Raw genomic sequence first — 230,686 nt, forward strand, 5'->3', positions numbered from 1 at the left:
AGACTCGCCAATCACAGGCGTTTTACCAAAAAGGCAAAAGCTTAAAACCTGATGTTGAGCGGTTGTAGCACGGGTGCTACAAACATAACATTAAAATCCTACCATGAAACAGGAAAGGCTGTCAATATATTTATAACAATTCCCGCTCTTCACTCGAAAGCCCGCCCGATTTCCTGAATGCTTCCGAATCGCTTGATGGAATAGGCATTCGTCAAACCTGGGATAAAAGACAGGAATATCTTTTTAGCGATCAATTCCTCCAATGCCGGCCGATATGATTCCTTTTCACCAAGCAGCACGTCCGCCACCGCTTTACTGACCTCCACCCATACCGCTTCATCATCCGTCTTCCTGTGTTCCAGCAGTTCACGTTCCAACCGGAAGGCCACCGTTTCCGGGCTCTCGATTTTACCGCTTCCGCTGCACACAGGGCAAGGCACCGTCGTCATTTCACTTAAAGACGGGGAGGTTCGCTTTCTCGTCATTTGTAAAATGCCCAGTTCCGTAAAACCGATGACCTGGATTCGCTTTTCATCCCTCACCGCTTCCTTTTTGACGATTTCGATGATTTCCTGCTTATGCCGGGACTGGTCCATATTAATGAAATCTATCAGGATGATTCCGCTGATATTCCTCAATCTCAGTTGACGTGCGACCTCTTTCGCCGCAGCCTGATTGACCGCAAACAATGTTGCTTCCTTCTCCACCTTGCCGGTGAACTTACCTGAATTGACATCGATTACGGTGAAAGCTTCCGTTTCTTCAAAAATTAAATATCCGCCATTATCAAGCCAAACGATTTTCTTGGCCATTTTCTCAACTTGCGCTTCCACATTCCATTCGGAAAAAATATTCCTGGTACCCGCTACATGGGATATTTCCCACTCCTTACGGTTTTCCTGTATCCATTTTTTCAACTCGCGATAGGCCTCGAAGTCATCGATGGCAAGTTCCCCGTTCGCCGTTCCCGACATTTCGGAAATGATCATATCAAGGTATGCGTCCCTTTCATAGAGAAGGGACGGGGCTTTCAGCGACGCAGCCTTGACTTCAAGCCCTTTATGGAGCTCCCGCAATCCAGTTAACCTGTCAAGGAAGACCGATTCACTTTCGTTCTCCATCGAGGTGCGGACAATCAGTCCCTCATCAGGATTTTTATGCTGCATGGCCGTTTCCCGCCATTGCTTCTGAAGATCGTCGTTTTTGAATTTCTTTGAAACACCAACATAATCTATTCCATGTATGTAAACGAGGGACTCCGTTGAAAACTCGATCAGCCCCGTCAATTTAGCTCCTTTTGTTCCCGTTTCATCCCGGGTCACCTGAACTAGCAGCTTTTCTCCCTGACGGACAAATTGACCGATGGGTGCTTTCCCATCACTTTTTTTTGTAAGCTGGAAGGAGGGAATCTCGTCACGGTGTAAAAAACCATTCTTCTCTGCACCATAATCAATGAAGGCGGCATCCATTCCCGGCAGCACCTTCGTCACCTTCCCAAGATAAATATTACCGACCGTACTGCGCTTTTGAGGCGGCATGATTTCAAGTTTACGTAAAACACCATTCTCAAGGACGGCCACTCTTTTTTCGCGTGAAGCTAGGTTCGCGATCATTTTTTTCATCAAAAAAAATCCTCTCCTCAATTTGAAGAAAGGATAACATATTTAATAAGAATATAATAGGTCGCCGATTTTCCCGTTCGTCATTTTCTCCGAAAAATAGGCATGAAGGATTTCCGTTTCATCCAACGAGCCGCTCTCTTTCCCGTTTTTCATGATGATGACGGGGTGTTTACAGCCGCGTTGAAACAGTTCCAGCACTTTATAAATCGGTTCTTGTGAATCCACCGATATCGGCTTCAGTTTCGCCAAATCATTCGTATGCCCGTAATGGCGCTGCAAAAGAAAGCGGATGAACGCGTAATACCTCTGCCGCCATTCCATGACGAGTGAGAGACTTATGAAAAAGATGATGAGCCAGATGTTCAAATTGAGCGGATCCAGTATGATCCAGGTCAAAAAAGCCAGGACAGCGAATACTGCAGAAAAGTGTAGGGTATGCTTTTGCGCTTCCAAAAAGGTGCAGTATAGGGAAATACCGATGAATAGCAAGCGTCCCCCGTCCAAGGGCCAAATTGGCAGTAGATTAAAAATCAGCAGCATGAGGTTCATATACAAAAAGGGCTGGTACAGCTCATATGGGATAATAGTGAAGAAATAGAGCAAAAAAGCTGCGCCAATGAGCCAAACATGTTGAAGCGGACCGGCAAGCACCACCGCCAAATCCTCCTTCAAACTCTTATTTCCATACTCCTCAGTCTCGACTGCCCCGCCAAAAGGAAGCAGCTGGATTGACTTTATCCGCCATTTGAAGTGCTGGGCACAGACAGCATGCCCCATTTCATGAATGAAGACGATGAGCAGCAGCATCATCATTTCAACGAAATGGGCTGTGAGGATGGCGATGCCAATGACAAACCACAGTGTCGGGTGCACCCTGATTTTAAACAGTAACTTCGCATATTCACTCAAAGGAAATCACCTTTTTAGGATCGACGAAAGCATCATTTTCTTTTATCGCTAAATAAAATCTGCCCTTAGATCCATCCTCACTTAGTGTAACCTGTCCGACTTCATTTCCCTTTTTAACGAACTCATACAATTTCACATCAATTTCTTTCAGCTGCCCATACCAAGATTCAGTTTTATTGGCATGCTGAATGACTACCGTCTTTCCGATCCCCTCCTTTTCACCGGCAAAAATGACGACCCCTTCATTAACGGCCTCGACCTTTGAGCCTTTGCTCGTTTCCAATATGATTCCCTCACCGTTCGTCTCGAAGTTTTGGGTAATCTTCGCAGAAGCTGGCATTGCATATTCCTCATTCGAATCAACAGTTTCCGTATTGGCTTCATTCGGTAAAAAAGCGATTGGTTTACCAAACGCACTTTCGTACCAATTGGAGATTGAAGCGAACTGAAATTCCTTGTTCATGTTCTCCGTGACAAAACTTCTGGCAGGGTCCAGCCGCACAGAAGGGTGTTTGAACATCACCGCAACTATCAGGAACAGGCATACACTGGCAAGGATTTTAAAGAAAAAATATTCTTTCTTGAAGAGCGGATGATCTTTCTCGGAATACCCGTTATATGAATCAATCCCATATGGTTCCTCATTGTTGATTTCCGTCCAACTGCTGCTTCCTGCCGGCTTATCATTAAACTTGCGTCTCTTGGCAATACGATTTCGTATATCTTTCCTGCGATCATCCATTCCAGATTCCCCTCCCTGCTCATGTCAAAGCGCTATATTACAACGTATGAGCAACTTGTCCAGACTATGACGGAGAAAAGATATTCTTTCTGCACATCCTGAAAAATTTTTTCCAATGAAAAATCATCAAGAAACCAATGAATTTCCAAGGTGATTTCTGTATCGATTCAGAAAATCTAATAATTGAGATTGATATTGTTCCCTGAAATTTGTTATAATAAAGTGGTTTTAACATTATTGAGGGGGAACAATTTTTTATGTCAATCGAAATAGGCAGCAAAGTACAAGGTAAAGTAACAGGTATCACTAATTTTGGAGCATTCGTAGAATTACCAGGAGGCTCAACAGGTCTTGTGCATATCAGTGAGGTAGCAGATAGCTATGTAAAAGACGTAAATGACCATCTTAAAGTAGGCGACCAAATTGAAGTAAAAGTGATTAGTGAGAAAGACGGAAAAACTGCCTTGTCCATCAAAAAGGCTATAGATAGACCCGAAGGGCAAACCTCTTCTTATACCAAACGCCCACCACGCCAAGGGGATAGCCGTTCTAAAGATTTTCGTTCAAAAGGTAATTTCCAACCAAAGGAAAATTTCGAAGATAAAATGGTGCGCTTTTTAAAGACTAGCGAAGAAAATTTATCGACTCTTAAACGCAGCACTGAATCAAAACGCGGCGGCAGAGGCGGAAGACGCGGATAACCCGCTGCATTTTAGCATATAGAACAGGCAAGCCGGGATACGGCTTGCCTTTTTTATTTTCCTGAAGTTCCGTCCAAAAAAAAAAGCGAGGGCATCAAATGCTCCCCGCTTCTTGACAAAGGAATATAGATTTACCGCACGCTAAAGAATTTTTTCAACTTGGACATGAAGCCCTTTGGTTCGCTGCCAATTGGAGTCAAGGGCACAGATTCACCAAGGATCCTTCTGGCAATGTTCCGATAGGCAAGCGAGACTCGATTGTCCGGATTGTATGCAATGGGTTCCTTTTTATTCGCTGCCACAATGACCTGGTCATCATCAGGAATGACGCCGATCAAATCAATCTTAAGAAAATCGGCAACTCCATCGATATCCATTTCTTCATCCTCATGAAGCAAATGGCCGCGAATCCGGTTGATGATCAATTGAGGCGGTTCAATATGCTCTTCTTTTTCAAGCAGGCCAATAATACGGTCAGCATCCCTTACAGCCGGTCTCTCTGCCGTCGTAACGATAATCGCCTTGTCTGCCCCAGCTATGGCATTCCTGAACCCCTGTTCGATGCCTGCAGGGCAATCAATGATGACATAATCATAGTCAGGCTTCATATCGCTTATGAGTTTCCTCATCTGCTCTTCATTCACCACTGTTTTATCACTATTTTGCGGAGCTGGAAGCAAATAAAGCAAATCCTCGAAATGTTTATCCTTAATGAGCGCCTGGTGAATCTTGCAGCGCCCTTCGACCACATCGACCAAATCATAGATGATGCGATTCTCCAATCCCATGATCACATCCAGATTCCGAAGACCAATATCCGTATCAATCAAGCAAACCTTCTTGCCTAGAAGAGCTAAAGATGTTCCTAAATTGGCGGAGGTGGTCGTTTTCCCGACACCACCCTTACCGGATGTTATAACTATTGCCTCTCCCACGATTAGAGACCCCCTTCTAATCTATTTAAATTAGGTCTATATTTCTTTAAAACTTGCAGTTTTTCTATAATGATATTTTCTTCTTCATCCATGAAGGCACATTCCAAGTCATGTCCCCATTTTGAATATTGATCGGGAGATAAGTTCACTTGTCCGGCAATGCGCAGCTGGGCAGGCTTCATGACAGAGGCAGCTATGATGGCCTCATTATTCCCTTTATATCCGGCATGGGCTATTCCCTTTAGCTGTCCCATGATATATATGTTGCCACCCGCACGAACCGTTCCGTCGGGATTGACATCCCCAATTAACAGTAAGTCACCGGGAACTTCAAAAACCTGTCCCGACCTTATCACCTTTGTCACTGTCGTCACTTGGTTTTCTTCTTTCCATCGTTTCGCTTCATCCTTCGTCAGGACATTCGAAATCATCTCAACCACGAAAAGCTTCTTCTTTTTATGGATGACCTCTTTAATCTTTTCTTCTTGTTGTTCATCAAGATAGCGGTTCCCTGTATGTACTTTTACGGAAATGGACGGGTCATTTTCTTGAAACTGATAGTTTGCCGAAAGCTTCACTTCTAACTCTTTCAATAATTCGGAAAATGAGCAAGAATCATCGAGATGAAGCATAAACCCGTCTTTTGTTCCCTTAATCATGACATTTTGCTGAATTCTTTTATTCATGACGTTTGTTTCACCTCAATGAAATATAATTCGACATAGGAAAACAAATTTCCTTTTTCTACGTACACGGAAAAGAGAAAATACATTTCCCACCTGCTTCTTAAAGACACAGGAACGTTATTCCGTTTCTCCTTGCAAATCAAGCATTTCAATCATTCTTTTTAAAGGATAGCAACTGATGATAATGAATGCGAGATTCAATAATAATGTCGGAATCAATCTCCGTTCCGCAAATTCACCAAATCCCATATCTGCAAATGATAGGATGATATTCATCTGAAAGATGACAACCTCTAAAACTGCCGTGAATAAAAGCGCAGTAAGGCAGGCAACCAAAATATTATTTTGCAGGATTTTCATGCTTTTCGATATCAGATAGGCAAGAAAAGGCAGCAGGAACATGTAAATTCCAAGGATTTCCGTATATACGACATCATAAGTCAACCCAAGAATCGCCCCATAAAGCATACCCATTTTCCTGGACCCGTACATGGTCAGGAAAAAAACGAATATCATCATGAAATGGGGCACGACGATTTTATCGGCCCCGAATGCATCTCCAGCGAACATCTGGGCGAAGATGCTTTCAAAAACAAAAAAAACCAAGGCTATGAAAGAAAGGATGAAATATCTCACTCAGCTTCATCCTCCCCTTCACTTTCTTTCGTTACACCGTCCACTTCACGCTGAACGACCATGACATTATTAATATCATAAAAATCCGTCGAAGGTTCGATATATGCAGTCTGGTTCAATCCATATTGATCCACTTTGACATCGACAACTTTCCCGATCAGCAGACCTTTCGGAAAGATTCCTCCATAACCGGATGTGATGACCAATGAATTTTTCTTGATCTTTTTATCGTAAGGAATCCGTTTCATCAGCAAAAGGTTCTTCTTATCATCGAACCCTTCAATCAAGCCATATGCTTTATCATCACCCTGAACGATGGCTGAGACACGGTTGGCTTTATCGATTGAACTTAAAAGTTGAACCGAGGCCGTGAAATCCGTCGCCGATTTCACCTTACCGACTAACCCATTGGAAGTGATGACAGCCATGTTTTTTTCTACCCCATTACGCTTCCCTTTATTGATCGTCAGCATTTCATGCCAGCGGTCGGGATTACGGCCGATGACCGTCGCCTGAGTGGGCGAATACTTCCGCAGGTCATCTTCTTTTTTGAGGTTGTCACGAAGTTCTTCATTTTCTTCCTTTAAATCTTGGACTTGGGTTTTCAATAATACATATTCATCCAAGCGGGCTTTCAATTTTTTGTTTTCATCGTATGTATGTTGAAGGTCTTTTAAGCCCCCTACAAAACCTGTTATACCCGATACTGGCTTATTAAACACATTTCCGACCCAGCCTGTCGTATCTTTCAGGAATTGCTCCGGCCAGGTCAACTCTTCTCTCTCCCTTAATGAAAAACCGATCAATGCCACGAGAACGATAATACTAACGAGCAAGAGAAGGAGCTTTTTATTAAAAAACTGTGGCATGGTGATTACACCTCTATCTAAAATTTACTCTATGGTTTTTTTAAATTACACTATGGATTTAATGAAACAGCAAAACATAAGAAAACCGGCTCAAAATTGCACCTTTTGTTGAGCCGGCCCTATTTGAGAAGTAATGCTTATCGCGAATCTCTTGATTTAGTCTTGAATAAATGAATGTGGTCCAGCGCTTTTCCCGTTCCGATCGCAACACAATCCAGAGGATTTTCAGCGATGATCACCGGCATTTGCGTTTCTTCACTGATGACTTTATCCAAATTGCGCAGCAAAGCACCCCCGCCTGTCAGTACAATGCCTCTGTCCATGATGTCAGCGGCTAATTCAGGTGGTGTTTTCTCTAAAGTGTTTTTCACGGAATCCACAATTGCAGAAACAGTGTCGCTTAATGCTTTGGATATTTCCTCAGCTGTAATTTCGATCGTTTTTGGTAATCCGGTCAATAGGTCACGGCCGCGAATTTCCATGTTTTCGACGCCTTCCGTGTCTCCAGCAGAACCAATTTCCATTTTGATCGCTTCAGCAGTACGCTCACCGATCATCAAGTTGTAGTTCTTACGGATGTAGACGATTATGGCATCATCCATTTCGTCACCGGCAATACGGATCGATTGGCTTGTAACGATTCCGCCAAGGGAAATGATGGCCACTTCCGTCGTCCCTCCGCCGATATCGACGACCATGCTGCCTGTAGGCTCCCAAACGGGAAGGTCCGCACCGATCGCTGCTGCAAACGGTTCTTCGATAGGATATGCGTCACGGGCTCCAGCTTGTCTTGCTGCATCGATGACTGCACGCTGCTCAACTGCCGTAATTCCAGAAGGCACACAAATCATGACATATGGCTTGTTGCCGAATACGCCCTTCTTTTGAGCTTCCTTCATATAGTACTTCATCATGGTAGCCGTCGTTTCATAATCGGCAATTACTCCATCCTTCATCGGGCGCAGGGCAACCACGTTACCAGGTGTACGGCCGATCATGTTTTTCGCATCGTTTCCGACTGCAACGATTTGCTTTGTATCTGTTTGCACCGCTACAACCGATGGTTCACGTACTGCGATGCCTTTTCCCTTCACATAGACAAGCGTATTCGCCGTTCCTAAATCAATCCCTATATCTCTTGCTCCAATTCCAAACATTCTGGTATCTCCCTTTCGTAAACAAAAATGCCTTTTTATAAGTTCAAATAATAATTTGTCGTTTTTTGACAATAAGAGTTTTGAAAAAGTTTCCTCTTTTAAAAATCATAAACAATATTATATCGTATCGTCAAAAAATTTGATAGTGTCATAAATAACCTTTTTCCTTCAAGCTAACATATTTATGTTCCCCGATAATGATATGGTCCAATACTTCAATGCCGATTATTTTACCACATTCGACTAACCTTTTCGTCACTTCAATATCTTCTCTGCTGGGAGAGGGGTCTCCGGAGGGGTGGTTATGAAGACAAATGATAGAGGCAGCTGACCTTTTGAAAGCCTCTTTAAATACCTCGCGCGGATGCACGATCGAGGCATTGAGGCTCCCGATGAATATCGTAGTTTTTTGTAGCACTTGATTTTTCGTATTTAAATAGAGACAGACGAAATGTTCCTGTGATAAAAACCGCATTTCCTCCATGCAATAATTAGCTCCATCTTCAGGAGATCGAATCACATAACGGTCTTGGTCATTCAAATTGTTAATTCTCCTGCCAAGTTCGACAGAGGCCAGGATTTGTATCGCTTTTGCTTCACCAATCCCTTTAATCACGGTCAGTTCTTCCACTGAGGCTTCTTTTAGCAGGCGCAGGCCCTTGAAGGAATTGATGAGCCTGCCGGATAGTTGCAGAACTGATTCTTCCCTTGATCCCGTCCTCAATAGCAAAGCAAGCAATTCCTGATTGGAAAGACTTTGCGGCCCATCCTGGAGAAACCTTTCGCGCGGCCTCTCTTCTTTCGGGTAATCCCGTATTAACATTTTTTCGCTCAAAAGATCAACCCTTCCTTAGAAAAGGGAAGATGCCAGGGGAAATCTGATTATCCTAACTCTTCCTGCATCGCTTTAAGTTCCCGGGCCAGTCTTGAGACCGGAAGCCCGACGACTGAGAAATAGTCCCCTTTGATTTGTTTGACAAGAAGAGATCCGTATCCTTGAATCCCATAGCCGCCAGCTTTGTCAAAAGGTTCCCCGCTATCCAGATATCGTTCGATTTCAGCTTCTGGCAGCTCCCAAAATGTCACTTCCGTTTTTTCTGCGAATACTCTGCGATGCTTTCCGAACAGGATGGCGACACCTGTGTATACTTCATGTGTCCGTCCTGATAACATTTCCAGCATTCTTTTTCCATCCGCCCTGCTTACCGGCTTACCCAAAATCTTACCATCAAGGACAACAACGGTATCCGAGCCGATTACCCAGCTTTCCTGAAATTTTGCTGCGATGGCTTCCGCTTTACGGGATGCCAGTTCTTTCACCGCTGCATCAGGACACATGTTTTCATCAATACTTTCATCAACATTGGAATTCATGCTTTCAAAGGGGATTTGAAGAAATTGAAGAAGTTCTTTACGACGTGGTGATGAGGAAGCTAAAATCAATGGCTGCATAATATAAAAGTCACCTTTCTTTACATAGGGAGATACATATCTATCCTATCAAATAATGGTGCAATCCACAATTATTGTTTACTAGGAATCGACAAATCCCTGTAAGTATTTCCCGGAAAATAAAAAAGGGTGTCACAGATGGTTTCATATTGGGAGGCTTGTCCCATTAGGCAGCCCCCCCTTTTTTCTTTACTTTTGGTAATTCAATAAAAAATTCAGAAGACTTTCTTGAGCCTGGAATAGCTTTTCTTCATTTTTGGAAGTCTCATATTCATCAATCGACTTTGCCGCAGCAGTCAGGTCATCGTTCATCTTTGAAAACGCCGGCGATAATTTCCCCGCCTTCAGTTCATCCATGTTTTTTTTCAGGGTTTCCCCGTTTACCGTCCCTGCCTTTCCGCGAAGCTTTGTTGCGGATGTTTCTGCCAACGAAGCATATACTGCCTTCATCTTGTCGAGGGTTTTTTCATCTTCTTGGCTTGTCCCGGCCGCTTCAAAATTGATTTCCTTCCAATATACATCCACATCATATGACTTTAAGAACAAGGCCAATTCTTTACTTGCAGCTAGACTCTCTGCCGATCCCAGAAATAGATAATAGCTTTCTTCCAATTTGAAGATTTCAGCAGGAACCTGCTTTTCAATGATTTTCTTTTGAATTTGCCTTGCCGCATCCTCGCTGCTGAATACTCCTCCCTGTACAAGGAATGTCTTCAGCTGGTTTCCCGGTTCGGTCACTGCCGCTTTTTTATCTTCAACTGTGGCTTCGGTTGGAATCGGGGTCTCGACCGAAGATACTTCGGCTTTTTCCTTTGTTATCGTTTTAACGGCGATCAAGCCAAGAATCGACCCAAAAAACACAGCACAAATGACTGCAATCATGAATGTCTTGATCGGTCTTTTATCCGAGCTTTTCAGTGACCCGGTACCAAAGCCGATGAGCTTCGGCATTTTCTTCTTTGGCGGTGTGGGTACCAATACGATCTTGCCTTCATTTGAATCCTCAGGGAGTATCCATTCGAAACTCTCATCAGTTTGTTCCTGCTCCTGCTCCTTACTCGCCGCCTCTTGACTTTCAATTTTTTTATCGCCAAATACTTTTTCTTCGCCATTTATTTTAATCGTTACACCCTTGCTTTGTTCCGGCTTGCCCAATTTTTTTCCTCCCCTCCAGATCATTTTTTTCATCCTATCATAGAGGGAAAAAAAAATAACAAGACTTTTGTCGTCTTGTCATTAATAGGTTTCGTCAAATTTCCCTATTCATATATGGGTAACAAAAAAGGAATTCCGTGTACTGGTACTATTGCTTCATGAACCATTCCATATCACCTCTCACGAATTACATACATCCCTCCATCATTTCATAATCTCTTGCCGTCAAATGGGGATGGTTCCCTACTGGGCTATTGTTCAGGTGATTTTTGACAAATTCCTCTTGATCAGGATGGTCCTTTAAGCTCATCTTAAAAATGTTACATACCAATGTAATAGCGAATCGCCCCAAAAATAAGCAGTCAATGTCCCCAAAACGATATACGGTCCGAAAGGAATAAGGGTTTTCTTTTTTAAGATTCCGGTCAGCAACCCGATGATGCCAAGCAATGCCCCATAAAAGCACGCAAAAAGCAACGATAACAGCACCATCTTCATTCCCAATACGAAGCCAATCACTGCAAACAGCTTGATATCACCGCCACCCATGCCACCCTTACTCACAACCGCGATTGATAACAGCAGGCTAAAGCCAACCGCTGCCCCGACAATTGAATCCCACCAGGGCGTCAGTGGAAATGAGACTCTTAAAACAATAAAAATCACTATAAAGAAAAGCAGTATTTTATCGGGTATGAGCATATAGGCGACATCAGTCACGAAGATGATCATAAATAATGAAATCAATATCCAGCCAACCAAAAGTTCGCCCGACCAGCCAAGGAATATCGGAGCAGAGGCAAACAAAACACCGGTCAGCATTTCCACGGCCGGATAAAGGGGGGATATCCTTGCTTTACAGCCCCGGCATTTACCGACTTGCAACATATAAGAAATAACCGGTATCAACTCGAAGAATGTCAATGTACGCCCGCAAGAAGGGCAGGCGGAACGACGATTCGCGAATGAATGACCAGCTGGAACACTTAAACCGACAACGTTAAAGAATGAGCCTAAAATCAAGCCCAATACGAAGAGATAGATATGGATAGCCATCATTTATACAACGTGCATGAGGATTCGATTGCCTTTCTTTGAAACCCTGATATAAAAGTCCCTTCCGCTATGTAATGAACCATTGGGTTCTTCATGCTCATCCCTCCCGTCATTTTATTAAGCAGATCCTACTATTCAACATTCATATGGAATGCAATATATAATCATATTTTAACAAATAAACTGGGTGATTTGTTATCAATCACTCTATTGGAGTTTTTTCTTTTCAAGAGGCTCTTTAACAAGAGAAAAGGACCTTTGAAAAGATCCTTTTCTCAGACTGTAGACAAACTCGATGAAAATTGAGTTTGGTTTTTTAGGGGTTTGTGCAATTTGAACGTTAATTTCCACTCCAGGCACTCGCTTTCCGCGGGCGGTCCGGGAGCCTCCTCGGCGCCTTTGCGCCTGCGGGGTCTCCCCTGCCACGCTTTCCCCGCAGGAGTCTCGTACCTTACGTGCCAATCAACTATGTTTTATATTTAGATAGAACCCTTTTGTTTACAAACTAGATAATATTTGTTTGCCGTCAGTCTTTTTTTTGGTTTGTAAAATGGGAACGTTGATTGGAACGTAGGCACTCGCTTTCCGCGGGCGGTCCGCCCTCGGCGCACTTGCGACTGTGGAGTCACCCTTGGACTCGCTATTCCCGCAGGAGTCTCGCACACCCGCTCCAATCAACTATGTTTAAAATTTCAGATGGAACTCCTTTTGCCTATAGTCTATTTTGTTTTAAAATAAACTATTAAAACCTGAGGTGATGAGGATGCTTTCGAAACATTATTCTATTCAGCGAGACCAACTTGAAATGATTACTTTAGATCAACTGGTGCTGGCGAATCATTTGGTTCGTAAAATTGAGGCTGCCATTGACTTCACTTTCATTTATGATTTGGTGAAAGATATATATTCAGAGATAGGAAGCCCAAGTATTGATCCAGTTATATTAGCCAAACTGACTTTCATTCGATTTACCCTCGGTATTCGTTCAATGCATAATGCAATTGAAGAAGTTGAAACAAATATGGCTTACCGTTGGTTCTTAGGCTTTGGTTTCCATTATAAAGTGCCTCATTGCGGTAATGCACATCCTTTAGGCATCTTCTCTGATGAGGAACTCCCTCACAAGTGAAAGGAAATGAAGGGACCCTGTAATGACAAGAATCTCTTTATCCCCCGTTTTCCTTCTGCCTTCCGTTATCGCCGCCTGCCAATCCTTATTTATACTTTTATTTGGATGAATGCATTTTTCATAAAGCGTTTTCGCATCCGCCGCCCGTTCATGGTCGAATTCGGTAATGATGATTTCCATTGCCCCCGTTTCCAGTCCATGAAGCATCTCGGAATAGTTTTTATCTTTAAATGAGCTGAATACGAATCGGTACTTATAGTCGGGGTAATGCACTTTTAGCGTTTCCTTCAGTACGTCGATGCCGGCAGGATTATGTGCACCATCAATGATCACCAACGGCTCATCCGATATTTTTTCAAAGCGTCCATCCCATTTCGCTGCCCCTATTCCTTTAAGGATGCTTTTTTCATCGATATTTTCCATCCCTACTGTGACAGCAGCAATGGCCAGTGCCGCATTCTCCATTTGATGACGGCCCAGCATCCGCATTTCCACATTTTCGATCGACCTATCGGCAAGCGCAAATGAGAAACTTTGCCCACGTTCACTTCGCTTCATATTGCAAACACGAAAGTCTTTGCCCAATTGGTAATAAGGTACGCCTAAAGCTGACGCTTTTTCTTCAATTACTTTTGCTGGTTCCCCGGCTGTGACTCCGCTGATGACCGGCGCTCCGCTTTTTATGATGCCTGCCTTCTCAAAAGCAATTTCCCCAAGTGTGTTACCCAGGATGTTCGTATGTTCCAAAGAGATCGAGGTAATGATCGAAAGAAACGGCTGGATGACATTCGTTGTATCAAGCCTGCCTCCCAAACCGGTTTCCATCAAAACTAAATCGACTTCCTTTTTGCTAAAATAAGAGAATGCCATTGCAGTCAAAATTTCGAACTGGGTGGGACCATTCCCCTTGCTGTCCATCTCATGGATGATCGGCCAAAGCTTCCGGAAGACATCGATGAATTCCTGATCACTGATTTCATCCTCATTCACCTTCAGCTGTTCATTCATCCGGATTAAATAAGGAGAAGTGAAGGAAGCGACCCGAATCCCTTGGGCAAGCAGAATTTCTTTAATATATTGCAGTGTCGATCCTTTCCCGTTGGACCCCGCAATGTGAATATACTTTAGCTCCTTGTGCGGGTCGCCTAATTCAGTTAACAATGTTTCCATCCGTGACAGGCCAAAATTCATGCCCAATCGAACTTGGCGCCGTTCAAAAAATTGATTGATTTCTTTCATGGTTGTAACCATTATCGTGGAGCCTCCTCTTTCTTTATACCGCTCTTATGCGTTAAGATTATTTTATCAATATATGTACGATTAACCTAGATGAAAGGTAGTGTTTTACCATGAAAACTTCAGATTCCCACTGCTGGATTGTCGTCAACGGCTATTTACAGCATGATAAGTTTTCCAGTTTAGCTTTGTTCATTAAAGAGGCGGCTGAAAGGAAAGATATCACGGCAACCCTTATCCGCAATTCAGATCTCATGCCCATAATCGAAAAAGGAGTGCCGCTGCTTAAAGGAAACTTTGATAAGCTGCCGGATTTTGTTCTGTTCATGGATAAAGACATTCATTTGGCGCGCCATTTGGAATTGCTCGGCATCCCCGTATATAACAGCAGTGCAGCAATCGATATATGCGACAGCAAAGCAAAAACACATCAAGCCTTAACAGGGCATGACATACCGATGCCGAAGACCATATTTCCCCCTTTTACGTACGAAGGGATTGAAAGGGTCAATATGGATGCTTTTATCCAAATCGGCAATGAACTCGGTTATCCTCTTATCGTTAAGGAAGCATACGGTTCTTTTGGGGAACAAGTATATTTAATCCAATCAGAGGATGAGTTACTGAAGACGGTTCGTGATCTTGGCCACAAACCATTTATCATCCAGGAATTCATCGAGCACAGTAAAGGTCGGGATATTCGCGTGAATGTCGTGGGCAATCAAGTCATAGCAGCGATGCAACGTCATTCCGAGCAGGACTTCCGAGCTAATATGACTGCCGGGGGGCAGGCTGCACCATATATCCCCACCAGTGAAGAAGCACAACTTGCCATTCGATGTGCGCAAATTCTGGGTGCCGACTTCGCTGGCGTCGATTTGCTGTTTGGTGAAGAAGGTCCGCTTTTGTGCGAAGTGAATTCGAATTCGCATTTACTGAATATTTTTGAATGTACAGGCATCAACATCGCCGATAGCATGTTCGATTATATCTTGAAAGAATTAGGAAAAGGAAGTGCATCTGATGAAAAAACAAGCAGGCTGGTTGATTTATAACCGTGAGGATGCCTTGAAAAATAAAGGATACATAGATTGGATGCTTGACGAATCCAGTAAGCTTGATCTTGATTTACACTTTCACTTTCGGGAAGACCTTAGGATCGGACATCGTTTCAACAAGTTGTATGTGGAACATGAGATGCAGCCAATTTCATTGCCGGACTTTGCCATCGTCCGGACCATCGATCCTTTTTTCACTAAGCAACTTGAGCAATTGGGGATTGCTTGCTTTAACTCCTCCTTCGTATCGGAAATCGCGAATGACAAAGCAAAGACGCATCAATATTTGTCCTCGCTGGGGATTCCAATGGCCGATACCGTATATTGTAACGGAAGGCCGAGTGCCGATGACATGGAGCTCCCTTTCATTGCTAAAGAAACAAGCGGCCGCGGCGGGAAACAAGTATTTCTAATCGAGCATGCCGATGATCTTGCCCAGCTGAATGATGGGAATTGGATAGTTCAAAAACCTGGCTTATTCGGTAGGGATATCCGCGTTTTTGTGGTTGGTAATAAATTGAAGGGTGCTGTACTCAGGGAATCCGCTTCCAGTTTCAAGGCAAATTATACGCTGGGCGGATCGGCTTCGCTATATGAGCTGACTGCATCTGAATTAGCCCTTGTTGAAAGAGTAATGGGTTCATTTGATTTCGGCCTGGTCGGTATCGATTTCATATTTGCCGAAGATGGCAGCCTCATGCTGAACGAGATTGAGGATGTCGTCGGGAGCCGGACATTAAGTGCACTAAGTGATATGAATATCGTATGGGAGTACCTTACATTCATAAAAGAAAGCATATCCTCTTCTTAAATAGCATGTAAACAGAAAAAGGATGAACCGGCTTCAAGCTGGTTCATCCTTTTGTTTTACAGTTGTTTCAGTTCGCTGATCCTGTGGATTACGGAGTCGCGTTTTTCGCTATAGTCTTTTTCCTTGGCACGTTCTTCTTCGATGACGCTTGCCGGCGCCTTTTTAACGAAGCCCTCGTTGCCTAATTTTTTCTGTACACGCTCAACTTCTTTATTAAGTTTGTCGAGTTCTTTTTCAAGACGTTTCACTTCTTCGTCAATATTGATCAGTCCTGTAAGCGGAAGGATTAGTTCTACGCCAGTTACGACAGCTGTCATGGCTTGAGCAGGCTCTTCGACTTCGATTCCGATCGTCAATTGTTCAGGATTACAGAAACGCTCGATATAGCTGCTGTTTTTCTGTAATGTCGCTAAGATGGCCTCATCTTTCGCTTTTAAAATCAAATTGATTTTTTTGCTTAACGGTGTGTTCACCTCAGCACGGATATTACGGACGGAGCGGATGATTTCAACAAGCAGCTTCATTTCCTCGGCTGCAGCTGTATCTGTCAACTCTTCATTCACTTCCGGCCAAGCGGCAACAGTGATGGACTCACCTTGATGCGGTAGGTTCTGCCAGATTTCTTCGGTAATGAATGGCATGAACGGGTGTAACAATCTCATTGTGTTATCCAGTACATACGCCAAGATCGAGCGCGTCGTTTTCTTAGCCGCTTCGTCTTCTCCATATAGCGGAAGTTTCGCCATTTCAATATACCAGTCACAGAAGTCATCCCAAATGAAGTTGTATAGCACACGGCCCACTTCACCAAACTCATAACGGTCCGCAAGTCTGGTTACGTTGGAAATCGTTTCATTCAAACGCGTCAAGATCCATTTATCGGCTACAGACTTCTCACCGCTTAAATCGATTTCTTCATACGTCATGCCATTCATGTTCATCAAAGCAAAACGGGATGCGTTCCAAATCTTATTGGAGAAATTCCAAACTGCTTCGACTTTTTCCGTACTATAACGAAGGTCCTGGCCTGGCGAGCTGCCCGTAGATAAGAAGTAACGCAGGGAATCGGCACCGTATTGATCAATGACATCCATCGGATCGACACCATTGCCTAGCGATTTACTCATCTTGCGCCCCTGTTCGTCACGAACCAGACCGTGGATCAGCACATCTTCAAATGGTCGTTCACCTGTGAACTCAAGAGCTTGGAAAATCATCCGCGATACCCAGAAGAAAATGATATCATAGCCTGTTACAAGTGCCCCGGTTGGATAGTAACGTTGGAAATCGACACTGTCCTTGTCAGGCCAGCCCATAGTCGAGAATGGCCATAATGCCGAGCTGAACCATGTATCAAGGACATCTGTATCTTGTTCCCAGTTTTCAGCGTCCGCCGGCTCTTCATGACCTACATACACTTCACCTGTTTCTTTATGGTACCAGGCGGGAATGCGGTGACCCCACCAAAGCTGACGGGAAATGCACCAGTCGCGGATATTTTCCATCCAATGCAGGTACGTTTTCTCGAAACGGTCCGGTACGAAATGAACTTTTTCCTCATCGCTTCCTTTTTGAAGCTCAACGGATGCATCAGCCAGCGGCTGCATCTTAACGAACCATTGCGTCGAAAGATATGGTTCAACAACAGCACCGCTTCTCTCTGAATGGCCTACTGAGTGAAGGTGATCTTCGATTTTGAAGAGTACTCCTTCTTCCTGAAGGTCCTTGACGATTTGCTTACGGCATTCAAAACGGTCCATGCCTTCATATTTACCGGCCTTTTCATTCATCGAGCCATCTTCATGCATGACAAGGATGCGCTCCAAGTCGTGACGGTTCCCGATTTCGAAGTCATTCGGATCATGAGCAGGAGTAATTTTGACCGCGCCTGAACCGAATTCCATATCGACATAATCATCACCGACAATCGGGATTTCCCTGCCTGTAATTGGCAAGCGGACCTTTTTGCCGATCAAGTGTTTATAACGGTCATCTTCAGGGTGTACAGCAACAGCAGTATCGCCAAGCATCGTTTCTGGACGGGTGGTGGCAATTTCAATTTCACCCGATCCGTCAACCAATGGATATTTCATATGGTAAAATGCGCCCTGCACATCTTTGTAAATGACCTCGATATCGGATAACGCCGTTTTCGTTGATGGATCCCAGTTGATGATGTATTCGCCGCGATAAATCAAGCCCTTGTTATAAAGCGAAACGAACACTTCGCGCACTGCTTTTGAAAGACCTTCATCCAGGGTGAAGCGTTCCCGGTTATAATCAAGTCCAAGACCTAGCTTTGACCATTGTTCACGGATATGGCTCGCATATTCCTCTTTCCATTTCCATGTCTCTTCCACGAATTTTTCACGCCCAAGGTCATAACGGCTCACGCCATCCGCACGAAGTTTCTGTTCTACTTTCGCTTGAGTGGCAATACCGGCATGGTCCATTCCTGGTAACCATAAAACATCATAGCCTTGCATCCTTTTCATGCGTGTCAATATATCTTGAAGTGTCGTATCCCAAGCGTGGCCAAGATGCAGCTTACCTGTAACGTTAGGCGGCGGGATGACAATCGTGTATGGTTCTTTTTTATCGTCACCCGTCGTTTCGAAAAACTTTCCATCAAGCCACCATTTGTAGCGGCCTTTCTCTATCGTCTGCGGATCATATTTAGTCGGCATTGAAATTTGGTTCTCTTCCATATCATTTCCTCCTTTTGGGCATAAAAAAAACTTCCATCATCTCAAAAGGACGAAGGAAGTTGTTCGCGGTGCCACCTTTTTTCCGAAAAAGAAAAAAATCCCTTTCGGCTCTCAAATCGGATAACGGCTCTTCACCGGCCTTCGCTACTAAGAAGTTCACGAAGACTGCTCGCGGACGACTTCGGATGCTGCTGCCTGGAAACCTCGCACCAATTTGGTTTCCTCTCTGAAAAGTGCATTTCATCTTACTATTTCCGGTCTTTGCATTGATTTATATTCATATGTAAAAACATTGAATGCATATAGTATATAGTACAAAAAACATGGGGCTCCAGTCAATCATCTTTTCGCTTACTTACTCAGGAATCATCCCATTTGATGCATTCATGTTCATTTTTCTTTATTTTATCCTCCAGAAACAGTGAATGTGACGGCTGTTTCACCTTTTTCACTGCCCACCCATAGAATATAAGAAGTCCTAAAAAGGAAGGTAATAATATGAAGCGAAGATATACTCCCTATACTTTACCGCCTTGGGTGAAAAAATTCCGCGGTGTCTGCCAGCAGTTCATCGTCCCCTTTATCGTATTCCAAGGATTACGTACGCTGATTTTCCCGACTTTTTTCGATATGCTCCTGCTTATCGCGTTTATTTTCCTGGCCATGTCTTTGTATTTCGAATGGATTTAATTATTCCCTTACAGCAAAAAAATATACATGACTGGAGATGATCCAATCATGTATATTTAGCTTGGGGGTGATTGTTCTTCTTTGGCAGCCTCGGCAGCCGCCTTTTTCTTCTGTTCGATTTCTTCGATTCTCATCACCATATATTCAATATTTTTCAATAGCCAAAATTGCCGCTGAAGTTGCGTGACATTATCAAGCTCTGAACGATGGCCCCTGCCATCGGAATAACCCTTCACTAATTCCAAAGCTGATCCAGGGAATGCCAGATAACTTTGCATGAGCAATAACTCTTCTTCTTTTAACGGAAAATAACGAAAATAGTTATATAGCCAGTCAACACAGTCATCGCATTGGACAGGATAGGTCCTGGCCGATTTAACGAGAAATGGCAGTAAATCGAAATGCGGCGGAGCCGTATTCGAATTCTCAAAATTGATGAAGTAGCCATATCCCCGCTCATCATAAACGAAATGCTTCAAAGAAACCTTTCCGTGCGTTACCACGGTTCGAACCTTTTCACTATCCTTCGTTTTTTCATACCAGGTTTCAAACTTCTTGATCGAGTACTTCAGCGCCTGTGAAATATCAGTGTAGAAAGAACAAACCGTCAGTTCGAATGGAGACATATACCACTTCTTTTCACAGCTGACAATATACTCTTCTATAAATTCCTTTTCGTTATTCCAGGCATCAAGCGTCCGCTCATAATGTGCTTCCCGTTCCTCAATATCCACTTGTATTTCCTTAACGGAAAGTGTATGCATCCGAGCAAGCTCCCTGAACAATTGCTTATGCTTTTCATCGCGCTCCCCGTCCCTTTCATCATTGAGCCAGGGCATCAGGTAATACAAACGTCCATTATGAAGAACGGCGTAACGCTGATCCATCGTTTGATAAATGGGAACGATTCGATTATAGCCGCGATGGTACAGTTTTTGAACATTTTTGATAAAATCAATGCCGTTATGCGGTGACATGGATTTCAAGGCAAATGTACCGCGATCACTGTATACTTTTTTTACACGCCCGAAGTCCTCAATATATTGTACATACATGGCATATTCCTTCAATACGGTCTCCGTGTCCCGATCCCGATTGGCAGGCTGCTGATTCTCGTTTTCCCTCACGAGACTCACTCACTTTCTCTAAAAAAACTAAACAATCCGCTTCCTCTAGCATTTAAAAAACAGGAGCAGAGCATATGCCCTGCTCTCTGTCCCGGTCAATTCTTATACGCAACCGCCTTCGGTATATAAATGACTTGCCCTTCATGGACGTTCTGATTCGACTCCAATTCATTGCTGAAAAGGATCGATTGAACCGTAACATCATATCGTTGAGCCAAGTCATCAAGCGTTTCCCCTTGCTGAACAATGCAAACCTTCATCCTTACCAGTTCTTCTTCTTGTTTCCGTCCGAATAAATCCATGATGGAAAGCTGCTTTTCATCATGATCGGCCGTTTCTTTTTCATCACGTTCCGCTGCTTGTTTCCTGCCTTTGAAACTCTTACCCTCCTTAGCCGGAGGCGCAGGTCTTTCCCTCTTTTTGAATAGATCGCTTATGGACGAATTGGATTCCTCTTCCTGCTCCACCTTAACATTCTCATTAAGGATAGGACCCGCTGTAACGGCATCGTCTTCCTGCCGGATGACATCCTCGGTTTCTACATTTAAAACTGGGCTACTTTCATGATTGGTTGCTTGACTTGGCTCTTCTTCTACATCTTCTATAAATGTCACTCTAGGAATCTCCAAGGAATCCTGCCTGCTTGGTTCTTCCTCCAATTTTGCCTCTCCCATGGAAGGTACCTTTTCCGGGGAGTCAGGCGGATCACCAATTACTTCTTCCTCTACAGCTTCAGCTTCTTCCTGTCTATGCACTTCCGTTTCCCATTCCTCCTCTTCAGGATATGGTGAAACAGGAATTTCAAAAACGGGAGCATTATGCTGATCGCTTAAATAAATCGGTTCCTCTTCTTCTTCTTCATTTGCTTCAGAAACCCGTTTTGACTCTGCAGAAAAAGGCGCGTATAACTCTTCTTCCTCCTCATCACGGAAAACGGGCTGAAAATCCGGGATTGGCGGCACTGCGGCTGCATAAGGAATATATGACTCATTTTCCCCATCCGTTTCTTCCTGATCCTCCGTTTCCCCAACTTCCTGCTCAGTATCAAACCGTTCTTCCACATATGAATCATTATAGATTCCGGTTATCAAAAGGTCCGCCTGCAATTTCAAGCAGTTATGCTCTGGCATGGCATAATCAAAGCTTTGAATCGAGACATCAACCTCATCCAAAGAGGCAATCCGATTATTCGGAATCGTTATATCAACCGGAAAACGGTGTGTGAACTCATTAAGTCCATTGGGATGCCTCTCGACCTTTTGAACCGCTTTTGGCAAAAAGGTCTGCGAAAACTCCTCTTCTTCACCATTTTGCGAGTCTTTGTATTCACCGCTTAAATCCAACGAGCCTCGTATAAAAACATATTGATCACTTTCTTGAATCGACACATTTGGATCAAGGGAAATAGAGTATAGCTCAGCCACTTCCTGTCCCTTCTGGAACCAAACGGATTCCTCTAAAGAAAATCGTAAATACGATTCATTTTCTTGCGACAAGACAACTCCTCCTTTCAGCTTCATGAAACGGTACCTATACCAATATCAATCTATGAAGGGAGGAAGCTGTTTATTCCTTAATTCATTTGCAGCTCTCCTTAGATATTCCCTGAATTAAAAGAAAGAGGTTCAATTTTCAGGCTAAATCAAGCGGGAATAACAATCAGCTTGAAAAACCCGCTCGGCATACCGCCATATTAATTCCCAACAGCCTATTAATTCTGCTTTCTACCAATTATTTCGACCTACCTCCAATTAATTCGGCCGTGAACGTTAAATTCGGTTCTTACACATACGGATTGAATTCAAAAAAACTGGCTGCATTTCTCCAAAAGTTTTTGGAAAAATGGCAGCCAGTTCAAATTTATCATTATCGATTATCGCGGTAGCTCCTGAAGCCTTGAATCATTTTTTTAATTTGGCAAAAGCCTGTTCTGCCGCAGCAATGGTTTTTTCGATATCTTCATCACTATGTGCAGTGGAAAGGAATAACCCTTCAAACTGTGACGGCGGCAAGTAGATGCCTTGATTCGCCATTTCCCTATAGTAGGAAGCAAAGAACTCTAAATCGGATGTTTTTGCTGTATCATAGTTTACGACATCCTCATTAGTAAAGAAAAGTCCAATCATGGAGCCGGCACGGTTGAATGTATGGGGAACACCGTACTTATCCGCTGCCGCTCCAATTCTTTTTTCGAGCATATCCCCTTTTCGAGTGAACTCAACATAAGATTCTGGAGTCAATTGGCTCAGCGTTTCAAGGCCGGCCGTCATGGCAAGAGGATTACCGGACAATGTTCCCGCTTGATAGATTGTCCCACTCGGGGCAATTTGTTCCATGAATTCGCGCTTGCCTCCGAATGCTCCGACAGGCAAGCCGCCGCCAATTACTTTCCCAAGGCAAGTCAGGTCAGGTACGATGCCAAAATAGCCTTGTGCACAATTATAGCCGACACGGAACCCTGTCATGACTTCGTCAAAGATCAATAAAGCCCCGTATTGGGTCGTCACTTCACGTAAGCCTTCGAGGAAACCAGGTTGTGGCGGAACCACACCCATATTCCCTGCAACAGGTTCTACGATGATACAGGCGATGTCTTCGCCAAATTGTTCAAACGCATATTTGGTTGCAGCAAGATCATTATATGCTACGGTAATCGTATTTTTTGCAATGCCTTCCGGTACACCAGGGCTATCCGGTAAACCTAATGTTGCAACGCCGGAACCCGCTTTGATCAGCAATGAATCGCCATGGCCATGATAGGAACCTTCGAATTTCAGGATTTTATCACGGCCTGTAATGCCTCGTGCCAGCCTTAGCGCACTCATCGTCGCTTCGGTTCCTGATGATACCATCCGGATCATTTCAATCGAAGGCACCCGTTCCATGACCAGCTTGGCCAGTTCATTCTCAATCAGTGTAGAGGTTCCAAAGCTTGTACCTGACTCCGCTACTTTTTTCAATGATTCCACGACACGGTCATTCGTGTGACCCAGGATGAGCGGTCCCCATGAAAGAACATAGTCGATATATTCATTTCCATCGATATCATACATTTTCGAGCCTTTTCCACGCTCCATGAAAATGGGATCCATGTCCACAGATTTGAAGGCACGTACCGGGCTGTTCACGCCGCCTGGCATCAAATTTTTTGCTTCGGCAAAAGCTTTTTTCGATTTTTCATATGACCGCATGATTCAATCCCCTTTTTCCATTACAGGTTATATTTGTTTATCATTGATTATCTTCGTTAATCCAGCGTGCTACCTCTTTTGAAAAATACGTGATGATCAAGTCGGAACCTGCGCGTTTCAAGCCTGTCAGCATTTCCATCACTATCGCTTTTTCATCAATCCAGCCGTTTTGGGCAGCAGCTTTGACCATTGAATATTCACCGCTGACATTATAGGAAACGATCGGAAGATTAAAGTTATTCTTAACGTCCCTGATGATGTCCATGTAGGAAAGGGCCGGTTTCACGATTAGGAAGTCCGCACCTTCAGCAACATCGCTTTCAGCTTCACGAAACGCTTCAAGGCGATTGGCGGGATCCATTTGGTAAGTTTTCCTGTCGCCAAATTGCGGCGCACCATTCGCGGCATCACGGAATGGGCCGTAAAAAGCCGAAGCATATTTCACCGCATAGGACATGATCGGAATATCTTCATAACCCGCTTCATCCAGACCTGCACGGATGGCCGCAACGAAACCGTCCATCATATTGGAAGGCGCAATGATGTCTGCGCCGGCCTCAGCCTGGCTGATTGCCGTTTTGGCAAGAAGGTCAAGAGAAGCGTCATTAAGGATTTTTTCCCCTTCAACGACCCCACAATGGCCATGGCTTGTATACTCGCAAAGGCAGGTATCCGCTATGACAATAACTTCAGGATATTGTTTTTTAATAAAGCGGGTTGCTTCTTGCACAAGTCCGTTGTGATGAAATGCCCCTGTTCCCTGTTCGTCTTTATCATGATCAAAAGGGACACCGAATAAAATGACTGATTTAATGCCCAGACTCACGACTTCATCCATTTCGGCACCCAGATTATCCATGGATAGCTGATAGATACCTGGCATGGAGTTGATTTCATTTTTCACATTTTTCCCATCGATTACGAAGATCGGATAAATCAAATCCTCTTTATGCAATTGTGTTTCACGGACTAAAGCCCTCATGCCAGCACTTGCACGCAAGCGGCGGTGGCGATTGAATGGAATGTTTTTCATTTGAAAGTTCCTCCCTGTTTATTTCTTTTCAAGATAAAGCGTATTAACTCCGCAACCATGGCATCCGTCGTATAAACATCTGGACAGACATCGACGGATAGCCCATGTTTTTCAGCCGTTTTAGCGGCAATCGGCCCGATGCAGGCGATGATGATCCGGTCTATGTATGTATCCAATTCATGGCTTTTCATGATCTGTAAAAAATGATTGACCGTCGATGAACTCGTAAAGGTCATGATGTCGATTTCATGGTTCTTTATAAGCTGCACCAGTTTTTTTTCACTGCTTCGAGGAAGCACTGTATGATAAATTATCACTTCATCACAGATTGCTCCAGCTTCATTGATCGCCTCCGCTATAACCGCCCTTGCGAGATTTCCTTTTGCCAGCAACACTCGGGCACCCGGATCTAGCAGGGTATTGAACTCCGCCACGAACCCTTCGGCAACAAACTGAGCTGGAACGAAATCCGCCTTATAACCATGCCGTTTCAGGGCAGCTTCTGTTTTGGAGCCGATTACGGCTATTTTCGGAAGCTTCAAAGGCTGGTTTCCAAGAAGCTTAAAGAAGAAATCCACCCCATTTTGACTGGTCAGAATGATCCAGTCATATGTAAGCAACTCTTCAAACCGCTGATGCACATCTTCCATATGATCTGGAAGGGTGAACTCAAGCAATGGCACAAGAAGCGGCGTTCCGCCATTTTTTTCGATCGACTCTTTTAAACCATCTGCCTGTCCTTTCCCTCTGGTGATCAATACCTGATAATCCTTAAGAGGTTGAACTGGGTTCATTACTGATCAAGCTCTTCTTTTACGCGATCGATCAATTCTTTACCGCCCATTTCGCTAATCTGTTTGGCAGCAGCATGCCCAACCGCCTCTGGATCAGCACCTTCAACCATTTCTTTATATATCACCTTTCCATCCGGGGCAGCGACCAAAGCCGTCAAGGAAACGGACCCATTATCTTTTGCCACCGCAAATCCAGCAATCGGCACCTGGCATCCGCCTTCCATTTTATCCAAAAAGGCACGTTCCGCTTCAACCGTCCTTTTCGTTTTTTCACAGGTCAATTTCGCAAGTTCCGCCAGCAGTTCTTTGTCGTCTTCACGGCATTCAATGGAAAGAGCTCCTTGTCCAACTGCCGGAATGCAAATATCTTCATCTAAAAATTCCGTTACGATGTCCTGCTCCCAACCCATTCTTGATAGTCCGGCTGCCGCTAAAATGATAGCATCATAATCTTCCGTTTTCAGCTTATTCAGACGGGTATCGATATTTCCGCGAATCCATTTAATTTCAAGGTCCGGCCTTCTAGCCAAAATTTGTGCGCCACGCCGCAAGCTGCTTGTACCTATGATGGAACCGGGCTTCAGTTCGGAAAGGGTTTCATGGTTCTTTGAAATCAAGGCATCCCGATGATCCTCCCTCGGTGGTATGCAGCCGATCGTCAAACCTTGAGGCAGCACTGCCGGCATATCCTTCATACTATGTACGGCCATATCAATTTCTTTATCCAGCATCGCTTGTTCGATTTCTTTAACGAATAAGCCCTTTCCGCCGACCTTGGAAAGTGTTACATCAAGGATTTGGTCACCCTTTGTGACAATTTCCTTCACCTCGAACTCGTATGGGACCCCAAGTCCTTTAAGTTGATCGATCACCCAGTTCGTTTGGGTGATCGCTAATTTACTACGTCTTGAACCGACAATTATTTTTCTCATAGTTTCCTCCTATGTATTCCAAAAATGGAATGTTGAAAGGCTTCCGAAAAGGAAAAAGTTAATTAACACAATCATGAAAGATCCAATATTCAGAAAGGCTAGCGTCCTTCCATACATTTGTTTCCGAATCTTCAAGTATAAAAACACACTGTAAGCAATAAGCAAAATAAATGAGCCGATGATCTTCATGTCCAGCCAGGATACCCCAGGGACTTTTATATAAGCCCATTGAATCCCGAGGATGAGGGAGACCACCAATAATGGAACACCTATAACTGCGAGGACATAGGACATATGCTCGAGCTTTGTTAAATCGCCGAGTCGAAGCAGGCGTTTTCCCCACTTCTTCCGTTTCAATAAATCATATTGAATTAAGTATAAAACTGAAAAAACGAAAGAAAGCGTGAATGCCCCATATGATAGGATCGCAAAAGTGATATGTATGAGCAATAGCTCTGAAACCAGGCGCTGTGCAAGCACTTGAGATTCTATCTGAACAGGTGCAAAGGTATGGATGGCCATAACCATGAAACCTAATACATTCGTAAAAAAGACCGTAAAATCGACTCTTAGCAATCGGTTAATGATCAATGATAGCGATATGAGGACCCATGCATAAAAATATAAGCCTTCAAAAATCGTCAATACCGGGAACCTTCCCGTTTTCAACACATACAGAAACAAAAAAATTGTTTGCAGCACCCAAACAATAGAAAGCAACCAGAAGGCGACCCTGTTCGCCTTCTGGTTATTATTAAGGAAATCAATAAAGTATAAAAGCATACTGATGGCATACAGCAAAACAGTGGCTTCATGCAATCTTGTCATTAGTAATTCCATATCTACCTCATTACTGGACAGGAACTGGATTCAATAGGGATGACTTGGAGCTGTTCCGTTCTTTTTCATCCCCAACCAGCTGGTCTTCAATCAATTCCTCTAAATGGAAGATTTTCACGAAATTATTTAATTGCTCTTTTGCATTCGGCTCATCTGCCAGCTCTTTTGCATAAAGTATCGGATCTTTCAGCATTTGGTTGATGATGCTTTTCGTATGCTTGTTCAGGACTTTTTTGTCACGTTCGCTCAAATGCGGAAGCTTTCTTTCGATGCTTTCCATCGTTTCCTTTTGTATCGATAGGGATTTTTCCCGTAAAGAAGAAATGACGGGAACCACACCAAGTAAATTAATCCACTGGTTGAAGTCCACGATTTCTGATTCGATCATCATTTCTATTTTCTCGGCAGCTTTTTTACGTTCTTCGATATTGGCTTGCACGATCCCTTCCAGATCGTCAATGTCATACAAGAAGACATTTTCCAGCTCGGCCAATGTTGGATCGAGGTCACGCGGCACTGCGATATCGACCATGAAAATAGGACGGCCCTTACGAAGCTTATTGACGAATGACATCATTTCTTTTGTTACAAGAAGATCTTTTGCACCAGTGGAAGTAATCAGGATATCGGTATCCACTAAAGCGCATTGAAGCTCTTGCAGCTGTTTGGCCGTACCATTGAATCTCTCAGCCAGGTCGACCGCTTTCTGAAAGGTGCGGTTAATGACCGTAATACTGTCGGCGCCATTGCTATGCAGATTTTGAATGGCCAGCTCACCCATCTTACCGGCCCCAAGAATCAAGACATTCTTGCCATTCAGGCCTCCAAAGATTTTTTTTGCAAGCTCGACTGCCGCATAGCTGACGGAAACGGCATTGGTATTGATTTCGGTTTCCGAATGAGCTTTTTTAGCTAATGTAAGGGCTTGCTTGAAGAGATGGTTAAAAACGGTACCGATCGTATCTTCCTTCTGCCCTAACAAATAGCTTGAACGTACTTGTCCCAAAATCTGAGTTTCTCCCAGTATCATGGAATTCAAACCGCAGGTAACTGAAAATAAATGCTCGACAGCCCCATCGCCTTCATAAATGAACAGATATTTAGAAAATTCTTCTTTATCGATTTTAAACCATTCCGAAAGAAATTCCTTGATATAATACCTGCTTGTATGGAGCTGGTCCCCGACCGCATAGATTTCCGTCCTGTTACATGTTGAAATAATAATATTTTCCAAGATGCTTTTTTTATTTTTAAGAGCTTTCATTGCCTCGGCAAGTTCGGCTTCGTTAAACGATAGTTTTTCCCGAATTTCTACAGGGGCAGTTTTGTAATTTATACCAACCGCTAGAATATGCATCCTTTTGTTTTGCACCCCCAAAATTTTTCATGTAAATTAATTATACCATGTACTAAAATGGATTCACGCAAATAATATGAACAGTTTATGAAAACATATGCTACCATGAAAAGACAGCCAAAACGCCTCAATGCTACAAAAGGTGTCTAAGCGGGATTTGTAAAGTTACATACATATTTCGACATTGTGTACAAAAGTACCATATCAAAAATGGCAAAAAACTTCAAGTAATCGAATTGCATAGGAGGATAAAATGAAAACGCAACGTATTTTCCCAGGAATCGTTTTAATCGGTTTCGGGCTCTATTTTTTTCTTGAACATTCCCAAATCGAAATCTTTCCGGGCTTTTTCAGCTGGCCCACTTTATTATGTATTGTCGGTGCCGCCTTCCTGATTCAGGCATATAGCGGTAATGAATATGAGTCCATCCTGCCAGGCGTCATCTTACTTGGGTTCGGTGCCCACTTCCACATCGCCGAGAACCTGGAGATTTGGCCGGATGATATAGGTATCTTTATTTTAATCATCTCACTGGGATTTATTCTCCGGGCACGTAAAACAAATTCTGGAATGTTTCACGGGATGGTCATATTCATCGTCTCGATCACATTCTTATTCTACGATAAAATCACAACGTCTTTCGGGATTGTTGAAACAACCACCGCGAACATCGAAAGGTTTTGGCCCTTTGCCTTGATGGCGATCGGCATTTATTTTTTGGTTCGAAAAAAGTGAAGATTTTCGATTACATAATGAAAAAGGGTATTCCAGATGCGGAATACCCTTTTCTTTTACATATATTTCTTAAGGACGCCCCATGCTTGTTCCTTACCTTCGCCTGTTTCACCAGAGAATAGAAGCAATTCATCTTCTTTTTCCATATTTAACGTTTGGCGCGTGATTTTCAAGTGTTTCTGCCATTTGCCTTTTGGAATTTTATCCGCTTTGGTGGCAATGACGATCCGGGGCAGGTCATAATGCTTCAGGAATTCATACATTGCGATATCATCCTTTGTCGGCGGATGACGCAAATCGACGATCAGAAGCGCAGCGCGGAGCTGGTCACGGGAAGTGAAGTACGTTTCGATCATCTTCCCCCAAGCATCACGCTCCGTCTTGGATACTTTTGCATAACCATAACCCGGTACATCCACAAAATGGAGTGCTTCATTTATGATATAAAAATTCAAGGTCTGCGTCTTACCCGGTTTAGAGGATGTGCGCGCCAAGTTTTTTCGATTGATCATTTTGTTGATGAAACTGGACTTCCCAACGTTGGAACGGCCTGCCAAGGCAAATTCCGGTATTGGAGTATTGGGATATTGTTCAGGCTTCACAGCACTGATGACAATATCTGAACTTGTTACTTTCATTCGTTCACACCTACCAATGCATGCTCAAGGACTTCATCGACGTGTGAAACTGGAACAAATGTTAATGCTTTACGGACACTTTCCGGGATATCATCAATATCCTTTTCGTTATTTTGCGGGATGATGATTTTCGTAAGTCCTGCGCGATGGGCCGCTAAAGATTTTTCTTTAAGCCCGCCGATCGGAAGAACCCGTCCGCGTAATGTAATTTCGCCTGTCATGCCTACCTCTTTTCTGATCGGCCTATTTGTAAGGGCCGATATTAACGCTGTTGCAATCGTGATGCCTGCAGAAGGGCCATCTTTTGGAACCGCACCTTCGGGGACATGAATATGAATATCATATTTTTCATGGAAGTTCGCATCAATCTGAAGTTTCTCGGTTTTTGAACGGACATAACTGAAAGCAGCCTGGGCTGACTCTTTCATTACATCGCCAAGCTTTCCTGTCAGGATCAGCTTCCCTTTACCTGGTGATAAGGAAACCTCGATTTGCAGCGTATCGCCACCTACCGACGTGTATGCTAAACCATTAGCTACACCAACTTGGTTCTCGACCTCCGCCTGTCCATAATGGAACATGGTTTTCCCTAAAAACTCCTCGACATTCTTTTCAGCGATGACGACCCGCTTTTTATCTCCGGACACGATGATTTTTGCAGTCTTCCGACAGATGCCTGCAAGCTGTCGTTCCAGACTCCGAACACCGGCTTCCCGAGTATAGTAACGGATGATTTTTGTAAGTGCTTCCTCACGGACTTGCAATTGTGTCTTCAATAAACCATGGTTTTCAAGCTGTCTAGGCAGCAAGTGATCCTTGGCTATATGAAGTTTCTCTATCTCAGTATAACCTGCAATCGAAATGATTTCCATACGATCACGAAGCGGACCAGGAATCGACCCCAGATTATTTGCCGTTGCGACGAACATGACTTTGGAAAGATCGTAGGTTTCTTCAATATAATGATCACTGAAATTATGATTTTGCTCTGGATCGAGCACCTCAAGCATCGCTGCAGATGGATCTCCCCTAAAGTCATTGGACATCTTATCCACTTCGTCCAGTAAAAAGACCGGATTTATCGTTCCAGCTTTTTTCATGCCTTGAATGATCCGTCCCGGCATTGCCCCTACATATGTGCGGCGATGTCCGCGGATTTCTGATTCATCGCGCACCCCACCTAAAGATATACGGACGAAATTCCTATTCAGGGATGAAGCGATCGATTTAGCCAAGCTCGTTTTCCCGACTCCTGGCGGTCCCACCAAGCAAAGGATCGGTCCCTTCAATGATTTGGTCAATTGCTGTACGGCCAAATACTCAAGCACACGCTCCTTCACCTTTTCCAAACCATGGTGGTCCTGGTTCAGGACTTTTTCGGCTTTATGAATATTCAAGTCATCTTTGGTCGCTTTGGTCCAAGGAAGAGAGATCAGCCATTCGATATAATTGCGGATCACAGAGCTTTCAGCTGAGCTCGAAGGAACTTTTTCATAACGGTCCAATTCCTTTAATGCCGTTTCTTTGATATGCTCAGGCATATCCGCTTCTTCTATCTTTTCGTTCAGGACTTCAATTTCCCCTGTTTTTCCTTCTTTATCGCCCAATTCCTTTTGGATCGCTTTCATTTGCTCTCGTAAATAATATTCCTTTTGAGTCCGTTCCATCGATCGTTTAACACGCTGGCCGATCTTTTTCTCGAGAAAAAGAACTTCTTTTTCGTTATTGATGATCTCGATTACACGGCTAAGACGCTCTTTCATATCAATGGTCTCAAGCACTTCTTGCTTCTCCTTCAATTTCAAAGGCAAATGGGAAGCGATTATATCCGCTAATCGCCCAGGCTCTTCAATATCCGAAGTGGACGAAAACGTTTCACCGGTTATTTTCTTGGACATTTTTATGTATTGTTCAAAATAATCCAGTAGTGTGCGCATTAATGCTTGATGTTCAGCATCCTTTTCATCACTGTCTTCATATATTTTAATCTTGGCACCATAATGTGTCTCATAATCGTAAAATTCCATGACTTCTGCGCGGTTCAACCCTTCCACCAACACCCGGATTGTACCATTCGGAAGCTTCAACATCTGTTTTACCTTTGTTAAAGTTCCCATTGTAAATAAATCTTCTTCACCTGGTTCGTCCAACGAAACATCTTGTTGTGTCGTCAAAAATATAAGATGGTCTTCCACCATTGCTTTCTCAAGGGCTTGTACCGATTTATCTCGGCCTACATCTAAATGAAGTACCATCGTTGGATATACAAGCAGTCCTCTAAGCGGCAGGAGGGGGACGATGATTTCTTTATCAGTCATTTCCTGACACCTCCATCTAATTAGTATCGTCGTTGTAAACTATTTACCCATGTTCTCAACCTTTTAACAATTCTATCCTATTTATATAGAAGTGTCTATTCGTTTACCTTAACACGTTTCGACTGCTATTATTATCTCCAATATTAGATAAAAAAGCACGCCTGAATGCGTGTTTATTTTTTACGGCAGGGTGGCCGGGAACGCCAATTTTGTCCTTAAAATGCCCCGGTTCTATTTTTAGCCGGGGCATATCCTTTATACACTTTCTTTTTTTGATAGGTCCAAGGTTGTGAGGATTTGTTCCGACATCAATTCTTTCTTCAGTGCCTGATCCAGCACTTCTTTCACATTCGAAACAGGAATGATCTCTATATCCTTGATTTCAGATAGAAGCGGCTGCATGTTTTCGGCTGGGATGATTACCTTTTTTGCCCCGGCAAGTTTAGCCGCCTTGATTTTCGGAATGACACCGCCGATCGGTTTAACGCCAGCATGAATGCTTATTTCCCCAGTCATCGCCACAGTGTGGTCAACAGGGATTTTATATATGGCCGAGTATATGCCTGTGGCCATTGCAATCCCTGCAGAAGGGCCATCCACTGGACTTCCGCCCGGAAAGTTCACATGGATATCGAATTGATTGGCAGGCACTCCCATCGAGCGTAATACCGTAATGACATTTTCAATCGAACCTTTCGCCATGCTCTTGCGTCGAACCGATTTGCCACTCCCGCCGCCGATACTTTCTTCCTCAACGATACCGGTAATGTTTATCGAACCTTTTTCATCAGATGCAGCCATTACCGTAACCTCTATTTCCAGCAATGCCCCGCTGTTTGGACCATAGACTGCAAGGCCGTTGACAAGGCCTATTTTGGATTTCGCTTCTATTTTCCTGTCCATTCTTTGGGTCAGCTGGCTGCTATGGGCCATCCAATCTATATCTTCTTCCCTGATGAAAGTCCTGTTTTCATTAATTGAGATTCCTGCAAGAGTCTGAATCATGTTGACAGCTTCCCTGCCATTTCGGGCATAATCCGAAATCGATTCCAAGCCTTTATCACTGATGGTGATCCCCACTTTATCTGAGGCATTCTTGGCCACGGCGATTATTTCTTCCCGGTCCAGTTCACGGAAAAACACTTCTATGCATCTTGAACGTATCGCAGGCGCGATTTCATTTGGCGTTCTTGTTGTGGCACCAATCAACCGAAAGTCAGCCGGCAGTCCATTTTTAAAAATATCATGGATGTGAGTGGGAATATTTTGATTTTCCTCTTGATAATAGGCACTTTCCAGAAAAACCTTACGATCTTCCAATACCTTTAAAAGTTTATTCATCTGTATCGGATGAAGCTCCCCTATTTCATCTATGAATAGTACGCCTCCATGTGCATTGCTGACTGCACCCTGCTTTGGCTGCGGAATTCCTGCCTGTCCCATTGCCCCGGCTCCTTGGTAGATTGGATCGTGCACAGAACCGATGAGCGGATCGGCAATCCCTCGTTCATCGAACCTGGCTGTGGTGGCGTCCAATTCAACAAAAACGGCAGAGTTCTTAAAAGGGGACTTGCCATTTTTCTTCGCCTCTTCCAAAACAAGTCTGGCAGCAGCCGTTTTCCCCACCCCCGGAGGACCGTAAATTATCACATGCTGGGGATTCGGCCCACATAAAGCAGCTTTTAAAGATTTAATCCCATCTTCTTGACCGATGATTTCATTAAATGTGCTTGGTCTAACCTTTTCTGCCAATGGTTCTGTTAACGAAATCGATCTCATCTTCCGTAATTGGTCCATCTCCTTACGTGAATCACGGTCAATGGAAACTTTTTGTGTCCGCTGGCCTTTCAATAAGTTCAAAAAATACAATCCAATAATAATCCCAAAAAACAGCTGGATAAACAACGCCAATCCTGTCCAATTCATCTTATTCCCTCCTGCACTCTCCTAGTTTGTCATTTCTGTTAGTATCTCCTTTGGAAGGGCGAAATTATCCAAGAAATTCGTGTTGAAAAATTGGCGTTTTTATCCTAAATACAACAATTTAGAAAAAAGGGAAAAGAAAAAGACTGCCAGGATGAACTGGCAGTCTCAGACTGTAAACAACTCGAAATTATCTGGTTTTACCCTACTGTTTTGAGGTTTTAACGTTGATTTCCACTGCAGGCACTCGCTTTCCGCGGGTGGTCTGCGCCTGCGGGATCTCCCTCGGACGCGTATTCCCGCAGGAGTCTCGTACCTTCCGTTACAATCAACTTTGGTTTAAAAACAAGGCTGTTTTCGCATACTTTGTTGCTATTTACGAAGTAGTGCAGTGTGGTTGATTTCCCCTCCAGGTGCTCGCTTTCCTTGGTGCGGGCGGTGAGCCTCCTCGTCGTAAACGCCTGTGGCGTCTCACCTGTCCCGCTGCTCCCGCAGGAGTCTCGTACCTTCCGTTCCAATCAACCTAAAATAGTTTCGTTTTAAAAACAACAATCTTTACGAAAAGAGCCAAAAACAAAAAGACTGCCAGCATTAACTGGCAGTCTTTCTTTTCCTTATTAATCAAGCAGATGTTTTCTTTTCTTGTCCTTTTATGGTTGTACCGTCTTTAAGGACGAGCTTTGGAGATTCATTTTTCGAAATCGTGCTGCCTGTAATTACACATTTTGCAACATCATCACGTGAAGGCAGATCGAACATCACTTCAAGGATGATGCCTTCGATGATGGAGCGCAGACCACGTGCACCAGTTTTGCGTTCAATTGCCTTTTTAGCAATTTCACTTAGCGCTTCTTGTTCGAATTCCAATTCAACATCGTCAAGCTCAAGTAATTTTTGATATTGTTTAACAAGGGCATTTTTCGGCTGTGTAAGAATCTCAATCAAAGCCGCTTCATCCAATTGCTCAAGAGTCGCAATTACCGGAAGACGTCCGATGAATTCCGGAATTAATCCGAAACGAAGCAAGTCTTCAGGAAGGACTTTGGAAAGCAATTCTTTTTCTGCAACATCATCCTTTTTCACGTCAGAGCCAAAACCAATGACTTTTTGCCCAAGACGGCGTTTGATGATCGGTTCGATGCCGTCAAAGGCACCGCCGCAGATGAACAAAATATTGGTCGTATCGATTTGGATGAATTCCTGATGTGGATGTTTACGTCCACCTTGAGGCGGAACGCTTGCAACCGTTCCTTCAAGAATTTTCAATAAAGCTTGTTGCACACCTTCACCAGACACGTCACGTGTAATGGAAGGATTTTCCGATTTACGGGCAACTTTATCGATTTCATCAATATAAATGATGCCTTTTTCCGCTTTTTCCACATCATAATCAGCTGCTTGGATTAATTTGAGAAGGATGTTTTCAACATCTTCCCCAACATATCCAGCTTCCGTCAAGGAAGTGGCATCAGCAATGGCAAAAGGAACATTGAGTAAACGTGCCAATGTTTGCGCAAGAAGGGTTTTCCCGCTTCCCGTCGGTCCGATTAGGGCGATGTTACTTTTAGAAAGCTCAACATCGTCGACTTTGCTATTGGAATTGATACGTTTATAATGGTTATAAACAGCTACAGCCAAAGATTTCTTTGCCTGTTCTTGTCCAATCACATATTCGTCAAGAATTTCGCGGATTTCCATAGGTTTAGGAACATCTCTGAATTCTACTTCTTCATCAGTTCCCAGCTCTTCCTCGACGATCTCCGTACAAAGTTCTATACACTCGTCACAAATATAGACACCTGGACCAGCAACCAGTTTACGGACTTGTTCTTGTGTTTTACCGCAAAAAGAACATTTTAACTGTCCTTTTTCATCATTAAATTTAAACATGTACGTTCACCCCTTTAAATACTCTTCCAACTCTATTACATAGCGGTACCTAATCGTAAAGAAAAAAAACTAGGCACACATCTGCTTAAACATTCCAAAATCCATAGTATGTTTTGCATTTTATCATGTTCTTGGAAGTTTAGTAACAAAAATGCTCACGGTCCGAGTTGTTAAATAAGTACAATAATCAATCAATATGTATTTGCCCTTTACCAGCATGCCCAAAACTTCGGATTTTTAAAAGCAGGATTTGCTGTATAAATATGTATATGCGGTATTAGAACTAATCTACACCGAAATCCAAAAAAAATCAATCAGGAATTAACCGATATTTAAAATTTACACTAATTCTCAATATGTATAAAACAAGGCACGATTACTCGCGCCTTGTTTTTTTAAAGGAAATATTTAAATCTACTTATTTATAAAAATTATTTTGCGTCAACTGTTTTGCTGTTTTCTACCAAGAAGTCAATTGCTTTCTTAATTTTAAGATCGCCTTTGATTCCTTCTAAGTTTCCAAGAGCTTGTTTGATCGCGTCAACTTCCATATTGTACATAGTAGCCATTTGTGCAAGTTCAGCTTCTACATCTTCGTCAGTCGCTTCAAGTTTTTCAACTTCTGCGATTGCTTCAAGAGTAAGGCTCGTACGAACTTGTCCTTCAGCTTCTTCTTTCATTTGCGCTTTTAAAGCTTCTTCGTCTTGACCTGAGAATTGGTAGTAAAGTTCCAAATTAAGACCTTGAGATTGGATGCGTTGAGAGAACTCATTCATCATGCGGTCAACTTCGTTTGAAATCATTGCTTCAGGAACGTCGATTTCTGCACCTTCAACAGCTTTACCAATTACAGTGTTTTGGATGAAGTTTTCTTCTTCATGTTTTTTGTCATGCTCTAATTTATGTTTTGTTTTTTCTTTAAGTTCAGCCAAAGTTTCCACTTCGTCGTCGACATCTTTCGCGAACTCATCATCCAACTCAGGAAGTTGTTTTGTTTTGATTTCGTGAATTTTCACTTTGAATACTGCTGGTTTACCTGCAAGTTCAGCAGCATGGTATTCTTCAGGGAATGTAACTTCGATATCTTTTTCAGCGCCAGTTTCAAGACCGACAAGTTGCTCTTCGAATCCTGGAATGAAAGAGTTTGAACCGATTTCCAATGAATGGTTTTCTGAAGCTCCGCCTTCGAATGCTTCACCGTCAACGAATCCTTCAAAGTCAAGAACAACCGTATCGCCTTCAGCGACTTGTCCTTCTTCTTTAACGACAAGTTCAGCTTGACGCTCTTGTAAAGTTTTCAATTCGTTTTCAACATCTTCGTCAGTTACTTCAGTATTGAATTTTTCAACTTCAACACCTTTGTAATCTCCCAATTTAACTTCAGGCTTAACTGTTACAGTTGCAGTGAAGATCAGGTTTTCGCCTTTTTCCATTTTCTCGATGTCGATTTCTGGACGATCTACAGGCTGAATTCCAGCTTCTTCGACAGCATTTGCGTAAGCATCTGGAAGAATGATATCAAGCGCATCTTGGTAAAGTGATTCTACGCCGAATTTTTTTTCGAACATTTGACGTGGCATTTTACCTTTACGGAAGCCAGGTACATTTACTTGTTTCACTACTTTTTTGAAAGCTGCGTCTAAACCTTCGTTTACTTTTGCAGCGTCAACTTCAATTGTTAGTACGCCTTGATTACCTTCTTGTTTTTCCCATTTTACAGACATGTGTTTCCCTCCAAAAATCTATATACTTCAATAATAAGCATTGGATGATTATGCTTTGCAAGTGTTAACAAGTCATCCTTCAAATATACCCCCAAAATAATGGGGAAATCGTCAAAATTAGACGAATTATACATTACAACCACTACATTATACCACAGGATTAATCTGTTACAACAGCAATAGCTTAAATAATAGGATAAGAAATTTCTTCAATTTCTTTTATATAGGAAAGAATATCCGCAACGCTTTCCTCATCTGCCTGGTAAAGATCCGCTAAGTCCCTCACGGAAACTTCCCCGGTCATGTACTCTTCCGCCAAGGCATGGTAGGCAGCTGCCCATGCAGGCAAGCTTTCAGGTCCTGGTTCAAAAGGAAACAATAAAAAAGAATGACGTTCAATCAAACTATGGACCATTTCATATAAGCTCGGATTATCCTGACTGATTTCCTCTTCGGCCAGTCCGGTCACCATCTTATAGAAGTCCGTCTCCTTCAATCTTTTCAATTCCCTTGGGATGACCGACTTCGATTGATTGAATTTCCTCACCGTCATTTCCTCGTTATACTCCTGGTCGATAAGGATGTTAAGGAGCATCGTTTTGAAAAAAGGATGTCCCTCATCTTTTTGGAGAAATTCTTCGATTTGAGGGATAAATGGTCGAATATTGATATTCGTGAGTTTTGAAATGACCATAAGCATTTCATTATCCGTTTTCCCTTCAAAAAGTTCATCCTCCTGCATTTCCTCTGAAAGCTGTTGATTTTGCCTTTCTTTCTCTTCTTTTTTATCCTCAATGGCCCTTTTACTGAACTGAAGCATCTTTTCGAAATGTTCCTCTTTATCAAAGGGAATTTGGTTTTCTTCAAATAACAGTTCGATCGTCGTGACCATTTCCTGATGCTCGCCTAATTGCAGCAGTACCATCAAATAAATATTGATCAGTTGAAAATAGTCGCCGATGCCTTTATTCAGCATCTCTATACACAACTCTTTTGCCTCCTGGTAATACTCAAGTTCAACTAGTGAGACCACCAGTCCCATGCAAACTTCATCATTTTCGGGCTCATACTCCCTGGCTTGGCTGAAAAGCTGTGCAGCCGCTTTAAAGTTCCTGTTACCAAGCTCATCCAGTCCTTTTACAATCAGCCTCTCACCGAGATTTGGAAAGGCGATAATCTTTGTTTCTCCGGCCTTCTTTTGGTTGTTCTCATCATCCATCCTATTTTCCGCCTCACCGTTCGCTTTTTGAGAAACAGTTTAGCATGTAATAGCTGGAAACACAAAAATTTATATGGGCGGATACCTTCTTTCCCGATAAAAAAAATCCCGTATCCTTTCAAATAAGAAAGGATAACGGGAAATGACTTTTTTCTATTAAATACTCGATACAGCCTTTTTTTGAGATTCATAGGCAGAAATCTCTTTATCATATTGAAGCGTTATCGAAATTTCATCCCAGCCTTTGACGAGCATTTCCTTCCAATATGGATGAATTTCAAAGCTCGTTTCAAACCCTTGACCATCTTTCAATGTCTGATTGGGAAGGTCGATAGTCAGCTCATAATCAGGTGCTGACACTCTCTCCATTAAATAGTTTACTTCAGGCTGGGTCAAAGCGATGGGGACCATGCCATTTTTCATGCAATTACTTTTAAAGATATCAGCATAAGACGGAGCGATGATGATATCGAACCCGTAGTCTTTCAAAGACCAAGGGGCATGCTCACGGGACGAACCGCAGCCAAAATTTTCACCTGCTATTAATATGGACGTGTTTTGATTATGGGGCTGATTCAATTCAAAATCAGGACGTTTCTTCCCGGTTTCATCAAAACGCCAGTTATAGAATAAAAATTCGCCAAATCCGCTTCGCTCAATCCTTTTTAAAAATTGCTTTGGAATGATTTGGTCCGTATCCACGTTTTTACGGTCAAGTGCCGCCGCTCTTCCTTTATATATAGTAATGGGTTCCATTTTCTGCACCTCCGGTTAATTCGTATTCTTATTGGACTTGTTCAGTTCTTTTCAAATTCCTAATATCGACAAATTTCCCATGAATGGCGGCCGCGGCAGCCATAGCCGGACTAACCAGGTGTGTTCTTGCCCCAGCTCCTTGCCTGCCTTCGAAGTTCCGATTGCTTGTGGAGGCACAATGCTCGCCGGCCGGAACCACGTCAGGGTTCATGCTCAGGCACATGCTGCAGCCCGATTCGCGCCATTCGAAGCCAGCAGATTTGAAAATTTCATCCAACCCTTCATCTTCCGCTTGCCTTTTGACGCTTTGTGAACCGGGAACGACCATCGCCCGAACCCCTTTTTGAACAGTTTGGCCATCGATCATTCCTGCGGCTTGCCGTAAGTCCTCAATGCGTGAATTGGTACACGATCCTATGAATACATGTTGTACGGGAATTTCCGTGATCGGCATCCCTTCCTCAAGGCCCATATACTCAATGGCTCGATTCAGTTCCTTAGGATCCATGATATCCTCTGCGAGGGTAGGTACTTTTCCGTCCACGCCACTAGCCATTCCAGGATTTGTCCCCCAGCTGACCATTGGTGAAATCAGGCTGCCATCAAGAATGATTTCTTGGTCATAAACAGCATCCTCATCACTGGAAAGTGACTTCCAGTCCTGAACACATTGCTCGAACTCTTCTCCTTTCGGCAAATATTTTCGGCCTTTCAAATAAGAGAACGTTGTTTCATCAGGAGCTACCAGCCCTGCTCTTGCCCCGCCTTCAATCGACATATTGCAGACCGTCATTCTTTCTTCCATTGACATATCCCGGAAAACTTCCCCGCAATACTCAATGATATGTCCCGTACCGAAATCGACGCCGAATTTGGAAATTACATATAAAATGACATCTTTCGCCATCACGCCATGACCAAGCTTGCCATTGACCTCAAGCTTCAATGTTTTGGGTTTTGTTTGCCATAGGGTTTGTGTGGCCAAAACATGCTCGACCTCACTCGTACCGATTCCAAATGCAATCGAGCCAAACGCACCATGCGTGGAAGTATGACTGTCTCCGCAGACAATCGTCATCCCTGGCTGTGTAAGCCCTAATTCAGGCCCGATAACGTGAACGATACCTTGATCCGGACTGTCTAAATCAGCAAGGCGGATACCGAACTCCTTACAGTTTTGCTCAAGCGCCTCTAGTTGTTTCCTTGCAATATCATCCTCGATGAAATAGCGATTAACGGTTGGCACATTATGATCCATTGTCGCGAAAGTACGATCGGGTCTCCTGACTTTCCGTCCTTTTAATCTCAATCCTTCAAATGCTTGCGGAGAGGTCACTTCATGAATATATTGTAGGTCTATATAAATTAAATCCGGTTTATTCTCCTCTTCATTTACAATATGGCGATCCCATATTTTCTCTATTATCGACTTACCCATCACTATCCCACCTCGATCAATCTTGTATTTTTTTTAAAAAACACGGCCTAATGTTAGGCCGTGAAAGAAGTTTATGCATAAGCTCCCATGATGTTGGAAATGGCTTCCTGGTCTAAAAGGTTTGCTTTTATTTCTGCAATCATCTCAGAGGTAGACGTAATTGTCGGTTGGCCATTTGCGATATCGCCTGTTCTCAAGCCATATTCAAGGACCGTTTCCACCGCCTGTTCAACTGCTTTCGCCTCATCTTCCAAACCAAAGGATAGACGCAGCATGGAAGCCGCCGATAAAATCGTCCCAATCGGATTAGCCAGGTTTTTGCCTGCGATATCCGGGGCAGAGCCATGAATCGGTTCATATAGATTAGGACCATTAGTAGATATGGAGGCGGAAGGAAGCATTCCAAGCGAGCCAGTCAATACCGACGCTTCATCGCTTAAAATATCGCCGAACATATTCTCCGTCACGATAATATCAAATTGTTTCGGGTTTTTGATCAATTGCATGGCTGCATTATCAACAAGCATATGTTCAAGGATTACATCCGGATAGTCCTTGGCAATTTCTTCAGCCGTCTCACGCCACATCCTGCTGGATTCAAGAACATTCGCTTTATCCACGGAAGTTACTTTTTTCTTGCGCTCCGATGCTAATGAAAAAGCAAGTTCGATGATGCGCTTCATTTCGCTTTTCTGATAGAAAAGTGTATCGACGACCGCTTCTTTCCCTTCTTTTTCAACGCGCTCACTTGGCTTTCCGAAATAAAGGCCGCCAGTTAGTTCCCTGACAATCACGAAATCCACATCTTCAATGAATTCCTTCTTAAGAGGAGAAGATTCCGACAAGCTGGAATAATAGCTGATTGGACGGATGTTAGCATAAAGATTCAAATCTTTTCGGATTTTCAACAAACCTCGTTCCGGTCTTAGGTGCGCAGGCTGGTCATCCCACTTAGGTCCTCCAACTGCCCCTAATAATACCGCATCGCTGTTTTTACAAATCTCCACTGTTTCATCCGGCAGGGGTGAACCTGTGCTATCGATGGCCCCTCCGCCAATCTCACCATATTGAAATTCAAAATCGTGTCCATATCTTTGGGCAACGGCTTCGAGGATTTCTACAGCGCCTCTTGTTACTTCTTTCCCGATGCCATCTCCTTGAAGCACCGCAATATTCCTTTTCATCGAAATCTCCCCTTCCTATTGTAATACTGCTTTTTCTTCCAGTTCCTTCATGATGATCACACGGTTAACAGCGTTCAAATACGCTTTGGCGGATGCTTCCAAGACGTCCTGATCAAGACCCCTGCCGCTTGTTTCCACACCGTTATAATCAATTTTCACAAAAACCTGTGCGAGGGCATCCATTCCGCCCCCCACCGATTGAATACGATAGTCCAGCAAGTTGATCTCTTTGCCCAAACATCTTTCAAGCGTGTTGTATAGGGCTTCTACACTTCCTGCACCTGTAGCCGCTTCCTGAATCTCTTCATTATCGCCTTTTTTTAGTGTGACCGTTGCAGTCGCCGTCTGATGGGTGCCATGTGAAATCTGTAAGGAAATCATGTCATAGAAACTGATATCCGTCGCTTTCTCTTCAAGCACCAGCGCAACGATATCTTCATCCGTCATGGTCTTTTTATTATCGGCCAATTCCTTGAACTGGACGAATAATGAGTTCATTTCCTCATCCGTCACCGTAAAATTCAACTCTTGTAATCTTTCTTTGAAGGCATGGCGTCCTGAATGCTTTCCTAAAACGAGTGAATTGGACGAAACCCCGACGAGTTCAGGTGATATGATTTCATATGTCGTTTTTTCTTTTAACACGCCATCCTGGTGAATGCCTGATTCATGTGCGTAAGCATTGGCACCAATAATGGCTTTATTAGCAGGAACTTGCATTCCCGTAAGGCGGCTGACCAAATCACTGGTCCTTTTAATTTCATTCAATACAAGACCCGTTTCCGCTTGATAAAAATCTTTACGGATGTAGAGTGCCATGGCCACTTCTTCAAGTGCCACGTTTCCGGCACGTTCACCAATTCCGTTGATTGTGCCTTCGACTTGCGTAGCCCCGCCTTCGATGGCAGCCAATGAATTGGCCGTCGCCATTCCAAGATCGTCATGACAGTGTGCAGATAAACTAACTTTTTCAATAGAAGGAACATGTTCACGAAGGTATCTGAAAATGTTGCCATATTCGATTGGAGCTGCATACCCTACTGTATCCGGGATGTTAATGACCTTGGCACCAGCCTGAATGACCGCTTCAACGATTTCAGCCAAATAGTCAAGTTCCGTGCGGCTTGCATCTTCTGCAGACCATTGTACGATCGGAAAACGCGCTGCTCCGTACTTAACCATTTCAACCGACCTTTCAATCACTTGCTGCTTAGACATTTTCAACTTATATTCACGATGAATGGGCGAAGTGGCGATGAACGTATGCAATCTTGGTTCTGCGCCGCCCCTTAATGAATCCCAAGCTGCATCGATATCTCCTTTTACAGCACGCGCCAGCCCTGTGACAGAGCTGTTTTTGATTTTGCGCGCGATTTCCTGTACGGAGTTGAAATCCCCTTTGGATGCTGCCGGAAAACCGGCTTCGATTATATCAACACCCAATCTTTCAAGCTGATAAGCAATTTCAAGTTTTTCGGTAAAATTCAAATTTACACCGGCGGATTGCTCCCCATCACGAAGTGTGGTTTCAAATATATTAATTTTTCGCAACAGCTACCACTTCTTTCTCTTTTTGTTGAGGTTTTACGAATGGCATCATTTTTCTTAATTCACGGCCAACCACTTCGATTTGATGTTGGTTTTCACGATTATTGATCGCATTGAAGACTGGACGATTCGCTTGGTTTTCCAAGATCCATCCTTTAGCGAACTCACCGTCTTGGATGTCTTTCAAGATCGCTTTCATTGCCTCTTTCGTAGTTTCCGTCACAACGCGTGGTCCAGAAACGAAATCTCCCCATTGAGCTGTGTCAGAGATGGAATAGCGCATGTTTTCCATACCGCCTTCATACATAAGGTCGATGATTAACTTAAGTTCATGCAAACACTCGAAATATGCTACTTCCGGTTGATATCCTGCTTCTGTCAAGGTTTCGAATCCAGCTTTCACAAGGGCAGTCAATCCGCCGCAAAGTACAGCTTGCTCTCCAAATAGATCCGTTTCCGTTTCTTCCTGGAAAGTGGTTTCCAAACCGCCAGCTCTTAAAGAACCGATTCCCCGAGCGTACGCAAGTGCCAATTCTCTTGCTTCACCCGTAACATTTTGATAGATGGCGAACAATGCTGGCACCCCTGCCCCTTGTTCATATGTACGGCGAACAAGATGTCCCGGACCTTTAGGAGCGACTAATAAAACATCTACGTCTGCCGGAGGAACGATTTGATTGAAATGTACGTTGAATCCGTGTGCGAACATTAACGCTTGACCTGCACGCAATACCGGTTTGATTTCTTCTTGGTATACTTTCGGCTGAGTTTCATCCGGTAATAGGTTCATGATCACGTCTGCCTGTTCAGCTGCTTCCTTCACTGTGTAAACATTAAAGCCGTCTTCCACCGCTTTATCGAAGGATTTACCTTTCCTGATTCCGATGATTACATCTACACCGCTGTCACGTAAGTTTTGAGCGTGTGCGTGTCCTTGTGAACCATATCCGATTACCGCTACCTTTTTATTGTTGAAGAAATTCTCGTTTGCTTCTGCGTTATAATATACTTTTGCCATAATAATTACATCTCCCTTTTCATCATTGTTTTTGTTTTTGTTTTTGTTTTTGTTTTTGTTTTATACGATTGTCGCACTCTTAGCGTGTGCAATTTGCATTCCACGCGGGATGGCGGCAGTCCCTGTCCTTGCCAATTCCTTGATGCCATATGGCTTGATCAGTTCAATGAAAGCTTCGATTTTATCCGATTCCCCTGTGATTTGGACGGTCACGCTATCTTTACTGACATCAATAACTGAAGCTCGGAAGGGTTCGATGACTGAATAAATCTCGGCTCGGGTTTGTGTAGTCACCAATATTTTAATGAGTGCAAGTTCCCTCGCCACAATCGATTGATTCGTAATATCATATACTTTCAAAACATCGATCTGCTTATTCAGCTGCTTGGTGATCTGTTCAATGACAGTTTCGTCATCGACATCGACCACAAAGGTCATCCTTGAAATGCCATCCTGTTCGGAAGGTCCGACAGTCATGCTTTCAATGTTATAATTTCTTTTCGTGAACAGGTTCGTAATCCGATTAAGGACGCCTGGCCGGTTGTTCACGGTGAGGCTAAGAATTCCCTTCATTGATTAAACTCCTTCCATTTCATCTAGCCCTTTTCCTTGTGCTACCATCGGAAAGACATTTTCGTTTTGTTTTACCCGGAAATCAATCAACACTGGACCATCAGTCTTTAACGCTACATCCAGGCAGTTGCTTGCTTCTTCCTCCGTCGTCACCTTATATCCCGGAATTCCATAGGCATCGGCCAATTTCACGAAATCCGGATGCGATTGAAAAATACTGTGTGAAAAACGGTTATCATGAAAGAGTTCCTGCCACTGTCTTACCATCCCTAGTGCACCGTTATTGACGATGATGATTTTGATTGGCAGATTCATTTCGGCAATGACCGAGAGTTCCTGCAGGCACATCTGGAATCCACCATCCCCCGATATGGAAAGCACCGTCGCTTTCGGATTCGCCAGCTGCGCTCCGAGAGCCGAAGGTAAGCCAAAGCCCATCGTCCCCAATCCACCGGAAGTGACCCATGAATTCGGTTTGTTAAATGGATAGTACTGTGCTGCCCACATTTGATGCTGTCCAACATCGGTCGTAACAATGGCCTCCCCATTCGTTTTTTCATGAAGCATCTGGATGACCCGCTGAGGTTTCAATACGCCTTCTTCATGGGTATAGCGCAATGGGAACTCTTCATTCCATGCAGTAAGCTGTGTTGTCCATTCATCAATTTCCGATTTCTTGCCATTTTGCGCAATCAATTCCGAGAGTGCTTCTTTAGCACTTCCGACAACTGGAATTTTTGTCGGAACATTTTTACCGATTTCGGCTGGATCAATATCGATATGGGCAACCGTTGCGTGCTGTGCGAATTTCGCTAGATTCCCAGTCAATCGATCATCGAACCTTGCACCGATATTGATTAATAGATCACATTTCGCTAACGCCATGTTTGCTGCATAGCAGCCATGCATACCACCCATACCGATAAAGAGTGGATGTTCCGCCGGAAAGCCCCCAAGACCTAATAAAGTGTGGACAACGGGGATGCCTTGCTGCTCGACATATTCCTTTAATAGATGGGAGGCCTTTGCATGCAGGACACCTGCCCCTGCAAGAATGACCGGTCTTTTCGCCCCGCTTACGGCTTCAACAAGCTTTCTGATCTGTAAGTAATTCGGCTTGGTCGTCGGCTGATAGCCAGGGAGATTCATTTCTGGCTCCTCATCCGTCGATACACCTTCCAAAATGGCCATGTCCTTAGGTATATCGATCAATACTGGACCGGGCCGGCCGCTGGAAGCGATATAAAACGCTTCTTTTATGATGCGCGGAAGGTCTTCCGGCTTCCTTACCTGATAGTTATGTTTTGTGATCGGGGTAGTAATCCCCAGTACATCCGCTTCCTGGAAAGCATCCGAGCCGATTACACTGGTAGCTACCTGACCTGAAATTACAACTAGCGGTAAAGAGTCGATCATTGCATCGGCCAAACCAGTGACGATGTTCGTTGCCCCTGGACCGGATGTGACGATGACCACCCCCGGCTTGCCGGTAATCCTGGCGTATCCTTCCGCTGCATGAATCGCACCTTGTTCGTGCCTTGTCAAAATATGAAAAAGTTCTGAACTGTAAAGTTTGTCATAAATCGGCAATACAGAACCTCCTGGATAACCAAAGATGACATCAACATTTTCCTTTTTCAATGCTTCCAGCAGAAATTCGGCACCACTATAATGTGTCTTTCCACTTTTCCGATCAGCAACAACTGACTTTTGTGTCATTTCGTAAAAAACCTCCTTCGCTTTCCTAATTGATTTTTTTCTTAAAATTCAGAATTTTCAGCTTTTTAAGCATACAAAAAAGCCTTTTCACCCCAAATGTACTTGCACTCGGCAAGTTAAAGGGGTGAAAAGGCTTGATAAGCCACTCCACGGTACCACCCTTTTTCGCATGAAACTCCATGCGCACTTTGAATAGACTACACTATTCTCTGTTTTGGTAACGGGTACTGGTACGCACCCGTTCAGCTCTACTAGTCAGACGTTCAAGCTGAAACTCCAAGGTGAGTTCATCTTTCGGGACAATACCGGCTCTCAGCTACCCGGCTCTCTGTGACTGCCTTTTTAAAAGACTACTTATCCTCTTCAATGCTTTTCGCATTATTCATATTTTTCGAAACGCTTATGTTTGATGTCTTGTATTTGTGATTATCTTACGTGTATTTCAGGTAGTAGTCAACAGGTTTTTTGAAATTTTTTGATAATTCTAAATTGAAAGATTTGTTGTATCCGCTTACATACCTATCATGGCCACATTTTATAAAAAAAGTTTTTTCAATTTTTAATTTTTAAAAACACCGGATATCCCCAATTAAATGATTCATGTCACGCATCATCCACATGATGGCAGTCACAAGTATCGGATCCCTAAAAAAAGAATCATCCATTTTCCCTTTCAGCCTCATTTTCACTGATTGCGGACGCCACTCTTGATATAAGATAAGGCCGCCATCCCTTTTGAAGATCTCTCGTTGATAAACCGAGATTCCAAGGTGAGGAAAATCACGGAACAATTCAAAATCCCCTCCCCAAACAAATCCCCGGGATTTTACTATGGCTGCCACCCTTGTCCACTTCTCGCCCTCTGTCCACAGTGCCCGCTTGCCGTCATCACTAAATATGACAAAATCGACTGCAAGGCCATAGTTATGCAAGGATTGCCCCCTCTGGCATAAGTCACAATTGGCTTGGATTTATTCGTTCTGCCTCGTTCATACAGTTCATGTTGTTCCCGGAAACTTCGATAACCCGCCGTTATTTGAACAAATATCCCCGCTTCATAAGCTAATTTCACCACTTCGAGTATCTTCTCGTTCACGACCGGGTTCATACCGCTTCCCATGTTTTCCTTTGCGTGATTCAATAGTGTTTGTAATTTGATGGCCATCCTAGCACCTCCCCTATATTAAATGCGAACATAACTGCAGGAGGAAAGGCTTTACCATTATTTTATTGGGGGTGTAAAGATTATCTAAAAAATGAAAAAAGGCTGAACATAGGAGATATTAATCATCCCCTAAGTCAGCCCTCCGGTTCATTTAGCCAATACATCCTCGTATTCTGCATTTTTTTCAAATTGTTTTTGAACGAACGAACATACCGGAACAATTTTCAGGTTTTCCTCCCTTGCGAATCCTATGATCTTTTCAACAAGGGCATTTCCTACCTTTTGCCCGCGAAGCTTGTCAGAAACAACGGTATGATCGACCGTGATCTCATCATCACCTGATTTAAAGAATGTAATTTCCGCTAGTTTCTCACCAGATTCTTCGACAAAAAAAGAACTTTCACCTTTTTTGATGTCCACCATCACGATGACCTCCTTTTCATTCCTCTTTATCATATCTCACAAAAAGGAAATTAAACAAATATTTAAAACGTGATTGAAATTGAATAAAGAAAGTACTTTCAAGGATTATAAAGTTAGGAATTACCCATGTGAAGTTTATTTACAAACCGATGATGGTTTATATTTTAAAAGGAAGGCAAAAGACAAAACTTGATCGATCTTTTCCCTACGCATATATACCCTTCCGGTTTCAAATTTCACCATGTTTAACTATTTCAATTTGTCTACAGAAGGGGTTCAAAAACGTATCTTTCATCAAATGATGCTCACGAAACCAACGGACCTAAAGTACCCAATACCTTTAACTCCTATAGTATCATTTCTATCTGATTTTCATAACGAAGTTGATTGTTGAGGAAGGTGCGAGACTCCGCAGGCTCACCTAGGCCGCCCGCGGAAAGCGAGTGCCTGGATCGGAAATCCACGCCCAAATTGTAACCGCCATAACATTACAACAAACTCGTTTTCTTCGAATTAGTCTAAGTCTGAATGATTCTTTCATAACCTGAAATACAGTGTTTTTCAAGCTTTCGTTTTTTGATGGCATTAAATTAATGGAAGAAATCTTTCCGTAACGATGTGAGAATAAGTATATAATAGCAGAAACTGAAAAAACTGCCCTAATCAGGTTAGGACAGTTTTAAATGAAAACAAAATATAAAATGATCATCGATAACAATATGACCATAAAAACAGCGATTAGAATTACGTGCGCACTTGAAGACTGGAACGTCCCTTCATTGATTTGCCGTTTCTTCTGAAGATAACCGATTGTCGCCAGAACGGTAATCACAAGTCCCAATGCACACGCAAACATCCCCAGCACGATGCTGATCAAGTCAATCCGGGCATCCCGATGCACACCAATCGTAAAATGCAGGCTTGTCGCAAGAAAGCCAACTCCCACTATTGCAATCACCGTTCTTATCCATGCCAAGAAGGTGCGTTCATTAGCCAGATGCTGCTGGGCATATTTCAATTGGTTTTTCTCCATGTCATCACCTTAATCGAGCGTTTTTATCAAATGGTAAAATCAGTCATCTTTTCAGGAGCGAAAAGGCCCTGAACATTGACCCGGCAAACATTAGCCCTGCACCGCCGAGCAATAAATATATACAGAGAGTTTTTTCAATAACATTCAAAGGATAAAGCAAGGCCCCCAGCGCCATGATTGCCCCTATTCCCGTTATGGTCCATCCTATTTTTTTCATTCGCAACTCCTAAGATTAATTATTATTTAGTGAAGGTCCTCCACGGGTTTCCCCCTTTTTCATAGATAGGTCCCTCATTACTAGCTTAAACCATTTAAAAACTTACAACAAGTGAGATCCACCGATTATTTTTCCCACAAAAAAAGAGCCACAAATGACCCCCTGTTTTGAACACGCCCAAATTCAGCCGTTCTTTTTATCCTTTTCCATATATTCTTTTATTTTTCTTTCTTCCCACTCAGACCCGAAGTTTCCTTGTGCAAGAATGGTAATTCCATGTATCAGAACACCAATCCCCCACCCACCGAGGGGATAAAGGAACCACCAATAACCGGGATCCGTCAAAAGGTTAATCAAAATCAACATGACGTTCACCAATACATACACCATTATATGAATGTAGAATGCCTTAAGGTTTTCAACCCTTTTTTTCGCCCGTAGATATCCATCTCCATTTTCCATCTCAGCACCCCCTAATCATAAACACTTAAATATATTACCATCCGCTTCCATAATACCTTGTTTTTCATAAAGAAATAAGAATGAAATGCATCAAAGGTAAATCGGGAGCCGGTAATCAAGGAGAATCCCTAAAGGCCACTTATAAGTCAGCGGGTTTCATTCTATTGTATCCCCGTTCTTCGTAAGGCTGTATTTTTTCCATCCACTTTTCTTCAAGTTTTTTCAATTCCCGTTTAGCATCAAAAAACCCTGTTTCTTTTGGCTTCAATACCTCCAGTACCTCAAAAGAAAATGCATCTTTCCCATATTGGTTCCACTCACTTTGCAGCACTTTATTGGTGTTTGTCCCGACTTCCAATTCAAATTGTTTCCCCTTCAACGTCTTTAAATTCCTGGTGCTTCCGATAAAGACTTTATTATTTACCGTATTTCTGATTTGGTATATCCCTGCTTCAACCTTTGTTTCTTTATATAATTGCTTCAATTCTTTTTTACGATCCATCTTTCTTGCCTCCAGTCATCATTTCTTCAGCCAATATTGGCTCCCATCAGGCTTTCTATCCAAGAATCCATATTCTATTAAGTATCTTCTCAAAAGAACATGATCATGATAAATCGCACCCAATATTTGATTGATTTCCTTTTCTTCGTATTTCCGCTCATTTTCAAAACGGTTCATAATTTCTTGGAGAATGATCAGCCTTTGTTTTTCCTTTGGCGGAAAAGACTTTAATGCATCCTGACTGCCTTTAGGGAAGTATTTTTTCAGTACAGTCACCTTTTCATCCTCAGTAACGTTATAACGATCATCGACCATCCTTGCTTTTTGATGAAGCGGGATAAATGCCGGCGCGTGTTCATCTTTATCTTTCAAAAGTTCCATCAGGGCTAAAAACAACTTAGCCTGACGCTCTTTCTCTTTCAACACAAAGCGATGGTTCCGAATCGTGGAAGGACTGCCAATTCCCATTTCCTCCTGAACCTCAGCATCATTTTTCCCTTGGTAAAAAAGGCGAAGGAGACGGTTTTGATGGTCGGTGAGACCTGTAAGTTTTTTATCGAGATCAATCAAGTATTCAAAAACCGAGCTGTGTGCATGTTCAATATGAATGCGCATATACCTCTTCGCTTCATAAAGAACTCCATCTTTCGGGTATACGATCCCCTTTTCAACTGCATTTCCACACAGCAAACAAACATATTGATTCTCACCTTCGATGTACCCTTGTTTAAGCTCATCCTGAGATGCGCTCCAAAACATTTCCGCGTCCTTCATTAAACAAACACTTCCCTATAAAGTTTATAATATAATAAACATAATATTGATTTGTTAGTATTATGTCAATGTTTTTTCTGTTTTTTATAACTCCTGCAAATTATGGCCTTCTTAGTCAGAGGGGCATCATAACATAAAGCTGACAAGGGATTTCACCTTCCATTTTACGGATCCCATGGCACTATGCCGCTATGGCATCATGAGTAATAAGCGGAATTTCCCCAATAATATGCTTTATAAACGCGAATAAGCTTTAGAGGAGGATATCTTATCGAAAGAGGAAAATGAGGCGATCCCATCGATCCATAACACCGATTTGCACATGGCATTACAACATGTATCCGAACAATTCAAGGTCTCACGATTGAATCACATATACAAAAACAATCGATGCAGCTGAGTGAAGCCGATGAAAAAAGTTCACCCGTCGAAGAATTGAATACGGCAATAATCAAAAACCGTGAAAATCTCCAAACCTTAAATAGAATTTGATATCGAAAAAAAGACATCCAAGTATGGATGCCTCAGCTGCTGACAAAATTCGATGTAAGTCGATTTTACCTACAGTTCTTTTAGCTTGTACAAATTGAACGTAGCCCCAGGCACTGCTATTCCCGCAGGAGTCTCGCACACCCAACACAGTCAACTATGTTTAAAAATTCAGATAGAAATCTTTTTGCCTACAGTTTTTTATTTGAGAAAGTTGGAGTTGATTTCAGAAATTCGCTCCCTTTCCGCCGACTGTCTGCCAAGTCGCATTAAAGCAAGCACTTTTGGTGTCTCGGCTGCCAGTAATCCGGCAGTAGCGCAGTGCAAATTTCTTAAATCCAGTGAGGATTACAGTTAAGACCATAAAGACCGGGGCAGTTTATCGACCTAAACCACACAATATTCGACCGTTCATGAATTTTTTTAACCCTCACCTCACTGTTCGGTCTCCCATTCCCATTTTGTCGGCGAAGGATGTTTTATGAAATTCCTAATAAAAATCCTTCGCAGAGCTCATTAAGTATTAGCTAGGCACAAACTTAAGTATTCCTTCCAGATAAACACCTTTTTCTTTTCGTTTACATTCCCTTAACTTGATTCTTCCTTCTTTTTCCAACTCCTTGGCTAATTGGACCACTTCTGTTCCATCTTCGGTTATTTCGACTGAGAAGAAATTGCCCCGAGTGGAAGTTTGAATGAACTTGAATAATCTATCTTTATTCATTTAAACATCTCCTTATTTATTACAAGTTCGACATAAATGGTCATCCACCTGCGATAAAAATAAATAAAAAATTTCATGGTTAAAAGGATGCAAATCAAAATGACCCTCGTTAGCTTAAACACCCAAAAAAGTAAAAAGCCAAAACCTTTAGAAGGTTTTGGCTTTTTAAGTTAGTGTCCCAGGAGAGATTCGAACTCCCGACCGACGCCTTAGAAGGGCGTTGCTCTATCCAGCTGAGCTACTGAGACGTTTATGATATAAGTTGCGGTAAAACTTATGTATTACCTTAACTGTTCCCTTAGGACACTTCTTATTATAGTAGGATATCAAAAGGAAGTCAACGGTTTTTCAAAAAAAGTTTTTTTCTTTTTTAAGAACCAGGAAGCGGGGAAAAACGCTTCCTGTTCATTATACATGAAGTCATTCCATTTGATAAGCATTTCTTAAATCCTCAACGATTTTTCCTTCAAGGTCATAATAGATGATTTCAAGTTGGTCATTTCCAATCTCCAAAATGGCATAGGTTTTCTCTTTTCGTCCCCGCGGCTGCCGTATGCTTCCCGGGTTGATGAAGAGCTTGCCGTCAATCCACTCTGAACCTGGAGCATGGGAGTGACCAAAGCAAATAATATCCGCCCCTGTCTCCTCACTTTTATAAGATAGGTTCATCAAGGTCATATTTATGTTATAGAGGTGTCCATGCGTAACGAAGAAACGCTTGCCTGAGATATTCTCCACAATATCATCCGGATATGCCGAATCATAGTCGCAATTCCCGCCAACGGCCAAAAACTCCGCCATGTGAGGATCATTTCTTTCCAACTCTGAATCACCGCAATGGATCATGGCGGCGACCTCTTGTTTATGACGCTCGGCAATCATGCTGATTTCATGAGTTAAGCCATGACTGTCACTCATTATTAGCACTTTCATCGTCACATTCCTTCTTCCCTTTTTAGAAATAGATCAAGTTTTTCATCTAGAGCCCTCAACGCGTTGGCACGGTGGCTGATTTGGTTTTTTTCCTCTTTTGTCAATTCAGCGTTTGTTTTGCCCTGTTCCTCTACAAAAAAGATGGGATCATAACCAAATCCATTCGTTCCTGAGGGCTGTTCCGTGATTAAGCCTTCCATCGTTCCCGATACCGTAATCGTTTCCTGGTTGGGTGACGCTAGTGCCAAGGCACAATAAAATCTCGCCGTCCTAGCCTCTTTTGGCACGCCTTCCAGTTCGCGGAGGACTTTTTCCGTGTTTGCTTCATCACTCTTGGCCTCTCCAGCATAGCGGGCAGAATAAACGCCTGGACGGCCCTCCAATGCATCTACAATCAATCCGGAGTCATCAGCAATGACAAAGTGGCCTAGCTGATGGGCAATGGCCTCTGCCTTCAGGATCGCATTTTCTTCAAAGGTCGTGCCTGTTTCCTCCACATCCGGGGCATCCGGTACATCGAGAAGTGTTTTGACTTCATAACCTTTAGCGGAAAATAAGCTTTCGAACTCCTTGGCTTTCCCTTTATTTTTCGTTGCAATGATTACTGTCTTCATTTTTCATTTCACCCTTTTTCATTTTATCGGCACGGGAGCTCTTTGGGGCTGAGAAAGAATTTGCTGTCATTCGTAAATATGTAAAAGCCGCTTCTTCTCCAGTGCCAACGGACGGATTCAACTCTGCCTATCATGATCAAAAACAGCCGCTGAATTTTCCAGATAAGTTAAGTCTAACACAACTCCCTCACCTGCAATAACCTGAAACTTATAAACTAACGTTTGTAATTTTCACTATGTTCAATATGGATATTAACTTTTATGTTATTTATTGAAGTCTTATCAAAGGAATTAATAATTTTATTATCCCACTTATTGACATGGTATCTGTATGCCTTTTCACTTATGTTAAAAAGGTCTGTATTGATTTTTTCCCCCGTCTCCAATGTCTTCAAAATATCTTGCTTAATTTTTATTTCTACCTTTTTTTCGATTTTTTCCATATCCAAGTTGTCTAAATTCTGTTTCAATATCCCATTTGCTTTAACTTCTAAATCATATAAGGGTTTCTTTTGTTGTTCCAATACTTTGATGTTTGTTTTGGGGTCCATGATTTCAACACTAACCTTTTGTTTATTCAGGGAAAAAAACATGACTGTCGCCTTATTTTCAACCCATTTCATACCAGTCAAATCTTGTTTACTTACAAACCCTTTATACTGTTGTTTTGATAAAACATAGCCGCCATTCAACGTTGGTATCTTTTTTTCTTTCCCCCTGTCTGTGTAATGATGCTCATTTATTACCATAGAGGGAATTAAAATGGAACCAACCGGTTGATAATATTTCGAAACCAGTTCACTGAATTTTAACGGGGAAATGAAATAGTTTTCATTAATAACGGTCTCTGGCCTTTGAATGATCGTGAATAAGTTAGGAAGATTAAAGAAACTATCACCGTTAAACACCTTTTTAATATCCTCGTTTGTAACAAACAGCCATGAATTGTATCGCAATAAGGGCTCTTTCCCTACATATTCAATGAAATCCTTCATTTTCTTATTGATTACATCCTCACTTAAAATGAAGGAGTTAACATGCCCGATATAAAGTGGCAATGCTGCATTTTGTTCCAATTCAGTAAATGCTTCTTCGATACTTTCCCCTTTACCTTTCCCAATGACAACACCAGTTTTTTCTTGTAATGCTGTGGCCCCCTCTTGTTTTGCTATATCCGCAAAATTCAATGCTTGAAAGTATAAGATGAATTCACCCTCTTTATAATCGATCCCTAGAGCGGATCCATATGTTTGAGCTTGAATTTCCTTCATTCCCCAGCAGCCTGTCGTCAATAAAAGTTGACAGCCAATTACCATGACTGCAATTAGCTTTCTCATTTGTCCGACTCCTTTTGCGATTCATTATCACTGGATTGTAGAGCTTGATTCCGCTGCCTTAACATCCCATACGGAAGCTTGAATAAGACTTTTAACATGTCCGATTTATTTGGTTTGGAAAATGGATTCACAAAAGGCTGTCCGAAACTTTCCAAGGAAACCACAACAATCAAGATAAGAAATATTCCCATGAAGAATCCAAACAAGCCTAGAAATGCTGAACATGCAAATATGAATAACCTTATGAGAACGATATTCCCAGCGATATTCTGATTGATTAGGGTATAGCTTGAGAGAACTGTAACAGCTATTATTACGAGCATGGAGGGTGAAGTCAGCCCTGCCCGAATCGCTGCATCACCTATAATCAATCCACCCAATACAGAAACCGTCGGACCAACAGCTTTTGGCAGGCGAAGACCGGCTTCTTTAAATAGTTCAAACAATATGATCATTACGAATGCCTCCAAAGAAGCAGGTATGGGTAATCCCTGTCTCGTGATTGAAATCGTCGCAAGAAGCGAAAAGGGAATTTGATCGAATTGATAGGTAACCAACGCTATAAAAAATCCCGGTAACGTAACCGTTACAAATAATGAGACTACACGAATGATGCGCATAAAACTAATGTAAAAAAAGCTTGCATGTGCGTCATCGGCAGCATAAAGTAACTGATTAATACTCGTTGGTCCGATCAAGCTTGTGGGATTCCCGTCTACCAGGATGGCAAAGCGCCCTTGATTCAAGGATTCAACAACATAGTCCGGTCGACCGATATACTCCATTAAGGGAAAAATGGAAAATTGAGTATCATATAAGAGTTCTTCAACTTGGTAACTGCTGACTATGATATCAGCCTTTAATGAATCCAATCGTTTTTTAACATCCAAAAGAATCGAGGGATTGATAATGTCATCAATATATAGCAGCAATATTTTAGTTTTACTTCTTTTCCCGATTGTATATTCTATACATTTAAGTGATGCCGTTTTTAACCTCTGGCGAATTAAAGACATGTTATCCGCTATATTCTCAACGAATCCATCCCTAGGTCCCCGAATGGAAGATTCTATATTGGATTCTTCCGGACTGCGCTTAGGGGAATTGGCTAATGGGGTATGGTAAATTTCGTTGGAAGATTCATTAATAATGATCAGGTCTCCTGAAAAAAGAATGCTTTCTACTCCATCTTTTAAATCGGAGCCCTTTTTAAGCGTACTGATCTCCATGATATTGCTTAATTGATCAATTGTTAATTCGCCATTTTCTTGAACCGCTTTAGATATTGTAGGCAGAATCACTTCATTGATGAATGGCATATCCACTAAGTTTGGCGCATATAAAAATCCCAACAAATAACGACCTTCATTATCAAAAGTTTTTGTTCTTAAAACAACATCGGAAGAATGTTCGAACCATTTTCGGATTTGGTCAATGTAAGAAGGAGTACCATTCAAATTTCCCTTCTTCATAATGTTTCACCTTTTCCTTTTCCCTTTTTAAAAATAATAAATAACAGTATAATTGCAGCACTAAAAAGAAACAGACTGCTTATCGGAAAGAAATATTTGTATAAAAGATTAAAAAATGAAGTAGCATCCCAATGGATTAGCGTTCCAATAACAATTAACAAATATAGTGTAAGCAGTATCCACTTCTGATGTTTTGAATTCGAGATTAACTTATAGCCTATAAATAAACATAAACTTATTCGGATCATGGCACCTGAAAGCCATTGGAAAATGGAAAGGAAATCAAGTCGAGTAATATAATAGCCAAATCTTAGCAACTTCCACTGTTCGTATGCCGGATTCCTCATTTTCACCGCTTCCACAGAACCAAATTCCGCCATCGCTCCCATGAGGGGGCCTAACGTCAGCATGATGAGGATAATACCAACCAGTAAAAGCCACTTGGCTTTTAGCTTGTTTTTCAAGTAAGGAGTTAAAAATAAAAAAACGATGATTTCTAAATATCCTGCACTCGTATACAGCATTCCATTTAGTGTATGGCGATACCCGCTTTCAAATATCGGGAACAATAATTCGTAATTCTTATTACTCGTGTTCCCCAGCCCCACAAATATCCCCAAAATAGTGACGACCGGAAGAAATAGGAGAGCCAAAGTACTTATGGTGCGTATTCCTTTATAACTTGCAAAAATACAAATAAAAGTGAATAGGCTGACGACTACGATGTTTGGAATGTCATGAGTATAATTAGCTTTTGCCCAAATCAATGTAAATTTGACGGTTATGAAGGCGTTAATTATAAAGTACAAGGCAAATGCTATCGTGAAAATATATGTAACAAAAGGTGTAGACCATTTTTTCAGAAAAGAGATTATATCTTCTTTATCTAGTTTTTTATAAATATAAAAAATAAATAGTGTCCAAACGATACATGGAACAACACTTATTATGACACTTATCCATCCGTCGCGTTGAGATGCAGATAAGATATTGGGGAGGAGCAGGACATGCACCATGAATCCTGTATTCATGATGATTAAAACATAGATGTGTAAAGCCTGAATGACCTTTTGATCCATAATATCCCCCCATCCATTACATGATTAAAAGTAATTTCCCCTTTTTAAAATTTATTTATGTAAAAACTTTCCCACAACACGGGAAATTGCCTTGGGGCGATATTAGCTTTCACTCTTTAACAGCGTGGTCATTCAATGGCGGAGGCAAAAAAAATAAGAGGCAGCTGCGAGCTGCCTCATTGTTTTATTTCTACATATATTTAAAAACTGCCTGTGTTGACTTTCTCTGGACGGACGACTGGTTCGGATAATTTCTTACCTTCTTCATTAAGAACATCTGCGCTGCCCTGCACTTGCACTTCAACGCTTTCAATTCCTTTCTGTTCCGTCAAGGAAAGGACCAAGGCATCAAGGACCTCTTGTGATACCTTTTTCTCTTTAAAGCTTCCAAGGATATTTTCGTTAAAATTCAGGCTGACCTTACCTTCTGCCACTTTTGGCTCGTCAAGTAAAGCTACATCACTCATGAACCCTGTTTGCAGGCTAGAACCCGAAGGACTCTTCGTTAATTCCTGAATGACTGCTGTTACATTATCAGTCACCGTTTCGCTGATTCTGCGCGTCACGGGAACATAATAAGTGTACTCCTCATCACCGCCTACATAATAAACGGTGAGTGCCTTGGTATTGGAAATGTCGACTACATCACTCGTATCGATATTGATTCCTGAAGACCTTGAGATATTTTCATCTATCGGTGTACCATTGACCGGCATTTCGGAAATATCTTCCCCATTGATTCTCATTTGGATTTTATCGACCGAGTCGAATTGTGTCAGGGTCCATGTGATGGCTTGAAGGATTTTAAGTTCATCCTCTTTCTGATAGTTTTTGAATTCCGGCGAAAAGTCCGCCACAGCCACCCCGTCTTTAATGTTCACGCTTATTTGGGTATCGGCAGGAATGACGGCCCTGAACCCATTTGGAAGTTTATCCGTGACTGGTCCGTTATTGACAAGGTAATCAAGGGCTTGTTTAGCGACAGCTTCCGATTTAGGAAGTTCCAATGTCTGTGGAACCACATACCCGCTTTTATCAATTAAATATAACTCCGTCTTCACCGTTTTCGATTCTACAGCGCCTTCTTCTCCCTCAGTCGCTGGCTTTTCCTCTCCATTCGTTTCTGTTTCTTTTAATGAAGATTCATCCTCGACTAATGAAACATCCTTCGGGGGATCAATTTCCTTTTTCTCTTCACCGCCAAATAATCCGCAGCCTGAAAGCCAAAAAGAAGATGCCAGAATGGTCACAGCCATTGTTACTTTTGATTTATTGGACATAAAATCACTCCTAGGACAGTTTGTACTCCTATTTATACGAGCCCTAGGGGAAAATAGACCAATTATTTTCCCTCCGATAATGGAGCTGGGCAATTTGCCCGTATTGATGCATCTTTTTCAGCTTCATCAGGATTTGGGAGACTTCCTGAATGGAACAATCAACTCCCATCCCCAAGTATAATCTGAATGCTGGATAGGATCCTTTCATGCACCTGCAGGGAAAGCAGTCCCTCACGTTCCAATCAACGGCCACATGTACAAACCATAAAAAAACAGCAGACAAACTCCATTTTCATTAAGTTTGTCTGCAGTCTGAAACTTCCAAATGGAAGTCTTATAAGTGATCGATTTTAATTGTTTCGATGGTATTGGCATGAATACCGAGCCAGCTCGACGCGATGGAACCAAACATATCTCTTGAACCGGTTGTATAAAAGCGATGAACTGGACGGAGCTTGCTTTTATTGATTAATTTATAGTAATCCAAAATGACACTTGCCTCCCGGGCCGTCTCTTCTCCAGAGGAAATGACTTGTACTTCATCCCCCATATAGGAAGAGATTACAGGCCCCAGCAGTGGATAATGGGTACAGCCAAGGATCAGTGTATCGATTTTCGTTTTCTTCAACGGGTTCAAGGTTTGTGCCACGACCCGATTGACGATTCCCCCTTGAAACTCCCCGCTTTCTACGATTGGGACAAATTTCGGGCATGCTAAACTATCTACTTTCACATCGGAATTGATGGAAGCAAGTGCATCGTCATAAGCTTTGCTTTTTACCGTGCCTTCCGTACCGATAACTCCAATATGCAAGGAATCAGAAACTTTCAATGCCGCCCTTGCCCCTGGGTGTATGACACCCAACACAGGAATCGGAAGTATAGCCCTGATTTCATCCAATACAGCTGCAGTCGCTGTATTGCAAGCGATGATCAGCATTTTTATATCCTTCTTCATCAAAAATCTCGTCATTTGCCATGTGAAGGTTTGGACATCTTTTTTTGTCCTCGGCCCATATGGGCATCTTGCTGTATCACCTAAGTAAATTATATTTTCATTTGGAAGCTGACGCATGACTTCTTTAGCTACTGTCAAGCCGCCTACTCCTGAATCAATGATGCCTATCGGTTGTTTCAAAAAACTCGCCTCATTTTTCTTTCATTTCTTGATGTAGTTTTACTAGAATCCCTTTGAGGGACATGATGTCAGATTCGTTAAAATTGACTAACACGCCACTCAAGTACTGCCTCCGTTTATTAATCACTTCTTCGATTATCCGTTCGCCTTCTTCAAGAAGGTGAATTCGAACCACACGCCGATCCTTTTCATCCCTGACACGCTGGACAAGCTGATGTTTCTCCATGCGGTCAATCAGGTCCGTCGTTGTACTGAAAGCGAGAAACATCTTCGTGGACAATTCGCCAATCGTCATGTCCCCTGATTCAAAAAGCCATTGCAAAGCCACGAATTGAGGAATGGTAATTTTATAATCATGGAGAATTTCTCTTCCCCTTTGCTTAAGCCATGACGATACATAGCGCAATTCCTTCTCGATATCGGCTACATATGCCGCCTGCTTCTCTTCATCCATAAACACAGCTCCCCACTTCATGAAACTTATCATACTACCATTTTGGATGAAAGTGAAATGATTTTCAAGATTGATTGACTGGAATCATAATGAAACCCCACCATAAAAATAAGCAGCATCCAAAGAAGTCAAAACAACCAAATTGTTTTGCCCTTCCTTATATGCTGCCAATGAACGGGAGAGAAATTATTTATAAGGCTTACGTATTAAGAGTTAACACATTAAAGCTTAAGTTCTCCCATACGAAGGAGTTCTATGACTGCCTGCGAACGTCCTTTAACTCCAAGCTTCTGCATCGCATTCGAAATATGGTTTCGAACTGTTTTTTCGCTAATAAACAATTCACCTGCGATTTCTTTTGTTGTTTTGTCTTGTACTAGTAACTCAAATACTTCTTTTTCTCTTTTGGTGAGTAATGGCTTATGAGTGAATTCGTTCTCCTTCAAGTAATGTTACCCTCCTTGCCTTCACCAGCATAAAACCCGGAGTGGGTGTCTATTTAGTCAAGATATAGTATGTCGGCTGGGGCAATGGAGTGACTCTTTTACTTGTCTAAATGGAAATATTTTTAGGAATGTTCCAGCACAGTATACAGCATCGAACGCTTCATGTCTTCCGTCCAAGGTACCGGCTTCCCAGTGGCCTTGGACACTTGTACAATCGTCCCCCTGCCCGTTAAACAAATTGAACCATCTTGTTTAGTCCCCATATAGTGTAGGTCCACTGAAGAATTTCCGATATGGTCAGCTTTCACATGGATTGTCAATTGATCATTGAAAAACATCTGCTTAAGGTAATCACACTGTAAATTGGCAACAACCGGCATCTCACCGCATTCAGCCGAGGTCCAATCCTTCATGAACCCCATACTGTTGAAATACTCAATCCGAGCTTCCTCAAAATAAGTAAAAGGAATCGTGTTATTCAAGTGCCCAAACATATCAGTTTCCGAAAAGCGGATCTTAATCTCATGTTTAAAAGAAAAATCATTGATCCACTCCGTTATATTATCGATATATGATATTTTGCCCAACTTGTGCACACCCTTTCTGAATTGAATGACTATTCACTCATTTTATAAGAAAACAACGATAATGAAAAGGATTTTCTATTGAAAGCAGGGTAAATTATCAAGCTCACTTCACAAATCCTTCACAGTTGGCCTGGTGCCGGATTTACACTTCAACCCCAGTTATCAATCGTTTATGATTCTCTCGATTCCCAACCAAGTCTGTGTATGTAAAACAATGAAAAAAGAACCCATATCATAAGATACAGGTTCTTTCATGTTCATGATTAAACTTCATCACTGCCGAAGAAGTTACGGAATTGTTGGATCGTAGTATCACGGTTCAACGCAGCAATCGAAGTCGTTAATGGAATGCCTTTAGGGCAAGACTGCACGCAGTTTTGTGAGTTACCGCAGTTTGCAAGTCCTCCATCACCCATGATCGTATTTAAACGTTCAGCTTTGTTCATTGCACCAGTTGGATGTGCATTGAATAAACGAACTTGTGATAATGGTTGTGGCCCAATGAAGTCTGAATTGCTGTTTACGTTCGGACAAGCTTCCAAACATACACCGCAAGTCATACATTTAGATAACTCGTAAGCCCATTGACGTTTCTTTTCTGGCATACGCGGTCCTGGTCCAAGGTTGTACGTTCCATCGATTGGAATCCATGCTTTTACCTTTTTCAATGAGTCGAACATACGGCTGCGATCGACTTGCAGGTCACGAACAACAGGGAATGTACGCATTGGTGCTAGACGAACCGGCTGCTCCAATTGATCGATAAGAGCTGTACATGATTGTCTTGGTTTACCATTGATAACCATTGAACAAGCACCACATACCTCTTCAAGACAGTTCATGTCCCATGCGATTGCTGTAGTGTGCTTGCCTTGTACCGTTACTGGATTACGACGAATTTCCATTAGAGCGGAAATTACGTTCATATTCGGACGGTACGCTAATTCGAATTCCTCATCATAAGGAGCTGAATCCGGTGTATCTTGACGAGTGATTATAAAACGGACTGTTTTAGTCTCAGATTTAGTTTCAACCATTTTTTTGCTCCCCCTCTTTAGTGTTTCGTAGTGTAGTCACGTTTACGCGGTGCGATCAGTGATACATCAATATCTTCATAATGGAATTCAGGTGCTTGATCCAAGCCTTTGAATGTTGCCATAGTAGTTTTCATGAATTCCTCATCATTACGTTCTGGGAAATCAGGTTTGTAATGCGCTCCGCGGCTTTCATCACGGTTTAACGCACCAATTGTGATTACACGGGCCAATTGCATCATGTTTTGCAGCTGTCTAGTGAATGCAGCTCCTTGGTTACTCCATTTTGCCGTGTCATTGATGTTAATTTTCTTGTAGCGTTCCATCAGCTCAAGAATCTTGTTATCCGTTTCTTTCAGCTTGTCATTGTAACGAACTACAGTAACATGCTGTGTCATCCACTCACCAAGTTCTTTGTGAAGGATGTACGCATTTTCATTACCATCAAGAGACATGACTTCATTCCATTTCTCTTGTTCTTGTTTTTCGTACCCTTCATACAATGAAGAAGGAATGGATTCTGAAGTTTTAGCAAGGCCTTCAATATATTTAACGGCATTCGGTCCAGCGACTGAACCACCATAGATTGCAGAAAGAAGTGAGTTGGCACCAAGACGGTTACCGCCATGTTGTGAATAATCGCACTCACCTGCAGCGAATAAACCTTTGATGTTAGTCATTTGGTCATAATCAACCCAAAGTCCGCCCATGGAATAGTGAACGGCAGGGAAAATTTTCATTGGAACTTTACGAGGATCTTCACCCATGAATTTCTCGTAGATTTCAATGATTCCGCCAAGTTTAATATCAAGTAATTTAGGATCTTTATGTGATAGATCCAGGTAAACCATGTTTTCACCATTAATGCCAAGCTTCATGTTCATACATACGTCGAAGATTTCACGAGTCGCGATATCACGAGGTACCAGATTACCATAAGCAGGGTATTTTTCTTCAAGGAAATACCAAGGTTTCCCGTCTTTATATGTCCAGATACGTCCACCTTCACCACGAGCGGATTCACTCATTAGACGAAGTTTGTCATCGCCAGGGATTGCTGTCGGGTGAATTTGAATGAACTCACCATTAGCATAATTAACACCTTGCTGATAAACGATGGAAGCTGCTGAACCTGTATTGATCATTGAGTTCGTTGATTTACCGAAAATGATTCCAGGGCCGCCGCTCGCCATGATGACTGCGTCTCCAGGGAATGATTTGATTTCCATTGAAGTCAGGTTTTGTGCTACGATACCGCGTGCTGTTTGCTCATCATCGATAACAGCTCCAAGGAATTCCCAGCCTTCATATTTCGTTACAAGGCCTTCAACTTCATAACGGCGAACCTGCTCGTCCAATGCGTAAAGTAATTGCTGTCCAGTTGTTGCACCAGCGAATGCTGTACGGCTATGTTGAGTACCACCGAAACGACGGAAATCAAGAAGACCTTCCGGAGTACGGTTGAACATAACACCCATACGGTCAAACATATGAATGATTGATGGTGCTGCTTCGCACATCGCTTTAACCGGCGGTTGGTTAGCCAAGAAATCTCCGCCATAAACTGTATCGTCGAAGTGGATATATGGAGAATCCCCTTCACCTTTTGTATTTACTGCCCCGTTGATTCCGCCTTGGGCACAAACTGAGTGAGAGCGTTTAACAGGCACTAAAGAAAATAAATCAACCTGTTGTCCCAGCTCTGCTGCTTTGATCGTAGCCATTAATCCAGCTAGACCTCCACCAACGATAACTATTTTACCTTTACCCAATTCTGTCACTCCCTTATTTCCATTAGCCAAGCTATGTTTTTCCTAATTCTTATAAATGAACTCTATCTTCTTATACGAATGCGAAAATTGCGCTGATTCCGATATAAGAAAGAAGAACGAAAACGATCAATGTAAAGTAAGTCATGATTCTTTGCGATCTTGGTGAAACTGTAAGACCCCAGCTCACAGCAAATGACCATAATCCATTAGCAAAGTGGAAGATTGCCGAGATAATACCAACAATATAGAACACAATCATGAATGGACTAGAGAAAATCTCTGCCATCATGTCAAAGTTAACTTCAGCACCCATAGCTGCTTGGATTCTAGTTGCCCATATATGCCAAACAAGGAAAATCAACGTTATGATTCCAGTTAGGCGTTGTAGCATGAACATCCAGTTACGGAAGAAACTAAATCTGCCTAAATTGTTTTTTGCTGTAAAGGCAATATAGATTCCGTACACAGCATGGAAAATGAGCGGTAGATAGATGACGACCCATTCTACCAAAATCTTCACGGGCGTAAACTCAATTAAATGAACTGCCCCATTAAAAGTCTCTTCTCCTTTTGTTGCCATAAAGTTTACAGATAAATGAAAAATTAGGAATAGACCAATTGGAATTACTCCTAGAAGTGAATGAAGCCTGCGATTCCCAAACTCACGATTTTTTGCCACTAAGTGCCCCCCCTTAATTTGTGAAAAATCATGCAAAGATAAACTGGTGGCTACCTTTTATCTCCGCGTGAAAATACAGTATAGAGTCAAAAAACTCCTCTATACTTCCTTTACAATTATGTGACATGTCCATTTTACTCCTGACTTCTATGTGCGTCAAGAAAACGGATACAAGAAATCTCTTTTTCAGAATAGATTTTATTGGATTATCTTGGGTATTTTTTGTTTGTCAAGATGATATTTTGAATAAATTTCTAATTTAACTATTAATATCTCGGTATAATTTCTCATTTTTTTCCAATTGATATTTAAATAAATAAAAAACAGTATAATTTGCAAAAGAAATACGTTTATAATAGATTTACAGAAAGAGGCGATAAACTATGAAAAAAAATATTGCTGCTGCGATAGAAGAAGAGATTCAAACGGAAGAAATTCAAACTGAAGAATTCAAAGTTCCAGCTTTCGGGTACGAATTAATCAGAGAAGTTCTATTGAACGATATTCTCGGAAAAGACTCTAATCAAATCCTCTATTGGGCAGGTAAACAATTAGCAAGAAAATTCCCATTGAAGGGCGATCAGGAAGTGATTGAATTTTTCCAAAGCGCTGGATGGGGCAATCTGGAAATCTTGAAGTATACGAAACACCAGATGGAATTATCCCTCACGGGTGAAATAATCAGCCGCCGCCTGGATTTACACCCTGATTGTCACTTCCAGCTTGAAGCCGGTTTCCTTGCCGAGCAGTTTTCACTGCAAAAAAAATTCCTCAGCGAATCAACGGAAGAAATCAAACGCCGCGCAAAAAAAGTGATATTCACCATCCAATGGGATCCCAGAGATCCAATCTAATGAGCCCTGAAAACAGACTTACCCTTTTTACCGGAAGTCTGTTTTTTATTGGACTCCTGACACTTAAGCTAGCACATTTGCATGCTGACCAAGTTTAAATGCTTCATGAAGGGATTCAACAGCCTTCACCATTTCCTTTTCATTGACGACGGTCGAAACTTTAATTTCCGATGTGCTGACCATTTTCACCTGGATGCCTGTATTGGCCATCACTTCAAACATTTCGGCAGCCACTCCCGGATTGGATACCATACCAGAACCGACGATGGACACTTTGGCCAATCCGCTCTCCGTTTCGACCCGGTCGAATCCCAATTGTTCTTTATTATTTTCCAGAACGATCAAGGCCGCTTCCGTATCTTCACTTTTTGTGGAAAAAGATAGATTCGTCGTATCCTCGGCAGTCATGCTTTGAATGATGATGTCCACATTGATCCGGTTTTTCGCAAGCGTCGTGAAGATCGTGGATAATGCACCAAGTGATTGGGGCAAACCATATATTGTGACCCTCGTAATACTGTCTTCAAAAGCAATGCCGCGTACAATTAAGTTTTCTTCCATAGTTGCTTCCTCCTCTATGATCGTACCTGATTCTCTCTCCATGCTTGAACGGACTTCAAGCGGAATTTGATAATTTTTTGCATATTCGACAGCCCTTGGGTGAAGGACGCCCGCCCCCAGGTTGGCAAGTTCCAGCATTTCATCGTAAGAAATGGATTGGAGTTTTCGCGCGCCTTTTATGTAGCGTGGGTCCGTTGTGAAAACACCCGTTACATCTGTATAAATATCGCATCTATCCGCATTAAGCGCTGCTGCGATGGCAACTGCCGTCGTATCGGAACCGCCTCGCCCTAAGGTAGTGATTTCCCCATTTGCATCGTTACCCTGGAAACCGGCTACGACCACTATTTTCTTCTCCTGAAGCTGGGCTTGGATCCTTGTGGCATCGATGTTTAAAATCCGGGCATTCCCATGAACGGATTCCGTTTGCATGCCAGCCTGCCAGCCGGTATACGAAATGGCTTCATGTCCTTCTTCAATCAATGCCATCGTTAACAGGGAAATCGTTACCTGTTCCCCAGTCGTCAATAGCATATCCATTTCCCTCTTGCTTGGGGATCCGGAAATATCACGCGCCATGGAAACCAATTGGTCCGTTGTTTTCCCCATAGCTGAAACAACGACGACAACCTCATTTCCTTTCTCCGCTTCCTCGATTACCCGATTGGCAACATTTTTGATTTTTTCTACGCTACCGACGGATGTTCCGCCGAATTTTTGAACGATTAATGCCATCCTCATGCACCCTCTCTACTTTTTAGGCAATAAAAAAAGCAATGAGAAATATCTCATTGCTGTGGTCACATATCTTAATACTGTAATCACAGTGAGATAGCTCTCCAGGGTATAAACCCTGACAATCCGCCATTTATTAAATGTCGGACCAGGAGGACAAGGTATGAGTCTTGTCTTCCTTCGGCGGCGTCCCCTTTCAAAACCTTTCATGGAAGCTCATACTTCTCCAGGTTTTTACTCTTGAATTCCGCACCTCTATCAGCACTTTTAAGTTGTCTAGTTAAAAATTCCTTTTAATCATAGCATAGAGATTTATCGGTAGCAAGATTATTCTTGTAATTTTCTAACGATTCCCTCGGCTACCCCTTTTGGCATGCCAGCTTCCATGATTTCCTCGGCCGTCGCCTCTTTGATTTTCTTCAATGATCCAAAATGCCTTAATAATTGCTTCCTTCGCTTTTCCCCGACTCCTGGAATATCATCAAGCTGGGAGTGAACCGAATTTTTCCCGCGTAGCTGGCGATGAAACGTAATCGCGAACCGATGCACTTCATCCTGAATTCTTTGCAATAGGTAAAATTCCTGGCTCCTTGAATCAAGAGGTACAAGTTCAAGCGGATTTCCGATCATCAATTGCGAGGTCCTATGCTTTTCATCCTTAATGAGGCCTGAAAGTGGAATATCCAAGCCTAATTCATTTTCCAGAATATCCCGTACCGCTTCGACATGTCCCTTTCCGCCATCAATGATGATCAAGTCCGGAAGCGGCAGCCCTTCTTTCAATACTCGTGAATACCTTCTTCTGACCACTTCACGCATCGATTCATAATCATCAGGTCCCTGGACCGTCTTGATCTTATATTTTCGGTACTCTCTTTTTTCCGGCTTCCCATCAATGAACACGACTAAAGCGGAAACGGGGTCACTTCCCTGGATATTGGAGTTATCGAAAGCTTCAATTCGATGCGGGGTGTAGATACCCAGTTGTTTCCCGAGGTTTTCCACCGCATTGATCGTTCTTTCTTCATCCCTCTCAATCAAAGAGAATTTTTCCTGAAGGGCGATGGAGGCATTTTTATTCGCCAATTTAAGCATGTCTTTTTTCGCTCCCCGTTTCGGGTGAATCGTTTTGACACCAAGCAGCCCTTCGGCCATTTCGGCATCCACAGATTCAGGCAGCAAGATTTCCTTTGGTTTAAAATGGTTCGTAATCTCGTAAAACTGACCGAGGAATGTAAGAAGTTCCTGTTCGGGTTCATCGTAGACCGGAAAAAGCGAAACATCCCTTTCTATCAATTTACCCTGCCGGACAAAAAATACCTGAACGCACATCCAGCCTTTATCATAGGCAAAGCCAAATACATCCCTGTCGATGAAATCGGTCGTCATCATTTTCTGCTTCTCCATCGTAATATCGATGTGGGCAATCTTGTCACGGAACTCCTTGGCCCTCTCGAAATCGAGTTCTTCCGATGCCTCCAGCATTTTTTCAGTCAGTTCTTTTTTTATTTCAGTATGCCCGCCGTTCAAGAACCGGTTGATATCATCGACCATTTTTTTATATTCCTGTTCCTCTACTTCATATACACATGGGGCCAGGCACTGACCAAGGTGATAGTAGAGACAAACGCGATCCGGTAACGTATTGCATTTTCTTAGGGGATAGATGCGGTCGAGCAATTTTTTCGTTTCGTTAGCTGCAAATGCATTCGGATAAGGACCGAAATATTTCCCTTTGTCTTTTTTGACTTTTCGCGTAATGATTAGACGCGGGTGGCGTTCCGCAGTCAGCTTGATGAAAGGATACGTCTTATCATCCTTTAGCATGACATTATATTTTGGGTCATGTTTTTTGATTAAGTTCAACTCTAAAATAAGAGCCTCGATATTGGAAGAGGTGACAATGTATTCGAAATCCTCAATCTCGTTCACGAGTCGAAATGTTTTACCGTCGTGAGATCCCGTAAAATAAGAGCGGACACGATTCTTCAACACTTTCGCTTTGCCTACATATATAATCGTTCCCTGACGATCTTTCATTAAATAACAACCAGGTTGATCGGGAAGAAGGGCAAGTTTATTCTTTATTTGTTGATTCATGCATTCAGCCTCCTGTTCTCCCTTTTTTACAATCATTATATATCAAGATAGCGAAAAAAGCTTCAAGTCCGCAGACTTGAAGCTTTTTTCGCTATCTTACTATTACGCGTGTTTTGCAATAAGTTCAGCAAGTGCTTCTTTAGGTTGGAAACCAACAACCTTATCGACCACTTCACCGTCTTTAAGGACGATTAATGTCGGGATGCTCATCACACCGAATTTTCCAGCTGTTTCTTGGTTTTCATCTACATCCACTTTTACGATTTTTGCTGTATCGCCAATTTCAGTATCAAGCTCTTGAAGAACAGGAGCGATCATTTTACAAGGTCCACACCATGGAGCCCAAAAGTCTACAAGAACGACACCTTCGCTAGTATCTGTTGTGAAAGTTTGGTCAGTTGCATTTACAATAGCCATATATATTTCCTCCTCAAATTTACTCAAATAACTAAAAACAGTATACCACTGTTGCTCAAATCGATGCTAATATTTTGCTTCAGTGGTAGGATGTCCAAAAAAAAAGTAACTATGCAGGCAACAAACCCTCCCCATTAGCGCAAACAAAGGGGCAAGACATGTATCGGCTTATGCCGAATGTCTTGCCCCTCATCTGTATTATTTCTATTACGCGTTAACTTTAAGTTTTTTGAATTCTTCCGTAAGTAATGGAACGACTTCGAAAAGATCTCCGACAATTCCATAATCAGCCACATTGAATATGTTAGCTTCTGGGTCTTTATTGATGGCAACGATAACCTTGGAGTTGGACATTCCCGCTAAATGCTGGATCGCACCGGAAATTCCGCAGGCGATATAAAGGTCAGGTGTTACGACTTTACCCGTTTGCCCGATTTGTAATGAGTAATCGCAATAGTCTGCATCACATGCTCCCCGGGAAGCTCCTACCGCTCCGCCAAGAACCTGTGCCAGTTCCTTTAATGGTTCAAAACCATCTTCACTTTTCACGCCACGGCCACCCGCGATGATTACTTTCGCTTCTGAAAGGTCCACCCCTTCACTGGCTTTTCTAACAACATCCTTAATGATTGTCCGTAAGTCCTTAATATCCACACTTAATGTAGAAACATCACCAGAGCGGGACTCATCTTTCGCTAATGGTTCGATATTGTTCGGACGGATTGTCGCGAAAATCACGCCAGCTGTAACAATTTTCTTTTCAAATGCTTTACCAGAATATATCGGGCGGGTGAAAACTATATTTCCGCCTTCTTCTTCAATGGATGTAACGTCGGAAATCAATCCTGATTCAAGTTTTCCAGCCAATTTAGGTGCAAGGTCTTTTCCTAAGGCTGTATGCCCAAAGAAAATTCCTTCCGGCTTTTCCTGCTCGATGACGGCAAGCAAGCTTTGCGCATATCCATCTGAAGTATATTGTTTCAATTGATCATTTTCGACTGCAATAACCCGGTCTGCACCATACTGGATCATTTCATTACCGAAATTCTGAACACTGTCACCAACTAAAACACCAACAATTTCCCCGCCATCCGCTGCAAGCTTAGCCGCACCGATAGCTTCAAATGATACATTTCTTAGTGAACCATCACGAACTTCGCCCAATACAAGAAACTTTCTAGCCATTTATAAAAACCTCCTGTGCTCTATTTTTCTTTTTGTCGTGTGTTGTTGTTTGGAGATGTACCGTATCGATTAAATCACTTTTGCTTCACTGCGTAATAATTGAACAAGCTCGGTAACTTGAGCACTGATTTCCCCGTCCAAAACTTTTCCAGCTTCTTTTTTAGCAGGAAGGTAAATTTCAATCGTTTTTGTTTTGGCCTCAACATCGTCCTCTTCCAAATCCAGGTCATCCAATTCCAATTCTTCAAACGGTTTTTTCTTTGCCTTCATGATTCCTGGCAATGAAGGATAACGTGGCTCATTTAGCCCTTGTTGCGCTGTCACCAATAATGGAAGAGAGGCTTCGATCGTTTCAGAGTCCCCTTCGACATCACGGATAACGCTTACATTTCCATTTTCTATGTCCAATTTAGTAATGGTTGTAATATAAGGAATTCCCAAAATTTCGGCAACGCGTGGTCCCACTTGACCAGAGCCGCCATCGATTGCAACGTTCCCTGCAATGATTAGATCTGCATTTTTATCTTTTAAGTATTCGCCAATAATTTTGGCAGTCGTGAATTGGTCGCCATTTTCTATGTCGTCTTCTATATTTATCAATACAGCTTTGTCAGCACCCATTGCCAACGCTGTGCGTAATTGCTTTTCAGCCTCTTCTGTTCCGACAGAAATAACCGTTACTTCGCCGCCTTGTGCATCACGCACCTGGATTGCTTCTTCAACTGCATACTCATCGTATGGATTAATGATGAATTCTGCCCCATCCTCATTGATTTTCCCGTTGGATAGTGTAATTTTTTCTTCTGTATCAAATGTTCTTTTCAGCAGTACATAAATGTTCACGATAATACCTCCCGAATAATTTGAGTTTTGAAGATTATGAATTTTATTGATATATAGTAATGTTCTACAGATTTCACCATAATCCTGCATGATATATAAAAATAGTTATTTAAACCGAAACATCATTTCCCTTTGAATACAGCTTCCCTTTTTTCAATGAAAGCGGCGATTCCTTCTTGTGCATCGGCAGTATCGAAAGCCTGACCAAAGAGGGCAGCTTCCCTTTCCACACCTTTATGGTAGGAATCATGCTTGGAATAATTCAATAACTCAATGGCCGCCTTTAATGCCAGTGGGCTCTTCTTGGCAATTTTATTGGCTAGATCCTTAGCTTTTGGAATCAGTTCTTCATCCGTGAAGGCATGATTCGCCAATCCGCATTGCACAGCTTCGGTGCCTGAAATCGGTTCACTTGTAAACAGCATTTCAGCTGCCTTTGCCATGCCTACGTAACGAGGAAGACGTTGGGTCCCAGCAAATCCGGGGATTAAGCCCAACTGCAGCTCAGGCAAACCAAGTTTAGCCCTTTCGGTGACCAAGCGGATGTGGCAGGCCATAGCCAGCTCCAATCCTCCGCCAAGCGCCGCTCCATGGATGGCTGCAATGACCGGTTTTGGAAAAGATTCGATTTTCTCAAATACAGATTGACCATTCTTGGTCAGCTTCTCGAAAGCTTTCCCGTTTTTCACTTCCGTAAACTCTTTAATGTCCGCTCCTGCAGAGAAGAATCTTCCTTCACCATGAAGAAGGACAACCCGTACGGCTTCGTCTTTCCCAATTTGATCGAATGCCTGTGAAAGCTCTCCGATGATAGCCGAAGAAAGTGCATTTGCTGGTGCATGATCAATCGTTATAAAAGCCACATGATTTTCGACAGAAAGCTTAAGATATTCCATATCAATCCCTCCAGGCATGATAGTCAAACTTTTTTGATAATTCTCTATGTATCACTTCCAGTTAAAGCTGGAAGTTGAATTAACCGATTCTTTCGAGGATGGCTAGCCATCCTCTATTTAAATCGTTAACTTTTCAGGCCACAGCCGCCAATCAGCAGGCGGTGAACGTCTGGTGCAAGGTCAGGAAGCGAATACTTTTGCTCATTCATGACCCAAGTCGTCACAGTTTCATCAATCGTTCCAAAAATCATCTGCCTAGCAAGTAAATTATTTAAATCAGGCAGGAATTCGCCGTTCTCTTTTCCTTCTATAATGATCTGATCGATTAAATTTAAATACCCTCTTAACACATCATTGATCCTAAGGCGCAATTCTTTATTCGACTGTCTTAATTCCAACTGAGTGACAATTGCTAAATTCACGTCTTCTGAAAGGTTTTGAAAATGTTTTTGGATGAGAACATGCAGTTTTTCCGAAGCAGTGGTCTTTCCTTTTATCTCTTCTTCGATCTGTTCCACAAAATACCCCATCTTTTCATGGAATAATGATATTAAGATATCTTCTTTATTTTTAAAATAAAGATAAATGGTGCCATCCGCTACGCCTGCCTGTTTGGCGATTTTGGATACTTGGGCTTGATAGTAACCGTTTTGGGCAATGACAATAACGGCCGCATCAATAATTTGATTATACTTTGGTCTGTTGCTTTTCACTGGATGTCCCCTTTCAGAAAAATGAATGAACCATCATTCATATTTCTATCATAAAATGATGACCCTTTACTGTCAAGCAAAACCTTATATAAGGCTCCTGACATTTCACTTCTGTTCATTGTACAGCCACCATCCATAGCTTGTCCAGCTGTTCTGCAAAACGGAGCCCTCTTCCGTTGCTCCGTTAAAAGGGGGTGCTTGTTTAAGCTTCTTTTCTTTCCTCGGATATTTTTTTCTTTTCTTCCTCGATAAGGACTCTTCTCAGGATCTTCCCTATCGTCGTTTTAGGAAGTTCATCCCTGAATTCATAGCTTCGCGGCACCTTATACGAAGCCAGGTTCTTTCTGGCAAATTCATTCAATTCCTCTTCAGTGACCCTGGCATTTTTTTTCAGGACGACATAGGCCTTGACGGTCTCTCCTCGATAAGGGTCAGGGATGCCTGCCACAACTACTTCCTGTATGGCCTCATGCTCATATAGCACCTCTTCCACCTCACGTGGATATATATTGAAACCACCTGCAATGATTGTATCCTTTTTCCTCTCGACGACATAAAAGAACCCCTGCTCATCCATATAACCCAGATCGCCAGTAAGCAGCCAGCCATTTTTAAAGGTTTTTTCCGTTTCATCCGGACGGTTCCAATAGCCTTTCATTACCTGTGGTCCTTTTATGGCAATCTCGCCTATTTCATTCGGAGGAAGCTCTTCATTGGATTCCAGGGACAGAATCGCCGAGTCAGTGTCCGGCCACGGCAGTCCAACGCTTCCTTTTACACGCGGCTGATCCCAAATGAAATTAGCATGTGTCACAGGTGAGGTTTCTGAAAGTCCATAGCCTTCAACTAGCTTCCCGCCGGTAATTTTCTCAAACTGCTCTTGAACCTCTAAGGGCAAAGATGCAGAACCGCTAATACAGGCATTGATGGAAGAAAGATCATATTTAGCGATATCCGGATGGTTCAAGAGGCCGATATACATCGTTGGCGCTCCTGGAAACATGGTCGGTTTCTGTTTTTGGATGGTTTTAAGCGTCGCTTCGACATCAAACTTCGGCATGATGATCATGGTGTTCCCTTCCATGACGGAAAGAACCAAGACCGTAGTCATACCGTACACATGGAAGAAAGGCAGAATCGCAAGGATCCTTTCCTCACCGCGCTTATTTTTGTAAAGCCATGCATTGCACATTTTCGTATTTGCCAGCAAGTTCTTATGAGTAAGCATGACCCCTTTGGGAAAGCCAGTTGTCCCACCTGTATATTGCAAAAGGGCAAGGTCATCATTGACATCGATCGGCACAGTGTCGACTTCTTCAGTGATCTTTCGTTTCATGATTTCGGAAAATAAATGATGATTCCCTTCATGCTCCACATTGATGACAATGCCGTATTGCTTTTTTTGAATAAAAGGATAGATAAGATTTTTCGGGAAAGGTAAATATTCCTTGATAGCGGTTACAATTATATGTTCTATATCCGTTCTTGATGCCACTGCAGAAACACGGGGAAATAAAATATCCATCACTAAAATCATTTTCGCTCCGGAATCTTTCATTTGATATTCTAATTCACGTTCAGTATAGGTTGGGTTCGTTTGAACCACGACTCCTCCGGCCATCAATATCCCAAAAAAGCTTATGACACCCTGAGGGCAGTTAGGTAGCATGACGGCAACGCGTTCGCCTTTTTGAAGTCCGATACTTTTTAAATAGGCTGCAAACTTTAAAGCAGATTCATGCACTTCCCGGAAAGTTAATTCTTTTCCCTGGAAATGAATCGATACTTTATCAGGGAATTCCTCGGCTGATTCCTTCAAAAAAGAATAAAGAGGTTTATCTTCGTACGACAAAACAGCGGGTATCTGTTCCGGATAAATAGCTTGCCATGGCTTATTGCTCATTTGCCCCCTCCTTCTGAATATTCTCAATACTCTTAATCATTATAATACAATCGGGATTTTCTTACAATTGCCGAATTTCAGAGTATAAAGACCTTACGATGAAAGGCTGGATAGTATATATGTCCTATTCCAATTACAGGGAATGTTGGAATAGGACATATAAAAAGGGAAACAAAAAAAGGAGTGGCTATACTCCTTTCAGAATGTAGACAACCCTTTTACCCTCATTTTTTTCTTTAAAAAAAGTTCCAGTGATTGGAACGGAAGGTACGAGACTCCTGCGGGAAAAGCGTGTCTAGGGGAGACCCCGCAGGCGCAAGCCGAGGAGGCTCCCCGACCGCCCGCGGAAAGCGAGTGCCTGGAGTGGAAATCAACGTTCCCATTTTACAAACCCAGAAAAAACTGTCGGCAAACAATTATTATCTAGTTTTGAACAAATGGGTTCTATCTAAATAAAACAAAGTTGATTGGAACGTAAGGTACGAGACTCCTGCGGGAAAAGCGTGTCTAGGGGAGACCCCGCAGGCGCAAGCCGAGGAGGCTCCCCGACCGCCCGCGGAAAGCGAGTGCCTGAAGTGGAAATCAACGCTCAATTTCACAACCCCTCAAGAAAAAAACATAAAGGATATTCAAATTTTCTTTAAGATCACAGATCGGGGAGAGCATTCCGATCCTCTTTTGTCGTCTACTGAAAGGTGTGGTTCTACTCCTTAGTTTTAATTCTATACCAATACTTATATTTTTCTTCAAACCCCAATTTTCCGTATAAGCTTAAAGCAGGTGCGTTCGTTTCTATCACCTGAAGATAAGCATTTTTTGCTCCATTTTCTTTACCCCAATTCAATAGATTACGAACGAGAATTGCACCATTGCCTTGGTTTCGAAAGTTTTCATGGGTAATGATATTGTACAGGCCTATGTATTCGTCTTCCAATACACCCAGTCCACTTGCTGTAACGGTTCCACCTTCATCAGTCAACAACATAAAGCATGTTTTTGGAATGATATTCCCTAACATCTTTTTCAGGATGGTTTGATCATGATCATCAATATTACTTAGCAGGCAGAAACCGTGAAACCATTCATCATGTAAATGATCATACTTTATGACATTGGTTTCATTCGGTGACTCTGTATCTGCCAAATTCAATACCTGGACACTTGTTGTTCCTTCAAGGGCATACCCAGACTCTTCCAGCACACGATCCAAGTTGATAGGGTTTGCCTGTGGAGTCACTTTGTACACGGCCTTATCATTCCTTGCAAAATATAATTGTTCACAATTCGAAATTTTCTTTTTCACATTTTCATTCGATGGATAGATGGGGGTGATGGAATTCGCCCTTTTCGTATATCCATCCGCAAATCGGATAACCCATCCATCATAGATTTGCGTTTGCATGGCGGGTAAAGCATTCAGCGATAATTCTTCAATCTTCTGTATCCATTTGGACTGATCCATATTCCTCCTCCTCTTCAAAAGTCTATTTGACCATTATTATTATACATGGCCCCCCATTTTTTTTAATAGAACCAAATAAAAGAAGCGGCACACTGGCCGCTTCAGTTGAACAATGTCATATAAATGATTCCAAACAGAAAAAAGATTCCGCAACAAACAATTAAGACTTTTGCAAGTTTCTCCACAGCTTACTCCCTCTCATGAAGGGCATTAAGAAATTCCGGCGCCGATGACAAAAGATAATGCGATTGATATGATCATCGATAGGAATCCAACTGCCCGATTATCTTTTTGTATTTCTTCATCTATTTTAAATCCAGGAGTCATAAATTCAAAAATGAAATAACCGATCAGCAGCAGGACAAAACCGTAGACGCCCCAGCCAATCATGGTAAGAAGCGAATTCTGATGGAGAATGGACTGTTGGAATACATAGGCGATCCCAAAAATTTTACCACCTGTTGCCAACGCGACAGAAAGGTTTCCCTGTTTGATCTCCTCCCAGTTCTTGTACTTTGTGACAAGTTCAAAAATGGCTAAAAAAACAATCATGCACAGAATAACGACACTGTAACGAGCAGCTATATATACATATTCATTTTCCCACATATTCTCCATGGTCCAACTCCCGAATGGTAACTAGCCACCCGGCTTGGCTGAACTGCCGGAATGACCGCTTTCCTTTATTTAAATTCCACCACCGTAACACCTGTTCCGCCTTCACCGGCTTCGCCGAAGCGAATCCTTTTGACAGAGCGGTGATTTTTCAAGTATTCCTGGACCCCGGACCGAAGAGCACCCGTCCCTTTACCATGAATGATGGAGACACTCGAATAACCGGCCAAAAGAGCATCATCAACGTATTTTTCCACTCTTGATATGGCATTTTCAAAGCGTTCTCCACGAAGGTCAAGTTCGACGCTAACGTGATAATCGCGGCCTTTGATCGTGGTAAGCGGCTTTGTTTCTTTTACTTTTGTGCTCTTGATGAATTCCAGGTCAGACTCCTTCACTTTCATTTTCATGATGCCGATCTGAACCTGCCATTCATTATTTGAGACCTTCTCAATCAAGTGACCTTTTTGACCAAAGCTTACGACCTTTACTTCATCTCCAGGTTTCAAGCTTTTATCCAGCGGCCTCGCAGCTTTATTTGTTGTTTTTTTCACTTTAGGCGCTGCTTCTTCAAGCCGTTTTTTTGCATCGATCAGTTCATGCTCTTTAACATCGGCATGCTTTTCAAGTCGCAGTTTACGTAAGTCGGCAATGATCGCTTCCGCTTCCCTTTGTGCATTTTCAACGATTGCCGCTGCCTCTTTTGCTGCCTTTTCAACCATCGCATCCCGTTCTTGATGGTACTCATCAATCTGCTTTTGAAGGTCTTTATGAAGAATTTCCGCCTGTTTCAGGTGATTCTTGGCTTCCAATTCCTCTTCTTCAGCCTTCTTGCGGCTGTCTTCAAGGGACGCTATCATATTTTCAACTTTATTCGTATCCTCACCGATATGGCCGCGGGCGTTGCTGATCACGTTTTCTTCCAAACCAAGGCGCTTGGAAATTTCAAACGCATTACTCCGCCCTGGTACACCAATTAAAAGTTTATAGGTGGGACTCAAGGTTTCCACATTAAATTCGACGCTTGCATTAATGACGCCTTCCCGATCATATCCATACGCTTTTAATTCCGGGTAATGTGTCGTTGCAATCACACGTGCTCCGCGCTTATACACTTCATCCAAAATGGAAATGGCCAAAGCTGCACCTTCCTGTGGGTCAGTTCCCGCTCCAAGCTCATCGAATAAAACAAGACTGTCATAATCGACATGCTTAAGGATATCGACAATATTGACCATATGCGAAGAAAATGTACTTAAGCTTTGTTCAATCGACTGTTCATCGCCTATATCGGCATAAACAGAGGAAAACACAGCCGTTTCGGAACCATCCAGCGCAGGAATCTGCAGACCGGACTGGGCCATTAACGTACAGAGGCCAATCGTTTTCAGGGTAACCGTCTTACCACCTGTATTCGGACCGGTGATGACGATTGTCGTAAATTCATCACCAAGAAAAATATCATTGGCCACGACGACATCATTCGGAATGAGCGGGTGTTTCGCTTTGAATAATTTCACGCGTCCCTCATTATTCAGAATCGGCTTGGAACCTTTTATCGCTTTTGCATATTTTGCCTTGGCGACAAGGAAATCGATTTGTGCCAGCACTTTGACATTATGAAGCAATTCAGGGGTGAACGCACCGACTTTTTCCGATAGTTCGACCAATATCCGTTCTATTTCCTGCGTTTCCTTCACTCGGGTTTCCTGCAGGACATTATTCAGCTGAACGATTGCTTGAGGTTCAATGAACAACGTCTGCCCTGATGATGATTGATCATGAATGATCCCTCCATACACACTGCGGTATTCCTGTTTTACCGGGATGACGAATCGATCATTCCGGATGGTGATGATGGCATCGGATAACATGGTTGATGCATTGGAAGAACGGATCATACTTTCCAGTTTTTCCCTTACGCGACTTTCATTCGTCCGAATTTGGTTTCTTAGGGTACGAAGCTTGTCGCTGGCAGAATCCATCACTTCGCCATGTTCGCTTACTGCATACGTAATTTCCTGCTGCAAATCAATCAATGGATGTAGGGAATCGATATATTCGGCTAAAAGCGGAACATCAATCTCCTGCTCTGCCAGTTCTTCGAAGAAACGGCTTAAGATCCTGCCGGCACGAATCGTACTCGCAAGTTCCATCAATTCCATCGGTGAGAGCATACCGCCAATCTGTGCCCTTTTTGCATGCGGACGGATATCGAAAATTCCGCCCAATGGCAAGTTACCTTTCAACCTTACGATTTTGGCAGCCTCATCTGTTTCTTCCTGCCATCTCGACACTTCTTCAAAATCCGTGGAAGGCATCAATTGCTCCGCCTTTTCTTTTCCTATGGATGAGGATGCGTGTGAGATTAATTGTTCTTTTATTTTATGAAATTCCAATGTCTTTAAAGCTTTATTATGCATGGAGTTAAAGCTCCTCCTTATTTATGGGCAAATAGTTAATCATTTCTCTTTAAAAACGCCAATAAGCCATCCGTATCCTTTACATTAAGAACCGTAGATTCCTTAATCCAGCCCTTTTTGGCTGACGAGACCCCCACCGGCATATGTTCAAGCATGTCGATGCTGTGGGCATCCGTATTGATCACAATCGGAACGCCTGCTTCCTGAGCCTTGCGCAGATGCGGAGGTGCCAAATCCAATCGGTTCGGATTCGCATTCAATTCCAAGGCCGTATTCGTTTCACTGGCCAGTTCGATCAGCATTTCTATATCCACATCATATCCGGTTCGTCTGCCGATGATCCTTCCCGTTGGATGTGCAATGATATCTACATGCGGATTATTCAGAGCCGTTTTTAAGCGCTCCATGATCGTTTCCCGAGGCTGTGAAAAGCTTGAGTGAATCGATGCAATGACCAAATCCATCTCTGCAAGCAGCTCATCGTCATAATCAAGTGTCCCATCAGGAAGTATATCCATCTCTATCCCGGAAAGAACGGTAAAGTCAGTATATTTTTCATTAAGTTCATGGATGATCCGTTTTTGTTCACGTAAACGTTCAGCGGTCAAGCCGTTCGCCACTTTCAGATATTGCGAATGATCGGTGATGGCCATATATCGATACCCTTTTGCACGGCATGCTTCAATCATTTCTTCAATCGTATGAGCACCATCACTCCATGTCGTATGCATATGCAGATCACCTTTAATGGCCTCTAAAGATATGAGAGGTTCATTAGCATCATAATGCTCCACTTCCGTTCCGTCTTCACGCAGTTCTGGGGGAATGAAAGGAAGGCCAAAATGATTATAAAATTGTTCTTCCGTTTCAAACGGCAATACTTCACCTGTTTCAGTCACTTCCACCCCATATTCGCTGATTTTCTCTCCGCGATCTTTAGCAAGCTGACGCATCCGCACATTGTGATCCTTCGAACCTGTAAAATGATGAAGTGTCGTGATGAATTCCTTATCCTTAACGATTCGGAAATCGACAGAAATGTCATATTCATAATCAAGCACGATCGATACTTTTGTATCACCGGCCGCAATCACCTGTTTTATCCCTTTTATTGCAAGCAGTTGATTCTTCACCTCTTCGGGATGATCTGTCGAAATGATGAAATCGAGGTCCTTGATTGTTTCCCTCATACGCCGGATGCTGCCCGCCCTAGAAGAACGGATGATGTAATCCATGTTAGCAAGGGCCGTTTCAATATCAGCCGCAATCGGTCTCATGAAGGCTAGGGGCAGCCGATCTGGCCTTGAACCCGCCTCGGCAATTGCAGACAGGATCTTCTCTTCCGTTTTTTTGCCGAAACCGGCAAGCGCCGCGACCCTGCCTTCCTCACAGGCGATTTTAAGATCATTCACATCTTTGACATGCAGCTCTTTATGAAGCTTGGCAATTTTCTTACCGCCCAAACCTTGAAGCTGCAGAAGCGGAATCAATCCTTTTGGCACCTGCTCCTGAAGCTCTTCAAGTACAGTCGATTTCCCTTCATTTATATACTCTTCGATGACGGATGCCGTTCCTTTCCCGATTCCATTCAAAGCGGTAAAATCTTCGATCTCCGTCAGGCTCCGGTCATCCGTTTCCAAGGCGCCCGCTGCCTTTCGGAAAGCTGAAACCTTAAACGGGTTCTCTCCTTTTAGTTCCATATATATTGCAATTTTTTCTAATAGTTTAATGATATCTTTTTTATTAATTGTCATTTAATTCACCGCCGAAAAAATTAGTAGGGTGTCCCATGTTCACTTTCTTAAAGATACCTTTCTTGGAGGTAAAGTACAAGCAGTCAGGTTCTTAACCTTCGAATCAAATAGAATGAAGCTACATGCCGCTACATAAAAAGGGGCCTCCCCCGTGTTCAAAGTATAGGAATCCAGGACTTTGAACACGGGAGGCAGGCCCTCTTATACTGACATTAAGATTGTTTTACATCATGAAACCATAGTTCCTTCACTTGCTCGGAAAGGAACGGCGTATGTTTCACGATCGATTCTGCCAGAAATGAGCCAGTTAATGGTTTCTGGATGGAATCCATTGGCAGCATGGCAGCTATATATAATATAATAAACATGATAAGATAGACTTCGAGAAAACCCAATATCCCTCCGCCCCAGCGATTCAGCTGCTTTAATATCGGTAGATGGGTAATGAAATTGAGCATGGATCCTATCATTTGCCAAAGAATCTTGGCAGCAAAGAAAATGATTGCAAAGGCAATTGCATTGTAATACGCCGTATCAAGCCCGACTGTATTGAAAAACATATTAAGGGTCGAGGAATCACCCATCGTTGGGAACGGAATCCATAATTTCAAATTGGGAGCAAGATCTCCGTAAAATACATAGGCGACGATGAAGGCTACAATGAACCCAGTCATATGAACCGTTTGTAAAATGAAGCCACGCTTTAAACCGATTAATAAACCGATTAAAAGAATGGCCAGAATTGCTAAATCAAGCATGTACTCAGTCCTTCTCTCTCTTTAATTCCAGTTGAAGCTGGTCTAGTTCATCTTTTAATTTAATATATTCATGGATGGTATTCACGGCCGTTAGCACCGCTAGCTTGCTTGTATCCAAGTGTGGATTTTTCATCCTGATCTCTCTCATTTTTTCGTCAACCATCGAAGCGACCAGGCGCATATGACTTGCGCTTTCTGTGCCGACGATTGTATATGGCTGTCCGTATATATCAACTGTTGTTTTATTTCGTTTATCGTCTGACAAAATGATGCCCCCAATCTAAACAATCCTAATTCTATCATATCATGAAGTTTTTCGTCATGAAAGAGAGTACATCGTCATTTCTCGCATTAAAATTTCAATAATTTGTCATACGATATCGAATTTAGGAAGAAGATTACCTAATAAACAAAATGAAGTTAGGAGCTAACCCATTATGTCCCATGTTGTTTTACTTATCAGTCCTGAACAAATAAAGGCGATGAAGTCCCATTATTCTTCATCCTTGGCCGCCAAGCAGCCGCCAGGGAGCATCTTTTCCGCCAAACCGCCGCTATGTACGGTGACGGCCTATAAATCGGGGAAGGTCCTTTTTCAAGGTAAGAATGCCGAAATAGAAGCGGTAAAATGGCAAAAAGGTACCACTGCTGCGGCTCCAAAGAAAAAAACGGCATCCTCTGCATCGGTCAACGTCCATCGATATTCGCCGCCAGCAAATATCGGAACCATGTCAGTGATTGGTTCAGACGAGGTCGGAACAGGAGACTATTTCGGGCCGATGACCGTCGTAGCCGTATATGCCAAGAAGGAGCAACTCGCTCTATTAAAGGAGCTAGGTGTCCAGGATTCCAAAAATCTGAAAGACCCACAGATCATCGACATTGCCAAACAGATTAAGGATGTAGTGCCCTTCAGCCTGCTCACATGCGACAACCCGAAATATAATGCGCTGCAGGCAAAGGGAATGTCACAAGGAAAAATGAAGGCACTCCTCCATAACCAAGCAATCAAGAACCTCATGCAAAAAATCCAGCCAGAACAAGCGGAAGCCGTCCTTATTGATCAATTCGCTCAACCAGAGGTATTTTTCAATTACCTAAAAGGCCAAGAACTATTCCAAGCTAATGCTACCTATCTATGCACAAAAGCGGAAGGCATTCACCTTGGAGTGGCAGCCGCATCCATCCTGGCCCGATATGCATTCGTCAAACGCTTTGACTTGCTGAGTGAAAAAGCCGGATTCAAAATCCCTAAAGGTGCCGGATTTGCAGTAGATGAAGCGGCCGCAAGATTGATTCACGAAAAGGGAATCGATTCATTACACGAATTCACGAAAACCCATTTTGCCAACACAGAAAAAGCGAAGCGACTCTATCAACAGAAATATCATAAATAGAAGAAAGCGGCTGATCTTCCTGAACAGCCGCCTTTTTCTCGTGAAAATGCGCGGTTTACTCATGAGTTTGCTCGGTTTACTCGTGAATTCACCATTTACTCGTGAGTTTTCGCCATTTACTCGTGAATTTGCTCCATTTACTCGTGAGTTTACACCTTTTACTCGTGAGTTTGCTCCATTTACTCGTGAGTTTGCTCCATTTACTCGTGAATTCACTATTTACTCGTGAATTTGCTCGGTTTACTCGTGAGTTTACGCCATTTACTCGTGAGTTTGCTCCATTTACTCGTGAATTTGCTCCATTTACTCGTGAGTTTACTCCATTTACTCGTGAATTTGCTCCATTTACTCGTGAATTCACCTTTTACTCGTGAGTTTACGCCATTTACTCGTGAGTTTGCTCGGTTTACTCGTGAATTCACGCCATTTACTCGTGAATTCGCTCCATTTACTCGTAAGTTCACCTTTTACTCGTGAAATAAAAAGGACAGCTCCCCATGATTCAGGGAGCTGTCTTTTTGGTTTTATCCTCTTAGCTCTGCGCCGGCTTTTTCTTTAACGGCTTCAAGCACTTTATCATGTGCTTTTGTAATGTCCTCGTCCGTCAGGGTACGTTCCGGGTCGTAGTATTTCAGTGAGTAGGCAATGGATTTCTTGCCTTCCTCCATTCTTTCACCTTCGTATAAGTCGAAGATGCTTACTTCTTTCAGCAGTTTGCCGCCGGCTTCTTCAATAATATCCTGAATGTCCCCGGCTTTCGTGGCTTGATCCACAACGAGCGCGATATCGCGTGTGGTTGATGGATAGCGCGGAATCGTTTGGTACGCTATCGGCGCGACTTCTGCTTCGGCCAATGCTTTTAAGGAAAGTTCGAAAATGTATGTTTCTTTAATATCCAAGTCTTTTTGGACAGTTGGGTGCACTTGGCCGATAAATCCAATTACTTCACCATTCAATAGTACTTCCGCTGTCCGTCCTGGATGCATATCGTTGATTTCCGCTTGGCGGTAACTGATTTGATCAGCTAATCCAAGTGTGTCGAATAATGCTTCGATCACGCCTTTGGCTACAAAGAAATCCACTGGTTTCTTTTCACCCTGCCATAGATGTGACTCCCATAGGCCGGTGATTGCTCCAGCAACATGTTCTTTTTCTTCAGGCAGTTCTTGTTCGTCACGCTTAAAGAATACCGAACCGATTTCATACAGTGCCAGTGAATCAATTTGGCGGGCATTGTTATATTTCACGACTTCCAGCAATTGAGGCACGATGCTTAAACGCAGCTGGCTTCTTTCTTCACTTATTGGCATTGCCAATCGAATGGATTCTCTTGCTTCCAATGCGAATTGGGACGCTTTTTCCTGGCTTGTCAGTGAATAGGTCACTGCTTGATAAAGGCCTGCGCCTTCAAGTGTACGGCGTGCCTTCCGCCGTTTAATTTGATAGTCTGTCAATTGTCCTGGATTAGCAGAACCGATCGGCAGTGTAACGGGGATGTTATCATATCCATATAAACGTGCAGCCTCTTCGACTAAATCGGCTTCAATCGTAATATCACCACGGCGCGTCGGGACAGTGATCGTGAATGTTTCATTGTCAAGTTCCACGCCGAATTGCAGACGTTTGAAGATTGATTCCACAACTGATAAGGTCATGCTTGTTCCAAGGAGTGTGTTGATTTTTTCAAGCGTAATGCTAATGACCGCAGGTTCCATTGACAATTCGTCAACTTCTGCTGCTCCTTGTAAGACTGTTCCGCCTGCATATTGTGCAATCAATTGTGCAGCACGTTCCCCTGCTTCACGAACACGTGCCGGGTCGACGCCTTTTTCAAAGCGGGCACTAGCTTCACTGCGTAATCCATGGTCCTTTGAAGCTTTGCGAACTACTGTACCAGCAAAATATGCACTTTCAATAATGATGTTCGTCGTATCATTTTTGACTTCGGAATCCGCTCCGCCCATCACACCAGCAATCGCAACAGGCTCACTGCCATTCGTGATCACTAAATGGTCAGGTGTCAAAGTGCGTTCCGCTTCATCCAATGTTACGATTTTTTCAGCATCCTTCGCTCTGCGGATGACGATTTCCTTTGAACCAAAGCGGTCATAATCAAAGGCATGGAGCGGTTGGCCGTATTCAAGTAAAATGTAGTTCGTGATATCCACCACATTATTATGAGGTCGGATACCTGCAGACATCAACCTAGTCTGCATCCAAAGCGGTGAGGGTCCGATCTTAACATCCTTGATGATTTTAGCCATGTATATCGGGTTATCTTCTTTCGCTTCCACTTTGACACTGATATAATCAGTTGCTTTTTCAGCTGCCTCTTCTTTCTCGACTACCGGCCATTTCACTTCCCGGCCTAGAATGGCTCCCACTTCGTATGCAACACCAAGCATGCTTAGCGCGTCGGAGCGGTTTGGTGTCAGCCCAAGTTCAAGCACTTCATCACTTAAACCAAGTTCCTCCAATGCATCTTTCCCTACTTCCACATCATTAGGGAAGACGAAGATTCCTGTAGCATAATCCTTGGAAACAAGCTTGGATTCGAAGCCCAATTCTTGAAGCGAGCAAATCATTCCGTGCGATTCTTCTCCGCGAAGTTTCGCTTTCTTGATTTTGAAATTACCTGGAAGGACTGCGCCAACAGTAGCGACTGCGACTTTTTGGCCTTTATCGACATTCGGTGCCCCACAGATGATCTGAACGGGATTTTCGGCCCCGATATCAACTTGGCATTTATTCAATTTATCCGCATTTGGATGTTGTTCACGTTCTAAGACATGCCCGATGACAACCCCTTTTAGCCCTTCACTTTTCTTTTCCACCCCTTCAACCTCAATGCCGCTTTTCGTGATTTTGTCAGCAAGCTCCGTCGCATTGATGCCTGAAAGGTCAACATAATCTTGTAACCATTTATATGACACAAACATGGTAGGTCCTCCTTTTTAAAATAAAAATTTATGCTTCGTGATGGTTGAATTGTTTTAAGAATCGAACATCATTCGTATAGAAATGACGGATATCGTCCACACCGTACTTCAACATGGCAATCCGTTCCACGCCCATTCCAAATGCGAATCCAGAGTATTTCTTGGAATCGAAGCCAGCCATCTCAAGGACGTTCGGATGAACGATCCCAGCGCCAAGCACTTCGATCCAGCCTGTTTTTTTACATACGCTGCAGCCTTTACCGCTGCAGATTTTACAAGAAATATCCACTTCGACGGAAGGCTCAGTAAATGGGAAGAAACTTGGACGAAGACGGATTTCGCGGTCTTGCCCGAATACTTTTTTCGCAAATACGTCTAGCGTTCCTTTCAGGTCGCTCATGCTGATGTTCTCATCGATGACCAAGCCTTCAATTTGCTGGAATTGATGGGAGTGTGTCGCATCATCGTTATCCCGGCGATATACTTTTCCTGGGCAAATGATTTTAACAGGGCCTTGACCTTTATGTTTTTCCATCGTTCTGGCTTGAACCGGTGAAGTGTGCGTCCGCATCAGGATTTCATCCGTGATATAGAAGGAGTCCTGCATATCACGTGCCGGATGGCTTTTTGGCAAGTTAAGTGCCTCGAAGTTGTAGTAGTCGCTCTCGACTTCAGGACCTTCCGCAACCGTATAACCCATCCCGATGAATAAGTCTTCGATTTCTTCCACGATTCGTGTTAATGGGTGAAGATTCCCCTTGTTTACCGGACGTCCTGGAAGTGTGACGTCAATCGTTTCAGTTGCTAGCTTTGCATTGACTGCCGCGGTTTCAAGCGCTTTTTGTTTCTCCTCGATCTTTGTTGCAATCGCTTCACGTACTTCATTGGCTAGTGCCCCGATTTTCGGGCGCTCTTCGGCAGATAATTTACCCATGCCGCGCAATACCTCAGTGATTGGCCCTTTTTTCCCTAAATAAGCAACACGGACTTCATTCAGTTCTTTTAATTCGGAAGCGGCGGCAACTTTTTGCAACGCTTCTTCCTGCAGTTCTAGTAAACGTTCCTGCATCATGTCTTCCTCCTTTATTTTCCTTTTGTAAAAATGAACACAAAAAAACCCCGATCCCTAAAGGGACGAGGTTTATGTATCGCGGTACCACCCTTATTAGTGCATAAACAAAAAAACTTCTGCACTCACTTCATTAAAAATAACGGCTCTTCACCGGAACATTTTTCGGACATTCTGTCTTCCCAATGCCAACTCGAAAGGTGAATTCACTTAAGCAGTGCCATAAAAATGCTTTCAGTCAAGGCATTTTCTCCCTGGATATGGTTAACTTTAAGCTACTACTCTTTGTCATCGTTGTTTTCATTATAAAATTCTGTTTTATTATATTATAATTCTTCGGCCGTTTCAAATCGATTTTCGTAAATGGTACATTAAAATCCCGGCAGCGATCCCCACATTCAAAGATTCACTTTTTCCGTAGATGGGAATATAGAGGTTTTTAGTCGTTTTCTCCAGTAATTCCTTCGATACCCCTTGACCTTCATTACCGACCAGCAGGGCAAATCGGGAAGACTTTTCCACTTCTTCAAATGGCGATGCCCCTTCTAATGCCGTGCCATAAACCGGTGTGCCGCTTTGCTTAAGCTCATCGATGATTTCGGATAGGTTCCCTTTAATGACAGGCATATGGAAGAGGCTCCCTTGCGTCGAACGGACCACTTTGGGATTATACAAGTCAGCACACCCTTCCCCAAGAATGACCGCATCGATTCCCGCTGCATCCGCTGTCCTGATCATCGTTCCAATATTCCCTGGATCTTGGACGGCATCGATCAACAATAATTTCTCCGGATTGATGGACGCCATGCTCGTTGATTTCTGTTCACAAACCGCAGCAATTCCCTGCGGTGCTTCGGTATCGCAAATCGCCTTCATAATATCATTTTTCACATAAATGAGTTCTGTGCCTTCCACCTTAAAATGGGCAGGCATTTCAGTTTCTTCATTGATGATCACTTCCAAGACGATTTCCTCTTTTAAGGCTTCTTCAACTAGGTGAAAACCCTCGACTAAATATTTACCTGTTTTATCTCGTTCTTTTTTCGTCAAAAGTTTTTTCCATTGCTTAACTTGCGGGTTTTTTACGGATTCGATATATTTCAAGGGTAAACGCTCCTTTAACTTCACACTGATTTTCCTATTATAACGCAATTCACATACATATTGCATGCGAGTTTGTGAAATGCTATTAATGTCAGTCATTATGTGTTAGAGGAGGAATAATTATGAATTTAAACTTACGTAATGCGATCATCCAAAATGTATCTGGAAATACGCAAGAGCAGCTGGAAGACACGATTGTCGATGCCATACAAAATGGCGAGGAAAAAATGCTTCCTGGATTGGGAGTATTATTCGAGGTCATCTGGCAAAATTCTTCCGAGCAGGAAAAACAGGAAATGATCACTGCCCTCGAAGCAGGATTAAAAAAATAACAGCCTTCAAAGGCTGTTATTTTTTTAATCTCGCCTCGCCAGCCTTCAGTTCTTCGATGGAGACTTCTTCATCAAGCAGCAAGATGAATTTCTTTGCTTTCACTTCTTCAAGCATCGCTTTTGTCTCCGCAAAAGAGTAGCCGTATTTCGTGAAAAAGCTGCGTAAATCTCCAGATCCTTCATCTGTGAAGTAATGGAAGATTTTCAAAAAAAGAGTATCCTCCTTATCCTGATTGGCGATGATCAGTATATCCGTATGTTCATTTCCAAGCTGCACATTATTTTTTATATCAGCTGCCACTGTCATTTGGGTGCCAGTTACGCCTTTTGCTTTTAAGTCTGAAATTGCAGCAAGTAGTTCCGGATTAGAGTCAAAAACACCATATACGTTTTTTTCCATGTTTCTCCCCCTCCTTGTTACTCTACTTAAAATAAAATTCCTTTGTCATTATACCTTGCAGCTTTATCAATAAACAAGCAAATAGTCTATGGAGACGAACAAGGGAACCCTCTGCCTAAAGGTTTTTTTAAAAATAACAGCCTGTAGCAAACTCTAAGAAAATCGAGGTTGCTTGCGGTCCTATTAAAAAACGTTCCACTCCCTTTCCGTCGACTGTCTCACAAGCCAAGGCAAACGGCTGCGTGTCTCAGCTAGACAGTGATTTCGGCAGGAGTGTCGCAAATTTCTTCAATTTAAGTAAACAAACGAAAACAGCCTTATGCAGGCTGCTCTTGTTGCGGTATTACAGATTGTCGGTATTGATTCGATTTTTGATGTATTCATCTTGTAAGCCTTCCTCTTGCTGTCCGCTGGCTGTCGGTCCCGTGGTCCGATCCAGTGATCCTTGAGCGTCCAGGTTTTTGTCAGCATCGTCTGCAAACGGGTCGCTTGCCAGTGTTCCTTCATGAATCCCTGGTTTTTGCTTCTTGAATTTTTCTGTGGAATTCCCCCAGATTTCCCTTTCTTGAGCTCGCTTCATATCCAGCTCTTCATTTTCATAGATATTGGCGGAATTTCCGTGAAGCTCTTGGCTTCTTCCTGGCTGTGCTTCCATTTCGCTTGTTTGATAGGCATTCGCGGTTGTTTCCGGAAAAAGGTTCGGGTCCGGATTGTTCACCACCCCTGTTTTAAGCGGATTCTCTGCAGGTGCGTCCGTATCCTCGATTAGATTGGAAGTTATGTTCTCACGTGCTGTTACGGTTTCCGATTCATCTAAAAGAATGAGGAATTTTCCAGCCTCCACTTCATTTATATAAGCAGTTGCTTCACTATCGGCAAGCCCTAGCTCACCTAGACGGTTCCTTATATCTTCGGAACCCTCGTTCAGGAAAAAGTGTTTCATTTTATCAATGAAGGATTCCTCGTTAGAGTTAGTAACGACTTCGACATCCGGATCATGCTTTTCATTAACGAAATCCAAATCTTCTTTCTTATCAGCCATTACCGTTATTTCCCCTTCATGAACCCCCTTTTCCTTGAGGGATTGTATAGCCTGGATCATTTCTCTTTCCGTATTAAAAACACCATATAACGTTTTTCCCATGCATATTCCTCCTCCTTTCCGATATTTCTTCTTATGTGTATTTATACCCTGATGGGTGCCAATTAAACAAAAAGGTTTGCCTTCCCTAAGCTCGGACCTTTAATCGGTCTAAAAACCAAAAGGAAACCTGCAGTTTTAAAACTGCAGGCCATTTCCTTCACTCTTAGAAGCGGTCGGTTCTACGTTCAGTTGCCTTTTTCTCATTCACGATCGATTCATCTGTACTATCAAGCTGGATATCTTCCTTTTTAAGAGTATCCTGAACTTGTTCCGTTTCTTGTACAGCATGTTTCTTGATGACAATTTCATCGGTGACAACCGGTTTTTTCGAAACTTCCAGTTTTTCTTCAACAACCGGGATTCGTAATGTTTCCCCATCTTCAATGGTTCCGGTTTCTCGATTCGCTTCACGTCCTGAAACCGATCTATGCTCAACTGTCACTTCTTCGTGTTCAACAGGGACATTGATCGTTTTATGCTGTTCATTGACTTCTTTATTAATGACGACTTCTCCTGTCTGAACTCTTTCTTTGTCAATGTTCAGCTGTTCTTCCCGAAGTGTAAGTGTCCTTTCATCTTCTGGCAATTCACGGCCTTGTCCGTTGACTCCATAAACATCTTCTTTATTTAATGCATCAGTTTTTTCCGTGCCATTATATAATGGGTTGGTGGAGTTAGTATCAAGCCTTGTACCGGCAGTGTCCATTGTTCCGGTCGTGAATTTATCTCTTGCCGTTCCAAGATGGCCTTCACCTTCTTCAACCAGAACCAGGACTTTTCCATTTTCTACATCAAAGACATGTTCAGCCGCATCGCTATTCGAAAGTCCTGCATTAGCCAATCTTGTTGAAAGGTCTGCCGTATCTTCCGGCATGAAGAAACGTGCCACCTTGTCCATAAACGATTCGTCGTTAGGAACATTCGTCATTGTGTGAACATCCGTTTCCCGTTGATGGTTCGTGAAATCCAATGTTTCTTCCTTATCTGCGACGACCGTAATATCGTCCCCTTCAAAACCCTTTGCCTTAAGTGCATTAATTGCTTGGATCACTTCTGCATTTGATTCATATACTCCATATACTGTTTTATTCATTTTACATTCCTCCTTAGGTTTTGTTGTTTCGTTTAGTGGATGCTATATATAAACAATACCCGCCATGTTCCTAAGTAAACGAGGAATCCATATTTCATTTTTGTTATATCATTTACAATTCGTTCTCAGCACAGAACGCATTTTTAATTGAAATCCAAGCTTTACAAGGGTTTCCCCCTTTATAAAAATGTAATGTTTAACCAAATCATGCCATTTCGTTTTTTCAAATAATGCTTGTGATCTTTTTTCTTCTATTATAACGCCACAGCCTTTATTAGCAGGTCCGCAATATGCACCGCTTTTGTGCATTCCCCCAAGTTTTCCCGCTCGATCCCCAATTGCATTTGCAACAGGCAGCCAGGGTTTGCCGTGACAACAATATCGGCCTGTGTCGATTTCGTGTGCTCCATTTTAGAGTCGAGAATGTTCATGGACATCTCTGATTCAACAATATTATATATCCCAGCTGAGCCGCAGCAGCGATCGGCATCCTTCATTTCCCTGAAATCGATTCCTTCTATTGATTGAAGGAGAATTCGCGGAGCCGAGGAGGTGTTCATCACATTCCGTAAGTGACAGGAATCCTGGAAAGTTACGGATTGAGCTAGAAGTTTCAGGCGAACTTTTTCCTGAAAACGCAAATCAACAAGGATCTGGCTGATATCTTTCAACTTATTTTTAAATGAGATTGCACGGTCATGCCATTCCGGTTCATCTTGGAGCAGATGATCATAATCTATGAGAAAAGCGCCGCAGCCACCGGCATTCGTAATGATATAATCAACTTCCTCCATTTTAAAGGCTTCAATATTACGCTTGGCCAGTTGCTTTGCACCTGCTTTTTCACCACTGTGACCATGCAGCGCACCGCAACAGGCCTGGGATTTCGGTATCACGATTTCACATCCGGCCAGCTGAAGAAGCTTTAGTGTGGCCTTGTTCGTTTCCAAAAACATCGTATCCATCAAGCAGCCGGAAAAGAAAGCCACCTTTTTGAGCGGCGTTCCGATTGCAGGCAGCTCGGTTGGCCTATTTTTCATTTCTGCTTTTTTCGGGACTTTCGGGAGCACTTTTTCCATGGCTGCCAAATTATCCGGGAGCATGTTGAGGACTCCCGTTTTACGGGCCATGTATTGCAGGCCTGATTTCTGATAGAAGCCAAGCAAACTTGTCATGGTCTGCATTCGCTCCTGGTGCGGGAATAGTCCACTAAAAACGGCCTTGCGGATCGTTTTTACAGGGAAGCTGTGTTTTTTATTCTGATGGATGATATCCCTTGCTTCTTCAAGAAGGTGTCCGTATTTCACACCTGAAGGGCACACAGGTTCACAAGCCCTGCAGCCGAGGCAAAGACTCAACGAACGTTCTACATCCCTATCTGGCTCAATCACACCATCCGCCACCGCTTTCATAAGTGCAATCCGGCCCCTTGGTGAGTGGGATTCCTTCAGCCCCGATTCTATGTATGTCGGGCAATGGGGTAAGCAAAAACCGCAGCGCATACAATTCAACAATTCATCTTCATTCATTTTTTCCGCGAATTGAATGGCAATGGTTTCCCTTTCCTGAACTGTCGTCATGAAGAAACCACCACCCTTTTCCTGGTTTCCTTGGCAAATACTTTGCCGGGATTCATGATGTTATTGGGATCGAAAGCCTGTTTAATCGCCCTCATGGCATCAATCCCTTCTTTCTTCAGCTTCCATTCAAGATACGGGGCCTTCATCGCTCCTACACCATGTTCACCGGTAATCGTCCCGCCAAGGTCGATAGCCGCGGCAAAAATGTCGGCAAAAGCGAGCTCCACTCTCTCCATTTCCTCATGATCACGAGCGTCGGTAATGCATGTCGGATGCAGGTTCCCGTCCCCAGCATGACCGAACGTGCAAATGTCCACGTTATGCTTGTCAGCGATCTCATTAATCGCTCTAACCATTTTGGCAATTTCCGAGCGAGGAACGGTGGCATCTTCCAAAATGGTCGTCGGCTTGAGGCGTGCCAATGCGGAAAGTGCCGTCCGTCTTGCCGTTTTCAAGGCGACAGCGTCAGATTCCGTTTCGGCAATTTCCACGGAAACCGCCTTTTCCTCTAGACAGATATCGGCCATCCTTTTCATATCACGTTCCACCACTTCAGGCGGTCCATCCTGTTCAATCAGCAGGACGGCTTCCACATTGGTAGGCAAACCGATTTTCGCAAAGTCTTCAACAACGATCAACGTCGGCCGATCCAGAAATTCCAATGTCACAGGAATGATCTTATTTGAAATGATCTTGGCCACTGACTGGGCTGCAGCATCCAGATCTTGATATAAGGCAAGCATCGTCTTAGTCGTTTCCGGCATTGGAATCAGCTTTAAGGTCGCTTCCGTAACGATGCCCAAGGTCCCTTCCGATCCGACAAAAAGTTTGGTTAAATCATATCCGGCTACATCTTTGGCAAGCTTGCCCCCTGTTCGAATGATGTCCCCATTCGGAAGGACCACTTCAAGCCCGATGACATAATCACGGGTGACTCCATACTTTAAGCCTCGCAGTCCACCAGAATTCTCATTAATGTTGCCGCCAATCGTGGAGATTTTCATCGAACTTGGATCCGGCGGATAAAACAATCCCTTCTCTTCAACTGCTGAAATCAAGTCCAAAGTGATGAGCCCAGGCTGTACGGTCGCCGTTAAGTTCTCCTCATCTATTTCAAGTAATGAATTCATTCGATTGAATAAAAGGACAAGCCCTCCCTCTGTCGGGCATGTGCCTCCGCTTAAATTCGTCCCAGACCCGCGCGGAACGATCGGAACATTGTATTTGTTGCAAACTTTGATGATGGCTGCGACTTCAGCTGTGCTGCCCGGTTTGATGACAGCATCCGGCAACGCTTGAAATCCAGGCGTTGCATCATATGAATAGACTAGACATTCCACTTTCGAGTCATCGTAATTCTCCTGACCGACGATGGCAAGAAGTAGCTGCTTAACCTGCTTTGTTAACATGTACATCCTCCTCATATAAACATAGGAAATTTAGATTTTTTATATGATGTAAGTATAAGAAAAAAAACACTCGGCCTTCTATGTATGAACATATAAAGTTTTGAGCTTTTCATAGAATTAATTTGTATGTTTATCCAATACACTTAAAGCTAGATACATCATGACTAAATCGGCTGGCTTCCTAGGGTTCAGCCGGGTCAAATCCTCAATGCGCTTGAGCCTGTAATGGAGGGTATTGATATGGATATGCAGGGCTCTAGCCGTCTCTTTTAAAGATAGATCACATGCAAAATACATGGAAAGGGTTTTAAGCAGCTCCTCATTAGGTAGCAACTCCTGAATCGTCCGGGATAAATATTCCTGTCTAGTTTCAGCGGTAACTTCATCAAGCAGGACCTCAAGTTTCAAGTCCTCGTCAAATATGATACCTGATGAAGAAGACGCGATTTTCAAGGAACGTTCCGCTTTAAAAAACGCTGGCCTGAAAGCGGATCCTGATGCACGCGAACTAACTCCTGCACACACTTTATAACCCGAACTCTCTTCCAGCTTTTTTTGCAGTTTACTTAGTTTCATATATTGCTGGTTTTTTGAACCGATGAAATCGGCCATTGAAAGAATGACGAATCGGTTCCTCCCCCAACGTACTGCGATGTCATTGGGATGCTGCTGTCTTATGAATATCTGAAGCGTTCTCCATACATGAGGTTCAATGATTTCCTCAGTCTTGAATTCACCAAGGGTGATGATCCGGTCCGCATGAACATCGACCCCAAGTAACTTGGCCTTCTGAAGGAAGTGCTCATTGAACGTCTGCAGCTGATGCCATTCAAATACAAAGAATTCCATCAGACGTGATTGGGATTCTGCTTGTTCAATATGATAGCTTTCCTGAATGAACATCTCCGTCATCTTTTTTAATAGTTCCGCATAAGGGGAAACATGTTTGGGGTCACCTGTAATTCCAATGACACAAACGGCTTCCTGATTAAAGAAAATAGGCAGGTTTATCCCTGCCTTCACTCCTTTCCAACTTCGTTCATCCTGTTTATTGATGATCAATTTCTCACGATTGTTGAAAGCGTGGATGGCTCCTTCATGAAAAGATCCAATACGGCTGCCATCGGTGCTGGCGATAATCATGCCAGCATGATCAATAATGATGATCTCCTCATCAATCAGTTTTCGAACCTCATGCACCAATTTTCCTGCAACAGCTGCCAATTGCATGATATGTCCTCCTTTTTTGAATGGACTTGAAAATATTTCGAGGCTCCCCGATGAAAAGGGAGCCTCATTCTACTTATGGAATCATCCAGGAAAGGACGCCATTTTGCAAGAAGGTAATCACACAAACAAGCAGCAATAAAAATAAGCTATGTTTAAGCGTGAATCTCAATAATTCCGATTCCCTGCCCGCTAATCCTACGGCAGCACAAGCTATCGCTATCGATTGGGGGGAAATCATCTTTCCGGTGACCCCTCCAGAAGAGTTCGCCGCCAGAGCCAGAACCGGTTCCATCCCCACTTTAAGCGCAGTCACTTTCTGCAGACTGCCAAATAAGAGGTTGGCTGATGTATCCGATCCGGTAATGAACACACCTAGCCAGCCGAGAACAGGTGCGAAGAACGGAAATAAATCACCCGATTTTGCCAGGGTCATCCCTAATGTTGTCGACATGCCTGAAGCATTCGTCACATAAGCAAAAGCAACCACGGTAGAAATCATCAAGATTGGTTTGGCCAACTCTTTCATCGCTTCAACAAGGGTGCCATAAAAGTCTTTTGAAGACATGTGTGCGATGAACTTCGTTACGATGGCAGCAAGTAAAATGGCCGTCCCGGCTGCTCCGAGCAGTTCTATTTTATAGAAAGCCGCAATCGGCAATCCATTACTTCCGATTATCTCATTATGCAGACCTGGAACTTCGATTTGGAAGGTTAATAGTTTCCCGATTTCATTGATTCCGCCAAGCAGCACATTGTTGCCTTCATAATGTCCGGATAGTGCCGGCTTTATTGGGTTCATCCCCCATATTGTGATGAAAAGCGTTAACAGAAGGAATGGTGACCAAGCATGGAATATCTGCCATTTCGTGTATTTTGTTTCCGCTTCGGCTGTATATAATGGTTCGACAGCAGCTGCCGTTTCCTCTGATGCAAATCGAAAGATCGTCTTAGGTTTCCAGAATTTAAGGAAAATTGCCAATGCAAACAGTGACACTAACGCGGATAGGATGTCGGGTAATTCGGGCCCAAGAAAATTCGAACTTAAGTATTGTGTGATGGCAAAGGAAATTCCGGAAACCAAAATTGCCGGCAAAACCTCAAGCGACCTTTTCCACCCAGTCATGATTAAAATGAGATAAAGCGGAATGAAAGCAGAAAGGAATGGCAATTGGCGGCCGACCATTTTGGAAATCTCCATGGCGGCTATGCCAGTAGGGCCTTCCATGGCGATGATCGGTATTCCAACGGCCCCGAACGCTACCGGAGCGGTATTCGCGATCAAACAAATCCCGGCTGCATATAGCGGATTAAAGCCGAGACCGACTAAAAGCGCGGCTGAAATGGCGACCGGTGCTCCAAATCCCGCAGCACCTTCTAAAAAGGCCCCGAAAGAAAATGCCACCAATAATGCCTGGAGGCGCCGGTCTTCCGTAAGCGAAAGCACAGAAGAACGAATGATATTGAATTGCCCGCTTTTAACAGTCATCTTGTACAAAAATACGGAAGTGATGATTATCCATCCGATTGGGAGCAGCCCATATACGCCTCCTTGTGAAGCGGACATCACTGCTTTTCCTGCAGGCATCCCATATATCAATACAGCCACTGCAAGAGCTACAAGCAACGTCGTTATACCTGCCATGTAACCTTTCATGCGTTTGATGGTAAGCGCCCAGAAAAAGTAAAGAATTGGAATGAGTGCGGCAAGAGATGATAAAACTAAATTATCGGTGATCGGCGTAAAGTTTTGTGTCCATGTCATTCATTTCGACTCCTTTTACTATTGATTTTTTAAAAAATTCAGAAATCAAACGCTAATTGAAACCCCTTACATATTCAAATATTCAAAGTCATCTGATGACTTGATGAGTACTCATTTAAATTAAATGATTGAAAATATAAAAGCAAGATTTTTTTTATTTTTTGTTGATTTTTTAACTCTTCTGGAAGTGTCAAAGATCATTTGTGTTATATAATATTAACTAGAGAAACTCATAGAAAATAGAGGTGCTACTACTTGGTATATAAAAAAATAAAGCCGAAAAAAATTTATGAAGAAGTCAGCGATGAACTTTATGAAATGATTCGGTCAGGCAGCCTGAAACCAGGTGAACAATTGGATTCCATTCAGCAGCTTGCGGAAAATTTCCAAGTCGGGCGCCCGGCCATCCGCGAAGCATTAAGTGCATTGAGTTCAATGGGTCTTATTGAAATAAAACAAGGTGAAGGAACATTCGTCAAAACCTTCGACCCCGCCATCATGAACCACCCCTTGTCTGCCGCCCTTTTGATGGATCAAGACAATATCAAGCATTTACTGGAAGTCCGGAAAATCCTTGAGTCCGGTACGGCGGAAGTGGCAGCGAAGAAGAGAACGGAAGAAAACCTTATCGAACTCAAGGACATGCTTTTTAATATGGAAAAGGTCTCGGATGATGAAGAACTTAGTGATAAAGCGGATATCTCCTTCCATGTTGCCGTGGCAAATGCATCACAAAATGAGCTGCTGATTACATTGATGAATCATGTTTCAGAATTAATGACGGAAAAGATGCGTGATATCCGTCGGGCTGCGCTTTATTCCGAAGAGATGACACTCAAGCAGCTTTACCAGCAGCATGTCAGGATATATGATGCAATCGTGGCACAGGATGAGGACGGAGCCCGCAGTGCCATGCTGTTTCATCTTCAAAGCGTCGAGGAATCGCTGGACCGGGTCATCCAAAAAAATCAGCAAAAGAATCATTGACATTCCTTTAAATTTCAAAAATACCCTATACAAAAAAGGATTAAATTGATATATTATTTTGAAAACGATTACTTCATTTAAAAAATCTTGGAAATTGGTATCTTCTCTTAGCCATTTCCTTTTTCTATTTTCTAGTCATCAGATGACCTGTTAACCTATTTTGAAAAAGGAGGAATTCAGATTGAAAGTTACTCTCTTTGCAACATGTTTAGTGGATTTGTTTCAATCCAATGTCGGCAAAGCGACAGTGGAGCTACTCGAGAGATTAGGCTGTGAGATCGATTTCCCGGAGTCCCAGATATGCTGCGGACAGCCGGCATATAATAGCGGGTATACGAAGGAATCGAAGGAAGCCATGAAAAAGATGATTAAAACGTTCGCGGATGCTGAATACGTCGTAACCCCTTCCGGTTCCTGTGCAGCGATGTTCAAGGAATATCCGGTACTTTTCAAAGGTGATGCCGTATGGGAAAAGAAAGCGGCATCATTAGCGGCTAAAACATATGAATTGTCCCAATTCATCGTGGATGTCTTAAAAGTGACCGACGTCGGGGCTACCCTCAAGGGAAAGGCCACTTATCATACTTCATGCCATATGACACGGCTGCTTAAGGTGAAGGAAGCACCTGCCATTTTATTAAGCCATGTCAGGGGGCTGGAAATGACACCACTTCCGGATGCCCAAAACTGCTGCGGGTTCGGGGGGACCTTTTCGGTTAAGATGGGTGACATTTCCGGACAAATGGTCGAGGAGAAGGTATGCAATATTGAAGAAACCGGTGCCGACTTTTTAATCGGCGGGGATGCAGGATGTTTGATGAATATCGGCGGACGGATCCAAAGGAAGGGGCAACCGGTGAAGGTCCTTCACATTGCGGAAGTCCTGAATAGCATTTAAAGAAAGCGAGGAGGGAAAAACTTATGGCTATGAAAACCAGCTCTGCCAAATTTAAAGACCGGGTGGATGAAGGAATACATAATGACTTTATGCGATTGGCCGTATCCAGTGCCCAAGAACGATTACACGGACGGCGGCTGACTGCCGTTGATGAATTGGGAAGCTGGGAGGATTGGCGTTCCCTTGGGGAAGAAATTCGGCAGCATGTGCTCAGTAACCTTGATTTCTATTTGCACCAGCTTGCCGAAAACGTTTCGAAAAGGGGCGGTCATGTCTTCTTCGCTGAAACCGCTGAACAAGCAAGCGGCTACATTAAGGATGTCATTGTAAAAAAGAATGCCAAAAAGGTCGTTAAATCCAAATCGATGGTTACGGAAGAGATCAATTTGAATGCAACTCTTGAGGCAGTTGGCCTCGATGTCGTTGAAACGGACCTTGGAGAATACATTTTACAAGTGGATGATCATGATCCCCCTTCCCATATCGTCGCACCTGCGCTCCATAAAAATAAAGAACAGATCAGGGATGTTTTTAAAGAAAAGCTTGCCTATACGCAAACCGAAAAACCGGAAGAGCTTACCGCCCATGTGCGGGGCATTCTGCGGAAAGATTTCCTAAGCGCCGATGTAGGCATTACCGGCTGTAATTTTGCGATTGCGGAAACAGGCTCGATCGGATTGGTGACGAATGAAGGAAATGCCGATTTGGTCACTGCCCTCCCAAAAACGCAAATCACCGTGATGGGAATGGAACGGCTTGTACCTACATTCGATGAATTCGAAGTCCTTGTCAGCTTATTGACAAGAAGCGCTGTCGGCCAAAGATTGACCAGTTACATCACCGCACTTACCGGTCCGCGTGATGAAGGTGATGTAGACGGACCCGAGGAGTTTCACCTTGTGATCGTGGATAATGGACGCTCCTCCATCTTAGGAACTGAGTTTCAATCCGTTCTTCAATGCATTCGCTGTGCTGCCTGTATAAATGTCTGCCCGGTCTATCGCCAGGTTGGCGGTCATTCATATGGTTCAATTTACCCCGGACCAATCGGCGCTGTGCTTTCACCCTTACTCGGAGGATATGATGATTTCAAGGAACTGCCGTATGCCTCCACTCTTTGTGCAGCCTGTACAGATGCCTGTCCGGTAAAGATTCCTCTCCATGATTTACTGAGGAAGCATCGTGAAGTCATCGTTGAAAAGGAAAAAATGGCGCCGTTTTCAGAAAAGATGGCCATGAAGGCCTTTGGGATTGGTGCGGCATCGCCTTTGCTTTATAAATTCGGCTCCAAAATGGCCCCATCAGCGATGTCACCTTTTAAAACGGGGGATATCATCTCGAAAGGCCCGGGACCGCTCAAAACTTGGACAGAAAGCCGCGAGTTCCCTGCTCCAGGGAAAGAGAGCTTTCGGGACTGGTTCAAAAATCGGGAAAAAGGAGGGAAACCATCATGAATGGAACCATCCATAATGAAGGGGCATTTTTAAACAATATAGCCAAAAACCTGGGAAGGGCTCCTATTACGGAAGGCATCTCCGTTCCGGAATGGAAGCACGCCCCCCAAAAAGAAGTTTTGAAACATGCGACACAAAATGATCTTGTCGCGGAATTGAAGGAGCAATGTAAACGGGTGCATACTCAATTTCACCTTACCGACTCCAAGCAAGTGGTGAATTGCTTAACAAAGGTGATCGAGGAACTTGGAAACGGACCCGTAATCATCCCTAAGGACGATCGATTTACCGAGTATGGGTTAGAGGGCATCTTAAAGGAAAATGATGTCCATATATGGGATCACCAAGCCGGGAATGAGAATATCGAAAAAGCAGAAAGTGCAAACATCGGAATCACATTCAGTGAGATGACACTAGCAGAATCAGCGACCGTCGTCTTGTTCAGCGACAAGGATCACGGCCGTTCCATCAGCTTCCTTCCTTCCTGCCATGTTTCCATCATTCCAAAAAGCACCATCGTTCCGCGAATGACCCAGGCTGCTGCGGCCATCCGTTCAAAAGTTACCCGGGGCGAAGTCGTTCCTTCCTGCATCAATTTCATAACAGGGCCGAGCAATTCGGCTGATATTGAAATGGACCTTGTCGTCGGCGTCCATGGACCCATCAAAGCCGTCTATATAATTGTCGAAGACAAGTAGAAATAAGAAAAAGAAAATGGAGAGGACCTATATTAGGCCTCTCCATTTTTAACTTACCATATTACTCGTAAATGATCCGATCAACCGCTTCGCGATCGAGGCGTTTAATCACTTCGACAATGAGCTTAACTGCATTCTCATAATCATCCCTGTGAAGCATTGCTGCGTGTGAATGAATGTAGCGTGTGGCAATCGTGATCGCCAGGGCGGGAACACCATTTGCCGTTAAATGGATGGAGCCGGCATCCGTCCCGCCGCCAGGAATCGATTCATATTGATAAGGAATATTCATTTCATCAGCCGTGTCGGTGACGAAATCGCGTAATCCCTTATGTGCCACCATCGATGAATCATAGATGACGATTTGCGGGCCTTCCCCCATCTTGCTCATCGCTTCTTTTTCGGAAACCCCCGGTGTATCACCAGCAATGCCGACATCGACGGCAAAACCGATATCCGGCTGAATTTTGAATGTGGATGTTTTGGAGCCACGCAGGCCGACCTCTTCTTGCACTGCGCCAATTCCATAAACTACGTTAGGATGGTCGCTGTCTTTCAGCTGTTTAAGCACATCAATGGCGATTGCACAGCCAATTCGATTGTCCCAGGCTTTGGCGAGCAGCATCTTTTCATTATTCATAACCGTGAATTCAAAATATGGCACAACCATATCCCCCGGCTTGACGCCCCATTCCTTAACCTCTTCTTTGCTGGATGCACCAATATCAATGAACATATCCTTAATATCAATCGGCTTCTTCCGCGCTTCCGCTGACAGGATATGTGGCGGCTTGGAACCGATAATGCCCGTTATATCACCTTTACCCGTAACGATCGTCACGCGCTGGGCCAGCATTACCTGTGACCACCAGCCCCCTACCGGCTGAAAACGCAAAAATCCCTTATCATCAATTTGGGTGATCATGAAACCGACTTCGTCCATATGCCCGGTAACGACGATTTTCGGTCCGTTTTCATCTCCCGTTTTCTTGGCGATCAAACTTCCCAGCCCATCTGTCGATATTTCATCCGCAAATGGTGTTATGTATTCGGTCATCACTTTTCTTACTTCACTTTCATTTCCTGCAATGCCTTTAGCATCCGTTAAGTCAGCAAGCATCTTTAACGTTTCATCCAATTGAGTCATTCCCTTACCTCCTTATAACTTACATTACAAGAATAATTATACAGACAAACGATTTCATAAACAATCAGTAGCCTTGCTTTTGCCTTTCGTAATTGACTTCATTTTTGCTTACATATGCTTTTTCCACATCCGCTGCCGAAAATCCGAGCAACTCCCCTAAATGTAAATACGCAGTAAAAACCTTTTGGTAAGATGAATCTGTCAACTGTGTGCGAAATTCACTGATGTAGCCGTAAATGGCAGTAAATTGAACTGTCAAATCTTCCTGATGCATCTTTAGGGCAGATGGAACTTCCGGTACAAAACCCCGTTCGATCCCGAGTGACAAAATGAAATGAATGCCATCCACATATTCAGCCAAAATCGTTTCTTTATCAGAGGGTCCTTTAAGACTCCAGAATTTAAAACATCTTGTTTCATTGGCAAGCTCTCCAAGCTCCACTAAAAGAGCAAGTATCTTCCGTTCCACCAAGTCTTCCGCACCCAAATCATGCTTGGATTGTATATGCTCATCCAAAGCCGCCTGCATTTCCATTAATTTACTTATGTTCATTTTCATCACTTCTTTCCTTCGTCTTCCCCTAAATTATATCAAATAAATGAAACTTATTAAAAACCCATACGTAAATGAAAGGGAATCACTCTGTTTAAGGAGGTATCTCCATGGTATTGATCATGCGGTTCATTCTTTTGGCTCTCATCATTTTCTTAATCTATACAGTCATTAAATACCTATTTAATCCGAAAAGAAAATTAGAGCTGGCACATGAACAGAAAAAATTCTTTCTGCTCGACGATACAGCCAATATACGAAAGAATTTTTTATTGACGTACAACGGGGTGATGTTTGAAGGGGAAAAGTATTTAGGGACGACAGAACGCTCCTTCGAGGTCATCTCCATCTTCATTTGGCCTAAAAAAGTGGCAGGACTGAAAGGCTTGAAGCGAAATGATTTCTTGAAAATCGAGGCAGCCATAAAAAAACAATACCCGGATGCCGTTATTGATTGGAAGAGCCCGGTCAAGGAGTTCTTACAAAATTGAAAAAATCACGCATAATGAAGAGCCTTGAGGAAAATGGACTCAAGGCTCTATATTAATCATCTGAACGAAAAAATTCCTTCCAGGGGACGACCGTCTGCTTCTCTCTCAATAAATAGATCAATAAGGTTAAGGATAATAAAATGATGACGATCAGCGTGGGACTGAAATCTGCAATATAGTGGCCAAAAACAGTGTATACGAATGCTACAGGAAGATTGGTCATGAAGGATAGGTAAAAATAATTTTTCAGCCCTTTATTGGATTCCAATAAACAAAGCGACAATAAATAAAAGTGTATGAATGGTATTAGCCTGAGTACTGCAATTTGCCGGCTGTTCAGTTTTCGGTTACCAAACAGCTTATTCTTAAGCCGCAGCAGCCTTTCCTTTGTTTTCGGAAATTTGCCTATCACGAAATAAAAGGCCATGCTGGAAAGCGTCAAACCGATTACCGAATAGATGGTTCCAAAAGCTGCCCCGAATAATACTCCTCCAGACATGCAAACCACAATGACGGGAATGAATAAAAATTGCCTTAATAAATGAAAAGTGATAAAAATCAACGGTGCAAACACGCTTCCAGATTGAACGTAGCTCATCACAAGTGTCAGTTTATCATTCATGCTCTCCCTCCAGCTACTCTTTGCTGCTTCTACAAGCATATACACTATACGGGCTACTTATTACAATTGAATGAATACCTTAATCAATAAGCCTATCTGCAGAATCATCAATATAGGCAGACCCCACTTAAAAGCGGCATGCTTCGTCTTATGGCGGAATTGCTTCATCCCCAAAAAGGACCCAGTCCCTCCTCCTATGACAGCCCAAAACCAAAGTGTCTTTTCGCTGATCCGGTACTCCCCATTACGCGCTTTCCTTTTGTCGATTCCCATTAAGGCAAAACCGATGATGTTCGTGATGATCATATAAGCAGCAATGAACCATACTCCTTGCATTCCCATTCCCTCCTTTAAATATGTAAAAAGCCACCCTCTTGAAAAGAGAGTGGCGGTATCAGTCAGACTTATTTGTCTAATTGTTGTTTAGCAGCAGTTGCTAATTGAGCAAAAGCTTGTTCGTCAGCAACAGCAAGATCAGCAAGCATTTTGCGGTTCACTTCGATACCAGCAAGCTTTAGGCCATGCATTAAACGGCTGTAAGAAAGACCGTTGATGCGTGCTGCAGCGTTGATACGAGTGATCCAAAGTTTGCGGAAATCACGTTTCTTTTGACGACGGTCACGGAAAGCATAGTTTCCTGACTTCATTACTTGTTGGTTAGCTACTTTGAAAAGAATATGTTTCGCGCCATAGTAACCTTTAGCTAATTTTATTACCTTTTTACGACGTTTGCGAGTAACAGTACCGCCTTTTACACGTGGCATGTTATTTCCCTCCTATTTAACTCGATAAATCGAACTTATTTAATGTTGTCTAGCATATGACGAATACGTTTGAAGTCACCTTTGCTTACAAGGCTAGCTTTGCGAAGCTTACGCTTTTGCTTAGTAGATTTGTTAGCAAATAAATGGCTTGTGTAAGCGTTAGAACGCTTAAGTTTGCCGGATCCAGTCTTTTTGAAACGTTTAGCAGATCCGCGGTGAGTTTTCATTTTAGGCATAAGGTATTCCTCCTCATTACAAATTACTTTACAATTACTTTTCGTTTTTCGGTGCTAAGATAATGAACATGCTGCGCCCGTCCATTTTTGGGTGTTGCTCGATTGTAGCCACTTCTTTACATGCTTCAGAAAAACGAACGAGTACACGTTGACCAATTTCCTTATGCGTAATGGCACGTCCTTTGAATCGGATAGAAGCTTTTACTTTATCGCCTTTTTCAAGGAATTTAATACCGTTGCGAAGCTTCGTATTGAAATCATGCTCTTCAATCGTCGGGCTCAAACGAACCTCTTTCAGACTGATGACTTTTTGATTTTTACGTGCTTCCTTGTCTTTCTTTTGCTGCTCGAAGCGGTGTTTTCCGTAGTCCATGATCCGGGCTACCGGAGGCTTTGCATTTGCAGCAACTAAAACTAGATCAAGATTTACACGAGCGGCAATTTCCAATGCTTCGAATTTCGTTTTAATTCCAAGTTGTTCTCCGTTTTGGTCAATAAGACGAACTTCACGGGCTCGGATGCCCTCGTTTACCATCGCGTCTTTACTAATAGTTAGCCACCTCCAAAGATATTGGCGAATACGAATATTTGAATAAATTCGGTCACGCTCACAACTCGCTTACAGGATATAATCATAATAAAAAAGTGTGGATGCATGTTGCACCCACACTTGATAGACTCATTCAGAAAGATCCAAATAATCAAATCATGACCTGTTAACTGCATTGTTTGCGTCAACCAGGTGAGAAGCGGGTGCTTCTTCTTTTCATCAAACACGTATTCAATTCACTTTAGAAATATATCATAAACACTGATGACTTGTCAAATGCTAAATTTTATTCGTTTTTCACAACAAAATTAATATTATCAGACATTCAGTTATTTGACAATACGTTTTTTAAAGTAATTTGGACAAAAAATATTCATCATGATACTTTCCATCAAAAAACAGTGATTCCCGTTTTATTCCTTCCTTTTCGAACCCCATCTTATGATACAAGGAAAGCGCAGGGGCGTTGTTTGCAATAACGGACAATTCCAGGCGCCGTATTTCGTTTGTCCATGCATGCTCCTCCATTTTCTGAAATAGCTTCGTACCGATACCTTTTCCTCTAACCTGTTCATGGATGCCGATGACGATTTTGGCGGAATGGCTCGTTCGGCCCATTTGATTGCCCAATAAGATTAGGTAACCAGTCAACTCATTGCCGCTAGCGGAAACGAGGACAATGGAAGGGGGATTTTTTTCGATTTGCTCCAATTGCTTTTCCATTTGTTTCGCCGTAGCTTTTCTTTCCCCAGGGTTAAACAGCATATACCCGGAATCTTCTACATGATTGAACAGAGCAGCCAAGTTACCCGCGTCTTTCCTTGAAGCCCTTCTAATCTCCATTTATCCCCATTCCCCCTTTAGTTACAGTCCATACTGGCCGAAGCCATCACATGTTAAGAGTCTTCTTTCGCCTTTTTCTTTTTCTCAATGGTGTCCCAAGAAAATAGGACTATCCAAAAAAGCAGGACCGGGACGATGGCATATTGTCGATAATCATCCAATAACAATAAGATGATGATGACAAGGAATGTCGGTCCGAATAGATAAGTAAATTTCTTTTTCATGCTGCCCCTCCTTTTCATTGCTGTACATATTTTCACATGATGGTTTCATTTTATCATGCCATGATTAAAAAGAGGGACACAACTATATGTGCCCCTCTTTTTGCTATTAACGGCTCACTTCCGCCTTAATCGCTGAAACGAAATCTTCAAATGCGATCGTTTCGGATTTTTGTTCACCGTATTTACGTACATTCACGCTGCCTTCTTTGGCTTCATTGTCTCCAACGACCAGCATATACGGGATTTTTTGCATTTGCGCTTCACGGATTTTGTAACCGATTTTCTCGTCACGTGTATCCAGGTCGACACGAATGCCTTGCGCTTTAAGTTTTTCCTGTACTTCTTTCGCATAATCCAAGTGCACTTCAGGTGAAACCGGGATCACCTGTGCTTGGATAGGTGCAAGCCAAGTAGGGAATGCCCCCTTGTATTCTTCAATCAAGTAAGCGACAAAACGTTCCATTGTGGAAACGACGCCGCGGTGGATAACAACCGGACGGTGCTGCTTGCCGTCCTCACCGACGTAATTAAGGTCAAATCGTTCAGGAAGCAAGAAATCAAGCTGAACAGTGGAAAGCGTTTCATCTTTCCCTAAGGCAGTACGCACCTGAACATCAAGCTTAGGACCGTAGAATGCCGCTTCACCTTCCGCTTCAAAGTAATCAAGACCAAGCTCATCCATGGCGCCTTTTAACATGCTTTGCGCTTTTTCCCACATGTCATCATCATCGAAGTATTTTTCTGTATCCTGAGGATCGCGATAAGACAGACGGAATGAATAATCCTTGATATCGAAATCTTTATAAACTTCCAGAACAAGGTTCACAACACGCTTGAACTCTTCTTTGATTTGGTCGGGGCGAACGAAAATGTGCGCATCATTCAATGTCATCCCACGTACACGCTGAAGGCCTGAAAGGGCACCTGACATTTCATAGCGGTGCATCAAGCCTAGCTCGGCAATCCGGATTGGCAGTTCGCGGTAGCTGTGGATGCTGTTTTTATAGACCATCATGTGATGCGGACAGTTCATCGGACGCAGGACAAGCTGTTCGTTTTCCATCTCCATGACCGGGAACATGCCGTCCTGGTAATGATCCCAGTGTCCGGATGTTTTATAAAGGTCCACGCTTCCCATTACAGGTGTGTAGACATGGTCATAGCCTAAACGTTCTTCCTTATCCACGATATATCTTTCGATTGTACGGCGAATTGTCGCGCCTTTTGGCAACCACATCGGCAGCCCTTGCCCCACTTTCTGTGAGCTCATGAACAAGTTCAATTCTTTGCCGATTTTACGATGGTCACGTTCCTTGGCTTCTTCAAGGAGACGCAGGTGTTCGGCCAAATCTTCTTTTTTATAGAAAGCCGTACCGTAAATGCGTTGAAGCATTTTGTTTTTGCTATCGCCTCTCCAGTATGCTCCAGCGATGCTCAATAGCTTGAATTCTTTGATTTTCCCAGTTGATGGAACATGAATTCCACGACAAAGGTCAAAGAATTCCCCTTGCTCATAAAGTGTTACCTGCTGATCGGCAGGAATCGCATCGATCAACTCCAATTTATACTCGTCGCCGATTTCTTTAAAACGGGAAATCGCTTCATCACGACTCACTTCGATGCGGGAGATTGCCAAGTTTTCGTTGACGATTTTCTTCATTTCTTTTTCAATCAATGGAAGGTCTTCGGGAGTCAATGATTCCTCTAGATCCATATCATAGTAAAAGCCGCCTTCAATGACTGGCCCTACGCCGAATTTAGCGTTTTTGAACAAACGTTTGATCGCTTGTGCCATCAAGTGCGCTGTACTGTGACGCAATACTTCAAGAGCATCCGCTGCGTCCTGTGTGACGATTTCGATTGTACCATCTTGTTCAATCGGACGTTTTAAATCATATAATTCACCATTGAATTTTCCGGCAATGGATTTTTTCCTTAAACCAGGACTGATGGATGCAGCGATGTCTTCAGTTGTTGTGCCTTTAGCAAACTCCTTGACCGCTCCGTCAGGAAAAGATATTTTCAGTAGTTCTGACATTCAGTTTCACTCCTTCTTATTTGTTCGAACAAATTACAGGTTTTTGATTCCATTACAACACAAAAAAGCCCGCCCCTGTATAAAACAGGGACGAGCTTAGTAATAAATATCATTAACCCGCGGTTCCACCCTCGTTCCAGCTTGCTTTTCACGGCAAAATGGCACTTGTAACTTGGTAACGGCAGCTTCCCGTCAGCTCATATTCGCAGAATGCCTGCTTTCCGAGCCGAAGTTTAAAGGTGGTAAGTGTTCCATGCGAATAGGAAGCTTACAGCCTGTTGGCTTCCCTCTCTGATAATCGGCGACTAGAATACCCTTGTCCTCATCATAACTTTTAGTTTTTTAATAGTATGTAGGAAATTATAATTTGTTATACGTTGAAAATCAAGGTTAATTTTCTTTTTTCCACGAAAGTTCATTCAACTGCATAGAAAATGATGAAAGTGGCAAGATAGTCGCCCGTTCTTCGAAAATCCTTGAAATGGTCTGGATGAGCCCCTCTTCCTTGTCATCGGTATAGATGCACAAGTTTTCAGGAGCAATCGATAAAAGCGGGGCAAGTATCACCGTATCGAGAAAAAGTGAGCTTTTGGCAAGAAGCCTCCTGTCAATCATACTATTGATTTTTGGACGGTCGAGTTTGCTGAATTTCTGATCATAGAAGTGAAAACCGTCCCGGTTGACAAGGTGAAGCTTTCTTAATTTCGTCTCCTGCCCTTGAAGGCAATCACGGAGCGTAGCAATGAAATTTTGATAGTCCTGTTCCAGCTTATATTCATCAATCGCCTTGACGACATACTTTTCCAAAGTGTGCTGAAACGATTTTAAACGGAAGGTCGTAAAAGAATCGAATGAAAAAGATACCTTTCCAGCCAAGATGCTTTGAAGTCCTTCCTCAATCAATCGTTTCTCTGTACTGAATGCTCCATCTTGATTCCTGGCTCTTTCCGCCTCGATGATGGATGATGCAATTTCAATGATGGCTTCAATTTCTTCCCGTTCCCTATAAAAAAATTTACCGACTATAATTTGCTCCAGAACAGGAAGCGTCTTTTCTTCCAATAAAAAAGAATGGAATGCATCACGAAGCAGAATTAGCCATTCATCACCTGAAGATTCCGTTATATCCACGTGCATGCCTTGTTGCGGAATAAATCGAATATATGCTTGAAATTCTGCCCCCAGTGGATGGACAGAAACGAAATTCAGTAATTTCATTGCCTCTGAATCGTTTTGAAACAAAATTTGCACTACGACATCCCCCCTTCCCCCTTGCTTCTTTTTTCATGTATATGGGGATGGGGACGTGTTTAGAAGTAGGATGGGCCTTGTAAGAAGAAAAAAGTGACCTCCATTAAGAGACCACTTTTCTTCATCTTCTCCGATTCACGCCATCAAGCTTGACCGGCTCGGCTAAATATTGAATTCTTTCCAGTACCCGGGCCGCCTTCACTTCTTCTTTCTCACCGCGCTGTGAAAAGGTCAGGTGGTTCTCCAGGCCATTCATATCAAAATTCGAAGTGAAAAATGTCGGCAGGTTTTCCAGCATCCTAAATTGCAAAATCGGACCAAAAACCTCATCGCGTCCCCAGCTCGTCATGGATTCCGCTCCAATATCATCAAGCATGAGGATAGGTGCCGTTTTCACCATTTCAATTTTTTCATTGACCGTATTATCACCTATCGATCCCTTAAGTTCCCTCAAATAGTCAGGTACATAGACTATAAGGGAGGAAATTTGCCTTTTTGCAAGTTCATTGGCGATAGCACCTAATAAGTACGTTTTCCCAACACCGAATTTCCCATATATATACAAGCCTTTTTGCCTTTTACCCGGCTCATATTCCATAATGAACGACATCGCTTTACTTAGGACAGACAAGCGTTTGTTTTCATTATCCGTTTGGGTAAAATCTTCAATGCTGGCCTTTAAAATATCCTTCGGTACATACAGGCTGCGGATCAGCTTTTCCCGTTTCCGCTTTTCATCCTCTGCCAATTTCCTCGGGCAGACTTCATAATGCAGGTTCAGGGCTTTTCCTTGCACCACCAATTTAGGATAATACCCTTGCATCATATTGATGCAGCCATCCAAGCTCGGACATTTATCACACTTATTGCTCTGTGAAGTGAACTCATAAAGCTTCCCCAAGTTTTTATCAATCATTTCCTTCGTGACCGTCGAGCTGTTGGCATTCATGAATAACCGCACTTGTTCGTTTTCAAAAATCTCCTGTTTCAGCTTTTCATAACGCTGTTGAAATTGATTTGTATTGGCCAATTTATTAAGGGACCTATTAATCTTTTCCATCGTTCATTTCACCTCCCGCTTTCCACAGCTTCCATTTCTCCAGAAGTTCGCGTTTTTGGGCATCCAATTCAGGCTGATCCTCATTCTGCTCCTGCTGTGCTTCTTCTTTTTTCTCAAGCCACTCAGGAACCACTTCTTCCCGTATCGCCTTTTTCCGGCTGCCCTTCGCAGCATTCCTGCTTCCTTGAGCCCAGTCCTGATATTTCCTATGTTCATTTTTGGCCAGTTCCATCGCCTCGACGACTGTTGAGACCTTTAGCCTTGCCCAATGGCCTGCCAGCTTTTCCACATAACCCTTCGTGAACTTCATATCCGTTTTGAGCATGACATATTCAATCAAGACATTGACGACACCCGGATTCAGCTTTTGGTTGATCATCACGCCCTCAACCACTTTCAAATCACCGCTTGACGGCTCTGCACCGCCAGACAATTGCATCAGCCGCTCCCTCGGGGAAATCGTCTCCAAATGACGGATTAACTCTTGTTCCTTTGTTTTCGGTTCTTCTTTTTGTGTCCGTTCACGAATTGGCTGCACCCGATTGACAAGGGAAGGCATATCGGCCTGCCGTTCGATCTGGTACCAGTCCCTTGCCGCCTTTCTAAGCAATTCCTCATCAATCTCATCATCCAATGAAACGGCATCCATTACTAGTTTTTGCATTTCCAGCGGATCAATGCCATATAAAAAAGCGAGTTTGGCAATCGTACTTTTTATTTTAGGAGTAAAAGCCTTTTTCGGCACGATCGAGGATTTCATCCCGGCAAATAAAAGGTCAAAATCGAATAAGTCATCAAACCCCGATGGCTCAACGCCTTCCGCCCGATCGATGTATTGCTGTTCAGGCACCGGTTTCCATTCGTTTTTCGCTTCATCCGTTACATATAAAGAGTCCAGATGGTCTGATGAAAATACTTCCGCAAAAGATTTAGTCACACCTTCATATTGATCGGTTAAGATATGGTCATCACAAAAGAACCTCTTTAACCGGTTGAATTGAGCTTTACCGATTTTTTTGTATAAGTAAATATTCAGCATTCCATCCGTGAAAAACTGCTGGGGTGAAAGCGGCGGGTTTAACTCATAAATGAATTCCTTCGTTTCATTTTTCGATTTCTTATATACATTCAACAGGCCGATTCCTTCAAGTAAAAGGCGTGCTTCGTAAATATCACCTAACTTAAGGCCGATGGTATTCATTAATTGATAATGCGAGGAGGTTTCCGACCATAGCCTGTTTTCCTCCAACTCACTCCATAACGTCATATATAGGCTAATGCAGATAGGTCCAATAAGAGGTTGATATAGTCGGGTAAGTATTTTCCGATCATAATCATGAAGCAGCCCCGCAGATGAGACCAAATATGAATCAGCTGGGAGCAATTCTTGCCAATGCATTGACATCTCCATTCAAACCTTTCAAAAGATGTAGTGAAAAAAGAGCCAAAGTGAATCTTCAGCTCTACTTTCTTTCTTTATTTATTAAATCTTTCAGTTCATCAATAAAGACATTGATATCTTTAAATTGTCGATAGACGGATGCGAACCTTACATAGGCAACCTCATCGACTTCTGCCAGCTTGTCCATTACCATTTCGCCGACACTGTCGCTTTTCACTTCCGATATGCCCTGGTTGCGTAGTTCTTTTTCTACATAACTGGTAATTTGCTCTAGTTCTTTCAAGGGAACCGGACGTTTTTCGCAAGCCCTGATTAAGCCACGCAGGATTTTATCACGACTGAACTCTTCACGTGTCCCGCCCTTTTTCACTACAATAAGCGGTGTTTCCTCCACCTTTTCAAATGTCGTGAATCGAAAACCACATGCCTCACATTCACGGCGTCGTCGAATCGATTTACTTTCATCGACTGGCCTGGAATCGAGCACTCTTGTTCCGTTATATTGACATGATGGGCATTTCATCATTATCAGCTCCGTATTTTATGTAGGACTCCCCTATCTAAATGTTCCCCAAGGAATTACTTCTCTATCTTAATCTTATATTAAAAGGAACGGACAGTACAAGTAAAAAGTGTAACTTCCGGCAGCAGGCACTTTTTGTTCTGCCGTTGAAGCACCGTTGCCAAGGGCATTGTGCTACAAGGCAATCCTCTCCAATAAAGTGAATCAGACTGCCGATTCATTGCATTAAAAAAGAGATGCACCCATGGCATCTCTGTGTATACATTTTTTTATAGGGCACTTATATTGGCTTTTTTCATTTGTACAGGACCTAATCCACGTGGTAATTCTATGTTTTCACGTGTTTGCGCATTCAAAGCTTCTGCAATATAATCTGCCGCAATATTCGGATCCAAGTTACCGCATGTATAGACATCAATGCTCGCATAGCCGTGTTCTGGAAAACTGTGAATCGTTAAGTGTGATTCAGAAATGATGACAACCCCGCTGACTCCTTGTGGAGCAAATTTGTGAAAGGCAACTTCTCGTACCTCTGCACCTGATTTCAAAGCAGCGTCAACAAAAATCTTTTCAATTAAATCGATATTGTTCAGTTTTTCAAAGTCACAACCCCAAAGTTCAGAAATGACATGTCTACCCATTGTTTCCATAGTGTAAGCTGTTTCCATATTAAGCTTCCCCCTTACCATGATTTAAAAATAAGTTCTGATAACTACCACGGGGGAAAGTTAGTCCAAAGAGGTCCTAACCCTTTAAGTAGCCATCATGCAAACCGTTTTGAAGAAGTTCACGATTCATAGTATATATGGTTTGAATTTTTTTTGCAACTCCAAATTGAATTTTTGGAAAGATAAACTTTATATGTAATGGGGATATAGCGTAGGTTCCAATGTGGAGTAAATTCCGTCTTTTGTTTATTCAGTGCCATACCAGCCGGGATTTGATGGATCACTGCATGAAAAATAGCCTGCTAAAAAATTTTAGCAGGCTCGGGTTTTTACATTTTATTTTACTGATAATTCGACTTCGGACATTTTTTTCAACTCGGAGCCAACCAATTTTACAAGGTCCACTACACGGTTGGAGTAACCCCACTCATTATCATACCAAGCAAGGACCTTCACTTTCCTGTCACCGATCATCATCGTTGTCAATCCATCGATGATTGCAGAGTGTGGATTCGTTTTGAAATCACTGGAAACTAAAGGTTCCATCGTGAATTCCATGATTCCTTTGAGTTCATTTTCTGAAGCATCGATGAAGGCTTGGTTCACTTCTTCAATCGTGACATCACGGTTTAAATCCACAACAAGATCGACTAAAGATACGTTTGGTGTCGGTACGCGTATCGCCATTCCATGAAGCTTGCCTTTTAATTGCGGCAACACTAGTGAGATGGCTTTTGCTGCTCCTGTAGTCGTAGGAATCATGCTTTCCGCAGCGGCACGGGCACGTCTCAAGTCTTTGTGCGGGTTATCGATATTATTTTGATCATTTGTATAAGAATGTATCGTTGTCATTAAACCGTTGTTTATGCCGAATTTTTCATCAAGCACTTTTGCAACAGGTCCAAGGCAGTTCGTTGTACAAGATGCATTGGATATGACGAAATGCTTGTCAATTTCCAGCACCTCCTGATTCACTCCCATTACAATGGTAACGTCTTCATTTTTACCCGGGGCTGATAATATTACTCTTTTTGCTCCTGCGTCTAAATGAAGAGCCGCTTTAGAACGATCATTGAATTTGCCAGTGGCTTCAATTACAATATCTATGTTCATCTCTTTCCAAGGCAATAGCTTTGGATCGCGGTTATTTATTAGTTTTACTTGGCGGCCATTCACTACTAGTGAATCATCTTCAGCTATAATGATACCGTCGAATTTACCATGTATCGTATCATATTTTAGTAAGTGTGCTAAAGTTTCAGCTGGATAGCTTGCATTTATGGCAACAATGTCCAAACTCTCGTCTAATATGGCTTTTCGGAAAACCATTCTTCCAATTCTCCCAAATCCGTTAATCGCTATTCTTGAATTCATTGTTCGGACCCTCCAGAAATATTAGTGTTATACTTATTACCTTTCACATGTAATTAGTATAACATAATTCAGAGGAATTGTGCTAATAAAAATGCGGATTGTTTTATTTTTTCAACATAAAAAGAAGAAACCGGGCGGTTTCTTCTTTTTATCATGATTATATGACATACCATTCGCTAAGTATGGCCTTCACTTGCCGCTTCGTTTCATTAATGTCACCATTATTATCGATGACAGCATCCGCTAAGGCCTTTTTATCGGCCAAGGGCATTTGCGAATTGATCCTGGCAAGTGCCTCCGCCTCCGAAAGACCATTCCTATTCATTAATCGCTTCAATTGTACTTGCTCATCCACATAGATCAAAAGCGTCTTATCCACCATGAATGTCAGCTTGCTTTCGAATAGGAGTGGAATATCCATGAACACCGTTTCTTCTCCTGATGATAGTGCCGCTTCCGTTTTCAGCCGCATCCAATTCCTGACGGCAGGATGCACGATGCCATTCAACAGCAATCTCTTTTCTTGATCATTAAATATGATCGACCCAAGCTTTACGCGATCTATATTCCCATCCGTCAATAAGATATCTTCTCCAAATGCTTTCACAACTTGGTGATAGGCTTCTTCACCTGGCTCAACGACAGCACGGGAAGCCAGATCTGCATCGACAATCGTGAATCCGAGTTCCTGTAAATAGAGGCTGACGGTGCTTTTCCCACTGGCAATGCCTCCGGTGATTCCGATGATTTGTCCCATAAGCTCCCCCTTTTTACCTTATCATAACTTGAATAAACCGATGATGATCAATAATACACCTGGGAGAAAGGTCAAATGCTGAACAACTTTATTATTTGAAAGCAATTTTCCGCTTTGAATTCCGCTCCAAATGAAAATCGAACTCATAACAGCGATGCACCCTGCGAGGATGATCGGTGAAATCCCGATCATAGCCGCTCCAACTCCGGCCCCGAACGCATCCAGCGAAAGTGCAAACCCCAGAACAAGCGCTTCAACGCCTGTTATCGTACCTGATTTATCAAAATCGGCATTCAATGGTTTTTGTAAAATATTAATGACTACCCCAAGTGATTTAATTTCAAAATTAAAGATGATCTTTTCATGATATCTATCATCTTTCAAATCCTTTTCAGGCTTAAAATACTGGTATACCATCCAGGCACCAAGAAAAATGAGGATGATGCCGCCTGTTTTTTCAGCCGCCCCGATAGATATGAGCTGACTGATGAATTGTCCGATGACCATCGCTATACCTAAACTCAATGCAGAACAAAATGAGATGACCGCTATTGACCTTAAGGGGATTTTCATCTTCCGCATACCGAATGTCAAACCGACGCCAAATCCGTCAATACTAACTGCAAAAGCGAGAAAAATAATTTGTAGCCACATCGGAATATTACTCCTTCCCTACTCGTTGCTACCCTAGTATATGGAAGGAGCCCATCCGATGTGTTTGAATAAACATGACCTATTTTAGCGGCTGGCATGACGGGCAAATATGTGTGCCGCGTCCTGCAACAACCAGTTTTTCAAGTGGCGTGCCGCATGTTTTGCAGTTCTCGCCTTTTCTTCCATAAACATTCAGTTCCAACTGAAACATGCCGATTTGCCCTTGGGAATTAATGTATGAACGAATCGTGCTTCCGCCTTTTTCCACAGCTTCACCTAACGTCGCAATGATTTCAGCATGCAACGTTTCGATTTCCTGCAACGAGAGTGAAGATGCCATTCTCTCCGGATGGATACCGGAACGGAATAACGACTCGTCCACATATATATTCCCAATCCCGACGACAACGGTTTGATCAAGGAGAACGGGCTTGATTTTCCTGTTGGTTCTTGCCAACTTCGCACGAAGACCTTCGACAGTAAAATCTTCGGATAACGGTTCAGGCCCTAAGTGTAACAGGGGCAACTGTTCAAATTCTTCCCCTTTGGCAAATAGATGCATCGTTCCGAATTTCCGGACATCCCTGTACCGAAGTTCACTGCCATCAGTGAAAGTGAAGATCACATGGGTATGCTTATCATACGGCTCTTCTTTTGGATGAACGCCGTATTTCCCTTCCATTCTTAAATGCGAAACCAGCGAATAATCATCCAAGGTGAAAATGAGGAACTTGCCCCGACGGCCTATTGCAGAAATCGTCTGCCCCCTTAAGGCATCCTGAAACTGTTCGACAGGCTCAGGCGCTTTAATGATCTTTGGCCAGAAAACGGACACTTCCTTGATCTCTTTTCCGAGTACGAGCTGCTCTAACGTTCTTCTGACTGTTTCCACTTCTGGAAGTTCTGGCATTGCAATCACCTATCTTTTATTATTTGGCATCAAACCATGTTGGCCCGAAAGCATAATCCACTTTAAGGGGCACGTTCAATTCAATGGCATTTTCCATTTCCTCCGGAACGATCACTTTAAGGATTTCGAGTTCCTCAGGAGGGGTTTCAAAAATCAATTCATCATGAACCTGTAGAAGCATTCTCGTTTTGAGCCCCTCCTTTTTCAGGCGTTTATTCATGTTGATCATGGCAAGCTTGATGATATCAGCGGCACTGCCTTGAATCGGCGTGTTCATCGCTGTCCGTTCTGCAAAACTCCTGATGTTGAAATTCCTGCTTGTTATCTCAGGTATATATCGCCTTCTTTGCATCAGAGTCGTGCTATATCCTTTTTGACGGGCCTCATGTATGCTTTCTTCCATATATTCCTGAACACCTGGAAAGCTTCGTAAATACTTCTCGATGAACTCTCCAGCTTCTTTTCTCGTGATTCCAAGACTTTGCGATAGTCCGTAATCACTTATACCATAAACGATTCCGAAGTTGACCGCTTTGGCATGGCGCCTCATGTTCGAGGTGACTTGATCTGCCGATACATGGAATACGTCCATGGCTGTCCTTGTATGGATGTCCATCCCGGCCTGGAATGCTTCCACCAATCCGCTGTCATTGGCGATATGCGCCAGGACACGTAATTCGATCTGGGAGTAGTCGGCAGCAAAAATGATCCAATCCTTTTCGGAAGGAATGAAGGCCTGCCTGATTTTCCTTCCTTCTTCCAGTCTGATCGGGATATTCTGGAGATTGGGATCTGTAGAACTTAACCGGCCGGTCTGGGTCAATGCTTGGTTGAACCGGGTGTGCACCTTGTCCGTTTTGCCATTGACCACTTTAAGCAATCCTTCAATGTAAGTGGATTGCAGCTTACCAAGCTGGCGATACAGCAGTATTTCCTTAACGATATCATGCTTGCTCTCCAGTTTTTCCAGCACATCGGCTGAAGTCGAATAACCTGTTTTGGTTTTCTTCATGACCGGAAGCTCCAACTTTTCAAACAGGATGGCCCCAAGCTGTTTAGGTGAATTGATATTGAACGCCTCTCCAGCCAATTCGAAAATTCGCGCTTCGATATTTCTTAAGCGAATGGCTAATTCCTGTCCCATGTTTTTCAGTCGGCCTATGTCCACCTTGATTCCCTGCCATTCCATATTTGCCAGGATGATCGACAAGGGCAGCTCCAGTTCCGTAAATAGGTGATACTGCTCGAACTCTTGCAGCTTATCTATCATCGGTTCTTTCAGAGAAAAGATCGCCTTCGATTTTCTGGCGATATGCTCCCTCAATTCCGCTTCCTCAGGTATTTTGCGTTTTGCACCTTTTCCATAAAAAACATCATCTGTTTCAAGCCGGATAGTACCTTGGGTTTTCGTGATTTCTGCGACTTCGTCCACTGACTCTGCCGGATCAAGGATATAGGATGCCAAAAACACATCAAAATCGATGCCTTTTATTTCGACTCCCCGATGACGCAGTGCCACGACCGTACGCTTCGCATCGAAAACCGTTTTCTTTTTTGTTTCATCCTCTGCCCAGGATTTAAATGCATCGGAACTCAGAGCATCCTCTCCATTGAAGTAAAAATGACCTTGTTCATTACTGATGGCAATCCCTATTATGTCGGCTCGATGATAATTATCTTCTAAAATTTCAACATACAAGGCACTTTCATCTGCAAACATTCCTTCTGTCATTTCAGCAGTGTGTACCTCTATCTTCTCCTGTTCAAGCGGTGCGCTTTCCGTTACATCCAATTTATCGAGTAAAGTCGAAAAACCAAGCTCCTTATAGAATGAGATGACCCGATCCTGATCCATGCCAGTATACTCGGTCTCGTTAACGGAAACTTCAAGCGGCGCTTCCCTCGTTATCGTAGCCAGCTCTTTGCTTAATAAGGCCAGGTCTTTATGTTCTTCAATTTTCTCTTTCAATTTTTGTCCGCTTACCTCATCAATCGACTGCAGAAGGTTTTCAACCGTTTCAAATTGATGCAATAATTTAAGGGCAGTCTTTTCACCAACACCCGGAATACCGGGGATATTGTCGGAGGCATCTCCCATCAGCCCTTTTAAATCAATGATTTGCAAAGGGGATAGACCGTATTTTTCATGTATATGCTTTGGAGTGTATTCCTCAATTTCAGTAATCCCCTTTTTCGTGATGGAAACTGTCGTACTAGGGGAGGATAATTGCGTTAAGTCCTTATCACCGGAAATGACCTTCACTTCAAAACCATCTTTTTCCGCTTGTAAAGACAGCGTACCGATAATATCATCGGCTTCGTAGTTCTCCAGTTCATACCTTTTTATTTGAAAACAATCAAGCAGCTCCCGAATGAAAGGGAATTGCTCGGATAATTCTGGCGGCGTTTTTTGGCGCCCCCCCTTATATTCTTTAAATGATGCATGCCTGAATGTCGTTTTACCCGCATCGAATGCCACAAGTATGTGCGTTGGCTTTTCTTCTTCAAGAATGCGGTTGAGCATCATGGTGAATCCGTACACGGAATTCGTATGGACCCCCTTATCATTATTCAAGAGCGGAAGCGCAAAAAACGCACGGTATGCAATGCTGTTTCCATCTATGAGCACTAGCTTTTTATCCAAATCCGTCTTCCTCCAGTCATACAGGTTTATGTAGTTATAGCTTCTATATAAAAACGCAAAAAGCCGTTCATTTTCCTTCTCTATTCTACCATGAGTAGAAGCGGAAAGAAAAATGACGGCATCAAGGTTATTTAGTATTTCCCATCAACAAGCTGGCATAAGGGGAATCAGAAGGCAGAACGATGACCGTTTGATCTCCAATCGTTTTCTTGTAGGATTCAAGAGTCCGGTATAGTTTATAGAATTCGGGGTCTTTGGAAAACGATTTATTATAGATTTTCGCTGCTTCCCCTTCCCCTTCTGCCCTGATCACTTCTGCATCAGCCTCCGCAGTAGAAAGCAGTTCCTTCACTTTCCGATCGGTATCCGCAATGATACGGTTTTTCTTCGCATCACCTTTGGACAGGTATTCTTGCGCTTTCGATTCCCGCTCGGAAATCATCCTCTTGAAGACGGATGCTTCGTTTTCGGAAGGCAGGTCAGTCCGCTTGATCCGGACATCCGTCAAGCTGATTCCATAACTGTCCTTTTGCAGCAAATCGTTGACTTTTTCGGTTATGCGGTCGTTTAAACTTCCCCTGGATGACTTCTCATCATTGATGATTTCATCATAATTCAGCTGGCCCAGCTCTGAACGAACTGCCGAATAGATGAACTCTTCCATTTTCGTTTCGGCATTCTCAAGTGTCCTTGCATTTGTAATCAATTTCTTCGGATCTTCTATTCTCCAAACTGCATAGTTATCGATCAGCATCCGTTTTTTATCTTTCGTATTGATTTCCGCTTCGGAAACATCGGAAGTCATCTGATACTTCGGTAAGGTCATGATACTCTGAATGAATGGCACCTTCGCCTTCAATCCCGGAGTCTTATCGATCCTTACCACCTCACCGAATTGGCGGACGACCTTGTATTCGCCCTCTTTGACGATATAGACATTGGTGAAGATGATTAGCAGCAGCGCGATGAAAATAATCAGGAAAATGCCGATTCTCACATAGCCCCTCCAATGAAAATCCCCTTTTTTCAACTCAGAGAAATCTATTATTTTTCCACTCATTGTTTAGTGCCCCCTTCCCCTGTCGCTTTTTCTTCCGATGCATTCCCTTTTTTCGTTTCTTCTTCAGGTATGGCGGCTTCATCAGTGGCAGGAGTTTTTTTCGTTTCCTCCTTTTCAAGCGAGCGAAGCGGCAAGTACTTCATTGTGTTTCCATCATCATTCATAATATAAATCTCAGCATTCGGCAATACTTCCTCAAGGGTCTCAATAATTAGACGGTCCTTCGTAATCCCCTTATTGCCTTTATACTCACTGAGTAATTTTTCAAAGACCGCTACATCCCCGCGGGCAGCTTCCGTACGGGCAGCTTTATCCCCATTGGCCTGTGAAATGATGGCATCTTTTTCCCCTTCCGCTTCATTCATACGCTTATTTTCATATTTATCCGCTTCGTTAATTTTCGTATTCGCCGTTTCACGGGCATCCGTTACATTGGTAAATGCTTTCCGCACTTCTTCATTCGGTAACTCCACGTCCTGGAGTTTAACCGCAGATATGGAAATCCCAACATCATACTTCTCCATTAGCTGTGACAATAAATCGCGTACATCCGCTTCGATTTGCGCTTTACCAGATGTAAGGGCATCATCGATTTTCGTGCTGCCGATTATGCTCCGTAATGCAGCTGAAGTCGTATCGTATAATATTTTTTCTGGATCTTCTGCATTGTATAGATATTTTGGAGGGTCGGTGATTTTCCACTGAACAACTAGGTCTGCCAGCACAATATTTTCATCACCCGTAATCATTTTGGTCTCACTCGGGTAATCCTTCACCTCTCCATCCTCTTCCTTATATCCAAATTTAAGACTGAATGTTTCTTTGGATAATTTCTCGACCGATTGAATCGGCCAAGGCAGTTTAAAGTGAAGTCCTGGTTCCGTTATCGTCTCCTCCACTTTACCAAACGTCATTATGACAGCTTGATCGGATTCATCAACCGTGTACCAGGTCGATATCGCCACTACACCCAAAATTAAAATAAGAAAGACAAGTCCTGTAATTGTATATATCCTTTTTAAGCTAACGATATGTATCACCCCTTCTTTGCAGTTATATCTTATTTACGCAAGAAAGGGCCTAAAGTTTCATAAAAATCAAATATTTTCCCAGAAAAATAGGATAGATGAATGGTATCCGGGGAATATAGCCAAAATTAAAAGACAGAGACCATGTCTCTGCCTAAGGTGTAAGGTTTGTACGATTTGAACGTTGATTGCAACTTAGACGCTATTCCTACAGGAGTTTTGTCTACCTGTTCCAATCATCTTGTTTTAAAATTTTGGTTGAACTACAAAATAATCAAACAGAGACTATGTCTCTGTCAATGTTTAACTCCTTGGATGAGGGGTTGTACAACCATTGTACCCCTGCATTATGAAGTCCGTTTTAAGGAATTGTAAAGGACATGTAAATAAAATGCCCGCTACATTTTCCCTTTTAAGCTTTTATTTAAAGTGACTGTAAAAGTCGTCCCTGTTCCAGGTGTGCTTTCCACGTTGATTTTACCTTTATGGACTTCTATTATATGCTTGACGATTGCCAGTCCAATGCCCGTTCCTCCTGAATCGCGGCTCCTCGCCTTATCGATCCGGTAGAACCGTTCAAAGATCCTTGGCAGTTCTTTTTCTTCGATGCCGATCCCGTTGTCTTGAACTGTAATATCGACGGTCTGTTCATTTTCAATGATGTCAACGGTGACCCTGCCGCCATTTGGTGTATAGGTCAATGCGTTCGTAATCAAATTGATGAAAACCTGTTTGATCCTGTCAGATTCCCCTTCAATGAAAACTGGTTCCGGGGATGTTTTAATTTCAAGGGATACTTCTTTTTCCCTCAGCTTGCCTATAAGCATCTCTTGTATTTCGCCAAGCACTTTCGTAATATCCACGACCCCTGCGTTTAAAACGAATTCCTGCTGCTCCATTTTGGATAAATTCAGCAGCTCCTGAATGAGTTCTTGCAGCCGGTCACTTTCTTTCAAGATAATCGATAAAAAGTGCTTTAAGGTCTTTTCATCTTTTAAGGCTCCATCTAACAATGTTTCAGAGAAGCCTTTAATGGAAGTGATCGGAGTCCTCAATTCATGGGACACATTGGCCACGAAATCCTTCCGCATCTGCTCGAGCCTTTTCAATTCGGTGATATCATGGAAAATGAGGAGGATCCCCTTCCATTCGTCATGATTCCCGATTATTGGAGCGCCGTAAATCTCAAAATGCTTTCGTTCTATGGCAAGCGGTATCTTCACCTGCCGTTTTATCGTTTTTTCCGTTCGAAAGATTTCTTCGATGATGGCTATCACTTCCTGGTCTTTAATGACCGAATAATATTCCTGAAACAAAAACGTGGCGGCGTTCACACGGAAGCTTTTCTTGAATTCCCGGTTGATCAAGGTCGTATACCCTTTACTGTCTATCAGCAAGACCCCGCTACCGATATTCTCAACAAGAGTTTCCAAACGATCCTGATTCATTTCCCTCGCTATCTCTGTTTCCTGAAGATTCCTCGCCAATATGTTCAAGGAAGTTGTCAGCATTCCCGTTTCATCGGAATGCCTCCCGAATGTCCGGGTTCCGTAATTCCCTTTTGCCAGTTCAATGGCTGCCATCGTCGCCTCTTCGATCGGACGGGTATAATATGAAGTGATTTTACTCGCAAGCATCAGGATGATGATCAAGGCAACCCCTAAACAAATGATCAATATTTGCCACATTTGTTTATTCACTTGATGGATGGCCTCTATTTCATTGCTATGGACGACAAAGCCTTCGATCTCGCCGTCCTTTTCAACCGTCTTCCAATAATAATGGAGGTCCGATTCGCCTTCGACCACTTCATACCCTTCCCCATTCTTAAGCCCTTTTTCCAAAGTTATTTTGCGAAGGACATTGGCATGGCTTTTAAGTATTTCATTGGATGATGTCGAATCGTATAATATTTCCCCACTCGTGGAAAGAATGGTTAAATTAGAATCTAAAAGGGGTGTCAGTTTTGCCGTCTTCCCTTTTTCCAAAAAGGACTCGATCCCGCCATGCTCCTTAATATATGTAGAAATGAAAAATGTTTCGTTCTGTATACGCTCATTGAACGTTTTAATATAATAACTTTTGAACAAGTGCCCTAATAAAAAGCCCACGGCCATCAGGACGACCATCACCAATGTGATGAGGGTATATAAGAGCTTTTTACGATAGGTCGTCATTCTTTTTTAGGCTCCTCAAGCTTATACCCCAAGCCCCTTATCGTTTTAATATAGAGTGGTTTTTTTGTATCTTTCTCTATTTTTTCACGAAGATGGCTTATATGGACATCGACGATCCGTGAATCTCCCGCGAAATCATAATTCCATACCGCACTGAGAAGTTGATCCCTGGTCAGCACTCTTCCTTTATTCTTCGCCAAATATAAAAGTAATTCAAATTCCTTTGGAGTCAATTCTAATTGCTGTTCATCAAAGAATGCTTCGTATCGTTCCGGGAACACTTTCAATTCCCCTAATTTCAGGAGACCCTCTTCTTGATCCTGACTTGATTCACTTCCGTTCGATTGCAACTGGGATCTTCTTAAAATGGCTTTAATCCGGGCCACTACCTCCCTGGGACTAAATGGCTTGGTCAAGTAATCATCCGCCCCCAGTTCCAGTCCCAGCACCTTGTCAAATTCATCGTCCTTAGCTGTCAGCATCAAGATCGGTATATTGATTTTTTGCTGGCGAAGCTGCTTACATACTTCAAGCCCGTCCATTTTAGGCAGCATCAAATCCAATACCACTAAATCGGGTCGTATATCCACGGCAGCCTCCAGCCCTTGTTCTCCATCCAAAGCTGTGATCACCGTATAACCTGATTGTTCTAAATTGTACTGAAGTAAGGTAACTATTGATTGCTCATCATCGACTACGAGAATTTTCTTTGACATTAGATCCTCCTGAATTATGTATTACCCAAAAGACCAATTTCTTGGTCTACTCATCCAATTCCATTATAAAGAATATTATATGAAATTTACACATAAAAAAAACGGAAATAAAGTTATTCCTATCTTCAGCAGGTGGATTATACGTTCCAGTGTTCTTTTGAACGGATTAAAAAACTGCCCGGAGTCGGAATAAGGCGCCTTGGCCTTTTCTTCCAATTATCCGGGCAGTCCGATTATGATCTTTTATTGAAGGATTTGCATGACTGCTTTAACTGATTCAACAGATTTTGAAAGTGCCGCTTTTTCGCCTTCAGTCAAATCAAGTTCGATGATTTGTTCAATGCCGTTTGCACCAAGTACAGTCGGCACGCCAAGGTAGATGCCTTCAAATCCGTATTCACCTTCGAGGTAGGCGATTGACGGAAGAACGCGACGTTGATCTTTAAGGATCGCTTCAGCCATTTCCACCAGGGATGCAGCCGGTGCATAATAGGCGCTTCCGTTTCCTAGAAGGTTTACGATTTCCCCGCCGCCAGTGCGGGTACGAGCCACTATTGCTTCTAAACGATCTTGAGGGATCAATTTTTCCAAAGGTATTCCGCCTGCATAAGAGTAACGCACTAGAGGAACCATATCGTCTCCGTGTCCGCCAAGTACGAATCCAGTTACATCTTTAACGGATAAGTTTAATTCTTGAGCCACGAAAGTGCGGAAACGAGCTGTATCAAGAACACCTGATTGTCCGATAACGCGTTCTTTAGGGAAACCGGATTCTTTGTATACAGTATAAGTCATTGCATCTACAGGGTTAGTCAAAACGATGATTGTTGTATTAGGGGAATATTTAACGACTTCTTTAGTTACTGATTTCATAACTTTTTGGTTAGTTTGAACTAAGTCGTCACGGCTCATGCCGGGCTTACGGGCAATTCCGGCAGTGATGATCACCACGTCGGAATCAGCAGTTTCTACATAGTCGGATGTACCGATGATGTTAGCATCGAAACCTAGAACAGGTCCTGCTTCCGCCATATCAAGGGCTTTACCTTTTGTAGGGTTTTCAGCTTGCGGAATATCAACTAAAACGATATCACCAAGCTCTTTTTGAGCTGCCAGGAATGCTGCTGTAGCACCAGTGAATCCAGCACCTACAACTGTGATTTTTTTACGTTTAGACATGTTATTTCCTCCTTAAAATATATAAATACTTTTGGAATACTTTTAACATCCTCTGAAAATATATATAAGCCTCCTGGAAAAGCAGCCCGTTCAGGCACTTTTCCAGAAAGCATATAATGAATTATTTAAGGTTTTTGATAAGCTCGTCAGCGAACTCAGAACATTTAACTTCCGTTGCACCATCCATTAGGCGGGCAAAGTCGTATGTAACAACTTTAGAAGCGATTGTTTGTTCCACTGATTTAGTGATGCTGTTTGCAGCTTCGTTCCAACCAAGGTGCTCAAGTAAAAGAACGCCTGAAAGAAGAACTGAAGATGGGTTAACTTTATCAAGACCAGCATATTTAGGAGCCGTTCCGTGAGTTGCTTCGAAGATGGCATGTCCAGTTTCGTAGTTGATGTTTGCTCCTGGAGCGATACCGATTCCGCCAACTTGTGCAGCTAATGCATCAGAAATGTAATCTCCGTTCAAGTTCATTGTTGCAACAACATCAAACTCTTTAGGACGAGTCAGGATTTGTTGTAAGAAGATATCGGCAATGGAATCTTTAACGATGATTTTGCCTTCAGCTTCAGCAGCAGATTGTGCTTTGTTAGCAGCTTCAGTGCCTTCAGCATCTTTAATTTTGTCATATTGGTTCCATGTGAACACTTTATCGGCGAATTCTTGTTCAGCAACTTCATAACCCCAAGTTTTGAATGCACCTTCAGTGAATTTCATGATGTTACCTTTATGAACAAGCGTTAATGATTTACGGCCTTCTTTGATCGCATAGTTAAGTGCAGCGCGAACAAGACGTTTTGTACCTTCTTCAGAAATCGGTTTAATTCCGATACCTGAAGTTTCAGGGAAACGAATTTTTTGAACACCGAATTCATTTTGAAGGAATTCGATTAATTTCTTAGCTTCGTCAGAACCTTTTGCATATTCGATACCAGCATAGATGTCTTCAGTGTTTTCACGGAAGATGACCATGTCAGTGTCTTCTGGACGTTTAACTGGTGAAGGTACACCATCAAAGTAACGTACTGGACGAAGACATACGAATAAGTCCAATACTTGACGCAATGCAACGTTCAATGAGCGGATACCGCCACCGATTGGAGTTGTAAGAGGTCCTTTAATAGCGATTAGATATTCGTTAATGACATCAAGAGTTTCTTGTGGAAGCCATTCGCCCGTTTGGTCAAATGCTTTTTGTCCAGCTAAAACTTCTTTCCATTCGATTTTCTTTTCGCCATTGTAAGCTTTTTCAACTGCTGCGTCTAAAACGCGGGATGCTGCAGCCCAGATATCAGGACCGATTCCGTCTCCCTCAATATAAGGAACGATTGGGTTGTTTGGTACGTTAAGAACACCGTTAGTAACTGTGATTTTTTGGCTTTGTGTCATGTCTCTTACCTCCGATTCAAATTCAAAGGTTAGATGGCCTGCCATTAAATAAAGCAGAACCACTAACCTTTTTTACTCACATCTATTAATTTACTACAAATTCGATGAAATAAAAAATGATTTTCGAAAAAACTTTTAATTAGCGGTTTTCAATCGGTACATATTTTTGCATACCTGGTCCAACATACTCTGCACGCGGACGGATAAGGCGGTTGTTTGAATATTGCTCAAGGATATGAGCGATCCAGCCTGAAGCACGGCTTACAGCAAAGATTGGTGTAAATAGGTCATGCTCGATGCCTAAACTGTGGTATACGGAAGCAGAATAGAAATCCACGTTCGGCGGAAGATTCTTTTGACCGGTTACGATTTCATGAATTTTGATGGACATATCATAATATTGAGGTTGCCCAGTAAGTTCAGTCAGTTTTTGTGACATTTCTTTAAGGTGTTTAGCACGAGGATCACCTTTACGGTATACACGGTGGCCAAAGCCCATGATTTTTTCTTTATTGGCTAATTTTTCGTTGATATATGGCTCAACGTTATCAACTGAACCAATTTCCGTAAGCATTTTCATGACTTGTTCGTTAGCTCCGCCGTGAAGTGGGCCTTTTAAAGCGCCGATGGCAGCAGTTACACCAGAATAGATATCAGCTAATGTAGCCACACAAACGCGTGCAGTGAATGTAGAAGCGTTTAATTCATGGTCAGCATGAAGAACCAATGCTTTGTTGAATGCTTCTTCTTCTATTGCCGTTGGTTCATTACCGCTTAACATATATAAGAAGTTAGCAGCAAAGCTTAAATCTGTACGTGGAGCAACAGCTTCTTTCCCTTGACGGACGCGAGCGAAAGTTGTTACCAATGTAGGGATTTTTGCTTGGATGCGGATTGCTTTACGATAGTTAGCTTCGTCACTCATTACATCTGCTTCTTCATCATAAAGACCAAGAAGGGATACTGCGGTGCGAAGAGCTCCCATTGGATGTACTTTATCAATTGGGTATGTTTTGAAGTGATTAACCACTTCAGCTGGAATTTCAGCATTTTCAGCAAGTTGTTTAGTTAATTCTTCTAGTTGGCTTTTGTTCGGAAGAGCTCCGTGCCATAAAAGATAGATTACTTCCTCGAATGTTGCGTTCGTAGCCAAATCATCGATGTCATAACCTACATACGTTAATGTGTCATCGATAATGGAGCTTACTGATGAAGTTGTTGCTACCACACCTTCAAGACCTTTTGTTGCTGTCATACTAAATCTCTCCTTTTCCTAGATATTCCCCTATGCCCTTGCTATTAGCGTATAAATGTAGCGCTTCCAAGAAATTAGCTATTGTAAACAACCATCTATTTTTTAGCAGAAGACATACATCTTGTATTGGAAGCGTTCACAGAATATGACCCCAACAATAGTAAAATGTACGATAATCTTTAATAAGAAATTCTAAAAATAATGCTTGTAGCTATTCCTAGTGAGCGCTTGCTCAATAACTACATCTTTTTTTAAGATTCCTCAAAAATATCAATGATATTCTGAATCCCAATTTTAATAAATCAGAGCAGTTACATGATTATTATAAACAATAAACACTTTTTTGGGAATGAAAAGCACTTAAAATGTGAAAAAATTATTATTTTATTAGAAAAATTAGCTCCATATTCTCTTGCTTTATTCATGCGTTTAAAATCGTTTTTTTCAAAAAAAATGTCCCAAAGCAGAATAAACGAAACATTAAATAGAAAATTTATATTTCCAGTACTGACGGGCTTTTCTCCCCTTAGCCTCTCGCTTCATTTAAAAAAATTAAAGATCTGCATGCTTAAATAAGCAATTCCTGCCCCGATTAACGGTCCGACAGCCACACCTTTGAATAAGGCGACCGCAAGAATCGTCCCAAATACAAGAGCGGTGGTAATGTGCGGATCATGCGACAGCAGTGTAATCCCATTTTTTGCTATGAGTGCAACGGCTATACCGGATGCAAGTGCAATCCAGGCATAAGGGGATTTTATCGCGTCTCCTAGTTCCTTGAAACCAATCGCCCCGTTTGCTATGGGAATGAGTACGGAGATCGTGATGATCGTGACACCCAGGTTGATTCCTTTCGCTTCCAGGTATGGAAACACTTTAGCGTCAAGGCCAATCAGTTTCATGCTTAAAAGAAAACCCGCGGCCATGATCAGTGAGGTATTTTTCCCAAACCAACCGATTGCAGCAAGCAGAATTAAAAATACGACAGGACCGTTGATCATTATCCCTTCACCTTCTTCCTTCTGTTTTTTGTTATTTTAACATAACAAACTCCCTTGTTCATGAGAGAAAAATGATTTAAGGAACGATGCATCTGCAGAAAAAATTCAAAACGAAAGATGAAAGAATCTTTCCTTTCTTTTCCATCATCGTTACAATTATAATACAAACTTAATGGTTGAAGGAGGATATGACTTGAATCCGGTATATATGTATCGTTTCATTCGTTCTTTACTGGTCGTCGGAGGGATAATATTAGGTGGAATTGCCTTGTTTTATTTATCTAAATATACATATCCATTCATCATTGCCATGATCATCGCTTTCTTGATGAATCCCCTGGTCATTTTTTTCGAAAGGAAAGGGCGGCTGCCACGGGGGTTGGCTGTATTCGTTTCCCTTTTACTCATTTTCCTTTTATTTGCGGGTCTTATCACCTTACTGGTCACCGAGATCATTTCAGGGACCAATTACCTTGCCGGAGTCATCCCGAAACACATTGAAACCATCGTGGATTATATAGAAACATACATCGCTACCTCCGTCATTCCTTTATATAATCAAATAGCTGCCATGTTCAATAATTTGGATACCGAACAGCAAGACACAATCCTCAAGAATATCCAAAATATCGGTGAATCCATCACGACGGGAGTAAGCGGCTTCATTCAAGCCTTCTTGAAGAACATCCCCACAATCATCGGATGGTTTCCAACTACAGCAACGGCACTCCTTTTTACTTTGCTTGGCACATTCTTCATCAGCAAAGATTGGGATACCTTCGGCCGCATGACCGGAAAAGTGTTGCCTGATAAGATTTTTGCGGGAGCAAAGCGTTTATTCAGGGATTTAAAACGGGCTTTATTCGGGTTCATCCGGGCACAATTCACTCTTGTTTCATTGACGACTGTCACGATTTTAATCGGATTTCTCATTTTAGGGGTGAATTATTCAATTACCATTGCCCTGATATGCGGACTGGTCGATATCATTCCCTATTTGGGGACAGGTACGATTTTCATTCCTTGGATCATCTTTGAATTCATTGCCGGGAATACAAGTCTCGCAATCGGTTTGTCCGTCCTTTACATAATCGTCGTTGTCCAGCGTCAGCTAATAGAGCCAAAAGTACTTTCATCCAGTATTGGTTTGGATCCGCTTGCCACTCTCATCGCCTTGTTCATCGGATTCAAATTGATCGGTTTCCTAGGTTTGATTGCAGGCCCTGTCGTACTTGTCATATTCAATACACTTCAGCGTGCCAATGTCTTCAAGGCCATATGGACTTTCATCATCGGGGATACAAAGAAAACCACTTAAGGTAATCCAGACATCCATTAGCATTCACTCTTTTCCACTTAAAAATCCGCCTCGGGTACAAGGCGGATTTTTGGTTTTAAACTAGAATTATTTCGACGTCTCGAATTGTTCTGTTTCAGTAGAACCTGCAAGTGCTGTTGTGGATGATGTTCCACCAGAAACGACTTGTGCCACTTCATCAAAGTAACCCGTTCCCACTTCACGCTGATGGCGTGTTGCTGTATAGCCATCCGGCTCACTAGCGAATTCCGCTTGTTGAAGCTCAGAGTATGCAGCCATGCCGCGTTCTTTATAACCAAGAGCAAGGTTGAACATGCTATGATTCAATGAATGGAAGCCTGCAAGTGTAACGAATTGGAATTTATAACCCAATTTACCCAATTCCACTTGATAATTGGCAATCTCTTCATCACTTAATTTCGCTTTCCAGTTAAATGATGGGGAACAATTGTAAGCAAGCAATTTACCTGGGAACTCTGCATGGATGGCCTCGGCAAAGCGGCGAGCATCCGCTAGATTAGGTTCAGAAGTCTCACACCAGATAAGGTCGGCATATGGCGCATAAGCAAGGCCTCTTGCAATTGCTTGGTCAAGACCTGCATTCGTGCGGTAGAATCCTTCTGGAGTCCTTTCACCAGTGATGAATGGTGCATCGACCGGATCAATATCATCCGTGATCAAATCTGCAGCATCAGCATCCGTACGGGCAATCAAGATGGTCGGTGTACCCATTACATCTGCTGCCAATCGGGCGGAAACTAAATTACGTACTGCCGTTTGGGTAGGAAGAAGGACTTTACCGCCTAGGTGACCGCATTTTTTCTCGGAAGAAAGCTGGTCTTCGAAGTGAACGCCAGCCGCTCCAGCTTCGATCATGCCTTTCATTAATTCAAAGACGTTAAGGGAACCGCCAAAACCTGCTTCAGCATCCGCCACGATTGGAGCGAACCAATCGATATCATTTTTCCCTTCAGCAAAGCTGATTTGGTCTGCACGCTGAAGTGTCTGATTAATGCGTTTAACGACTTGCGGCACGGAATTGGCTGGATATAAACTTTGGTCAGGGTACATTTGCCCTGCGATGTTAGCATCTGCCGCCACTTGCCAGCCGCTTAAGTAGATTGCTTTTAAACCAGCTTTCACCTGCTGCATGGCTTGGTTACCGGTCAATGCTCCTAATGCATTGATGAAATCCTCTGTTTTTAATAGATTCCATAGTTTTTCGGAACCGCGGCGTGCCAATGTTTGTTCAATATCGATGGAACCTCTCAGTTTAATGACTTCCTCGGCCGTATAAGGACGTTTAATACCAGTCCACCGTGAGTCATTTTCCCAGCTTTGTTGTAATTTTTGCGCTCTCTCATTCATCATCATTATTTCCTCCTAAAATCATATCATATTTTTTTGAATATTAAGATAATTTTCCGTATGCCGCGTTAGTTAAGAAATCTGCAAAGTCATCCGCTTCAATCAATTGTTCAAATAGTTTAGTAGACTCTTCAAACTTTCCTGATTTGAAAGTTTCTTCCCCTACTTCCGATTTAATGACCGCCAATTCTTCTTCTTTGATTTGATGGAATAATTCCTCGGTTATTTTCCTGCCATCTTCGAGAATGCCTTTTGGATGACGGATCCATTGCCAGACTTGAGCCCTTGAAATTTCAGCGGTTGCAGCATCTTCCATTAAGTTATTGATAGGTGCCGCACCTCTGCCGCTTAACCATGAGGCGATATATTGGATGCCTACATTAATATTCGTCCTTAAGCCTGCCTCTGTGATCGTTCCTTCCGGTACAGCCAGCAACTCCTGTGCCGTTACATGGACATCTTCCCGTTTCCGGAAAATTTGATTCGGTTTTGGGACGAGCAGGTCAAAAACCTCTTTTGCCGTGCTTACCATACCTGGGTGGGCAACCCATGTTCCATCATGACCGTCTCTTGCTTCGCGTTCTTTATCTGCCTTAACTTTCGCAAAAGCCTCATCGTTCTTAACCGGGTCATTTTTAACGGGAATTTGTGCGGCCATCCCGCCAATTGCAGGAGCATTACGGCTGTGACATGTTTTGATCGCCAGTAAGGAATACGCCCTCATGTTCGGGACGGTCATCGTGACCTGCTGCCGATCTGGGAAAATGACATCATCCGAGTTACGGAATTTTTTCAGGAAACTAAAGATATAATCCCAGCGGCCACAGTTCAGGCCTGCCGAATGTTCTTTCAGCTCGTACAGAATTTCGTCCATTTCGAATGCAGCAAGAATTGTTTCTATCAAGACCGTTGCCTTGATGGTTCCTTGAGGGATTCTCAAATCGTTCTGTGCATATACGAATATTTCATTCCATAATCTTGCTTCGAGATGGCTTTCCATTTTCGGTAAGTAAAAGTATGGACCGCTTTGTTTTTCGATCAATGCTTTTGCGTTGTGGTAAAAGTACAGTCCAAAGTCAAAAATGCTGGCTGATATAGGCTGTCCATCCAAAAGGACATGTTTTTCCTCCAAATGCCAGCCGCGTGGCCTTACCTTTAGCACAGCTGTTCTTTCATTTAATTCATACACTTTGCCATTTGGATTTTTAAATGAAATGGTTCCGCGGATTGCATCGCGCAGATTCAATTGGCCATCGATGCAATTCTCCCAAGTGGGTGAATTGGCATCTTCAAAGTCCGCCATGAATACATTGGCACCTGAGTTCATGGCATTTATGATCATTTTACGATCAACAGGTCCAGTGATTTCAACCCTGCGATCCTGCAAATCATTCGGGAGGGGCGCAATCGTCCAATCACTTTCACGAATATGCTTCGTTTCTTCAAGGAAATCAGGAAGCATGCCTTGATTCAGTTCTTCCTGAACGCTTTTCCGCCGTTCTAGAAGTTCTGCCCTTCTTCCACTGAAATGCCGTTCCATTCTTTCGATGAATTGAAGAGCTTCCGCTGTAAGTATTTGTTCATATCCTGGCTTAATGTTGCCTGTAATCTGTAAGCCTTTTGCTTCCGTAATCATGTTGCCTCTCCACACCCTTTCCAACTCTTTTTATGTTATAATACAGATGTTTTATTTCCTGTTTGTATTATATAACACGTTGTATAAATTTGTCACCAGTTTTTTCTAAAAAATCTAAAAAAAGATTTTTTAGCATGGAAAAGCCTTATTTACCAATGTTTCCAAGAGTTAATCATTTAACAATCCTGTTATGATACACATTTCATTCTCGTGGATATCATCATTCAATGGTGAAACAGGGAGCCATTTGTAAAGCAAAAAAGCACCCCATAAAAAACCGGGATGTTGTTGCGGACCTTTTTCAAAGACCAAAAAGGCTGCCTAAAAGCTTACGCCTTTAGACAGCCTTATATTATTTATGCCGAATGATGGTAACTTTCCCTTTATTCATCCTGTTCATGATAAACCGGATAACAATCGGTTTGAGGAGATTCCGGGTTGGCGGAAACACAAGGATCAATCCCATGATATCCGAGATGAGCCCAGGGGACAGCAACAGTGCAGCTCCGATAAAGATACAGATTCCATCAATGATTTCATTTCCTGGCATCATTCCGTAACGAATCTGTTCCTGTGCCTTTTTCCACGTCTCCATCCCTTGCCGTTTAGCCAAATAAGCTCCGATCAAACCTGTGGCTACAATCAGGAACAGCGTTGGCCAAAAACCAATCAGATTACCTGACAGCAAAAGGACAATAATTTCAACGACCGGCATCGCAATGATAAACATTAAAAAGTATTTCATCTTCATTCCTCCTGCACAGCCCATTTCTGGTGCGGTACATCCATCTTACCTCATTGGCAAGGAATCAGCCAAAATTTCGTTTTACAGAACGTTTGCATGTCCATCATAAATGACTCCACGACCTGCATCGACCGTTATTCTTTGACCATCCGTGAAAACCTTGGTCGCGTCCTCCGCCCCAACGATTACCGGTATGCCCAATGTGACTCCCACAACAGCTGCATGGCTTGTCAAACCGCCTTCTTCCGTAATCAATGCCGCACACTTTTCAATTGCCGGCATCATTTCGCGGTCAGAACCGATCGTAACCAATACAGAGCCTTCCTTCACTTTTTCCAAAGCTTCCTTGGCATTCTTAGCGATAACCACTTCACCTTTAGCCGATTTCCTGCCGATTCCTTGAGCCTTCAAAAGAACCTCTCCTAACACATGAATTTTCATCAAGTTAGTCGTACCTGTTTCACCTACAGGCACACCGGCTGTAATGACGACTAAATCCCCATGGGAAACTAAGCCGGAATGCAGGCTTTCATCTATTGCGGTTTGAAGCATTTCATCGGTAGTCGTTGCTTTTGGACCAATCTGCGGATAGACTCCCCAAACCAATGCAAGCCCTCTTGTAACATGATCATTGGATGTAACCGCAATGATCGGTGCTTTAGGGCGATATTTGGAAATCATCCTTGCCGTATGACCGCTTTCTGTAGGGGTGATGATTGCCCCTGCATTAAGATTAAGCGCGGTGTGGGCAACGGATTGACCAATGGCATCCGTGACATTATGACGGTTCACTTTGCTTCTGACTGATAATATATCCCGATAATCAAGGGCAGTTTCAGCACGCGAAGCAATGTTATGCATCGTTTGCACCGCTTCGACAGGATAGGTTCCAGCAGCTGTTTCGCCAGAAAGCATGATGGCATCCGTTCCATCAAATATGGCATTGGCCACGTCACTTGCTTCTGCACGGGTCGGCCTTGGATTACGCTGCATCGAATCGAGCATTTGTGTAGCCGTTATGACTGGTTTCCCGGCATTATTACATTTTTTGATCATTTGTTTTTGGACTAATGGCACTTCTTCTGCAGGAATTTCCACTCCCAAGTCTCCACGTGCCACCATCAAGCCATCTGAAACTTCCAAGATCTCATCAAGACGGTCCACGCCCTCTTGATTTTCGATTTTAGGGATGATTTGAATATGTTCCGCACCATTTTGCTGCAATAATTCACTTACTTCAAGCACGTCGGAAGCCCTGCGTACAAATGAGGCAGCAATGAAATCGATACCCTGTTCGATCCCAAAAAGGATATCCTGTTCGTCTTTCTCCGTTATGCCAGGCAGGTTAACCGAAACTCCTGGAACATTGACGCCTTTTTTGTTCTTAAGTGTACCGCTATTCAAGATTTTCGTATGGATTTCTTTTCTGACCTCATCAATCTTCAACACTTCAAGCCCGATCAATCCATCATCCAAAAGGATTTTAGATCCTGGGTGAACATCATGCAGAAGCCCTTCATAGGTAATGGAGAATTTTTCAGGTGTTCCCAGGACTTCATTCATGGAAATAATGACTTCGTTGCCGGCTATAAGCTCCATAGAATCATTTTCCATATTATTTGTCCGTATTTCAGGTCCTTTTGTGTCCAACAGGATGGCAACCTGTTTACCCGTTTTTTCGCTCGCTTCTCTTATATTGCGGATTCTAGCTGCGTGTTCTTCATGATTTCCATGAGAAAAGTTAAGCCGTGCTACATTCATTCCCGCCTCTATTAATTGAACCAGCTTTTCTATACTTTCACTTGCGGGGCCAATCGTACAAACAATCTTGGTTTTACGCATAGTGTCATCCTCCTTTAAGGAAAACTACTCGCCGCCTGTCCACTACATGAAGACAGGGGGCGCAGTGTTTTATGTCTTCTTTTAAATACCCATTACTAAAAAGCGATTCCTATCGGTCAACAAAAATGATTAAATGGATAGCTCAGCGGATAATTCATACATTTTCTTGTCAATTGTATGCGGTTTAGCAAGAGCTTCGATGATATCATAATCAACAAGTTGATTTTGTTCGATCCCGACTGCCCTGCCCCCTTTTCCTTCTAGAAGCAATTCAACGGCTCTTGCCCCAAGACGGCTTGCCAATACCCGGTCATTTGCAGAGGGAGATCCCCCGCGCTGAACATGGCCCAGGACCGTTACACGAGTTTCAATTCCTGCTTTCGCCTCAATACTCCTGGAGATATCAACGGCACTTCCAACACCTTCGGCTACAATGATGATACTGTGCTTTTTCCCTCGGTCATGTCCGCGGTTCAGCTTTCCAATTAAATCATCTATTTCATATTCATATTCAGGACAAAGAATCGTTTCAGCTCCGCCAGCCAATCCAGCCCAAAGCGCAATATCGCCGGCATCTCTTCCCATCACTTCAACCACATAAGTCCTCTCATGAGAAGTGGCCGTATCCCGAATTTTATCGATAGCATCGATGACTGTATTCAGGGCCGTATCGAAACCAATCGTAAAGTCCGTGCCCGGTATGTCATTATCAATCGTTCCAGGAACCCCGATACAAGGGAAACCCCTTTCCGTTAAAGCTCTCGCCCCGCGGTAAGAACCATCGCCACCAATTATGACAATGCCCTCGATACCATGTTTATTCAATTGTTCAATCGCTTTAAGCTGGCCTTCCTCCGTCTTAAATTCCGGACAGCGAGCCGTATGTAACATCGTGCCGCCTCTATGAATGATATCCCCGACCGACCCAAGTTCAAGCTTTTTTATATTGCCATTTATCAGACCCTGATAGCCATGATAAATACCGAAGACCTCCATTTCATGAAAAATTGCTTTCCGGACAACTGCTCGGACTGCCGCATTCATTCCTGGAGAATCTCCTCCACTTGTCAATACACCTATTCTTTTCATAAATGTCACCTCTCTACAGCACTAATCAATTTTAAGCTTCGCTATATCATTGTACCCTTTTTCAAGCTTCAATAAGCAGTAACTGTTTCACTTATGCATACTTGATGTTATAAGCCTAACCGATTCTCTTCAGAAATTGAAGTAAAATGGTGTGAAACTTTACATTCTACACACAAACCATATTCTTTACTCGTTTCGGTAATGAATACATATGCACGAATGAAAGGATGAAAAAACGTGTTGCCCCAGGCAGCACGTTTTTCCTTTTCCAAAATGTGTTTATGAATGCTGTTCCACTTCCTTAGGTTCGCCCTCAGGTTGTTGTTTTGCAAATTCATATTCACCGATTTTCTTGAATTTCATATAACGCTGGTTGATTAGATCATCACTATTCAATGGCAACAGTTCATTGAATGAACGTTTCAGGATTTCCTTGATGGCTTCTGCCTGTAAATTCGAATCCCGATGGGCGCCGCCCCTCACTTCAGGAATGATCTCATCGATGACTCCTAAGCGGTTTAAGTCGGGAGCCGTGATTTTCATCGTTTCCGCAGCCCTCTTAGCCTGAGAGGCATCCTTCCACAGCAAGGCTGCAGCCCCTTCAGGGGAAATCACGGAATATGTTGAGTTCTCAAGCATGAAAATTCGGTCTCCGACGCCAAGCGCCAATGCACCGCCGCTTCCGCCTTCACCAATGACAATACTGATGACCGGCACCTTCAGCCCTGCCATTTCGAAAAGGTTTTTCGCAATGGCTTCACTTTGCCCGCGCTCTTCAGCAGCTTTACCAGGGAAAGCTCCCTTCGTATCAATGAAACAAATAATCGGCCTGTTGAATTTTTCAGCCTGTTTCATCAGACGCAAAGCTTTTCGATAGCCTTCAGGATGGGGCATGCCGAAGTTACGACGGATGTTTTCCTTCGTATCCTTCCCGCGTTGATGACCGATGACAGTCACGGCAAGTCCATTGAATTCTGCGATTCCAGAAACAATCGCTTCATCATCCCCATAATAACGATCTCCATGAAACTCGATGAAGTCATTGAATAACAGCGGAATGTAATCAAGCGTCGTCGGACGGGCTGGATGCCGGGCAATCTGAACACGATCCCACGGTTTAAGATGGTTGTAGATATCCACTTCCAGCTTCTCTAAACGCTTTTCCAATGTCTCGATTTCTGCTGTAAGGTCTACATCAGCATCCTTCGAGATTGCTTTTAGCTCTTTAATTTTATTTCTCAGGTCCGTAATGGGACGCTCGAACTCTAATTCGTAAATCATAACCACTCACCGCCCGGGGCATGGATTTTAAGGATCGTCGTCAAGGTTTCCTTCATTTCCGTACGTTTGACGACCGCATCCAATTGACCGTGCTTCAACAAGAATTCAGCCGTTTGGAAATCTTCAGGAAGCTCTTCACGAATCGTCTGCTCAATGATTCTTCGTCCCGCAAAACCAATAAGTGCTCCAGGTTCGGCTAGATTAATATCGCCAAGTGACGCGAAACTTGCCGAAACCCCGCCTGTGGTAGGATGGGTCATCATTGATATGATCAGTCCGCCTTCATTGCTGAATATCTTGAGTGCTGCACTTGTCTTTGCCATCTGCATCAAGCTCAAAACACCCTCCTGCATCCGGGCGCCGCCTGATGCCGTAAATATGATGAACGGAATCTTCAATTCACCAGCACGTTCAATGGCACGGGTAATTTTTTCGCCAACAACGGATCCCATGCTTCCCATCCGGAAATTCGAATCCATGATGGCAGTTGAAACTTGGTAGCCATTGATGCTTCCGACTCCTGTGACAACCGCCTCATTAATCTTGGCTTTCTTTCTATCTTTTTCCAGCTTTTCTAAGTAATCCGGAAAATCAAGCGGGTTAACGGAAATCATTTCTTTATCAAATTCATTAAAAGTGCCTGCGTCGAATAAAAATTCGATGCGCTCATGGGAAGACATCGGATGATGGTACCCGCAATGCAGACAGACTTTCTTGTTTTTCACCAATTCTTTTGTATACATGATTTTTTTACAGCCGGTGCACTTTGTCATGATTCCTTCTGGTACATCTTGTTTCTCCCGATCTAAAGGAACCGTTGCATATTTCTTCTTAGACTTCGCAAATAGCTCTTTAAGCAAGCTTAATCCTCCCTTTACCACCAATTATCTATTTTATGATACTTGGTACAAACTATATCAGAAATAAAATTAGTATCGTGTAAAAAGGTGTCATTCGCCCTTCGACATATTTCTAATTCTAATAAGATACGTTTCGATGGCTTTTTCTTCATCACGTTCGAGCAAATATGTAAGAAGTGCCAGATAGTCTTCTTTTTTCACATTACCCTGTACCATCTCTGATGTTCTAGCATAGCTGTTGACAATGCGCCAAATTCTTTCCAGCAATCGATTGCGATTCAAAATGGCAATTCTTAAAAAGAAATCATCATCATGAAACATATCCGCTTTGACCCAGGCCATTAATCTTTTGATGTCCTCAGCCGTAGCGAAAAAGGCGACGATCCGCAAACAGTCTATTTCAATCAGCCTTTTCGTCTCAGACAAATCTTCTTGTACTTTTTTATCTTGCAAAAAAAAGGTTCCCAGAAGCTCGACTAGCTTATGCTCCTGGAAATCCCTAATAAACGTCCCTTCACCACGCCTTGTTTCTATTAAGCCTAATAGCTCTAAGGCACGCAATGCTTCACGGACAGAGGAACGCCCAACATTAAAACGATCCGATAACTCCCGTTCTGATGGGATTTTATCTCCCGGCAGGAGGCTGTCCGCTTCAATCATGCTACGTAGGCTCTCAACGACATCGAGATAAATTTTGGATGAAGAAGTACGACCTGCCAAATTAATTATTCCTCACTTTTTCCAATGATCGCTAATTTCTTTGTTTTTTCTTTAATTTCCTCTGGATCTACATTGATTCTAGCTACTCCGGTTTCCATCGCTGCCTTGGCAACAGCAGCCGCAACGGCAGGTGCCACCCTCGCATCAAATGGAGCAGGGATCACGTAGTCCTCGTTCAACTCATGCTCCTGAATTAATCCAGCAATGGCTTTTACTGCAGCAACCTTCATTTTTTCATTGATATGAGTCGCACGTACATCCAAGGCCCCACGGAAAATCCCTGGGAAAGCAAGGACGTTATTGACCTGATTCGGGAAATCCGAACGGCCAGTTCCAACAACCTTGGCACCCGCTGCTTTTGCATCTTCCGGCATGATTTCCGGATCTGGATTAGCCATCGCGAAAATGATTGCATCCCGATTCATCGAAGAAACCATTTCTTTTGTCAATGCACCTGCGGCAGAAACTCCTATAAATACATCAGCGTTTTCAATGACAGATTCCAAAGGCCCTGAAACCTTATTTCGATTGGTCACTTTCGCCACTTGTTCTTTTGTATCATTCATACCTGTCGAACGGCCCTCATAAATGGCACCCTTCGTATCACACATGATGATGTCGCGAACTCCATAGCTATAAAGCAATTTAATGATGGCAATGCCCGCAGCGCCTGCGCCATTCGCTACCACTTTAATTTCTGACATTGATTTATTCACCAGTCGTAACGCGTTCACAAGACCGGCAACAGTAACAATGGCTGTACCGTGCTGATCATCATGGAAAACAGGAATATTCATTTCTTTTTTGAGTCGTTCTTCAATTTCAAAACAATTTGGTGCGGCTATGTCTTCTAAGTTCACTCCACCGAAAGTCGGTTCGAGTAATTTAACGGTCTCTACAATTTTGTCCACATCCGTCGTTTTTAAACAAATCGGGAAAGCGTCCACTCCGGCGAAACTTTTAAATAAAACGGCTTTTCCTTCCATGACCGGCATAGCAGCTTCCGGACCGATGTTTCCAAGTCCCAAAACAGCCGTTCCATCAGAAATGACGGCAACCGTATTCCCCTTCATTGTATAGTCATAAACGGTTTCCGGCTTATCGTAAATATCTTTACACGGTTCTGCGACACCAGGAGAATAAGCCAGGCTTAAATCTACTGCGTTCCTAACCGGCACTTTCGAAACTGTTTCTAATTTTCCTTGATTCAAGCGGTGCATATGTAATGCTTCTTCTCTTAATGTCATAGTTTCACTCCTAAAACAAATTGGGTAACCCATTATCTTATATGCTGAAATTATGCTGAAATCTAGTGGTCAGACCACAGCGGCCTGTTTTCAATATAACATAACTATTAAAGTTGTAAAACAGTTATTCTTTCTTGTAAACCACATTCCCTTTTCCCACCAAGTCAAATAATGCCTGCATCAGTCTATCTGTAGGATTGACCCAATCCCAATAAGATAGCTGTACATAGCGGTTTTCCCTCTCGTAAAAAAGCATGACCTTGGTTTCACCGCTATGCTGCATTAAATTTTTTTTTATTTTTTGCAGTGTATCCTTCGTTTGCTTGCCAGCCTCAATTTTCAGGAATATCGTTCCGTTTTTTTCCTCTTTCATCTGCTTCACTTTTTCAAGCGGGTATACGCTCCGGATCAGCAGCTGTGTTTTTCCATCCCGCTCTTCCAATGTCCCTTGCAGCATAACGAGTTGTCCATGATTCAAGTCGGCAGAGTGGTTTTTATAAACATTTGGAAATACGACCGCTTCAATATCCCCCTCTTCATCACTGACGCTCAAGAAAGCCATCACATCGCCCTTTTTTGTCCTTATGGTTTTAACCGACGTAATGTAAGCGCCAAGTAAGACTTTCGATTCCTTTTTATTAATAGCTTCATCTATAGTCAAACAGCCGAAGTGCTGAAAAAGTTCTCTGTAGCTTGTCACAGGATGATTCGATAGATAAAGCCCCAATGCGCTTTTTTCCAACGAGAGTTTGTCCTCGATTGGGATAGGATCGACCCGGTGGTATTTCGGTTTGAGTGAAAACTCGCCATCCGAAAACATATCGAATAGGTCATCATCCGGATTAACCAATTCCGTATGATTGATCGCTACGTCCAAGCTCGCCAACAATGTTGCCCGGTCTTCACCGAATTCATCAAATGCACCTGAATGGACAAGCGCCTCCAACACTTTTCTATTTACGATTTTCCCCGAAACGCGCAAACAGAAATCGAATAAATCTGCGAACTTCTTCTGACGCCTTGCAGCGAAGATATCTTTTAGGACCGTCCCGCCTATCCCTTTTATGGCTCCAAGGCTATAACGGATCCCTTCCTTTTCCGGTAAAAACGGGTAACCGCTCCGGTTAATCGAGGGAGGCAGAACCGCTATCCCTTTCTTTTTTGCTTCTCGGATATATTGCGAAATCTTTTCATCATTCCCGACAACCGATGTCAAAAGTGCTGCCATGAAATATTCCGGATAGTGGGTTTTCAAGTAACCCAGCTGATAAGCGATGAAGCTATACGCCACCGCATGACTTCGGTTGAATCCATAGTTAGCGAAGCGGACAATCAAGGAATAAATCTCATCTGCCGTTTTTTCGGAGTATCCTTGTTTCAATGCGCCGCTCACGAAATGCTGCCGCTCTCGATCCAGAACATCCTTCTTCTTCTTCGAAACGGCACGTCGGAGCAGGTCAGCCTCCCCTAATGAAAACCCGGCTAAACGGGAGGCGATTTGCATGATTTGTTCTTGATATACGATGACCCCATATGTAGGCTCGAGGATATCCTTCAAATCCTCGTGAAGGTAATCAATCGAAGCAAGTCCATGTTTTCGCTCGATGAACAGCGGTATATTTTCCATCGGACCTGGACGATATAGGGCATTGACCGCAACGATATCCTCGAATCGGTTCGGTTTCAGCTTGATCAAAACCTTTCGGATGCCATCCGATTCAAATTGGAACACCCCGGTTGTTTCGCCTCTGCCTAAAGTGGCCAGCGTCTCGGGATCATCCATCGGAATATGGGACAAGTCGAGCTTTTTCCCTGTTCCTTTTTTAATGTTATTTAAAATATTATCGATTAGCGTTAAATTGCGGAGTCCAAGAAAATCCATTTTAAGAAGTCCCAGTTCTTCGAGAAGGTCCATTGGATATTGAGTCAGGTGGATGCCGTCATGCCCTCCCTGAATCGGGATATGCCCGGTCAGTGCCTGGTCACTGATGACGACGCCGGCGGCATGTGTCGAAGCATGGCGAGGCAGCCCTTCAAGCAATAACGCGGTTTGAAATAGTTTTTGATTCAGGTCACTCTCATTAACGAAATCCCTAAGCCTTTTCGATTCCTTGAAAGCCTCGGGAAGCGTGATGCCCAGACGGCCTGGAATCATTTTCGATACCGCTTCCTGTTCCTTTGAATTCAGGCCGAAAACACGTCCTGTATCCCTTAACGCAGCCTTTGCAGCCAATGTCCCGAATGTAATGATCTGTGCTACATGAAGTTCCCCGTATTTCTTCGCGACATAGGCAATCACTTCTTCACGGCGGTTATCCGGAAAGTCAATGTCGATATCCGGCATCGAGACACGTTCCGGATTCAGGAAACGCTCGAACAGCAAGGAATGTTCGATTGGATCGACATCCGTGATCGACAGCACATAAGCGACCATCGATCCTGCGGCCGACCCCCTTCCTGGACCAGTCAGGATTTGGTGGTCCTTAGCGAATTTCATGAAGTCCCAAACGATTAAAAAGTAATCGCTGAATTTCATCTTGGTGATGATATCCAATTCATATCTTAGTCGCTCTTCATATTGAATGGATGGCTCCGGCACTCTTTTCTTCAGCCCTTGGAAGCAGATGGCTTCGAGCATTTCCTCGGCTGTGGCTCCATCTTCAGTAGGGTACTTAGGAAGAAGTGAACGATGAAATGGAATTTCCAGATTGCATTGCGCGGCAATATGCAGTGTATTTTCGAGTGCATCCGGTCTGTCATGGAATAGTTCTGCCATCTGAGACCGGCTTTTCAAATAAAATTGATCGGATTCAAGAACCGTATGCGTCTCATCCGCCAGCTTGTCGCCATTTCCGATTGCCAATAAGACTTCATGAGCGAGTGCATCGCTTTCGTTCAAATAATAAACTGGATTCGTCGCGACAATCTTGATCTCTAAATCTCTCGCCAACTGACTTATGGCTTCGTTACTTTTTTCCTCATCCGCAATCGACAGTCTCTGTATGGATACATAAAAGTTATCATGACCAAAAATTTGCAGAAATCGCCCTGCTGCCTGTTTGGCTTCTTCAGGGTTTTCTTCTCTCAATAGCGTTTCTATCTGCCCCTCTGCACCTGGTGTGACTGCAATCAAGCCCCCGGAATAGGCTTTAAGCCAATTCATTGGAATGCCTGACGGGGATTTCGTTTTTATGGCACTGCTTATTTTAAGCAGGTTTTGATATCCTTGCAGACTCTTTGCCAATAAAAGAAGTCCATGTGGCGATTCCCGTTCATCAAGGACATCCGCAAGTATGCCGATGATCGGCTTTATGCCCTGCTTCTTGCATTCTTTATAAAAATAGACCGAACCGTACATAACATTTCGATCGGTTAAGGCAAGACTTGTACAGCCATCCGCTTTCGCTTTGGCCACAAGTTCAGTGATCTTCACCGTACTTGTCAGCAGGCTGTATCCGCTCTGAATATGGAGATGAGTATACACGTTTTTTTCTCCCACCTTTGTAAGGCATGTTTCTTTTCATTATAGTGTTTATTTCAAAAAAAGAAAATATGTTCTCATTACCAATGCAATTTAACCTCCTGATTTCCGGCGACTATCATAATACCTCTGAACATCCCATATAAATGGAATAGAAGAATATCAAGAAAAAAAGGATGATGATATATGAATGAAGCCTTTGTTCCAGCCTTCCTCAACAGCTTTTTCATATCGCTTGGCGTATTGCTTGGCGGCTCGATAATCGGGGGCCTCGCCGCGTTTTTTACTGGACAAGCCCCGATGACGACTGTATTCCGGCTGTCGGACAGCCTTCGTATTTGGGCGATTGTCGCTGCGATCGGGGGAACTTTTGATATGGTCTATAATTTTGAACGCGGTATTTTCCACGGGGAAACGAAGGATATAGTCAAGCAGGTCCTATTGATACTCTCTGCACTTGGAGGGGCACAGACAGGAGCACTGATCATCAACTGGTTCACGCAGGAGCATATTTCACCATGAGGATACCTCCCTATCACCGGACTCCCACCTGGCAGCGTTTTTTTGCCGGGGCCGCACTTGGCGGATTGATCAGCTGGGGGATATTCTTTTATATGCATGGCGTCCAGCAGGAGAAGCAGATCCGGTCCCTTCACGAACAAAGAGAAGAAATCAAGGATTTAAACGGGAAAATCGCAATTTGGGAGCAGGATTATAAAAAATTGAACGAGAAAAACGAGGAAATCCTGACGATTCAGGAAGTGGAAGTAACGATCACGAATGAAAAATACAGTCTGGATCAGTTGAGTATTGCAGAAGCGGAGGATGTGATTGAGGACGACCTATCCTCTCTTCTCGCCAAAGATGTCGCCAGTGTCTATGACGGTAAGGTGCTGTTGAAAAAATCGATAGAAAATAAGATCATGACCATCAATAAAAAGCGCTATCGACTTGAAGTCGTTGAAATCATGTTTTATACAAAAATGAATATTGAAATCAAACTAAAAAGGACTACTTCTTAAGGATGGGTGAATATCCACCGAATTTAAAAGACCAAATCATTTGTGATTTGGTCTTTAAGTTTTATCATTCCGCTTTATTCAACTCTTCCATGTCGGCAAGGATATTATCCACTTCATCCCAAGAATAGATCGAAGCCCCTGCTGCAAACGGGTGGCCTCCGCCGTTATATTTACGGGCAATCGTATTGATGACCGGTCCTTTAGAACGGAAACGAACCCTGATTTCTTGATCTTCTTCAATGAAAAAGACCCATGACTTAACATTTTTAATCGAACCTAGCGAGGAAACGAGCTGCGATGCCTCAGATGTGGAAGCATTGAATTTTTCAAGTATATCTTTCGTGATGATCATTTTCCCCGTTCCATATGGAAGGATTTCAAAATGCTGTAGCACATATCCATTCAACCGGACTATGCTTTCCTCGACGTCATACATCTCCTGATATAACTGCGGGCGGGAGAACGAATAGTGAATCAATTCACTGGCATAGGCAAATGTCTTTTCAGTCGTGCTTTGGAATAGGAAACGACCTGTATCGCCAACAATGCCTGCATAAAGAAGGCGTGCCGCTTCATCACTCATCTTCAAGCCCTGCTCTTTACCAAACTGGTAAAACTCGTAAATCATTTCACTTGTGGAACTTGCCGATGTATCGACCCAACGCATATCCCCATATGGATCTTCATTAGGATGATGATCGATCTTAATCAGTTTATCCCCCGTCGTATAACGTGCATCACAAATCCGGTCCGTATTTGCGGTATCACAAACGATGACCAAGGCACCTTGATATGTTTCATCCGAAATCACATCGAGCCTTCTTAAATAATTCAATGACGGTTCCTCTTTCCCGACCGTATAAATTCGCTTTTCGGGGAAAGATGCTTTCAGGATTTCCGCCAATCCCCCCTGTGAACCATAAGCGTCCGGATCTGGACGGACATGACGATGGAGAATGATAGTATCATAACGCTTTATATCTGCTAATATTTCAGCTTTCATATTGATCTCCCCTTAACATATGTATTATCGAGCCTTATAAAGATGATATATTTCATTTAATCAAAAAATTGCGGAAATAGGAAGTCTCATCTTGTTTACTGTGGCATTCTCTTTCATTTCCCGCTACAATAAAAAGGTACATATGTTAAATTGGGGGAATTTCAAACGATGCCTATTCTTGTCACCTTGATCGTTCTTTCACTAGGGGTCTATCTGTTTTATAAAATCAAATCGGTCCGAACCAGAATGCCGATGGAGAAAAAGTGGATTTCAGGGAAGTCTTCCATTGCCCTCGGTGCGTTTGTCGCACTATTCGGAATCAATCAGCTTTTTCTATTCCACACGACCATCACTTATATCATTGCCGCCGTTTTCATCTTCGTTGGCTTATTCAGTATTTGGGGCGGCTATAAAATGTATAAATTTTATTTGCCGCATGCAATCGAAGAAGCTGCAAATCAAAAAGGATAATCGAATTTCGATTATCCTTTTTATTTTTTCATGATCGGTCCAGCAATTGACAAGTCAACATCGCCTTGCCGACAAGTTTGCCTTGGTTAAACACCTCGACATCGACTTTTCCGAATTTACGTCCTACATCAAGGACACGCGGATGGATTTCAAGCGTACTGTCGATCTGGACTGGCTTGATGAAGTAGATCGTCATGTTTTCCACGACCAAGTCACCGCGCTTATAGCTTCTAAGTGCTCGATTTGCCGAGTCGGTGACCAATGTCGTGAACACACCGCTTGAAATGGTACCAAGGTAATTGGTCATCTGCGGGGTGACTCCATAGTTATACACTTCCTCGCCCTTGCCGCGATTCGAAGTCATCACAAGCTGGCTGGTGATCGTATCGTCGATCGTTTCGCCGACCTGAGGCTGCCTTTGACTCATTTGCAATGCCTTCAGCACATCCTGCCTGCTCACGATACCCTTTAGGATATGACTGTCATTCACGACCGGGATTAACTCGATCCCTTCCCAAACCATCATATGTGCAGAAGATGCCACACTCATTTTATCGCCTACGGTCATCGGGTTTTTCGTCATCACCTTATCGATGAGCGTCATCTCTTCCTGTCCGATGATATCTTTTGATGTGACCATTCCTTGAACCTTCATATTGTCATCGACAACAGGGAAACGGCTATGCCCCGATTCCTGATTCAGTTCATGCCAGGTCTGAACCCGGTCACCCACGGTCAAAAAGGTCGTTTCCTGTACGGGTGTCAAAATATCCTCCACCAGCAAGATTTCCTTTTTGATCAATTGGTCATAAATCGCCCGATTGATCATCGTTGCGACGGTAAATGTATCGTAACTCGTTGAGATGACTGGCATCTCCAATTCATCGGCTAACCTTTTAACGGGCTCTTCGGTATCGAATCCCCCGGTGATCAGCACCGCTGCACCCGCTTTTAACGCGTGCTCATGGGCCTGTGTACGGTTCCCGACGATCAGCAGGTTTCCTGCGCCTGTATATCTCATCATGGCATCCAGCTTCATCGCCCCGATGACGAATTTATTTAATGTCTTATGAAGTCCCGTTTTCCCTCCAAGAACTTGTCCGTCAACAATATTGACTACCTCTGCAAACGTGAGCTTTTCAATATTCTCTTTTTTCTTTTTCTCAATGCGGATCGTGCCTACCCGCTCAATCGAGCTCACGTAGCCCTGGTTCTCCGCCTCTTTAATTGCCCGGTATGCCGTACCTTCACTAACATTCAATGCTTTCGCAATTTGACGGACGGAAATCTTCTCGCCGACAGGGAGCCCATCGATATGTTTCAATATTTGTTCATGCTTTGTAGCCAAGCGCTTCACCCTTTTCACGGTATTCCTATTACCCATTATAAGGTCAAAGAGCCCAGTTTATCAAACAACTACTAGTATTGGCGCAACCTTTTGTATTCCGGCTGGCGCTTTACCTTTTGTTTCTTAGGAGAATATAGTATGCCCGTCAAGTTTCCAGCTACCGCCAATAATGCAAACAACAGCCAGGAGCCGGCAAACAGCCCCTCCAGACCGCCACTTTCCAACGACAAGCGCGGCACGGCATAATACAGCATCACACCGCATAAAAGCAAACACAGTAATAACCTCTGTTTCATCCAATCCCCCCTTTTTTTTCATCTATTCATTTTATGCCTGCGAAAGGAAAAAAGACTTGGCTGCTGAGCGAGAGTTTACTTTCAGATAGATTCACTTTGTATGGCTTCTTTTTTCATAAAAGAGGAGTGAATTTACTCGATATACATAAGGAGGAGTTTTGTTAAACATATCCATTCAATAATAGTTGCTTTGAGCTCCCTAACTATAGATGGATGTTCCGAAGCAGGTACTAAAGTGGCAGTCAATGAGAGGAAAATGATTCTAAACAGACAGATAATAAAGAAGTATCAGAAATAAAAATGAAGTTTAGAAAAGAACTCACTGTACGAGGTAGTTTGCAAGGAAAACAGGAAGCAGTAGTATTGGTAAAACACCAATCTTCACTTGGTCCACAGCGGTGCAGACAAACGCACCAACAACCACGACTTTCCCATGCATTAGATTTTGGAAACTGGACGCTATCTCTATATGAGATATACGGAAGTGTAAATGTAAAATAATGAACTTGACTTATTTTCCTAAAGTTCTCCTTTTCTAATAAAAACAAAATTTCTTTAGTAAAGGCGAATATAAATTGTTAAGTCTTAATGGAGAAAGAAACAGTCAACTTACAAACCTTCCAAAACTGAGGGCAATTGGGTTTCTCTCTTAGTATTAATGCAGAGTTGATTGGAGCGGGTGTGCAAGACTCCTGCGGGAATGCGAGTCCAGGAAGACCCCGCAGGAGTCTCCCGGACCGCCCGCGGAAAGCGAGTGCCTGCAGTGGAAAGAAACGGTCAAATTTTACAAACCTAAAAAAAAACTGTCGACACACTCCATTATCATCGAGCCTATCTATAGTCTGACGGAAGCCCCTGCAGGCTCCCGCTCCTTTTAAAAGTCTATTTCATCCCCGGCTTCCATGATCAGTCCATTTTCCTCTTCAAGCAGGTCGAGGAATTTTTCAGGATCCTGTTTGATGACAGGGAAAGTATTGTAATGAATCGGCACGACTTGTTTGGCTTGAAGGAATTTCGCTGCAAGTGCTGCATCTTCCGGGCCCATGGTGTAATTGTCGCCGATAGGCAAGAATGCCAAGTCAATCGGATGTCGTTCCCCGATCAGTTTCATATCGGAAAATACCGCTGTATCCCCTGCATGATAGATCGTTTTCCCTTCTATCGTAAGCAATATTCCAGCAGGCATTCCTAAATAAATGATTTGCCCCTCTCCATTATTGAATCCCGTTCCATGGAAAGCTGGCGTCAGTTTCACTTTTCCAAAGTCGAACTCGAAAGCTCCGCCGATGCTCATCCCGTGGGTCCTGACCCCTTGATCACCCAGGTAATCGGCAATCTCTGCAATGCCGATTACAAGCGCATCATGCCTTTTGGCCAATTCAACCGTATCACCGACGTGGTCATTATGGCCATGTGTTAAGATGATCACATCCGGTTTCACATCTTCCACCTTCAAATCGGTCAATTCGTTTCCAGTAATGAATGGATCGATTAAAATCGTTTTACCATTCGTTTCGACTTTTACAACTGCATGTCCATGAAAAGATACTTTCATTTTTGATGCTCCCTTCCCATACCAACAATTTTTTTATGTAGCTTTCTTAGGCCTTTCCCATTTACTATACTTTTAAATATTGCTAAGGTAATTATATCTTATTAATGGAGGTACCGTCATGAATGAACGTTTGAAAGAACTACAAACTTGGCTACAGGCGAATGAGGCTGAAGCCGCTTTACTTACATCTACAGAGAGCATCTTCTATTTGAGCGGGTTTTTTAGTGATCCTCATGAAAGACTGCTGGCACTTGCCATTTTTGCAAATGCCGAACCTTTCCTTGTCTGCCCGCAGATGGAAGTTCCGGATGCTAAACAAGCTGGATGGGATGGAGATATCATCGGTTACACCGACATTGAAAACCCTTGGGAAAAAGTTAAGCAGGCAGTCAAGGATCGCGGTTTAACCATTCATACAATGGCCATTGAAAAAGAGCATATGAATGTGGAACGTTATGAAAAGGTCCAACAACACTTCGGAGCACCGAAGCTTGTTTCCGCAGAAGAAAAACTTCAAAAGATGCGAATGATCAAATCGGAAGATGAAATGGTCAAAATCCGTGAAGCATGCCGCCTTGCCGACTTTGCGGTTGAAGTGGGTGTCAGCGAAATTCATGAAGGTAAAACGGAAATGGAAATCCTTGCAGCGATTGAATACGAATTGAAAAAGGCCGGAGTGAGCCAAATGTCTTTCTCCACCATGGTCCTGACTGGTAAAAATGGCGCTTCCCCGCATGGCACACCTGGGAATACGAAGGTTCAGCGCGGCGACCTTGTCCTCTTTGACCTTGGCGTCGTTCATGAAGGGTACTGCTCTGACATTACTAGAACGGTTGCTTACGGAGATATCAATGATAAACAGGCAGAAATATATGAAACTGTACGTAGAGCACAAGAAGCTGCCGTTGCAGCCAGTAAACCTGGTGTATCCTGTTCCGAGATAGACTTGACGGCCAGAAACATCATCAGGGATAAAGGATACGGTGAATTTTTCCCGCACAGGCTCGGCCACGGACTTGGGATCAGTGTCCATGAGTTTCCATCCTTGACTGAAACGAATTCACTCGAACTTCAATCCGGAATGGTTTATACCATCGAACCTGGCATATATGTTCCAAATGTTGCAGGTGTCAGGATTGAAGATGATCTATTGATCACCGATGCCGGCTGTGAGATTTTGACCAAATTCCCGAAGAGCCTGCAAATCATAAAGTGATAATGCATGAACCATTTAATATAACGAAATCCGAATACCCCCGCCTTCATTTAAGACGGGGGTATTTATTCAACATATCAACTAATCGGTCCGCAGTTCATACTTCATTGCTTTATCACTGCCGTCAAACCAAATGACCAGCCATTCATTATCTATTCTTATGATTCCCCTCTCGTCACCGAGATAATAAACAACATTATCTTCCTCTTTAAAGTATTCCATTTCTGTTGGAGACCCTAAAAGCGTGAACACTTCATCTTTTGTCATGCCTATCAATTCATGTTCATTGATTAAGTCATCTACCAGGTAGACTCTCCCTTCAACATCATTTAACCATCTTTCAGTGGTGAACCTTGATTCAGATTCATTTACCCCTAACATAACCACACAAAAAACCAGAAGGGCAAAGCCAAGGCTTGATATGACTATAAATCTAATTTTGAATTTCCTTTTATTATGCTTATTGGTATATTTCCATGAAATCCTTTGAAAAAATAGTAATAGAATAAATGGAAGCAGCAGTGCTGATATACTCATTAAACTGATCGTAGCATGTACAAAATTGATGTAAGAAATAAAAATGTAATAGATTAAAGCATACAAAAGCACGTATAAATATAATGCATAGTTTACTATTTTTGAAACACTCAAAGAAAAAAACTCCCCTCTCACATTAGAGGTTACCATTAATAAACAAATAAGGTAAAAAGAATAGATATTCGTCATGCAATGATTCATCACATCATAATAAGGTTGGAATCATATAATTTCCAGATTATTGGCATAAACATTCGCTAATTTGTTACAATTGAAATCAGATCCATAAGGTAAATCATTGTATAATAGGAATGAAATAGAAGGAGGAGATTCACTTGAATAGTATAGATTATAAAAATATTCTTGTAGCAGTGGACGGCTCGGAAGAAGCAGAGTGGGCCTTAAAAAAGGCCATCTACTTAGCAAAACTCAGTGACGCTACCCTTGTGCTCACACACATCGTGGATACAAGGAATTTCCCTACTGTCGAAGCTTATGATATGACTATCCGTGATCACTCTGAAACCTTTGCCAATGAGCTCTTGGACAGGTATAAAACGGAAGCCATTGCCTCCGGGATTACAAAGGTCCAAACAGAAGTTGCCTATGGTTCTCCTAAAGTTCAAATTCCAAGGGATTTAGCGAAAAAGCATTCGATCGATTTAATTGTCTGCGGTGCAACAGGCCTTAATGCAGTCGAACGTTTCCTTATCGGCAGCGTGTCGGAAGGCATCGTTCGCCATTCTAACTGTGATGTAATGGTCGTGCGTACGAATCAATAAGAGAAAATGATAAAAAGCTCGTTCGCCAAATTGGTGAACGAGCTTTTTCCTGTTATTCACTAACCAGTTTTTCCGCTTTTTCAATCGCCAGCAGGACTTGGGCAAAACCTGTACCGCCCGCACTGTTACGGAGTTTAACTGCCTCATAAGGATTTAATGCATCATAAATATCCTGATCAAACAACTCGGAAGCTTCCTGGAATTGTTCAATGGTCAGGTCGACTAAATAGCAGCCATTCTGGACACAGAACAATACAAGCTTCCCGACCACTTCGTGCGCCTCACGGAAAGGCATTCCCTTTGAAGCCAGGTAATCAGCTAATTCCGTCGCATTCGAGAAGTCATTTTTTGTTGCTTTTTCCATTACGTCCGTTTTCACTTTCATCGTTGAAATCATGCCGGCAAATATTTTAAGTGAACCAACAATGGTCTTAACCGTATCAAAAACGCCTTCTTTATCTTCTTGCATATCTTTGTTATAAGCAAGCGGCAGTCCTTTCAAAACAGTCAATAACCCCGTTAGGTTCCCATAAACCCGTCCTGTTTTACCACGGATCAATTCCGCCATATCAGGGTTTTTCTTTTGCGGCATGATGCTGCTTCCAGTGGAAAACGCATCATCCAATTCAATGAATTGGAATTCCTGGCTTGACCAGAGAATGATTTCTTCGCTGAAACGGGATAAATGCATCATCATTGTCGCGCTGTTGCTCATGAATTCAATGGCAAAATCACGATCACTTACCGCATCAAGGCTGTTTTCGTATATTCCCTCAAACCCCAATAGCTCCGCACTGAGGGCACGGTCAATCGGAAAAGTCGTCCCAGCTAATGCCCCAGCACCCAATGGAGAAATGTTGATTCTTTTGAAACTCTCGGTGAAGCGCTGCTTGTCACGCTCAAGCATCCAAAAATAGGCCATTAAATGGTGGGCAAACGAAATGGGCTGTGCACGCTGTAAATGTGTATAACCTGGAATCAGTGTTTCCACATTTTTCTTGGATTGTCCCAAAATCGCTATTTGCAAATCATTGATGAGTTCCAGAATCACTTTCGTTTGGTTCCGCATATACAGATGAAGGTCGGTTGCAACTTGGTCATTACGGCTTCTTCCTGTATGAAGCTTTCCGCCAACTGGACCGATTTCGCTTATTAGCATACTTTCCAGGTTGAGGTGGATATCTTCCATCTCAACCTTAAAAGTCAATTCACCCTTCTCAGCTTTTCCCTGTAAACTTTTCAGACCCGCAATGATCTGATCCGCATCTTCTTCAGGTAAAATGCTGCATTGCTTTAACATGGTTACATGAGCTAAACTGCCTTGAATATCTTCAAGGACAAGTTCCTGGTCAAAGGAAATGGAAGCTCCGAACTCATCTACCCATTCTTCGGCAGATTTCGTAAATCTTCCTCCCCAAAGCTTGCTGCTCACACGGTCACCTTCTTGCTATTGACCATGCTGTTCACTTTCGTTGGAAGTCCCCATAGCTTAATGAATCCAACTGCTGCATCATGATCGAATTCGTCCGCTTTTGTATAGGTAGCCAATTTTTCGTCATATAGGGAGTACTCGGATTTTCTTCCTTCAACAATCGCATGACCTTTGAATAGTTTCACACGTACCGTACCCGTTACATTCACTTGTGTTTCTTTCAGGAATGCAGCCAAAGCTTTTTGAAGCGGAGAGAACCAAAGTCCCTCATAAATCAATTCAGTCATTTTCTTCTCGATCACCGGTTTGAAGTGAGCCAGTTCTTTAACAAGCGTGATATCTTCAAGTTCTTTGTGTGCAGCTATCAATGTCATCGCACCAGGAGCTTCATAGACTTCACGTGATTTGATCCCTACTAATCTATTTTCAACGTGATCGATACGTCCAACTCCGTGTTTGCCGGCAATTTGATTCAACTCGACGATCAGGTCAGCCAATTTATAGTTTTTATCATTCAATGTAACCGGCACACCTTGTTCAAAACCAATTTCAATGATATCTGCAGTATCTGGCGTACATTCAAGGCTTGTAGTCAAATCATAGGCCTCTTCCGGCGGAGCTGCCCAAGGATCTTCCAGGATTCCGCATTCGTTACTTCTTCCCCAAAGGTTTTGGTCAATCGAGAACGGGCTCGCCATGCCAATCGGAACGGGAATGCCATTTTTCGCTGCATATTCAATCTCCTCTTCACGAGACCATTTCCAGTCACGAACAGGTGCAAGAACTTGCAAATTAGGGTTCAATGCGGAGATTGATACTTCGAAACGCACTTGGTCATTTCCTTTTCCCGTACAACCGTGCGCAACGGCAACCGCGTTTTCCGCTTCAGCCACTTCCACTAATTTCTTCGCGATCAGCGGACGTGATAAAGCTGATACCAATGGATATTTCCCTTCATACAAAGTATGTGCCTGAAGAGCCGTCAATGCGAATTCATCAGCGAATTCGTCCTTCGCATCAATGACATATGAACTTACCGCACCAACAGTGATCGCTTTTTCCTTAATGAAGTCCAAATCTTTTCCTTCTCCGACATCCAAGCAGCATGCCACAACTTCGTACCCTTGATCTTGTAACCATTTAATTGCAACGGAAGTATCCAAACCTCCGGAATATGCTAAAACAACTTTTTGATTTTCCATTTCCATCGTCCTTTCGTGTGAATAAAAATTCATCGTTTGTTATTTTTATTCATTCTATGATTAGTACTTTATCATCTTTATTAATGAAATACAAGGGGTATTTTAAAGATTTCGCTAAATAATCCCCTATTATTTTCAGGGAATTTACACATTGGATGCTTCCGCGAGAATATAGTAAACTAGGAGTATGATAAATCGAAAAGCGGAGGGCATATGAGAGAACTATTTATCTATGATGAAAGGCTCGGCATCTCCATTCCTGATTTGAATCTGGAGTGGGATGAATATACAAAAGGCGAGCAGCAGCAAATACTCGTACATTGGGAGAATATCAGGGGAAGCATTCCGGACCGCATCAAGGAACTGGAATCCACGATAAACCGAAAGCAGTTTCGGCTCTCCGATGAGAGTAATTTCGCCAAATCATGCCAGCTCAATTCCGAAATTGCGGAACTTGCTTCCATCATCAATGATTTATGGCTTTGGTATCGTGCCAATCAAGCCGTGACGGAAAAGATGCATAATTAAGGCCTATTCCATGCAAAAAAAGCCACAGTTTAAAACTGTGGCTTTTTTTGCATCCCTCTTATAAATCCTTGCGAAGTTCACCGACGACATGTCCCAATTCCGGAAGAATCAATTTATTCATTGCAAGCCGAACCGCCCCTGATGAACCTGGGGTGGAAAAAACCGCTTTGTTGTTCACGACTCCGGCAATTGCCCTGGATAGAATGGCAGCCGCCCCGATATCCTCTTGATAGCTGAGCATACGGAAAATCTCGCCAAAACCGGGTATTTCCTTGGTCATCAATTCTTTGACCGCCTCGATCGTTACATCCCTTTTGGCGATGCCAGTGCCCCCATTTGTTAATATGACATCAACCATGCCGCTTTGACTGCCAGAAGTGACCGCATCCTGAATCGCCTTCCGCTCATCCTTAACGATTACATATTCCGTCACTTCATGACCACTCGATTTCAATAATTCCTTCATCAGTGCCCCGCTTTTATCCGTTTCTTCATCGCGCGTATCGCTGACGGTTATCACCATGCAGCGAACTGCCTCCGTGACGGCCTTTTTATGATTCTTGACACTCATTCTCCATCAGCCTTCTTTTCCAGTAAATAACGATATTGATAGAACTTCTGGGCAAATTCACTGACATTCCGGGTCATTTGATAATTGGATCCAGCCCCGATGGCCATGCTGATGAACGGTATGCCCCGAACCAGTTTTTTGCGGAAAACGGCAATGGATAATGCTTTCAACAGCTGCTTGAGCGGCTGTTCCATCCATGTAGGGTTTGTCAATTCTTCGATTCCTAAATAAAAATAGTCATCTTCTGCTGTCTGTACCTCACGAATCAATTCTTCCCAGGCTATTCCTTGGAGCCTCTTTGGCATCGCTCCTGCATTGAATACCTTAAGGGCAAGCATCATTTCAAACGGTGTATTCACCTCGACACCATAAGACATCGCAATCAGCTGTACGATCCTGACATTGATGACGGTCATGGCCGGAATATCGCTCCCCAGCAAAAGCAGGCCTCCTGATCCGCTCATCCCGCCTTGTGCAAAAGAATATAAGCGATGCTTAGCGATATGCTGATTGGCTATGTAATTCAACTGGTCGATCGATAAGTGATTCAAATCACTCAACGTTTCGATTTCTTCATTAAACACGCGCGCAGATGCTAAAATCCGCTCTCTTGCATCTATTTGAACTTGTGAGCTCTGAACCATGGCATGCAAATGAAAAAGCCAAGTATCAAGCTTTTCAAAAAACTGTTGTTGGACGTTTTCCGGTAGCAGGGCAAACCCCTGCTCCAACCATTTATCATACAATGCAGCAAGATCCGTTGGCTCATATTGATAGAGTTTTTCCTGCCATTCACTAATTTCATTCCAAACTTTCATTTCCCGGTTCGTGAATTCCATGCATCAAGCCTCCTATGTACAGAATTGGTGGATTCTCCCTTAAGTATACCATAGAAAGAAGCATTTCTCAGAATGGATGAGGGCGATCCGGCGTTCAAGGATATGGATTGCCAATACATAATATCAACAAGAAGTCGAATTCCGCTGATGAAAATTGATAAACTTCATTCACTGGAAAGACCCCCTTACCAAAGAGATAAGGAGATCATTATAAAAAACAGGAAGTCATGCTTTCCAGGTTTCTTTCAAAGCTATTTTCACGGTATCCCTGACAATCATGATTTCTTCATTGGTTGGGATGACCATGACTTTGACAGGTGAATAAGGTGTATTGATGAACGCTTCCTTGCCCTTGGTATGATTGAGATCCTTATCCCAATATACCCCCATGAACTCAAGTCCCTCCAAGATACGCCCTCTAATCTTTTGACTGTTTTCACCGATGCCCGCTGTAAAAATGATGCCGTCCACACCTCCCATTTTAGCTGAATAGGAGCCAATGTACTTGTGAATCCGATCTGCAAATACTTTAAGTGCGAGTTCAGCCCGCTCATTTCCTTTATCCGCTTCAACTTGAATATCGCGCAGGTCGCTGGAAAATCCGGAAAGGGCTAGCATGCCGCTTTCCTTATTCAGGACATCCAGCACTTCATCTGCAGTTTTTCCCGTCTTCTCCATGATATAAGGAATCAGTGCAGGGTCGATGTTCCCTGACCGCGTTCCCATGGTAACACCGGCCAAGGGAGTAAACCCCATTGATGTATCAATCGATTTGCCTCCCTTTATGGCCGTAATGCTTGCACCATTCCCTAAATGGCAGGATATCAATCGAAGCTGTTCAATAGGGCGGCCAATCATTTCGGCAGCCCGCTGCGATACATATTTATGTGAAGTACCATGAAACCCATACTTCCTTATTCCGTACTTTTCATAATATTCAAGAGGTAAGCTGTACAAATAGGAACCTGCTGCCATCGTTTGATGGAAGGCCGTATCGAATACCGCAACCGCTGGCACATCATCAAGTATTCGCCTGAAGGCTTGGATTCCGGTGATATTGGCTGGATTATGAAGGGGCGCCAACTCGGAAAGCTTTTCGATTTCCTCTATTACATCCTCCGTGATCAAGACCGAGTCACTGAATACCTCGCCGCCATGCACCACCCGATGCCCTACGCCATCTATCTCTTCAAAGGAGTCAATGATGCGATGGTCAATGAGCTTTTTCAATAAAAGCCCTACAGCCACTTCATGATTGGGTATATCCACCGTTTCAGAAACATTTTCGCCTTCGACGCTTAAAGTGAAGGCGGAATTTTTCAAGCCGATTCTTTCTACAATACCTTTTGTAATTACTTTTTCACTAGGCATCTCAAAAAGCTGAAACTTCAATGAAGAGCTGCCCGCATTAATAGCCATGACTTTTGACATCGCTCCTGCTCCTTTACTCTAAGTTAGTTCTTCCATGTTCATCTCAATGAAACGTGCAGTGTATAGTACAATCTTATCATGGCATGCGATTTCAACCAAATGATAACGAAGAATTGCAATAATCATTCCTTCAAAAAAAAATGAAAGCCAATGCCTGCGGCATCAGCTTTCATTGATTATTTTTCCTCTTTAAACCAATCATCCATCTGTTGCATGACAGACCTTGTCGCTTCGAAATCCGACAACTTCGGAAGTTGTACAAGCAATGCCTTCTTCGGAGCTTCGATCCCCTCTTTTTTCTTTTGAAGGATCAGGATGCTTTTGGCAGCCGATTCATTCTTGAACATGGAAAGCGGCAGTTGCACCATCCCTTGGATATGTGTATGCTTCTTCAGGAAATCATTGAGTTTCGGAGCTTCCTCCGAGACGAACAGGTTATTCGGGACAATGAAGAATAGGTGTCCGCCATCCTTCGCGTGTTTAACACCTTGTTCAATAAACAAATGATGTGCATACGAATGTCCCTTGTCGGCCTTCAATTCATATTCAGCTGCACGCACATCATTCGGGTAATAACCAATCGGCAAATCACTGACCACAACATCTGAAGGATCGATGAAAAGTGGCTCCAAGCTGTCCTGATTGAAAAATTCCAGTGGATGTTCTTGCAGGTTGGCACCAGCATAAGCAAGCCTGATCAAGGTTTCATCAATCTCGACACCATATGAAGCGATGTTCTTATCAGTAAGCTGATTCATGATCGCAAATAGTAAGTTCCCCGTCCCAATGGCTGGATCGAGCATGACTATCTCTTTTTGGTCCTTGGTGAATTTACCGACTAAATAGCTGACGAACATGCCGACTGCATCAGGAGTCATATGATGATTCGGCTGAACGCTCTGCTGCATGCCTTTTAAAATGGCAAGCTGATACGCTTTACGGATTGCTTCCTTCTCATATTTCTCTGGTGAAAAATCTGCATAATGCTTCGCTAACCTTTTCTTCGATACTTCACTGATTTCATCCTGCAGGACTTTCCCTTGGAAGAAATTCTCGCCCGTTTCGCCCAAGGCGTCCAGATACGTACATGATAGTTCACTTTGCAATATTTGAGCTGTTTCATCAAATTCATAAAATAATTGTTCAACTGGGGTAGACTTCACTTATTAATTCCTCCTGTTTGCTTCTGTCCCTATTTTAAAGGTAAGAAGAAAGAGATACAAGCCGTACGTCCTGCTCATCATTCTTCGATTATTTAACGTACCGTTTTCTTTTTTGAAATTATTAAATACAAGGTGTAAAATTCGGACGTTGATTTCCACTTCAGGCACTCGCTTTCCGCGGGCGGTCGGGAAGCCTCCTCGGCTTGCGCCTGCGGGGTCTACCCTAGACACGCTTTTCCCAGCAGGAGTCTCGTTCCTTACGTTCCATTCAACTTTGTTTTGAAATTTAGATAGAAAACCTTTTGTCTAAAAAAGTGGCTTGGATTGTCACAACCCGAACCATGAAATGTTATTGGGGGACTTGATTCCGCTCCAGGCACTCGCTTTCCGCGGGCGGTCTGCCCTCGGCTTGCGCCTGCGGGGTCTACCCTAGACACGCTTTTCCCGCAGGAGTCTCGTTCCTTACGTTCCAAGCAACTTTGTTTTGAAATTTAGATAGAAATCTTTTGTCTAACAAAGTGGCTAGGACTGGTCACCATGAAATGTTATTGGGGGACTTGATTCCGCTCCAGACACTCGCTTTCCGCGGGCGGTCGGGGAGCCTCCTCGGCTTGCGCCTGCGGGGTCTCCCTGGACACGCTTTTCCCGCAGGAGTCTCGTACCTTACGTTCCAATCAACTGTGTTTTGAAATTCAGATAGAAAACCTTTTGTCTAAAACGGGTTGTTTTGTTGCCCTGTAATTTTTTATTACTTGGATAGGCTCAATGAAGGCCCAAACAGAATACCATGCATGAGGTGGTGATTATATATGGATAATCAATATCAAAACTATCATGGGCAGGTTAATCCGGTAAATCAGCAACATGATATTCAGTCAGCAGATGAATTTAACAGGCAACAGCAGGGGTTTCAACAAGGTTTTCGTCAAGGATTTCGTCAGGGGTATCGACAAGGATATCGAGAAGGATTTCGAGCAGGGCAACAAGCGGGGTTTTTCCCAGGACCAAGACAAATGCCATCGTGGCCTAATGAAATTGACATAAGAGTTGGAACACCTAATGGTCAGGAATGGTCTGGCAAGGTTGTTTTACCACAAAATGGTCCGACATTCGAGCCTTAACTGAATCCAGATATAATAAATGATACCCTTCAATTGAAATGAAATGTATCGATCGACACAACTTTCCAATGAACATTAAATCCTAAAAAGGACCTGTCCACTTCAACGTCATGGTTTTTATCAACAAGAAAATCAACATTATAACAAAAAACCGGGCACATTGTGCCCGGTTTCTTAAATTCGCATCTTATTTTGCCGCTTTCGCCGCTTCGATTGCACCTTCGTAATTTGGATGGTTCGTACCTTCACTCACATATTCTACATATGTGATTTCATCAGAGCTGTTCACAACGAATACAGAGCGAGCCAATAGACGAAGTTCTTGCATGACGACACCATATGCTTCACCGAATGAAAGGTCACGGTGATCGGAAAGAACTTGAACATTGTCCAAGCCGCTGGCAGCACACCAGCGTTTTTGCGCGAAAGGAAGGTCGTTACTGATCGTCAGTACTTTCACATTATCCAATTTTGCCGCTTCTTCGTTGAATTTACGTGTCTGTGCATCACATACGCCTGTATCCACGGATGGAACAACGCTGATAATGCGGACAGAACCTTTGGAGTCGTTTAAAGTAACCGGTGATAAGTCATTAGCCAATACTGTAAAATCAGGTGCTTTGTCCCCAACTTTTAGTTCTTGTCCCACTAAAGTGATCGGGTTGTTCTTAAATGTAACTGAAGCCATTAATAATTCCTCCCTTTTCTGCTATATGTACAAGCATAATAATATTTGTTTTGCCGGAATTTTGCAATTAATTGAATCAGGAAATGTGAATGATGCATGCACAAGTTCGCCATCCGAGCTTTTTTCGGTGCAAAGGAAGAATGCAGCAAAAAGAAAAACTCGGCGGATGCCGAGTCGCAATTAGAAGTCTATATCCTGTTTAGGTTCTTGGTACCTGTTTACAGCTGGTTGACTGCCGCCTTGGTATTGATTATTTCCTTGGTTTTGATTATTGCCTTGCTTTTGATAATTGTCTTTCTTGGATAGCATGGACTGAATCTTATCGACGACTTGAGGAGCTAAATCCATCATTTTTTCTAGAAGGTGCGTCCCTTCATCGAGATGAATCATTTTCACTCCATGGGAACCGACAATCAAAAAGGCAATTGGTGTTATGGAGACCCCACCGCCGCTACCGCCGCCAAAAGGCTGCTTGGAACCGCCTTGCTGTCCTTGATGGTTTCCATCCATCACAAATTCGCTGCCACCGGCTGCAAAACCAAACCCCACTTTGGATACAGTTAAAATGACACTTCCATCCGGAGTTTCTACCGGATCCCCAATGATCGTGTTCACATCGACCATTTCTTTAAGATTTTCCATCGCTTCTTTCATTAAACCTTGGATCGGATGATCTGACATTTAAATTCCCTCCACTCTAGAACGATTGTTTATTGGAATCACCTGATAGCTTCGCTAATTTACTCGACTTGAAATGCGGCTTTCCGCCTTTCCAATAACGAAGCAGTTTTATTCCAGTCACCATAGCCTGCCCGATTCTGAATTGTAATATGCAGGAAATCGACGTATTTGCCTGCCATCTCTGAAAGTCGGGTGTAATGGAATAGGAGGGCATGATCCGAAAGTTGAAATAGGTTGTCAGCAAACCGATGATTGAACCTTTAAGTGCCCAGCATGCACCAGTTAAAACACCGGTGTGTGCAGCGTTTTTAGTACCGACCTTACTATGCCAGGTGAATTTTTTGACTTGGATTTTCCCAGCGAATTTACGGACGATCTTATGGAATCCGATTATATGCTGAAGCGTTTCCAGAATGTCTGCGAATCCGTCCCGCAAATCTTCGGCTGTGATTTTTTTCTTTTCTTCCTTATTTGTTTTTCCGTTCATTTCTTGCTCTTTCTTTACTACTGCAGTTCCCGAGTCATCTTCCATTTTTATGACCGGAACCTTGAATGTATAGTGAAAAAGCCCATACCAAGCTGATAATTTAATATGTATTAGGTCATTCGCTTGGACACGCTTGTAGTCGATGGACACTCTTACTTTAGTAAAAATAACAATAAGCAGCACCAAAATGAGGATACCCATAATCATCAAAAGCCACTTCATGCACCTACACCCCTTCAGCCTATCATTATCGGCATATACAAAAAAAAATAAACCTGCAAAAGCGAAAATCACGCTCTTACAGATTTATGAATGGAAGAAATCATCTTCTGATCAACACAACGCCCGTGTCTGCAAAGACATCATGCAAAGCCTGTTTCTTCGGTAATAGGCCTGCCAAGAGATATCCAATCCAGGTTACTTTTGAAATATAGCGGCCAATCAGCTCCCTGAACAATATCGTGCTCCATGAAATGGTTTTTTTCTCTTCCTTCAAGGCAACCACTTTCAGTCCAAAAATCATCTTGCCAAGGGTTTGATTCAAGAATTTGGTCATCAATACAAAGTATAAGAAAAATACGATCCCCGTTAAGAAGCCCTCTGCGGAGAACCAGAGGTCATCTGTCCCTTCATAAAATTTAAAGATGGGATGAATCAAAATCCGGTTCAAGCTTCCGATAACCAATAGATCGGCTAAATAGGCCCAAAACCTCATCCAAAAACCAGCAAAATGCACTTTTTTGACTTCATCATCACCCACAGCCTTTTTGGCTGATGTAAATTCCTGCTGAACGGGAACCTCTTGATCTGCCATTAGATTGGATGAAGCGATTTGTTCATTGTTTTCATTTCTTTCCGTCATCCTTCAGCCCCCCTATTCCGCATACAAATACATTAAGCGTGGAGAATTTGAAGAGGAAAGGATTTTTGTCAAGACTGCCGTTTCCACATCATTTCCCAACATTTTTTGCGCACCCATACTGAATAATGAACCGAAACCTGCCTCATCTGTATAACGGATAACTTGAGCATCCTTTTTACCGATATCCGTTTTCATTGCGGCAATTACATCATCCAAATGGCCGAAATCATCGATTAGATGATTTTCTTTAGCCTGACGTCCATCATAAATGCGTCCATCAGCAATTTCCCTTACTTCCTTCTCTGTCATTCCGCGTCCGTCAGCAATGACTTTTACAAATTGATCATAAGAATTATTAATCATATTCTGCAGTATTTCACGTTCTTCCCCAGTCATTTCCCGGGTTGGACTCATAATATCTTTGTGTGGTCCGCTTTTGATGGTTTCGAACTCGACACCATACTTCTTGGCCAGCTTCTCGTAATTATACCCATGCATGATGACTCCAAGTGAACCCGTCATCGTTTCTGGGCTGGCATAAATCTTGTCGGCTGGTGCAGAAATATAATATCCGCCTGAAGCAGCCATAGACCCCATTGATACATAAACAGGTTTTTTCACTTTCTTGATATCAAGGATCTTTTCATGAATCTCTGCACTTTCGACGACACCGCCGCCTGGAGAATTCACTCGAAGGATAATCCCTTTGATATCATCATTTTCCTCTGCCATCTTCAGCTTATCCATGAAGGCACGGTGATTATATGTTGCTGAACTAAGTAATGAGGCTTCTCCTGTATCTTGAATCGTGCCCTCTACATCAAATACGGCAATAACATTAGTGTAATCATCGCCTTCTATGACTTCCTCGTAAAATGCACTTTCGGAAGCAAATAATTCATCAATGATATTTTCCGTATCCGCTGTAAATAGAGTAGTGGCCGCCCCTACAGCAATAGATACAAAAAATAAAACGGCTGCGATTCCAAGTGCAGCCCAACGCTTTCCATTCATCTGTTTTCCCCCTTAAATATATGTATCCTTCTTACCATACGAACTAATACCAAAAATGTTTCATTCCATGATAAACTAAGACATATAAAATTGTAGCAAATAATCCTCAAATTGGAAATGCATTGGTCCATTTTGCACAAATTTCATTTATTATAAACAGGGTTTAGAAAGCCCTTTCATCACCATACATACTAGGGGGGATACGATGGATACTCGAAGGAATATTTATTTTTTTCATGCACCGAATGAAGAGATGCTCAGCAAGGTTGAATACTTATCAGACTTGGCGGAGCAACATTCGTATGAAGTCATCCAGGATTTCACAAAAGCGAACATCATCGTAAGCATCGGTGATGACGGCACATTCCTGCAGGCAGCCCGTAAAACCGGGTTCAGGGATGACTGTTTATATGCGGGCATTTCCACGACAGGTAACTTGAATATGTATTGCGATTTCCACTTGGAAGACAGTGATAAAATGATTGAAGCCATGACAAGGGAGCAAATCGAGGTGCGTAAATATCCAACCATCTCTATCCAATTGGACGATCAGCCCTCCTTCTATGCCCTTAATGAACTCAGTATCCGCTCTTCGATCACCAAAACGTTCATCATGGATATTTTCATTGATCAACTCCATTTTGAAACTTTTCGCGGGGACGGGATCATCATTGCGACTCCGACCGGAAGCACCGCCTATAATAAATCGGTCAATGGGGCCGTTGTCGATCCCCTTCTCCCTTGCTTCCAAGTGAGCGAGCTTGCTTCCGTCAATAATAATACCTATCGGACCCTAGGCTCCTCATTCATCTTAAGCGGTGCTAAGACGTTGACCGTCCACCTTGAACAAAACGGACCAAGCTATCCGATCGTCGGAATGGACAATGAAGCGTTAAGCATCAATCATGTCGAAAAGGTAAAGGTCCGGTTAAGCGGTAAGGTCATCAAGACCGTTAAGCTAAAAGACAATTCCTTTTGGGAAAAGGTTAAAAGGACCTTTCTTTAAACGAAAGGCTGTTTTCACATAATTTGTTGCTATTTACCAGGTAGTGAGTTGTGGTTGATTTCCCCTCCAGAGGCTCGCTTTCCTTGGTGCGGGCGGTGAGCCTCCTCGGCGTAAACGCCTGTGGGGTCTCACCTGTCCCGCTGCTCCCGCAGGAGTCTCGCACTTCCTCTCCAATCAACCTTAAATAGTTTCGTTTTAAAAACAACAATCTTTACGAAAAGAGCCAAACGAAAAAAGGTACCGGATATAATAACCGGTACCTTTATATATGATAAAAATCTTTCGTATTTTGATAAAGGGCTTCATAGACATCCTCAATCGGCAATCCTTTAATCGAAGCAATTTGACGCACACTTTCATGCATCATGCCGGGATGGGTCCATTCCCCATTGAAAACCCCTTCAAACGGCCATGGTCCATCCGTTTCTATCATCATCAGCTTAAGTGGATAGGCCGAAACTAATTCCTGTATTTCCCTCTCATAACAAACATCAGGTGTAATCGAAATGCGGTAGCCCTTTTCGGCCATTCTTTCAACTGTCCGGATATCGCCTTTAAACCAATGAAAGTGTGCCCTTGTAATTTGATGCTTATCCAAAAGGTCACAAACGATAGGTGCATCGTCATGGACGGCATGAAGGATAACCGGCTTTTCAATCTCTTTAGCTAAGGTCAGGAACCTCTCCAGTATCACTATATATGCTGTGTTATCAATATTGGGGTTTTCCTGCCTTAAGTAATAGGGCAGCCCAACCTCGCCTATGGCAACCATATCGTGACGATGTTCCCGTATCCAGCTCAATAATTCATACACTTCTTCATCACTCGGGAGGGGCTGCTCTGGATGAAAACCAAAGGCAGGCTTAATTCGTGAATCTTTAAGTGAAAGCTGATAATTGTTAATCGAAGAAGCCAAATTCATGGAAACAGTCAGCAAGGATTCCAACTGAACCTTTTCCATGTCTTTTTGGATTTGCTTCCGCTTAACAATATCATACTTATCCAAATGGATATGGCTGTCGATGATTCTCAAATGGTATCGCCTCCTTACTTAAGTAGTGAAAGTTGGCTTGAGTGCTGCATATAATTCTCTCTTCAAATGAATAAATTCATCACTAAGAAGCTGTTCTTCTCTTCTTGGCCTTGAAAATGGAACTTTCACTTCTTTGATGACAGCAGCCGGTTTTGCTGATAACACATAAATTCTATCTGATAGGAAAACCGCTTCATCTATGCTGTGAGTGACAAAAAGCACCGACCTCCGATTTTCTTCCCAAACAGACAACAGCCATTGTTGCATTTGCAATCTAGTCAGTTCATCCAAGGCAGAAAAGGGTTCGTCCAGGCACATCAAGTCCTGTGGACTTAAGATACTCCGAATGAATGCCGCCCTTTGCTTCATGCCTCCAGATAATTCATGGGGATATGCTTTATCGTATTCTTCTAAACCAGCTTTCATCAAAAGGTTTTTTGCCTTTTCTTTATCTCTGGTCCCAGCAAGTTCACTTCCAAGCAAAACATTTTCCAATACCGTTCTCCAAGGTAAAAGGGAAGGCTGCTGAGGCATATAGCTGATATGTCCCTTTAAGCCATTTATCTTTTTACCATCCAATGAAATGATGCCATGATCAGGCTTCAAAATCCCGCCGATCAAGTGGAACAATGTACTTTTACCGCTTCCCGATGGCCCAAGGATCGTAACGAATTCCCCATCATTCACTTGGAAATTCATATTCTCCAATATATTCTGCTTACCATCGAAAGAATAGGATACGTCTTTAATTTCCAGCTTCACCCTTTTCGCCCTCCTTTCTCTTCCAAGAAACCAAGTATTTCTCCAGGAAAGTGATGATTCCAAAAAAAATCAGGCTCATTCCCATAATGATGAAAATGGCTACAAACACCCGATCTGTCCTGAACGCTGAAGAAGCGAGAGTCATATAAACACCAATCCCCGATTTTGCCCCAAGCCATTCCGAAATAACCGCACCCATTACACTATAGGTAGCCGAAATTTTCAGGCCGGAGAAAATGAACGGGATCGAGTGAGGAAGTTCCAGCTTCCAAAATAACTGGTTTTTCCCCGCTCCCATCATCTTGAAATAATGCTTAAGCTCGTATGGTGTCTGGCGAAAACCGTCCAATGATGCGACCGCAACCGGAAAAAAACATACAAGTGAAATCACGATTAACTTAGGCAGCATGCCAAAGCCAAACCAGATCACCAAAAGCGGCGCCAAAACAATGATAGGTATATTTTGTGATAGTATGAGCAGAGGATAAACCGCTTCCTTCACACCTGGAAATAGGTGCAGGATTGCCGCGATCAATAAGCCGATGCAGCTTCCAATAAAAAAACCTGACAACGCAAGCTCGGTTGTGGATATAAGGTGTCCGTAAAGATTGCGGGACGACTCAATTCCTTCAATGAAAATGGCCGATGGAGCGGGAAGCAGCCATTCTTCAACTTTCAATAAGACTGTCACTGACTCCCATACTATCAGCAACAATAATAAAAGAAAGAAGGGAGCCCCCTTCTTCCAAATTCCCCTTCCGATCATGCCCGATATTTCTCCGTTAACGTATCCATCGTAATCCCGCTTGGCTGATATAATATTTTCACTTGGGAAATGACATTCGGCGATCCTATTTCAATCATTCTTACATTCATTTTTTCTATCACGGCAAAAAGCTCGGAAAGCTCCCCCTCCATTGTCGTTTCAAGCGGGTGAACCTCATACTTGACACCTGATTCTTCAATGATCTTGATTGCTTCATCGACCATAGGGATGACATTTTCCCCTTTAGGAATAATTTGTATACTAATTAATGAATTGGCCATTGTATTTCCTCCTATTTTGGTAAAAATTCATTGGTAAATGCCTTTTCAGGATCGAAATCACCTTCAAGAAGCTTATTTTCAGTCATCCACTCACTGTAATTCTTCCAAATTTTAAGCTTTTGTTCACCCCATCGCGGAGCATCATCCTGATACTTGGCTGCAAGCCACTCCTGGCTTTTCTTCACTAGTTTTGGATCAAGATCCGGTGCAGACTCAATTAACATATCTGCTGCATCATCAGGATTCTTAATCGCATACCGGTACCCTTTCGAAGCTGCATGGACGAATGCTTTAACAGTCTTGGGATCTTCTTTTATCATCTTTTCATTTGTAGTCAAAACAGGCGTATAGTAATCAAGCTTATCAGAGTATTCGGTTAAGTACACCATATTAAGCTTTTCATTTCGCAACTCAGCCTCAATGCCTGTCCAACCATAATAAATCCAGGCAAAATCTATATCCCTTTTAACCGAAGTGAAAAAATCCATGTCTCCTGTATTGACTATGTCCACTTTATTTACATCCGCATTTTCCTTTTTCATGAGTGAATCAATAATGGCCTTTTCAACCGGAGATCCCCAGCCACCATACGTTTTCCCTTCAAAATCCTTGGGAGTCGTAATGTCCTTAGCCTCAGGGGAAGCGAATCCCGAAGTATTATGCTGGATGACGGCAGCTACCGAAACAATCGGCACACCCTGTACGCGGGCCTGCGTTATGCCCTCTTGATAGCTCACGCCAAATTCAGATTTCCCTGAAGCGACAAGCTTATCAGCTCCAGCTTCACCTGGCATGATAATTTCCACATCAAGACCTTGTTCTTTAAAATAACCTTTTTCCTTGGCTACATACAATCCTGTATGGTTTGTATTCGGTGTCCAATCGAGCACGACCGATACCTTCTTTAATTTTTCATTTTTAGATGCTTCTTCTTTTTCATTAGTTCCGCCTGCTCCGCATCCAGCTAAAAGGAAGAACGAAGTTAACAGTGGTAAGAATTTATTCAAGTCATTATCCTCCTACACATCTTATAAGATTCATATGCCGGAACCATAATAGGGCTCCAGGGCTATTCAAATACTGGATAAAAAAGCAAAAAACGCCCGAAGATGAATTCGGACGTTAACATACAAAACAGAAAATCAGTCATAATATGTTCCCTCCGCTGGCATCACCCAGATCAGGTTCAAAGAGTCAGCATCTAATGGATGCAATCTCAGCCAGCAGTACTGGCCCCCCTACATTTCTCGCACATATGAACTTTTCTCTCTCATTATATCAATTCATAGGGAAAAAGGAATACTAATTTGCTTCTTCTCTCTAATTGGAAATGTATTCCTGGCACTTCAGGATACTTGCAAATAGTCATTTCTTTTCAAGCATTCATATAATGAGCATTACATGTAGACATTTTTGTTTACTTGTTTTATTAAACCCTTAATTTCATAAGCAAAAGGTGGATATGTCATGATAAAGATTAATCACAAATGGTTAGATGTCAGTCAAATCCAACCAGGTACAGCCTCTGCCAAATCGCTTGAAACTCTTCAATGCTTGGCGGAAGATTCTAACGTTTTTGAATACCGGAACTTTGGGGATTTTAATTTCGAGATACAGCTGAGGAACCGAGTCATAGAGGCAGCTATTGCGTTGGATAAAAGCGGTCCGGATTTTTCCACACTTGAGGAGTCTCAATCCAATCAACGTTATTGGCACCTTTCAAAGGATGGCACCTTTACCCTCCAGCCAGGGATTCTCCCTCATGCTGCGCTCGTTGACATTTTCATGAATGGAGGGCTTTATGCCTTCGAATGCGGTACAGCAATGGTCGTCACTTTTTTAAAGGCGATTTTGGATTTGATCGGCCCTAGGAATTTCGACCATCTTTTTTCAGACCTATTTTTATATGACTTTCGCCCTCCACAGAATATGGCTCTCATTATTCATCAAGGAAGGGATTATTTACCAGGTGATTGCGTTTACTTCAAAAACCCTGATCACGACTTGGCAACCCCTGAATGGCAAGGTGAAAATGCCATATTATTAGGGAATAACCTCTTTTATGGCCACGGGATCGGGATTACCACTGCACAGGGAATCATCGATGAATTAAATAGCAATAGAAAGCCATTCGCCACCATATCAGCATTTCTGACAACGCATATCATTTCCCTGGATAGTTCCTTCTATAGACAATTCCAACTAAATAACCCCCGTGCCAAGCCCGATAACAGTCCTGCCAGCCTTTCCAATTGTATTGTTTCTGAAATAGGTTCGAAGATATACCTTTCATGACCCTGGCATTTCGCCTATGCCATAAATCCGTTTTATTGAATGTCGACATAAAAAAATGCTTGGGCAGAAAATTCCCCAAGCATTTTTTTCTATTCAAGCACCAATATTCCCTTTGCCTTTGAACCTGCGGGCACTTGCCTGCCCCCATTTCGTTATGGATAGTGTATAAACAGCCAAGGCTGACCATATGAACAAAAAGGCTAAAAGATGTGCTTTGGTGAAACTTTCATGATAGACGAATACCCCGATCAATAAAGATAAGGTCGGAGCGATATACTGAAAAATGCCAAGCATCGATAACGGGATCTTCTCGGCCCCTTTTGCAAAATATAAAAGAGGCAATGCCGTGGCAATCCCGCCGCCCACCAACAGCAAGCTTGTGCTCCCGTCTGTAAAGAATTGCATTTCCGACCTGTTCATCAAGTAAATCAGGTAACCTAGGGCCAGAGGCGTTACCATCATCGTTTCGAGCGTCAGCCCGATTGCCGATTCGGCCTTGATCATTTTTTTTGCCAGACCGTATAATCCAAAGGTCATGGCCAAAACAAGAGAGATCCACGGGATCGTGCCGAAATGAATGCCAAGTATCAAGACTCCGATTCCTGCAAGCAGGAATGAAATGATTTGGGCCCCGCTCAATTTTTCTTTTAAGACTATCACTCCCAATAGTACACTGACGAGCGGATTGATATAATATCCAAGGCTCGTGTCGAGGATTCGTCCTGAGTTAACGGCCCATATGAACACTCCCCAATTAGCTGTAACAAGCAGTGACGCCGTTAGTAATGCCGTAAAGAGTTTCGGATTGCCCATTATGTTTTTGACATAATCTAGAAACGCCTGCCATTTTTTCATGAACATCAATAAAACCAGCATGAACACGAAAGACCATAATACCCTCTGAGCTAAAATTTCTATTGCACCGACTCCCTGAAGGAACTTCCAGTAAACCGGCACAACTCCCCACATCATGTAAGAAAGGGCTGCATAAATCGCCCCTTCTTTTTGTTGATCCACTTTCATAACAAGCCTTCTTTCCATTTACATTCCTTTATCTAATTCCATCTAACAATTTTGTATTTCCATTTCTTTTTTTGCAACTGTTAATTTTTATCATACATGATTTTGTCATCGATGACCGTCATGACCGCCTCAGCTTTCAGGAGATCATCCGGTGCAACAGCAAAGACATCCAGATTAAACACGGTAAAATCGGCATCGTACCCTTTATTGATCACACCGCGGCGTTTTTCCTGGCCGATTGCTGCAGCACTCCCTTTGGTATACAATGCGAAAGCCTCGAAAACGGAAAGCCTTTCAGACAAACCATATACGGTACGGTCCTCACTGTTGATTTTCATCCTTGTGACAGCGGCATGAATGCCCAAAATCGGATTTAATGGTTCAATGGGTGCATCCGACCCTCCCGCACAAATGATGCCCAAGTTCAAATAGGTTCTCCAGGCATAGGAGGATTCCAATAGATCGGCTGGTACCTTTTCTTCCACCCACGGAAAATCGGACGGAACGAACCCCGGTTGAATATCAAAGATTACCGGCAGCTTTGCCGCCCGCTCCAAAAGCTCCGGCCGTACAATCTGCGCATGGATGAGCCGGTCCCTCTGTCCCTTTTTCGGGGGGAGGGCTTCAATTGCATTCAATACGTATTCAAAAGCGAGATCGCCAATCGCATGGACAGCAATCGGCATTCCGGCAGCCCTTGCTTTTTTCACCCATTCCTGAAGCTCGTTTTCAGTGAATATCGCGACTCCATTCGTATTCTTTTGATCTACATAAGGTTCGCTCAACAGGGCTGTGCGTCCGCCTAAGGAGCCGTCGGTAAAGATCTTCATGCTGTCGAATTTGATATATCGCGTACCTTTCTGATAGCCGCCGCCTGCTGCCAGCATTTCTTCTAACGCTTCGTGATGGACGAGCAAGTTGGCGCGAAAGGCCATTTCCCGGTCCTCGATTACCGATTTAAACGCCTGATATGTCGGCATGAAGCCATTGTAGTAATGGAGGTCCTCGGTATGACCGCCAGTCAAACCTAGCTTATATGCGTCTTCTATGGCCTCTGTGAGCGCGTTTTCGATATACTCTTGATCAATGCCGGGAAGGCTGTCTAAAATAAGGTTCTGCGCCTGGCTTTCTTTAAATAATCCATTTAAACGTCCGTCAGGATAACGGCAGATCACCCCGCCTGAAGGTTCTTTTATATCTTCTTTAATATCCGCTTCCAAAAGGGCCCGGGAATTGACCACCAAGGCATGACGGCAGACCCTTTTCAATACGATGGGATGATCTGCCGATATCGCGTCAAGCTCATCCCGTAATATTAATTCAGGCCTCGGCCATTCATTTTCATTCCACCCTTCGGCAACGATCCACTTTCCGGCCGGGGTCTTTAAGCACTTTTCCTTCAAGGATTTCATGATCGACTCCCTGCTATCCATCAAAGAGAGGTCTAGACGAAGCAGTCTTTCACCATGTCCGACCAAATGAAGGTGACTATCCACTAATCCCGGCAGCATCGTTTGTCCTTTTAAGTCGATTTCCCTGGAAATATTGCCGGCATGTTCATTTTTCAAATGGTCCAGGCTGCCGGTATCAACAATTAACCCCTTATCAGTGAAGACTGCCTCCACTTTATCATTTTCTTTAACCATCGTATAAATTGACCCATTGAACCATAACGTTCCCATTCCGGCTTTACACTCCTTATTAAATGATTGTTACTGTGCAGATATGCAGTAAGTGTACCATCTCATAACACGAATTCCCATATTTATGCTTTTACCCAAGTCCCTGTCAATAAAAAAACGCCAGCCTTGAAGGCTGACGTTCATGCATTTCGATCAATTGTTAAGGAGTGCTTCTTCCCTTTTCCGTAAATCCACCCGTTTGATTTTACCTGATGTCGTTTTGGGAAGCTCTTCTAAAAATTCGATTTTCCTTGGATATTTATATGGAGCAGTCAATTCTTTCACGTGCGATTGAAGCGTCTTGATCAAGTCCTGGCTGTTCGGATCGATATCATCCATCAAGACGACATACGCCTTGACCACATTTCCCCTTATTTCATCAGGACTTGCTATTACGGCACACTCTTTAACATATGGATGCTTAACGAGTGCATCTTCCACTTCAAACGGTCCGATCGTATATCCCGAACTGATGATGATATCATCAGAACGACCCTCAAACCAGAAATAACCATCCTCATCCTTTTTCGCTTGATCGCCGGTGATATAATAGTCCCCGCGGAATTGCTGAGATGTCCGCTCGGGATCTTTAAAATATTCTTTAAAAAGAGCAGGTGTATCGACATGTACGGCAATATCCCCCACTACGCCAGGCGAACAAGGTTTACCGGAGTCATCGATGATTTCCACATGGTTGCCCGGAGTCGGTTTGCCCATGGAGCCCAATTTAATTTCCATGCCTTTCGTTACACCAACCAACAAGGTATTTTCGGTCTGTCCATACCCATCACGCACTTCAATCTGGAAATGGTTCTTAAAGACCTCGAACACTTTTTGATTTAAAGGCTCTCCTGCTGATACGGCACTATGAAGATGGGATAAATCATAATCATCAAGGTTATCCACCTTTGCAATCAATCGATACTCGGTTGGTGTACAGCATAATGCATTCACTTTGTAGTCCTGAAGCAGCTGAAGATATTTTTTCGCCTCGAACTTTCCATGATAGGCAAGGCCTGTCGCTCCTGTCCCCAGAACCGCCAGGAAAGGACTCCAGATCCACTTTTGCCACCCTGGGCCTGCAGTTGCCCAAACGACATCCGTTTCGCTGATTCCTAGCCAGTTTGCAGCGGACGTTTTCAAATGGGCATAAGCCCAGCCATGTGTATGGACGACCCCTTTTGGATTTCCTGTCGTTCCGGAAGTATACGATAAGAATGCCATATCCTCACTCTTCGTGTCAGCCATGGTCAGCTGATCGGATTCCTCATCGGCGAGCTCATTCAAATCCAGCCAATTTTCGATTCGTTTTCCGATTGAAAACTTCAGGAGGCTTTCCGCTCCTTCTATTTCATTCAATTCGTCAGTATATTCATGATAACTGATGATTCCTTTGACATCACCATGGTTGACTCGGTACTGCAAGTCCTTCGCACGAAGCATTTCAGAACAAGGAATGACAATCATGCCAATTTTCAATGCTGCTAAATACACTTGATAAGCTTCCACCAAACGGGGGATTATGATGAGGACCGTATCACCTTTACCCAGTCCTTTTTTCTTGAAGGCATTTCCAATTTTATTTGCACTTTTTAATAAATTCTCATATGTAAGTTGTTTTTTATCTCCGGTTTCGTTCTCCCAAAGTACGGCAACTTTACCTGGATCTTTTGCATAACGTTCCATTTCACTCACTAAGTTGTAATGTTCCGGAGCCAATAAGTCTTCACGCTTCATATTCTTCCCCTCCAATTATGAACTCTTAGTACCTACTCATTATACAAGATACTTCTCTAAAATTTCTATTTATTTTTACAAATTAAAAAAGAGAGCGGGTGTAGGAATCCGCTCCCTTAAGCCTGTAGACAATTCCTAAAGTGAGTTTGCCTGCAGTTTTTCTTTTTAAAAATTCCGCTGATTTTCGAAACCCTATCCCTCTCCGCCGACTGTCTGCCAAGCCTCATCAAAGCATACGCCTGTGGGGTCTCGGCTACCCAGTTATTCGGCAGGAGTGTCGCATCTCTTCATTCCAATAAGGATTACTGAAAAAAACTTAAAAGATAAACTAGTCTTAAACATATTCGGGATGTGAGCAGCCTGCAGTTTTTTCAAGAAAACATTCCAGTTGATTTCAGAGATCCGCTCCCTTTCCGCCGACTGTCTGCCAAGCCTCATCAAAGCAAGCGTCTGTGGGGTCTCGGCTAGCCAGTTATTCGGCAGGAGTGTCGCACATCTCTTCAACCCTTTAAGGAATACTGAAAAAAACTATGAAGAGTAATCTAGTCTACCTTTAAAATTTTGGTTCGGGGCGAGAGCAATTCGGAACTCCTTTTGCCGGGAAATTGATGGAACTGCCAGACTAAAGACGAATTGGAGATGAGGAGCCAGTTTCCCTACAATATTTCTTGAAAAAGAAGTTCCAGTGATTGGAACGTAAGGTACGAGACTCCTGCGGGAAAAGCGTGGCCAAGGGAGACCCCGCAGGCGAGCGCCGAGAGGAGGCTCACGGACCGCCCGCGGAAAGCGAGTGCCTGGAGTGGAAATCATTACACATACCCACTTTCAGAAACCCGTTCCCCTTCCACTGGCTGTCTGCCAAGCCTCATCAAAGCATGCGCCTGTGGGGTCTTGGCTAACCAGTTATTCGGCAGGAGTGTCGCAAATCTCTTCAACCCTTTAAGGAATACTGAAAAAAACTATGAAGAGTAATCTAGTCTACCTTTAAAATTTTGGTCGGGGCGAGAGCAATTCGGAACTCCTTTTGCCGGGAAATTGATGGAACTGCCAGACTAAAGACGAATTGGAGATGAGGAGCCAGTTTCCCTACAATATTTCTTAAAAAAGAAGTTCCAGTGATTGGAACGCAAGGTACGAGACTCCTGCGGGAAAAGCGCGGCCAAGGAGACCCCGCAGGCGAGCGCCGAGGAGGCTCACGGACCGCCCGCGGAAAGCGAGTGCCTGGAGTGGAAATCATTACACATACTCCCTTTCGGTGGGGTCTCGGCTAGCAGGAATGTCGCACTTTCCTTCATTCCAATAATGTTTCATATTATATAAAACAGTAAAAAATATGTAGTAAAACTAAGGAATTTATTAAATCGGCGTCCACGAAATTAATTCCGCAAACGTAAAGAGAGCGGGTGTTAAAACCCGCTCTCTGTAGCCATATTTATGAAATTATCTGTTGAAACCTCCGCCTAATTGTTGTTCAGCCATTTGAACAAGGCGTTTTGTGATTTCTCCACCAACTGAACCGTTAGCGCGAGATGTTGTGTCGGCACCAAGTTGTACGCCGAATTCTGTAGCGATTTCATATTTCATTTGTTGTAGAGCTTGTTCAACTCCAGGTACCAATAATTCGTTTGAGCTGTTGTTGTTTGCCATGTGTGTTTCACCTCCTTGTGATTATAGAGTGTGTTAAAACACATGGCTTCATTCGCACATTTTTATTGGTAATTAAAGGATACTAGAATAAGTCTTCCATCGCTTCTTCCTTATCGAAAGTCTGACCCGGTTTAACCGTTAATATTTCTGTTTCGGAGACCGCTTTTTCAATCAAGGATTCAAAGTCGACGAAGCTTTCATAGTAATTGACTTTTTCACGTTTCGGTTTCGTTTTTGGGCTTGCCGGCGTAAAGACCGTACAGCAATCCTCGTACGGCAGATTGGATATTTCAAAAGTATCGAGTTCTCTTGCTATTTTGATGATTTCTGTCTTATCCATGGTAATCAGCGGACGCAGGATCGGTGTATTCGTCACCTCATTGATGGCAAACATGCTGCTCATCGTCTGGCTTGCAACCTGCCCAAGGCTTTCACCGGTTATAAGTGCCATGGCTTCTTCCTTTTCACGGATGCGATCGGCGACCCGCATCATTAAACGACGGGTTGTAGTCATTGAGTAGTTTTCCGGGATTTGTTTTTGAATCAATAATTGGATTTCCGTAAATGGAACGATATGCACTTTCATGCTTCCATTTATTTCTGCCAGCTTACCTGCCAAATCAATGACCTTTTGACGTGAACGCTCGCTTGTGAACGGCGGGCTGTAAAAATGGATCGCCTCCACGTCCAATCCCCGTTTCATCGAAAGGAAGCCTGCAACAGGGCTATCAATCCCGCCTGAAAGCATCAGCATCGCCTTCCCGCTTGAACCGAATGGAAGACCGCCTGCACCCTGGATGATTTCACCTGTCAAATACACGGCTTCGCGTCTCACTTCCACCAGCAGGTTCAAATCTGGGTTCTTTACATCGACTTTTAAATCTTCTGTATTTCGGAGCAAATGCCCGCCGATTGCCCTGTTAATTTCATCGGTATTATATGGAAAATCCTTATCGGCGCGTTTTGTCGTGATTTTGAACGTGTTTACCTCTTCAAGGGTATGATTAAGGTAATACAATGCTGCCGTTTTCATCACTTCCAGATCACGCTCTATTTTTATTGCAGGGCTTAATGACTGTATACCAAAAATGCCTTTCAATCGGTCAATGACCGGCACATGGTCAGCACCGTTCAGGAGAACGTACATCCGCTCCCGGTTGGCTGTCAGCACTACGCCTTCTATATCTTTTAAACTCCAGCGGATATGTGCCTTCATTTTGTCTACAAAGCCTTTACGGTTTCTTTTTTTAGTGGAGATTTCTCCATAACGGATAATTATATGATCAAATTTCATTTAGCAACCCTCATTATTTTTTCTAAATTAGCGACTATTTTCTGTATCGCCGCCAGAACTTGCTTTGCTTCTTCCATTTCATTGCCATAGGTAGTGCTGATACGGATGACGCTTTCGGAACGAGCTGAATGATGGTACATCGCGTCCACCGTTTTGCTTACCGTCCTTTTTTTCGAAGAACAGGCACTAGTCGTCGAAACATATATTCCTTCCGATTCCAGTGCATGCAGCAATACCTCGGATTTAAGTCCCGGAACGGAAAAATTCACAATATGGGGTGCGCCCTCTTCGGGACTGTTAACCAACACCCCGTCCATTTCCTTCAAACCTTTATATAAATAAGTTTTGATTTGCTGAAGCTTATCATGATACAGCAATTGATTGTTCATACTAATACGCAAAGCCTTCGAAAGGGCGACGATTCCCGCAACATTTTCAGTGCCGCTCCTGATTTTCGTTTCCTGATTGCCACCATGGAAAAGCGGGTCGACCCGAACGCCTTCACGAACATACAGGATGCCCGTCCCCTTCAAACCGTGAACCTTGTGGCCGGAAATTGTACATAAATCCACATTGGCTTCACGCAATGATAACGAAACCTTACCTGCTCCCTGTACATTATCGACATGAAAGAGCACGTTTGGGTATTGTTTTAACAATTTGCCCACTTCAGCAATCGGCTGTATCGAGCCAACTTCATTATTAACATGCATGACGGAAACCAAAATGGTATCATCCCTCAATGCATCCTTAAGATCGGTTATATTAATTTGTCCAAATTCGTTAACGGGAAGATATGTGATCTCATATCCCATTCTCGTCAATGATTGGCATGCGTCTTCTACAGAAGGATGTTCAATCGCTGTCGTGATTATGTGTTTGCCGCGATTTCCCTGAGCGTGGGCTGCCCCTTTAATGGCTAGATTATTTCCTTCCGTTCCGCCGGAAGTGAAATATATTTCCGAACTCTTCACCTTTAATAAATCAGCAATCTGCTTTCTGGCAGCGGAAAGCAGTTTTTCGGATTGCACCCCAAGCCCATGAAGCGAAGAGGGGTTCCCGAAATAGTCCGAAGTAACCTTCATGAATGATTCGATTACTTCGGGATATGGTTTTGTTGTTGCACTATTGTCAAAATAAATCATGGGTTCACCTTCCATGTTTTTATATCTATGATGGTCACTCTTCTAAATATAAGTTTCAATGTTGCTGTTGCAACTTCTAATATTAACATAATTGAATTTGAAAGAGAATGTAAAACACTGATCCAAGAATGATAGGATACCCGCTTCTTTTTATTCCAGAGAATGATTTAACTTCCCACCTAATCTACAAAAAGAAAAAAACCCGCCATGGCGGGTTTTCAGGAAAGGACTTCTTCTATGTTCGCACCGATTTTTTGTAAACTGCCTGGGTCGACCTTTTCTATGGCAGTGGCTGCCGTTTCCAATGCTGCTTGATATTCATAGCTTCGGAATTTCGCTTCGGCTTCCCTTAGACTCTCGGCTACCATATCGTGGCTGCTTCGGTAACGATTTCCGAATTGGATCACCTTTTCGGCCAAATACATATGCTCGATCAATTCTTGGGCTTTTTCGTGGACCTTATCCACCTGTTGAACCGCTTTTTCCAAATAAATATAAACAGCGGCCATCTCAAGCGGCTTTTCTTCAAGTTTACCCTGAACGTCATCCATGCTTTCTTTGGCATCCTGAAGCACCACTTTATACTCTTCTGGAAGACCTGGAATATTGCTTTTTGAAATTAAACGTCCAGTATCGACCATTTTGCGCTTCAATTCTGCCAGTGAATCCCTGGCATCCATTTCATCTTTTCGTAAAGCCTGTAATTTAACGGTAAAGTCTTTCTGATTTTCCTGTAATTCCTTCAACTGTACTGCAAGCCCCTGCATCTCTTCGCTGATAAGCGAGCTTGCCATCACATTATCCTCCATTTTCAAGACGAGCAATTGATGGCGTTTTGAAATCTGGGCAATCTGCTTTTCCATTTTCCGTTGGGCATCGAGCTCATTTTCCGTCAGATGATACGTGTGTTGAACATGTATGGTTTCAACTTTAAGTTTATCGTTTTCATATTCAAGGTCACTAATCGTTTTCCTGAGAATTTCATCATTTTTCAAGATATACTGTTTTGAAAGTACTTCTTTTTCCAAAAGGTCATAAAGAACCTCGATGCTTTCGCGCATTTCTTTAATGCCTTTTTCCACTGCTTCCGTTTCGGCATTTTCCAATTGTGTTTTATATAGATCCAGTTCTTCCTCAAGCCGTGATATCTCCTGCTCGAATTGGATATGGCTCAACAGGTACCCCTGTCCCGACATCTCCTCATAACCATCCTTCAATTCATTAAGCTGGGAATGCAGCTCGGATTGGCTATCAACCAATAATTTTGGGAGCATTTCCATTTTAACTGACAGAACCGCCAATTTGTCCTTAATGGTGAGAACAAGCTCCCTCGCATTCAAATAATTGCCGTTCACGGTCTCTTCTTCATATTTCTGAAGGATCTGCAACACTTCATCCAAGGAGCTTTCCAGCTTATCAGCCGCTTTCCCATAATTATGCCTGTGTGCAAGCAGGGATTTCTTCAATTGACGGTAAGAATCTTTGATATCCTCAATTTCCAATCGATTCTTTTCCTCACTGCCTACGAGTTCATTCAGTTCGTATAGGATCTTTTTGATCATTTCCTCTATTTCATTCAGCTTGACTGTAATTTTGCGCTGTATCTCTTTTGATCGGCTGAAACGGTATTTATCGACGAATTCCTCGGCATCGAATAAAAGCTCTTCGACTTCGGGCATATGATCCGTAATGATGGCATCCCATTCAATGCGCCAGTTTTCGAACATTTCCTCTGTTTCACCTGTCATGTTCAATTGTTTGACTTTAGAAAGCTCTTCCAGCACGGGGCGGTGCGTGATGCTTATTTTCCAGGATTCCAGTCGATCGATTTCTTTAAAATATCTCTTTTTGAAAAAATAACCCCAAATGATGAAAATCAAAATTAATACAATTACCCCAATTATGTAATCCATGGTAAGCCCCCTGTTCTAGTCCTTACAGTCTTGCTATTTATATATGAATTGTAAAAATGTTAAATTTAATGCTTTTATGATACCATGTTAGCAATAATTTTTGACGAGAAAAATGATTTTTTTGTAGAAAATTGCTACAAATACCTGTTTTTTGGGAGGGAAGGACCATGAAAGCTGACGGTCATGTGCACACTCCGTTTTGCCCTCACGGCTCTACGGATAAATTCGATGAATATATTACGCGGGGAATCGAGCTAGGATTAAAGGAAATCACATTTACGGAACATGCTCCATTGCCACGAAATTTTCAAGATCCTACGCCTGAAAAAGACAGCGGGATGGACGCTGCCCTGCTCCTGGATTACTTTCAAGAGCTCCGCGTACTGAAAGAACGCCATAAAGACAAAATCCTGATCAAAACAGGTCTGGAGGTTGACTTTATAGAGGGGTATGAAAAAGAAACAAAAGAATTCCTCGACGAAATCGGAGAATTCCTTGATGATAGTATACTTTCCGTTCACTTCATCAAGCATCAAAACAGCTGGCATTGCATCGATTTCAGCGAAAATGGGTTTGCTGAGATTGCCAATGAACTAGGATCAGTGGAATCGGTTTATGCCAAATATTACGATACACTGGAAAAATCAATAGAAACTGATTTAGGCATTTATAAACCAAAACGGATCGGGCACATTACGCTTGTCCATAAATTCCAGCATCGATATCCACCGGCAGCAAGTTTTGACGAGCGGGTTTACAAGGTTCTCGAAATGATCAAGGATCAAAGGTATGAACTGGATTATAATGGAGCTGGGCTTGTAAAGCCGCTATGCGGTGAACCCTACCCTCCTGAACGATTTGCAAAGCGTGCTTTAGAACTCGGCATTCCGCTCATTTATGGTTCCGATGCCCATCAGGCTAAAGATTTGGGTCAGGGCCATCAGGCACTGATTGCAGGGTATAATGGGTAACTCATGTTTACACCTCAGCCCCGGCCAGCTAACAGCGGCTGCAGGTCTTCGGCAATGAAAAGGGTATCTTGCAGAAAACGCCCGACTTCATTGGCATAAATATTCGTGTAATACGCTTCCTGCGGGAATACATGAAGCACATCCATCGCATAATGGGTATGCAGGACAGGGGCCGTCAATAATCCCTTCAACTGCAGCATATACATGGGAACGGAGACCTGCTGGAAACTCCTGCTCTTGATTCCTTGTTCCAATATATATTGAAAATAAGACTTTTCCTTTGTAAAATAAGTCGAATGAATTTCACGGTTTAAATTGGAATCGAGTGAAGATTCCCCATATATGAACCTTGCAGCAAGGAAGTTTTCCCTCTGGAAAGCGAGAATATCCTTTACAAGGTTCATCAAGCAATGCTGCGGGCCTTTAAGTTCAAGCAGCGTCATGTTCGTCTCAAGGACCAGGATATATTCTTCTAAATAGGAAGTGAAACAGAATTCCAGCAACCCCTGCTTATTCTTGAAATAGTAGGCAATATTGGCAGCGTTCACTTTCGCTTTATTCGCAATATCCCGTATGGATGTAGCATGATAGCCTTTTAAATGAAATAGATGCAATGCAGCATCCACAATGGCTTGTTTCGTTGGCGTCTGGCGATTCATTCAGGCAATCCCTCGCTTTCTTTGAGACAAGTCTTATGGACTACTTCTTCACGAAAGAGCCTGAATCCTTTAGTAAGTTCTCGACAATTTCCCAACAATGGAGCATCATGATTAGAAAGTGCTGTAAAAATATGAGGAAGACAGGTGAACGCTTTTGTTTAATGTCGAAATGTATCAAGGAAAAAAAGAAAAAAACTATGAACTTGTCCAAAAACAACTACTTGCCTTAATCGAAGATGAAACGAACAGGATAGCCAATTTAAGCAATGCGGCAGCTTTACTTAATCAGTTTCTCGATGAGATTAACTGGGTTGGCTTTTATTTATATGAAGAAGACCAATTAATTCTGGGACCCTTCCAGGGGCTTCCGGCCTGTGTCCGCATTCCAATGGGCAAGGGCGTATGCGGGACTTCAGCGGCAACTGAAAAAACCCTGCGCATTGAGGATGTCCACCAATTCCCTGGACATATCGCCTGCGATGCGGCATCAAGATCTGAAATTGTCATCCCGCTCATGAAGGATGGCAAATTACTTGGTGTCCTCGATATCGACAGCCCGATAACGGACCGTTTTGACGAAATGGATCAGCAAGGACTAGAGAAGTTCGCTGAGATCCTTTCCAATCATCTATAAAAATTAAAGGGAGCGGCAACCCATGCCTGCTCCCTTTTCCATTTCAGTACCCAGGTAAAAACCCTTTCCTGAACCCTTCTCAATATATAACTTCCCACCGGCCCTTTTGGCAAGGGCTTCCAAGTAATCCCGGAAACCATCCATAATTGTTGTATTCATTATCTCATGATAAAATTGTATTTTTCCTGCCGCCATTCTCTATTCTATAATTATCACAACTGTCCTTGACTCATTGAGCAGAATATTATACAATACTCTTTGTGTAAAATATTGCAGCCTATGTGATAGCCTTTATGTTCTCATTTTGTTCCTCAATCCAGAGGTGTATCTCGTAACCCTCTGCTGCTAGGGCGAAGGTACATGAAAACAAAATGGTCATGATCGTACATTCACACGGTTTTTATTTTACCAAAATAAAAACATTTAAAGGAGGAGTCATCCTATGGCTCGTTATACTGGCCCAAGCTGGAAACTATCCCGTCGTTTAGGAATTTCCCTAACAGGTACTGGTAAAGAATTAGAAAAACGCCCTTATGCTCCAGGACAACATGGTCCTAACCAACGTAGAAAAATTTCTGAATACGGAATGCAACTACAAGAGAAACAAAAACTTCGTCACATGTACGGAATCACTGAGCGTCAATTCCGCACAATGTTCGACCGCGCTGGCAAACTTAAAGGTGTACATGGTGAAAACTTCATGATTCTTCTTGAATCACGTCTTGACAACCTAGTTTACCGTCTTGGTTTAGCTCGTACACGTCGTCAAGCACGTCAACTTGTTAACCACGGTCACATCACTGTAGACGGAAGCCGCGTAGACATTCCATCTTACAAAGTGTCTCTTGGACAAACAATCTCAGTTCGTGAAAAATCACGCAACTTCTCAATCATCAAAGAATCAGTTGAAGCAACTAACTTCGTTCCTGATTTCCTTACTTTCGATGCTGAGAAATTAGAAGGTACTTTCACTCGTTTACCAGAACGTTCTGAATTGCCTGCTGAAATTAACGAAGCTCTTATCGTTGAGTTCTACTCTCGTTAATAACTTCAAAAAACCCATCCTTGGATGGGTTTTTTTTTTGCGCCTAAACACCTTTGCAGAACAAAGCCCGGCTGGGATTCAGCCGGGCTTTGGACAATCATTTCACTAATGTGTATTTCTTCTTGCCGCGACGAACGAGGATGAACTCCCCTTCAATCTTGGCAGCTTCCGTCACTACATATTGCAGATCGGTCACTTTCTCCCCATTTATGGAGATTGCCCCGTTCTGAATATCTTCACGGGCTTGACGCTTTGATGGCGAAATTTTCGCTTCAACGATTAAATCGACCAAACCGATATCTTCCTTGCTTTCACGTTCGAAGCTAGGGACATCTTTAAAGCCCAATTTGATTTCCGCTGCACTTAAATTCTTCACCTCACCGCTGAATAGGGCGGCAGAGATTTTGATCGCTTGGTCAAGAGCTTCCTGACCATGAATCAAACGGGTCATTTCTTCCCCTAAAGCTTTTTGCGCTTTACGCAAATGCGGTTCGTTTTGTACGGATTGCTCTAACTCTTCAATCACCTCACGAGATAGGAATGTGAAGAATTTAAGGTATTTCACGACATCTGCATCTGCTGTATTGATCCAGAATTGGTAAAATTCATAAGGAGTCGTTTTTTCCGGGTCAAGCCATATCGCTCCGCCTTCCGTTTTACCGAATTTCGTTCCATCCGCTTTCGTTACGAGCGGGATCGTCATACCGAATGCTTTGGCATTCTCATCATTGGATTTCCTGATCATTTCAAGGCCGGTCGTAATGTTGCCCCATTGATCACTGCCGCCTATTTGCAATTTACAGTCGTAATTGCTGTATAAATGACCGAAATCAATTCCTTGTAAAATCGTGTACGCAAATTCAGTGAAGGAAATTCCCGTATCCAAGCGGGAAGCAACTGTATCTTTTGCCAGCATGTAGTTAATGCCGATGTATTTCCCGTAATCACGCAGGAACGTAACCATATCGATTTTGCCTATCCAGTCATAGTTATTGACCATGACCGCACCATTTTCACCGTCGAATTCAAAGATGTGGGATAGCTGCCCTTTTATGCAGTCTGCATTATAAAGCACTTTTTCCAGCGTTTGCAGCTGACGTTCCTCTTTTTTACCGCTAGGATCACCGATGAGTCCTGTCGCACCGCCTACCAGCACAAGGGGACGATGACCGTGCTGCTGGAAACGGCGCAATGTCAAGAATGGCAATAGATGACCGATGTGCATGCTATCCGCAGTTGGATCGACACCACAGTATAAAGAAATTTTCTCTTTTTCCAAAAGGTTCTTAAAACCTTCTTCATCCGTTTGTTGATAAATAATTCCTCTCCACTCGAGGTCTTTAAGCAATTCCATTAAATATTCCTCCTCCATCTTAGAAAAAACCCGCAAAAAGCACACAAAAACGCCCCTTCATAAATATGAAGGGACGAATGAATTCGCGGTACCACCCAACTTGAGGACATAATACGCCCTCCGCTCAAGACGAATAACGGTCGTCAGCCGTTTCCTGCTACTAATCATTTCACAGCAAATGCTCCAGGAAGTAATTCATCATACCATTTGTACCGATTTCCACTAACCACCGGCTCTCTGAAACAGGGATAGTCTGACTACTGGGTCCTATCATCGCGATCATTTAATCATTTTATTGTTGTTAATAAACTTTTATCATACATAAGAATCCTTGTCAACTTCACCCTACAGATTATAGAAAAATAAGAAAGATGCCCTTTCCCCTACCGGTTGTATGCTATAATATATGTGATTTCAGGGGGTATGATACGATGAATAATAATCAAAAAGATAGATTTCAAACAGTCTGGAAGCAGCTGACCCGTTTTTTCCAAAGTGAAAAAACACATAAGAACGCGCGGGTTACATACCAAGTCATTTGGAATTTAACACTGATCCTCATTATTGTCGGGATCCTAGGATTCTCATTCGCCGGCGGCGTCGGAGCCGGCTATTTCGCTGCCCTCGTCAATGATGAGCCAGTACGCTCAAAAGAAGATTTGAAAAAAGACATTTACAATTATGAAGAGACCTCTGAAGTATACTTTGCAGATGAAGTATACTTGGGCAAGCTTAAGAGTGACCTTGAGCGTGAGGAAGTGTCCATCGATAAAGTTTCCAAGCATCTTAAAAATGCAGTCATCGCTACAGAAGATGAGTATTTTTATGAGCATGACGGGGTTGTCCCGAAAGCCATCCTGCGTGCGATTTACCAGGAATTTTCGAATGCAACCGTCCAATCGGGAGGAAGTACATTAACACAGCAGCTCATTAAAAACCAGATCCTGACCAACGAAGTATCATTTGACCGGAAGGCAAAAGAAATCCTTCTTGCGCTCCGGGTCGAAAAGTTCTTTGAAAAGGAAGAGATTTTGGAAACCTACCTAAACGTCTCCACGTTGGGTCGAAATTCTTCCGGTCGGAACATCGCTGGAGTCGAGTCGGCTGCTGAAGGTATTTTTGGCGTGGAGGCCAAAGATCTGACTCTGCCCCAATCCGCTTTTATTGCTGGATTGCCGCAAAGCCCTTTCGGTTATACACCATATACTCAGCAAGGAAAACTGAAAGAAAATCAAGAACCCGGCATCAACCGGATGAAAACCGTTTTAAAGCGGATGTATAGTAACGGATACATAACAAAAGAAGAATATGATAAAGCGAGAACATACGACATAACAAAAGACTTTATCGGTAAAACGGAGATGCCATCCGAGAAATATCCATGGCTCACCAATGAAATCGAAAAACGCTCCATTAAAATCCTCTCTGTCAGTCTGGCAAAAGAAGATGGATATGAAGAGAAAGATTTAGAGAATGATGATTTAAAAGCTCAATATCTAGCACTTGCCGACCGTAAGCTGCGGCAAAATGGCTATAAGGTATATACGACAGTCAATAAAAAGATTTATGACAAAATGCAGGAAGTAACGAAAAACTATCCGAATTACGGATACGATAAAGCGGGTGAGCCCGTTGAAGCCGGGGCCATTCTAATCGAAAATAAAACAGGAAAAATCATCAGTTTCGTAGGTGGCCGTGATTTCAAGCGGGAACAGACGAACCATGCAACCGCATCACTGCGATCGAACGGATCAACGATGAAGCCGCTGCTCGTATATGGCCCGGGAATCGAGTTAGGAAAGATCTCACCTGGAAGCGTATCGGCCAACGTACCCATATCCATTCCAGCAGGAAAAATGTGGCGTCCAGGAAACTATGGCGGCGGAAGCTATACGGGAGTAACGACAGCGCGTGAGGCACTGAAGAATTCCTATAATATCCCGGCAGCGCTCTTTTACATGAAAATAATCAACAACAGGCCGGCTTCCTATTTGGAAAAAATGGGATTTTCAACCTTAACAGAAGGGGATTACTCTAATCCTGCCATGTCACTAGGAGCGATGACAAATGGTGTAACCGTTGAAGAAAACGTCAATGCGTTCGGCACATTTGCCAATTCAGGAGACTTCATAGATGCCTATATGATTGATAAAATCGTATCGAAAGATGGCGAGGTCATCTATGAACATAAAGCGAAACCAGTGAATGTTTTTTCACCACAAGCCGCTTACTTGACGCTTGATATGATGCGTGATGTCGTAAACAGCGGGACGGCCGCTTCGGTCAGGAACCGCCTTGCTTTCTCAAGTGATTGGGCTGGTAAAACCGGGACTTCACAAAACTATCAGGACGCTTGGTTCGTCGCCACCAACCCTAATGTATCATTCGGAACATGGTTGGGTTATGACACACCTAAATCCTTGCAAGGAACGTATAATGGTCTAGAATATAATAAACGTAATATGTATTATTGGGCAGATTTGATCAATGCCGCATACAAGGTCGAACCGAAACTCGTCGACCCCGATAAGCGCTTTGAAATGCCGGGCGGGATCGTCAGCCGTTCCTTCTGTGGCGTTTCAGGACTGCTTCCGTCAAGTTCGTGTCAAAAGGCAGGACTTGTCAAATCGGATTTATTCATCGCCAAATATGCTCCATCAAGGGCGGATAATAGTTTCATAGATGGACAATATGTATCAGTCGGCAGCAAACGATACGCGGCCCTTCCGCAAACACCTGGCGAATTCACAAGTGGCGGGTTCATGCTGAATCCGGAGTCATTTGGAGACATCGGATTGAAATATGTGGATGACCCGGGTTCCGTGATTCCTGGAAGCGAAAAATCAGGTGGTGTCGTCGGGACGAAAGCGAAGTTGAATGATAATGGCAAAGCGCCTGATCCCCTCTCCATAACCATAAGCAACGGTAAGATTACATGGGGCTTGCATCATGAAGGAGATGTCGTCGGTTATCGTGTCTATAAAGACGGCAAAAAAGTGGCGAGCATCAATGCTGGGGAGAATCTTGTTTACAAAGTCGGCTCTGGCGGATCTTATTACGTAACGGCCGTCGACATTGTCGGTAAAGAATCAGCCCCTTCCCAACATGTTGAAAGCGGCGCTAAAAAGACAAGTTCCAAAGAGGATTCCACGAAAAATAAAGATGATCGCGGAAAAGATAAAATAGTTAACGAAGTTAAAAAAACAGACTCAAAACAAGAGAACGGTCCAGACAAAAATACAGATAAACAACCGGAAAAAGATATACAACCAGAAAAAGAAACGGAAACGGATAAAGAAAAAGATCCAGTTCAAGACAAAGATCAAAACAAAGAGAATACAGATAAAGAAATTCAAGGGAACGACAAAGATCAAGGCACAGTCAATGATCAAGAGCAAGAAACGGATAAAGCGGAAGATGAGGAAGAATGACACTCTTGAACTAAAATAGGCTGTCGGGTAACCCCGACAGCCTGTTTCCTTATAATCTCCCCAAAAGGCATCCATGAAAGTGACAATGGATGCCTTTTTCATTTTCAATGATCAGTATGACTCAGTTTCTCAATCCTCCATCGATGATAAATCACCGGTTGGCAAATCAAGTTCCCAAGCTTTCAAGACACGGCGCATGATTTTACCGCTTCTTGTTTTAGGAAGTTTATCCCTGAATTCAATTTCACGAGGTGCTGCATGTGCTGCTAAACCATGCTTCACAAATGTACGAATATCCTCAATCAACTCATCGTTCGCATCGTATCCGTCACGAAGGGCGATAAACGCTTTGATAATCTCCCCCCGGACCGGATCCGGCTTACCGATGACCCCCGCTTCAGCTACAGCTGGATGCTCGACCAACTTGCTTTCCACTTCGAAAGGTCCGACCCTCTCCCCTGCCGTCATGATGACATCATCAACACGGCCTTGGAACCAGAAATAACCATCTTCATCCATGTATGCGGAATCTCCGGAAACATACCAATCACCTGGCATAAAGTAAGATTCATATTTCGCTTCATTCTTCCAGACGGTCTTCATCATCGAAGGCCAGCCTTTCTTGATGGCAAGGTTCCCCATTCTATGCGGCGGAAGCTCGTTGCCTTGATCATCCACTATTGCCGCTTTCACGCCAGGAATCGGTTTACCCATCGAACCCGGTTTGATTTCCAGGCAAGGATAATTGCAGATGACCTGAGCCCCGGTCTCCGTCATCCACCATGTATCATGGATCCGGTGATTGAATACCTTCATTCCCCAGCGCACCACTTCCGGGTTCAACGGTTCACCGACACTTAAAATATGTCGGAGATTGCTTAAATCGAACCGCTTAACGATCTCGTCACCCGCGCCCATCAGCATCCTGAAGGCAGTCGGTGCACTATACCATACCGTGACACCAAAGTCCTCCAAGGTCTTGTACCAGGATTCAGGCTTGAAACGCCCGCCTACAATGACATTCGAGGTCCCTGTCAGCCAAGGTCCAAAAATCCCGTAAGACGTCCCTGTCACCCAACCAGGATCCGCTGTGCACCAATACACATCCTCATCCTGCAAATCAAGGACCCATCTTGCCGTTTGATAATGCTGGATCATCGCATTATGAACATGAAGCACCCCTTTTGGTTTTCCTGTGGAACCGGAGGTATAGTGAAGAATCAGACCGTCATTCCGATCGACCCATTCAATGTCGAATTTTTTGTCGGCTTCTTTTAATTTCTTATTGAAGTGATGGTACTTTCCTTCTTCTTTTATATTTTCCCCCACCAGGAAAATATGCTTCAAATGGGGTAATTCATCCACTGGCACGCGCGGCAAAAGTTCAGGTGTCGTCACAATCACACTTGCCTCACTATCTTCAAGACGATCCCTTATGGCGCCTTCCATGAAGGCTTCGAACAACGGCCCTACGACCGCCCCCGTTTTAATCGCACCCAACAATGCAAAATACAGCTCCGGGGAGCGAGGCATGAAAATGAAAACACGATCACCTTTTTCCACATTGGCAATGTTCTTGAATACATTGGCCGCTTGGTTCGTATAATCTTTCATTTCCTTGAATGTATACTTTTCATTTCTTTTATCGTCTTTGTAATAAAGGGCCACTTTATTCTTTTTGTATGTTTCGACATGGCGGTCAATGGCTTCATACGCAAGATTCACTTTACCGGTTTCAGACCAGGAGAATTCCTTTTCCGTCTCAGACCAGTCAAACTTATTGTATTTTTCATCATAATTCTTTAAATTAAAATTACCTTCCACTACTGGTAACGCTTTCACATTCATACGACAAACTCCCCCTTCATTCGGCTCTATATTTTTATTATAGTATAAGAATCGAATTATCTCAATTTTTAAAATATTGGGCGCTTCCATATTAGGGAAATCCCTTCTTGGTGAATGTTGAAAGTTACTGGTATATGGTCATGGTCAAGGTGCATCCATATGATAGCCGGGAAAGAAGGAGCACTGTAACAAAAGCGCCTTGAACTTTCTGAATTATGTCCCTTGTTTTCATGTATAATTTATGTAAGCTTTCCATTCGGTTTAAAAGCGATGCTTCGGAATGCGAGAGTGTAAGATTACTATATAACAAGGGTGGTGAAAGAATGGAATATAGTAAGACCTTTTACACTAAGGAACTGCAGACATTAAGCGGAACGCTCATCATCGAGGGACCGTTAAGCGGAGAAAAAATGTCCGCTTATGAGTTTCATGAAGACTTGGTCGCCTTTCGCCCCCCTGCTTTGCAGCATAAAGCGTTAATAGAGATAGCAGACTTGCCTGAGGGCAGGATCTTCATCGCCCGTGAAAATGAAACAATCGTGGGGTATGTAACTTACTTATATCCCGATCCCTTGGAGCGCTGGTCGGAAATCGAGATGGAGGACCTGATTGAGCTTGGTGCAATCGAGGTCATCCCTAAATACCGGGGTGCCTCGGTCGGGAAGAACCTGATCCGCCTTTCAATGGAAGACGATTCAGTTGAAGACTTCATCATCATCACCACTGAATACTATTGGCATTGGGATTTGAAAGGGACAGGGCTGAATATTTGGGACTATCGCAAGGTCATGGAAAAAATGATGAGTGCGGGTGGCTTGGTCTACTTTGCAACAGATGATCCTGAAATCAGTTCCCACCCGGCCAACTGCCTGATGGCCCGAATTGGCAAAAGAGTCCCGTCGGAATCCATCCAGAAGTTCGACCAATTGCGTTTTATGAATCGGTTTATGTATTAAAGAGGAGAGGAAGAGGAGGAAGGAAAATGATTGTTGAAACAATAATGAATGAGGATATCATCACCCTCACTCCAACGGATACCATCCATAGCGCTGTCTTGATCATTAGGGAGAAACGAATTCGCCATATACCCATTGTCGATGACAGCTTTCAACTTGTGGGATTAGTCAGCGACCGTGATATTCGGGATGCTGCCCCTTCTATTTTCCGTACCGAAGAATACAAAAATGATTTACAAAAACCATTATCAAGCATCATGAAAACGGAAATAATCACAGGGCACCCGCTTGATTTCGTGGAAGAAATCGGGGCTGTTTTTTGTGATAACAATATCAGCTGCCTTCCAATCGTAAAGGGCAGGAAGTTAGTGGGCATCATAACCGGTACTGATTTACTTCATTCATACGTTGAGTTGACAGGAGTCAATCAGCCCGGTTCCCAAATCGAAATCAGAATCCCGGATAAAGCAGGTTCCCTTCATGATATTGCCCATATTTTCAAAAGGCGCAATACGAATATCCTGAGCACCCTTGTTTATCCTGAAAAAAATGGAACCGATTATAAAATTCTTGTAATTCGTGTACAGACGATGAATCCATTTATGGTGGTGGAGGATTTGAAGAAAGAAGGCTATACCGTTTTATGGCCTAGTCTACCGGGGATTTCACATGAATGATACACCCCTTTTCGTCTATTCGGATGAACTCCTTACCTACAAATTCAACGATGAGCATCCATTCAATCAAAAACGCCTTAAACTCACGCTTGATTTATTAAAAAAACACCATGCCATCAATGATGATCAAATTATCAAGCCCAGAATGGCTACAGATGCAGAATTGGAACTGATCCATGATCACCATTATGTAAACGCTGTCAGATTAGCGGGCCAGGGAAAGCTCCCCCCTGAAAAGGCAGTAAATTATGGACTGGGAACAGAGGATACCCCTATCTTCCCCAATATGCACGAAGCAAGCGCCTTGCTTGTAGGCGGTACCTTGACGGCTGTGGATGCCGTCATGACCGGTCAGTCCCTGCACGCACTTAATCTTGGCGGTGGCCTGCATCACGGTTTCCGCGGGAAAGCCTCGGGCTTTTGCATTTACAATGATAGTTCGGTCGCAATTAAATACCTGCAAAAGAAATATGGTGCGCGTGTCTTGTATGTCGATACCGATGCACATCATGGTGACGGAGTCCAATGGTCATTTTATGATGATCCCGATGTATGCACCTTATCCATTCATGAAACGGGGCGCTATTTATTTCCCGGCACCGGCACGATTAACGAGCGGGGCCAGGGAAAAGGCTACGGCTATTCATTCAACATCCCGGTCGATGCGTTCACTGAAGATGAATCCTGGCTCGAATGCTATAAGGCTTCCTTTAAAGAAGTCATTGAATACTTCAAACCGGATGTCATATTAACGCAAAACGGAGCCGATTCCCATTATTACGATCCGCTCACCCATTTATCTGCCACCATGAAGATTTTTAGGGAAATACCAAAGTTGGCCCATGAAATGGCCCATAAGTATTGCGAAGGACGGTGGATTGCAGTAGGAGGCGGCGGATATGATATATGGCGCGTCGTACCGAGGGCATGGGCAAGGGTCTGGCTTGAAATGACGGATAATGATATTTCAGGTCCCCTATCAAAGGAATGGCTCGATAGCTGGCAGCCTGAGTCCCCTGTTCCCCTACCGGCTGAATGGGATGACATGGAAGATATATACGAACCCATTCCGAGAAAGCCTGAAATTACCGAGAAGAATGCCCTGACGCTTGAAAAGGTCCTTTATCCCATCAGGTCTTCCAAGCAAACATCGAAAAGCAATGAACAAAGTTAACCAAAAGATCGTTGAAAAACGATCTTTTTTGTTCGGTCATCATTTGAGAAACAAAAAGAGAGTGCCCTCGGGACACTCTCCAAACCAGTTTATTTCGTTGATTGACGGTTTTCAATCCGATGCGGCAGGATCACCTTTTCAAGACCTTCCTCCACTTGTTCTTTATTCATCAACTTTGTAAGAAGCCTCATCGCAACCGCACCAATATCATATAAAGGTTGAACGATCGTCGTGATTTGCGGACGCACCATCAATGTCAATCTCGTATTATCGAAGCTGATCACTTCAAAGTCTTCCGGCACATTATACCCTTTGTCCTGTGCGGCATGGACAATACCAAGCGCCATTTCATCAGCACCGGCGATGAATGCCGTCGGCCTGTCTTCAACTTCCAGGTACTTTTCAAAAGATTCAATTCCTGAATCATATGTATAATCACCTTCAACAATATACCTTTCATCAAATGAAAGACCAGCTTCTTTCAATCCTCGTTTATATCCAGTCAGTTTCATTTCATTAATCAGCGCGGAAGGGTTTCCGCTTACAAAAGCGATATGCTTGTGGCCTTTATTAGCAAAGAAGGTCACTGCGTCAAATGCCGCCGCCTCATAATCAATATTAACAGATGGAACTTGCCCGCTTTCATCTACCGAACCTGCCAGAACGATCGGAACCGGTGAATTCGTAAACTCTTTGACATGCTCATCAGAAATGTTGCCGCCCATGAATACGATGCCATCCACTTGTTTTCCAAGCATCGTATTCAGCAAATGGAATTCCTTATCTATATTCTCATCAGAACTGCTTAGAATGATATTGTATTTATACATGGTCGCTATATCTTCTATGCCCCGTGCCAATTCGGCAAAAAAGATGCTCGAGATATCCGGGATGATGACCCCGACAGTAGTCGTTTTCTTTGAGGCAAGTCCCCTTGCCACTGCATTCGGTCGGTACCCTAACTTTTCAATCACATCGGAAACTTTCTTCCTTGTTGCAGGCTTTACATTTGGATTCCCGTTAACTACGCGGGAAACGGTGGCCATGGAAACATTCGCCTCACGTGCCACATCATAAATGGTTATATTATTCATTCATCCATTCCTCCATTTCTTTCATTTTCCCCATAAAAGACCCGAATTATTTCGGAAAAAAATCTTTTATGCGTTTTTCTCTATAAGGAAGATTATTTTAGGAACGATCTGCCTAACAAAAAAACAGTCCTACTCTCTTCTCAGTCAAATATTCAATACCCTATTCAAGTATAAAATTCACATAGATATCACTTTATGTATGACTCAATCTTCCGAACAGTTCTCATTCTTGTTATTTATCATACGATAGTCGAATCTTTCCTGCAATCCAATAGTGCTTATTTCGAAGGTTTTTCTGTAAAAACTAGTATTTTACCATTAAAAAAAGCCCTTGCCAAGTTGGTAAGGGCCGTAAGTAGATCAATTCAAGACATTCTTAGCTTAAACAGTTACCCAGTTCAAGCGTTTAATTTCATCGTAGAATTCATCAAATTGTTTGAAGTCCATTTGCTGTGCAGAATCCGATAGGGCAACGGAAGGATCCGGATGCACTTCAGCCATAACACCGTCAGCACCGATTGCCAGAGCCGCTTTAGCCGTAGGAAGCAATAGATCGCGACGTCCAGTTGAATGCGTTACATCAACCATGACCGGTAAATGTGTTTCTTGTTTTAAGATCGGTACAGCAGAGATATCAAGTGTATTTCTTGTTGCTTTTTCGTAAGTGCGGATACCGCGTTCACAAAGGATGATGTTTCCATTGCCCTGCGACATGATGTATTCCGCTGCATGAATGAACTCTTCAATCGTTGCAGCCAATCCGCGTTTTAACAGAACTGGTTTATTTACTGCACCTGCCGCTTTTAGCAAGTCGAAATTCTGCATGTTCCGCGCCCCGATTTGGATGACATCGATATGATCGATCGCCGCTTCAATATCATTGGCACTCACGATTTCACTGATGACAGCCAAGCCGTATTCATCAGCAACGCGTTTAAGTATTTGTAAACCTTCCAAACCAAGCCCTTGGAAGTCATATGGAGATGTACGTGGCTTAAAGGCACCGCCGCGCATCAATTTCAAACCTTTAGCTTTAATGACTTCCGCCACCGCAGCTGTCTGCTCATAAGATTCAACGGCACATGGTCCGAAAACGAAGCTAGGGATCCCGTTACCTACCAATTCACCCTTGATGTCGATGATCGTGTCTTCAGCTTTTTGTTTTCTTGATACAAGAAGCGTCTTCTTCTGATCATCCTTTTGCAGCTCCAAGCCCAATTTAAAGATTTCTTTGAAAATATGTTTAATCGAACCAAGATCAAGCGGTCCTTGATTATTGGCTTCGATAAGATCCAGCATTGTTCTTTCACGGACCGGATCGTAACGGTTTACACCTTGTTTTTCTTTAACGCGACCAATTTCCTGTACAAGTTCAGCACGTTGATTAATAAGATGTAATAACTGAAGGTTCACATCATCCAGTTGATTACGAAGTCCATCAAGCTCTTTGTTGCTCATTACAAATCCATCCCTTCGTTTTTTAAAATAGAAATCGGTTCAGCGGATTCAAACTAAAAAAATCCCATCCGGATCCTCGAACATCCACCCCGATTGTTTTATCAATGAAAAATTTAGAATATTTCATGTATGATTAAATCAATTATAAATGAAGTGTCCATAAATGTCACTATATTTTTCTTTAATAATTAAACGCTTTTAAGCATTAAAGTTATAAATACTTAAAACTAGGTGCCGCTCATGCCAGAAAAACGATTACACAGAATATTGAAACACAATCCGTTGTAGGAATTATATTGGAAATAGAACAGGAAAGCTATCATTTAATTGATCATTTTTCACAAGAACATAGAAAAGTTTAAATTTTCTGCCACTCGTCCGAAGCCGAGAAATGTTTAAAGAGTCTTTACGGAAGGGCCTTCCTAGAAAAGGTTTCCCCAGGATTAACATCCTTAGGCCCGCCAATCAATGGAATAATAAAAGGCCGGACCCCTTACCAAAGGGATCCGGCCTTCCATTCATTCTGTAATGGCCTTGCTCAATGAATCATATGTAATCCGCCAATGAGATTCATTCCAGACAGGTTTTCCACCTTTAAAAAGGATGGCCTGAGGTGATTGATGTTTGACATCAAAAGTTTCTGCCACATAATTGGTTAGTGGACGAGCTTCCTGGACGGCCAAATAGGCCGTTTTAAGCTGTTCGTTCCCTAAGATGTACCTCTCATATTGTTCAAATGCTTCAGCACTTACAGGGCATGTTACGCTATGCTTGAAAAGCAGGAATGTATCCTCTTTTAGAAGCTCATTGAATTGTTCTTCTGTTTCGATTTTGCTCATGACCATATAGCAGTCTCCTTTCCTTGTCATATAAATTTTACCATCAAAAAGGCGATGAAGCCATCGAAGCACTTCACCGCCTTATTCTTCGTCCCTTAATGACTCTTCATTCCCATTAAAGGAATCCAGGGAGTTTAATTCTTTAGTTTACTTTCCGTTTCATCGAATGCCTTTTTCGCTTCATCAAGTTTTAATTTTGCCGCATTCTTGTTTCCGCTTGTAGGATCTGCAGGATTATTTTCCGAATCATTGCTGTTAGCAAAGTTCGTTTCGACGGATACGATAGGAGCATCTGTAGTTCCGGTTACATCAATATCCTTATTGCTTGAATTGGTTGTATCATCAGCAGCGTCGCCGTTTTCTTTTCCTGTTTTCAGGCTCTTCACTTTGTTGACGATATTCGAAGATTTATTGGAAACGATTTCCGTGACGGAGTTTGTTTTTTCCTTTGCAGTATCAGCAAGGACTGTACCTTTTTCCATCGCCGTTTGTCTTAATCTTTCTGTTTTCTCGGAAATGTTTCTAGCTTGTTCGTTGAAGTCATTCCTTAATTCCTTGCCTGTTTTCGGAGCCATGAACAAAGCAGTAGCCGCTCCGATCATCCCGCCGATCAAGGCGCCAATCATAAAGTCCTTAGAATTGATCGAGTCGCGTTCGTCCTCATATGATTTCTGATAGTCCTTTGTCGGAAATTCTTTTTGAGTCATAATACATTCCCCTTTCAATTTTCGATTCATTTTTATTTAACTAGATTTTATGATCTAGAACGTAAAAACCTTTTTTTAGGTAAGTTATCTGTCTCCAGCGCTTCCCTTTCTAACTCTGCCCTTTCAGTCGGGGTCGGGGCTGCCTGTTTGCTTCTGGACTTCCATTTGTCCCTGATCTCCATGGCTACATTGCTCCATTGTACAATTTGTGAGATTCTTTCTTGATTATTATCAATCTCAGCCTGCACTTTATGAGAAACCTTTTGGATGGAAGAATTAAAGCTGGAGATGGATGTACCTACATCCTTCACCGCATCCACCACCGTGTTCAGGTTTTCTGACTTTTGCTGCAAATCTTCAGCCAACGTATTCGTTTTATGTAATAACTGAGTAGTTTCGAGCGTTATGCCCTGCATTTGGCTCTCTAGTCCTGTCAGCGTCCGGGCCACACTGTCCAGGGTAGTTTGAAGTGATGTCAGTACCTTCGTTAGAAAAATAACGAGTACCAAAAAAGCTATCGCTGCAACAGCAGCACTTACGTATAAAATAATCTCCATTGGAACACCTCCGAAAAAAATCGACTTATTTAATAGCTGTTAGATATTAATTACCCCTTCCCTATCATTATAAACTTATTTATTTTTTCAATATACCCTATCAAACCCTAATCTGGAAATATTGTTGTCTGCATCCAGTTCCTCCGTGAAATTCATGGGTGACACTTATGACAGGAAATCGGGTATGATAGAAAAGATAAGTCGAATTTAAACAATGGAGGTATTTTTTATGAAAGATCCCAGAATTGGTACATTGGCCAAAAACTTAATCAATTATTCCGTGAAGCTTCAAAAAGGTGAAAAAATCTTGATCGAAAACTTTGGATTGCAGCGTGAACTTGTTAACGCACTTGTGAATGAAGCCTATGCAGCAGGTGGTTACCCATTCGTCCTGTTAAAGGATCACCAAGTGGATCGTGCCTTGCTGATGGGTGCCAAAGAAGAACAGTACAAGATGATGGGTGAGTTTGAAGCCAACGTAATGAAGCAGATGGATGCTTATATCGGGCTTCGTGCCGGGGATAATATCAATGAACAATCCGATGTCCCTTCAGAGAAGATGGCGATTCATGGACAGACAGTCGGTAAAGTACATAGAAATATCCGCGTGCCAAAAACAAAATGGGTCGTACTTCGCTACCCGACAAATTCCATGGCCCAATTGGCCAAAATGAGCACAGAAGCATTCGAAGACTTTTATTTCGAAGTCTGCAACCTCGACTATGGCAAAATGAGCGCAGCAATGGACAACCTTGTTGAATTGATGGATAAAACGGATAAGGTCCGCTTAACTGGGCCCGGTACGGATCTAACCTTCTCCATCAAAGACATTAAAGCCATCAAATGTGCGGGTGAGCTGAACATTCCTGACGGTGAAGTATATACGGCTCCAGTTAAAGATTCCATCAATGGAGTGATTTCGTATAATACTCCTTCCCCATATCAGGGTTTTACTTTTGAAAACGTGAAGTTGACATTCAAGGATGGAAAAATCGTTGAAGCGGTTGCGAATGATACGGAACGCATCAACAAAATTTTTGATACTGATGAAGGCGCACGATATGTCGGTGAATTTGCAATTGGTGTAAATCCTTATATTCTACACCCGATGCAAGATATCCTCTTTGATGAAAAAATTGATGGAAGTTTTCATTTCACTCCAGGACAATGCTATGATGATGCCTTTAACGGAAACCATTCAGACATTCACTGGGACCTGGTCAATATCCAGCGGCCTGAATATGGCGGCGGGGAAATCCATTTTGATGACGTCTTGATACGTAAGGACGGACGCTTCGTTTTACCGGAACTGGAAAATTTAAATCCGGAAAATTTAAAATAACCCAATAAAAAAACGACCGATCCGCTACAACGGATGGTCGTTTTTTTTTATTTTACCTGCAGTGAATGCTCATAGGCTGCTTGGAATTTTTGAATGTCCCCCGCACCCATGAATAACACGACACTGTTATCATGGTTTTGCAATATAGATGTTGTGTTCTCCGTAATCAGTTCGGCACCTGGAATCTTATCTTGAAGGTCTTCAATCGATAACTTTCCTTGATGTTCACGAGCAGATCCAAAAATTTCACATAAGTATACTTTGTCGGCCAAATTCAAGCTGTCGGCGAATTCATCCAGGAATGCCTGCGTTCTCGAGAAAGTATGCGGCTGGAATACAGCAACAACTTCACGCTCTGGATATTTCTGACGCGCCGAGTCCACAGTTGCAGAGATCTCGGTCGGATGGTGTGCATAATCATCAATGATGATCTGACTTCCGATTTCCTTTTCGGAGAACCGGCGTTTAACTCCGCCAAAAGTCCGCAATTGGGCTTTCACAGCTTCCGTATCCAAGTTTTCATATTTACAAAGTGCAATGACACCAAGTGCATTCAACACATTATGCTTTCCAAAAGTAGGAATAGTGAATGTATCATAGTAATTGTTCCTTACATGCACATCAAAAGTCGTGCCATCCGGAGTGACGAAAACATTTTTCGCTTGAAAATCATTTCCTTCTGCAAATCCGTAAAAAATAACCGGTACTTTCGCCTGAATATGTGGTAAATGCTCATCATCCCCGCACGCAATGATGCCTTTGTTGACTTGAAGGGCCATCGTTTGGAAAGCCTCGAACACGTCTTCGACATTAGCGTAATAATCTGGATGATCAAAATCGATATTCGTCATGATTGCATAATCCGGATAATAGGAAAGGAAATGACGGCGATATTCACATGCTTCGAATACGAAGTAATCAGAATTCACGATTCCTTTACCCGTTCCATCCCCAATCAGGAAGGATGTCGGTTTAGCGCCCCCCATTACATGGGCAAGTAAGCCGGTCGTCGATGTTTTACCATGCGCTCCCGTAACCGCCACGCTGATGAAGTTTTTCATGAAATCACCTAGGAAACGGTGATAACGGATAATCGGCAAATCAAGTTCTTTTGCCTTCAATATTTCCGGATGACTATCCGGAAACGCATTTCCTGCAATGATGGTCATTCCAGGTTGAATATTTTCCTCGTTGAAAGGAAGGATTTTAATCCCGGCTTTTTCTAATGCCAATTGTGTAAAAAATTCTTTTTCGTAATCGGAACCCTGCACTTCAATATTCATATCATGCAGTATTTGTGCAAGAGCACTCATACCCGACCCTTTAATTCCCACAAAATGGTAAGCAGTCATAAAGCGAACCTCCACCAATCGTCTACCTGTATGACAGTATATGACGTCATCTTTTATTTGTTTTTCCATTACGAGACTTGTTAGTAACGCAATTTCTTCATAGGTTTTCGAACTTTTATTTTCAATCATTCATCAACAAAAAACTATTATATCACTTTTTTATTCATTCATCCATGTCAGGGGGATGCCAATTTATCAAATCATTGGCTTTTCCCTCAATTAAGGTGATAAAAAAGGGTTTTCACCCTTTCACATTATATACAATTTCCTTTTATTAGGTTCTCTTAATTAACATGTAAAAATTCCAGCTCTTCTTGCGTAATCAATACATCCCTGGGCCTTGAGCCCCTGGATTCGGAAACGACCCCCTGTTGCTCCATCATTTCTATTAGACGCGATGCACGGTTATATCCGACACGGAAACGCCGTTGGACGCTCGATGCAGATGCTGCCTGCTGGCTCACGACAAATTCACATGCCTCGAAAAACAGTTCATCCGCTTCTTCCGTGACCTGGGCCCTGTTCAGCAAGTCTTCCTGTTCAAACAGGTATTTCGGCTGCTGCTCCCGTTTAACATGGTTGACCACTTGATCAATCTCTTCATCACTCACGAAAGTCCCTTGCAGGCGCACCGTTTTTGAAGAGCCGTTTTCAGCGAATAACATATCTCCTCTTCCCAAAAGTTTTTCTGCACCGCCGCTATCGATGATTGTACGGGAGTCCACTTGTGAAGAAACCGAAAAAGCGATCCTTGTCGGGATATTTGCCTTGATCAATCCAGTTATGACATCGACTGAAGGTCTTTGAGTGGCTACAATCAAATGGATGCCGCAGGCACGGGCCTTTTGAGCAATCCGGCAAATCGCTTCCTCTACATCAGCCGGGGACATCATCATTAGATCCGCAAGCTCATCGATGATCACCAGGATATACGGCAGCTTGCTTGAATATTGACCGGCTTTTTCCGCTTGTTCATTAAAGCGGGTGATATCACGTACACCGGCATGTACAAACAATTCATAACGCCGTTCCATCTCCTCTACAGCCCATTTCAACGCAGCCGTAGCGGCTTTTACATCGGTTATGACTGGACTGACCAAATGCGGGATCCGGTTATATGGGGCGAGCTCGACCATTTTCGGATCGATCAACAGTAATTTAAGCTCCTGCGGCGTCGCTTTATACAGCAAGCTGACCAGCATGGTGTTGATACAGACACTTTTCCCCGATCCCGTTTGCCCGGCTATCAAACCATGCGGCATCTTTCTCAAATCCGTGATGATCGGCTGACCGGATATATCGAGGCCTAAAGCCACGGCGAGCGGTGATTCATGCTCTTGAAACTCAGTACTTTCCAAAACCTCACGCAAAAATACCGGTTTGCTTTTCCTGTTCGGAATCTCGATGCCGATTGTATGTTTACCCGGAATGGGCGCTTCCATCCTCATATCCTGGGCAGCAAGGCTTAATTTGATGTCATCCATCAGGTTCGTCACTTTATTCACCTTCACTCCCGGCTCCGGATGCACCTCGAAACGAGTGACTGCCGGTCCTTGGGTGACATTGACGACCTTTGCACGGACATTGAAATTTTTCAATGTCTGATCAAGTAATACAGTCTGTTCCCCGAGCCACTCATCATCATGCACAGCATAAGTGGGAGGTGTCAGCAATTCGATATTCGGAAACACATAGTATGGATTATCATCCGCTTCCACGGAACCAAAAACTTCAAGGCCATTGCCCTGGCCACTTTCCGCTGTCTCTGTTAAAACTGCCTCTTGATACCCATCTCCAGAAATGGGGGATTCCTGTACTAGAAGGGGCTTAGGGTCGGAACCAATAATAGATTCAACTGTATTTTCAGGCTCGCCGGCGGTTTCGGTGTCCATAAAGGCAGGTGCAATGTCCCGGGTCTCCTCTTTCGGCATAACTCTGCCTGCCTCCGGTTTCCGTTCGGGAATGGCGGATGGTTCCGCTTGTCCCTCCTCCGATTGGGCAGCATCATCCATTGCTCGTTTATCAGGTGAGACTACTGCCCTTTCCGGATTAAGGCTTTTTTTTTCCGGCATCATTTTATTCATGAAGCCATTTTTTTCCCGATCTTGCTTAAGCATCATCACATTAAATGGAATATGTTTTTTCGGACTTTTAGGCTGCACTTCAGGTATTGCCTCAGATGAGTCACTTTCAGGCATTGTTCCTTGACTTACGGATGGTTGATTTGATTGTACAGCAGCCCCCCCATGAACGGATATCGCTTCAGGCCGTGTGTCGTCCGCCTGTTCCATGATGGATACGGCGACTTCGCGTCCAAAATCAACTTGGTCCTGTTCAATAGCCTCTTTTTCTACCTCAGGCTCAATTATGTTAGGCTCGCTTACCGTTTCTTCTGGCAATGACTCAATGGAATTTCTACGAAAGAAAGCGGGTATCTCCGTATCTTCCCTTTTTTTTTCCGCTTGTTCCGGTATAAGAACGGCGGGTTCTGCCGTCATTTCCTCATGTGACGCATCTTTTGAGATTTCAGGGATCGATACCGGAATCTCGATAGCGGGTTCTTCTTTTTTAAAGATGGGCATTTTGCTTTCCAATTCATATTCGACTATTTCTTCAGAAGGGACTATTTTTTTTTCCGGACGACGGAACCCGTAAATGGGTGATGGGATTTCCGTTGGGCGGAATGGAGTATTTGACGGGACTATTTTTGAATTTTCCTCCCGGTCAAAGCTTCTCCGTTTTGGTTCAGGATCCCTTACAGGCCTTCTCGTTGTTTCTTTAGTCACATTCTTCCCCTGTTTGGGTTCGTTGTCTTCCCTATTTCTTTCCCTAGGTTTTCTTTTATTCTGCTCCCGGTCTGGAATGAGCGGAAACTTGAACTGGCCTTTTGGATATTGAAACAGGATTTTCGTATCCGGGTCTGGAGTCTGGGACATTTTTTCCACTTTTTGATTGTAAACCTTTATTTCTTCTTTCTTTGACTTCGTAAGCTTCGAAAAATCCATTTTCCTCAATGTCTCTTCATCAAGCGGTTCATCTATAATAATCTCTTCGATTTCAATAATTTCCTCTGCTTGGAACCATTTTTTCATCTTATTTAGCCATTTCAAAACTATCACTCTTTCTACATCTGTAGTTATGTAACTAATTCTACCAGTTATTTTAAAAATATCGAGAAAATTTAAGCTAAATTAGGATTAGTTTCTACTTTTTTATTGCATTCTTGCTACCTTAACGTATTTCGCAGAACTCCTACCCTATTAAACCCCTTCTGCAATGGGTTTAAACCTATCATCACCAAATAACATTAGCCTCTAGTCTACTATTTAAATAAAACACAGCTGTTAAATCGCGTTTACAAAGAGATTAAGTTTTCATGCTGACTTGAAAACAGACTGGCCAATTCATTGCATCATCCTTCATGAAACCTCCGGCAGAATCCTATTGCCTGTCGCAACCCATAAAACACCGTTCGTTAATACCGAACGGTGTTTTGTGGGTTTCTCCGTTTTTTTTGCAAACGAAGACCAAAGGACTAGTTCCATTCATAAAAACGGCAAACAACCTGGGCCACTGATTTGGAACCGATCAAAAGGGCATCTTCATCAATGTCGAATTTAGGATGGTGATTGAAATATGCCTTCTCCACCCCTTTCGGTTTACAGCCAATGTAAAAGAAGCAGCCTGGTATCTTTTCTGCATAATACGAAAAATCTTCTGAACCTGAAAAAACCGGAAATCCGACTACCTTCTTAATTTCTTTGTCATTCATGCTTTCCAGGCTATTTTTCACGAATTCAGTCAGTTCAGGGTCATTGTATAGCGGAGGATAATCGGGCACATATGTAAGTTCGCACTGAACATTGAATGTTTTATCCATATTTTCAAAATATTTCAATTATATTATCACCGATTAAAAAATAAATATCAACTACAAGAGAGTTATAAACTCTATCAAACTTTAAAAGGACCGCTGCCAGATGCTGACACGGTCCTTTTGTGATTCCCTATATTATTGTTCACGCTTTTTGTTTTTACCCATAATGAAGATGGGCTCCAACTCATTTTCTTCGTAAAGGAATGATAGAGCCGTAATCGGAACATGACCGCTGGCAAAGAAGCTCATCGCCATTTGCGCCAGAATATCATAGCCCGTATCATTCTTCACATCGGCAATGATGATGACATCCTGATGGGGAATGGCCACAGCCATGGTTCCCTCGACCTTGTCCTTCATTTCCCGAAGCCATGATTCATTCAGGATCCTGCTGGCATCATATCCATCATTCGTGTTCAAAAAATAAAATGCATTACCTGCAACGATATCCGACTTCATTTCAGTGGAGAGCGAACGGGCATTAAAAAGGGCAATTTCTCGGATCCTGTCACCCTGCCAGTTTTCCCGTTGAATCATCTTTTCATCTATAAGACGGTAGGTTTTACCTAAATCAAGGGCATAAAAAATCCGGGTTTCAGCTGTATGCTCATCGAATAAAAACGGATTTCCGTCTTCCGATTCCATTGGAAAGGAGGTCGAGCGGATGACTGGGAAAATGAATTTCTCCTTGCCTTCCATGCTGTGTTCTCCCCCCATCACATTCAGGGCCTCTTCCACGTAATAAATAATTTCATCGATGGCCTTTTCCTGTACGTTTTCATAGTTAGCAAGTACAGGAGGCAACTCGATGGTGATCCCTTTCCCGGTCTTCACATTTTCCACCCGTAACGTATCTTGCTTGCTATCGAATTTGAATGTCCGACCCTCATCTTTTAAACGTTCCTTCAAAATATTTTTCAGCTTCGTGCTGTCCATTTTCATGACTGACCCTCCTCTTCATTGAAAAATCCCCAGCGAGAAGGGGATTTTGATTATAGTGATTGAATGAATTCCTCAATTTGTTCTTGCGTTTTGCGATCCTTGCTCACGAATCTGCCTAGCTCTTTACCATTATCATAGGCGATGAAACTTGGTATACCGAATACATCATTAGCCGCACACACATCGATGAATTCATCACGGTCCACATAAATGAATGTAAAATCAGGAAATTTCGTTTCTATCTCCGGCATTATCGGTTCGATTACACGGCAATCTCCACACCATGTAGCGGAAAAAAGAAAGATATGTTTGCCTTCATTTTTCAATGCATCATATTGCTCGACGGTTTGTAACTTTTCCATTTGAATATTCCTCCTGCTCTAAATGACACCTTAATTTTTATAATCCCATCATACCAGACTCTCCCCGAATCAACCATTAATACGGATCGGTTGAAAGGCAGGGGCCAGCTTATCTCTGGGGCACGGATGAAACGATTTCCATCATTTGTTTTGCATCGGTTTTTAATTGGTCTTTATCCGTTTCCGTTGTCAGTTTCACCCCGCCGATCCCCACTGCAAGCTCATACTTTTCTTTCGGTATTTCTTTAATTGAAATAAAGCCGAATTTATCATCAGTTTGAAAAGAATGCAGCACTTCAAATTGATCCTCTTGTTCCTTAATCGCCAAATATAACACGGAACTGTCTTCTTTTTCATTTGGATTGACAAATAATATATATATCTGATCACCTTTTTGTAAAATCAAGTTATTATCATGTTCTTCCACTACTTTAAAATCCTTGGGCAGATGGACCTGAATTAGCCCTGCCTCTTGATTGGGCTGTTTTTCATCGTCACGAAAAGCCACTTCAGCAGCCTTCATTGCCTTTTCGGTTTGTCTCTCGATCCCTGAGCAGCCTACGATCAAACTGCTTATCAACAGGATAACAAGGAAATTCTTATTCGATATAGCCATCGTCATTCCTCCAGCCGTCTCTTTTACTATCTTATGGATAATATTATCCTTATTTATGGAATTCATCCATTTTCTAAAAAACATGGTACAATGAAAGCAATTTTAATATCGAGGAGGAAAACAATGAAGTTAACCGTTTATCTTGCTGGGGAAATCCATTCAAATTGGAGAAGTGAGTTGAGAGATAAGGCCGCTGCACTGAAGCTTCCATTAGAATTCGTCGGCCCGATGGAAAATCATGAACGCTCCGATAATATCGGTGAAGATGTCCTCGGTGAACAGCCGAATCCTATCCTGAAGGATGCAGCCGCTTCCCAAATCAATAATTTGCGGACAGGTCTTTTGATGAAAAAAGCCGATCTTGTCGTCGCTCTGTTTGGCGAGAAATATAAGCAGTGGAATACTGCCATGGATGCAAGCACCGCCATTTCCCTGGGGAAACCGCTTATTTTGATTCGCCCGGAAACCCATCACCATGCCTTAAAGGAATTATCGGAAAAGGCGAGTGTCACGGTCGAATCCGTGAACCAAGCCATGAAGGTGCTTTCCTATATTTTTGAAGACGGGCTGTAAATCTCCCTGCCCTTAACCAGCACAAAAATGAAGGGCTGATCATTCTATTTACAAATAAAAAAGCTTGCAGGGACAAATTAGATGCCTAACCCCCTGCAAGCGAATAACGAATGATTTTGATGGTTGAATACTATCCCTTTTTAATCGGAATCCAAATTTCGGAGTAATAGTCAGGGTTTGAAGCATCCGCATTGTCGTATACTTCCAATTCAGGAGTTCCGGCATGTTCATGACCGCTCGTAGGGAACCATTCGGAAAAAATCCGCTTCCAAGCTTGTTGCATGCTATCAGGCATAGGTCCGTGAACTTCAAATACAACCCACTTGGAAGCCGGTATCGTAAGGGTCGAAAACTCTTCAGGCACTTTCCCGGCATACTCTGCACCTATCCAATAATCCATCGTTTCACTTTTTTCCACATTACGCTTATCGACACATACACCAAGCAAACCATTTATTTGGCCATTGTTCAACTTCGCTAACCTATCTCCTGTTCCATTCGAATTGACTTTCTCCCACAACTTTGGAATCCCAATCAAATTCTCTTCATTAACCAAGGAAAACTCTTGCTTGATTCCTATCAATTGAAAGGAATCCCTTTCAAGGATATTGTATTTCATCGGTTTTGCCCCTTTCAGAATGACCTGTATCATCAGGCGTTCATAGAATTTCAGCTTCCCCATATACTTTCGCGCTTCGCTTGGAGATACCCCATGCTGCCTTCGAAAAGCTTTTGAGAATGCCTCGGGGGTGTCATAGCCGTACTTGTAGGCTAAATCAATGACCTTGCCATTTGTGGATGATATCTCCTGGGCAGCTAAAGTCAGTCTTCGGCGCCGGATATATTCACCAATGGAAATATCCGTTAAAATGGTGAAGGTCCGTTGAAAATGAAAAGCCGAAGCATTCGCCTGCCTGGAAATGCTCTCGATCGTAAGGTCCTCCAATAAGTGCTCTTCGATATAGTCGATGGCCTTTTGGATTGACTCTGCCCACCCCATATTCGCTCACCCCTTGTCACTATAGTACCAAGACCGCTCAATAAAACCCTGTCTTATTCTGCTCAGTTTTGGCAGTGTTCGTTTCCATTCGAAGACGCCTTTCCATGACAGTGATTCATAAATCGTGCTTTCTCATTTTCAGCTTATATTCGTGTTGACCGGCTAGCATCCTCATGATATGAAGGAACATTTCTCCCCTCGTGATTCGCTCATTTGTAAATACGCCGATCGCCCCTTCCTTTTTGCTAATATTCTCTTGCTTTGTGAAGGCGTCCATCACCGGGCCCAACTCTTCACCGTCCAGCACCTTCCCGGCAACGATTCCCGGAACCGGGATTCTCGCTCCGGCAGCTACAAAAACCTCACCGCCCCTCGTGGCCATTGCACCCCAATTACACAGAAACAGGGCTTGTCCCATTTTCACGACACCGCCTTCAAGTCCAATACCCATATCGGCATCACTGTGAATCAAGCAATTCCGGGCACGTGTCATGGCCCCCTCCATCGTTTCCTCATCTGAAAAAGGCTGTTCCGGAACCCCGCTCTCCACTTGAAGCGAAATGATTTCAGCATCTTCATATACACCAAGCACGGCACTTACTTTCGCCGGATTCTTACTGCCTACTGCTATTTTCAATATAATTACCTTCCTTCTATGTAAAAAAAGCTGATGGAAAAGGATTCATGACTGCATCCCTTTCCATTTCAGCTTCCTCCATCAAGCGTTTTTTATCAAGGTTTCGAATGTCGTTTTATCACAGGAACGAACCAATTTCCCTATCAGTTCACGGGCAGCGGCATAATCATCAATATGAATCATGGATGCATGTGTATGAATATAGCGGGAACAAATGCCGATCACCCCGCTTGGAATGCCTTCGTTTGCAATATGGACTTGCCCTGCATCCGTGCCGCCCTGAGAAACGAAATATTGATACGGAATCTCATTCGATTCGGCCGTATCAAGGATGAATTCCCTCATGCCGCGATGCGTAACCATCGAACGATCAAAAATGCGGAGCAGTGCCCCTTTTCCCAACTGGCCAAATTCACTTTTACTGCCGGACATATCGTTCGCCGGACTTGCATCCAAAGCAAAGAAAAGATCCGGTTTGATCATATGTGCTGCAGTTTGCGCACCCCGTAATCCCACTTCCTCCTGGACGGTTGCCCCGGAATATAAGACATTCGGCAGCGTTTCACCTTTTAAATCTTTTAACAATTCAATCGCAAGTCCGCAGCCATAACGATTATCCCACGCTTTTGCGAGGATTTTCTTCTCATTGGCCATCGGCGTGAATGGACAAATCGGTACAATCTGCTGACCGGGCTTAATACCGATTCTCTTCACATCTTCCTTATCATCCGCCCCAATATCAATCAGCATATTTTTGATATCCATTGGTTTTGAGCGTTGCGACTCATCAAGCAAATGGGGCGGAATCGAACCGATGACACCAATGACCGGACCGTTATCGGTTATGATCTCGACTCTTTGGGCCAAAAGCACTTGGCTCCACCAGCCTCCTAGGGTCTGAAAGCGAATCATTCCATTTTCTGTTACAGATGTGACCATGAATCCCACTTCATCCATGTGCCCGGCAACCAGGACGGTCGGCCCATCCTCATTGCCTCTTTTCACGCCAAATATTCCGCCGAGGCGATCTTGGACGATTTCGTCCGAATACTTTTGCAACTCACTCTTCATGAAACTCCGAACTGCATGTTCATTTCCCGAGGCTCCCGGTAATTCCGTCAATGTTTTAAAAAGCTCCAAAGTCTCATGATTCATTTTTCTACCCCTAACTATGTATTGTTTCTTTCTATTTTACAAAACTTAGCATCATGTTACACTAGAAAGTTCTAATTTATCAGTTTATGGGTAAAATTTCAAATTATTAGTCAAATAAAGCGTTCTTCTGTATACTAGAAGAAGTGATTTTATAAAATGCAATGGAGGAGAAATCAATGAATTGGAAAACGTTTTTACTAGGTACTGCTGCCGGGTTTGCTGCTGGCTATGCAGCAAAACAATTATTGGATCAATCAAGTAAACCTTCTCCCGATAAAGTCTTGGCCCAAGTGAAGGAAACAGTCAAAAAGGACGGAAATATATATGGCTCATGGATCTTGATGAAGCCGGAGAACTATACAAAAAACGATTTGGACTATGAAGTGTACAAAGGCGGGATCACCAGAAATACAGAAGGGAAACGCGAGCAATTCGAATTTGTTGCAGATGCTTCGACAGGAACGATATTGGAGCTTAATGCTCAAAATGATTGAAACAAAAAAAGGAGGGCCGTCAGATGACGTCCTCCTTTCGCTTTCCTTTTAACGCTTCCGTTTCAATTCGGCTAGTATCTCCTTACCCGTTGCATCCCATTTGATGGCACAGTATTGGGCATCATGGTAAAAGCTATACCAGGACCCATTTTCCAGTCCGGATTTCATCCACTTTTCCTTTGCCTCGATGGAAGTCATGGGATAATCATCATAAGCGAGGACCCAGAGGACATTCGCATGCGCGTGCGTCGGCATGATATCTGCCATGTGGATCAATCTATCCCCGCCATCTTCTATGATGATGATCGCATGTCCATCACTATGCCCCCCGGTATGGATCATTTTAATGCCGGCCGCAATTTCCTGTTCCCCTTCAAAAGGACGTACAAGAGAAGCGACAGCCTCCCAGTTTTCTGACCAATATGTACTTTTTGAACGAATATTCGGGTTTTTCATTTCCGCCCATTCCGTTTTGGTCGTGATGATTTCTGCACGCTCGAAAACAGGCACCCACGTTTCACCTTCACGTTTCGTCAACCCGCAGGCATGATCGAAATGTAGATGGGTCATTAAAATGTAATCGATATCATTTGGCTGAATCCCAAGTCTGCCAAGATCTTCGACAAGATTGGATTCCTCCGTCACCCCAAAATTCCGTTTCTGCTTGTCATTCATCTTTCCATTGCCAATGCCGGAATCTATAAGCATATTCAATCCATTAGCCTGGACCAAAATCGGATCCGTACGTAACTCGATTTGGTTATTTTGGTTAACGGGATACTTCTTGGACCAAAGCGGTTTCGGTACAACACCGAACATCGCACCGCCATCCAAGTGTGTCACACCGCCATTCAACCATGTTAATTTTATTTCCCCTATTTGCATCGTTTCCATTTTACCCCTCCTCTGCCTTTAGTTTAACACCCGCTTCCATATATTGAAATTGATAACAATCAAGTCATCCCCGTGAATCATAAACAAACAAAAAAACCAGATGCTGTGCACCTGGTTTCTGATCGTTGATTATTGGAACATTGCTTCCAATCGGTATATCCGATTGCCTTTACTCGAGAACTTTTCTTCATATTCAGTCATGATGTTGCCTTCAAAACTGCTGTTATGCAAATCAAGGCTTACAAATTTCAAGAGCATGCCGTATTCGGAAATACTTTTCAAGGAAGATTCGAATAACCCTTGATTATCCGTCTTGAAGTGAATCTCGCCTTTGTCTGGCAGGATGCCTTCATATACTTCGAGGAAGGTCTTATATGTTAACCGACGTTTTGCATGACGTGATTTCGGCCATGGATCAGAGAAATTCAAGTAGACGCGATCCACGTCACCTTTTGCAAAATAGTCCCCTAAGTTCGCTGCGTCAACATTCAACAGCTTTAAATTTGGAACATCCGCTTCAATCAGCAAGTCCAATGCAGCGACAATGACGCTTCCATATACTTCAATTCCAATGAAATTCACATCAGGATGGGCCTTTGCCATTTCTGTGATGAAACGGCCTTTTCCCGTACCCACTTCAATATATAACGGATTATCGTTTCCGAAAACTTCATGCCATTTACCTTTATGGCTCACTGGCTGCTGAATTACATATTGTGGAAAATCATTCAAACGGTCTTCAGCCCAAGGTTTATTTCTTAAACGCATGATGACACCCCTATTTATAATATAATCGTTCAAACCATAACACGAGTGTATGGATTCCTGCAAGTTGATTTTTTCAGGAAACACCCACTGGTCAAATAAAAAAACTGCCGGCCATCCAGGCGACAGTCACTGTAGTTTTCATGTATAAAACTTTCAGCAAAACACACCATAAATAAGTGAAGGGCAGGCGGGCACCACCTGGGAATCCCTTGAATCCATGTTTAAGAAAGGAGAGGCATTATATGCCGCTTTCCCATGAACACCAAATGTCACTATTGAAAGATATATTGACCAACCATCAAACAGACTGCTGCGGATCCGTTTCTGAATGTGAACAGGTTGAAAGGCTCGTCAAATCCTTAATGATCAATATGGAAATTGACAGCAATGTGAAAACGATACTGACGGAGATTTACGAATACAGTCAGACGGGCATCGGTACCGCCGATTTAGATGCACATATTTCAACCCACCAGAACGACCTGTCCCAGTGGGTGGATGATATAGATCAATTCTGATCAGCTGACCATCAATAAAGCTTCCAGTTTTTGCAGTAATTCATTTCTTTCCCCGTACCGCTTCCTGCGATGATGCCATTGGATGGAAAGCACAAGTTGTGAAACCGTGTGCCATTTCATCCTCATCTCCAGGCCTGCGTCAAGCTTCTTGCCGTAACGGGCAAGCCATTGATTCCATTCTTCCCTCGGGACATATGAATAAAGGAGTATGCCGAGGTCAATGGCCGGATCGCCTATGACCGCTCCGTCCCAATCAATCAGGAACAATCCGTCCGTTTCTGTCATGAGCCAATTATTGTGGTTCACATCACAATGACAGACGACTTTTTCGTCGCATTCAATCAACAGGAGATTGTTCTGTAAAAAATGGATGGCCTGTTTGATAATCGGAATGTCCGTAACATCCGAAGATAACCCGGTTTCTATGTCTGTAAGTATACTTTCAGGTCGTAAAGGGGATTTCCCAAGCCTTTTGAGCATGCTTAACAAAGGATCGGATTGATGAATTTTTTGAAGCAGCTTTGCGACTCTTATATTGTTCATTTCCTGCTGAGATAGCTCCCTGCCTTCCATCCAATGCTGGGCCGTAATTACATCCCCATTTTCCAGGCGTTTTGTCCACATTAACTTTGGAACAATGCCCTCAGCTGAAAGAACAGCTAAAAATGGCGATGAATTTCGTTTAAGGAAGAGCTTCTGCCCCTCTTTCTCGGCAATAAAGGCTTCTCCCGTAGCTCCTCCAGCAGGGGATATATCCCACTCCTGACCTAATAAATGTTCCAACTGGTTCACCTTCGATTTCCTCGCTTAATCATACAAATGTGGGTACGTTCACCTAGTGTATGTATTACCACTACTTTGAGTCCATGTTTTATAAAAAATCCGCCTGCTGGCGAAGCTGCATATATACTTGCATCGGGATGATACCCGCAATTAAAAACATCCTCATTTTAGAGAAATAAAAAAATAGCTATTGAGCAATTAAACAATAGCCATAAATTAAATTTTAGTTGAAAAACGGTTTCTTCGTCAAGTACTATAAAACGATTATACGCATAAAACAAAAACAAATAAATCATTTCATATTTTTGTATCGGTTATCAGCCTGTAACATGACGCGCATTTTCTCTTTCAGAACCACTGCAGCTACTTCGTTCCTACCAACAATTTCCCCATCAGACTGGATTTTCACTGACCCTTCATTCTTCATTTTTATCTTTTTACCGGAAAAAGAATCAACATTTTTAATGTTCAGGTGACCGCCCCATAAAACGGTGATGAAGACGGTCAATAATTTCAACAAAGGAATATCATGGACCGCAATCACGTTCAAACTGCCATCATCCACCTTCGACATCGGTGAAATTTTCATCCCGCCGCCAAAATAGGACTGGTTCGCAATAACGATGAACCAAACCTTTTTCAAAAAATGCCGGTCACCATCAATGATCAATTCCATGCAGCCGGGCTTGTAAGTCACTATCTTTTTTATAAAAATGAACAGATAAATTAATTTACCCGCTCTGATAAAATTAAACCATTTTTTCAGAGGGGAACGGTCCGCTTCATCGGAAATTTCAGCATCAATGCCCATTCCCAGGCTGTTCACGAAATACCCCATCTTGCCATTCGTCTCGAACTGTCCAATATCAATGGCACTAAAGGCATTATCCTGAAATAAAGAAAGTGCTTCTTCCACACTCTCGGTTTTTTGAATGCCCCTTACATAATCATTGCCGGATCCAGCCGCAAGGGAGCCGATGATAGCGTGAGGGAAACCAATGGCGCCATTTATCATTTCATTGATCGTGCCATCACCCCCGACAGCGATCATCCGGGTATCCTGCTTCGTCCCTGATAGGATCTCCTTCGTCATTCTTAGCGCATGCCCTTTTTCCCGTGTAAAAAACACCTCATGGGGAACAGCTTTTGATTGCAGTATTTTCTCGGCTTTTTTCCAAACCTTCAAACTCTCTCCATTTCCTGCCATTGGATTGACAATGAAATACACCGTTTCTTTAAGGTGCGGCATGCTGATTTCCATCCGTTTGGTTATACTCCGCTTCCCATTCAGGTCGCAGGCTGGGTGTAGTTTGGCAATGTTCAAGCAAAGCCTGTGCCCCTTTTAACTGCTGTGCCTTGAGCGGAGACGATATGGCCCGCATCCTTTCGAACCATTCCGGGAAGGTCCGTTTATCCAATATCGTAATATCATAAGGGGCTTCGGGATAATCGACATATCCATTCCGGGATAAAATCACCTTTTTAATCGGCATGTTCACTCCATATAGCTCAAATAACTGGGAGACGATGTTCGTCATCCGATTTGCACCAAGCAAAGGATTGAGCACCTTTTTATCAGGATGCTTATGATGCCTGCGGACCCAGAATCGTTCACTTGACCCGATGAAAGCAGCGTCTTCTTCCGCTTCCAGAAACGTGATGCACCATGCATCAACTGGGGTCAATAAAATGACTTCGACCTCAACAGGCGCATTTTTCAAAAGAAAGATAGGTTTATATAATACGAGAAACGTATCCGGAAAACGCTGCAGAAAAAAGCGGAGCCTCTCATCCAAAAAGAATGATTGGTCCACAAATGACTTTTCACGAAGCGTCGAACTCCCCCATTTCATTTGAAAACGAAGCAATTGATTTAAAAAATTTTGCTTTAATTCATCGAGACTGGCCGGCCGGAACGGAAATCTTAATGAAAAAACATTAGGATCTTCAATCCGGTTCGGCATCGGCAGTTCTTCCGCCCCTGACTCCTGTTTACCTGTCCGGAGGAATATGCCTTTCACCCTTTTAAACAGGCGCTTCGAATCTTCCTGAGGAGGATCAAATTTGACCTGTGTTTCACTTTCAGTATGTTCACTATACAACCGATCTAGCTCGCCCGCATTATAAGCAGCCTTCAATTTATCCCATTGCTGTTTTTTCAACCGCGCAAATTGTGTAGGATAACGATAAATATCCTGCTCATACCGGGAAATATAATCTTGCATCTTTATGAGCTGTGGCATGCGACCACCACCCATCTCTCTATTTTTGGAGGTTTATCGTGAAAACCTTCTCGTATGAAGGGGAAGCTCCAAGATGTGTTTGATATAACGCAACCTGGTCTGCTTCAAAATGCTTATCCTGCACATTCGCCATCTGGCGAACGCCCTCCAGCGAAAAGGGATTATCCCCCTCGAATTTTCTTGCCAGTGTAATATGAGGCTTAAACGGCTTTTTATCAAGTTCAAAACCCGCCTCGATACAGGAATTATAGACTTTCCTTTGAATGGCAAAAAGCCTTTCTTGCTGCTTGACGCCTGCCCATAGAATCCTTGGACTATCACTCTTGCCGAAACCGCCGATATCGCCCAGTTCCAAGCCGAATGAGGCCTCATTGGCAAGCTCGCTTCCCACACGCCCCAAAGCATCTTCTTTCAATGTATCGGGAGCATTGCCCAAAAATGCCATCGTAATATGATAATCGGCTGGATGCAGCCATTTCTTAAATGGAAAGTCTGGCTTTAGTTGTTCCGTAACAGCATTTAAATAGGCCTTAATATCATCAGGCAATACTAAAGCAAAGAAAAAATGAGTATTCATGTTCATTTCCATTCCTTCCTGTTTTCCCTTTAATTTTACCATAATTCCCATTGCCTATACCTTTTCCTGGGCTTCCTAATACATACTCCCTCCACAGGAATATCCCTAATCTACCATCCTATGAACAAAGCCCCTGACGGATCATGCGCAGGTCCGGAATGTATTTTTCAGGCTGGGTAGATTAACGAAAAAAACAGCAAAAAAGGACCAAAAATCGGTCCTGAATACTGGAGGCAAAAGAAGTACTATCCAAAGTTGATTGGAGCGGGTGCTCGAGACTCCTGCGGGGAAAGCGCGTCCAAGGGAGACCCCGCAGGTGCATAGGCACCGAGGAGACTCCCGGACCGCCCGCGGAAAGCGAGTGCCTGGAGGGGAAATCAACGGTCAAATTTTAAAAACCTGACTCAATTATTATCGAGTTTCAATCTAAAGGACCAAAAATCGGTCCTTCCCTGCCATTCCCATATTAGCTGAACAGTGTTTCGTAAAGCAGGAACAAGTTCAGTCCAATGATAAGTACAGCTATAAGCCAAGCGATGCTCGAGGTGATTTTATGGTTGACCAGGCTGCCCATGATTTTTTTATTGCTTGTAAACATGATCAATGGCACTAAGGCAAACGCGATGCCAAACGAGAGTACAATTTGGCTCATCACAAGCGCTTTGGATGGATTCACTCCCCATAATATTATGAGCAGGGGCGGGACGGTAGTAATGACCCTTCTTAAATAAATCGGAATATGTCTTTTAATGAACCCTTGCATGACAACATCACCTGTCATTACACCAACGGATGAGCTCGATAAACCGGCAAATAATAATCCTATTCCGAAGAACATCGCGACTGATGGTCCAAGCATGGCCCCGAATTGTTGATAGGCAACATCCAAGTCCTCCACTAGTGCTCCATTCTTATGAAATAGGGCAGCTGAAACGATGACCATGGCGGCATTGATCGCACCTGCAATCAACATGGCGATGACAATGTCAATTAGCTCAAAACGATAAATCCTTTTTCTTTCCATATCGTTCACTCCGACTATCCTTCTTTGAGTCAAAGAGGAATGAAGGTATATCGCATGTGGCATAACGGTGGCTCCAAGCATACCGGCCGATAGTAAAATGCTGTCCACTCCCTCGAATTTTGGAGTGAATAGTCCTAAAACAACGGCCGACGTGTCAGGTTTTGCATAAAAAACTTGAGCGCCAAAAGCTATCACAACGACAAATATCATGACCGTAATCAGGGCTTCGAATGTTCGATAACCCCTGCGCTGGATTTCCAGAATGGCAAAGGAACCAATCGCTGCAATGATTGCCGATGTGATTAACGGTAAGTCAAATAATAAATAAATCCCAAGTGCGGCTCCTATGAATTCAGCCAGGTCGGTTGCCATTATAACGGCTTCAGCCTGAATCCATAATAAGAAAGATGTTTTTTTCGAAAATTTTTCCCTGCATAGCTCCGGAAGGTTCTTTCCAGTGGCTATCCCCAACTTAGCTGATAGAGATTGGATTAGCACAGCCATTAAATTGGAGGCGAAGATAACCCATAATAACGTATAGCCATATTTAGATCCGGCTGTAATATTGGTCGCATAATTCCCTGGATCAATATAGGCAACAGCTGCTATGAAGGCAGGCCCTAGATAGGGAAGCAGTTTTTTTATTCCTCTCGAAGAAGATTGATGCAACACATCGGACATATCTATGTCAACTCCTTTTTATACGCAACTTAAATTGTTGCGACAGGTAAACTTTTTAGGTTATTAGCAAGTATATTCCTGGTTCTTGAAAATGTCAAAAAGGGAGGATTGCATATCGATGTAATTAACGTGATCGGGGATTCGGGGAAGGCCATCTCGCTTCCGGCTAACAGATAAAAAACCCCTTTGCCATTAGTGGCAAAGGGGCGTTACTCTATTTAATGGAACCGCATTGCTTCTCGATTTCCTCGGAAAACAGTTTCTGCAGTCTTTGAGTTATCGGACCGGGTTCCCCGGCTGCAATCGATTGGCCATCGATATTTATAATTGGTGTCACTTCGACGCTAGTGCTTGTATAAAGAACTTCATCGGCTGCCATCATGTCCTCGACCGTAAAGGCTTCTTCGACATAGGGAATCCCATGATCAGCGCAAAGCTTCAGCATCACCTGACGGGTAATTCCATTCAGGATCAAGTTTGTGGCCGGATGCGTTTTAAGTTGCCCATCCACCACGATTGATACATTTGACGAACTACCCTCCGTCACCGTACCATCACGATGCTGGATCGCTTCATCACAGCCGGCTTCCACCGCTTGCTGTTTAGCAATTATATTTCCCAGTAGATTTAAACTCTTGATATTACAGCGCAGCCAGCGTATATCTTCGGTGGTAACAGCATTGACCCCTGGCTTCATTTTGCCTGTATAAGGCATTTCCTTTGTATAGGCGACAAAGACCGGTTCCACCTCTGCAGTTGGAAAAGAGTGTGTACGCGCAGATACTCCCCTTGTCAGCTGCATATAGACGATACCGTCCTTCAGTTGATTTTCAGCGATCAGCTCTTTCATGCGGGTTTTGATTTCCGCTATGGCAAAGGGAACTTTCATCTGAATCAACTTCGCACTGTCCATCAGTCGGTTCAGATGCATATCCTCCGTAAATAATTCGCCATTATAAACCCGGATGACTTCATAGACGCCATCACCGAATTGATATCCCCTGTCTTCTATATCTACCTTTACTTCGGACCTGCTTTTAAGGTCGCCGTTAAAAATGATTTTTCCCATGTCTTTCTCCCTCTTTGCCTCTTATTTAGCCAATTCATGAATGGCACGTGCATAAATGGACGTAGCCTTAAGCATATCCTCAATATCAATATATTCATCTTTCTGATGCGCAATGTCTTCGCTGCCAGGGAAAAGCGGGCCAAATGCAACGCCTTCTTTCAATGAACGGGCATATGTTCCGCCGCCAATCGAAAGAAGCTCGGCTTTATCACCTGTCTCCGCTTCATACACTTCCTGCAACGTCTTGATCAAGAAGCTTTCACTGTCCACATAATGGGGAGTTGAATGCGAATTGGTCTTCACTTTCAAATTATATGCCGCAAGCCTTTCTTCCAGCGCCGCCTTTTGCCGTTCCCACTCAAACGTGACCGGATAACGCATGCTGAAACCGATCGAGCTGTCGCCTTGTTTAGAATAATTGAAAACGCCGGCATTGATCGTCAATTCTCCTGTTTGCTCATCCGAATAAGCCACACCTAAATTATTTCCGCGGGAATCTTCGAACAAACGATCCTTGATGAAAGTGAAGTAGGCTTTCGCATGCGGATCAAGAGTGAGATCAGCTAAAAATACGGCTAAATGCAGACCTGCATTTTTTCCGTTGTTCGGTTCCATCGCGTGTGCCGAGACACCATTCATTTCAAGCAGCACTTGATTTTTTTGCGGAACGGCTTGGCCCCCCAATGAGTACTTTTGCAAATAATCCTGATAGTTTGCCGCCACTTCAGCAGGTTTGTCCGTTTCCACGATAGCCGTCGCAAAATCCGGTACCATATTCGTCCTTCGACCTGAAGAAAACTCGATGACATTCACGTCTGAGTTCGTGCCATTTCCTGCATCGGCAGGATGGATAACCGAGAAATCCCAGATTCCTTTTTCCGCACTGATGATCGGGAAGTCAGCATCTGGTGCGAAGCCGATCGAAGGCATTTCCTCCACTTCAAAGTACCGGTCAACGCAGCGCCAGTTCGATTCTTCATCGGTTCCAATGATCATCCTCACACGTTTGTTCAAAGGTTCTCCTAGCTCCCGGACCAGCTTCATCGCATGATAGGCAGCCATCGTCGGCCCTTTATCATCGATTGCCCCACGGGCATATATGCGGCCATTGCGGATTTCAGCGCCAAACGGATCCGAACTCCAGCCATCTCCCTCAGGTACCACGTCGACATGGCATAATATCCCGATTAACTCCTCGCCTTCCCCCATTTCGATATGCCCAGCGACATTATCGACATTTTTCACAGTAAAACCGTCTTTTTCGCCTAATTGAAGCATGAAATCAAGCGCTTCCTTCACCCCTTTACCGAGTGGGGCCTCCTCTGTCGGATGTTCTTCATCAAGTACACTTTTTATTTTCAATAAGTTTTGTGTGTCCAGCAATAAATCCATTTTCCGTTTTTCAACTTCTTCTCGCCAATTCAATTCACTCAAAATATGACAACTCCTCTTTTATATATATTTTTCATTTTATCACTTTTACTACCACATTCGCCAAGCCTTGCTACCTATTCTTCGTATTCCCGCATTATTGCTAACATCAAACTACCGATAAAATCCTTACAAAAATAAAAAAACACCCTCTTTTATTAAAAAGAGGATGATTTCATTAGACTATCGTCATTCATTAACTCTGTTACTTTTCTGTTCAGTCTTGGGATATATAATGCTAAAAACAAAGAACGTCCTAAACTGAAAGCCAGGAATGCAAGCCATAAACCATGATTGCCATGATTGCTTACTGCTGCGAATTGGACTATTAAAAAAGCCATCAGTGCCAGAAGCATCGAGTTCCTTACTGGAACGGCTTCAGTCGCACCGGTAAACACTCCATAAAAAATGAGTCCGATAAAGGCACTGAATGGGAATAGGACTATCCAAAGTCCATATTCATGGGCCAATTTGATGACGCCGGGAATGTCCGTGAATAAGAGAATGACCTCATCGCTGAAAAGATAGTAAGATGCGGCAAGTATGAACGAGGCATACAAGCCCCACCGCGCCGAGAGTGAGAGTGTTTTTTTATAAAGGTTTATATCTCTCGAACCAATCGCCTTCCCGACCAGAAGACTTGACGCGTTCGCGAAGCCATCAAAGCAATAGGCCATCAGATAATGGATTTGAATGAGTACGGCATTGGCCGCCAGGGTCTCTGTCCCGAAAGTCGCTCCCTTGGCCGTAAAAAGATTGAAAACCGTGATCAGGCAAATGGTCCTGATGAATAAATCCCTGTTGACCACCATCATTTTTTTCAGGGAAGCCCGATCGAACCCCTCCCGGATTGAAAAAGAATCCGGTACGTTAACCGCTTTCCGGATGACCCACAAGCCCAGTAAAAAAGCGGAAATCTCTGATATCAGTGTAGCGGCAGCAACCCCTGATACAGACCATGAAAAAACATTAACGAAAACGAGGCATAAGATTATATTCATCACGTTCATGAAAACTTGAATGAACAAAGACGTTTTTATCCTCGATTTCCCCATTAACCAGCCTAAGATGACATAATTCAATAGAGCAAATGGCGCGCCCCATATCCTGATGCCGAAATAATCTGTGGCAAAGGCGGAAACATCCGATTCCGGACCGATTGCGCCTAACGATACATTCAAAATGGGCTTTTGGATCACGATAAAAAGCAGACCGATGATCGCTGCAATGAAAAAAGGCCGAATCAAGGCCATCAGGGTTTGCTTTTCATCCCTTGCCCCTTCCGCTTGTGCAGCGAAAGCAGATGTACTGACCCGAAGAAAACCAAAAAGCCAATACATCGTATTAAAAATTATGGTTCCGACAGCCACCCCGCCAATATAAGCGGGATCACTCAACTTTCCAACCACAGCCGTATCGACTGCACCGAGCAAGGGCGTACTCATTGTAGAAATCGTAAGCGGGATGGCCAAGGAAAGGTATACTCTGTTATTCATAAAATGATGACCTCCTATGTACATAAAAGTTCTGAAAAGTTAGGATTGGAATGTCGTTATAAAAAATTGTATTCAAAGTACAAAAATATTGCAGTATTTAATTTTAATCACTAGAATTGTACATATGGTGCTCCCCAACATGCATGAGATGCCACTACAAGATTACTTGTGGAACGTTTCAAATAGAACGGGTAAAACCCATTTTAAATCTGGATCATTTACTTATCAAAATTTGAAGATTGAAAGATTGATATCGCTTTCAACCCGCAGGGGTTATGGGAAGTACATTTTTATCCAGCAAGAAAAAGGCATTTCCCAAGCCGGAAAATAAAATACTTGACGGATTCTTGAAGGAGTTTTTAGTATTGCTCGTTGATAATATACCTTTTGAACTATGCTTGAATATATATTCTTCGTTATGACAACTAATTAGGAGTGATCATGATGGGAAGATTGACTGATAAAGTAGCCATTATCACTGGCGGAGCATCTGGTATGGGCAGGGAAATGGTAGACCTATTCACAAAAGAAGGAGCACAAGTCATTGCTGCCGATATCAATGAAAAAGCTGTAGCTGCCGTGAATGAACTCGATAACGTCCATGGTACTGTACTTGATGTATCTTCAGACGAAAGCTGGAAAAAGGTGACGGATGAAGTTATCGCTAAATTTGGCCAAATCGACATTTTGGTAAACAATGCCGGTATCTCAACGGAAAAAGGCATTAACGATACGACATTGGCCGATTGGCAGCTAATGTTAGGCATCAATGGATTTGGACCATTCCTTGGAATGAAACACGTTGTTCCTCACATGGCTAAAGAAGGTAAAGGCGCAGTTGTGAATATTTCTTCCTTTACAGCTCAAATCGGAATGGGCTTAAACTCTTATTCAGCTTCAAAAGGTGCCGTCCGTGCTATTTCCAAGGCTGCCGCAACGCAATATGGCCGCATGGGCGTCCGTGTCAATGCCGTATTCCCTGGTATCATCGAAACACCGATGACTCAAAAATTAGAAGAATCAAAAGAGTTAGTGAACCAAATGATCAAGGCCACTCCATTACAACGTTTGGGTCAGCCGGCGGATATTGCAAATGCCGTGCTTTATCTAGCATCCGATGAAGCTTCATACGTAACTGGTGCCGAGCTTGTCATCGACGGCGGATACTCCGCTCAATAATTAAAGCAGAAATGGAAAATCCCGCTTCTAATACTCAGAAACGGGATTTTCTGATTCAATAAAGAAATTTTGTAAGTTGTAATGAGTTAAGTTAACACACCGATGAAATAGCCAAAAGTCGTAAATACCAAACACCAGCTGAATGCCCCTGCTCCTGCAAAGATAAAATACTTTCGTTTCCCCATTCCATTCATACCGGAAATGTAACTGGCGAAGTGACGGACTCCTGGAATGAAATAGGCGATGATAATCGTCCATGGACCGTATTTATTGAACCATTTCTCCAATCTTTCCAACCTCGCGGGGGTCATTTTGATCCACTTACCATGCTTCCTCAAAAAAGGCTTCCCCACCTTTTTTCCGATGAAATAACTGACAAGCATCCCGGATATCGAGCCAAGGAAACTGACAAGGAAAGCTCCCTGGACATTCAAAACGGAAATGGATGACAAATAGCCGACAAAAGTCATCATGAACTCATCAGGTACCGGCAAGCCAATAATCCCAATCGCCAACAATCCATATATCGCAAAATAACCATAGTTTGATATTAAATCTTTTACTATATCCATCTAAAGTACTCCATCTCAGCACCCTTTATTAAAGTAATCCATTTTCTTATGCGGGCCTGGGTAACGTGATTACTTCTTTTTAATAGGATAACCTAATTTAACCCAAATGAGTTGATTTTCAAAAAAAAAATAGAAAAAAAAGAAGAATGGACACGTTTTTTGTTGAAATACCTGTATGGAAGTTTCCTCATTAAGGATGAAAATCGGCAACAATAAAAGCGGACTCGATACCCGAGTCCGCTTCTTCTTATTTCACAATCTTTATTTCATTGATCGGCCAATACACTAGATTCGCCTTGCCCACGATTTCATCGACGGAAATCGTGCCAATTTCACGGCTATCCAAACTATTTTGGCGATTGTCCCCCATAAGGAACAACTGGCCTTCCGGCACTGTCATGCTGCCTGTAATATCTTCGAGCTTGAAGGATTCAGTCAGCGGCACTCCTGATGGCATCTGATTCTTATATTTGTCCAAGTATGGTTCTTCATAAGCTTTCCCATTAATATAAAGCGTATCGTCTTTATATTCAATATGGTCACCTGGCAGACCGATAACCCTTTTTATATAATCTTTATCTACCGTTGCATGAAAAACGACAATATCAAACCGGTCTATATTATCGATATTCGTTCCAAACTTGGTAAGAACAATTCTTTCGTGGTCTTGCAGAGTCGGCATCATTGACTCACCGTCCACGACAATCGGTGCAAAAATATACGTTCGAATTAAAAAAGCTAGAATGACTGCAATCAATATCGCTTTTATCCATGAAAAAACTTCTTTTCTTTTTTCCAATCGAAGTCCCTCTCTCTGTTTTTTATTCATGCCATTATAACATAATCCTTTCATGATCACGTCATAGAAATACCCACATTTTACACATTGTCATTTACTTCCATTTTCCACGCTGGATTTCCATACTTTCCAACTCTATTTCCCTGCGCTGCATTTTAGTTGGACAAATCGCATAATATGTACGGACTTTCTCATTTATTTCACCCATTCGTTTCATTAATTCGGATTCAGTTCCATTCATTTTTTTCAATCGAACCAATTCGGCTAGCTCTTCGCGAATTTCTTTTTGCCATTTTATCCAAAGCGGAAGGAAGCCGGCATCCTTGGCCTTCGTCAAGAAGTTGTCATATATATTTCCCGACAGCGCAGACTCCGGAAGCGGTTTACCAAAGCCAGGATTATTCTTCAGCCCGCCTTCTCTTTCATATTCCTTGAAAATCTGATCCATCCAGTTCACATGCCCGTGTTCTTTGCCCATAAACAATCCCCCTTCAGATCACTAATCATTACATGTTTTTACAATTATAACATTTTTATCAATACCCACTCCACCCTTGGGGACACTTTCTACTATTATATAGGCCAATCTTTCAGCCAAACATATTCAGGCATCAAAAAATAATGAAAGTGAAGTCCATGGAAGCCTCCATTTTACGAACAAATGATTCGCCGGCACGAGTTGATCTAAAGTAATCATTTCAAGTTGATATCGCTGATTAGAATGATGTTTCGAAAACATCCTCATCACCTCAAGTTTTAATAGTTCTATATTAAAACAAAAAAGACTGTAGGCAAAAGGAGCCCTATCTGAAATATTAAACATAGTTGATTGGAACGGAAGGTGCGAGACTCCTGCGGGAATAGCGAGTCTAAGGGAGACCCCACAGGCGCAAGTGCGCCGAGGAGGCTCCCGGACCGCCCGCGGAAAGCGAGTGCCTGAAGTGGAAATCAACGTCCAAATTTGTACAAGCCAAAAAAAAATGTAGACAAACTCGATTTTCATCGAGTTTGTCTACATTCTGAAAGGATTTCCCTATTCAGGGAATCCTTTTTGGCCTTCTATTTAACGGTGATTTCCCTTTTTACTTCCGCCTTGTTCTTCGATTTATCCGTAACTGTGTAAGTCAATGTATAGGTGCCTTTTTTCTTCGTATTCACAGTCCCTGTTATTTTGATCTTACTTGTTAAGCTTCCATCAAGATTATCTTTTGCGGATACACCTGATTTAGGATTGAATGTCGAGTTATAGGCAATGGTTTTGCTCTTAGCACCGGAAATGACAGGCTTTGTGCTGTCTACCGTGATCTTTCTTGTGACTGTTGCAGTATTTTTCGATGAATCAGTGATTGTATACTTTAATGTATACGTACCTTTTTTCTTTGTATTCACCGTACCTGTCACCTTTATTTTACTCGTCATGTTGCCATCCAGGTTATCTTTCGCAGATACGCCCGATTCAGGGCTGAATGTCGAATAATAGCCAACGGTTTTACTATTGGCTCCCGTGATGACTGGCTTGGTGCCATCTATCGTGATCTTCCTTGTGACTGTCGCCGCATTTTTCGATGAATCTGTGACCGTATACTTCAATATATAGGTCCCCTTTTTCTTCGTATTGACTGTACCCGTCACTTTGATTTTACTAGTCAAATTTCCATCGGCATTATCCTTCGCACTCACGTTTGTTTTTGGATTGAATGAAGAATTAAGTTTGATGGTTTTGTTCCCGGTACCTGAAATCACAGGCTTGACTTGATCATAAACGGTTATTTTCCTTGTGACCTTGGAAACATTCCCAGCTTTGTCAGCTACCGTATAAGTCAAATTATAGGTGCCCACTTTCTTGGTATCGACCTTACCTTCAACTCGGATGACATTCGTTAAGTCACCATCTTTATTATCCTTCGCCTTTACGCCGGTTTTAGGATTGAAAGTTGAGTTGAATGGAATTGATTTACCGGCAGTCCCTGAAATCACAGGTTATTCGTATCCTAGATAGGTGCGACAATCGATAGCCTATTGGATAGGTAAGCCGATGAAACATACCCCTTAATCTTCCCGTCTTCCGTTTGTACGGGGTAAAAAACAAATTTATTTCCTTTAGATTCGTGATAGTTAAAATTCCCTGTGATGATCAAGCTTGTATTTGGTGGAACAGATACTGCACCTGCCGTAGTGCTTATTTCTTTCCTGATATTCGCGCTTGATGTCGTCACCACTTTGTCTCCAGCCTTGAACCAATAAACAGAGTCATGTGTTTGCTCTGTCAGTGTGTATACAAGATTTGTAAAGATGATATTTTCCGTGCTGTCCCGATCATATTGAAAGTCAGAAGTTTTGAATGGATATTTTGCCAGTTTTGTATCATTCAAATAACTTTGGTTTTCTATCTCAGCAAAAACTTCCTCTTGGTACGCATTCACATTTATTTTCCCGTTTTCCTGGTAAAGAGGACTGTTCACCGGTTTTGTCCCATTGTAAGCCATGACAGGGAAATACCAATTTTCGATGACCCTGCGCCCTGCACCTTTGATCTTGGGTAAATCCCTTCTTGAATACATACCACTCAGGACCTCGACGCCTACCCCGATATTGTAGACTATATCATTTTCCAGCTTTTTCTGCTCATACCCACTTTTATTGGTAAGCTGCATTAGACCGATACCGCCATCGCCGGATATAATCGGTTTACCGTCCTCATTAAATTGCCTCCAATCCCCGTTTTCCTGCGTAGCCACCGCTTTTACCACTTCAGGGGGGATTTCAGCCTCTATTGCCGCATTCGTCAGTAAGCAGTTGATCTGCTTATGGGAAGGATTTTCATTGGGTTGAATCTCACCGAATGATGAACACGCATTGGTTATTCCAGACTCCGCAAAAGCGTGTCCATTGAACAAACCGAGTGTTAAACAGGTCAGTGCCCCAACCTTCATTAAGGGTATCTTCATCGATCGAACTCCAGTCTATTTATATTTAAATCTATAATAATAGTAACATGATAGACTGGTGATTGCAGGTATAATAAGGTATTCCCCCCTAAAATATCCTTACAGTATAAAAGGAGCTTACCCGCATTAACGGGAAAGCTCCTTTGTTTTCAAATCACAAAACTATGTATG

217 protein-coding genes, 1 tRNA gene, 1 pseudogene, 2 riboswitches and 6 other annotated features (1 of these 227 only partly in view) are annotated in these 230,686 nt (G+C 42.9%); of the genes and pseudogenes, 38 read left to right on the forward strand and 181 right to left on the reverse strand.

Annotation, left to right across the window (positions count from 1 at the left end; translation table 11 throughout):
- Nucleotides 1-74, reverse strand: a sequence feature (ribosomal protein L21 leader region); it reaches 10 nt to the left of the window's first position.
- 75 nt (nt 75-149) lie between these two features.
- Genes ACJ9PY_RS18650 through ACJ9PY_RS18660 form a run of 3 tightly spaced genes read right to left on the reverse strand, consistent with a single transcriptional unit; the run spans nt 150 to nt 3,273 of the window.
- Entirely contained in the window at nt 150-1,622 is a 1,473-nt protein-coding gene (locus ACJ9PY_RS18650; RefSeq protein ID WP_278088468.1) for an Rne/Rng family ribonuclease, read from the reverse strand.
- Nucleotides 1,623-1,664: 42 nt separating this feature from the next.
- Nucleotides 1,665-2,531, reverse strand: a complete 867-nt coding sequence (locus ACJ9PY_RS18655) for a M50 family metallopeptidase (protein WP_034308855.1) — start codon at nt 2,529-2,531, stop codon at nt 1,665-1,667.
- Nucleotides 2,524-3,273, reverse strand: coding sequence for a M23 family metallopeptidase (locus tag ACJ9PY_RS18660; RefSeq protein ID WP_034308857.1), 750 nt, complete (start codon nt 3,271-3,273; stop codon nt 2,524-2,526). The genes ACJ9PY_RS18655 and ACJ9PY_RS18660 overlap by 8 nt, the downstream gene beginning before the upstream one ends.
- Before the next feature lie 257 nt (nt 3,274-3,530).
- On the opposite strand from ACJ9PY_RS18660, the gene ACJ9PY_RS18665 reads away from it, so the two are divergent.
- A complete protein-coding gene (locus tag ACJ9PY_RS18665; protein ID WP_034308861.1) occupies nt 3,531-3,974 on the forward strand; it encodes a S1 domain-containing RNA-binding protein in 444 nt (147 codons plus the stop codon).
- Nucleotides 3,975-4,105: 131 nt separating this feature from the next.
- Here ACJ9PY_RS18665 and minD read toward each other — a convergent pair whose 3' ends face one another.
- The 9 genes from minD to ACJ9PY_RS18710 all read right to left on the reverse strand — a co-directional run bounded on the left by minD (nt 4,106) and on the right by ACJ9PY_RS18710 (nt 11,923).
- Nucleotides 4,106-4,909: a septum site-determining protein MinD gene (gene minD / locus ACJ9PY_RS18670; protein WP_034308862.1), complete on the reverse strand. Its 804-nt coding sequence runs from the start codon at nt 4,907-4,909 to the stop codon at nt 4,106-4,108.
- A gap of 2 nt (nt 4,910-4,911) precedes the next feature.
- Nucleotides 4,912-5,595, reverse strand: coding sequence for a septum site-determining protein MinC (minC, locus tag ACJ9PY_RS18675; protein WP_034308864.1), 684 nt, complete (start codon nt 5,593-5,595; stop codon nt 4,912-4,914).
- Nucleotides 5,596-5,712: 117 nt separating this feature from the next.
- Entirely contained in the window at nt 5,713-6,231 is a 519-nt protein-coding gene (mreD, locus tag ACJ9PY_RS18680; RefSeq protein ID WP_057276634.1) for a rod shape-determining protein MreD, read from the reverse strand.
- On the reverse strand, nt 6,228-7,100 hold the full coding sequence (gene mreC / locus ACJ9PY_RS18685) for a rod shape-determining protein MreC (RefSeq protein WP_057276635.1): 873 nt from the start codon (nt 7,098-7,100) through the stop codon (nt 6,228-6,230). The genes mreD and mreC overlap by 4 nt, the downstream gene beginning before the upstream one ends.
- 137 nt (nt 7,101-7,237) lie before the next feature.
- Nucleotides 7,238-8,257, reverse strand: coding sequence for a rod shape-determining protein (locus tag ACJ9PY_RS18690; protein WP_034308871.1), 1,020 nt, complete (start codon nt 8,255-8,257; stop codon nt 7,238-7,240).
- Between the two features lie 148 nt (nt 8,258-8,405).
- Nucleotides 8,406-9,080, reverse strand: coding sequence for a RadC family protein (gene radC, locus ACJ9PY_RS18695; protein WP_063577662.1), 675 nt, complete (start codon nt 9,078-9,080; stop codon nt 8,406-8,408).
- Between the two features lie 59 nt (nt 9,081-9,139).
- Nucleotides 9,140-9,709, reverse strand: coding sequence for a Maf family protein (locus ACJ9PY_RS18700; protein ID WP_098186765.1), 570 nt, complete (start codon nt 9,707-9,709; stop codon nt 9,140-9,142).
- 189 nt (nt 9,710-9,898) lie between these two features.
- Nucleotides 9,899-10,864: a hypothetical protein gene (locus ACJ9PY_RS18705; protein ID WP_142398224.1), complete on the reverse strand. Its 966-nt coding sequence runs from the start codon at nt 10,862-10,864 to the stop codon at nt 9,899-9,901.
- Between the two features lie 306 nt (nt 10,865-11,170).
- Nucleotides 11,171-11,923 carry a prepilin peptidase gene (locus ACJ9PY_RS18710; protein ID WP_063575555.1) on the reverse strand — a complete coding sequence of 251 codons (753 nt, stop codon included), beginning with the start codon at nt 11,921-11,923 and terminating at the stop codon, nt 11,171-11,173.
- Between the two features lie 760 nt (nt 11,924-12,683).
- Between ACJ9PY_RS18710 and ACJ9PY_RS18715 the strand changes: the two are divergent.
- A pseudogene (locus ACJ9PY_RS18715) lies at nt 12,684-12,992 on the forward strand (transposase); the annotation flags it as partial.
- An 18-nt stretch (nt 12,993-13,010) separates the two neighbouring features.
- On the opposite strand, the gene ACJ9PY_RS18720 reads toward ACJ9PY_RS18715, so the two are convergent.
- Entirely contained in the window at nt 13,011-14,300 is a 1,290-nt protein-coding gene (locus tag ACJ9PY_RS18720; protein WP_411738737.1) for a bifunctional folylpolyglutamate synthase/dihydrofolate synthase, read from the reverse strand.
- 98 nt (nt 14,301-14,398) lie between these two features.
- Here ACJ9PY_RS18720 and ACJ9PY_RS18725 point away from each other — a divergent pair, with 98 nt between their 5' ends.
- The gene (locus ACJ9PY_RS18725; protein ID WP_369315769.1) at nt 14,399-15,340 is read left to right on the forward strand and encodes a RimK family alpha-L-glutamate ligase; all 942 of its coding nucleotides are present in this window, start codon (nt 14,399-14,401) and stop codon (nt 15,338-15,340) included.
- Entirely contained in the window at nt 15,309-16,154 is an 846-nt protein-coding gene (locus ACJ9PY_RS18730) for an ATP-grasp domain-containing protein (RefSeq protein ID WP_411738738.1), read from the forward strand. The genes ACJ9PY_RS18725 and ACJ9PY_RS18730 overlap by 32 nt, the downstream gene beginning before the upstream one ends.
- Nucleotides 16,155-16,210: 56 nt before the next feature.
- Here ACJ9PY_RS18730 and ACJ9PY_RS18735 read toward each other — a convergent pair whose 3' ends face one another.
- The gene (locus ACJ9PY_RS18735) at nt 16,211-18,862 is read right to left on the reverse strand and encodes a valine--tRNA ligase (RefSeq protein ID WP_411738739.1); all 2,652 of its coding nucleotides are present in this window, start codon (nt 18,860-18,862) and stop codon (nt 16,211-16,213) included.
- 42 nt (nt 18,863-18,904) lie between these two features.
- Nucleotides 18,905-19,133, reverse strand: a binding site (T-box leader).
- A 227-nt stretch (nt 19,134-19,360) separates the two neighbouring features.
- Between ACJ9PY_RS18735 and ACJ9PY_RS18740 the strand changes: the two genes are divergently transcribed.
- A complete protein-coding gene (locus ACJ9PY_RS18740) occupies nt 19,361-19,552 on the forward strand; it encodes a hypothetical protein (protein WP_034308896.1) in 192 nt (63 codons plus the stop codon).
- A gap of 56 nt (nt 19,553-19,608) precedes the next feature.
- On the opposite strand, the gene ysxE is transcribed toward ACJ9PY_RS18740, so the two are convergent.
- The 8 genes from ysxE to hemA form a co-directional block, all read right to left on the reverse strand.
- On the reverse strand, nt 19,609-20,679 hold the full coding sequence (gene ysxE / locus ACJ9PY_RS18745) for a spore coat protein YsxE (protein ID WP_255256708.1): 1,071 nt from the start codon (nt 20,677-20,679) through the stop codon (nt 19,609-19,611).
- 95 nt (nt 20,680-20,774) lie between these two features.
- Entirely contained in the window at nt 20,775-22,175 is a 1,401-nt protein-coding gene (locus tag ACJ9PY_RS18750; protein WP_411738740.1) for a LysM peptidoglycan-binding domain-containing protein, read from the reverse strand.
- A gap of 405 nt (nt 22,176-22,580) precedes the next feature.
- Nucleotides 22,581-23,870, reverse strand: coding sequence for a glutamate-1-semialdehyde 2,1-aminomutase (gene hemL / locus ACJ9PY_RS18755; protein WP_411738741.1), 1,290 nt, complete (start codon nt 23,868-23,870; stop codon nt 22,581-22,583).
- Between the two features lie 40 nt (nt 23,871-23,910).
- Nucleotides 23,911-24,903 (reverse strand): porphobilinogen synthase, encoded by a 993-nt coding sequence (gene hemB, locus ACJ9PY_RS18760; RefSeq protein ID WP_048688903.1) that lies wholly within the window; start codon nt 24,901-24,903, stop codon nt 23,911-23,913.
- Nucleotides 24,900-25,697, reverse strand: a complete 798-nt coding sequence (locus ACJ9PY_RS18765) for a uroporphyrinogen-III synthase (protein WP_098185769.1) — start codon at nt 25,695-25,697, stop codon at nt 24,900-24,902. The genes hemB and ACJ9PY_RS18765 overlap by 4 nt, the downstream gene beginning before the upstream one ends.
- Nucleotides 25,697-26,629 carry a hydroxymethylbilane synthase gene (hemC, locus tag ACJ9PY_RS18770; RefSeq protein ID WP_057276649.1) on the reverse strand — a complete coding sequence of 311 codons (933 nt, stop codon included), beginning with the start codon at nt 26,627-26,629 and terminating at the stop codon, nt 25,697-25,699. Before hemC ends, ACJ9PY_RS18765 begins: the two co-directional genes overlap by 1 nt.
- A 9-nt stretch (nt 26,630-26,638) precedes the next feature.
- Complete coding sequence (locus ACJ9PY_RS18775; RefSeq protein WP_034308913.1) at nt 26,639-27,469, reverse strand: inner membrane protein YpjD; 831 nt, start codon at nt 27,467-27,469, stop codon at nt 26,639-26,641.
- Nucleotides 27,470-27,479: 10 nt separating this feature from the next.
- Complete coding sequence (hemA, locus tag ACJ9PY_RS18780; protein WP_411738742.1) at nt 27,480-28,826, reverse strand: glutamyl-tRNA reductase; 1,347 nt, start codon at nt 28,824-28,826, stop codon at nt 27,480-27,482.
- A gap of 253 nt (nt 28,827-29,079) precedes the next feature.
- Here hemA and ACJ9PY_RS18785 point away from each other — a divergent pair, with 253 nt between their 5' ends.
- Complete coding sequence (locus ACJ9PY_RS18785) at nt 29,080-29,562, forward strand: LiaI-LiaF-like domain-containing protein (protein WP_063575548.1); 483 nt, start codon at nt 29,080-29,082, stop codon at nt 29,560-29,562.
- Nucleotides 29,563-29,618: 56 nt separating this feature from the next.
- On the opposite strand, the gene yihA is transcribed toward ACJ9PY_RS18785, so the two are convergent.
- The 36 genes from yihA to ACJ9PY_RS18965 all read right to left on the reverse strand — a co-directional run bounded on the left by yihA (nt 29,619) and on the right by ACJ9PY_RS18965 (nt 66,124).
- Nucleotides 29,619-30,200 (reverse strand): ribosome biogenesis GTP-binding protein YihA/YsxC, encoded by a 582-nt coding sequence (gene yihA, locus ACJ9PY_RS18790; RefSeq protein ID WP_034308918.1) that lies wholly within the window; start codon nt 30,198-30,200, stop codon nt 29,619-29,621.
- Entirely contained in the window at nt 30,197-32,518 is a 2,322-nt protein-coding gene (lon, locus tag ACJ9PY_RS18795) for an endopeptidase La (RefSeq protein ID WP_411738743.1), read from the reverse strand. The genes yihA and lon overlap by 4 nt, the downstream gene beginning before the upstream one ends.
- 255 nt (nt 32,519-32,773) lie before the next feature.
- Complete coding sequence (gene lonB / locus ACJ9PY_RS18800; RefSeq protein ID WP_095679665.1) at nt 32,774-34,444, reverse strand: ATP-dependent protease LonB; 1,671 nt, start codon at nt 34,442-34,444, stop codon at nt 32,774-32,776.
- A 618-nt stretch (nt 34,445-35,062) separates the two neighbouring features.
- Nucleotides 35,063-36,331 carry an ATP-dependent protease ATP-binding subunit ClpX gene (gene clpX / locus ACJ9PY_RS18805; protein ID WP_057276653.1) on the reverse strand — a complete coding sequence of 423 codons (1,269 nt, stop codon included), beginning with the start codon at nt 36,329-36,331 and terminating at the stop codon, nt 35,063-35,065.
- A 431-nt stretch (nt 36,332-36,762) separates the two neighbouring features.
- Nucleotides 36,763-38,055, reverse strand: a complete 1,293-nt coding sequence (gene tig / locus ACJ9PY_RS18810) for a trigger factor (protein WP_034308928.1) — start codon at nt 38,053-38,055, stop codon at nt 36,763-36,765.
- 184 nt (nt 38,056-38,239) lie between these two features.
- Nucleotides 38,240-39,274, reverse strand: a complete 1,035-nt coding sequence (locus tag ACJ9PY_RS18815) for a tetratricopeptide repeat protein (RefSeq protein ID WP_411738744.1) — start codon at nt 39,272-39,274, stop codon at nt 38,240-38,242.
- A 156-nt stretch (nt 39,275-39,430) separates the two neighbouring features.
- Nucleotides 39,431-40,030, reverse strand: a complete 600-nt coding sequence (leuD, locus tag ACJ9PY_RS18820) for a 3-isopropylmalate dehydratase small subunit (protein WP_411738745.1) — start codon at nt 40,028-40,030, stop codon at nt 39,431-39,433.
- 28 nt (nt 40,031-40,058) lie between these two features.
- Nucleotides 40,059-41,468, reverse strand: coding sequence for a 3-isopropylmalate dehydratase large subunit (gene leuC / locus ACJ9PY_RS18825; protein WP_034308934.1), 1,410 nt, complete (start codon nt 41,466-41,468; stop codon nt 40,059-40,061).
- A gap of 71 nt (nt 41,469-41,539) precedes the next feature.
- Nucleotides 41,540-42,652 carry a 3-isopropylmalate dehydrogenase gene (leuB, locus tag ACJ9PY_RS18830; RefSeq protein WP_034308935.1) on the reverse strand — a complete coding sequence of 371 codons (1,113 nt, stop codon included), beginning with the start codon at nt 42,650-42,652 and terminating at the stop codon, nt 41,540-41,542.
- A gap of 15 nt (nt 42,653-42,667) precedes the next feature.
- Nucleotides 42,668-44,203, reverse strand: a complete 1,536-nt coding sequence (locus tag ACJ9PY_RS18835) for a 2-isopropylmalate synthase (RefSeq protein WP_034308937.1) — start codon at nt 44,201-44,203, stop codon at nt 42,668-42,670.
- Nucleotides 44,190-45,218, reverse strand: a complete 1,029-nt coding sequence (gene ilvC, locus ACJ9PY_RS18840) for a ketol-acid reductoisomerase (protein WP_048688871.1) — start codon at nt 45,216-45,218, stop codon at nt 44,190-44,192. Before ilvC ends, ACJ9PY_RS18835 begins: the two co-directional genes overlap by 14 nt.
- Nucleotides 45,219-45,278: 60 nt before the next feature.
- On the reverse strand, nt 45,279-45,791 hold the full coding sequence (gene ilvN / locus ACJ9PY_RS18845; protein ID WP_411738746.1) for an acetolactate synthase small subunit: 513 nt from the start codon (nt 45,789-45,791) through the stop codon (nt 45,279-45,281).
- A 3-nt stretch (nt 45,792-45,794) separates the two neighbouring features.
- A complete protein-coding gene (ilvB, locus tag ACJ9PY_RS18850) occupies nt 45,795-47,510 on the reverse strand; it encodes an acetolactate synthase large subunit (protein ID WP_230135440.1) in 1,716 nt (571 codons plus the stop codon).
- A gap of 117 nt (nt 47,511-47,627) precedes the next feature.
- Nucleotides 47,628-47,886: a binding site (T-box leader), on the reverse strand.
- A gap of 190 nt (nt 47,887-48,076) precedes the next feature.
- On the reverse strand, nt 48,077-48,442 hold the full coding sequence (locus ACJ9PY_RS18855; RefSeq protein ID WP_411738747.1) for a M15 family metallopeptidase: 366 nt from the start codon (nt 48,440-48,442) through the stop codon (nt 48,077-48,079).
- Complete coding sequence (locus tag ACJ9PY_RS18860) at nt 48,340-48,675, reverse strand: hypothetical protein (RefSeq protein WP_411738748.1); 336 nt, start codon at nt 48,673-48,675, stop codon at nt 48,340-48,342. Before ACJ9PY_RS18860 ends, ACJ9PY_RS18855 begins: the two co-directional genes overlap by 103 nt.
- 147 nt (nt 48,676-48,822) lie before the next feature.
- Nucleotides 48,823-49,098, reverse strand: coding sequence for a GNAT family N-acetyltransferase (locus tag ACJ9PY_RS18865; protein ID WP_053535861.1), 276 nt, complete (start codon nt 49,096-49,098; stop codon nt 48,823-48,825).
- A 679-nt stretch (nt 49,099-49,777) separates the two neighbouring features.
- Nucleotides 49,778-50,131, reverse strand: coding sequence for a YidH family protein (locus ACJ9PY_RS18870; RefSeq protein WP_034308949.1), 354 nt, complete (start codon nt 50,129-50,131; stop codon nt 49,778-49,780).
- A gap of 43 nt (nt 50,132-50,174) precedes the next feature.
- A complete protein-coding gene (locus ACJ9PY_RS18875) occupies nt 50,175-50,348 on the reverse strand; it encodes a hypothetical protein (RefSeq protein WP_186442070.1) in 174 nt (57 codons plus the stop codon).
- Nucleotides 50,349-50,531: 183 nt separating this feature from the next.
- A complete protein-coding gene (locus tag ACJ9PY_RS18880; protein ID WP_411738749.1) occupies nt 50,532-50,810 on the reverse strand; it encodes a 2TM domain-containing protein in 279 nt (92 codons plus the stop codon).
- A 139-nt stretch (nt 50,811-50,949) separates the two neighbouring features.
- Nucleotides 50,950-51,312, reverse strand: coding sequence for a GIY-YIG nuclease family protein (locus ACJ9PY_RS18885; RefSeq protein ID WP_098185757.1), 363 nt, complete (start codon nt 51,310-51,312; stop codon nt 50,950-50,952).
- Nucleotides 51,313-51,330: 18 nt separating this feature from the next.
- Nucleotides 51,331-52,086, reverse strand: coding sequence for a DUF2087 domain-containing protein (locus ACJ9PY_RS18890; protein ID WP_063590486.1), 756 nt, complete (start codon nt 52,084-52,086; stop codon nt 51,331-51,333).
- 1,012 nt (nt 52,087-53,098) lie between these two features.
- Entirely contained in the window at nt 53,099-53,299 is a 201-nt protein-coding gene (locus ACJ9PY_RS18895) for a hypothetical protein (RefSeq protein ID WP_034308956.1), read from the reverse strand.
- Nucleotides 53,300-53,473: 174 nt separating this feature from the next.
- Nucleotides 53,474-53,547, reverse strand: a tRNA-Arg gene (locus ACJ9PY_RS18900).
- 172 nt (nt 53,548-53,719) lie between these two features.
- Entirely contained in the window at nt 53,720-54,232 is a 513-nt protein-coding gene (locus tag ACJ9PY_RS18905) for a metallophosphoesterase (protein WP_057276662.1), read from the reverse strand.
- Between the two features lie 2 nt (nt 54,233-54,234).
- Nucleotides 54,235-54,846: an XTP/dITP diphosphatase gene (locus ACJ9PY_RS18910; protein ID WP_048689045.1), complete on the reverse strand. Its 612-nt coding sequence runs from the start codon at nt 54,844-54,846 to the stop codon at nt 54,235-54,237.
- A gap of 215 nt (nt 54,847-55,061) precedes the next feature.
- Nucleotides 55,062-56,183 (reverse strand): Ger(x)C family spore germination protein, encoded by a 1,122-nt coding sequence (locus ACJ9PY_RS18915; protein ID WP_063575537.1) that lies wholly within the window; start codon nt 56,181-56,183, stop codon nt 55,062-55,064.
- Entirely contained in the window at nt 56,180-57,655 is a 1,476-nt protein-coding gene (locus ACJ9PY_RS18920) for a spore germination protein (RefSeq protein ID WP_268564527.1), read from the reverse strand. Before ACJ9PY_RS18920 ends, ACJ9PY_RS18915 begins: the two co-directional genes overlap by 4 nt.
- Nucleotides 57,652-58,734 (reverse strand): endospore germination permease, encoded by a 1,083-nt coding sequence (locus tag ACJ9PY_RS18925; protein ID WP_063575536.1) that lies wholly within the window; start codon nt 58,732-58,734, stop codon nt 57,652-57,654. Before ACJ9PY_RS18925 ends, ACJ9PY_RS18920 begins: the two co-directional genes overlap by 4 nt.
- 200 nt (nt 58,735-58,934) lie before the next feature.
- Complete coding sequence (locus ACJ9PY_RS18930; RefSeq protein ID WP_034308974.1) at nt 58,935-60,014, reverse strand: GerMN domain-containing protein; 1,080 nt, start codon at nt 60,012-60,014, stop codon at nt 58,935-58,937.
- A 334-nt stretch (nt 60,015-60,348) separates the two neighbouring features.
- Nucleotides 60,349-61,152: a glutamate racemase gene (gene racE, locus ACJ9PY_RS18935; protein WP_048689031.1), complete on the reverse strand. Its 804-nt coding sequence runs from the start codon at nt 61,150-61,152 to the stop codon at nt 60,349-60,351.
- A 10-nt stretch (nt 61,153-61,162) separates the two neighbouring features.
- Complete coding sequence (locus tag ACJ9PY_RS18940) at nt 61,163-61,606, reverse strand: MarR family winged helix-turn-helix transcriptional regulator (RefSeq protein WP_034308979.1); 444 nt, start codon at nt 61,604-61,606, stop codon at nt 61,163-61,165.
- 221 nt (nt 61,607-61,827) lie between these two features.
- A complete protein-coding gene (locus ACJ9PY_RS18945; RefSeq protein WP_028392149.1) occupies nt 61,828-62,052 on the reverse strand; it encodes a helix-turn-helix domain-containing protein in 225 nt (74 codons plus the stop codon).
- 122 nt (nt 62,053-62,174) lie between these two features.
- A complete protein-coding gene (locus ACJ9PY_RS18950; protein ID WP_057276667.1) occupies nt 62,175-62,639 on the reverse strand; it encodes an acyl-CoA thioesterase in 465 nt (154 codons plus the stop codon).
- A gap of 263 nt (nt 62,640-62,902) precedes the next feature.
- Nucleotides 62,903-63,676, reverse strand: coding sequence for a succinate dehydrogenase iron-sulfur subunit (sdhB, locus tag ACJ9PY_RS18955; protein WP_034308984.1), 774 nt, complete (start codon nt 63,674-63,676; stop codon nt 62,903-62,905).
- 17 nt (nt 63,677-63,693) lie between these two features.
- On the reverse strand, nt 63,694-65,445 hold the full coding sequence (gene sdhA, locus ACJ9PY_RS18960; RefSeq protein WP_034311432.1) for a succinate dehydrogenase flavoprotein subunit: 1,752 nt from the start codon (nt 65,443-65,445) through the stop codon (nt 63,694-63,696).
- A gap of 70 nt (nt 65,446-65,515) precedes the next feature.
- Nucleotides 65,516-66,124 (reverse strand): succinate dehydrogenase cytochrome b558 subunit, encoded by a 609-nt coding sequence (locus tag ACJ9PY_RS18965; protein ID WP_063575535.1) that lies wholly within the window; start codon nt 66,122-66,124, stop codon nt 65,516-65,518.
- A 383-nt stretch (nt 66,125-66,507) separates the two neighbouring features.
- Here ACJ9PY_RS18965 and ACJ9PY_RS18970 point away from each other — a divergent pair, with 383 nt between their 5' ends.
- Complete coding sequence (locus ACJ9PY_RS18970) at nt 66,508-66,978, forward strand: YslB family protein (RefSeq protein ID WP_063575534.1); 471 nt, start codon at nt 66,508-66,510, stop codon at nt 66,976-66,978.
- A gap of 63 nt (nt 66,979-67,041) precedes the next feature.
- Here the strand turns inward: ACJ9PY_RS18970 and ACJ9PY_RS18975 are convergent, their stop codons facing one another.
- The 14 genes from ACJ9PY_RS18975 to zapA all read right to left on the reverse strand — a co-directional run bounded on the left by ACJ9PY_RS18975 (nt 67,042) and on the right by zapA (nt 83,608).
- Complete coding sequence (locus ACJ9PY_RS18975; protein ID WP_053535875.1) at nt 67,042-68,274, reverse strand: aspartate kinase; 1,233 nt, start codon at nt 68,272-68,274, stop codon at nt 67,042-67,044.
- Nucleotides 68,275-68,363: 89 nt separating this feature from the next.
- A riboswitch (Lysine riboswitch) is annotated at nt 68,364-68,540 on the reverse strand.
- Between the two features lie 61 nt (nt 68,541-68,601).
- Nucleotides 68,602-70,374, reverse strand: a complete 1,773-nt coding sequence (uvrC, locus tag ACJ9PY_RS18980; RefSeq protein WP_411738750.1) for an excinuclease ABC subunit UvrC — start codon at nt 70,372-70,374, stop codon at nt 68,602-68,604.
- A gap of 102 nt (nt 70,375-70,476) precedes the next feature.
- Nucleotides 70,477-70,791 carry a thioredoxin gene (gene trxA / locus ACJ9PY_RS18985; RefSeq protein ID WP_034308995.1) on the reverse strand — a complete coding sequence of 105 codons (315 nt, stop codon included), beginning with the start codon at nt 70,789-70,791 and terminating at the stop codon, nt 70,477-70,479.
- Nucleotides 70,792-70,998: 207 nt separating this feature from the next.
- The gene (locus tag ACJ9PY_RS18990) at nt 70,999-71,976 is read right to left on the reverse strand and encodes an electron transfer flavoprotein subunit alpha/FixB family protein (protein ID WP_063575532.1); all 978 of its coding nucleotides are present in this window, start codon (nt 71,974-71,976) and stop codon (nt 70,999-71,001) included.
- 69 nt (nt 71,977-72,045) lie between these two features.
- Nucleotides 72,046-72,819 carry an electron transfer flavoprotein subunit beta/FixA family protein gene (locus ACJ9PY_RS18995; protein WP_411738751.1) on the reverse strand — a complete coding sequence of 258 codons (774 nt, stop codon included), beginning with the start codon at nt 72,817-72,819 and terminating at the stop codon, nt 72,046-72,048.
- A 122-nt stretch (nt 72,820-72,941) separates the two neighbouring features.
- The gene (locus ACJ9PY_RS19000; protein WP_057276671.1) at nt 72,942-73,715 is read right to left on the reverse strand and encodes an enoyl-CoA hydratase; all 774 of its coding nucleotides are present in this window, start codon (nt 73,713-73,715) and stop codon (nt 72,942-72,944) included.
- A 125-nt stretch (nt 73,716-73,840) separates the two neighbouring features.
- Complete coding sequence (locus tag ACJ9PY_RS19005) at nt 73,841-74,428, reverse strand: TetR/AcrR family transcriptional regulator (protein WP_053535880.1); 588 nt, start codon at nt 74,426-74,428, stop codon at nt 73,841-73,843.
- A 202-nt stretch (nt 74,429-74,630) separates the two neighbouring features.
- On the reverse strand, nt 74,631-76,331 hold the full coding sequence (locus ACJ9PY_RS19010; RefSeq protein ID WP_098936888.1) for a long-chain-fatty-acid--CoA ligase: 1,701 nt from the start codon (nt 76,329-76,331) through the stop codon (nt 74,631-74,633).
- A gap of 703 nt (nt 76,332-77,034) precedes the next feature.
- Nucleotides 77,035-77,793: a GNAT family N-acetyltransferase gene (locus ACJ9PY_RS19015; protein WP_411738752.1), complete on the reverse strand. Its 759-nt coding sequence runs from the start codon at nt 77,791-77,793 to the stop codon at nt 77,035-77,037.
- A gap of 210 nt (nt 77,794-78,003) precedes the next feature.
- Complete coding sequence (locus ACJ9PY_RS19020) at nt 78,004-78,411, reverse strand: DUF350 domain-containing protein (RefSeq protein ID WP_034309012.1); 408 nt, start codon at nt 78,409-78,411, stop codon at nt 78,004-78,006.
- Between the two features lie 65 nt (nt 78,412-78,476).
- Nucleotides 78,477-80,831 (reverse strand): endonuclease MutS2, encoded by a 2,355-nt coding sequence (locus tag ACJ9PY_RS19025; RefSeq protein ID WP_063575529.1) that lies wholly within the window; start codon nt 80,829-80,831, stop codon nt 78,477-78,479.
- Nucleotides 80,832-80,866: 35 nt separating this feature from the next.
- Nucleotides 80,867-82,585 (reverse strand): DNA polymerase/3'-5' exonuclease PolX, encoded by a 1,719-nt coding sequence (polX, locus tag ACJ9PY_RS19030; RefSeq protein ID WP_411738753.1) that lies wholly within the window; start codon nt 82,583-82,585, stop codon nt 80,867-80,869.
- Between the two features lie 212 nt (nt 82,586-82,797).
- On the reverse strand, nt 82,798-83,343 hold the full coding sequence (locus tag ACJ9PY_RS19035; protein WP_034309018.1) for a CvpA family protein: 546 nt from the start codon (nt 83,341-83,343) through the stop codon (nt 82,798-82,800).
- Nucleotides 83,344-83,347: 4 nt separating this feature from the next.
- The gene (gene zapA / locus ACJ9PY_RS19040; RefSeq protein ID WP_034309021.1) at nt 83,348-83,608 is read right to left on the reverse strand and encodes a cell division protein ZapA; all 261 of its coding nucleotides are present in this window, start codon (nt 83,606-83,608) and stop codon (nt 83,348-83,350) included.
- 172 nt (nt 83,609-83,780) lie between these two features.
- Between zapA and rnhC the strand changes: the two genes are divergently transcribed.
- The 3 genes from rnhC to ACJ9PY_RS19055 all read left to right on the forward strand — a co-directional run bounded on the left by rnhC (nt 83,781) and on the right by ACJ9PY_RS19055 (nt 85,217).
- Nucleotides 83,781-84,740 carry a ribonuclease HIII gene (rnhC, locus tag ACJ9PY_RS19045; protein ID WP_063575527.1) on the forward strand — a complete coding sequence of 320 codons (960 nt, stop codon included), beginning with the start codon at nt 83,781-83,783 and terminating at the stop codon, nt 84,738-84,740.
- 61 nt (nt 84,741-84,801) lie between these two features.
- The gene (locus ACJ9PY_RS19050) at nt 84,802-84,969 is read left to right on the forward strand and encodes a hypothetical protein (RefSeq protein ID WP_411738754.1); all 168 of its coding nucleotides are present in this window, start codon (nt 84,802-84,804) and stop codon (nt 84,967-84,969) included.
- A 17-nt stretch (nt 84,970-84,986) separates the two neighbouring features.
- Nucleotides 84,987-85,217 carry a hypothetical protein gene (locus ACJ9PY_RS19055; protein WP_411738755.1) on the forward strand — a complete coding sequence of 77 codons (231 nt, stop codon included), beginning with the start codon at nt 84,987-84,989 and terminating at the stop codon, nt 85,215-85,217.
- A gap of 47 nt (nt 85,218-85,264) precedes the next feature.
- On the opposite strand, the gene pheT is transcribed toward ACJ9PY_RS19055, so the two are convergent.
- The 3 genes from pheT to ACJ9PY_RS19070 form a co-directional block, all read right to left on the reverse strand.
- Entirely contained in the window at nt 85,265-87,679 is a 2,415-nt protein-coding gene (gene pheT, locus ACJ9PY_RS19060; protein WP_411738756.1) for a phenylalanine--tRNA ligase subunit beta, read from the reverse strand.
- A gap of 28 nt (nt 87,680-87,707) precedes the next feature.
- Nucleotides 87,708-88,748, reverse strand: coding sequence for a phenylalanine--tRNA ligase subunit alpha (pheS, locus tag ACJ9PY_RS19065; protein WP_053535889.1), 1,041 nt, complete (start codon nt 88,746-88,748; stop codon nt 87,708-87,710).
- A 58-nt stretch (nt 88,749-88,806) separates the two neighbouring features.
- Nucleotides 88,807-89,049 (reverse strand) — a binding site (T-box leader).
- A gap of 44 nt (nt 89,050-89,093) precedes the next feature.
- Nucleotides 89,094-89,852, reverse strand: coding sequence for a TrmH family RNA methyltransferase (locus ACJ9PY_RS19070; protein WP_034309029.1), 759 nt, complete (start codon nt 89,850-89,852; stop codon nt 89,094-89,096).
- Between the two features lie 122 nt (nt 89,853-89,974).
- Here ACJ9PY_RS19070 and sspI point away from each other — a divergent pair, with 122 nt between their 5' ends.
- Entirely contained in the window at nt 89,975-90,184 is a 210-nt protein-coding gene (gene sspI / locus ACJ9PY_RS19075) for a small acid-soluble spore protein SspI (RefSeq protein ID WP_034309032.1), read from the forward strand.
- Between the two features lie 16 nt (nt 90,185-90,200).
- Here sspI and ACJ9PY_RS19080 read toward each other — a convergent pair whose 3' ends face one another.
- The 7 genes from ACJ9PY_RS19080 to ACJ9PY_RS19110 all read right to left on the reverse strand — a co-directional run bounded on the left by ACJ9PY_RS19080 (nt 90,201) and on the right by ACJ9PY_RS19110 (nt 98,802).
- Nucleotides 90,201-90,584, reverse strand: coding sequence for a general stress protein (locus ACJ9PY_RS19080; protein WP_057276680.1), 384 nt, complete (start codon nt 90,582-90,584; stop codon nt 90,201-90,203).
- A 343-nt stretch (nt 90,585-90,927) separates the two neighbouring features.
- The gene (locus ACJ9PY_RS19085) at nt 90,928-91,728 is read right to left on the reverse strand and encodes a general stress protein (RefSeq protein ID WP_098863967.1); all 801 of its coding nucleotides are present in this window, start codon (nt 91,726-91,728) and stop codon (nt 90,928-90,930) included.
- A 163-nt stretch (nt 91,729-91,891) separates the two neighbouring features.
- Nucleotides 91,892-92,821, reverse strand: coding sequence for a YsnF/AvaK domain-containing protein (locus tag ACJ9PY_RS19090; protein WP_053535893.1), 930 nt, complete (start codon nt 92,819-92,821; stop codon nt 91,892-91,894).
- 254 nt (nt 92,822-93,075) lie between these two features.
- Entirely contained in the window at nt 93,076-94,401 is a 1,326-nt protein-coding gene (locus tag ACJ9PY_RS19095) for a (Fe-S)-binding protein (RefSeq protein WP_411738757.1), read from the reverse strand.
- Nucleotides 94,398-95,810 carry a glycolate oxidase subunit GlcD gene (gene glcD, locus ACJ9PY_RS19100; RefSeq protein ID WP_411738758.1) on the reverse strand — a complete coding sequence of 471 codons (1,413 nt, stop codon included), beginning with the start codon at nt 95,808-95,810 and terminating at the stop codon, nt 94,398-94,400. The genes ACJ9PY_RS19095 and glcD overlap by 4 nt, the downstream gene beginning before the upstream one ends.
- A gap of 117 nt (nt 95,811-95,927) precedes the next feature.
- A complete protein-coding gene (locus ACJ9PY_RS19105; RefSeq protein ID WP_063575518.1) occupies nt 95,928-97,040 on the reverse strand; it encodes a PucR family transcriptional regulator in 1,113 nt (370 codons plus the stop codon).
- A 73-nt stretch (nt 97,041-97,113) separates the two neighbouring features.
- The gene (locus ACJ9PY_RS19110; RefSeq protein WP_330501411.1) at nt 97,114-98,802 is read right to left on the reverse strand and encodes a lactate permease LctP family transporter; all 1,689 of its coding nucleotides are present in this window, start codon (nt 98,800-98,802) and stop codon (nt 97,114-97,116) included.
- A gap of 255 nt (nt 98,803-99,057) precedes the next feature.
- On the opposite strand from ACJ9PY_RS19110, the gene ACJ9PY_RS19115 reads away from it, so the two are divergent.
- The 4 genes from ACJ9PY_RS19115 (at nt 99,058) to ACJ9PY_RS19130 (ending at nt 102,839) form a co-directional block, all read left to right on the forward strand.
- Nucleotides 99,058-99,789 carry a FadR/GntR family transcriptional regulator gene (locus tag ACJ9PY_RS19115; RefSeq protein WP_057276686.1) on the forward strand — a complete coding sequence of 244 codons (732 nt, stop codon included), beginning with the start codon at nt 99,058-99,060 and terminating at the stop codon, nt 99,787-99,789.
- 181 nt (nt 99,790-99,970) lie between these two features.
- Complete coding sequence (locus ACJ9PY_RS19120) at nt 99,971-100,687, forward strand: (Fe-S)-binding protein (protein ID WP_057276687.1); 717 nt, start codon at nt 99,971-99,973, stop codon at nt 100,685-100,687.
- A gap of 23 nt (nt 100,688-100,710) precedes the next feature.
- Nucleotides 100,711-102,141, forward strand: a complete 1,431-nt coding sequence (locus ACJ9PY_RS19125; protein ID WP_063575514.1) for a LutB/LldF family L-lactate oxidation iron-sulfur protein — start codon at nt 100,711-100,713, stop codon at nt 102,139-102,141.
- Complete coding sequence (locus tag ACJ9PY_RS19130) at nt 102,135-102,839, forward strand: lactate utilization protein C (RefSeq protein ID WP_239861497.1); 705 nt, start codon at nt 102,135-102,137, stop codon at nt 102,837-102,839. The genes ACJ9PY_RS19125 and ACJ9PY_RS19130 overlap by 7 nt, the downstream gene beginning before the upstream one ends.
- Before the next feature lie 61 nt (nt 102,840-102,900).
- Here the strand turns inward: ACJ9PY_RS19130 and ACJ9PY_RS19135 are convergent, their stop codons facing one another.
- Together ACJ9PY_RS19135 and ACJ9PY_RS19140 are read right to left on the reverse strand one after the other, a co-directional pair.
- A complete protein-coding gene (locus ACJ9PY_RS19135) occupies nt 102,901-103,986 on the reverse strand; it encodes a M42 family metallopeptidase (protein ID WP_063575512.1) in 1,086 nt (361 codons plus the stop codon).
- A gap of 64 nt (nt 103,987-104,050) precedes the next feature.
- A complete protein-coding gene (locus ACJ9PY_RS19140) occupies nt 104,051-104,539 on the reverse strand; it encodes a dUTP diphosphatase (RefSeq protein ID WP_063577659.1) in 489 nt (162 codons plus the stop codon).
- A 110-nt stretch (nt 104,540-104,649) separates the two neighbouring features.
- Here ACJ9PY_RS19140 and ACJ9PY_RS19145 point away from each other — a divergent pair, with 110 nt between their 5' ends.
- Nucleotides 104,650-105,030 (forward strand): hypothetical protein, encoded by a 381-nt coding sequence (locus ACJ9PY_RS19145; RefSeq protein WP_048681192.1) that lies wholly within the window; start codon nt 104,650-104,652, stop codon nt 105,028-105,030.
- A gap of 52 nt (nt 105,031-105,082) precedes the next feature.
- Here ACJ9PY_RS19145 and ACJ9PY_RS19150 read toward each other — a convergent pair whose 3' ends face one another.
- From ACJ9PY_RS19150 to ACJ9PY_RS19275, 26 genes are all read right to left on the reverse strand, one after another.
- A complete protein-coding gene (locus tag ACJ9PY_RS19150; protein WP_057276691.1) occupies nt 105,083-105,652 on the reverse strand; it encodes a TVP38/TMEM64 family protein in 570 nt (189 codons plus the stop codon).
- Between the two features lie 60 nt (nt 105,653-105,712).
- Nucleotides 105,713-105,988 carry a DUF1294 domain-containing protein gene (locus ACJ9PY_RS19155; protein WP_057276692.1) on the reverse strand — a complete coding sequence of 92 codons (276 nt, stop codon included), beginning with the start codon at nt 105,986-105,988 and terminating at the stop codon, nt 105,713-105,715.
- Between the two features lie 68 nt (nt 105,989-106,056).
- Nucleotides 106,057-106,416, reverse strand: a complete 360-nt coding sequence (gene rplT / locus ACJ9PY_RS19160; protein ID WP_034309067.1) for a 50S ribosomal protein L20 — start codon at nt 106,414-106,416, stop codon at nt 106,057-106,059.
- Between the two features lie 35 nt (nt 106,417-106,451).
- Nucleotides 106,452-106,652 (reverse strand): 50S ribosomal protein L35, encoded by a 201-nt coding sequence (rpmI, locus tag ACJ9PY_RS19165; RefSeq protein WP_034309070.1) that lies wholly within the window; start codon nt 106,650-106,652, stop codon nt 106,452-106,454.
- A 34-nt stretch (nt 106,653-106,686) separates the two neighbouring features.
- A complete protein-coding gene (infC, locus tag ACJ9PY_RS19170; protein ID WP_034309072.1) occupies nt 106,687-107,187 on the reverse strand; it encodes a translation initiation factor IF-3 in 501 nt (166 codons plus the stop codon).
- Between the two features lie 98 nt (nt 107,188-107,285).
- Nucleotides 107,286-107,423, reverse strand: a sequence feature (ribosomal protein L20 leader region).
- 127 nt (nt 107,424-107,550) lie between these two features.
- Entirely contained in the window at nt 107,551-108,045 is a 495-nt protein-coding gene (locus tag ACJ9PY_RS19175) for an N-acetyltransferase family protein (RefSeq protein ID WP_411738759.1), read from the reverse strand.
- 53 nt (nt 108,046-108,098) lie between these two features.
- Nucleotides 108,099-108,269, reverse strand: a complete 171-nt coding sequence (locus tag ACJ9PY_RS19180; RefSeq protein ID WP_156404335.1) for a hypothetical protein — start codon at nt 108,267-108,269, stop codon at nt 108,099-108,101.
- A 106-nt stretch (nt 108,270-108,375) separates the two neighbouring features.
- On the reverse strand, nt 108,376-110,307 hold the full coding sequence (thrS, locus tag ACJ9PY_RS19185; protein WP_230137003.1) for a threonine--tRNA ligase: 1,932 nt from the start codon (nt 110,305-110,307) through the stop codon (nt 108,376-108,378).
- 390 nt (nt 110,308-110,697) lie between these two features.
- Nucleotides 110,698-111,558: a sporulation protein YtxC gene (gene ytxC / locus ACJ9PY_RS19190; RefSeq protein ID WP_063575509.1), complete on the reverse strand. Its 861-nt coding sequence runs from the start codon at nt 111,556-111,558 to the stop codon at nt 110,698-110,700.
- Nucleotides 111,559-111,679: 121 nt separating this feature from the next.
- Entirely contained in the window at nt 111,680-112,618 is a 939-nt protein-coding gene (gene dnaI / locus ACJ9PY_RS19195; protein WP_063575508.1) for a primosomal protein DnaI, read from the reverse strand.
- Entirely contained in the window at nt 112,605-114,017 is a 1,413-nt protein-coding gene (locus ACJ9PY_RS19200) for a replication initiation and membrane attachment family protein (RefSeq protein ID WP_222619926.1), read from the reverse strand. Before ACJ9PY_RS19200 ends, dnaI begins: the two co-directional genes overlap by 14 nt.
- 64 nt (nt 114,018-114,081) lie before the next feature.
- Nucleotides 114,082-114,543, reverse strand: a complete 462-nt coding sequence (gene nrdR / locus ACJ9PY_RS19205; RefSeq protein WP_034309080.1) for a transcriptional regulator NrdR — start codon at nt 114,541-114,543, stop codon at nt 114,082-114,084.
- Nucleotides 114,544-114,812: 269 nt separating this feature from the next.
- The gene (gene speD, locus ACJ9PY_RS19210) at nt 114,813-115,193 is read right to left on the reverse strand and encodes an adenosylmethionine decarboxylase (RefSeq protein WP_034311443.1); all 381 of its coding nucleotides are present in this window, start codon (nt 115,191-115,193) and stop codon (nt 114,813-114,815) included.
- A 354-nt stretch (nt 115,194-115,547) separates the two neighbouring features.
- A complete protein-coding gene (locus tag ACJ9PY_RS19215; RefSeq protein WP_057276696.1) occupies nt 115,548-116,585 on the reverse strand; it encodes a glyceraldehyde-3-phosphate dehydrogenase in 1,038 nt (345 codons plus the stop codon).
- Nucleotides 116,586-116,742: 157 nt separating this feature from the next.
- The gene (coaE, locus tag ACJ9PY_RS19220) at nt 116,743-117,342 is read right to left on the reverse strand and encodes a dephospho-CoA kinase (protein WP_063575506.1); all 600 of its coding nucleotides are present in this window, start codon (nt 117,340-117,342) and stop codon (nt 116,743-116,745) included.
- 21 nt (nt 117,343-117,363) lie between these two features.
- Nucleotides 117,364-117,996, reverse strand: a complete 633-nt coding sequence (gene ytaF / locus ACJ9PY_RS19225) for a sporulation membrane protein YtaF (protein ID WP_034309090.1) — start codon at nt 117,994-117,996, stop codon at nt 117,364-117,366.
- A gap of 79 nt (nt 117,997-118,075) precedes the next feature.
- Nucleotides 118,076-118,906, reverse strand: a complete 831-nt coding sequence (mutM, locus tag ACJ9PY_RS19230; protein ID WP_063575505.1) for a DNA-formamidopyrimidine glycosylase — start codon at nt 118,904-118,906, stop codon at nt 118,076-118,078.
- A 19-nt stretch (nt 118,907-118,925) separates the two neighbouring features.
- The gene (gene polA / locus ACJ9PY_RS19235; protein ID WP_063575504.1) at nt 118,926-121,550 is read right to left on the reverse strand and encodes a DNA polymerase I; all 2,625 of its coding nucleotides are present in this window, start codon (nt 121,548-121,550) and stop codon (nt 118,926-118,928) included.
- A 127-nt stretch (nt 121,551-121,677) separates the two neighbouring features.
- Nucleotides 121,678-122,610, reverse strand: coding sequence for a protease modulator HflC (gene hflC / locus ACJ9PY_RS19240; protein WP_034309097.1), 933 nt, complete (start codon nt 122,608-122,610; stop codon nt 121,678-121,680).
- The gene (gene hflK, locus ACJ9PY_RS19245; RefSeq protein ID WP_057277068.1) at nt 122,607-123,641 is read right to left on the reverse strand and encodes an FtsH protease activity modulator HflK; all 1,035 of its coding nucleotides are present in this window, start codon (nt 123,639-123,641) and stop codon (nt 122,607-122,609) included. Before hflK ends, hflC begins: the two co-directional genes overlap by 4 nt.
- 395 nt (nt 123,642-124,036) lie before the next feature.
- Complete coding sequence (gene pnpS / locus ACJ9PY_RS19250) at nt 124,037-125,815, reverse strand: two-component system histidine kinase PnpS (RefSeq protein ID WP_057276701.1); 1,779 nt, start codon at nt 125,813-125,815, stop codon at nt 124,037-124,039.
- Nucleotides 125,812-126,531, reverse strand: a complete 720-nt coding sequence (locus ACJ9PY_RS19255; RefSeq protein WP_057276702.1) for a response regulator transcription factor — start codon at nt 126,529-126,531, stop codon at nt 125,812-125,814. Before ACJ9PY_RS19255 ends, pnpS begins: the two co-directional genes overlap by 4 nt.
- A 243-nt stretch (nt 126,532-126,774) precedes the next feature.
- Entirely contained in the window at nt 126,775-127,710 is a 936-nt protein-coding gene (gene mdh, locus ACJ9PY_RS19260) for a malate dehydrogenase (RefSeq protein WP_411738761.1), read from the reverse strand.
- Nucleotides 127,711-127,831: 121 nt separating this feature from the next.
- Nucleotides 127,832-129,148, reverse strand: coding sequence for an NADP-dependent isocitrate dehydrogenase (gene icd, locus ACJ9PY_RS19265; protein WP_255256669.1), 1,317 nt, complete (start codon nt 129,146-129,148; stop codon nt 127,832-127,834).
- Nucleotides 129,149-129,242: 94 nt separating this feature from the next.
- Nucleotides 129,243-130,358, reverse strand: a complete 1,116-nt coding sequence (gene citZ, locus ACJ9PY_RS19270) for a citrate synthase (RefSeq protein WP_411738762.1) — start codon at nt 130,356-130,358, stop codon at nt 129,243-129,245.
- Nucleotides 130,359-130,897: 539 nt separating this feature from the next.
- Nucleotides 130,898-131,359, reverse strand: coding sequence for a DUF441 domain-containing protein (locus ACJ9PY_RS19275; protein WP_063575500.1), 462 nt, complete (start codon nt 131,357-131,359; stop codon nt 130,898-130,900).
- Between the two features lie 193 nt (nt 131,360-131,552).
- Between ACJ9PY_RS19275 and ytvI the strand changes: the two genes are divergently transcribed.
- A complete protein-coding gene (ytvI, locus tag ACJ9PY_RS19280; RefSeq protein ID WP_411738763.1) occupies nt 131,553-132,677 on the forward strand; it encodes a sporulation integral membrane protein YtvI in 1,125 nt (374 codons plus the stop codon).
- Between the two features lie 87 nt (nt 132,678-132,764).
- Here the strand turns inward: ytvI and aceA are convergent, their stop codons facing one another.
- From aceA to dnaE, 10 genes are all read right to left on the reverse strand, one after another.
- On the reverse strand, nt 132,765-134,048 hold the full coding sequence (gene aceA, locus ACJ9PY_RS19285; RefSeq protein WP_034309118.1) for an isocitrate lyase: 1,284 nt from the start codon (nt 134,046-134,048) through the stop codon (nt 132,765-132,767).
- 40 nt (nt 134,049-134,088) lie between these two features.
- Nucleotides 134,089-135,681, reverse strand: a complete 1,593-nt coding sequence (aceB, locus tag ACJ9PY_RS19290) for a malate synthase A (protein WP_411738764.1) — start codon at nt 135,679-135,681, stop codon at nt 134,089-134,091.
- Between the two features lie 352 nt (nt 135,682-136,033).
- The gene (locus tag ACJ9PY_RS19295; protein ID WP_034309123.1) at nt 136,034-136,426 is read right to left on the reverse strand and encodes an FxsA family protein; all 393 of its coding nucleotides are present in this window, start codon (nt 136,424-136,426) and stop codon (nt 136,034-136,036) included.
- Between the two features lie 81 nt (nt 136,427-136,507).
- Nucleotides 136,508-138,268 carry a pyruvate kinase gene (pyk, locus tag ACJ9PY_RS19300; RefSeq protein ID WP_057276708.1) on the reverse strand — a complete coding sequence of 587 codons (1,761 nt, stop codon included), beginning with the start codon at nt 138,266-138,268 and terminating at the stop codon, nt 136,508-136,510.
- A 129-nt stretch (nt 138,269-138,397) separates the two neighbouring features.
- Nucleotides 138,398-139,357, reverse strand: coding sequence for a 6-phosphofructokinase (gene pfkA, locus ACJ9PY_RS19305; RefSeq protein ID WP_048681124.1), 960 nt, complete (start codon nt 139,355-139,357; stop codon nt 138,398-138,400).
- Nucleotides 139,358-139,636: 279 nt separating this feature from the next.
- Entirely contained in the window at nt 139,637-140,638 is a 1,002-nt protein-coding gene (gene accA / locus ACJ9PY_RS19310; RefSeq protein ID WP_034309128.1) for an acetyl-CoA carboxylase carboxyl transferase subunit alpha, read from the reverse strand.
- The gene (accD, locus tag ACJ9PY_RS19315) at nt 140,635-141,498 is read right to left on the reverse strand and encodes an acetyl-CoA carboxylase, carboxyltransferase subunit beta (protein ID WP_034309130.1); all 864 of its coding nucleotides are present in this window, start codon (nt 141,496-141,498) and stop codon (nt 140,635-140,637) included. The genes accA and accD overlap by 4 nt, the downstream gene beginning before the upstream one ends.
- Before the next feature lie 90 nt (nt 141,499-141,588).
- Nucleotides 141,589-142,218, reverse strand: coding sequence for a FadR/GntR family transcriptional regulator (locus tag ACJ9PY_RS19320; protein ID WP_095679822.1), 630 nt, complete (start codon nt 142,216-142,218; stop codon nt 141,589-141,591).
- Nucleotides 142,219-142,223: 5 nt separating this feature from the next.
- Nucleotides 142,224-143,465, reverse strand: coding sequence for an NADP-dependent malic enzyme (locus tag ACJ9PY_RS19325; protein WP_057276709.1), 1,242 nt, complete (start codon nt 143,463-143,465; stop codon nt 142,224-142,226).
- Nucleotides 143,466-143,589: 124 nt separating this feature from the next.
- The gene (gene dnaE, locus ACJ9PY_RS19330; protein WP_411738765.1) at nt 143,590-146,949 is read right to left on the reverse strand and encodes a DNA polymerase III subunit alpha; all 3,360 of its coding nucleotides are present in this window, start codon (nt 146,947-146,949) and stop codon (nt 143,590-143,592) included.
- A 183-nt stretch (nt 146,950-147,132) separates the two neighbouring features.
- On the opposite strand from dnaE, the gene ACJ9PY_RS19335 reads away from it, so the two are divergent.
- Both ACJ9PY_RS19335 and ytrI read left to right on the forward strand, forming a co-directional pair.
- Nucleotides 147,133-147,468, forward strand: a complete 336-nt coding sequence (locus tag ACJ9PY_RS19335) for a YtrH family sporulation protein (protein WP_034309135.1) — start codon at nt 147,133-147,135, stop codon at nt 147,466-147,468.
- Nucleotides 147,465-147,968, forward strand: coding sequence for a sporulation membrane protein YtrI (gene ytrI / locus ACJ9PY_RS19340; RefSeq protein ID WP_411738766.1), 504 nt, complete (start codon nt 147,465-147,467; stop codon nt 147,966-147,968). The genes ACJ9PY_RS19335 and ytrI overlap by 4 nt, the downstream gene beginning before the upstream one ends.
- Nucleotides 147,969-148,032: 64 nt before the next feature.
- Here the strand turns inward: ytrI and ACJ9PY_RS19345 are convergent, their stop codons facing one another.
- Nucleotides 148,033-148,971, reverse strand: a complete 939-nt coding sequence (locus tag ACJ9PY_RS19345; protein WP_034309141.1) for a DHH family phosphoesterase — start codon at nt 148,969-148,971, stop codon at nt 148,033-148,035.
- A gap of 168 nt (nt 148,972-149,139) precedes the next feature.
- Here ACJ9PY_RS19345 and ACJ9PY_RS19350 point away from each other — a divergent pair, with 168 nt between their 5' ends.
- On the forward strand, nt 149,140-149,442 hold the full coding sequence (locus tag ACJ9PY_RS19350) for a YtpI family protein (protein WP_034309143.1): 303 nt from the start codon (nt 149,140-149,142) through the stop codon (nt 149,440-149,442).
- A 28-nt stretch (nt 149,443-149,470) separates the two neighbouring features.
- On the opposite strand, the gene ACJ9PY_RS19355 is transcribed toward ACJ9PY_RS19350, so the two are convergent.
- The 3 genes from ACJ9PY_RS19355 to ACJ9PY_RS19365 all read right to left on the reverse strand — a co-directional run bounded on the left by ACJ9PY_RS19355 (nt 149,471) and on the right by ACJ9PY_RS19365 (nt 152,641).
- A complete protein-coding gene (locus ACJ9PY_RS19355; protein WP_034311452.1) occupies nt 149,471-150,790 on the reverse strand; it encodes a DRTGG domain-containing protein in 1,320 nt (439 codons plus the stop codon).
- A gap of 71 nt (nt 150,791-150,861) precedes the next feature.
- Nucleotides 150,862-151,086, reverse strand: a complete 225-nt coding sequence (locus tag ACJ9PY_RS19360; RefSeq protein WP_034309145.1) for a hypothetical protein — start codon at nt 151,084-151,086, stop codon at nt 150,862-150,864.
- 874 nt (nt 151,087-151,960) lie between these two features.
- Nucleotides 151,961-152,641: a metal-dependent hydrolase gene (locus ACJ9PY_RS19365; protein WP_048681095.1), complete on the reverse strand. Its 681-nt coding sequence runs from the start codon at nt 152,639-152,641 to the stop codon at nt 151,961-151,963.
- 118 nt (nt 152,642-152,759) lie between these two features.
- Between ACJ9PY_RS19365 and ACJ9PY_RS19370 the strand changes: the two genes are divergently transcribed.
- A complete protein-coding gene (locus tag ACJ9PY_RS19370) occupies nt 152,760-153,857 on the forward strand; it encodes a M24 family metallopeptidase (RefSeq protein WP_411738767.1) in 1,098 nt (365 codons plus the stop codon).
- Between the two features lie 81 nt (nt 153,858-153,938).
- On the opposite strand, the gene ACJ9PY_RS19375 is transcribed toward ACJ9PY_RS19370, so the two are convergent.
- Nucleotides 153,939-154,508 (reverse strand): hypothetical protein, encoded by a 570-nt coding sequence (locus tag ACJ9PY_RS19375; protein WP_411738768.1) that lies wholly within the window; start codon nt 154,506-154,508, stop codon nt 153,939-153,941.
- Nucleotides 154,509-154,738: 230 nt separating this feature from the next.
- Between ACJ9PY_RS19375 and ACJ9PY_RS19380 the strand changes: the two genes are divergently transcribed.
- Nucleotides 154,739-155,176 carry a universal stress protein gene (locus ACJ9PY_RS19380; RefSeq protein WP_063577658.1) on the forward strand — a complete coding sequence of 146 codons (438 nt, stop codon included), beginning with the start codon at nt 154,739-154,741 and terminating at the stop codon, nt 155,174-155,176.
- 52 nt (nt 155,177-155,228) lie between these two features.
- On the opposite strand, the gene argH is transcribed toward ACJ9PY_RS19380, so the two are convergent.
- Together argH and ACJ9PY_RS19390 are read right to left on the reverse strand one after the other, a co-directional pair.
- Complete coding sequence (gene argH, locus ACJ9PY_RS19385) at nt 155,229-156,608, reverse strand: argininosuccinate lyase (RefSeq protein WP_411738769.1); 1,380 nt, start codon at nt 156,606-156,608, stop codon at nt 155,229-155,231.
- Entirely contained in the window at nt 156,605-157,810 is a 1,206-nt protein-coding gene (locus ACJ9PY_RS19390) for an argininosuccinate synthase (RefSeq protein WP_034309158.1), read from the reverse strand. The genes argH and ACJ9PY_RS19390 overlap by 4 nt, the downstream gene beginning before the upstream one ends.
- Nucleotides 157,811-158,023: 213 nt before the next feature.
- Between ACJ9PY_RS19390 and ACJ9PY_RS19395 the strand changes: the two genes are divergently transcribed.
- Entirely contained in the window at nt 158,024-158,338 is a 315-nt protein-coding gene (locus ACJ9PY_RS19395) for a hypothetical protein (protein WP_034309161.1), read from the forward strand.
- Between the two features lie 58 nt (nt 158,339-158,396).
- On the opposite strand, the gene ACJ9PY_RS19400 is transcribed toward ACJ9PY_RS19395, so the two are convergent.
- The 4 genes from ACJ9PY_RS19400 to ACJ9PY_RS19415 all read right to left on the reverse strand — a co-directional run bounded on the left by ACJ9PY_RS19400 (nt 158,397) and on the right by ACJ9PY_RS19415 (nt 162,342).
- The gene (locus ACJ9PY_RS19400) at nt 158,397-158,909 is read right to left on the reverse strand and encodes a molybdenum cofactor biosynthesis protein B (RefSeq protein WP_034309163.1); all 513 of its coding nucleotides are present in this window, start codon (nt 158,907-158,909) and stop codon (nt 158,397-158,399) included.
- Nucleotides 158,906-159,748, reverse strand: a complete 843-nt coding sequence (locus tag ACJ9PY_RS19405; RefSeq protein WP_048681081.1) for an EcsC family protein — start codon at nt 159,746-159,748, stop codon at nt 158,906-158,908. The genes ACJ9PY_RS19400 and ACJ9PY_RS19405 overlap by 4 nt, the downstream gene beginning before the upstream one ends.
- Before the next feature lie 225 nt (nt 159,749-159,973).
- The gene (locus tag ACJ9PY_RS19410) at nt 159,974-161,179 is read right to left on the reverse strand and encodes an acetate kinase (RefSeq protein ID WP_377331027.1); all 1,206 of its coding nucleotides are present in this window, start codon (nt 161,177-161,179) and stop codon (nt 159,974-159,976) included.
- A gap of 176 nt (nt 161,180-161,355) precedes the next feature.
- The gene (locus ACJ9PY_RS19415) at nt 161,356-162,342 is read right to left on the reverse strand and encodes a class I SAM-dependent methyltransferase (protein WP_034309170.1); all 987 of its coding nucleotides are present in this window, start codon (nt 162,340-162,342) and stop codon (nt 161,356-161,358) included.
- Nucleotides 162,343-163,151: 809 nt separating this feature from the next.
- Here ACJ9PY_RS19415 and ACJ9PY_RS19420 point away from each other — a divergent pair.
- A complete protein-coding gene (locus ACJ9PY_RS19420; protein ID WP_098863997.1) occupies nt 163,152-163,463 on the forward strand; it encodes a hypothetical protein in 312 nt (103 codons plus the stop codon).
- 187 nt (nt 163,464-163,650) lie between these two features.
- On the opposite strand, the gene tpx is transcribed toward ACJ9PY_RS19420, so the two are convergent.
- The 5 genes from tpx to sppA form a co-directional block, all read right to left on the reverse strand.
- Nucleotides 163,651-164,151 carry a thiol peroxidase gene (tpx, locus tag ACJ9PY_RS19425; RefSeq protein ID WP_063575486.1) on the reverse strand — a complete coding sequence of 167 codons (501 nt, stop codon included), beginning with the start codon at nt 164,149-164,151 and terminating at the stop codon, nt 163,651-163,653.
- A gap of 180 nt (nt 164,152-164,331) precedes the next feature.
- Entirely contained in the window at nt 164,332-164,832 is a 501-nt protein-coding gene (gene ytfJ, locus ACJ9PY_RS19430; RefSeq protein WP_057276717.1) for a GerW family sporulation protein, read from the reverse strand.
- A 16-nt stretch (nt 164,833-164,848) separates the two neighbouring features.
- Nucleotides 164,849-165,541 carry a DUF2953 domain-containing protein gene (locus tag ACJ9PY_RS19435; RefSeq protein WP_063575485.1) on the reverse strand — a complete coding sequence of 231 codons (693 nt, stop codon included), beginning with the start codon at nt 165,539-165,541 and terminating at the stop codon, nt 164,849-164,851.
- Between the two features lie 100 nt (nt 165,542-165,641).
- The gene (locus ACJ9PY_RS19440) at nt 165,642-166,181 is read right to left on the reverse strand and encodes an RDD family protein (protein ID WP_082854555.1); all 540 of its coding nucleotides are present in this window, start codon (nt 166,179-166,181) and stop codon (nt 165,642-165,644) included.
- Nucleotides 166,182-166,193: 12 nt separating this feature from the next.
- Nucleotides 166,194-167,195, reverse strand: a complete 1,002-nt coding sequence (gene sppA, locus ACJ9PY_RS19445) for a signal peptide peptidase SppA (protein WP_063575484.1) — start codon at nt 167,193-167,195, stop codon at nt 166,194-166,196.
- A 205-nt stretch (nt 167,196-167,400) separates the two neighbouring features.
- On the opposite strand from sppA, the gene ACJ9PY_RS19450 reads away from it, so the two are divergent.
- A complete protein-coding gene (locus ACJ9PY_RS19450; RefSeq protein WP_411738770.1) occupies nt 167,401-168,201 on the forward strand; it encodes an NAD kinase in 801 nt (266 codons plus the stop codon).
- Between the two features lie 262 nt (nt 168,202-168,463).
- Here the strand turns inward: ACJ9PY_RS19450 and ACJ9PY_RS19455 are convergent, their stop codons facing one another.
- From ACJ9PY_RS19455 to ACJ9PY_RS19475, 5 genes are read right to left on the reverse strand one after another with little or no spacing between them, the layout of a single operon-like run.
- Nucleotides 168,464-169,234, reverse strand: coding sequence for a TatD family hydrolase (locus tag ACJ9PY_RS19455; protein ID WP_336059182.1), 771 nt, complete (start codon nt 169,232-169,234; stop codon nt 168,464-168,466).
- Nucleotides 169,235-169,252: 18 nt separating this feature from the next.
- Entirely contained in the window at nt 169,253-169,990 is a 738-nt protein-coding gene (locus ACJ9PY_RS19460; protein ID WP_057277072.1) for an ABC transporter ATP-binding protein, read from the reverse strand.
- Entirely contained in the window at nt 169,980-170,762 is a 783-nt protein-coding gene (locus ACJ9PY_RS19465; protein WP_187049868.1) for an ABC transporter permease, read from the reverse strand. Before ACJ9PY_RS19465 ends, ACJ9PY_RS19460 begins: the two co-directional genes overlap by 11 nt.
- On the reverse strand, nt 170,759-171,043 hold the full coding sequence (locus ACJ9PY_RS19470) for an MTH1187 family thiamine-binding protein (RefSeq protein ID WP_034309193.1): 285 nt from the start codon (nt 171,041-171,043) through the stop codon (nt 170,759-170,761). The genes ACJ9PY_RS19465 and ACJ9PY_RS19470 overlap by 4 nt, the downstream gene beginning before the upstream one ends.
- 11 nt (nt 171,044-171,054) lie before the next feature.
- Complete coding sequence (locus tag ACJ9PY_RS19475; protein WP_411738771.1) at nt 171,055-172,050, reverse strand: ABC transporter substrate-binding protein; 996 nt, start codon at nt 172,048-172,050, stop codon at nt 171,055-171,057.
- Between the two features lie 133 nt (nt 172,051-172,183).
- Nucleotides 172,184-172,293, reverse strand: a riboswitch (TPP riboswitch).
- A 217-nt stretch (nt 172,294-172,510) separates the two neighbouring features.
- Here ACJ9PY_RS19475 and ACJ9PY_RS19480 point away from each other — a divergent pair.
- Complete coding sequence (locus ACJ9PY_RS19480; RefSeq protein ID WP_221408427.1) at nt 172,511-173,338, forward strand: protein-glutamine gamma-glutamyltransferase; 828 nt, start codon at nt 172,511-172,513, stop codon at nt 173,336-173,338.
- A gap of 93 nt (nt 173,339-173,431) precedes the next feature.
- Here ACJ9PY_RS19480 and rarD read toward each other — a convergent pair whose 3' ends face one another.
- The 7 genes from rarD to ezrA form a co-directional block, all read right to left on the reverse strand.
- Nucleotides 173,432-174,361, reverse strand: coding sequence for an EamA family transporter RarD (gene rarD, locus ACJ9PY_RS19485; protein WP_048677941.1), 930 nt, complete (start codon nt 174,359-174,361; stop codon nt 173,432-173,434).
- Nucleotides 174,362-174,441: 80 nt separating this feature from the next.
- Nucleotides 174,442-176,043, reverse strand: a complete 1,602-nt coding sequence (locus ACJ9PY_RS19490) for an amidohydrolase (RefSeq protein WP_411738772.1) — start codon at nt 176,041-176,043, stop codon at nt 174,442-174,444.
- A 153-nt stretch (nt 176,044-176,196) separates the two neighbouring features.
- Entirely contained in the window at nt 176,197-177,780 is a 1,584-nt protein-coding gene (gene mbcS, locus ACJ9PY_RS19495) for an acyl-CoA synthetase MbcS (RefSeq protein ID WP_048677943.1), read from the reverse strand.
- Between the two features lie 1,440 nt (nt 177,781-179,220).
- Nucleotides 179,221-179,427, reverse strand: a complete 207-nt coding sequence (locus ACJ9PY_RS19500; protein WP_034309203.1) for an alpha/beta-type small acid-soluble spore protein — start codon at nt 179,425-179,427, stop codon at nt 179,221-179,223.
- Between the two features lie 82 nt (nt 179,428-179,509).
- Nucleotides 179,510-180,721 (reverse strand): tRNA uracil 4-sulfurtransferase ThiI, encoded by a 1,212-nt coding sequence (gene thiI / locus ACJ9PY_RS19505; protein ID WP_034309205.1) that lies wholly within the window; start codon nt 180,719-180,721, stop codon nt 179,510-179,512.
- The gene (locus ACJ9PY_RS19510; RefSeq protein ID WP_411738773.1) at nt 180,718-181,866 is read right to left on the reverse strand and encodes a cysteine desulfurase family protein; all 1,149 of its coding nucleotides are present in this window, start codon (nt 181,864-181,866) and stop codon (nt 180,718-180,720) included. Before ACJ9PY_RS19510 ends, thiI begins: the two co-directional genes overlap by 4 nt.
- A 218-nt stretch (nt 181,867-182,084) precedes the next feature.
- Nucleotides 182,085-183,779 carry a septation ring formation regulator EzrA gene (gene ezrA, locus ACJ9PY_RS19515; protein WP_057276728.1) on the reverse strand — a complete coding sequence of 565 codons (1,695 nt, stop codon included), beginning with the start codon at nt 183,777-183,779 and terminating at the stop codon, nt 182,085-182,087.
- Nucleotides 183,780-183,946: 167 nt separating this feature from the next.
- Here ezrA and hisJ point away from each other — a divergent pair, with 167 nt between their 5' ends.
- A complete protein-coding gene (gene hisJ / locus ACJ9PY_RS19520) occupies nt 183,947-184,750 on the forward strand; it encodes a histidinol-phosphatase HisJ (protein ID WP_098864009.1) in 804 nt (267 codons plus the stop codon).
- 14 nt (nt 184,751-184,764) lie between these two features.
- Here the strand turns inward: hisJ and refZ are convergent, their stop codons facing one another.
- Entirely contained in the window at nt 184,765-185,409 is a 645-nt protein-coding gene (gene refZ, locus ACJ9PY_RS19525; RefSeq protein ID WP_034309217.1) for a forespore capture DNA-binding protein RefZ, read from the reverse strand.
- A gap of 154 nt (nt 185,410-185,563) precedes the next feature.
- On the opposite strand from refZ, the gene ACJ9PY_RS19530 reads away from it, so the two are divergent.
- Nucleotides 185,564-186,043, forward strand: coding sequence for a GAF domain-containing protein (locus ACJ9PY_RS19530; RefSeq protein WP_034309218.1), 480 nt, complete (start codon nt 185,564-185,566; stop codon nt 186,041-186,043).
- 3 nt (nt 186,044-186,046) lie between these two features.
- Here the strand turns inward: ACJ9PY_RS19530 and ACJ9PY_RS19535 are convergent, their stop codons facing one another.
- On the reverse strand, nt 186,047-186,202 hold the full coding sequence (locus ACJ9PY_RS19535) for a hypothetical protein (RefSeq protein WP_411738774.1): 156 nt from the start codon (nt 186,200-186,202) through the stop codon (nt 186,047-186,049).
- A 283-nt stretch (nt 186,203-186,485) separates the two neighbouring features.
- Between ACJ9PY_RS19535 and rpsD the strand changes: the two genes are divergently transcribed.
- A complete protein-coding gene (rpsD, locus tag ACJ9PY_RS19540; protein WP_034309220.1) occupies nt 186,486-187,088 on the forward strand; it encodes a 30S ribosomal protein S4 in 603 nt (200 codons plus the stop codon).
- Between the two features lie 97 nt (nt 187,089-187,185).
- Here rpsD and tyrS read toward each other — a convergent pair whose 3' ends face one another.
- Nucleotides 187,186-188,442 carry a tyrosine--tRNA ligase gene (tyrS, locus tag ACJ9PY_RS19545; RefSeq protein WP_034309231.1) on the reverse strand — a complete coding sequence of 419 codons (1,257 nt, stop codon included), beginning with the start codon at nt 188,440-188,442 and terminating at the stop codon, nt 187,186-187,188.
- A gap of 66 nt (nt 188,443-188,508) precedes the next feature.
- Nucleotides 188,509-188,725 (reverse strand) — a binding site (T-box leader).
- A gap of 148 nt (nt 188,726-188,873) precedes the next feature.
- Between tyrS and ACJ9PY_RS19550 the strand changes: the two genes are divergently transcribed.
- On the forward strand, nt 188,874-191,873 hold the full coding sequence (locus ACJ9PY_RS19550) for a transglycosylase domain-containing protein (RefSeq protein ID WP_411738775.1): 3,000 nt from the start codon (nt 188,874-188,876) through the stop codon (nt 191,871-191,873).
- A 129-nt stretch (nt 191,874-192,002) separates the two neighbouring features.
- On the opposite strand, the gene acsA is transcribed toward ACJ9PY_RS19550, so the two are convergent.
- Nucleotides 192,003-193,721, reverse strand: coding sequence for an acetate--CoA ligase (acsA, locus tag ACJ9PY_RS19555; RefSeq protein WP_063577655.1), 1,719 nt, complete (start codon nt 193,719-193,721; stop codon nt 192,003-192,005).
- Nucleotides 193,722-194,044: 323 nt separating this feature from the next.
- Here acsA and ACJ9PY_RS19560 point away from each other — a divergent pair, with 323 nt between their 5' ends.
- From ACJ9PY_RS19560 to ACJ9PY_RS19570, 3 genes are read left to right on the forward strand one after another with little or no spacing between them, the layout of a single operon-like run.
- Nucleotides 194,045-194,677: a GNAT family N-acetyltransferase gene (locus ACJ9PY_RS19560; RefSeq protein ID WP_411738776.1), complete on the forward strand. Its 633-nt coding sequence runs from the start codon at nt 194,045-194,047 to the stop codon at nt 194,675-194,677.
- A 26-nt stretch (nt 194,678-194,703) separates the two neighbouring features.
- Complete coding sequence (locus tag ACJ9PY_RS19565) at nt 194,704-195,354, forward strand: acetoin utilization AcuB family protein (protein WP_063575475.1); 651 nt, start codon at nt 194,704-194,706, stop codon at nt 195,352-195,354.
- The gene (locus ACJ9PY_RS19570; protein WP_411738777.1) at nt 195,347-196,528 is read left to right on the forward strand and encodes an acetoin utilization protein AcuC; all 1,182 of its coding nucleotides are present in this window, start codon (nt 195,347-195,349) and stop codon (nt 196,526-196,528) included. The genes ACJ9PY_RS19565 and ACJ9PY_RS19570 overlap by 8 nt, the downstream gene beginning before the upstream one ends.
- A gap of 89 nt (nt 196,529-196,617) precedes the next feature.
- Here the strand turns inward: ACJ9PY_RS19570 and ccpA are convergent, their stop codons facing one another.
- The 5 genes from ccpA to ACJ9PY_RS19595 form a co-directional block, all read right to left on the reverse strand.
- Nucleotides 196,618-197,622: a catabolite control protein A gene (gene ccpA, locus ACJ9PY_RS19575; RefSeq protein ID WP_048682265.1), complete on the reverse strand. Its 1,005-nt coding sequence runs from the start codon at nt 197,620-197,622 to the stop codon at nt 196,618-196,620.
- Between the two features lie 381 nt (nt 197,623-198,003).
- Nucleotides 198,004-199,080, reverse strand: a complete 1,077-nt coding sequence (locus tag ACJ9PY_RS19580; protein ID WP_034309244.1) for a bifunctional 3-deoxy-7-phosphoheptulonate synthase/chorismate mutase — start codon at nt 199,078-199,080, stop codon at nt 198,004-198,006.
- A 518-nt stretch (nt 199,081-199,598) separates the two neighbouring features.
- Nucleotides 199,599-199,925, reverse strand: a complete 327-nt coding sequence (ytxJ, locus tag ACJ9PY_RS19585; RefSeq protein ID WP_411738778.1) for a bacillithiol system redox-active protein YtxJ — start codon at nt 199,923-199,925, stop codon at nt 199,599-199,601.
- Between the two features lie 128 nt (nt 199,926-200,053).
- The gene (locus ACJ9PY_RS19590; RefSeq protein WP_034309249.1) at nt 200,054-200,626 is read right to left on the reverse strand and encodes a YtxH domain-containing protein; all 573 of its coding nucleotides are present in this window, start codon (nt 200,624-200,626) and stop codon (nt 200,054-200,056) included.
- A gap of 47 nt (nt 200,627-200,673) precedes the next feature.
- Nucleotides 200,674-201,183 carry a DUF948 domain-containing protein gene (locus ACJ9PY_RS19595; protein WP_034309251.1) on the reverse strand — a complete coding sequence of 170 codons (510 nt, stop codon included), beginning with the start codon at nt 201,181-201,183 and terminating at the stop codon, nt 200,674-200,676.
- Between the two features lie 229 nt (nt 201,184-201,412).
- Between ACJ9PY_RS19595 and ACJ9PY_RS19600 the strand changes: the two genes are divergently transcribed.
- Nucleotides 201,413-202,525, forward strand: a complete 1,113-nt coding sequence (locus ACJ9PY_RS19600; protein ID WP_057276734.1) for an aminopeptidase — start codon at nt 201,413-201,415, stop codon at nt 202,523-202,525.
- A gap of 47 nt (nt 202,526-202,572) precedes the next feature.
- Here the strand turns inward: ACJ9PY_RS19600 and murC are convergent, their stop codons facing one another.
- From murC to ACJ9PY_RS19630, 6 genes are all read right to left on the reverse strand, one after another.
- On the reverse strand, nt 202,573-203,877 hold the full coding sequence (gene murC, locus ACJ9PY_RS19605; protein WP_411738779.1) for a UDP-N-acetylmuramate--L-alanine ligase: 1,305 nt from the start codon (nt 203,875-203,877) through the stop codon (nt 202,573-202,575).
- Between the two features lie 284 nt (nt 203,878-204,161).
- Nucleotides 204,162-206,987: a DNA translocase FtsK gene (locus ACJ9PY_RS19610; protein ID WP_411738780.1), complete on the reverse strand. Its 2,826-nt coding sequence runs from the start codon at nt 206,985-206,987 to the stop codon at nt 204,162-204,164.
- 425 nt (nt 206,988-207,412) lie between these two features.
- On the reverse strand, nt 207,413-207,775 hold the full coding sequence (locus tag ACJ9PY_RS19615) for a M20/M25/M40 family metallo-hydrolase (RefSeq protein ID WP_411738781.1): 363 nt from the start codon (nt 207,773-207,775) through the stop codon (nt 207,413-207,415).
- A 114-nt stretch (nt 207,776-207,889) separates the two neighbouring features.
- A complete protein-coding gene (locus ACJ9PY_RS19620; protein ID WP_057276737.1) occupies nt 207,890-208,696 on the reverse strand; it encodes a DUF1444 domain-containing protein in 807 nt (268 codons plus the stop codon).
- A 50-nt stretch (nt 208,697-208,746) separates the two neighbouring features.
- Entirely contained in the window at nt 208,747-209,058 is a 312-nt protein-coding gene (locus ACJ9PY_RS19625) for a thioredoxin family protein (RefSeq protein ID WP_034309264.1), read from the reverse strand.
- A gap of 109 nt (nt 209,059-209,167) precedes the next feature.
- Nucleotides 209,168-209,674: a hypothetical protein gene (locus ACJ9PY_RS19630; protein WP_145504565.1), complete on the reverse strand. Its 507-nt coding sequence runs from the start codon at nt 209,672-209,674 to the stop codon at nt 209,168-209,170.
- Nucleotides 209,675-209,797: 123 nt separating this feature from the next.
- Here ACJ9PY_RS19630 and ACJ9PY_RS19635 point away from each other — a divergent pair, with 123 nt between their 5' ends.
- Nucleotides 209,798-210,247 (forward strand): YtoQ family protein, encoded by a 450-nt coding sequence (locus ACJ9PY_RS19635; RefSeq protein WP_048682245.1) that lies wholly within the window; start codon nt 209,798-209,800, stop codon nt 210,245-210,247.
- A 130-nt stretch (nt 210,248-210,377) separates the two neighbouring features.
- Here the strand turns inward: ACJ9PY_RS19635 and ACJ9PY_RS19640 are convergent, their stop codons facing one another.
- The 3 genes from ACJ9PY_RS19640 to ACJ9PY_RS19650 all read right to left on the reverse strand — a co-directional run bounded on the left by ACJ9PY_RS19640 (nt 210,378) and on the right by ACJ9PY_RS19650 (nt 213,039).
- Nucleotides 210,378-211,247 carry an AraC family transcriptional regulator gene (locus ACJ9PY_RS19640; RefSeq protein WP_328176329.1) on the reverse strand — a complete coding sequence of 290 codons (870 nt, stop codon included), beginning with the start codon at nt 211,245-211,247 and terminating at the stop codon, nt 210,378-210,380.
- A 115-nt stretch (nt 211,248-211,362) separates the two neighbouring features.
- Nucleotides 211,363-211,884, reverse strand: a complete 522-nt coding sequence (locus ACJ9PY_RS19645; RefSeq protein WP_098864022.1) for a DUF84 family protein — start codon at nt 211,882-211,884, stop codon at nt 211,363-211,365.
- 81 nt (nt 211,885-211,965) lie between these two features.
- A complete protein-coding gene (locus tag ACJ9PY_RS19650) occupies nt 211,966-213,039 on the reverse strand; it encodes a M42 family metallopeptidase (protein WP_063575470.1) in 1,074 nt (357 codons plus the stop codon).
- A gap of 176 nt (nt 213,040-213,215) precedes the next feature.
- Between ACJ9PY_RS19650 and ACJ9PY_RS19655 the strand changes: the two genes are divergently transcribed.
- Nucleotides 213,216-213,533 (forward strand): PepSY domain-containing protein, encoded by a 318-nt coding sequence (locus tag ACJ9PY_RS19655; RefSeq protein WP_034309283.1) that lies wholly within the window; start codon nt 213,216-213,218, stop codon nt 213,531-213,533.
- Nucleotides 213,534-213,581: 48 nt separating this feature from the next.
- On the opposite strand, the gene ACJ9PY_RS19660 is transcribed toward ACJ9PY_RS19655, so the two are convergent.
- Nucleotides 213,582-214,427, reverse strand: a complete 846-nt coding sequence (locus tag ACJ9PY_RS19660) for a YtnP family quorum-quenching lactonase (RefSeq protein ID WP_411738782.1) — start codon at nt 214,425-214,427, stop codon at nt 213,582-213,584.
- A gap of 129 nt (nt 214,428-214,556) precedes the next feature.
- Complete coding sequence (gene trmB, locus ACJ9PY_RS19665) at nt 214,557-215,195, reverse strand: tRNA (guanosine(46)-N7)-methyltransferase TrmB (RefSeq protein WP_034309290.1); 639 nt, start codon at nt 215,193-215,195, stop codon at nt 214,557-214,559.
- Between the two features lie 242 nt (nt 215,196-215,437).
- Between trmB and ACJ9PY_RS19670 the strand changes: the two genes are divergently transcribed.
- Nucleotides 215,438-215,713, forward strand: a complete 276-nt coding sequence (locus ACJ9PY_RS19670) for a YtzH-like family protein (RefSeq protein WP_034309293.1) — start codon at nt 215,438-215,440, stop codon at nt 215,711-215,713.
- Here the strand turns inward: ACJ9PY_RS19670 and ACJ9PY_RS19675 are convergent, their stop codons facing one another.
- The 8 genes from ACJ9PY_RS19675 to ACJ9PY_RS19710 all read right to left on the reverse strand — a co-directional run bounded on the left by ACJ9PY_RS19675 (nt 215,714) and on the right by ACJ9PY_RS19710 (nt 225,017).
- Nucleotides 215,714-216,496, reverse strand: coding sequence for a phosphotransferase (locus ACJ9PY_RS19675; protein ID WP_411738783.1), 783 nt, complete (start codon nt 216,494-216,496; stop codon nt 215,714-215,716).
- Between the two features lie 292 nt (nt 216,497-216,788).
- On the reverse strand, nt 216,789-217,820 hold the full coding sequence (locus ACJ9PY_RS19680; protein WP_411738784.1) for a diacylglycerol/lipid kinase family protein: 1,032 nt from the start codon (nt 217,818-217,820) through the stop codon (nt 216,789-216,791).
- Nucleotides 217,732-218,739: an NERD domain-containing protein gene (locus ACJ9PY_RS19685; RefSeq protein ID WP_411738785.1), complete on the reverse strand. Its 1,008-nt coding sequence runs from the start codon at nt 218,737-218,739 to the stop codon at nt 217,732-217,734. Before ACJ9PY_RS19685 ends, ACJ9PY_RS19680 begins: the two co-directional genes overlap by 89 nt.
- A 19-nt stretch (nt 218,740-218,758) precedes the next feature.
- Nucleotides 218,759-219,322 (reverse strand): RNA 2',3'-cyclic phosphodiesterase, encoded by a 564-nt coding sequence (gene thpR, locus ACJ9PY_RS19690; protein ID WP_411738786.1) that lies wholly within the window; start codon nt 219,320-219,322, stop codon nt 218,759-218,761.
- Nucleotides 219,323-219,782: 460 nt separating this feature from the next.
- Nucleotides 219,783-221,021 (reverse strand): Nramp family divalent metal transporter, encoded by a 1,239-nt coding sequence (locus ACJ9PY_RS19695; protein WP_264639197.1) that lies wholly within the window; start codon nt 221,019-221,021, stop codon nt 219,783-219,785.
- Between the two features lie 214 nt (nt 221,022-221,235).
- On the reverse strand, nt 221,236-222,090 hold the full coding sequence (gene dat / locus ACJ9PY_RS19700; RefSeq protein ID WP_411738787.1) for a D-amino-acid transaminase: 855 nt from the start codon (nt 222,088-222,090) through the stop codon (nt 221,236-221,238).
- A 21-nt stretch (nt 222,091-222,111) separates the two neighbouring features.
- Nucleotides 222,112-223,524, reverse strand: a complete 1,413-nt coding sequence (pepV, locus tag ACJ9PY_RS19705) for a dipeptidase PepV (RefSeq protein WP_411738788.1) — start codon at nt 223,522-223,524, stop codon at nt 222,112-222,114.
- Between the two features lie 155 nt (nt 223,525-223,679).
- Nucleotides 223,680-225,017 carry an MATE family efflux transporter gene (locus tag ACJ9PY_RS19710; RefSeq protein WP_411738789.1) on the reverse strand — a complete coding sequence of 446 codons (1,338 nt, stop codon included), beginning with the start codon at nt 225,015-225,017 and terminating at the stop codon, nt 223,680-223,682.
- A 444-nt stretch (nt 225,018-225,461) separates the two neighbouring features.
- Here ACJ9PY_RS19710 and ACJ9PY_RS19715 point away from each other — a divergent pair, with 444 nt between their 5' ends.
- Nucleotides 225,462-226,196, forward strand: a complete 735-nt coding sequence (locus ACJ9PY_RS19715) for an SDR family NAD(P)-dependent oxidoreductase (protein WP_057276749.1) — start codon at nt 225,462-225,464, stop codon at nt 226,194-226,196.
- Nucleotides 226,197-226,282: 86 nt separating this feature from the next.
- Here the strand turns inward: ACJ9PY_RS19715 and ACJ9PY_RS19720 are convergent, their stop codons facing one another.
- From ACJ9PY_RS19720 to ACJ9PY_RS19740, 5 genes are all read right to left on the reverse strand, one after another.
- On the reverse strand, nt 226,283-226,768 hold the full coding sequence (locus ACJ9PY_RS19720) for a DedA family protein (protein ID WP_098369910.1): 486 nt from the start codon (nt 226,766-226,768) through the stop codon (nt 226,283-226,285).
- A gap of 247 nt (nt 226,769-227,015) precedes the next feature.
- Complete coding sequence (lepB, locus tag ACJ9PY_RS19725) at nt 227,016-227,567, reverse strand: signal peptidase I (protein WP_223255759.1); 552 nt, start codon at nt 227,565-227,567, stop codon at nt 227,016-227,018.
- Between the two features lie 94 nt (nt 227,568-227,661).
- On the reverse strand, nt 227,662-228,045 hold the full coding sequence (locus ACJ9PY_RS19730) for a DnaJ family domain-containing protein (protein WP_411738790.1): 384 nt from the start codon (nt 228,043-228,045) through the stop codon (nt 227,662-227,664).
- 581 nt (nt 228,046-228,626) lie between these two features.
- Nucleotides 228,627-229,544 (reverse strand): immunoglobulin-like domain-containing protein, encoded by a 918-nt coding sequence (locus tag ACJ9PY_RS19735; RefSeq protein WP_411738791.1) that lies wholly within the window; start codon nt 229,542-229,544, stop codon nt 228,627-228,629.
- Nucleotides 229,545-229,558: 14 nt separating this feature from the next.
- Nucleotides 229,559-230,515 (reverse strand): transglycosylase SLT domain-containing protein, encoded by a 957-nt coding sequence (locus tag ACJ9PY_RS19740; RefSeq protein ID WP_411738792.1) that lies wholly within the window; start codon nt 230,513-230,515, stop codon nt 229,559-229,561.
- Nucleotides 230,516-230,686: the final 171 nt, after the last annotated feature.

This window comes from Peribacillus sp. S4, assembly GCF_046715815.1.
In the GTDB taxonomy this organism is placed as follows: domain Bacteria; phylum Bacillota; class Bacilli; order Bacillales; family DSM-1321; genus Peribacillus; species Peribacillus frigoritolerans.

Bases quoted from the DNA above. Each gene is read 5' to 3' on its own strand.
- ACJ9PY_RS18700 (WP_098186765.1), bottom strand. From the start codon at position 9,709: ATGCAGCCATTGATTTTAGCTTCCTCATCACCACGTCGTAAAGAACTT.
- ACJ9PY_RS18650 (WP_278088468.1), bottom strand. From the start codon at position 1,622: ATGAAAAAAATGATCGCGAACCTAGCTTCACGCGAAAAAAGAGTGGCC.
- sppA (WP_063575484.1), bottom strand. From the start codon at position 167,195: ATGAATGGAAAGCGTTGGGCTGCACTTGGAATCGCAGCCGTTTTATTT.
- ACJ9PY_RS19180 (WP_156404335.1), bottom strand. From the start codon at position 108,269: ATGAAAAAGAAATTTACTTATCTATTCGGACCGACATTCCTTGTCATC.
- ezrA (WP_057276728.1), bottom strand. From the start codon at position 183,779: ATGGATTACATAATTGGGGTAATTGTATTAATTTTGATTTTCATCATT.
- ACJ9PY_RS19405 (WP_048681081.1), bottom strand. From the start codon at position 159,748: ATGGAATTCACGAACCGGGAAATGAAAGTTTGGAATGAAATTAGTGAA.
- ACJ9PY_RS19335 (WP_034309135.1), top strand. From the start codon at position 147,133: ATGAATGAAGCCTTTGTTCCAGCCTTCCTCAACAGCTTTTTCATATCG.
- ACJ9PY_RS19110 (WP_330501411.1), bottom strand. From the start codon at position 98,802: ATGACATGGACACAAAACTTTACGCCGATCACCGATAATTTAGTTTTA.
- dnaI (WP_063575508.1), bottom strand. From the start codon at position 112,618: ATGGAAAAGATTAATAGGTCCCTTAATAAATTGGCCAATACAAATCAA.
- ACJ9PY_RS19440 (WP_082854555.1), bottom strand. From the start codon at position 166,181: ATGACGGAAAGAAATGAAAACAATGAACAAATCGCTTCATCCAATCTA.
- rnhC (WP_063575527.1), top strand. From the start codon at position 83,781: ATGTCCCATGTTGTTTTACTTATCAGTCCTGAACAAATAAAGGCGATG.
- rplT (WP_034309067.1), bottom strand. From the start codon at position 106,416: ATGCCACGTGTAAAAGGCGGTACTGTTACTCGCAAACGTCGTAAAAAG.
- minC (WP_034308864.1), bottom strand. From the start codon at position 5,595: ATGAATAAAAGAATTCAGCAAAATGTCATGATTAAGGGAACAAAAGAC.
- rarD (WP_048677941.1), bottom strand. From the start codon at position 174,361: ATGAAAGTGGATCAACAAAAAGAAGGGGCGATTTATGCAGCCCTTTCT.
- mutM (WP_063575505.1), bottom strand. From the start codon at position 118,906: ATGCCAGAACTTCCAGAAGTGGAAACAGTCAGAAGAACGTTAGAGCAG.
- ACJ9PY_RS19740 (WP_411738792.1), bottom strand. From the start codon at position 230,515: ATGAAGATACCCTTAATGAAGGTTGGGGCACTGACCTGTTTAACACTC.
- refZ (WP_034309217.1), bottom strand. From the start codon at position 185,409: ATGAATCGCCAGACGCCAACGAAACAAGCCATTGTGGATGCTGCATTG.
- ACJ9PY_RS18815 (WP_411738744.1), bottom strand. From the start codon at position 39,274: ATGGATGATGAGAACAACCAAAAGAAGGCCGGAGAAACAAAGATTATC.
- hisJ (WP_098864009.1), top strand. From the start codon at position 183,947: ATGAAAGCTGACGGTCATGTGCACACTCCGTTTTGCCCTCACGGCTCT.
- lonB (WP_095679665.1), bottom strand. From the start codon at position 34,444: ATGAATTGGACAGGATTGGCGTTGTTTATCCAGCTGTTTTTTGGGATT.
- ytrI (WP_411738766.1), top strand. From the start codon at position 147,465: ATGAGGATACCTCCCTATCACCGGACTCCCACCTGGCAGCGTTTTTTT.
- ACJ9PY_RS19400 (WP_034309163.1), bottom strand. From the start codon at position 158,909: ATGAGTGTCAAGAATCATAAAAAGGCCGTCACGGAGGCAGTTCGCTGC.
- pheT (WP_411738756.1), bottom strand. From the start codon at position 87,679: ATGTTTGTGTCATATAAATGGTTACAAGATTATGTTGACCTTTCAGGC.
- ACJ9PY_RS19650 (WP_063575470.1), bottom strand. From the start codon at position 213,039: ATGAATCATGAGACTTTGGAGCTTTTTAAAACATTGACGGAATTACCG.
- sdhB (WP_034308984.1), bottom strand. From the start codon at position 63,676: ATGGTTGAAACTAAATCTGAGACTAAAACAGTCCGTTTTATAATCACT.
- ACJ9PY_RS18990 (WP_063575532.1), bottom strand. From the start codon at position 71,976: ATGGCTAGAAAGTTTCTTGTATTGGGCGAAGTTCGTGATGGTTCACTA.
- ACJ9PY_RS19660 (WP_411738782.1), bottom strand. From the start codon at position 214,427: ATGGAAACGATGCAAATAGGGGAAATAAAATTAACATGGTTGAATGGC.
- ACJ9PY_RS19640 (WP_328176329.1), bottom strand. From the start codon at position 211,247: ATGGGGTGGGCAGAGTCAATCCAAAAGGCCATCGACTATATCGAAGAG.
- ACJ9PY_RS19510 (WP_411738773.1), bottom strand. From the start codon at position 181,866: ATGATTTATTTTGACAATAGTGCAACAACAAAACCATATCCCGAAGTA.
- pyk (WP_057276708.1), bottom strand. From the start codon at position 138,268: ATGCGTAAAACCAAGATTGTTTGTACGATTGGCCCCGCAAGTGAAAGT.
- ACJ9PY_RS18775 (WP_034308913.1), bottom strand. From the start codon at position 27,469: ATGGAATTACTAATGACAAGATTGCATGAAGCCACTGTTTTGCTGTAT.
- ACJ9PY_RS19535 (WP_411738774.1), bottom strand. From the start codon at position 186,202: ATGAATACAACAATTATGGATGGTTTCCGGGATTACTTGGAAGCCCTT.
- ACJ9PY_RS19175 (WP_411738759.1), bottom strand. From the start codon at position 108,045: ATGGAGATTAGAAGGGCTTCAAGGAAAGACGCGGGTAACTTGGCTGCT.
- pheS (WP_053535889.1), bottom strand. From the start codon at position 88,748: ATGCAGGAACGTTTACTAGAACTGCAGGAAGAAGCGTTGCAAAAAGTT.
- polX (WP_411738753.1), bottom strand. From the start codon at position 82,585: ATGACAATTAATAAAAAAGATATCATTAAACTATTAGAAAAAATTGCA.
- ACJ9PY_RS18765 (WP_098185769.1), bottom strand. From the start codon at position 25,697: ATGAACCCAGTTCAACCTCTTAAGGATTATCAGGTATTGATCACCAGA.
- ACJ9PY_RS19730 (WP_411738790.1), bottom strand. From the start codon at position 228,045: ATGGGCAAAGAACACGGGCATGTGAACTGGATGGATCAGATTTTCAAG.
- ACJ9PY_RS19015 (WP_411738752.1), bottom strand. From the start codon at position 77,793: ATGGATCAGTCCAAATGGATACAGAAGATTGAAGAATTATCGCTGAAT.
- ACJ9PY_RS19080 (WP_057276680.1), bottom strand. From the start codon at position 90,584: ATGGAAAAAAACGTATATGGTGTTTTTGACTCTAATCCGGAACTACTT.
- ACJ9PY_RS19390 (WP_034309158.1), bottom strand. From the start codon at position 157,810: ATGGAAAATCAAAAAGTTGTTTTAGCATATTCCGGAGGTTTGGATACT.
- coaE (WP_063575506.1), bottom strand. From the start codon at position 117,342: ATGGGACAAATCATCGGAATCACCGGAGGCATTGCCAGTGGGAAAAGC.
- ACJ9PY_RS18975 (WP_053535875.1), bottom strand. From the start codon at position 68,274: ATGGCATTAATCGTTCAAAAATTCGGCGGAACATCCGTCGGTAGCGTA.
- ACJ9PY_RS19590 (WP_034309249.1), bottom strand. From the start codon at position 200,626: ATGACTCAAAAAGAATTTCCGACAAAGGACTATCAGAAATCATATGAG.
- ACJ9PY_RS19085 (WP_098863967.1), bottom strand. From the start codon at position 91,728: ATGGGAAAAACGTTATATGGTGTTTTTAATACGGAAAGAGAAATGATC.
- ACJ9PY_RS19200 (WP_222619926.1), bottom strand. From the start codon at position 114,017: ATGCATTGGCAAGAATTGCTCCCAGCTGATTCATATTTGGTCTCATCT.
- ACJ9PY_RS19630 (WP_145504565.1), bottom strand. From the start codon at position 209,674: ATGGCTATATCGAATAAGAATTTCCTTGTTATCCTGTTGATAAGCAGT.
- uvrC (WP_411738750.1), bottom strand. From the start codon at position 70,374: ATGAATCAACAAATAAAGAATAAACTTGCCCTTCTTCCCGATCAACCT.
- ACJ9PY_RS18920 (WP_268564527.1), bottom strand. From the start codon at position 57,655: ATGAAGAAGGGAAATTTGAATGGTACTCCTTCTTACATTGACCAAATC.
- ACJ9PY_RS19020 (WP_034309012.1), bottom strand. From the start codon at position 78,411: ATGGAGAATATGTGGGAAAATGAATATGTATATATAGCTGCTCGTTAC.
- ACJ9PY_RS19345 (WP_034309141.1), bottom strand. From the start codon at position 148,971: ATGAAAGCTGAAATATTAGCAGATATAAAGCGTTATGATACTATCATT.
- ACJ9PY_RS19095 (WP_411738757.1), bottom strand. From the start codon at position 94,401: ATGACGACAGTTCAGGAAAGGGAAACCATTGCCATTCAATTCGCGGAA.
- ACJ9PY_RS18940 (WP_034308979.1), bottom strand. From the start codon at position 61,606: ATGGATGAAGAGAAGCAGGCGGCATATGTAGCCGATATCGAGAAGGAA.
- ACJ9PY_RS18890 (WP_063590486.1), bottom strand. From the start codon at position 52,086: ATGAAGGACGCGGAAATGTTTTGGAGCGCATCTCAGGATGAGCTTAAA.
- tig (WP_034308928.1), bottom strand. From the start codon at position 38,055: ATGTCTGTAAAATGGGAAAAACAAGAAGGTAATCAAGGCGTACTAACA.
- ACJ9PY_RS18725 (WP_369315769.1), top strand. From the start codon at position 14,399: ATGAAAACTTCAGATTCCCACTGCTGGATTGTCGTCAACGGCTATTTA.
- ACJ9PY_RS19155 (WP_057276692.1), bottom strand. From the start codon at position 105,988: ATGCAAGGAGTATGGTTCATTGCTGCTTATATGATCATCACGAACATC.
- icd (WP_255256669.1), bottom strand. From the start codon at position 129,148: ATGGCAGGCCATCTAACCTTTGAATTTGAATCGGAGGTAAGAGACATG.
- trxA (WP_034308995.1), bottom strand. From the start codon at position 70,791: ATGGCTATTGTAAATGCAACTGACCAAACTTTCACAACAGATACTAGC.
- ACJ9PY_RS19105 (WP_063575518.1), bottom strand. From the start codon at position 97,040: ATGCAATTGGCAGCTGTTGCAGGAAAATTGGTGCATGAGGTTCGAAAA.
- ACJ9PY_RS18915 (WP_063575537.1), bottom strand. From the start codon at position 56,183: ATGAGAAAGCTAATTGCAGTCATGGTAATTGGCTGTCAACTTTTATTG.
- ACJ9PY_RS19035 (WP_034309018.1), bottom strand. From the start codon at position 83,343: ATGCTTGATTTAGCAATTCTGGCCATTCTTTTAATCGGTTTATTAATC.
- ACJ9PY_RS19350 (WP_034309143.1), top strand. From the start codon at position 149,140: ATGCCTATTCTTGTCACCTTGATCGTTCTTTCACTAGGGGTCTATCTG.
- sspI (WP_034309032.1), top strand. From the start codon at position 89,975: ATGAATTTAAACTTACGTAATGCGATCATCCAAAATGTATCTGGAAAT.
- ACJ9PY_RS19000 (WP_057276671.1), bottom strand. From the start codon at position 73,715: ATGGAATATCTTAAGCTTTCTGTCGAAAATCATGTGGCTTTTATAACG.
- ccpA (WP_048682265.1), bottom strand. From the start codon at position 197,622: ATGAATAATATAACCATTTATGATGTGGCACGTGAGGCGAATGTTTCC.
- ACJ9PY_RS18925 (WP_063575536.1), bottom strand. From the start codon at position 58,734: ATGGATCAAAAGGTCATTCAGGCTTTACACATCTATGTTTTAATCATC.
- aceA (WP_034309118.1), bottom strand. From the start codon at position 134,048: ATGATGAATGAGAGAGCGCAAAAATTACAACAAAGCTGGGAAAATGAC.
- ACJ9PY_RS19655 (WP_034309283.1), top strand. From the start codon at position 213,216: ATGAATTGGAAAACGTTTTTACTAGGTACTGCTGCCGGGTTTGCTGCT.
- speD (WP_034311443.1), bottom strand. From the start codon at position 115,193: ATGGAAACAATGGGTAGACATGTCATTTCTGAACTTTGGGGTTGTGAC.
- ACJ9PY_RS18665 (WP_034308861.1), top strand. From the start codon at position 3,531: ATGTCAATCGAAATAGGCAGCAAAGTACAAGGTAAAGTAACAGGTATC.
- ACJ9PY_RS19025 (WP_063575529.1), bottom strand. From the start codon at position 80,831: ATGCATAATAAAGCTTTAAAGACATTGGAATTTCATAAAATAAAAGAA.
- ilvN (WP_411738746.1), bottom strand. From the start codon at position 45,791: ATGAAGGGAATTCTTAGCCTCACCGTGAACAACCGGCCAGGCGTCCTT.
- rpsD (WP_034309220.1), top strand. From the start codon at position 186,486: ATGGCTCGTTATACTGGCCCAAGCTGGAAACTATCCCGTCGTTTAGGA.
- ACJ9PY_RS19325 (WP_057276709.1), bottom strand. From the start codon at position 143,465: ATGACATTAAGAGAAGAAGCATTACATATGCACCGCTTGAATCAAGGA.
- ACJ9PY_RS18930 (WP_034308974.1), bottom strand. From the start codon at position 60,014: ATGTCCAATAAATCAAAAGTAACAATGGCTGTGACCATTCTGGCATCT.
- ACJ9PY_RS18735 (WP_411738739.1), bottom strand. From the start codon at position 18,862: ATGGAAGAGAACCAAATTTCAATGCCGACTAAATATGATCCGCAGACG.
- ilvB (WP_230135440.1), bottom strand. From the start codon at position 47,510: ATGACACAAAAGTCAGTTGTTGCTGATCGGAAAAGTGGAAAGACACAT.
- yihA (WP_034308918.1), bottom strand. From the start codon at position 30,200: ATGAAAGTAACAAGTTCAGATATTGTCATCAGTGCTGTGAAGCCTGAA.
- ACJ9PY_RS19490 (WP_411738772.1), bottom strand. From the start codon at position 176,043: ATGGGAACGTTATGGTTCAATGGGTCAATTTATACGATGGTTAAAGAA.
- ACJ9PY_RS19550 (WP_411738775.1), top strand. From the start codon at position 188,874: ATGAATAATAATCAAAAAGATAGATTTCAAACAGTCTGGAAGCAGCTG.
- hemL (WP_411738741.1), bottom strand. From the start codon at position 23,870: ATGCGGTCATATGAAAAATCGAAAAAAGCTTTTGCCGAAGCAAAAAAT.
- ACJ9PY_RS19420 (WP_098863997.1), top strand. From the start codon at position 163,152: ATGGATAATCAATATCAAAACTATCATGGGCAGGTTAATCCGGTAAAT.
- ACJ9PY_RS19135 (WP_063575512.1), bottom strand. From the start codon at position 103,986: ATGACTCAATTGGATGAAACGTTAAAGATGCTTGCTGACTTAACGGAT.
- ACJ9PY_RS19595 (WP_034309251.1), bottom strand. From the start codon at position 201,183: ATGGAGATTATTTTATACGTAAGTGCTGCTGTTGCAGCGATAGCTTTT.
- ACJ9PY_RS19685 (WP_411738785.1), bottom strand. From the start codon at position 218,739: ATGCCACAGCTCATAAAGATGCAAGATTATATTTCCCGGTATGAGCAG.
- rpmI (WP_034309070.1), bottom strand. From the start codon at position 106,652: ATGCCTAAAATGAAAACTCACCGCGGATCTGCTAAACGTTTCAAAAAG.
- mbcS (WP_048677943.1), bottom strand. From the start codon at position 177,780: ATGAAGCGTGAAGACTTATTGGCTCCGGAACATTACAACTTAGTGAGT.
- mdh (WP_411738761.1), bottom strand. From the start codon at position 127,710: ATGTCTAAACGTAAAAAAATCACAGTTGTAGGTGCTGGATTCACTGGT.
- ACJ9PY_RS19450 (WP_411738770.1), top strand. From the start codon at position 167,401: ATGGATACTCGAAGGAATATTTATTTTTTTCATGCACCGAATGAAGAG.
- radC (WP_063577662.1), bottom strand. From the start codon at position 9,080: ATGTTAATACGGGATTACCCGAAAGAAGAGAGGCCGCGCGAAAGGTTT.
- pnpS (WP_057276701.1), bottom strand. From the start codon at position 125,815: ATGACGACCTATCGTAAAAAGCTCTTATATACCCTCATCACATTGGTG.
- hemB (WP_048688903.1), bottom strand. From the start codon at position 24,903: ATGAAAAACATTCCATTCAATCGCCACCGCCGCTTGCGTGCAAGTGCT.
- aceB (WP_411738764.1), bottom strand. From the start codon at position 135,681: ATGATTACGGAAGCAAAAGGCTTACAGATTACAGGCAACATTAAGCCA.
- ACJ9PY_RS19480 (WP_221408427.1), top strand. From the start codon at position 172,511: ATGATAAAGATTAATCACAAATGGTTAGATGTCAGTCAAATCCAACCA.
- ACJ9PY_RS18730 (WP_411738738.1), top strand. From the start codon at position 15,309: ATGAAAAAACAAGCAGGCTGGTTGATTTATAACCGTGAGGATGCCTTG.
- ACJ9PY_RS19370 (WP_411738767.1), top strand. From the start codon at position 152,760: ATGAATGAACGTTTGAAAGAACTACAAACTTGGCTACAGGCGAATGAG.
- ytaF (WP_034309090.1), bottom strand. From the start codon at position 117,996: ATGTGGCTACAAATTATTTTTCTCGCTTTTGCAGTTAGTATTGACGGA.
- ACJ9PY_RS19275 (WP_063575500.1), bottom strand. From the start codon at position 131,359: ATGATCAACGGTCCTGTCGTATTTTTAATTCTGCTTGCTGCAATCGGT.
- lon (WP_411738743.1), bottom strand. From the start codon at position 32,518: ATGACTGATAAAGAAATCATCGTCCCCCTCCTGCCGCTTAGAGGACTG.
- leuB (WP_034308935.1), bottom strand. From the start codon at position 42,652: ATGAAAAGGAATATTGCGGTGCTTCAAGGAGATGGCATCGGGAAAGAA.
- thrS (WP_230137003.1), bottom strand. From the start codon at position 110,307: ATGTCAGAACTACTGAAAATATCTTTTCCTGACGGAGCGGTCAAGGAG.
- ACJ9PY_RS18710 (WP_063575555.1), bottom strand. From the start codon at position 11,923: ATGATGGCTATCCATATCTATCTCTTCGTATTGGGCTTGATTTTAGGC.
- ACJ9PY_RS19580 (WP_034309244.1), bottom strand. From the start codon at position 199,080: ATGAGCAACAAAGAGCTTGATGGACTTCGTAATCAACTGGATGATGTG.
- glcD (WP_411738758.1), bottom strand. From the start codon at position 95,810: ATGTTAACAAAGCAGGTTAAGCAGCTACTTCTTGCCATCGTCGGTCAG.
- ACJ9PY_RS19395 (WP_034309161.1), top strand. From the start codon at position 158,024: ATGAGAGAACTATTTATCTATGATGAAAGGCTCGGCATCTCCATTCCT.
- hemC (WP_057276649.1), bottom strand. From the start codon at position 26,629: ATGAGAAAAATAATTGTCGGTTCAAGACGTAGTAAATTAGCGATCACC.
- infC (WP_034309072.1), bottom strand. From the start codon at position 107,187: ATGGTAAACGAGGGCATCCGAGCCCGTGAAGTTCGTCTTATTGACCAA.
- ACJ9PY_RS19150 (WP_057276691.1), bottom strand. From the start codon at position 105,652: ATGAATGATAAACTGACACTTGTGATGAGCTACGTTCAATCTGGAAGC.
- ACJ9PY_RS19215 (WP_057276696.1), bottom strand. From the start codon at position 116,585: ATGAATTCAAGAATAGCGATTAACGGATTTGGGAGAATTGGAAGAATG.
- ACJ9PY_RS19435 (WP_063575485.1), bottom strand. From the start codon at position 165,541: ATGAAGTGGCTTTTGATGATTATGGGTATCCTCATTTTGGTGCTGCTT.
- ACJ9PY_RS19145 (WP_048681192.1), top strand. From the start codon at position 104,650: ATGGTATTGATCATGCGGTTCATTCTTTTGGCTCTCATCATTTTCTTA.
- ACJ9PY_RS19090 (WP_053535893.1), bottom strand. From the start codon at position 92,821: ATGAATAAAACAGTATATGGAGTATATGAATCAAATGCAGAAGTGATC.
- ACJ9PY_RS19565 (WP_063575475.1), top strand. From the start codon at position 194,704: ATGATTGTTGAAACAATAATGAATGAGGATATCATCACCCTCACTCCA.
- ACJ9PY_RS19140 (WP_063577659.1), bottom strand. From the start codon at position 104,539: ATGAACATAAGTAAATTAATGGAAATGCAGGCGGCTTTGGATGAGCAT.
- ACJ9PY_RS18720 (WP_411738737.1), bottom strand. From the start codon at position 14,300: ATGGTTACAACCATGAAAGAAATCAATCAATTTTTTGAACGGCGCCAA.
- ACJ9PY_RS19500 (WP_034309203.1), bottom strand. From the start codon at position 179,427: ATGGCAAACAACAACAGCTCAAACGAATTATTGGTACCTGGAGTTGAA.
- murC (WP_411738779.1), bottom strand. From the start codon at position 203,877: ATGACTGCTTACCATTTTGTGGGAATTAAAGGGTCGGGTATGAGTGCT.
- hflC (WP_034309097.1), bottom strand. From the start codon at position 122,610: ATGAGTGGAAAAATAATAGATTTCTCTGAGTTGAAAAAAGGGGATTTT.
- ACJ9PY_RS19470 (WP_034309193.1), bottom strand. From the start codon at position 171,043: ATGGCCAATTCATTAATTAGTATACAAATTATTCCTAAAGGGGAAAAT.
- ACJ9PY_RS19365 (WP_048681095.1), bottom strand. From the start codon at position 152,641: ATGAAAGTATCTTTTCATGGACATGCAGTTGTAAAAGTCGAAACGAAT.
- ACJ9PY_RS18865 (WP_053535861.1), bottom strand. From the start codon at position 49,098: ATGGTGGACATCAAAAAAGGTGAAAGTTCTTTTTTTGTCGAAGAATCT.
- ACJ9PY_RS18660 (WP_034308857.1), bottom strand. From the start codon at position 3,273: ATGGATGATCGCAGGAAAGATATACGAAATCGTATTGCCAAGAGACGC.
- ACJ9PY_RS19720 (WP_098369910.1), bottom strand. From the start codon at position 226,768: ATGGATATAGTAAAAGATTTAATATCAAACTATGGTTATTTTGCGATA.
- ytfJ (WP_057276717.1), bottom strand. From the start codon at position 164,832: ATGTCAGATCATCCGATCCAAGGTTTAATGAAAGAAGCGATGGAAAAT.
- ACJ9PY_RS18875 (WP_186442070.1), bottom strand. From the start codon at position 50,348: ATGAAAAAAATAGGATGGACCATAACGGGAATAGGGGCAATCATGGCG.
- ACJ9PY_RS19600 (WP_057276734.1), top strand. From the start codon at position 201,413: ATGAAAGATCCCAGAATTGGTACATTGGCCAAAAACTTAATCAATTAT.
- ACJ9PY_RS19620 (WP_057276737.1), bottom strand. From the start codon at position 208,696: ATGAAAATGGACAGCACGAAGCTGAAAAATATTTTGAAGGAACGTTTA.
- ACJ9PY_RS18905 (WP_057276662.1), bottom strand. From the start codon at position 54,232: ATGAAAGTGCTAATAATGAGTGACAGTCATGGCTTAACTCATGAAATC.
- tpx (WP_063575486.1), bottom strand. From the start codon at position 164,151: ATGGCTTCAGTTACATTTAAGAACAACCCGATCACTTTAGTGGGACAA.
- nrdR (WP_034309080.1), bottom strand. From the start codon at position 114,543: ATGAAATGCCCATCATGTCAATATAACGGAACAAGAGTGCTCGATTCC.
- hemA (WP_411738742.1), bottom strand. From the start codon at position 28,826: ATGCATATTCTAGCGGTTGGTATAAATTACAAAACTGCCCCTGTAGAA.
- ACJ9PY_RS18910 (WP_048689045.1), bottom strand. From the start codon at position 54,846: ATGAAGACAGTAATCATTGCAACGAAAAATAAAGGGAAAGCCAAGGAG.
- ilvC (WP_048688871.1), bottom strand. From the start codon at position 45,218: ATGGCAAAAGTATATTATAACGCAGAAGCAAACGAGAATTTCTTCAAC.
- dat (WP_411738787.1), bottom strand. From the start codon at position 222,090: ATGGGAAAAATCATTTTTAACGGCGACCTTAAAAGCAGGTCCGAAGTA.
- ACJ9PY_RS19670 (WP_034309293.1), top strand. From the start codon at position 215,438: ATGCCGCTTTCCCATGAACACCAAATGTCACTATTGAAAGATATATTG.
- ACJ9PY_RS18885 (WP_098185757.1), bottom strand. From the start codon at position 51,312: ATGGATCGTAAAAAAGAATTGAAGCAATTATATAAAGAAACAAAGGTT.
- ACJ9PY_RS19710 (WP_411738789.1), bottom strand. From the start codon at position 225,017: ATGAATAACAGAGTATACCTTTCCTTGGCCATCCCGCTTACGATTTCT.
- ACJ9PY_RS19715 (WP_057276749.1), top strand. From the start codon at position 225,462: ATGGGAAGATTGACTGATAAAGTAGCCATTATCACTGGCGGAGCATCT.
- pfkA (WP_048681124.1), bottom strand. From the start codon at position 139,357: ATGAAAAGAATAGGTGTATTGACAAGTGGAGGAGATTCTCCAGGAATG.
- ACJ9PY_RS18870 (WP_034308949.1), bottom strand. From the start codon at position 50,131: ATGGAGAAAAACCAATTGAAATATGCCCAGCAGCATCTGGCTAATGAA.
- ACJ9PY_RS18895 (WP_034308956.1), bottom strand. From the start codon at position 53,299: ATGAATAAAGATAGATTATTCAAGTTCATTCAAACTTCCACTCGGGGC.
- leuC (WP_034308934.1), bottom strand. From the start codon at position 41,468: ATGGGTAAGTCGATAATAGAGAAAATATGGGATCGCCATATTGTAAAT.
- ACJ9PY_RS19295 (WP_034309123.1), bottom strand. From the start codon at position 136,426: ATGAAATACTTTTTAATGTTTATCATTGCGATGCCGGTCGTTGAAATT.
- ACJ9PY_RS18860 (WP_411738748.1), bottom strand. From the start codon at position 48,675: ATGGCCATCAAATTACAAACACTATTGAATCACGCAAAGGAAAACATG.
- ACJ9PY_RS19570 (WP_411738777.1), top strand. From the start codon at position 195,347: ATGAATGATACACCCCTTTTCGTCTATTCGGATGAACTCCTTACCTAC.
- ACJ9PY_RS19360 (WP_034309145.1), bottom strand. From the start codon at position 151,086: ATGAAACAGAGGTTATTACTGTGTTTGCTTTTATGCGGTGTGATGCTG.
- acsA (WP_063577655.1), bottom strand. From the start codon at position 193,721: ATGAATGTGAAAGCGTTACCAGTAGTGGAAGGTAATTTTAATTTAAAG.
- clpX (WP_057276653.1), bottom strand. From the start codon at position 36,331: ATGTTTAAATTTAATGATGAAAAAGGACAGTTAAAATGTTCTTTTTGC.
- ACJ9PY_RS19465 (WP_187049868.1), bottom strand. From the start codon at position 170,762: ATGATCGGAAGGGGAATTTGGAAGAAGGGGGCTCCCTTCTTTCTTTTA.
- ACJ9PY_RS18740 (WP_034308896.1), top strand. From the start codon at position 19,361: ATGAAGCGAAGATATACTCCCTATACTTTACCGCCTTGGGTGAAAAAA.
- leuD (WP_411738745.1), bottom strand. From the start codon at position 40,030: ATGGAACCCATTACTATATATAAAGGAAGAGCGGCGGCACTTGACCGT.
- ACJ9PY_RS19695 (WP_264639197.1), bottom strand. From the start codon at position 221,021: ATGTCCGATGTGTTGCATCAATCTTCTTCGAGAGGAATAAAAAAACTG.
- ACJ9PY_RS18880 (WP_411738749.1), bottom strand. From the start codon at position 50,810: ATGGAAAATGGAGATGGATATCTACGGGCGAAAAAAAGGGTTGAAAAC.
- ACJ9PY_RS19010 (WP_098936888.1), bottom strand. From the start codon at position 76,331: ATGAGCAATAAGCCATGGCAAGCTATTTATCCGGAACAGATACCCGCT.
- ACJ9PY_RS19050 (WP_411738754.1), top strand. From the start codon at position 84,802: ATGAGTTTGCTCGGTTTACTCGTGAATTCACCATTTACTCGTGAGTTT.
- ACJ9PY_RS19255 (WP_057276702.1), bottom strand. From the start codon at position 126,531: ATGTCAAAGAAAATTCTCGTAGTCGATGATGAGCAATCAATAGTTACC.
- tyrS (WP_034309231.1), bottom strand. From the start codon at position 188,442: ATGGAATTGCTTAAAGACCTCGAGTGGAGAGGAATTATTTATCAACAA.
- thiI (WP_034309205.1), bottom strand. From the start codon at position 180,721: ATGAAATTTGATCATATAATTATCCGTTATGGAGAAATCTCCACTAAA.
- ACJ9PY_RS18690 (WP_034308871.1), bottom strand. From the start codon at position 8,257: ATGTTTGGAATTGGAGCAAGAGATATAGGGATTGATTTAGGAACGGCG.
- ACJ9PY_RS19410 (WP_377331027.1), bottom strand. From the start codon at position 161,179: ATGTCAAAAGTCATGGCTATTAATGCGGGCAGCTCTTCATTGAAGTTT.
- ACJ9PY_RS19560 (WP_411738776.1), top strand. From the start codon at position 194,045: ATGGAATATAGTAAGACCTTTTACACTAAGGAACTGCAGACATTAAGC.
- ACJ9PY_RS18785 (WP_063575548.1), top strand. From the start codon at position 29,080: ATGAAAACGCAACGTATTTTCCCAGGAATCGTTTTAATCGGTTTCGGG.
- ACJ9PY_RS19125 (WP_063575514.1), top strand. From the start codon at position 100,711: ATGGCTATGAAAACCAGCTCTGCCAAATTTAAAGACCGGGTGGATGAA.
- ACJ9PY_RS19625 (WP_034309264.1), bottom strand. From the start codon at position 209,058: ATGGAAAAGTTACAAACCGTCGAGCAATATGATGCATTGAAAAATGAA.
- citZ (WP_411738762.1), bottom strand. From the start codon at position 130,358: ATGACAGCAACAAAAGGTCTTGAAGGTGTGGTAGCAACAACTTCATCA.
- mreC (WP_057276635.1), bottom strand. From the start codon at position 7,100: ATGCCACAGTTTTTTAATAAAAAGCTCCTTCTCTTGCTCGTTAGTATT.
- trmB (WP_034309290.1), bottom strand. From the start codon at position 215,195: ATGCGTTTAAGAAATAAACCTTGGGCTGAAGACCGTTTGAATGATTTT.
- thpR (WP_411738786.1), bottom strand. From the start codon at position 219,322: ATGAACATGAATACTCATTTTTTCTTTGCTTTAGTATTGCCTGATGAT.
- ACJ9PY_RS19635 (WP_048682245.1), top strand. From the start codon at position 209,798: ATGAAGTTAACCGTTTATCTTGCTGGGGAAATCCATTCAAATTGGAGA.
- ACJ9PY_RS18970 (WP_063575534.1), top strand. From the start codon at position 66,508: ATGAAAAAAAATATTGCTGCTGCGATAGAAGAAGAGATTCAAACGGAA.
- accA (WP_034309128.1), bottom strand. From the start codon at position 140,638: ATGATTTACGAATTAGAGTTCGAGCGTCCCATTACGGACCTGAGAAAT.
- ytxJ (WP_411738778.1), bottom strand. From the start codon at position 199,925: ATGGTCATGAGCAAAATCGAAACAGAAGAACAATTCAATGAGCTTCTA.